At 70.5% G+C, this 223,528-nt stretch carries 207 protein-coding genes, 1 tRNA gene and 1 pseudogene (2 of these 209 only partly in view); 87 read left to right on the top strand and 122 right to left on the bottom strand.

Annotated features, from left to right (window positions below):
* The 19 genes from ACWD0F_RS19690 to ACWD0F_RS19600 form a co-directional block, all read right to left on the bottom strand.
* Positions 1-148: the start of a hypothetical protein gene (locus ACWD0F_RS19690; RefSeq protein WP_449877318.1), read on the bottom strand. The gene continues 311 nt to the left of window position 1, outside the view; only the first 148 of its 459 coding nucleotides appear in the window; its start codon is at positions 146-148; its stop codon lies beyond the left edge, outside the window.
* A gap of 40 nt (positions 149-188) precedes the next feature.
* On the bottom strand, positions 189-677 hold the full coding sequence (locus ACWD0F_RS19685; protein WP_449877316.1) for a phage tail tube protein: 489 nt from the start codon (positions 675-677) through the stop codon (positions 189-191).
* Positions 677-997 carry a hypothetical protein gene (locus ACWD0F_RS19680; protein ID WP_449877314.1) on the bottom strand — a complete coding sequence of 107 codons (321 nt, stop codon included), beginning with the start codon at positions 995-997 and terminating at the stop codon, positions 677-679. The genes ACWD0F_RS19685 and ACWD0F_RS19680 overlap by 1 nt, the downstream gene beginning before the upstream one ends.
* A 9-nt stretch (positions 998-1,006) precedes the next feature.
* Positions 1,007-1,510, bottom strand: coding sequence for a hypothetical protein (locus ACWD0F_RS19675; protein ID WP_449877313.1), 504 nt, complete (start codon positions 1,508-1,510; stop codon positions 1,007-1,009).
* 15 nt (positions 1,511-1,525) lie between these two features.
* On the bottom strand, positions 1,526-1,963 hold the full coding sequence (locus ACWD0F_RS19670; RefSeq protein ID WP_449877311.1) for an HK97 gp10 family phage protein: 438 nt from the start codon (positions 1,961-1,963) through the stop codon (positions 1,526-1,528).
* Positions 1,963-2,424, bottom strand: a complete 462-nt coding sequence (locus tag ACWD0F_RS19665; protein ID WP_449877309.1) for a hypothetical protein — start codon at positions 2,422-2,424, stop codon at positions 1,963-1,965. The genes ACWD0F_RS19670 and ACWD0F_RS19665 overlap by 1 nt, the downstream gene beginning before the upstream one ends.
* Positions 2,425-2,427: 3 nt before the next feature.
* Positions 2,428-2,622: a hypothetical protein gene (locus ACWD0F_RS19660; protein ID WP_449877307.1), complete on the bottom strand. Its 195-nt coding sequence runs from the start codon at positions 2,620-2,622 to the stop codon at positions 2,428-2,430.
* On the bottom strand, positions 2,619-3,437 hold the full coding sequence (locus ACWD0F_RS19655; protein WP_449877305.1) for a hypothetical protein: 819 nt from the start codon (positions 3,435-3,437) through the stop codon (positions 2,619-2,621). The genes ACWD0F_RS19660 and ACWD0F_RS19655 overlap by 4 nt, the downstream gene beginning before the upstream one ends.
* The gene (locus ACWD0F_RS19650) at positions 3,434-4,792 is read right to left on the bottom strand and encodes a hypothetical protein (protein ID WP_449877303.1); all 1,359 of its coding nucleotides are present in this window, start codon (positions 4,790-4,792) and stop codon (positions 3,434-3,436) included. The genes ACWD0F_RS19655 and ACWD0F_RS19650 overlap by 4 nt, the downstream gene beginning before the upstream one ends.
* 63 nt (positions 4,793-4,855) lie before the next feature.
* Positions 4,856-5,506, bottom strand: coding sequence for a hypothetical protein (locus ACWD0F_RS19645; protein WP_449877301.1), 651 nt, complete (start codon positions 5,504-5,506; stop codon positions 4,856-4,858).
* 9 nt (positions 5,507-5,515) lie between these two features.
* Positions 5,516-5,716 (bottom strand): hypothetical protein, encoded by a 201-nt coding sequence (locus ACWD0F_RS19640; protein ID WP_449877299.1) that lies wholly within the window; start codon positions 5,714-5,716, stop codon positions 5,516-5,518.
* Between the two features lie 57 nt (positions 5,717-5,773).
* Positions 5,774-7,219: a phage major capsid protein gene (locus tag ACWD0F_RS19635; protein ID WP_449877297.1), complete on the bottom strand. Its 1,446-nt coding sequence runs from the start codon at positions 7,217-7,219 to the stop codon at positions 5,774-5,776.
* Complete coding sequence (locus ACWD0F_RS19630; RefSeq protein ID WP_449877295.1) at positions 7,216-7,986, bottom strand: HK97 family phage prohead protease; 771 nt, start codon at positions 7,984-7,986, stop codon at positions 7,216-7,218. Before ACWD0F_RS19630 ends, ACWD0F_RS19635 begins: the two co-directional genes overlap by 4 nt.
* Positions 7,983-9,368: a phage portal protein gene (locus tag ACWD0F_RS19625; RefSeq protein ID WP_449877293.1), complete on the bottom strand. Its 1,386-nt coding sequence runs from the start codon at positions 9,366-9,368 to the stop codon at positions 7,983-7,985. Before ACWD0F_RS19625 ends, ACWD0F_RS19630 begins: the two co-directional genes overlap by 4 nt.
* Positions 9,365-9,547: a hypothetical protein gene (locus ACWD0F_RS19620; RefSeq protein ID WP_449877291.1), complete on the bottom strand. Its 183-nt coding sequence runs from the start codon at positions 9,545-9,547 to the stop codon at positions 9,365-9,367. Before ACWD0F_RS19620 ends, ACWD0F_RS19625 begins: the two co-directional genes overlap by 4 nt.
* Entirely contained in the window at positions 9,544-10,926 is a 1,383-nt protein-coding gene (locus ACWD0F_RS19615) for a terminase large subunit domain-containing protein (RefSeq protein WP_449877289.1), read from the bottom strand. The genes ACWD0F_RS19620 and ACWD0F_RS19615 overlap by 4 nt, the downstream gene beginning before the upstream one ends.
* Positions 10,927-10,936: 10 nt before the next feature.
* A complete protein-coding gene (locus tag ACWD0F_RS19610) occupies positions 10,937-11,209 on the bottom strand; it encodes a hypothetical protein (protein WP_449877287.1) in 273 nt (90 codons plus the stop codon).
* 241 nt (positions 11,210-11,450) lie between these two features.
* A complete protein-coding gene (locus ACWD0F_RS19605; protein ID WP_449877285.1) occupies positions 11,451-11,888 on the bottom strand; it encodes an AAA family ATPase in 438 nt (145 codons plus the stop codon).
* A 356-nt stretch (positions 11,889-12,244) separates the two neighbouring features.
* The gene (locus ACWD0F_RS19600) at positions 12,245-12,577 is read right to left on the bottom strand and encodes a hypothetical protein (protein WP_449877283.1); all 333 of its coding nucleotides are present in this window, start codon (positions 12,575-12,577) and stop codon (positions 12,245-12,247) included.
* Positions 12,578-13,078: 501 nt separating this feature from the next.
* On the opposite strand from ACWD0F_RS19600, the gene ACWD0F_RS19595 reads away from it, so the two are divergent.
* A complete protein-coding gene (locus ACWD0F_RS19595; RefSeq protein ID WP_449877281.1) occupies positions 13,079-13,312 on the top strand; it encodes a hypothetical protein in 234 nt (77 codons plus the stop codon).
* A 48-nt stretch (positions 13,313-13,360) separates the two neighbouring features.
* Here the strand turns inward: ACWD0F_RS19595 and ACWD0F_RS19590 are convergent, their stop codons facing one another.
* From ACWD0F_RS19590 to ACWD0F_RS19550, 9 genes are all read right to left on the bottom strand, one after another.
* Positions 13,361-14,119, bottom strand: a complete 759-nt coding sequence (locus ACWD0F_RS19590) for a hypothetical protein (RefSeq protein ID WP_449877279.1) — start codon at positions 14,117-14,119, stop codon at positions 13,361-13,363.
* 98 nt (positions 14,120-14,217) lie between these two features.
* Positions 14,218-14,628, bottom strand: a complete 411-nt coding sequence (locus ACWD0F_RS19585; RefSeq protein WP_449877278.1) for a hypothetical protein — start codon at positions 14,626-14,628, stop codon at positions 14,218-14,220.
* A complete protein-coding gene (locus ACWD0F_RS19580; RefSeq protein ID WP_449877276.1) occupies positions 14,625-14,876 on the bottom strand; it encodes a hypothetical protein in 252 nt (83 codons plus the stop codon). The genes ACWD0F_RS19585 and ACWD0F_RS19580 overlap by 4 nt, the downstream gene beginning before the upstream one ends.
* On the bottom strand, positions 14,873-15,187 hold the full coding sequence (locus tag ACWD0F_RS19575; protein WP_449877274.1) for a hypothetical protein: 315 nt from the start codon (positions 15,185-15,187) through the stop codon (positions 14,873-14,875). The genes ACWD0F_RS19580 and ACWD0F_RS19575 overlap by 4 nt, the downstream gene beginning before the upstream one ends.
* 57 nt (positions 15,188-15,244) lie before the next feature.
* Positions 15,245-16,498 carry a DnaB-like helicase N-terminal domain-containing protein gene (locus ACWD0F_RS19570; protein ID WP_449877272.1) on the bottom strand — a complete coding sequence of 418 codons (1,254 nt, stop codon included), beginning with the start codon at positions 16,496-16,498 and terminating at the stop codon, positions 15,245-15,247.
* Entirely contained in the window at positions 16,495-17,430 is a 936-nt protein-coding gene (locus ACWD0F_RS19565; RefSeq protein WP_449877270.1) for a hypothetical protein, read from the bottom strand. The genes ACWD0F_RS19570 and ACWD0F_RS19565 overlap by 4 nt, the downstream gene beginning before the upstream one ends.
* A gap of 1 nt (position 17,431) precedes the next feature.
* Positions 17,432-17,557, bottom strand: a complete 126-nt coding sequence (locus ACWD0F_RS19560; RefSeq protein ID WP_449877268.1) for a hypothetical protein — start codon at positions 17,555-17,557, stop codon at positions 17,432-17,434.
* Between the two features lie 194 nt (positions 17,558-17,751).
* The gene (locus ACWD0F_RS19555; RefSeq protein WP_449877266.1) at positions 17,752-17,949 is read right to left on the bottom strand and encodes a hypothetical protein; all 198 of its coding nucleotides are present in this window, start codon (positions 17,947-17,949) and stop codon (positions 17,752-17,754) included.
* Positions 17,946-18,185 carry a helix-turn-helix domain-containing protein gene (locus ACWD0F_RS19550; protein ID WP_449877264.1) on the bottom strand — a complete coding sequence of 80 codons (240 nt, stop codon included), beginning with the start codon at positions 18,183-18,185 and terminating at the stop codon, positions 17,946-17,948. Before ACWD0F_RS19550 ends, ACWD0F_RS19555 begins: the two co-directional genes overlap by 4 nt.
* Before the next feature lie 112 nt (positions 18,186-18,297).
* Here ACWD0F_RS19550 and ACWD0F_RS19545 point away from each other — a divergent pair, with 112 nt between their 5' ends.
* Both ACWD0F_RS19545 and ACWD0F_RS19540 read left to right on the top strand, forming a co-directional pair.
* Positions 18,298-19,020: a hypothetical protein gene (locus ACWD0F_RS19545; protein WP_449877262.1), complete on the top strand. Its 723-nt coding sequence runs from the start codon at positions 18,298-18,300 to the stop codon at positions 19,018-19,020.
* Entirely contained in the window at positions 19,020-20,597 is a 1,578-nt protein-coding gene (locus ACWD0F_RS19540) for a recombinase family protein (RefSeq protein ID WP_449877260.1), read from the top strand. The genes ACWD0F_RS19545 and ACWD0F_RS19540 overlap by 1 nt, the downstream gene beginning before the upstream one ends.
* Here ACWD0F_RS19540 and ACWD0F_RS19535 read toward each other — a convergent pair.
* On the bottom strand, positions 20,533-21,285 hold the full coding sequence (locus ACWD0F_RS19535; RefSeq protein ID WP_449877258.1) for a PHP domain-containing protein: 753 nt from the start codon (positions 21,283-21,285) through the stop codon (positions 20,533-20,535). The genes ACWD0F_RS19540 and ACWD0F_RS19535 overlap by 65 nt on opposite strands.
* Before the next feature lie 103 nt (positions 21,286-21,388).
* On the opposite strand from ACWD0F_RS19535, the gene ACWD0F_RS19530 reads away from it, so the two are divergent.
* From ACWD0F_RS19530 to ACWD0F_RS19490, 9 genes are all read left to right on the top strand, one after another.
* On the top strand, positions 21,389-21,793 hold the full coding sequence (locus ACWD0F_RS19530; RefSeq protein WP_449877256.1) for a hypothetical protein: 405 nt from the start codon (positions 21,389-21,391) through the stop codon (positions 21,791-21,793).
* A gap of 3 nt (positions 21,794-21,796) precedes the next feature.
* Positions 21,797-22,942 carry a glutathionylspermidine synthase family protein gene (locus ACWD0F_RS19525; RefSeq protein ID WP_449877254.1) on the top strand — a complete coding sequence of 382 codons (1,146 nt, stop codon included), beginning with the start codon at positions 21,797-21,799 and terminating at the stop codon, positions 22,940-22,942.
* Positions 22,943-22,981: 39 nt separating this feature from the next.
* Positions 22,982-23,413 carry a DUF350 domain-containing protein gene (locus ACWD0F_RS19520; RefSeq protein WP_449877252.1) on the top strand — a complete coding sequence of 144 codons (432 nt, stop codon included), beginning with the start codon at positions 22,982-22,984 and terminating at the stop codon, positions 23,411-23,413.
* Positions 23,414-23,513: 100 nt separating this feature from the next.
* The gene (locus ACWD0F_RS19515; protein ID WP_449877355.1) at positions 23,514-24,638 is read left to right on the top strand and encodes a PucR family transcriptional regulator; all 1,125 of its coding nucleotides are present in this window, start codon (positions 23,514-23,516) and stop codon (positions 24,636-24,638) included.
* Between the two features lie 103 nt (positions 24,639-24,741).
* The gene (locus ACWD0F_RS19510; RefSeq protein WP_449877250.1) at positions 24,742-25,638 is read left to right on the top strand and encodes an ACP S-malonyltransferase; all 897 of its coding nucleotides are present in this window, start codon (positions 24,742-24,744) and stop codon (positions 25,636-25,638) included.
* Positions 25,635-26,591: a beta-ketoacyl-ACP synthase III gene (locus tag ACWD0F_RS19505; protein ID WP_449877249.1), complete on the top strand. Its 957-nt coding sequence runs from the start codon at positions 25,635-25,637 to the stop codon at positions 26,589-26,591. The genes ACWD0F_RS19510 and ACWD0F_RS19505 overlap by 4 nt, the downstream gene beginning before the upstream one ends.
* Before the next feature lie 75 nt (positions 26,592-26,666).
* On the top strand, positions 26,667-26,906 hold the full coding sequence (locus ACWD0F_RS19500) for an acyl carrier protein (RefSeq protein ID WP_449877247.1): 240 nt from the start codon (positions 26,667-26,669) through the stop codon (positions 26,904-26,906).
* A 37-nt stretch (positions 26,907-26,943) separates the two neighbouring features.
* On the top strand, positions 26,944-28,176 hold the full coding sequence (locus ACWD0F_RS19495) for a beta-ketoacyl-[acyl-carrier-protein] synthase family protein (protein WP_449877245.1): 1,233 nt from the start codon (positions 26,944-26,946) through the stop codon (positions 28,174-28,176).
* Complete coding sequence (locus ACWD0F_RS19490) at positions 28,177-29,601, top strand: acyl-CoA carboxylase subunit beta (protein ID WP_449877243.1); 1,425 nt, start codon at positions 28,177-28,179, stop codon at positions 29,599-29,601. It abuts the gene before it with no gap.
* Between the two features lie 148 nt (positions 29,602-29,749).
* Here ACWD0F_RS19490 and ACWD0F_RS19485 read toward each other — a convergent pair whose 3' ends face one another.
* On the bottom strand, positions 29,750-30,244 hold the full coding sequence (locus ACWD0F_RS19485) for a DUF3145 domain-containing protein (protein ID WP_449877241.1): 495 nt from the start codon (positions 30,242-30,244) through the stop codon (positions 29,750-29,752).
* A gap of 175 nt (positions 30,245-30,419) precedes the next feature.
* On the opposite strand from ACWD0F_RS19485, the gene ACWD0F_RS19480 reads away from it, so the two are divergent.
* The 4 genes from ACWD0F_RS19480 to ACWD0F_RS19465 all read left to right on the top strand — a co-directional run bounded on the left by ACWD0F_RS19480 (position 30,420) and on the right by ACWD0F_RS19465 (position 35,138).
* A complete protein-coding gene (locus tag ACWD0F_RS19480; RefSeq protein WP_449877239.1) occupies positions 30,420-31,433 on the top strand; it encodes a S8 family peptidase in 1,014 nt (337 codons plus the stop codon).
* A gap of 71 nt (positions 31,434-31,504) precedes the next feature.
* Positions 31,505-32,041 carry an RNA polymerase sigma factor gene (locus ACWD0F_RS19475; protein WP_449877237.1) on the top strand — a complete coding sequence of 179 codons (537 nt, stop codon included), beginning with the start codon at positions 31,505-31,507 and terminating at the stop codon, positions 32,039-32,041.
* Complete coding sequence (locus tag ACWD0F_RS19470; protein WP_449877235.1) at positions 32,038-32,484, top strand: hypothetical protein; 447 nt, start codon at positions 32,038-32,040, stop codon at positions 32,482-32,484. Before ACWD0F_RS19475 ends, ACWD0F_RS19470 begins: the two co-directional genes overlap by 4 nt.
* 140 nt (positions 32,485-32,624) lie before the next feature.
* Positions 32,625-35,138: a CHAT domain-containing protein gene (locus ACWD0F_RS19465; protein WP_449877233.1), complete on the top strand. Its 2,514-nt coding sequence runs from the start codon at positions 32,625-32,627 to the stop codon at positions 35,136-35,138.
* An 82-nt stretch (positions 35,139-35,220) separates the two neighbouring features.
* Here the strand turns inward: ACWD0F_RS19465 and ACWD0F_RS19460 are convergent, their stop codons facing one another.
* From ACWD0F_RS19460 to ACWD0F_RS19445, 4 genes are all read right to left on the bottom strand, one after another.
* Complete coding sequence (locus ACWD0F_RS19460) at positions 35,221-36,114, bottom strand: sulfurtransferase (RefSeq protein WP_449877231.1); 894 nt, start codon at positions 36,112-36,114, stop codon at positions 35,221-35,223.
* 202 nt (positions 36,115-36,316) lie between these two features.
* A complete protein-coding gene (locus tag ACWD0F_RS19455) occupies positions 36,317-37,426 on the bottom strand; it encodes an alkaline phosphatase family protein (protein ID WP_449877229.1) in 1,110 nt (369 codons plus the stop codon).
* 591 nt (positions 37,427-38,017) lie between these two features.
* Positions 38,018-38,611, bottom strand: coding sequence for a DUF5998 family protein (locus ACWD0F_RS19450; RefSeq protein WP_449877227.1), 594 nt, complete (start codon positions 38,609-38,611; stop codon positions 38,018-38,020).
* Between the two features lie 113 nt (positions 38,612-38,724).
* On the bottom strand, positions 38,725-41,529 hold the full coding sequence (locus ACWD0F_RS19445) for a bifunctional acetate--CoA ligase family protein/GNAT family N-acetyltransferase (RefSeq protein WP_449877225.1): 2,805 nt from the start codon (positions 41,527-41,529) through the stop codon (positions 38,725-38,727).
* A gap of 168 nt (positions 41,530-41,697) precedes the next feature.
* Here ACWD0F_RS19445 and ACWD0F_RS19440 point away from each other — a divergent pair, with 168 nt between their 5' ends.
* Positions 41,698-42,591 carry a carbohydrate kinase family protein gene (locus tag ACWD0F_RS19440; RefSeq protein ID WP_449877223.1) on the top strand — a complete coding sequence of 298 codons (894 nt, stop codon included), beginning with the start codon at positions 41,698-41,700 and terminating at the stop codon, positions 42,589-42,591.
* A gap of 98 nt (positions 42,592-42,689) precedes the next feature.
* Complete coding sequence (locus tag ACWD0F_RS19435) at positions 42,690-42,977, top strand: hypothetical protein (protein WP_449877221.1); 288 nt, start codon at positions 42,690-42,692, stop codon at positions 42,975-42,977.
* A gap of 12 nt (positions 42,978-42,989) precedes the next feature.
* Here ACWD0F_RS19435 and ACWD0F_RS19430 read toward each other — a convergent pair whose 3' ends face one another.
* Positions 42,990-45,104 (bottom strand): RecQ family ATP-dependent DNA helicase, encoded by a 2,115-nt coding sequence (locus ACWD0F_RS19430; protein WP_449877219.1) that lies wholly within the window; start codon positions 45,102-45,104, stop codon positions 42,990-42,992.
* 124 nt (positions 45,105-45,228) lie between these two features.
* Positions 45,229-46,050 (bottom strand): TauD/TfdA dioxygenase family protein, encoded by an 822-nt coding sequence (locus ACWD0F_RS19425; RefSeq protein ID WP_449877217.1) that lies wholly within the window; start codon positions 46,048-46,050, stop codon positions 45,229-45,231.
* Between the two features lie 122 nt (positions 46,051-46,172).
* On the opposite strand from ACWD0F_RS19425, the gene ACWD0F_RS19420 reads away from it, so the two are divergent.
* From ACWD0F_RS19420 to ACWD0F_RS19410, 3 genes are all read left to right on the top strand, one after another.
* A complete protein-coding gene (locus ACWD0F_RS19420; protein WP_449877215.1) occupies positions 46,173-48,689 on the top strand; it encodes a DNA gyrase/topoisomerase IV subunit A in 2,517 nt (838 codons plus the stop codon).
* Positions 48,690-48,771: 82 nt separating this feature from the next.
* Positions 48,772-50,049 (top strand): alpha-amylase family glycosyl hydrolase, encoded by a 1,278-nt coding sequence (locus ACWD0F_RS19415; RefSeq protein ID WP_449877213.1) that lies wholly within the window; start codon positions 48,772-48,774, stop codon positions 50,047-50,049.
* A gap of 92 nt (positions 50,050-50,141) precedes the next feature.
* Positions 50,142-53,195 carry a glycoside hydrolase family 3 N-terminal domain-containing protein gene (locus tag ACWD0F_RS19410; RefSeq protein ID WP_449877211.1) on the top strand — a complete coding sequence of 1,018 codons (3,054 nt, stop codon included), beginning with the start codon at positions 50,142-50,144 and terminating at the stop codon, positions 53,193-53,195.
* A gap of 28 nt (positions 53,196-53,223) precedes the next feature.
* On the opposite strand, the gene ACWD0F_RS19405 is transcribed toward ACWD0F_RS19410, so the two are convergent.
* Positions 53,224-53,598, bottom strand: a complete 375-nt coding sequence (locus tag ACWD0F_RS19405) for a VOC family protein (protein WP_449877210.1) — start codon at positions 53,596-53,598, stop codon at positions 53,224-53,226.
* A gap of 53 nt (positions 53,599-53,651) precedes the next feature.
* On the opposite strand from ACWD0F_RS19405, the gene ACWD0F_RS19400 reads away from it, so the two are divergent.
* Entirely contained in the window at positions 53,652-54,215 is a 564-nt protein-coding gene (locus tag ACWD0F_RS19400; RefSeq protein ID WP_449877208.1) for a thioredoxin family protein, read from the top strand.
* 11 nt (positions 54,216-54,226) lie between these two features.
* Here the strand turns inward: ACWD0F_RS19400 and ACWD0F_RS19395 are convergent, their stop codons facing one another.
* Positions 54,227-54,547 carry a hypothetical protein gene (locus ACWD0F_RS19395; RefSeq protein ID WP_449877207.1) on the bottom strand — a complete coding sequence of 107 codons (321 nt, stop codon included), beginning with the start codon at positions 54,545-54,547 and terminating at the stop codon, positions 54,227-54,229.
* Between the two features lie 138 nt (positions 54,548-54,685).
* Here ACWD0F_RS19395 and ACWD0F_RS19390 point away from each other — a divergent pair, with 138 nt between their 5' ends.
* Positions 54,686-55,180: a beta-class carbonic anhydrase gene (locus tag ACWD0F_RS19390; protein ID WP_449877205.1), complete on the top strand. Its 495-nt coding sequence runs from the start codon at positions 54,686-54,688 to the stop codon at positions 55,178-55,180.
* 284 nt (positions 55,181-55,464) lie between these two features.
* Here ACWD0F_RS19390 and ACWD0F_RS19385 read toward each other — a convergent pair whose 3' ends face one another.
* Entirely contained in the window at positions 55,465-57,531 is a 2,067-nt protein-coding gene (locus ACWD0F_RS19385; protein ID WP_449877203.1) for a DNA gyrase/topoisomerase IV subunit B, read from the bottom strand.
* 253 nt (positions 57,532-57,784) lie between these two features.
* On the opposite strand from ACWD0F_RS19385, the gene ACWD0F_RS19380 reads away from it, so the two are divergent.
* Positions 57,785-58,018 (top strand): DUF7455 domain-containing protein, encoded by a 234-nt coding sequence (locus ACWD0F_RS19380; protein WP_449877201.1) that lies wholly within the window; start codon positions 57,785-57,787, stop codon positions 58,016-58,018.
* Positions 58,019-58,112: 94 nt separating this feature from the next.
* On the opposite strand, the gene ACWD0F_RS19375 is transcribed toward ACWD0F_RS19380, so the two are convergent.
* Complete coding sequence (locus ACWD0F_RS19375) at positions 58,113-58,808, bottom strand: GNAT family N-acetyltransferase (RefSeq protein ID WP_449877199.1); 696 nt, start codon at positions 58,806-58,808, stop codon at positions 58,113-58,115.
* Between the two features lie 136 nt (positions 58,809-58,944).
* Between ACWD0F_RS19375 and ACWD0F_RS19370 the strand changes: the two genes are divergently transcribed.
* The gene (locus ACWD0F_RS19370) at positions 58,945-59,682 is read left to right on the top strand and encodes a YaaA family protein (protein WP_449877197.1); all 738 of its coding nucleotides are present in this window, start codon (positions 58,945-58,947) and stop codon (positions 59,680-59,682) included.
* A gap of 32 nt (positions 59,683-59,714) precedes the next feature.
* Here ACWD0F_RS19370 and ACWD0F_RS19365 read toward each other — a convergent pair whose 3' ends face one another.
* Positions 59,715-59,963 carry a hypothetical protein gene (locus ACWD0F_RS19365; RefSeq protein WP_449877195.1) on the bottom strand — a complete coding sequence of 83 codons (249 nt, stop codon included), beginning with the start codon at positions 59,961-59,963 and terminating at the stop codon, positions 59,715-59,717.
* A gap of 37 nt (positions 59,964-60,000) precedes the next feature.
* Between ACWD0F_RS19365 and ACWD0F_RS19360 the strand changes: the two genes are divergently transcribed.
* Positions 60,001-60,447: a MerR family transcriptional regulator gene (locus ACWD0F_RS19360; RefSeq protein WP_449877193.1), complete on the top strand. Its 447-nt coding sequence runs from the start codon at positions 60,001-60,003 to the stop codon at positions 60,445-60,447.
* Between the two features lie 261 nt (positions 60,448-60,708).
* Here the strand turns inward: ACWD0F_RS19360 and ACWD0F_RS19355 are convergent, their stop codons facing one another.
* From ACWD0F_RS19355 to ACWD0F_RS19345, 3 genes are all read right to left on the bottom strand, one after another.
* Complete coding sequence (locus ACWD0F_RS19355) at positions 60,709-62,346, bottom strand: RNA polymerase sigma factor (protein ID WP_449877191.1); 1,638 nt, start codon at positions 62,344-62,346, stop codon at positions 60,709-60,711.
* A 241-nt stretch (positions 62,347-62,587) separates the two neighbouring features.
* Positions 62,588-64,681 carry a SpoIIE family protein phosphatase gene (locus tag ACWD0F_RS19350; protein WP_449877190.1) on the bottom strand — a complete coding sequence of 698 codons (2,094 nt, stop codon included), beginning with the start codon at positions 64,679-64,681 and terminating at the stop codon, positions 62,588-62,590.
* A gap of 244 nt (positions 64,682-64,925) precedes the next feature.
* The gene (locus ACWD0F_RS19345) at positions 64,926-65,495 is read right to left on the bottom strand and encodes an HhH-GPD-type base excision DNA repair protein (protein WP_449877188.1); all 570 of its coding nucleotides are present in this window, start codon (positions 65,493-65,495) and stop codon (positions 64,926-64,928) included.
* 154 nt (positions 65,496-65,649) lie between these two features.
* On the opposite strand from ACWD0F_RS19345, the gene ACWD0F_RS19340 reads away from it, so the two are divergent.
* The 6 genes from ACWD0F_RS19340 to ACWD0F_RS19315 all read left to right on the top strand — a co-directional run bounded on the left by ACWD0F_RS19340 (position 65,650) and on the right by ACWD0F_RS19315 (position 70,687).
* The gene (locus ACWD0F_RS19340) at positions 65,650-65,874 is read left to right on the top strand and encodes a hypothetical protein (protein WP_449877187.1); all 225 of its coding nucleotides are present in this window, start codon (positions 65,650-65,652) and stop codon (positions 65,872-65,874) included.
* A gap of 197 nt (positions 65,875-66,071) precedes the next feature.
* Positions 66,072-67,562: a hypothetical protein gene (locus ACWD0F_RS19335; protein WP_449877353.1), complete on the top strand. Its 1,491-nt coding sequence runs from the start codon at positions 66,072-66,074 to the stop codon at positions 67,560-67,562.
* Positions 67,563-67,585: 23 nt separating this feature from the next.
* Positions 67,586-68,356, top strand: coding sequence for a thioesterase family protein (locus ACWD0F_RS19330; RefSeq protein WP_449877185.1), 771 nt, complete (start codon positions 67,586-67,588; stop codon positions 68,354-68,356).
* A gap of 11 nt (positions 68,357-68,367) precedes the next feature.
* Positions 68,368-69,123 (top strand): LamB/YcsF family protein, encoded by a 756-nt coding sequence (locus tag ACWD0F_RS19325; protein WP_449877183.1) that lies wholly within the window; start codon positions 68,368-68,370, stop codon positions 69,121-69,123.
* Positions 69,124-69,245: 122 nt separating this feature from the next.
* A complete protein-coding gene (locus ACWD0F_RS19320; protein ID WP_449877181.1) occupies positions 69,246-69,854 on the top strand; it encodes a 5-oxoprolinase subunit B family protein in 609 nt (202 codons plus the stop codon).
* Positions 69,851-70,687, top strand: a complete 837-nt coding sequence (locus ACWD0F_RS19315; protein WP_449877180.1) for a 5-oxoprolinase subunit C family protein — start codon at positions 69,851-69,853, stop codon at positions 70,685-70,687. Before ACWD0F_RS19320 ends, ACWD0F_RS19315 begins: the two co-directional genes overlap by 4 nt.
* Before the next feature lie 78 nt (positions 70,688-70,765).
* Here ACWD0F_RS19315 and ACWD0F_RS19310 read toward each other — a convergent pair whose 3' ends face one another.
* A complete protein-coding gene (locus ACWD0F_RS19310) occupies positions 70,766-71,596 on the bottom strand; it encodes a PhzF family phenazine biosynthesis protein (RefSeq protein WP_449877179.1) in 831 nt (276 codons plus the stop codon).
* 60 nt (positions 71,597-71,656) lie between these two features.
* On the opposite strand from ACWD0F_RS19310, the gene sthA reads away from it, so the two are divergent.
* Positions 71,657-73,072 (top strand): Si-specific NAD(P)(+) transhydrogenase, encoded by a 1,416-nt coding sequence (gene sthA / locus ACWD0F_RS19305; RefSeq protein ID WP_449877177.1) that lies wholly within the window; start codon positions 71,657-71,659, stop codon positions 73,070-73,072.
* 29 nt (positions 73,073-73,101) lie between these two features.
* On the opposite strand, the gene ACWD0F_RS19300 is transcribed toward sthA, so the two are convergent.
* From ACWD0F_RS19300 to ACWD0F_RS19285, 4 genes are all read right to left on the bottom strand, one after another.
* Positions 73,102-74,958: a ricin-type beta-trefoil lectin domain protein gene (locus ACWD0F_RS19300; protein WP_449877175.1), complete on the bottom strand. Its 1,857-nt coding sequence runs from the start codon at positions 74,956-74,958 to the stop codon at positions 73,102-73,104.
* Positions 74,959-75,086: 128 nt separating this feature from the next.
* Positions 75,087-76,112 (bottom strand): LacI family DNA-binding transcriptional regulator, encoded by a 1,026-nt coding sequence (locus ACWD0F_RS19295; protein WP_449877173.1) that lies wholly within the window; start codon positions 76,110-76,112, stop codon positions 75,087-75,089.
* Between the two features lie 114 nt (positions 76,113-76,226).
* Entirely contained in the window at positions 76,227-76,919 is a 693-nt protein-coding gene (locus tag ACWD0F_RS19290) for a DoxX family membrane protein (RefSeq protein WP_449877171.1), read from the bottom strand.
* Positions 76,920-76,927: 8 nt separating this feature from the next.
* Positions 76,928-78,457 carry an MFS transporter gene (locus tag ACWD0F_RS19285; protein ID WP_449877169.1) on the bottom strand — a complete coding sequence of 510 codons (1,530 nt, stop codon included), beginning with the start codon at positions 78,455-78,457 and terminating at the stop codon, positions 76,928-76,930.
* 258 nt (positions 78,458-78,715) lie between these two features.
* On the opposite strand from ACWD0F_RS19285, the gene ACWD0F_RS19280 reads away from it, so the two are divergent.
* The 7 genes from ACWD0F_RS19280 to ACWD0F_RS19250 all read left to right on the top strand — a co-directional run bounded on the left by ACWD0F_RS19280 (position 78,716) and on the right by ACWD0F_RS19250 (position 89,601).
* Positions 78,716-80,518 carry a tetratricopeptide repeat protein gene (locus tag ACWD0F_RS19280; protein WP_449877167.1) on the top strand — a complete coding sequence of 601 codons (1,803 nt, stop codon included), beginning with the start codon at positions 78,716-78,718 and terminating at the stop codon, positions 80,516-80,518.
* 15 nt (positions 80,519-80,533) lie between these two features.
* A complete protein-coding gene (locus ACWD0F_RS19275) occupies positions 80,534-81,430 on the top strand; it encodes a haloalkane dehalogenase (protein ID WP_449877165.1) in 897 nt (298 codons plus the stop codon).
* Between the two features lie 64 nt (positions 81,431-81,494).
* Positions 81,495-83,843, top strand: a complete 2,349-nt coding sequence (locus tag ACWD0F_RS19270) for an AAA family ATPase (protein ID WP_449877163.1) — start codon at positions 81,495-81,497, stop codon at positions 83,841-83,843.
* A gap of 125 nt (positions 83,844-83,968) precedes the next feature.
* Entirely contained in the window at positions 83,969-84,952 is a 984-nt protein-coding gene (locus ACWD0F_RS19265) for an ABC transporter permease (RefSeq protein WP_449877161.1), read from the top strand.
* A complete protein-coding gene (locus ACWD0F_RS19260) occupies positions 84,952-85,860 on the top strand; it encodes an ABC transporter permease (protein ID WP_449877159.1) in 909 nt (302 codons plus the stop codon). Before ACWD0F_RS19265 ends, ACWD0F_RS19260 begins: the two co-directional genes overlap by 1 nt.
* Complete coding sequence (locus ACWD0F_RS19255) at positions 85,857-87,869, top strand: dipeptide ABC transporter ATP-binding protein (RefSeq protein WP_449877157.1); 2,013 nt, start codon at positions 85,857-85,859, stop codon at positions 87,867-87,869. Before ACWD0F_RS19260 ends, ACWD0F_RS19255 begins: the two co-directional genes overlap by 4 nt.
* A 16-nt stretch (positions 87,870-87,885) precedes the next feature.
* Entirely contained in the window at positions 87,886-89,601 is a 1,716-nt protein-coding gene (locus ACWD0F_RS19250; protein ID WP_449877155.1) for an ABC transporter family substrate-binding protein, read from the top strand.
* Positions 89,602-89,681: 80 nt separating this feature from the next.
* Here ACWD0F_RS19250 and ACWD0F_RS19245 read toward each other — a convergent pair whose 3' ends face one another.
* On the bottom strand, positions 89,682-89,933 hold the full coding sequence (locus ACWD0F_RS19245) for a hypothetical protein (RefSeq protein ID WP_449877153.1): 252 nt from the start codon (positions 89,931-89,933) through the stop codon (positions 89,682-89,684).
* Positions 89,934-90,011: 78 nt separating this feature from the next.
* A complete protein-coding gene (locus ACWD0F_RS19240) occupies positions 90,012-90,140 on the bottom strand; it encodes a hypothetical protein (RefSeq protein WP_449877151.1) in 129 nt (42 codons plus the stop codon).
* 48 nt (positions 90,141-90,188) lie between these two features.
* Between ACWD0F_RS19240 and ACWD0F_RS19235 the strand changes: the two genes are divergently transcribed.
* The gene (locus tag ACWD0F_RS19235; protein WP_449877149.1) at positions 90,189-90,671 is read left to right on the top strand and encodes a hypothetical protein; all 483 of its coding nucleotides are present in this window, start codon (positions 90,189-90,191) and stop codon (positions 90,669-90,671) included.
* A gap of 324 nt (positions 90,672-90,995) precedes the next feature.
* On the top strand, positions 90,996-91,163 hold the full coding sequence (locus ACWD0F_RS19230; RefSeq protein ID WP_449877147.1) for a hypothetical protein: 168 nt from the start codon (positions 90,996-90,998) through the stop codon (positions 91,161-91,163).
* 47 nt (positions 91,164-91,210) lie between these two features.
* Here ACWD0F_RS19230 and ACWD0F_RS19225 read toward each other — a convergent pair whose 3' ends face one another.
* Positions 91,211-91,831, bottom strand: coding sequence for a pyridoxamine 5'-phosphate oxidase family protein (locus ACWD0F_RS19225; protein WP_449877145.1), 621 nt, complete (start codon positions 91,829-91,831; stop codon positions 91,211-91,213).
* 27 nt (positions 91,832-91,858) lie between these two features.
* Positions 91,859-92,428 carry a CGNR zinc finger domain-containing protein gene (locus ACWD0F_RS19220; RefSeq protein ID WP_449877143.1) on the bottom strand — a complete coding sequence of 190 codons (570 nt, stop codon included), beginning with the start codon at positions 92,426-92,428 and terminating at the stop codon, positions 91,859-91,861.
* A 51-nt stretch (positions 92,429-92,479) separates the two neighbouring features.
* Here ACWD0F_RS19220 and ACWD0F_RS19215 point away from each other — a divergent pair, with 51 nt between their 5' ends.
* A complete protein-coding gene (locus ACWD0F_RS19215) occupies positions 92,480-93,331 on the top strand; it encodes an alpha/beta fold hydrolase (protein WP_449877141.1) in 852 nt (283 codons plus the stop codon).
* On the opposite strand, the gene ACWD0F_RS19210 is transcribed toward ACWD0F_RS19215, so the two are convergent.
* Positions 93,332-94,417 (bottom strand): PrsW family intramembrane metalloprotease, encoded by a 1,086-nt coding sequence (locus tag ACWD0F_RS19210; protein WP_449877140.1) that lies wholly within the window; start codon positions 94,415-94,417, stop codon positions 93,332-93,334.
* A gap of 59 nt (positions 94,418-94,476) precedes the next feature.
* The gene (locus ACWD0F_RS19205; RefSeq protein ID WP_449877138.1) at positions 94,477-95,688 is read right to left on the bottom strand and encodes an amidohydrolase; all 1,212 of its coding nucleotides are present in this window, start codon (positions 95,686-95,688) and stop codon (positions 94,477-94,479) included.
* Positions 95,689-95,836: 148 nt separating this feature from the next.
* Between ACWD0F_RS19205 and ACWD0F_RS19200 the strand changes: the two genes are divergently transcribed.
* Positions 95,837-96,316 carry a TIGR03618 family F420-dependent PPOX class oxidoreductase gene (locus ACWD0F_RS19200; RefSeq protein ID WP_449877136.1) on the top strand — a complete coding sequence of 160 codons (480 nt, stop codon included), beginning with the start codon at positions 95,837-95,839 and terminating at the stop codon, positions 96,314-96,316.
* On the opposite strand, the gene ACWD0F_RS19195 is transcribed toward ACWD0F_RS19200, so the two are convergent.
* On the bottom strand, positions 96,261-97,658 hold the full coding sequence (locus ACWD0F_RS19195; protein ID WP_449877135.1) for an MFS transporter: 1,398 nt from the start codon (positions 97,656-97,658) through the stop codon (positions 96,261-96,263). The two genes, ACWD0F_RS19200 and ACWD0F_RS19195, sit on opposite strands and share 56 nt — an antisense overlap.
* Positions 97,659-97,777: 119 nt before the next feature.
* Here ACWD0F_RS19195 and ACWD0F_RS19190 point away from each other — a divergent pair, with 119 nt between their 5' ends.
* Both ACWD0F_RS19190 and ACWD0F_RS19185 read left to right on the top strand, forming a co-directional pair.
* Positions 97,778-100,339 carry a glycosyl hydrolase family 18 protein gene (locus ACWD0F_RS19190; RefSeq protein ID WP_449877133.1) on the top strand — a complete coding sequence of 854 codons (2,562 nt, stop codon included), beginning with the start codon at positions 97,778-97,780 and terminating at the stop codon, positions 100,337-100,339.
* 145 nt (positions 100,340-100,484) lie between these two features.
* Positions 100,485-101,435 (top strand): glycerophosphodiester phosphodiesterase, encoded by a 951-nt coding sequence (locus ACWD0F_RS19185; protein WP_449877131.1) that lies wholly within the window; start codon positions 100,485-100,487, stop codon positions 101,433-101,435.
* On the opposite strand, the gene ACWD0F_RS19180 is transcribed toward ACWD0F_RS19185, so the two are convergent.
* The 4 genes from ACWD0F_RS19180 to ACWD0F_RS19165 all read right to left on the bottom strand — a co-directional run bounded on the left by ACWD0F_RS19180 (position 101,392) and on the right by ACWD0F_RS19165 (position 106,931).
* The gene (locus tag ACWD0F_RS19180; protein WP_449877129.1) at positions 101,392-101,931 is read right to left on the bottom strand and encodes a hypothetical protein; all 540 of its coding nucleotides are present in this window, start codon (positions 101,929-101,931) and stop codon (positions 101,392-101,394) included. The genes ACWD0F_RS19185 and ACWD0F_RS19180 overlap by 44 nt on opposite strands.
* Before the next feature lie 764 nt (positions 101,932-102,695).
* Positions 102,696-105,533 (bottom strand): vitamin B12-dependent ribonucleotide reductase, encoded by a 2,838-nt coding sequence (locus ACWD0F_RS19175; RefSeq protein WP_449877128.1) that lies wholly within the window; start codon positions 105,531-105,533, stop codon positions 102,696-102,698.
* On the bottom strand, positions 105,530-105,985 hold the full coding sequence (gene nrdR, locus ACWD0F_RS19170) for a transcriptional regulator NrdR (protein ID WP_449877126.1): 456 nt from the start codon (positions 105,983-105,985) through the stop codon (positions 105,530-105,532). Before nrdR ends, ACWD0F_RS19175 begins: the two co-directional genes overlap by 4 nt.
* A 634-nt stretch (positions 105,986-106,619) precedes the next feature.
* The gene (locus tag ACWD0F_RS19165) at positions 106,620-106,931 is read right to left on the bottom strand and encodes a LysM peptidoglycan-binding domain-containing protein (RefSeq protein ID WP_449877124.1); all 312 of its coding nucleotides are present in this window, start codon (positions 106,929-106,931) and stop codon (positions 106,620-106,622) included.
* A gap of 1,088 nt (positions 106,932-108,019) precedes the next feature.
* Between ACWD0F_RS19165 and lexA the strand changes: the two genes are divergently transcribed.
* The gene (gene lexA / locus ACWD0F_RS19160) at positions 108,020-108,727 is read left to right on the top strand and encodes a transcriptional repressor LexA (protein WP_449877123.1); all 708 of its coding nucleotides are present in this window, start codon (positions 108,020-108,022) and stop codon (positions 108,725-108,727) included.
* Positions 108,728-109,041: 314 nt separating this feature from the next.
* Here lexA and ACWD0F_RS19155 read toward each other — a convergent pair whose 3' ends face one another.
* The 3 genes from ACWD0F_RS19155 to ACWD0F_RS19145 form a co-directional block, all read right to left on the bottom strand.
* Entirely contained in the window at positions 109,042-110,499 is a 1,458-nt protein-coding gene (locus tag ACWD0F_RS19155; RefSeq protein WP_449877121.1) for a family 43 glycosylhydrolase, read from the bottom strand.
* 18 nt (positions 110,500-110,517) lie between these two features.
* Complete coding sequence (locus ACWD0F_RS19150) at positions 110,518-111,867, bottom strand: glycoside hydrolase family 43 protein (protein ID WP_449877119.1); 1,350 nt, start codon at positions 111,865-111,867, stop codon at positions 110,518-110,520.
* A 195-nt stretch (positions 111,868-112,062) separates the two neighbouring features.
* Positions 112,063-112,911, bottom strand: a complete 849-nt coding sequence (locus ACWD0F_RS19145) for an aminoglycoside adenylyltransferase domain-containing protein (protein WP_449877117.1) — start codon at positions 112,909-112,911, stop codon at positions 112,063-112,065.
* Between the two features lie 65 nt (positions 112,912-112,976).
* Between ACWD0F_RS19145 and ACWD0F_RS19140 the strand changes: the two genes are divergently transcribed.
* On the top strand, positions 112,977-114,086 hold the full coding sequence (locus ACWD0F_RS19140) for a MalY/PatB family protein (protein WP_449877115.1): 1,110 nt from the start codon (positions 112,977-112,979) through the stop codon (positions 114,084-114,086).
* Between the two features lie 71 nt (positions 114,087-114,157).
* Here ACWD0F_RS19140 and ACWD0F_RS19135 read toward each other — a convergent pair whose 3' ends face one another.
* Positions 114,158-117,301 (bottom strand): S41 family peptidase, encoded by a 3,144-nt coding sequence (locus ACWD0F_RS19135; RefSeq protein ID WP_449877113.1) that lies wholly within the window; start codon positions 117,299-117,301, stop codon positions 114,158-114,160.
* 121 nt (positions 117,302-117,422) lie between these two features.
* Here ACWD0F_RS19135 and ACWD0F_RS19130 point away from each other — a divergent pair, with 121 nt between their 5' ends.
* A complete protein-coding gene (locus ACWD0F_RS19130) occupies positions 117,423-117,842 on the top strand; it encodes a hypothetical protein (RefSeq protein WP_449877111.1) in 420 nt (139 codons plus the stop codon).
* A 49-nt stretch (positions 117,843-117,891) separates the two neighbouring features.
* Positions 117,892-118,860 (top strand): TIGR03557 family F420-dependent LLM class oxidoreductase, encoded by a 969-nt coding sequence (locus ACWD0F_RS19125; RefSeq protein ID WP_449877109.1) that lies wholly within the window; start codon positions 117,892-117,894, stop codon positions 118,858-118,860.
* Here the strand turns inward: ACWD0F_RS19125 and leuS are convergent, their stop codons facing one another.
* Positions 118,861-121,341: a leucine--tRNA ligase gene (gene leuS / locus ACWD0F_RS19120; RefSeq protein ID WP_449877107.1), complete on the bottom strand. Its 2,481-nt coding sequence runs from the start codon at positions 121,339-121,341 to the stop codon at positions 118,861-118,863.
* A 436-nt stretch (positions 121,342-121,777) separates the two neighbouring features.
* On the opposite strand from leuS, the gene ACWD0F_RS19115 reads away from it, so the two are divergent.
* Entirely contained in the window at positions 121,778-123,514 is a 1,737-nt protein-coding gene (locus ACWD0F_RS19115) for a hypothetical protein (RefSeq protein WP_449877105.1), read from the top strand.
* A 7-nt stretch (positions 123,515-123,521) separates the two neighbouring features.
* Here ACWD0F_RS19115 and ACWD0F_RS19110 read toward each other — a convergent pair whose 3' ends face one another.
* The 4 genes from ACWD0F_RS19110 to ACWD0F_RS19095 all read right to left on the bottom strand — a co-directional run bounded on the left by ACWD0F_RS19110 (position 123,522) and on the right by ACWD0F_RS19095 (position 128,618).
* On the bottom strand, positions 123,522-124,763 hold the full coding sequence (locus tag ACWD0F_RS19110; RefSeq protein ID WP_449877103.1) for a cytochrome P450: 1,242 nt from the start codon (positions 124,761-124,763) through the stop codon (positions 123,522-123,524).
* Between the two features lie 113 nt (positions 124,764-124,876).
* Positions 124,877-125,731, bottom strand: coding sequence for an alpha/beta fold hydrolase (locus tag ACWD0F_RS19105; RefSeq protein WP_449877102.1), 855 nt, complete (start codon positions 125,729-125,731; stop codon positions 124,877-124,879).
* A gap of 52 nt (positions 125,732-125,783) precedes the next feature.
* The gene (locus ACWD0F_RS19100) at positions 125,784-127,037 is read right to left on the bottom strand and encodes a cytochrome P450 (RefSeq protein WP_449877100.1); all 1,254 of its coding nucleotides are present in this window, start codon (positions 127,035-127,037) and stop codon (positions 125,784-125,786) included.
* 33 nt (positions 127,038-127,070) lie between these two features.
* Positions 127,071-128,618, bottom strand: a complete 1,548-nt coding sequence (locus ACWD0F_RS19095; RefSeq protein ID WP_449877098.1) for a GMC family oxidoreductase — start codon at positions 128,616-128,618, stop codon at positions 127,071-127,073.
* A 150-nt stretch (positions 128,619-128,768) separates the two neighbouring features.
* Here ACWD0F_RS19095 and ACWD0F_RS19090 point away from each other — a divergent pair, with 150 nt between their 5' ends.
* Positions 128,769-130,304: a long-chain-fatty-acid--CoA ligase gene (locus ACWD0F_RS19090; protein WP_449877096.1), complete on the top strand. Its 1,536-nt coding sequence runs from the start codon at positions 128,769-128,771 to the stop codon at positions 130,302-130,304.
* 392 nt (positions 130,305-130,696) lie between these two features.
* On the opposite strand, the gene ACWD0F_RS19085 is transcribed toward ACWD0F_RS19090, so the two are convergent.
* Positions 130,697-132,043: an AAA family ATPase gene (locus ACWD0F_RS19085; RefSeq protein ID WP_449877094.1), complete on the bottom strand. Its 1,347-nt coding sequence runs from the start codon at positions 132,041-132,043 to the stop codon at positions 130,697-130,699.
* A 283-nt stretch (positions 132,044-132,326) separates the two neighbouring features.
* On the opposite strand from ACWD0F_RS19085, the gene ACWD0F_RS19080 reads away from it, so the two are divergent.
* Positions 132,327-132,449 carry a hypothetical protein gene (locus ACWD0F_RS19080; protein ID WP_449877093.1) on the top strand — a complete coding sequence of 41 codons (123 nt, stop codon included), beginning with the start codon at positions 132,327-132,329 and terminating at the stop codon, positions 132,447-132,449.
* A gap of 98 nt (positions 132,450-132,547) precedes the next feature.
* On the opposite strand, the gene ACWD0F_RS19075 is transcribed toward ACWD0F_RS19080, so the two are convergent.
* Entirely contained in the window at positions 132,548-133,123 is a 576-nt protein-coding gene (locus tag ACWD0F_RS19075; RefSeq protein WP_449877091.1) for a TetR/AcrR family transcriptional regulator, read from the bottom strand.
* 105 nt (positions 133,124-133,228) lie between these two features.
* Between ACWD0F_RS19075 and ACWD0F_RS19070 the strand changes: the two genes are divergently transcribed.
* Complete coding sequence (locus tag ACWD0F_RS19070) at positions 133,229-134,134, top strand: zinc-binding dehydrogenase (protein ID WP_449877089.1); 906 nt, start codon at positions 133,229-133,231, stop codon at positions 134,132-134,134.
* A 46-nt stretch (positions 134,135-134,180) separates the two neighbouring features.
* Here ACWD0F_RS19070 and ACWD0F_RS19065 read toward each other — a convergent pair whose 3' ends face one another.
* The 4 genes from ACWD0F_RS19065 to ACWD0F_RS19050 all read right to left on the bottom strand — a co-directional run bounded on the left by ACWD0F_RS19065 (position 134,181) and on the right by ACWD0F_RS19050 (position 139,444).
* Positions 134,181-135,440 carry a class I SAM-dependent methyltransferase gene (locus ACWD0F_RS19065; RefSeq protein WP_449877088.1) on the bottom strand — a complete coding sequence of 420 codons (1,260 nt, stop codon included), beginning with the start codon at positions 135,438-135,440 and terminating at the stop codon, positions 134,181-134,183.
* Positions 135,441-135,444: 4 nt separating this feature from the next.
* Positions 135,445-136,794 carry an FAD-binding protein gene (locus ACWD0F_RS19060; RefSeq protein WP_449877351.1) on the bottom strand — a complete coding sequence of 450 codons (1,350 nt, stop codon included), beginning with the start codon at positions 136,792-136,794 and terminating at the stop codon, positions 135,445-135,447.
* A gap of 131 nt (positions 136,795-136,925) precedes the next feature.
* Positions 136,926-137,909, bottom strand: a complete 984-nt coding sequence (locus ACWD0F_RS19055; RefSeq protein WP_449877086.1) for an NAD(P)-dependent oxidoreductase — start codon at positions 137,907-137,909, stop codon at positions 136,926-136,928.
* Positions 137,906-139,444, bottom strand: a complete 1,539-nt coding sequence (locus tag ACWD0F_RS19050) for a protein kinase domain-containing protein (protein WP_449877084.1) — start codon at positions 139,442-139,444, stop codon at positions 137,906-137,908. Before ACWD0F_RS19050 ends, ACWD0F_RS19055 begins: the two co-directional genes overlap by 4 nt.
* Positions 139,445-139,636: 192 nt before the next feature.
* On the opposite strand from ACWD0F_RS19050, the gene ACWD0F_RS19045 reads away from it, so the two are divergent.
* Both ACWD0F_RS19045 and ACWD0F_RS19040 read left to right on the top strand, forming a co-directional pair.
* Positions 139,637-140,758, top strand: a complete 1,122-nt coding sequence (locus tag ACWD0F_RS19045; protein WP_449877083.1) for a CaiB/BaiF CoA transferase family protein — start codon at positions 139,637-139,639, stop codon at positions 140,756-140,758.
* Complete coding sequence (locus ACWD0F_RS19040; protein ID WP_449877082.1) at positions 140,755-141,906, top strand: cytochrome P450; 1,152 nt, start codon at positions 140,755-140,757, stop codon at positions 141,904-141,906. The genes ACWD0F_RS19045 and ACWD0F_RS19040 overlap by 4 nt, the downstream gene beginning before the upstream one ends.
* Here ACWD0F_RS19040 and ACWD0F_RS19035 read toward each other — a convergent pair.
* Positions 141,863-143,104, bottom strand: coding sequence for an FAD-dependent monooxygenase (locus ACWD0F_RS19035; protein ID WP_449877080.1), 1,242 nt, complete (start codon positions 143,102-143,104; stop codon positions 141,863-141,865). The two genes, ACWD0F_RS19040 and ACWD0F_RS19035, sit on opposite strands and share 44 nt — an antisense overlap.
* Before the next feature lie 84 nt (positions 143,105-143,188).
* On the opposite strand from ACWD0F_RS19035, the gene ACWD0F_RS19030 reads away from it, so the two are divergent.
* Positions 143,189-143,716: a TetR/AcrR family transcriptional regulator gene (locus ACWD0F_RS19030; RefSeq protein ID WP_449877078.1), complete on the top strand. Its 528-nt coding sequence runs from the start codon at positions 143,189-143,191 to the stop codon at positions 143,714-143,716.
* 5 nt (positions 143,717-143,721) lie between these two features.
* Here the strand turns inward: ACWD0F_RS19030 and ACWD0F_RS19025 are convergent, their stop codons facing one another.
* Positions 143,722-144,174 (bottom strand): GyrI-like domain-containing protein, encoded by a 453-nt coding sequence (locus tag ACWD0F_RS19025; protein ID WP_449877076.1) that lies wholly within the window; start codon positions 144,172-144,174, stop codon positions 143,722-143,724.
* A 96-nt stretch (positions 144,175-144,270) separates the two neighbouring features.
* On the opposite strand from ACWD0F_RS19025, the gene ACWD0F_RS19020 reads away from it, so the two are divergent.
* Complete coding sequence (locus ACWD0F_RS19020) at positions 144,271-145,710, top strand: GuaB1 family IMP dehydrogenase-related protein (RefSeq protein ID WP_449877074.1); 1,440 nt, start codon at positions 144,271-144,273, stop codon at positions 145,708-145,710.
* A 77-nt stretch (positions 145,711-145,787) separates the two neighbouring features.
* Here the strand turns inward: ACWD0F_RS19020 and ACWD0F_RS19015 are convergent, their stop codons facing one another.
* Positions 145,788-146,543 carry an SDR family NAD(P)-dependent oxidoreductase gene (locus ACWD0F_RS19015; RefSeq protein WP_449877072.1) on the bottom strand — a complete coding sequence of 252 codons (756 nt, stop codon included), beginning with the start codon at positions 146,541-146,543 and terminating at the stop codon, positions 145,788-145,790.
* A gap of 77 nt (positions 146,544-146,620) precedes the next feature.
* Between ACWD0F_RS19015 and ACWD0F_RS19010 the strand changes: the two genes are divergently transcribed.
* From ACWD0F_RS19010 to ACWD0F_RS19000, 3 genes are all read left to right on the top strand, one after another.
* Positions 146,621-146,995: an FKBP-type peptidyl-prolyl cis-trans isomerase gene (locus ACWD0F_RS19010; protein ID WP_449877070.1), complete on the top strand. Its 375-nt coding sequence runs from the start codon at positions 146,621-146,623 to the stop codon at positions 146,993-146,995.
* A gap of 212 nt (positions 146,996-147,207) precedes the next feature.
* Complete coding sequence (locus ACWD0F_RS19005; RefSeq protein ID WP_449877068.1) at positions 147,208-148,731, top strand: ATP-dependent DNA ligase; 1,524 nt, start codon at positions 147,208-147,210, stop codon at positions 148,729-148,731.
* 577 nt (positions 148,732-149,308) lie between these two features.
* Positions 149,309-150,055 (top strand): septal ring lytic transglycosylase RlpA family protein, encoded by a 747-nt coding sequence (locus ACWD0F_RS19000; protein WP_449877066.1) that lies wholly within the window; start codon positions 149,309-149,311, stop codon positions 150,053-150,055.
* A 317-nt stretch (positions 150,056-150,372) separates the two neighbouring features.
* Here ACWD0F_RS19000 and ACWD0F_RS18995 read toward each other — a convergent pair whose 3' ends face one another.
* Positions 150,373-150,966, bottom strand: a complete 594-nt coding sequence (locus ACWD0F_RS18995) for a DUF4870 domain-containing protein (protein WP_449877064.1) — start codon at positions 150,964-150,966, stop codon at positions 150,373-150,375.
* 133 nt (positions 150,967-151,099) lie between these two features.
* Here ACWD0F_RS18995 and ACWD0F_RS18990 point away from each other — a divergent pair, with 133 nt between their 5' ends.
* Positions 151,100-151,444, top strand: coding sequence for a hypothetical protein (locus ACWD0F_RS18990; protein ID WP_441127234.1), 345 nt, complete (start codon positions 151,100-151,102; stop codon positions 151,442-151,444).
* A gap of 505 nt (positions 151,445-151,949) precedes the next feature.
* Positions 151,950-153,443 (top strand): hypothetical protein, encoded by a 1,494-nt coding sequence (locus tag ACWD0F_RS18985; RefSeq protein WP_449877061.1) that lies wholly within the window; start codon positions 151,950-151,952, stop codon positions 153,441-153,443.
* Between the two features lie 149 nt (positions 153,444-153,592).
* Here ACWD0F_RS18985 and ACWD0F_RS18980 read toward each other — a convergent pair whose 3' ends face one another.
* Entirely contained in the window at positions 153,593-154,066 is a 474-nt protein-coding gene (locus ACWD0F_RS18980) for a MarR family winged helix-turn-helix transcriptional regulator (protein ID WP_449877059.1), read from the bottom strand.
* 61 nt (positions 154,067-154,127) lie between these two features.
* On the opposite strand from ACWD0F_RS18980, the gene ACWD0F_RS18975 reads away from it, so the two are divergent.
* Complete coding sequence (locus tag ACWD0F_RS18975) at positions 154,128-154,514, top strand: tautomerase family protein (RefSeq protein ID WP_449877057.1); 387 nt, start codon at positions 154,128-154,130, stop codon at positions 154,512-154,514.
* Positions 154,515-154,888: 374 nt separating this feature from the next.
* On the opposite strand, the gene ACWD0F_RS18970 is transcribed toward ACWD0F_RS18975, so the two are convergent.
* The 6 genes from ACWD0F_RS18970 to ACWD0F_RS18945 all read right to left on the bottom strand — a co-directional run bounded on the left by ACWD0F_RS18970 (position 154,889) and on the right by ACWD0F_RS18945 (position 160,984).
* Positions 154,889-155,968, bottom strand: a complete 1,080-nt coding sequence (locus ACWD0F_RS18970; RefSeq protein ID WP_449877055.1) for a DUF4192 domain-containing protein — start codon at positions 155,966-155,968, stop codon at positions 154,889-154,891.
* Positions 155,969-156,237: 269 nt separating this feature from the next.
* Positions 156,238-156,972 (bottom strand): EI24 domain-containing protein, encoded by a 735-nt coding sequence (locus tag ACWD0F_RS18965; protein ID WP_449877053.1) that lies wholly within the window; start codon positions 156,970-156,972, stop codon positions 156,238-156,240.
* 10 nt (positions 156,973-156,982) lie between these two features.
* The gene (locus ACWD0F_RS18960) at positions 156,983-157,564 is read right to left on the bottom strand and encodes a Maf family protein (protein WP_449877051.1); all 582 of its coding nucleotides are present in this window, start codon (positions 157,562-157,564) and stop codon (positions 156,983-156,985) included.
* Between the two features lie 18 nt (positions 157,565-157,582).
* Entirely contained in the window at positions 157,583-158,170 is a 588-nt protein-coding gene (locus ACWD0F_RS18955; RefSeq protein ID WP_449877049.1) for a DUF937 domain-containing protein, read from the bottom strand.
* 68 nt (positions 158,171-158,238) lie between these two features.
* Entirely contained in the window at positions 158,239-160,158 is a 1,920-nt protein-coding gene (gene ftsH, locus ACWD0F_RS18950) for an ATP-dependent zinc metalloprotease FtsH (protein WP_449877046.1), read from the bottom strand.
* A gap of 37 nt (positions 160,159-160,195) precedes the next feature.
* On the bottom strand, positions 160,196-160,984 hold the full coding sequence (locus tag ACWD0F_RS18945) for a hypothetical protein (protein ID WP_449877044.1): 789 nt from the start codon (positions 160,982-160,984) through the stop codon (positions 160,196-160,198).
* 170 nt (positions 160,985-161,154) lie between these two features.
* On the opposite strand from ACWD0F_RS18945, the gene ACWD0F_RS18940 reads away from it, so the two are divergent.
* Positions 161,155-162,123, top strand: coding sequence for a DUF3616 domain-containing protein (locus ACWD0F_RS18940; RefSeq protein ID WP_449877041.1), 969 nt, complete (start codon positions 161,155-161,157; stop codon positions 162,121-162,123).
* 89 nt (positions 162,124-162,212) lie between these two features.
* Here ACWD0F_RS18940 and ACWD0F_RS18935 read toward each other — a convergent pair whose 3' ends face one another.
* Together ACWD0F_RS18935 and ACWD0F_RS18930 are read right to left on the bottom strand one after the other, a co-directional pair.
* Positions 162,213-162,872: a peptidyl-tRNA hydrolase gene (locus tag ACWD0F_RS18935; protein WP_449877039.1), complete on the bottom strand. Its 660-nt coding sequence runs from the start codon at positions 162,870-162,872 to the stop codon at positions 162,213-162,215.
* On the bottom strand, positions 162,869-164,134 hold the full coding sequence (locus tag ACWD0F_RS18930) for an MFS transporter (RefSeq protein ID WP_449877038.1): 1,266 nt from the start codon (positions 164,132-164,134) through the stop codon (positions 162,869-162,871). Before ACWD0F_RS18930 ends, ACWD0F_RS18935 begins: the two co-directional genes overlap by 4 nt.
* 53 nt (positions 164,135-164,187) lie before the next feature.
* Here ACWD0F_RS18930 and ACWD0F_RS18925 point away from each other — a divergent pair.
* Together ACWD0F_RS18925 and ACWD0F_RS18920 are read left to right on the top strand one after the other, a co-directional pair.
* Positions 164,188-165,154, top strand: a pseudogene (locus tag ACWD0F_RS18925) (GlxA family transcriptional regulator).
* A gap of 88 nt (positions 165,155-165,242) precedes the next feature.
* Positions 165,243-166,070 (top strand): SAM-dependent methyltransferase, encoded by an 828-nt coding sequence (locus tag ACWD0F_RS18920; protein ID WP_449877037.1) that lies wholly within the window; start codon positions 165,243-165,245, stop codon positions 166,068-166,070.
* A gap of 7 nt (positions 166,071-166,077) precedes the next feature.
* On the opposite strand, the gene ACWD0F_RS18915 is transcribed toward ACWD0F_RS18920, so the two are convergent.
* On the bottom strand, positions 166,078-167,514 hold the full coding sequence (locus ACWD0F_RS18915; RefSeq protein WP_449877035.1) for an FAD-dependent monooxygenase: 1,437 nt from the start codon (positions 167,512-167,514) through the stop codon (positions 166,078-166,080).
* Positions 167,502-168,137 (bottom strand): acyl-CoA-like ligand-binding transcription factor, encoded by a 636-nt coding sequence (locus tag ACWD0F_RS18910; RefSeq protein WP_449877033.1) that lies wholly within the window; start codon positions 168,135-168,137, stop codon positions 167,502-167,504. The genes ACWD0F_RS18915 and ACWD0F_RS18910 overlap by 13 nt, the downstream gene beginning before the upstream one ends.
* Positions 168,138-168,235: 98 nt before the next feature.
* Between ACWD0F_RS18910 and ACWD0F_RS18905 the strand changes: the two genes are divergently transcribed.
* The 4 genes from ACWD0F_RS18905 (at position 168,236) to ACWD0F_RS18890 (ending at position 171,097) form a co-directional block, all read left to right on the top strand.
* On the top strand, positions 168,236-168,811 hold the full coding sequence (locus ACWD0F_RS18905; RefSeq protein WP_449877032.1) for a CGNR zinc finger domain-containing protein: 576 nt from the start codon (positions 168,236-168,238) through the stop codon (positions 168,809-168,811).
* 84 nt (positions 168,812-168,895) lie between these two features.
* Entirely contained in the window at positions 168,896-169,339 is a 444-nt protein-coding gene (locus ACWD0F_RS18900; RefSeq protein ID WP_449877030.1) for a VOC family protein, read from the top strand.
* Positions 169,339-170,196 carry a pyridoxamine 5'-phosphate oxidase family protein gene (locus ACWD0F_RS18895; RefSeq protein WP_449877028.1) on the top strand — a complete coding sequence of 286 codons (858 nt, stop codon included), beginning with the start codon at positions 169,339-169,341 and terminating at the stop codon, positions 170,194-170,196. The genes ACWD0F_RS18900 and ACWD0F_RS18895 overlap by 1 nt, the downstream gene beginning before the upstream one ends.
* Before the next feature lie 103 nt (positions 170,197-170,299).
* The gene (locus tag ACWD0F_RS18890) at positions 170,300-171,097 is read left to right on the top strand and encodes an FCD domain-containing protein (protein ID WP_449877026.1); all 798 of its coding nucleotides are present in this window, start codon (positions 170,300-170,302) and stop codon (positions 171,095-171,097) included.
* Positions 171,098-171,124: 27 nt separating this feature from the next.
* Here the strand turns inward: ACWD0F_RS18890 and ACWD0F_RS18885 are convergent, their stop codons facing one another.
* Entirely contained in the window at positions 171,125-171,802 is a 678-nt protein-coding gene (locus ACWD0F_RS18885; protein WP_449877024.1) for an isochorismatase family protein, read from the bottom strand.
* A gap of 111 nt (positions 171,803-171,913) precedes the next feature.
* On the opposite strand from ACWD0F_RS18885, the gene hydA reads away from it, so the two are divergent.
* Genes hydA through ACWD0F_RS18870 form a run of 3 tightly spaced genes read left to right on the top strand, consistent with a single transcriptional unit; the run spans position 171,914 to position 175,546 of the window.
* Positions 171,914-173,359: a dihydropyrimidinase gene (gene hydA / locus ACWD0F_RS18880; RefSeq protein WP_449877022.1), complete on the top strand. Its 1,446-nt coding sequence runs from the start codon at positions 171,914-171,916 to the stop codon at positions 173,357-173,359.
* The gene (locus ACWD0F_RS18875; RefSeq protein ID WP_449877020.1) at positions 173,349-174,809 is read left to right on the top strand and encodes an aldehyde dehydrogenase family protein; all 1,461 of its coding nucleotides are present in this window, start codon (positions 173,349-173,351) and stop codon (positions 174,807-174,809) included. Before hydA ends, ACWD0F_RS18875 begins: the two co-directional genes overlap by 11 nt.
* Before the next feature lie 2 nt (positions 174,810-174,811).
* Positions 174,812-175,546 carry an SDR family NAD(P)-dependent oxidoreductase gene (locus ACWD0F_RS18870; protein ID WP_449877018.1) on the top strand — a complete coding sequence of 245 codons (735 nt, stop codon included), beginning with the start codon at positions 174,812-174,814 and terminating at the stop codon, positions 175,544-175,546.
* A gap of 55 nt (positions 175,547-175,601) precedes the next feature.
* Here the strand turns inward: ACWD0F_RS18870 and ACWD0F_RS18865 are convergent, their stop codons facing one another.
* The 8 genes from ACWD0F_RS18865 to ACWD0F_RS18830 are packed head-to-tail and all read right to left on the bottom strand — an operon-like array spanning position 175,602 to position 182,695.
* On the bottom strand, positions 175,602-176,066 hold the full coding sequence (locus ACWD0F_RS18865; RefSeq protein WP_449877016.1) for a RidA family protein: 465 nt from the start codon (positions 176,064-176,066) through the stop codon (positions 175,602-175,604).
* A 21-nt stretch (positions 176,067-176,087) separates the two neighbouring features.
* A complete protein-coding gene (locus ACWD0F_RS18860) occupies positions 176,088-177,518 on the bottom strand; it encodes an amidohydrolase family protein (protein WP_449877014.1) in 1,431 nt (476 codons plus the stop codon).
* 12 nt (positions 177,519-177,530) lie between these two features.
* The gene (locus tag ACWD0F_RS18855; protein WP_449877012.1) at positions 177,531-178,367 is read right to left on the bottom strand and encodes a polysaccharide deacetylase family protein; all 837 of its coding nucleotides are present in this window, start codon (positions 178,365-178,367) and stop codon (positions 177,531-177,533) included.
* A 29-nt stretch (positions 178,368-178,396) separates the two neighbouring features.
* Positions 178,397-179,200 (bottom strand): SDR family NAD(P)-dependent oxidoreductase, encoded by an 804-nt coding sequence (locus ACWD0F_RS18850; RefSeq protein WP_449877010.1) that lies wholly within the window; start codon positions 179,198-179,200, stop codon positions 178,397-178,399.
* Between the two features lie 11 nt (positions 179,201-179,211).
* Positions 179,212-180,132, bottom strand: coding sequence for a transporter substrate-binding domain-containing protein (locus ACWD0F_RS18845; RefSeq protein WP_449877009.1), 921 nt, complete (start codon positions 180,130-180,132; stop codon positions 179,212-179,214).
* 19 nt (positions 180,133-180,151) lie between these two features.
* Entirely contained in the window at positions 180,152-180,916 is a 765-nt protein-coding gene (locus ACWD0F_RS18840; protein WP_449877007.1) for an amino acid ABC transporter ATP-binding protein, read from the bottom strand.
* Complete coding sequence (locus tag ACWD0F_RS18835) at positions 180,913-181,842, bottom strand: amino acid ABC transporter permease (protein ID WP_449877006.1); 930 nt, start codon at positions 181,840-181,842, stop codon at positions 180,913-180,915. The genes ACWD0F_RS18840 and ACWD0F_RS18835 overlap by 4 nt, the downstream gene beginning before the upstream one ends.
* A 49-nt stretch (positions 181,843-181,891) precedes the next feature.
* Positions 181,892-182,695, bottom strand: a complete 804-nt coding sequence (locus tag ACWD0F_RS18830; RefSeq protein ID WP_449877005.1) for an FCD domain-containing protein — start codon at positions 182,693-182,695, stop codon at positions 181,892-181,894.
* 473 nt (positions 182,696-183,168) lie between these two features.
* Here ACWD0F_RS18830 and ACWD0F_RS18825 point away from each other — a divergent pair, with 473 nt between their 5' ends.
* From ACWD0F_RS18825 to ACWD0F_RS18810, 4 genes are all read left to right on the top strand, one after another.
* Complete coding sequence (locus ACWD0F_RS18825) at positions 183,169-183,942, top strand: FCD domain-containing protein (protein WP_449877003.1); 774 nt, start codon at positions 183,169-183,171, stop codon at positions 183,940-183,942.
* Between the two features lie 64 nt (positions 183,943-184,006).
* Positions 184,007-185,383, top strand: a complete 1,377-nt coding sequence (locus tag ACWD0F_RS18820; RefSeq protein ID WP_449877002.1) for an amidohydrolase family protein — start codon at positions 184,007-184,009, stop codon at positions 185,381-185,383.
* A gap of 28 nt (positions 185,384-185,411) precedes the next feature.
* Entirely contained in the window at positions 185,412-186,311 is a 900-nt protein-coding gene (gene puuE / locus ACWD0F_RS18815; RefSeq protein ID WP_449877000.1) for an allantoinase PuuE, read from the top strand.
* Positions 186,308-187,885, top strand: coding sequence for a thiamine pyrophosphate-binding protein (locus ACWD0F_RS18810; protein ID WP_449876998.1), 1,578 nt, complete (start codon positions 186,308-186,310; stop codon positions 187,883-187,885). Before puuE ends, ACWD0F_RS18810 begins: the two co-directional genes overlap by 4 nt.
* Before the next feature lie 70 nt (positions 187,886-187,955).
* Here ACWD0F_RS18810 and ACWD0F_RS18805 read toward each other — a convergent pair.
* From ACWD0F_RS18805 to ACWD0F_RS18795, 3 genes are all read right to left on the bottom strand, one after another.
* Positions 187,956-188,028: transfer RNA gene (locus ACWD0F_RS18805), tRNA-Ala, on the bottom strand.
* A 106-nt stretch (positions 188,029-188,134) separates the two neighbouring features.
* A complete protein-coding gene (locus ACWD0F_RS18800; protein WP_449876996.1) occupies positions 188,135-189,625 on the bottom strand; it encodes a vWA domain-containing protein in 1,491 nt (496 codons plus the stop codon).
* A 139-nt stretch (positions 189,626-189,764) separates the two neighbouring features.
* A complete protein-coding gene (locus ACWD0F_RS18795) occupies positions 189,765-190,784 on the bottom strand; it encodes a type III polyketide synthase (RefSeq protein WP_449876994.1) in 1,020 nt (339 codons plus the stop codon).
* 66 nt (positions 190,785-190,850) lie between these two features.
* Here ACWD0F_RS18795 and ACWD0F_RS18790 point away from each other — a divergent pair, with 66 nt between their 5' ends.
* On the top strand, positions 190,851-191,798 hold the full coding sequence (locus ACWD0F_RS18790) for a helix-turn-helix domain-containing protein (protein WP_449877350.1): 948 nt from the start codon (positions 190,851-190,853) through the stop codon (positions 191,796-191,798).
* Here the strand turns inward: ACWD0F_RS18790 and ACWD0F_RS18785 are convergent.
* Complete coding sequence (locus ACWD0F_RS18785) at positions 191,788-192,873, bottom strand: methyltransferase (protein WP_449876992.1); 1,086 nt, start codon at positions 192,871-192,873, stop codon at positions 191,788-191,790. The two genes, ACWD0F_RS18790 and ACWD0F_RS18785, sit on opposite strands and share 11 nt — an antisense overlap.
* 173 nt (positions 192,874-193,046) lie before the next feature.
* Complete coding sequence (locus ACWD0F_RS18780; RefSeq protein WP_449876990.1) at positions 193,047-193,580, bottom strand: TetR/AcrR family transcriptional regulator; 534 nt, start codon at positions 193,578-193,580, stop codon at positions 193,047-193,049.
* 79 nt (positions 193,581-193,659) lie between these two features.
* Here ACWD0F_RS18780 and ACWD0F_RS18775 point away from each other — a divergent pair, with 79 nt between their 5' ends.
* Positions 193,660-194,331 (top strand): SDR family NAD(P)-dependent oxidoreductase, encoded by a 672-nt coding sequence (locus tag ACWD0F_RS18775; RefSeq protein ID WP_449876988.1) that lies wholly within the window; start codon positions 193,660-193,662, stop codon positions 194,329-194,331.
* A gap of 318 nt (positions 194,332-194,649) precedes the next feature.
* Here ACWD0F_RS18775 and ACWD0F_RS18770 read toward each other — a convergent pair whose 3' ends face one another.
* The gene (locus ACWD0F_RS18770; protein WP_449876986.1) at positions 194,650-196,179 is read right to left on the bottom strand and encodes an acyl-CoA carboxylase subunit beta; all 1,530 of its coding nucleotides are present in this window, start codon (positions 196,177-196,179) and stop codon (positions 194,650-194,652) included.
* Between the two features lie 118 nt (positions 196,180-196,297).
* Between ACWD0F_RS18770 and ACWD0F_RS18765 the strand changes: the two genes are divergently transcribed.
* Together ACWD0F_RS18765 and ACWD0F_RS18760 are read left to right on the top strand one after the other, a co-directional pair.
* Entirely contained in the window at positions 196,298-197,395 is a 1,098-nt protein-coding gene (locus tag ACWD0F_RS18765) for a TetR/AcrR family transcriptional regulator (RefSeq protein ID WP_449876984.1), read from the top strand.
* Between the two features lie 38 nt (positions 197,396-197,433).
* A complete protein-coding gene (locus tag ACWD0F_RS18760) occupies positions 197,434-199,047 on the top strand; it encodes a pyruvate, phosphate dikinase (protein WP_449876982.1) in 1,614 nt (537 codons plus the stop codon).
* Here ACWD0F_RS18760 and ACWD0F_RS18755 read toward each other — a convergent pair.
* The 3 genes from ACWD0F_RS18755 to ACWD0F_RS18745 form a co-directional block, all read right to left on the bottom strand.
* Positions 199,044-199,436, bottom strand: coding sequence for a DUF3224 domain-containing protein (locus ACWD0F_RS18755; RefSeq protein ID WP_449876980.1), 393 nt, complete (start codon positions 199,434-199,436; stop codon positions 199,044-199,046). The genes ACWD0F_RS18760 and ACWD0F_RS18755 overlap by 4 nt on opposite strands.
* Positions 199,437-199,472: 36 nt before the next feature.
* Positions 199,473-200,255, bottom strand: a complete 783-nt coding sequence (locus ACWD0F_RS18750; RefSeq protein WP_449876978.1) for an LLM class flavin-dependent oxidoreductase — start codon at positions 200,253-200,255, stop codon at positions 199,473-199,475.
* Positions 200,256-200,345: 90 nt separating this feature from the next.
* Complete coding sequence (locus tag ACWD0F_RS18745) at positions 200,346-201,548, bottom strand: FAD-binding protein (protein ID WP_449877348.1); 1,203 nt, start codon at positions 201,546-201,548, stop codon at positions 200,346-200,348.
* Positions 201,549-201,631: 83 nt separating this feature from the next.
* Between ACWD0F_RS18745 and ACWD0F_RS18740 the strand changes: the two genes are divergently transcribed.
* Positions 201,632-201,976: a PLDc N-terminal domain-containing protein gene (locus ACWD0F_RS18740; protein ID WP_449876976.1), complete on the top strand. Its 345-nt coding sequence runs from the start codon at positions 201,632-201,634 to the stop codon at positions 201,974-201,976.
* On the opposite strand, the gene araA is transcribed toward ACWD0F_RS18740, so the two are convergent.
* The 12 genes from araA to ACWD0F_RS18680 all read right to left on the bottom strand — a co-directional run bounded on the left by araA (position 201,973) and on the right by ACWD0F_RS18680 (position 216,691).
* A complete protein-coding gene (gene araA / locus ACWD0F_RS18735) occupies positions 201,973-203,427 on the bottom strand; it encodes an L-arabinose isomerase (protein WP_449876974.1) in 1,455 nt (484 codons plus the stop codon). The genes ACWD0F_RS18740 and araA overlap by 4 nt on opposite strands.
* Positions 203,424-204,083 carry an L-ribulose-5-phosphate 4-epimerase gene (locus ACWD0F_RS18730; RefSeq protein WP_449876972.1) on the bottom strand — a complete coding sequence of 220 codons (660 nt, stop codon included), beginning with the start codon at positions 204,081-204,083 and terminating at the stop codon, positions 203,424-203,426. The genes araA and ACWD0F_RS18730 overlap by 4 nt, the downstream gene beginning before the upstream one ends.
* Entirely contained in the window at positions 204,080-205,762 is a 1,683-nt protein-coding gene (gene araB / locus ACWD0F_RS18725; RefSeq protein ID WP_449876970.1) for a ribulokinase, read from the bottom strand. The genes ACWD0F_RS18730 and araB overlap by 4 nt, the downstream gene beginning before the upstream one ends.
* A 9-nt stretch (positions 205,763-205,771) precedes the next feature.
* The gene (locus tag ACWD0F_RS18720; protein WP_449877346.1) at positions 205,772-206,758 is read right to left on the bottom strand and encodes a LacI family DNA-binding transcriptional regulator; all 987 of its coding nucleotides are present in this window, start codon (positions 206,756-206,758) and stop codon (positions 205,772-205,774) included.
* 64 nt (positions 206,759-206,822) lie between these two features.
* On the bottom strand, positions 206,823-208,082 hold the full coding sequence (gene mmsB / locus ACWD0F_RS18715) for a multiple monosaccharide ABC transporter permease (protein WP_449876968.1): 1,260 nt from the start codon (positions 208,080-208,082) through the stop codon (positions 206,823-206,825).
* Complete coding sequence (mmsA, locus tag ACWD0F_RS18710) at positions 208,082-209,617, bottom strand: multiple monosaccharide ABC transporter ATP-binding protein (protein WP_449876966.1); 1,536 nt, start codon at positions 209,615-209,617, stop codon at positions 208,082-208,084. Before mmsA ends, mmsB begins: the two co-directional genes overlap by 1 nt.
* A 146-nt stretch (positions 209,618-209,763) precedes the next feature.
* Positions 209,764-210,882 carry a multiple monosaccharide ABC transporter substrate-binding protein gene (chvE, locus tag ACWD0F_RS18705; protein WP_449876964.1) on the bottom strand — a complete coding sequence of 373 codons (1,119 nt, stop codon included), beginning with the start codon at positions 210,880-210,882 and terminating at the stop codon, positions 209,764-209,766.
* 195 nt (positions 210,883-211,077) lie between these two features.
* Positions 211,078-212,052 carry a galactofuranose ABC transporter, permease protein YjfF gene (gene yjfF / locus ACWD0F_RS18700; RefSeq protein WP_449877344.1) on the bottom strand — a complete coding sequence of 325 codons (975 nt, stop codon included), beginning with the start codon at positions 212,050-212,052 and terminating at the stop codon, positions 211,078-211,080.
* Positions 212,053-212,057: 5 nt separating this feature from the next.
* Entirely contained in the window at positions 212,058-213,071 is a 1,014-nt protein-coding gene (locus tag ACWD0F_RS18695; protein WP_449876962.1) for an ABC transporter permease, read from the bottom strand.
* Positions 213,068-214,522: a sugar ABC transporter ATP-binding protein gene (locus ACWD0F_RS18690; RefSeq protein WP_449876960.1), complete on the bottom strand. Its 1,455-nt coding sequence runs from the start codon at positions 214,520-214,522 to the stop codon at positions 213,068-213,070. Before ACWD0F_RS18690 ends, ACWD0F_RS18695 begins: the two co-directional genes overlap by 4 nt.
* Before the next feature lie 114 nt (positions 214,523-214,636).
* On the bottom strand, positions 214,637-215,620 hold the full coding sequence (locus ACWD0F_RS18685; protein WP_449876958.1) for an ABC transporter substrate-binding protein: 984 nt from the start codon (positions 215,618-215,620) through the stop codon (positions 214,637-214,639).
* Positions 215,621-215,698: 78 nt separating this feature from the next.
* Positions 215,699-216,691: a LacI family DNA-binding transcriptional regulator gene (locus tag ACWD0F_RS18680; protein WP_449877342.1), complete on the bottom strand. Its 993-nt coding sequence runs from the start codon at positions 216,689-216,691 to the stop codon at positions 215,699-215,701.
* Between the two features lie 252 nt (positions 216,692-216,943).
* On the opposite strand from ACWD0F_RS18680, the gene ACWD0F_RS18675 reads away from it, so the two are divergent.
* A complete protein-coding gene (locus ACWD0F_RS18675; RefSeq protein ID WP_449876956.1) occupies positions 216,944-220,345 on the top strand; it encodes an alpha-L-arabinofuranosidase C-terminal domain-containing protein in 3,402 nt (1,133 codons plus the stop codon).
* Here the strand turns inward: ACWD0F_RS18675 and ACWD0F_RS18670 are convergent.
* Positions 220,332-221,084 carry a metallophosphoesterase gene (locus ACWD0F_RS18670; protein WP_449876954.1) on the bottom strand — a complete coding sequence of 251 codons (753 nt, stop codon included), beginning with the start codon at positions 221,082-221,084 and terminating at the stop codon, positions 220,332-220,334. The genes ACWD0F_RS18675 and ACWD0F_RS18670 overlap by 14 nt on opposite strands.
* A gap of 136 nt (positions 221,085-221,220) precedes the next feature.
* On the opposite strand from ACWD0F_RS18670, the gene ACWD0F_RS18665 reads away from it, so the two are divergent.
* From ACWD0F_RS18665 to ACWD0F_RS18655, 3 genes are all read left to right on the top strand, one after another.
* Positions 221,221-221,424, top strand: coding sequence for a DUF4236 domain-containing protein (locus ACWD0F_RS18665; protein WP_449876952.1), 204 nt, complete (start codon positions 221,221-221,223; stop codon positions 221,422-221,424).
* 63 nt (positions 221,425-221,487) lie between these two features.
* Positions 221,488-221,673 (top strand): DUF4236 domain-containing protein, encoded by a 186-nt coding sequence (locus ACWD0F_RS18660; RefSeq protein ID WP_449876950.1) that lies wholly within the window; start codon positions 221,488-221,490, stop codon positions 221,671-221,673.
* 95 nt (positions 221,674-221,768) lie between these two features.
* Positions 221,769-223,211 (top strand): aminotransferase class I/II-fold pyridoxal phosphate-dependent enzyme, encoded by a 1,443-nt coding sequence (locus tag ACWD0F_RS18655; protein ID WP_449876948.1) that lies wholly within the window; start codon positions 221,769-221,771, stop codon positions 223,209-223,211.
* Here the strand turns inward: ACWD0F_RS18655 and ACWD0F_RS18650 are convergent.
* Positions 223,208-223,528: the end of a helix-turn-helix transcriptional regulator gene (locus ACWD0F_RS18650; RefSeq protein ID WP_449876946.1), read on the bottom strand. 729 nt of this gene lie beyond the right edge of the window; only the last 321 of its 1,050 coding nucleotides appear in the window; its start codon lies beyond the right edge, outside the window; the stop codon is at positions 223,208-223,210. The genes ACWD0F_RS18655 and ACWD0F_RS18650 overlap by 4 nt on opposite strands.

Genomic DNA, 223,528 nt, shown 5'->3' with positions numbered 1-223,528 from the left:
CCTTCTTCAGGCTCTTGGCCTCGAACTCGTCGCGCTCGTTGCCCTGCAGGCCGCGAAGCCGTACCTCGCCGCCCCACTCGGGACACGGCACGTCCTCGAACGTGATGTCCGAGGCCTGCCAGATCTGATCCTTGCTGAGAAGAGCCATCGCCGATCTTTCGTGTGAGGGTGCGGATAAAGGGGTGAGGTCAGGCCGGGATGGTGACGTCCTCGGCGGGCTCGCTGGTGATCGAGTAGGAGATCGTGACCCGGGCCGGGTCCTCCTCCGTGCCGCCGAACTCCTTGGAGATGGCGGAGACGGTGCTCGGGAAGACGTCCATCTTTCGGCCGGCCACGTCACCGCCGCCCATGCGCAGCATGAAACCGGTCGTGTCACGCGGCATGACGGAGCGGGCGTCCACGCCGGTCGGCGAGGCGTAGAAGGTCAGCGAGCTGTCCTCAGCAGTGATCGCGCCCGGGATCTTCGGCTTGAACCGGCTGTTGGCGTCCGGGGCCTCGATCTGCTCGCTGCTGGTCGTCCAGCCTTCCTTCCCGGCCACCTCACTGGTCAGGTCCGTCCCGGCGTTGATCTCCGCCCGGGTCGGCGCCGCCTTGTTGGCGATCGACGGGCACCAGATCCACTTGTTGACCCCGACAGACCAGTACCGGGCGACGCTCGCGATCGGCGTTGCAGGCATTACTCATCCCCCCTCGTACGCCGACCCCGCGGCGCCTTCTCGGTGTCCGGCAAAGCAGAAGCCCCGGCGGTTGCCGGGGCTTCTGAGGTGGCGGGCTGTTCGGTTGGCGGCGGGCCGGGCGGCTGCGATCGCAGCATGCGTTCGGCGTCCTCGCGTGGCAGACCGCCGTCGACGAGCAACTGCACCGCCGTCTCCTCCAAGGTGGCCGGGTCGGCGACCAGCCAGCCGGCCATCAGGTGCTGAGACACCGCCGAGGCAGGCCGCTCGATGATCCGCTTCCCGTCGTCGATGTTCGGGTGGTACATACGCACCGTGTTCACGAGGCCCCCTTAGCTCAGCGCGCCGATGACGACGACGTCGTACGTCACGCTCGTGCCGGCGCCGGAGTTGACGAAGTCGATCAGGTCTCCGGAAGTGGGCGTGACCACCACACCGGCGGCGCTCGGGTCGAACCACGTGAAGACCCCGCCGGGCTTGAGCGGGATGTTCGCCGACACCGCCGAGAACAGAGGCACACCGTTCGTGGCAGGCCTCTGAACCAACACATTGTTCGTGTTCGTCGCCGCGGCGGCCACGATCAGGCCCTTAATTCGGGCGAACGTGACGGTGCCGCCGAGCAGCCCCGACAGTGAGGCGGCCAGGTCGAGGCTGTCCGTCGCGGACGGAGCCACCGTGCGGGTGTCCGCCCAGATGAGGTCCGCCTGGCCCGCGCCGACCCCGGATGTCAGGTTGACCTGCCGCCGCACCGCGATCGGCGCCGATGGCGTCGTCAGGTCGGACGTGCCGGTGTAGTTAGCCACAAGCTCCAGGTAGAGCTTGGTGTCAAGGGCCATGAGCCCCCCTCTCAATCATCGGAAGCCCGCCTTGCGCGCTGCCTCATCCACGACGTCCTTAATGTCGGCGTCGACCTTCTCGAAGTGCGGCCGCGCGCCTCTGACGAGGAACGGCCTGGCCGGATGCGCATACCAGCGCGACCGGTCGCCGAAGAACGGCGCACGGAATGCGCCGTCCCGGTCGTTGTTCTCGTACGGCCGCCCGTGCGGCGCGCGGTTCTTGTTGACCACGATCGCCAGGCCCGGGTTCCGCTTCGACAGGCCGATCTGCAGCCGGGTCGCCGACGGGATCCGGGTGGACCAGGCGGCGTGCGCCCGGACGCCAGCCAGCGCGGCAGTGCCGATGGCACGCAGCTTGGGCCGCAGGTCCTGCCGGACATCCTTCGGGAACTTGCCGAACTGCTTGATGAACCAGCGAAGCTCCGCACCGCCCTCGGTGCGCGCCGACGGCATCAGAACCGTCCGGTGAAGGCCTCGACGTGCACGACGAACCGCACCACGGCGGCGGCGCCCCGCTCGGTCTGCGCCTGGGCGAACGCGTCGGTCGAGATGCGAGACCGGCCCACCACTCCACCGAGGGTGGTGTCGGCGGCGAGCTCAGTGGCGATGGCGTTCACGAACCCGTAGGCCGTGTTGCGCACCGGAACCGGATCGTCCTCATGGCCGCCCCAGGCCGCGGCCAGACAGGTCACGTCGTAGCTCTCACGATCCGGGGCCGTGCTCGCCTGCTGCTGCGCCCGGTTGGACGTCACCGCCTGCTCGCCCGGCTCACCGGTGAAGGCGATCATCACGAGGTTGTCGTCGAGGTCGCGGTTCGGCTGGCCGTCCACGACCTGCACGCCGGGGAGCGCCCGGGTGGCGGCGGCCACGAGCGCCTCCAGGCAGGCCGGAACGGTGCTCACGGTCGGCGGCATGGCCTACGTCCTCTCGTCACGATGGGTGTTAGGCGGCGCCTCACGCTGAACACGCGCTCCGTACTCGCCGCGGGTGATGCGGTCACACAGGATCCGCACGTCCTCATAGAGCGGGTCATCGACGGGCGCGAAGTACGACTTGATGCCCTCGACGATCGCCGCACGCTCAGCCGCGATCGCGGCCTCGATCTCGGTCAACCGACCAGCACCTCTTCCTGGGGCCGCTTGTCGAGGCCTAGGAGCTGGCGGACGTTGTACGGCAGCGCGTACGAGACGCCGGGCACCACGGTCTCGTCGACGCCCAGTGACGGCCGCCCGCCGGAGGTGTTGTGCTGGCTGGTCCGCCACAGATGCGCCGCGAGCTCCAGCGCGGCCAACCTGAAGTTCCCGGGCAGCGGGCTGCGGCCGGCGCGGTAGGTGACCCGCAGCCGGCCGTACGAGCGGGACAGCTTAAGGACCCCGGCACCCGCGTGCAGAGTCCAGCCATCCGTGCCGGCGAGCTCGTCGGCGGCCGGAACCGTGGTTCCGCCGGGCATCTGGACGACGGACGTCACGGAGATGGCGGGCCGGTCGAGGATCACCGTGCAGCCGTGGCCGTCGGTGGTCAGCGCGACCGGGGTCACGTGGCCCATGCGGTCCTCGATGACCGAGCAGGCCGCAGCGATGAACCCGCGCAGCTTCTCATCGTCGTCGGCATTGGTCTTCTTCAGGTGGTGCTTCTGATCCGCGAGCGAGACGAACGGCGCGCCTTCGGCCGGCTCGACGTCGATCACGTCGGTGAACGCTCCGGCGTTGATCCCGGTCGCAACCCAACGGACGCGGTGAACTCCCGCCTGGACGCTCGGATAGTCGAAGTCGTAGACGCCTGCCGACCCCGGCACCGAGGCCTCGATATGCGTCGTACCGTCGGGCAGCGTGATCGTCAGCGAGACGGAGCCAGCGTTCTCGGGGACACCCGCCGTGTTGGTAATGATGATGCGGAGCGGGACCATCTCGCCCAGGTCGAAGCTCATGCCGCCCCCATCCCGGCACTGCGCCGCTCAGCCATCGCGATCGTGGATCCCCGCCGCGTCCCGGCCGCTATGCCGGGCCCGTCCCGGAAACCAGCCGCCACGCTGCCCCTGCTCGGCGGCGCTTCCTGCGCGGCCCACGACGTCACCGCCGCGGCGTACGTGCGGCCCGAGACCGCCGTGACCTTGCGCCCGCCGGCCAGTAGCGTGCCCGCGAGGACCGCCCGCCCTGCCGCCGCCACCCTCTTGCGCACCTGGACACTCGCTGCGGCGGCCAGCGCCGACGACCCGGTGGCCACCGCCACATGCCGGGCCGCGGCCACGGGCACGGCCGACGCGCTGGACGTTCCGGAGGCCACCGCGAGCTTGCGCACCGACACGGCGCCGACGGCCGCCAGGCCGCAGACGCCGGACACCGCGCGCGCGACCACCTGCGACCGGTACGACCAGGCCGCCGCGGCCGACAGGCCAGTCACGGGCACCCGCTTGGCGGCAGTCGAGCTGAGCGTTCCGGCGGCCGGAGAGAAGCCGATGACAGGGGCGCGCTTCCGGCTGACCGCCACGGGAAGCCCTGCCGCGGCCATGCGCCCAGCAGCGGGAGCCACCTTTCGCACGCCGGCCGCCGAGCTCACTCCGGCCGCCGGCCGTGCGACCACCGGAGCGGTCTTCCGGGCCGCGACCACGCCGGACGGCGCGATGCTCACGACCGCAGCCACCTGCGCGACCTTGCGAGCCGTGGCCTGGGTCGTGACTGCTGCCGCCGCCGTGCCCGCTGCAGCGGTGCCGCCGCTCGTGGTGCCGATCAACGCGCCCAACCACGCGCACGTCTTGTCGCTGGCCGAACAGGTGCCAGAGATCGACCCGGTGGCTCCGGCCGTCGGGAAAGCCATCGACGCCTCGGTGATCAACCTGTTCGACGACTCGAAGCGCTCGCTGAACCCGGTCGGCGGCGTCCAGGCACCGCCCGTCCAGTTGGTGCCCGACCAGATCAGGGTGCGGTCCGGGCCCGCCGTGGTGATGGCCACCGGCGGCGAGGTCGCCGAGTTGGTGGTGAGAACGTCCGCGTCCGCACCGGGGTCCCACGGATCCCCGGCCGCGACCACATTTTCCCACAGGGTCACCTCTACCTCGCGGTATCGGGACCCGGTCCACGAGAACACATACGGGGTGGAATCGACGCCGCTACACCGTCGCCACCACTTGTACAGGGCGTGCGTCCCGCCGCCGGAGGACACTCCGACCGGCAGACCCTCGACGATCTGGAATCCGACCTCGGGAGTAATCGCCAGCGGCGCGCCGTCCAGATACAAGCTGACGACCACCACCCGGCCGACCTGCGTCCCGGCTGGCGGAGTCACTGACGCCGACGTCGACGTCCCGTCCAGGTGCGAGCCGACCGAGACGAACGAGGGCGCAGCCACTTAGATACCGGTCGCGTCCAGGACCAGCGCGCCGGCCGCGATCGTGATCTGGCCTTGGGCGCCGAAGGTTTCCGGGATGACCTTCTGGAAGAAGAGCTCGCCCTGGCCGGTGATGTTCACCGACGCGCCGCCCTGCGTCAGCGACACATCGAAGGTGTCCGTCGTCGCGCTCACCACGTGGTAGATCACGCCCTCCGTCAGGCCAGCCGGGAGGCTCTCGCTGAAGACGTTGAAGACCATCACACGGTCGTTGTCCACCAGGCCATGCGCCGCCGACTGGATCGCGTCAGCGGTCACGCCCGCGGAGTCGACAGTGCCGAACCCCTTGATCGTCCCGTTGATCGGCGCGTAGCCGCGATACTGCGTGCCCGTGTTGCCGGTCGAGGCGTTCCAGTACGTGATGAACCCGTACGTCCCGGCAGGAACATCGACAGTGATCGCGTTGGTGTTGGACTTCTGGCCGCTCGCCGCCGCACCCCACGTCGCCGACTGGCGGGCATAGGTGGGACTGCCCCCGGTCGCCTCGCCAGCGTTGGCGGTCGCGCCGGTGCCGGGGTCGGTCAGCGTGTGCACACCGACGTGCGTGATCTGTGTGGCGGACTCGTCGAGCGCGTCGAGCATCGCGTTCTTGGCGGGGTCGTTGAACGGCACGGGCACCTCCTACTTGTTGGCGGCCCGGCCGCGTGACTTGGTGGCGGGTGTCGGCGCGGCCTTCGCCTCAGGCTCGGGCTCAGCGACGGGCACGAAGTACTGCGGGGCCGTCGTGACCGCCGGGTCGTCGTCGGCCAGCTCGTCGCCGGCGGCGATGGTGCGCCACCTGTCTGGGGTGGGCATGTGGAACGTCTGGGCAGCACGCTGCACGGCCGCCTCCTTCCGGTTGGTGAGGGCGGGACCCCGCTGAGCCCCGCCCTCGGCTTGCTAGGCGGTGATGACGCGCAGGATCCGGAACGCGTCCGGGACCAGCACGTTCGCGCCGACCCTCCAGTAGGCATACCAACCGACCTCGCCGGTCGGGCGGCCGTTGGCGCCCTTGACGAGCGGCTCGTACGCGACCGTCATGCCGACTCGATCCACGATCAGGTACTGGCCGAAGTCGCCGCACAGGAGGATGTCGTTCGTGCTCGCCGCGGCCAGCGTGCCGTCCATCCCGCTCGCCTCGTAGACCGGGCGGCCCAGCAGCAGCGACGGCCGGTCCATGCCGAGGTCGGTCCAGAACGCGTGCTGCGGTCCGGAGCCGGTGGCGAACTGCCGGGTCAGGGTGTAGATCGACTCGTTCGCGGCCCACGAGGCGCGCGGCCGCCACCGGGCCGGGAGCGCGTCCTTGGTGGCGTACACGTCGGCCACGTCGTAGGTCGCGCCGCCAGTGACCCGGCTGCCCGCGACCGCCGCCACGGCGGTGGCCACGCCCCACGGCTGGTTGGTGCCGGTGCCGACGGCGAACGCCGTGGCCTCCAGGTTGTCCTTGGCGTCGTTGAGCAGCATGCCGACCTGGCTGGCGATGTTGGTGTCGCCGGTGGCTTCGAAGGAGGCCTGGATGTAGGCGTCGGCGGCGTGGATGCGCACGGTGGGCTGGGCGAAGGTCGGCGAGCCGTCTGGCACCTGCGTGGCCTCCGCCGCGCGCCACTGCGCGGTCACGCCTGCCGAGCTGACGCCGTTCCACTGGTTGGTCGCGATCGTCTCGACGCGGGAGATCTGCCGGAACGGGTTCGTGCTGCCCGCGTTCGACAAGATGATCGTCGGGTCGAGGTGCGCCGGCACGAGGAACCCACCGGCCGATCCCGTGCCTTCGTTGATCGCGCGGCGGTGCTCGTCGGCGAGGCGCAGTGCCCGCTGCCCTTCCTCGTCGAGCTGCCACGGCTGCATGCCGCCGAGCAGGTCCTCGAACGCGCGGGCGTAGTCGGGGCTGCCGGTGAGCAGGACGTGCCGGGCGATCCGGCCGTGCCGGTCGCCACGCTCGATCAGCCGGGTGGCACGCTCGCGGCCCGCGTCGTCGAGTTCGGCCGGGGCCTGCTCGATCGCGGCCAACGCACGCGAGCGCAGGTCGCCCGCAGCCACCGTGTTGGCGCGCACCTGGTCCAGGTCCTCGAACGGGTCAGTACGGACGATCAGGCCCGGCGCGCGGTCGTTGCCGCCCGGCTCCAGGCCCCGACCTCCGCGGGCGGCGGTTGCGGCGGTGGAGCGCACGCGCTCGATGGTGGCCGCGCGGCGGGCCAGCGGCTCGCGCTCGGTCTCCAACTCGGCGAACTCGGTCTCCAGCTCGTCGAAGCGCGCGGCCTGCGTCTCATCCAGGTCGGTGTCGGCGAGCGTGAGCAGCTCGGAGCGGATGGCCGTCATCCGCTCGTCGATCTCTGCAAGTCGGTTCACAGGAGAAGTCCCCTCTTCATCAGTCGCGCCCGCGCCTGCGCGCGGGTCAGGACCGGACCAGAGCGGTGGCCTTCTTCGGGCTCCGACTCCACCGGGACGGCCCCCTCTTCGGGGGTGTCGGGCTCGTCTCCGGCCCCCGTCTCGGGGGTGGTGGACGAAAGCATGCGGGCCAGTTCGGCGCGCTCATCGGCGCCGAGGCGGGCGAACTCATCGGCCAGCGAGCGCACGCCGAGGATCGCGGCGCCCTCGAATGCGGGCATCGGCGTGGGCCCGTACTCCCGCAGGGCGATCTCACTGCGGACCACGGTCACGAGCTCGCCGGCACGGCCGGGCCGGTAGGGTGCCCGGCCGGGCTTGGACGGCTTGGACTGGATCATCCGGCCAGAGAAGGACTGCGCGGTGATGTCGCCGTTGCGGATCGCCTCCAGCACCTCATCGGCCAGCGGGGTCCGGTTATAGCGGGTCACGGTGAGCAGGCCCCTGGCATCCGCGCGCACCTCCAGCGGCGTCCCCAGGGGCACGCTGGCCCGCTCGGACGGGGTGCCGTGCAAGGTGACCGCGTGGTTGTAGAACACCCCGTACCGGGTGCCGCGCTCGCTCAGCGACTTGTCGAACGCCGTGCGCGCGATCTCCTCGTTGTAGTGCCCATCCTGGTCGCGAATCTCCGCCGGGGTGTCGAACACCGCGGCGTAGGCGACGACCGATCGGCCGTCGCCGCCGGGCGCGATCGCGATGTCGTCGAGGGGGTAGGTCCGCGTGAAGATCATGCCTGGCCCTCCTCGGGCTGCTCGTCGTCGCCCTGGTCGTTCTCGTCGGGATCCGGCGCAGCGTCGACCGGGGGTGCCTCGGTGGGCTCGGGCTGCATCTTGTCTGGCGGCAACAGCTGCACCGAGAAGAGACCGGAGTGCTTCAGAAGCGACAGATCGTCGGCCTCCACCGCGGCGACCACGCTGGCCGCAGTGAATCCAGCGTCCGTGAGCTTCCGAATCGTGGTCGCCTTCGTGGCCTGGATCGCGGCGATGTCGGCCAGATCCTCGCGCAGGAACGCCACTTCGCGGTCGTTCCATGACAGCTCGGCGCCGTCGGGCACGTCAACCAGGTGCGCCAGTGCGCCGGCGGCCCGGCGCCAGAGCGGCCTCATGGTGACGTCGGCGAACCGGCGCCGCGAGCTCGCGTAGTTGCCTGCGTTGAGCGAGCTGCCCGCCAGGCCCTCGGAGAAGCCGACGATGACCGGCGGGACACCGGCGGCAGCGGCCAGCCTGGACTCACCGATCGCTTGCACGGCCTTGTAGTCGAGATCTTTCATCGACATGCTCAGGCTCTTGGCGTCCGCGCCGCCGCCGAGATACATCGTTTTGTACGCCGAGGCGACCCCGCCGTGCGCGGCCTCGAACTTCTCGATGAAGCGCTCGAAGTTGTCCGGGCTCACCGAGGCGTCCAGCGACACCACGACGCGAGGGGTGGCGCCGTTGCGGAAGAAGCTGCGCTTGTGCTGCGTGGCGGCGCTGTCGGCCTCGATCTCGCCAAGCAGCGGCGTGATCCAGGACATGCCCCGGAAGTTGAACTCCGGGTCTGGGATCGGCGCGAAGTGCGCCACCTCGCTCGGCAGCAGCACCTCACCGTCGTCAGATCCTGGCGCCCGCGGCGAGTAGATGTAGCCGAGCAGTTCCCCGTCGAGGGCATCGCCGTACAGGTCGGGCTCCGACTCGGAGCCGGTCACGATGGTGACCCAGTCCGGCCGCAGCCGCTTCAGCGTTCCGTTCGGCCGCCGGGCGTAGAACGAGTTCCCGGCCAGGTCGGCATCCTGGATCATCCGTGACAGCAGGTCCTGCGCGGTTGCGCCGGCCCATGGCCGTTCCAGGATGCTCAGGTCGCCGACGATGGACAGCTCACCGGGCCCCGCGTCGTACAGCTGCCGGAAGCAGAACCGCGCCTCGCTGAACACCGCCTGCCGAATGAACATCAACGACGCGACGGCGCCGTTCCGCTTCAGCACGTTCTGCGCGAGCGCGAGGAACTCCGCCGGGACCGGCTTCTCGTGCCCGTTCACCGGCCGCGACATCCCGAAGTACGGGTTCGACCCGAACGACCACGACGGGCCCAGCGAATCGAGCGCACGGCGACGGCGCACGCGCTGCAGCAGGTTCACGGCACCTCCCCGTCATCGTCGTCCTCGACATCGGCCAGCAGCAGGAACGAAGCGACGGCAGCGACCCCGGCGGCGATGAGGCCGTATCCGGTCCCGAACTCGGTCCAGACCCCGGCCACGATGAGCAAGCACCCGGCGATGTAGCCGAGCCAAGCCCTCTCGAACTTCGACAGCCTCATCTGAACGCCACCAGCGGTTCCCTGACCTCTTCCTCGATGTGGCCTCGCGTCGCGAAACCCCAGGCTGCGTTCGTTACCGCGATGAGCGGGCTGATCTCCGTGGTGGCCGCCTTCGCGTCCCAGGCCCGCGCGTCGCTCAATGGCCGATCCGCAGCACCGGCCAGCGCCACGTCCAGAGCCGGGTGAGGGACGTACCTCAGCGTCGGCTCGCCCTCCTTCGGAGCCACGGCATCGCAGAACTGCCCGTAGGCGTGCGCCACGTCCTTCACCGACGGCTTCACGATCTCCAGCGCCTTCGCTTCCAAGTCCGCGATGAGCGATCCGGCCGCAGAGCCGGCGTCGACGACGATCGCGCACGGGTTCCAGCGGTCCCGCAGTTGGACGGCACGGTCGGCGACCCACTGCGTGCCGAGCCGGTAGTCGATGAGCTCGACATGGAGGAGGCCGTCAGCGCGCCGGCCCGCTACGGCGATCGCCGCCCAGGACCGATCGCGCGCCACGTGGATCGCGAACGACGGCCGGCCGACCAGTTCGGAGTCGCCGTCGGCGAGCGGACGCCACCGATTCTCGGCGATGACCCGCCACTGATCGGGCGCCACGTCCGGCCACTGGTTCAGGTACGCCCGGCGGAACTCCGGCAGCTTCATCGACTCGAAGTCCGCCCGGATCGCCTCGACGCTGACGGTGTGCCCCAGCGCAGGCATGCACGCTGCCCACGTCGCCGGGTTCGCCGGGTCAGCGTCATCCGGTGCCGACCATTCAAAGTAGGCCACCGAGTCCGCGGCGCCCGCCTCACATCGCTCCCGGCCCGCGTCGACCTTGCCGCGCAGGTAGACGCTCTTCATCGTGCCCGCCGTCGAGACGACGCCCTGCTGCGGCTGCGGCCGAGTGATCATCGCCGGTTTGAACGCCTGCTCCAGCCGGTCGTCGTCCTGGGCGAACGCCTCGTCGACCACGCCCTCGTCGAGGGTCTCGCCGTGGCCGGCCTTCTCCGTGTTGGAGGTGATGCCGTGCCGGGAACCGTTCTTCCAGCGGATCGCCTCCTGACCCAGCTGGCGGCGCACCGTGAACAGCTTCCGGTACTTCGAGGTTTCCAACGTGGCGACGTGCTCGTCTTCCCACTTCAGCCGGGCCGCGCCGCGCGTCTGCGCCGTGTACAAGATCCGCTGACGCCCATTGAAGCCGAGCGCCCGGTGCACCATCTTCGCCAGCAACAGCGTCGTCTTCCCCGACTGCCGCGGCACCGTGATCCCGTACTCGCGGTAGGCCAGCCGGCCCGTCAATGGGTCGATCTCCAGGATGACGTCGGCCACGTACTGCTGCCACGGCATCAGCGGCGTCCCCAGCCGAGCCGCGATCACCCCGACGGCTGGCCCCATCGTCTGCCGGTTAGGCCGGCGGAGCGTCCCCCAGCGAGGTGGACAGCTCAGCGACAAGATCGGATCCATCGTCGTCACCGGCGGCCTCCGCGAGCGCCTTGAGGGTCTCGCGCAGCTCGCGCGCGACCGCGGCCGTGGCCATGCCTGCATCGGTGTCGAGCTTGTGGGCCAGGTTGAACGCCGTGGCGGCGAGCGAGCGCGCCATCGAGCCGCTGACGTCCAGGGCGTCCACGTCGCCGCGCACGGCCGCCTCGACGGGGCCGGGGCCAGGCTGCTCAGTCACGTGATCACCTCCGGGGGTCGGTCACCGTGCGCGACCTGGGCGGGGGGAGGTCCCCCGCGTTGGCCACACAAAAAAAGGACACTGGCGGACGGGTGTCCCGCGCGGGTGTGATCATGGTCGGCATGGCCCCCCCGGCCCCTGACCTGCGACTATCCCCCATTGCGGGCTTCACCTGCGGTAACGCGATGCTCGTTGATCTCTGTCACGGTCTGTGGCGTTGATCAGGTTCGTGCTCGGCACCTCACCACGGGCGCGACGCTCTCTGCGGTTCGTGCGTTGCGTGTCGAGGCTGGCTGTACCAGCGCTGTGCCACGGCGGCCATGGAGGGTGGACGCTCCGCCGCCACGCGTTGCATGACGACGTCACGACCAGGGTCGATGGTGACCAGCTGTGCGTGGTGCTCTGCGTATCGTGCGAGCGCTGCGGCTGAGGGCAGTGAGTGGATCACGTACACGTCCACGTCCTGTGCGTGGGTCAGCGCTTCGGTGATGGCCGCCGCTCGGGCTCGGTAGGTCACATCACGCAGGGGCTTGGATCGGTCGTAGGGGTCAGCACCAGGAACGGTCAGGGCCATGGCCAGCTGGTCGAAGTCGATGACGATGTCACCGTGCTTGGCGTGGCTTCTGACCCATGTGGTCTTGCCTGCTGCCGGCGGTCCGGTGATGACGATCAGCCCCATGCTGCCCCTGGTGGCCCTGGCCCGGGATCTCCGCCCTGGCCCCTGCGTCCCGCCCCCTGTGACGGGCCCCCTATATCGGGCCCCCTCGATTACCAAGCCCGGGAGGATGGGGCCGCCGGGGGCGTGAGCTTGGCCCCCTTGGAGGAGTTGCACTTCCGGCCGCATGTGGCACAGCCCCGGACTCCGTGCGCCGGCCTGAGGTTGACCGGGTCGAGCGGTGCGCCCCCGAGAGCCAGCGGGATGACGTGGTCCACAGCGTCCGCGCCACCGTGGCCGCACAGCCAGCAGATCGTGGATGCGGCCAGGATCTGGGCCCGGATGCGACGCCATGGCCGGCTGCTACGGGCCATGGGACCCTACGGCGCGATGTCGTCGTACGCCTGCTGGATCACGTACGCCTGGTCACTGTTCATGCCCCGGATCTCCTCCGCCACGGGATCCCAGCCGGTGAAGATGACGGGCCCGAAGTAGTCGCCCGAGGCCGCGCCCATCGCCACGAGGACCTGGCCGCCGACGGGGTTGGCCGGGTAGGTGGGCGAGCCGGCCGCGTTGACCCAGCCCGTGACCGGCCCGAGGCCGTCGGGCATCGGCCCGAGCGGGACGCGGGTAGCGCCTTCCGGCCCAAGGTCGATCCCCGAGCCGGCGGGCTGAAGGTAGGTGCCATCGGCCTCGATCAGGACGTATCTCATCGGGTGACTCCCTCGGTGATGTCTGCGATCGGGATCAGCCCGACTCTCCGCATCCGCACGTGTGACCGCCTCCGTGCCGCCATGGCGCGACGCAGCGATGGGCGCCCTTGCCGTGGTCCCAGCAGCTTGAGCCCCATCCAGCCCCACACAGGCGGCTGATCTGCCGGTTGGTCTTGGTCGGCACGACAGGCTTGACCGGCTTGCCGGACGGCTTGAAGCGGACGATGAGGAATCACCGCCCGATGTGCCCGAATATGCGAAAGGCCCGCTCGGTGGCGGGCCTGAAGGTGGGCGTGCGTGATCGCCCGATGGTCATGATCCTGTGGATAACTCGCATCGTCAAGCTGGAGGGCCTGGCCACGGCGTGTCGCGTGAAGAGCCGTCACCTGGGTGAATGCGCCGCTTCGGCAGGACTTGCGCTTAACGCAGTCGATCTGTTTACTCTGTCCGGGTCCCCACCCCACAGGAATCCGTGCGAACGCGCGGAGATTGGAGTGAGGCATGCCCAACAACGAACCGTTCTGCCCGGTCGGGCCGCACACCGACGGGATCGAGGTCAGCGACTGGGAGCGGGAGCGGGAGGCGCCGTTCACGATGGCAAACAGCCAGGGGGCTTGGCCGGCTCGCCGTTCGATCACCGTTCAGGCGTCGGTGCACGTGATGTGCCGGCGGCACGGCTTCGACGACAGGGTGGACGTCGGTCCCGACTACCGGCCGCCCGGCTACCGGGCCTGAGCGCCAGGATGCCCGCGGCCATGGGGTCGCGGGCATCCGTCCGGGCACCTACCCTGCCGCCCGCTCCCGCTGAGCCTGGGCGGCCAGCCAGTCCCACTCGAACACCTGCCAGCAGGGACGCCCGCGCCACCAGGTGCCGACGCTCTTCGATGGTGGCTCGCAGTCGTTTTCACACACGATGACGATCATCTGCTCACACTCGCCGCAGAAGCGGCGATCGGGTTGACCGTGCCTGCACTCCCGGCTGCCGAACAAGTCGCGCACTCGCCACGTCCTCGCGCCGCCCGCTGGCGACTCCGGCGTGATGCCTCGACACCAGGGGCATTCGACGTCGAGGGCCTGGCCGTCGAAGAGCAGCGCGAGCGACCGCGCGACGGTCGCCACCATGGGCCGGGTCCGGCCGTACGCCCACGCGCCCAGCTCGGCATCGCTCGTCACCTCCGCCAGGCGCGCGGCGGCGAACTCCAGATACGGCCGCGCGTCGGCCAGGCCCGTGCTCGGCGGCGGAAGCTCCGGGCACCCCACCGCGGCCGCCAGCTGGTCGGCGAGATCCACCGCCTCGGCGAGCAGGCCGGCCAAGGTGTCGAGCACCGGCACGCGAACTGGCGCCGGAGTGGCGCCGGGCGCATCGCCAGTCCGATCCAGCCGTTCCAACCAGGCCGCAAGGTCGCGCTCTTCACGCTGCTCGGCGGACAGCTCCGGCCGCCGCCACGGCGCCGGCGTCCCCTGCAGGCGGGAGTCGAGCAAGTCTGGCCAGTAGGCGGCGACCCAGCGCAAGTCGGCGATGGCACGTACGGCGAGGGTCACCAGCGCCCTCGCTCAGTCCGCTGGACAGGCGTCATGAGATCCTCCCCCGTGGCGGCCGGGCCCGATACGCGCGGGCCCGGCCGTCGTCGTGCTGGTCGTCATTTAGCGAGTGACCATGGGTCTTGCCAGCCGCCCGGAGGAATCAGCTTCCGGGTGTCGCCGTTGAGGTCGCGCTCCACTTCGACACTTCCGTCCCCGGCTCCGGCAACCACCGTCCCGTACCCATCCAGGTCGATGGCGAAGGCGATGACGGGGTGCGTCCAGGTTTTCCCGTCCTGTTCGGTGACTTCGATCAACCATCCCTGTCCAGGGACTGCCGAGATGTAGGGGTCCCTCTTGTGCGTCACGTCCCGGAGGTCGCCGTATGAGCGGGCGTCAACGAGTTCACCTCGCCGTCCGTCCAGCACGAGCGCTCGTCCTTCGTCGTCCCATGCCACGACGTCCATGGTGCGCAGCGTTCCGTCAGTGCTCTTGAAGGTGGCCACGAACCCGGGCTCAGCTTTGATCATCGGTGATCCTTCCGTTGGTCGGGGGCGCCACTGTGGCAGGTGTCGGCCGTGCTACTCAAGGCCCTTCCAGGACCGGCGAGCGTGTGGATGTTGGCCAGTGCCTGGTGGAGCTTGCCGCCCTCCGGGGTGTGCGCGATGGCGGCCGCCAGGCGCTCGTCGTCAATCACGTCGAGCACGCCCCTGATCTGGTCGAGCCGCTCTTCGAGGTCGTCGACCCGGTCGCGGAGCCGTCGCGTCTCCCGGTTCACGCGCCCCTCACCTTCCTGGCCTCTTCGGCCTGCTCGGCGATGAGGATGTTGAGCCGCTCCTGGATCTGGTCGAGACCGCGCGCCATGGCGCTGCCGTAGCTGTCGAGGGCGGCGAGCACCTCGCGGAGCCGGTCAGGGTCCAGCTTCGGCGGCGCGGGCGGGAGCAACTCGCTGCCACGGGCCTCCAGCCACTCGGCGAAGGTGGCCTTCGTGGCGTCGTTGACGATCTCTTGGACGCTGACCGGGTGGTCGCCGATCCATTCAGCGAAGGCGTCGGCCACGCCCTTGGCGGCGCTGTCATGTGCGGTCATGTCGTTCCTCTCGGTCGTGTGTACCGGTGTGCGGTCAACGTCCCTTGCGTCAACCGGTCATGCGGATGTGGCTTCCTCGAAGGGAATGCCGTTGTCCCAGATCGCGGCCCAGGGCCACGGGCTGGAGCGTTCGAGGTGGTGCGGCCATTCGCGCTCGTCGCGGTCTCCGCGAAAGCGGCCCAGGTCCACTCGGAGCGGGTTCTTGGAGTTCTTGCGCAGGACCAGCCCGAACTCCGGCCAGCGGGTCCACACGCCGGAGCCGAGGGGGCGTAGCGAGCGCTGCCCGTTCTGCTCCATCGGGGCGTGCGTCTCCAGCCAGAGCGCGATGCCGTGGCGTTCGCGGACCCGGTCGAGGACCTGGGCGACCTGCGTGTTGAGCTGCTCGGCGCGCTCGCCACCGTCCGTGAATGCCTTGTACAGCGGGCCCAGGCAGACCAGTTCGGCGCCGGACTCGGTGATGACCCGGTCCAGCAGAGCCTGGTCGTGCGGCTTGCGCAGGTCGATGCCGCCGGGCCGGGTCCACCGCCAGGCGCGATCTTCGTCCCAGCCGGGCGTCTTGCGGGCGGTGTTCATCAGGCCAGCGATCTTGCGGCGGACCAGCGCGGGCGGGTTCTCCAAGTCCACGTACAGGGTGCGGACCGGCTTAATGCGGGTACGCCAGGCGAATGGGTGGATGCCCGCAGCGAGCATGACTGCGACCTGGCGGGCCAGCGTGGTCTTGCCCGCTCCCTCTCCGGCCACGACGATGACGCGGTCCATGCGTTCGAGCAGACTGGGCACGAGCCAGTCGTGCGGCTCTTCGGATTCGTCCACGAAGCTGCCGAGGGTGGACAGGCCGGTGATGCTGTCGTCGCTGCCTACGGTGCGCAGCGTGTTGACGACGTCCTCGGCGCTGCCGATCAGCTCTTCGGAGTCGACGGACGGGTTGTAACCCATGCTGGCCAGGCGGGTGAACTCCTCGACGGCGGCCCGCTTGAGTCCCAGCTCGCGCACGCGGCCGATGTGGAACGACGCGTTGACGGCGGTGGCCACCTGGCGGGACAGCTCGGCTATGTACAGCGGGCCGCCGGCACGCTCGATCAGCCCGGTGCGCTCCAGCTCGGCACGCACGGTGAGGACCTCGACAGGATGGCCGCGCCGGTACAGCTCACTGGCCGCTCGGAAGATCTCGCGGTGCGCCGGTCGGGCGAAGTCGGCCATGGACAGGCCGGAGCTCGCCAGGGCGCAGGCGTTCGGCGAGAGCATCATCGAGCCGAGCACGGCCTGCTCTGCCTCGACGTCCATGGGAGGGAGCCGCGGGTCGTCGTTCATTGGTTCCACTCCTCGGGCACGGTCTCCACGTAGTCGTCCCAGTCGCGTTGCATGTCGTCCGGGTCCTCGGCTTCGAGGTAGTCGTTCCAGCGCTCGGTGTTGAGCCATCCGTCAGGCCGCTTGATCTTGACCTTCGGTCTTCGCGGGAATTCCCGCTTGAGCTCCTCGGCGTACTGCTCGGCTCCGGAGATGATGACTTCGGGGTCCACTCCCGCCTTGATCGCGCGCGCCCACTTGGGGCGAGCCTCCTTCTTGCTGACCTTGAGCGGGTAGGCCGCCCAGAACCGCGCCCAGTGCGGATCATCATCAGAGCCGGGCTCCGGCGGGGTGGGCTGAGGAGGCACGAGCGTCAGCAACATGCCGCCACCGTCTGCGTCATCTGCCGCCTCATGCGGTACGTCATCCGCCGCGTCAGCGGCGGGGGGTGCGGATGTTGTGTTGTGTTGTGTAGTGCTTCTGTGTGGCGGAATCCCTTCGGAGTCCGCATGGATTCCGCGCGGATTCCGCTGGGGGTTCCCTTCGGAATCCGCTTCGTCCTCATCCGCCCCCTGATCGGAATCCGTGCGGCTGCCCGACTTGGCATCCTTTGCCTTCCGGTCGCGGTCCTTCGCGTGGAAGCGCCCAACCTCCTCCGCGGACTTGTTCCACTTCAGCCACGAGCGCACGACGTAGCCGCCCTCGACCCGCTCCCAGAGGTCGTGTTCGACCAGCGCGGCGGCGCGCTCTTCCGCGTCCGCCATGCCGACGCCCACCTGGCGGGCCAGCTGGATGTCCGAGATGAAGCCGTCGTTCATCACCTGAGCGGAGAACGCCAGGCCACGCACGAACAGCAACTCAGCGGCCTCGCCCGCGAGGGCCAGGTCGTCGTCGTAGTAGTAGGTCGCCGAGAGTGGCGCGTACGGGCCGACCCGACGGGTCCGCTCCAGCGCCACGTCAGACTGCCTCGCTTTCGCCGAGAAGCAGACGGACTCTGGCGGGCAGCGCCGCCTGGTAACCCTCGCGGGCCAGATGGTCGCGCGCGGCCCGCCAGCTCTGCAGCGGGATGCCCTCGATGACCATGAGCGGCGCATCGGCGCACTCGTGTTCGAGGGGATCCCTACAACCGCACCACAGCCGCGGCAGCCTAGCGGCGGCCTCACGCCGCCGCCGCGTCCAAGCGTCGTCCTCTTCCAACAACTGTCCCCCTCGTGGTGCATGGGGTACGCACACAGCGCGTACCCCTGGGATTCGTGGTGCTGGTGTCCTTCCGGGGGTCAGGCGGCCGTGGCGGTCGCCTTCATGCGCGCACGATGGCGCTGCTGCTGAATGAGCTGAGTCAGCTCCTCGACGCTGGGGCCACCCGGCACGTGCGCCTCGATGGCGGCCTGACGGGCAGGCAGGGCGTCGCGACGTGCACGAGCTTCGGCGAGGATGCGCGCGGCTTCAGTGATGGCATCGGCGCGAGTAGTCACGCACTCGCCTCCAAGACCTGGTCGAGCTGGGAAACGAGTTCGCCCATCTCCAGTACGACGGCCAGTCGGCGCAGTGCCGGGAGACTGAGCCCCTTTTCGCCCCGCTCAACCTTCGAGAGGTGCGCTGGGTCGATCTCTGCGAGTCCAGCCGCCTGGCGAAGTCCCATGCCACGTGCCTTGCGGGTGGATCTCAGCCCCGATTCACCACTCAACATCGATGCAGAGTCGGTCTTCACACAAGCAGACTAGTGCGCCTGTGGCCCCTCGTTCAACACCAGAGCGGAATGTGCGCCGCTCTCTCTGTGTGGACGTAGACCGACTGTGGACCCAGAGACTACAGTGGCGCCCATGCCGTACGAATTGAGAGGCGAGGATGGGCCTCATAGTCCAGGGCCCCTATACGTCGCTCCAGAGAAGCTCCCCGAGGGAGAACCGCCCGCCGACGAGGACTTCGGGCCGTTGGTCACGGGTGCTAAGACGTTCTCCGCAAACCAGGTGGTGGCTTACAACCTCCAGGTGCTGCGGCGAGAGCGCGGATGGTCACAGATCTTCCTCGCGTGGCGACTCACGATGTTCACCAACCGGCCCTGGTCTGCCGCGATGGTGAGCGCCGCCGAGAGGTCATGGGAGAGCGGCAGGGTCAAGCGATTCGACGCGAACGAACTCCTGGCGCTGTCGCGCATCTTTCGCGTGCCAGCCGGGCGCTTCCTGCTGGCCCCGAACATCGACGGCGATGTGGCCTATCTGGCTGGAGCGCTCAACGATGCGGAGAACCTCGAAAGCCCGGACGGCAGCCACTGGTTTGTCGTCCTCCGAGAGGCCGACCTTGCGCAGGCAGCCTCGCCGGCAGACTCCCACGATGAGCTCTTCCGGCACGTCCAAGAGGTGCTCCGGGGCCCAGTCGGAGAGAAAGAGATCCCACCTACGATTGAGGCGGAGTTGGCCGAGTCGACCGTCCGCATGGCCGTACTCATTCGCGAGCTCGCCCGCGAGCAAGAACGGATGGCGAGCCTCACCAAGCGCGCCGTAGCGCGCGCTCGCGACCACGCTGACGTGAGTGGGCGCCAGTGATGGCACTGTCCGCCTGTCCCACCTGCAAATGGGCGCACCCCCTCAACGCCCCCGCCGTCATCGGATACGTCCGGGTGAGCATGGCTCGCGAGGAGATGATCTCTCCCGAACTGCAGACGGCCGCCATCGAGGACTATTGCGCCCGCAAGAAATATCACCTCGATGAGGTCATTCCGGACCTCGATGCCACCGGCCGAAACTTCGCCCGCAAAGGCATTCAGCAGGCGATCGAACGCGTGGAGAATGCGGGCGTCTCCGTGATCGTCGTCTGGAAGTTCTCCCGCTTCGGCCGGTCCCGATTGGGCAACGCCACGAACTTGGATCGCGTCGAGTCGGTCGGCGGCCGACTCGAATCCGCCACCGAGGAAGTGGACGCCACCACGGCGATCGGCAAGTTCACACGCGGCATGCTCACCGAGTTGGCCGCGTTCGAGTCCGACCGGATCGGCGAGGGATGGCGAGAGACGCACGCCCACCGCCGCGCCAACGGTCTACCCCACCACGGGCAGTCCAAGTTCGGCTATCAGTACCACCGCGCTACGCGGGCCGCCGCGGCATGCCCGCAAGGCTGCGAGGTTGGCGCCTGTGAGACGGGCTATGTGCCCGACCCGGAAACGGCTCCGATCTTGCGCCAGATGTACCTCCAGTACAACTCCGGCCGCTCATTCGAGCTGCTCGCCGAGTGGGCCAACAGGCAGGGCGCGGTCACTACCGCAGGCAAGCCATGGAGCTCGAAAAAGCTGCGCCGCTATCTCGACGCTGGGTTCGGTGCTGGCTTCCTGCAGGTTCACGACGGGACGTGCACCTGCAGGTCACCGTCGGACTGCAGAAGAAAGACATCTCTGCCCGGCGCACATGAACCGGTGATCGAGTCGGATGAGTGGGCCACCTACCTCCGTCAGCGCAAGGCACGCTCACGCCTTGCGCCCCGCACCGAAACCCCGGTCTATCCGCTGAGTGGGCTGCCCATCTGTGGCCGCTGCCAGGGGCGGCTCAATGCCAGGCCTCACGTCGTCAACCAGGGCGAGCCAGCCACGCCGGGATACCTCTACGTGTGCAGAACCTGGGCGACGTCTCGGGGGTGCCAGGGCACATGGGTGAAGCGAGCCACGGTCGAGGCGGCCGTACTGGAGTGGCTCGAACGCGAGGCGGCGCCCGAGCTGGAGAGGCGGGCCGCGATGCTCATCGTCCAGTCGCAGAAGCGGACGGATCGCACAAGAGATCGGGAGCAGCTGGTCAAGGAGAGCGCGATGATCGACAAGGCGTTGACACAGCTCACGGTCGATAAGGCAAAGGGGCTCACGCCTGAGGCGGCCTATGTCGCCGCGCGCGACCAGTTGCTCGGCGAGCAGACGGAGCTGGGCATGCGGCTGGAGGCCCTGAAGGAAGAGCAGGCGGAGATGGAGGAGGTCATGCCCGTCACGGTCGTCGAGGGTCTGATCTCCGAGTGGCACACCTTGCCGGCGGCAGCCCGGCGCGTCTTGCTCTCCAAGCTGATCACTCGGATCGAAGTCACCTCGCCGGGCAGGGGGAAAGCCAGGATCGACATCGTTCCAGTTTTCCCCGTGGTGCTTTAGGACCAGCCGTGTCCACGAGCGGGTCGGCGACCGCGGTGACCATGCGCCGCGTCATGTCGGCCGAGCCCATGCGCAGCTTGGAGTGCACGCTGGCGACCACCACGTCGAGCCGCTCCAGGAGCTCCGGCCGCTGGTCGAGCGAGCCGTCGAGGTTGATGTCCACCTCGATGCCGGTCAGGATCCGGAACGGCGCCAGCCGCTCGTTCAGCTTGGCCACCACGTCGAGCTGCCGCTCCAGCCGCTCCGCCGGCAGCCCCTTGGCGACGGTCAGGCGCGGCGAGTGGTCGGTCAGCGCCCAGTATTCGTGCCCGAGCCCGAGCGCCGCCTCGGCCATCTCCTCGATCGGGGAGCCGCCGTCCGACCAGTCCGAATGGCTGTGCAGGTCGCCTTTCAGCGCCGCGCGCAGGGCGGCCGCCTCCGCGTCGAGCTCGACCCCTTCGGTGGCCCGCATTCTTCGCAAATATGTAGGAACCTGGCCGGCGAGCGCTTCGTTGACCACTAGTGCGGTGACCTTACCGATGCCGGGCAGATCGCCCAGCCCACCGGCGCCGGCCACCCGCACGAGCTCATCCCTGGGCAGGTCGCCGACGACACCGGCGGCGCGGCGGAAGGCGCGCACGCGGTAGGTGGGCTCCCCTGCCCGCTCCAGCAGGAAGGCGATCTCGCGCAGGGCCGTAACCGGATCCATGCATTGATTGTCACCCAGGTGAAGGAGAACGATGTGCCGGTACCCGATTGAACGGGCATGAGCGCCACCGATAGGCTGTTCGGCCCAGGAAAGCAGGAGCTAGATGGCATCACCGCCCGATGACCCGCAGAAGCCGCCGCACCAACCCCGCAAGTCCTCCAAGGCCGTGCCGCTGACCATCCTCGGCGTCGTGGCGGTGATGGTGGTCGGGATCACGGCGATCGCGCAGGCGGACGATGACGACGACGTCACCGCCGACTGCGTCGTCCAGCTGGCGGACGGCACCTACGAGGTCGTCGACGACGACAACTGCGACGATGACGGCTCGCCGCACTACTACGCCGGCTCGCGCGGCGCCTATCTCTGGTACTACGGCGGCACCAGGGTCGGCAACCGCATCCGCAGCGGCACCACCCTGCGCCCCTCCGACGTCAACATCACCAGCCGCGCCGGCAAGAGCATCCAGCGCGGCGGGTTCGGCCGAAGCTACGGCGGCGGCGGGAGCTGACCGATGCGCCGTGAGCACGGGCCGCCCAGGGCCGGCTGGGAGAAGACGATCGAGAGCCAGGGCCTGGCCTACCACCGGACCGCCCATCCCGAGGGCCTGAGCAGGCCCTACTGGGACGAGTCCGTCCACTACGTCCTGTCGATGGACGAGGTCGAGTCGCTGGAGGAGCAGGTCGAGGAGCTCCACCGCATGTGCCTGGGCGCCGTCGAGCACGTGGTCTCCAGCGGGCGCTTCGCCGACTTCGCCATCCCCGAGTGGGCGTGGGCGGAGGTGGCGCGCTCGTGGGAACGCCGCGACCCCTACCTGTACGGCCGCTTCGACCTGCGCTACGACGGCACGGGGCCGGCCAAGATGCTGGAGTACAACGCCGACACCCCCACCGCGCTGGTGGAGTCGTCGGTCGTGCAGTGGTTCTGGCTGCAGGACGTCTTCCCGGGCGGCGACCAGTGGAACTCCCTGCACGAGCGCCTCATCGACCGCTGGCGCGCGATGCGGCTGCCGCCGGGGCCCACGCATTTCGCGTTCACGAACATGGACGAGACGGGCGAGGAGGCCATGACCGTGGCCTACCTCCAGGACACCGCCGAGCAGGCGGGCCTGCAGACCGTCGCCGTCGCCATGGAGGACGTCGGCTGGGACGCGCTCAACCGGTGCTTCGTCGACGTCGAGGAGCGGATGATCCGCTCGGCCTTCAAGCTCTACCCGTGGGAGTGGATGCTGGCCGACGCCTTCGGGCGCGACGCCGTCCGCCACGCCACCTGGATCGAGCCGCTGTGGAAGACCCTGCTGTCCAACAAGGCGCTGCTCGCCGTCCTGTGGGAGCTCCATCCTGGCCATCCCAGCCTGCTGCCCGCCTACCTCGACGGCCCGCGCGAGCTGACCTCCTACATCGCCAAGCCGCTGCTCGGCCGGGAGGGCGCCTCGATGCGCATCGTCACCCCGGAGGGCACGCAGGAGACGCCCGGAAGCTACGGCCGGGAGGGGTACGTTTTCCAGGGCTTCGAGGCCCTGCCGGTGTTCGAGGGGCAGCGGCCGGTGCTCGGCGCCTGGGTGGTGGCCGACGAGGCCGCGGGGCTGGGTATCAGGGAGACGACCGGCCTCATCACCGACGACACCTCCTCCTTCGTCCCCCACCGGATAGCCACCTGATCCTCCGCCCACCCCCCGTCATGCGTGATTGGAATTGACGTGACCCTGCTCGAAACCCTCGCTCGCGGCTCCGGCGCCATCGCGGCCTACGCCGCCGTCGGCGTCATCCTGATGATCATCGGCTTCTACGTCATCGACTGGGCGACGCCCGGCAAGCTCAGCGAGGTCATCCGCACCGAGCGCAACCCGAACGCCACCCTGCTGGCCACCTCCGCCCTGGCCGCCGTCGGCCTCATCGTGGCCGCCTCCATCTGGTCCTCCGGCGGCCGGCTGGCCGAGGGGCTCGCGGGCACGGCGGTCTTCGGGCTGGTCGGCATCGTCGTGCAGACGGTGGCGATGCTGGTGTTCGACCGGATCGTCGGCATCTCCGTACGCGACCTGGTCAAGGAGTCGGAGCTGCAGCCCGGCGCGCGCCTTCTCGCGGTCACCCACGTGGCGATCGGCCTGATCACGGCCGTCGCGGTGATCTAGCCGGGCACGACCGCCGTTCCGGTCGGCCGGGCGGACCTGGCACTCTAGAGGCGTGACAGACCGGACCCGGGAGGACACCACTCGCAGGCTCGAGCGGGCCATGGGCTCGCTCGGCACGGCGGCGATGGCGCGCATGGACGAGCAGTTGCCGTGGTTCCGCGCGCTCAGCGCCGAGGACAGGTCGTGGGTGGGGCTGGTGGCCCAGGCCGGCATCGCCGCGTTCGTCGAGTGGTTCCAGCACGCCGGCGAGGATCGGCCCACGCCCAGCATCGAGTTCTTCGGCACGGCCCCGCGCGAGCTCAAGCGGTCGATCTCCCTGCAGCAGACCGTCGACATCGTCAGGGTCGTGGTCGAGGTGGTCGAGGCGCAGACCCACGAGCTGGCCTCGCCCGGCGGTGAGGACCAGCTCCAGCAGGCCATGCTCCGCTACACCCGCGACGTCGCCTTCGCCGCCGCCCACGTCTACGCCCGCGAGGCCGAGGCCAGGGGCTCGTGGGACGCCAGGCTCGAAGCCCTGATCGTGGACGCCCTCGTCCGCGGCGAGGTGGACGACGGCCTGCACTCCTGGGCCGCCGCCCTCGGCTGGACCTCCTCCCCCGTGGTCGTCATCGCCGGCCACTCCCCCGACGGCGACCCGCGAGCGGTCATCGACGGCCTGCGGGAGAAGGGGCGGCGCATCGGCATGGACCTGCTCGCCGGGGTGCAGGCCGACCGGCTGATCGTGATCGTGGGCGGCGCCGAGAGCGTCAACGACGCCGCCAAACAGGTCGTGTCCCGCTTCGGGGTGGGCCCCATCGTCATCGGCCCCGAGGTGCCCGACCTGCACACCGCCGCCAGATCCGCCAGGGCGGCGCTGGCCGGGCTGAAGGCCTCCTGCGGCTGGCCGGACGCCCCGCGGCCGGTGCACGCCGAGGATCTGCTGGCCGAGCGGGCGCTCGACGGCGACGGCGACGCCAGGGAGCAGCTCATCGAGAACGTCTACCTGCCGCTGGCGGGCACCCCGCTGCTCGATACGCTCGCGATGTATCTGGAGCAGGGCACCTCACTGGAAGCGACGGCCAGACTACTGTTCGTGCACCCCAACACCGTGCGCTACCGGCTGAAGAAAATCACGGAGCTGACGGGATATCAGCCCACCGAGGGCCGCTCCGCTTTCACGCTCCAGGTGGGGCTCATCCTCGGCAGGTTGTCCGAGAGCGCCGTAACGTGGCGGGCCCTAATGTAACCGCACCGAAATCCCCACTGTAGGATTCCTACAAATCACCCCGGACAAAGTTCGTACGGATCTCCATCCGCGTGTCGAAGTTCTACAGGGCAAGGTGGGTTTTGTGCTTGTACTCGTCGCTCCGGGCCAAGGTGCCCAAACTCCCGGCTTCCTGGCCCCCTGGCTAGAGCTGCCCGGTCTGGCCGACCGGCTCGGCTCTTGGTCGGAGGTGGCCGGGCTCGATCTGGTCGCCTTCGGCACCACGGCGGGAGCCGACGAGATCCGCGACACCGCCGTCGCCCAGCCGCTGCTCGTGGCCGCCGCGCTGGCCGCCGCCGAGGCCCTCGGCGCGGCCCCCGGCTTGCTGGCTGGCCACAGCGTCGGCGAGTTCGCCGCCGCGGCCCTGGCCGGGGTGCTCACCCCGGAGCAGGCGCTCACCCTCGTCCGCGAGCGGGCCCAGGCCATGGCCAAGGCGGCCGCGGCCGCCGAGACGGGCATGACCGCCGTGCTCGGCGGCGACGAGGCCGAGGTGCTCGCCGCCATCGAGCGGCACGGGCTGACGCCGGCCAACATCAACGGCGCCGGCCAGATCGTGGCGGGCGGCACGATGGAGCAGCTCGCCGCGTTCAAGGACGACGCGCCGGCCCGCGCCCGCCTCATCCCGCTGCAGGTGGCAGGCGCCTTCCACACCAGCCACATGGCGCCGGCCGTGCGGAGCCTGCGCGAGGCCGCCGCCGCCGTCACGCCCGCCGATCCCGCGATCACGCTGCTGTCCAACGCCGACGGGCAGCCGGTCGCCACCGGCGCCGAGGTCATGGAGCGGCTGGTCAAGCAGATCAGCAACCCCGTCAGGTGGGACGCCTGCATGGAGACCATGGCCGGGCTCGGCGTCACCGAGATGATCGAGCTGCTTCCCGGCGGCACGCTGACCGGGCTGGCCAGGCGCGGCCTGCGCGGCGTGCGGACCGTGGCGCTGAAGACCCCCGACGACCTCGAAGCGGCCAGGGAGCTGATCAAATGAGGATTCCCGATATCGCACCCGCCGGCCGGGTGCTAGCCCTCGGCCACTACCAGCCCGCCAACGTCGTGACCAACGACGACCTGGCCAAGACGATGGACACCAACGACGAGTGGATCCAGTCCCGCGTCGGCATCAAGGAGCGCAGGATCGCGGCTCCCGAGGAGTCCGTCGAGGACATGGCCACCATCGCCGGCGGCAAGGCGCTGGCCGCGAGCGGCCTGTCCCCCGATGACGTCGACCTCGTCATCGTGGCCACCTGCACGCTGGAGACCCAGATCCCCAACGCCTCGGCCACCGTGGCGCACCGCCTGGGCATCGGGGCGCCCGGCGCGTTCGACGTGAACGCCGCCTGCGCGGGCTTCTGCTACGCCCTGGCCACCGCCAACGCTGCCGTCCGCGGCGGCGCGGCCAGGAACGTGCTGGTCATCGGCGCGGAGAAGTTGTCGCAGTGGATCGACTGGACCGACAGGTCCACCGCCGTGATCTTCGCCGACGGTGCCGGCGCGGCCGTCGTGGGCCCGTCGGAGACGCCCGGCATCGGCCCCGTGGTGTGGGGCAGCGCAGGCGACAGGTCCGACGCGATCATCATCAGGGACCGGGACAAATTCCTGCACCAGGAGGGCCAGACGGTCTTCCGCTGGACGACCAGCGCGCTGGCCCCGGTCGCGCTCGAAGCGTGCCGGCGCGCGGGCGTCGACCCCTCGGAGCTGGCCGCGTTCGTCCCCCACCAGGCCAACCTGCGCATCATCGAGTCGATCGCCCGTAAACTGGGCGCCGAGCAAGCGGTCGTCGCCAAGGACATCGTCAACGCGGGCAACACCTCGGCCGCCTCGATCCCGCTCGCGCTCTCGCGCATGCTGGAGCGCGGCGAGGTGCGCTCGGGAGGTCTCGCGCTCGTGCTGGGCTTCGGCGCGGGTCTGACCTACGCGGGCCAAGTGATCGAGATTCCCTGAGACTTCCTGACGACCGAAAGCTTGTGCGGGCACACCCCGCACAGAATCCAGAAAAACCAAAGGAGAACTAGCGACATGGCTGCCACCGAGCAGGACATCCTCGAAGGCCTTGGCAAGATCATCAACGAGATCACCGGCATCTCGGCCTCTGAGGTGACCCCTGAGAAGAACTTCGTGGACGACCTCGACATCGACTCCCTGTCCATGGTCGAGATCGCCGTGGCCGCCCAGGACGAGTTCGGCGTCGAGATTCCCGACGACCAGCTCAAGAACCTGAAGACGGTCAAGGACGTCCTCACCTTCATCCAGGCCTGAGACTCACCGAAACCTGACCAGTAAGGAGCGCTAAAACGTGAGTGCGAACCGGGTACGTGTCGTCGTCACCGGGCTCGGCGCGACGACGCCCGTCGGTGGAGACGTCACCTCGACCTGGTCGGCGCTCCTCGCCGGTCAGTCGGGTGTCAAGACCTTGACCACGGACTGGATCGACGCCGTCCCCGTGAAGTTCGCGGGCACGGCGGCGGTCGATCCGGCCGAGGTCTTGCCACGGCCCGAGGCTCGCCGCCTCGACCGCAGCGAGCAGTTCGCGATGGTCGCCGCCAGAGAGGCATGGCAGGACGCCGGCGCCCCCGAAGTGGCGCCGGAGCGGCTCGGCGTCGTGGTCTCCAGCGGCATCGGCGGCATCACCACGACTCTCAGCGCGTACGACACCTGGAAGGAGCGCGGCTGGAACCGGCTGTCGCCCTACACGGTCACGATGCTCATGCCCAACGGCCCGGCCGCCTGGATCGGCCTCGACAGAGGCGCACAGGCCGGCGTGCACGCCACCGTGTCCGCCTGCGCGTCGGGCGCCGAGGCGATCGGCTACGCGATGGACATGATCAGGGCGGGCCGTGCCGACGTCGTGATCGCCGGCGGCACCGAGGCCGCCATCCACGGGCTCAACATCGCCGCCTTCGCCGCCGCGCGGGCCATGTCGACCCGCAACGACGACCCGCAGGGCGCGTCCAGGCCGTGGGACCGCGGCCGTGACGGGTTCGTGCTCGGCGAGGGCGCCGGCATCGTGGTCCTGGAGTCCGAGGAGCACGCCAAGGCGCGCGGCGCGCGGATCTACGCCGTGGCCGCGGGCGTCGGCTACTCCGCCGACTCCCACCACATCACCCAGCCCGAGCCCGAGGGCCGGGGCCTCATCATGGCGATGACGCAGGCGCTGAACGACGCCGAGCTCACCGGCCTCGACGTCAAGCACGTCAACGCGCACGCCACCTCGACCCCGGCGGGAGACGTCGGCGAGGTGCGGGCCGTGGCCAAGGCCATCGGCAACCACCCGCTGGTGACCTCCACGAAGTCCATGACCGGGCACCTGCTCGGCGGCGCCGGCGGCATCGAGTCCGTCTTCACGATCAAGGCGCTGCAGGACCGGATCGTCCCGGCCACCATCAACATCCACGACCTTGACGACGGCATCGACGTGGACCTCGTCTACGGCGCCAACCGCGCCCTGCCGGACGGCGACATCGCCGCGGTCAACAACTCGTTCGGCTTCGGCGGCCACAACGTGACCGTCGTGTTCAAGGGAGTCTGAATGACCGTGCTCGACAACCGGGTGGTGACGCCGGGCTCCGATCAGGACCCGGCCGATCCCCGCGACCCCGTCGTCCGCCTGACCGCGCTGCTCGACGAGGGCTCGCTGCGGCTGATCACTCCTGAGGACAAGAGCGGCGTCCTGGCCGCCACGGGCCGTGTCGAAGGCGTGCCCGTGATCGCCTTCTGCAGTGACGCCCGTTTCCAGGGCGGCGCGCTGGGCAGCGAAGGTTGCGAGCACATCGTGCACGCCTATGACGTGGCGGTCCGCGAGCGGGTGCCGGTCATCGGGATCTGGCACTCCGGTGGTGCGCGACTCGCCGAAGGCGTCGAGTCGCTGCACGCCGTCGGCCGGGTCTTCGCCGCCATGACCAAGGCGTCCGGCGTGGTGCCGCAGATCTCCGTGGTCGTCGGCCCCGCCGCCGGCGGCGCCGCCTACGGTCCCGCGCTCACCGACCTCGTCATCCTGGCCGACTCCGGCCGCATCTTCGTCACGGGCCCCGACGTGGTCCGCAGCGTCACCGGCGAGGAAGTCGACAGCGCCGCCCTCGGCGGCCCCGAGCCGCACAGCAAGCGCAGCGGCGTCGTGCACATCGTCACCAAGACCGAGACCGACGCCTACGTCAAGGCTCGCCGGCTCGCCACTCTCCTCGGCCACCAGGGCCGGGTCCGCATGGGTGAGATCGGCGAAGTCGACTTCTCCACGTTGCTGCCCGAGTCCGCGCGCCGGGCATACGACGTCAAGCCGCTGGTGAACGGCCTGCTCGACGAGCCCGGCATCGAGCTGCACCCCAAGTGGGCGCCCAACATCGTGACGTCGCTGGGCCGCCTCGGTGGCCGGACGGTCGGTGTGATCGCCAACAACCCGATGCGGCTCGGCGGCTGCCTCGACGCCACGTCCGCCGAGAAAGCCGCTCGCTTCGTACGTATGTGTGACGCCTTCGGGGTGCCTTTGGTTGTCCTCGTGGACGTACCCGGTTATCTGCCGGGCGTCGGGCAGGAGCACGACGGCGTGGTCCGGCGCGGCGCCAAGCTGCTGCACGCCTTCGCCGAGGCGTCGGTGCCGCGGATCACGCTGGTCACGCGCAAGGCCTACGGCGGGGCGTACATCGCGATGAACTCCCGCGCGCTGGGCGCGACCAAGGTGTTCGCCTGGCCGACCACCGAGATCGCGGTCATGGGCGCGGTGGCCGCGGTGCGCATCGTCAAGCGGCGCGAGCTGGCGGCCGCGCCCGAGGAGCAGCGGGCCGAGCTGGAGCAACGCCTGGCCGAGGAGCACGAGAAGCTGGCCGGCGGGCTGGAGCGGGCTCAGGAGCTGGGCGTCATCGACGAGGTGATCGAGCCCAAGGAGACGCGCGGCGCGATCGCCAAGGTGCTCGCCCAGGCCACCCCGGCCAGGGGCGCGCACGGCAACATCCCGCTCTGAGCAGTGACGAGAGGCCCCGCACCGGCGTTCCGGTGCGGGGCCTCTCGTGTTCGTCGGCGCTTCCCTGGAGATCCCGCGCCACCCGTGGCGGTGCGGGGCGCTGCTCGTGGGCGGGGTCGGACGGCGGCGTTCGGGCTCGTGGGCGGGGTCAGACGGCAGCGTGCAGCCAGCGGACCGGCGCGCCGTCGCCGGCGTACCTGAACGGCTCCAGCTCCTCGTCCCAGGGCCGGCCGAGCATCTTGTCCAGCTCGTCCTCCAGCACACACCGCCCCTGGGCGGCCATCATCATCGCGGTGCGGAGCCGGTCTTCGGGGATCATGATGTCCCCGGCGGCGCCGATCACCGAGGTGAAGGCGCCCAGCGTCGGCGTATAGGCATGCCGGGAGCCGTCCACGCCCGGTGAGGCGTCCTCGGTGATCTCGAACCTGAGGCGCTGCCAGCCCATCAGCGACGAGGCGATGGCCGCCGCGATGCCCGCGCGGCCCTCCCACTCCGCCTGCGCCCGCACGACGTTGGGCGCGGCGGGTTGCGGAGTCCACGTCAGATCTACGGGCACGCCAAGGACACCCGCGACTGCCCATTCGATGTGAGGGCACAGCGCGGGCTGAGCCGAGTGGACGTAAAGGACGCCACGAGCAGACACCGGACCTCCCGTTTCGGTACGAGGTGCGCCTTCCCCAACGGCCTCGTCCTGGGATGATCACAAGTGACTAGGGAGAGACTACCGTCGGTCGCTACCCGGCACCAGAGGGGGGCCATACCAAGTTGGTGCGGGAGTGGCATGTGACAGTTCGCGAAGCGGGGAAACATACCCGCTCATGGATATGCAATCTGTCGGCGCGGCGCTCATCCGGCCGGGTCAGGTGCTGACCGACCGGACGGCGCTGTCGGCCGCGTCCCGCTGGACCCAGGCCGTTTCCGAGGCCGACGGCGTCTGCGTCCTCCACCTGGCGGACGGCGCCGACCCCTGCGAGGTCACGATGGCGCTGCGCGAGCAGGGCCATCGAGCGTCGCCCAACCACGTGCTCCGCGGCCAGCCCCTGTTCTTCGGCGGTCCGGCGTCCAGGCCTTTCCCCACTCCGCCGATCGCCTTCAAACCGGGCCGATCCCGCTCGGGCGTGGTCGTCGGCGTGCTCGACACCGGCATCGCCAAGCACCCGTGGTGGTCGGGCGCCGACTGGTACGGCGACACGGATCCCCAGGACGCCGACGCCCTGGACGGCTCGCAGACCGGGCACGGCACGTTCGTCGCGGGAATTCTGGCGCGGCGCGCCCCGGGCGTGTCGCTGAGCGTGCGCCGGGTGCTCGACGGCGAGGGCACCGGCGACGAGGCGACCGTGGTGCGCGCCCTCTTCCGCATGCGCGAGCGGCCGCCTGCGGTGCTCAACCTGTCCTTCGGCTGCCACACCTTCGACGACCGGCCGCCGCCCCTGCTGAGCGACGCCATCGCCGGGCTGACGGACACGGTGACGGTGGCCTGCGCCGGCAACACCGCCTCCGACCGGCCTTTTTGGCCGGCCGCGCTGCCGTGCGCCGTCGGCGTGGCGGCCCTGGACGTCTCCGAGGAGCGCCGGGCGCCCTATTCGGGCTACGGCACCTGGGTGGACGCCTGCGCGCGCGGCGACTGGCTGGCGAGCAGCTTCCCCGACCACGGCGACTTCGCCGGATACGCGACGTGGAGCGGCACGTCGTTCGCCACCGCCCTGGTCGCGGGGACCATCGCCGACGCGGCCAGGAACGAGCCGGCCAAGGAGGCGGCGCGCCGGCTCCTCGACTCCGAGGAGGCCCGGCAAATTACGGATCTGGGGGTTGTCTTCCCGGCGAGTCTGTAGAGTTTACGCACAGTCCCCAGGCAATCACGAGGAGGCATGATCGCCTTCCGTGCCGGGAGAGAGGAGGCCGCATGCGCGATCCACGTGATCCAGCGGAGCTGCTCGTGGCAGCGGCCGACGGCGACCGATCCGCCTGGGACGAGCTCGAGCTCAGGTTCGGGCCACGCATGTGGGCCGTGGCCCGTGCGTGCGGCCTGAGTCACGCCGAGGCGGCCGACGCGGTCCAGGGGTCCTGGCTGCGGCTGCTGCAACATCTTGAGAGCATCAGGGATCCCGCGCGAGTGGCGGGCTGGCTCCTGACGACCGTGCGCCGCGAAGCCCTTCTGCTCGTGCGCAAGGAGCGTCCAGGAGTCTCCTGCTCGGAGATCGTCGACGAGCCCGACCCGGCGTCCGCCGTCCTTGAGGCCGACGACCGGCGCCTGCTCTGGCGAACGGTCTCCGACCTGAACGAACCGTGCCGCACACTCCTCCGGCTGGTCGCGATCGACCTTGGAAACCAGCAAGTGGCATCGCGGCTCGGCATTCCTCTCGGCAGCATCGGCCCCACCAAGGCCCGCTGCCTGGAAAAACTGCGCACTCTGATCTCGATACAGGAGACGGCGCAATGATCAACGACGAATACTTCCTGGCGGCGCTCCGGCTGGCCGCCGGAAACGACCCGATCCCAGGTCACGTGTCCACCGCCGCACGTGACGCCTACCGGCTCCGGATCCCGGGGGCGGTGACCGCCGCTCCCGCGGAGTGCGCGGCGATCCGCAGTGTGCGAGACGACGATGGATCGCATCTGGTGCGCTTCATCGCGGCCGGGCTCACCTTCGACCTGGAGGTGACGGTCGGCGACGGTCTGATCGACGTCGCCGGACATGTTTTCCCCTATCCAGGAGAGGGCGCCCTCGTCGATGTAAGAACCCCGCATCTGACGCTCACCAGACGCATCGCCCACACCGGCCATTTCGCCGCCACCGGCCTGCCTCCAGGCTGGCTCAGCGTGGTGTGCCATCGGCCCGGTCACGCATCCGTGCAGACCCGGTGGGTGCGCATCCGTCCCTGACCTGCCCATCCAGTCCGGGCCGGGAGCGCCGCGCCCCCTCCCGGCGGTTCGACCTGACCCGGTGGGTGCGCATCCGTCCCGCCGATCCAGCCCGGCCGGGAGCGCCGCGCCCCCTCCCTGCCGTCCGACCGAGGCCAGCCATGAGCGCAACACCGGAACAGCACTCACCCGGCGACCTCGACCCGCTCATCGTGGCGGCCGAGGCGGCCATGATGCGTTCTCTGGTCGATCCCGACCACGCCATGCGCGGAGGCCGCCTCCTGCTCGCGGCCGCCCGTCGCGCCGGATCCGCCGAGGGCCAGGTCATGGCGCTCAGAGCCATGGCGCTGGCCGCCCGCGAGCTGGGCGACCTGGAGACCGCCGAGCTCCACCTCCGCGAGGCCATCGCCGTCGCAAGCGCTCCCGCTGCGCGGATCGCCCAGGCGCGGCTCTCGCTGGTCACCGTGCGCACCGAGCGCGGCCACCCCCTCCAGGCCCTGCGCGTGGCCGCCCTGGCCTGGGCCTACCTGTCGCCGCTCGACCGGGCCAAGCTCGACACCCAGCGCGCGGTCGCCCTGGCCCACCTCGGCCGCCACCAGGAGGCCATCGCCTCCTGCGACCGGGCGCTGCGCGCTCTCGTGCACGCGCCGGGGACCGTCGACGACCGCCGCTTCCTGGCGGGCGGGCTGCTCAACCGCGGCCTCGTCCACTCCTACCGCGGCGACTGGGACGCCGCCATGAGCGACCTCAGCGCGTGCCTGCAGATCTCGCAGCACGCGGGGCTGCGGCACCTGGCCCGGCTGTCCGCCGCCAACCTGCCCTTTCTCGCGGTCCGGCGGGGCGACATCGCGCGGGCGTTCCAGCACTACCGCGACGCCGAGGACACCCTGTTCGGCTACCCCGAGCGGCTGGCCACGATGCGGGCCGACTTCGCGGGCGCGCTGCTGGCCGCCCACCTGCCGGGCGAGGCCAGGGCCATGCTCAGCCTGGCCGTACCCGATCTGGAGGCGTCGGGGGCGCAGATGGCGCTGGCCGAGGCGCGGCTGAAGCTGGCCCAGGTGGAGCTGCTCACCGGCGACCCGCACCGGGCGCGGGAGGTGGCCGAGCAGGCGGCGGCCGAGCTGGCCGCGCAGGAACGCACGTCGTGGCTGCCGCTGGCCAAAGAGGTCGTCCTGCGCGCGCGTCTCGCCCTCGAACCCGTCACGCCCGGCCTCGTACGCGCGCTGATCGGCTGCGCGGACGAGCTGGAGGACGGGTTCGGCCATCAGGCCGGAGCCGCGGCGCTGCGGCTGGTGGCGGCCGAGGCGGCGCTCGCCGTGGACGACCACCCGACGGCCTCGGCCCAGCTCGCCCGGCTCACCCAGCACGCCGACCGGGGCGAACGATGGACACCGGCCGGCACCCGGCTGACCTCTCTGGCCTCCGAGCCGCAGGCCAGGCAGCTCGCGCAGGCGTCGCGGATCCCGGTCCCGGTCCGGCAGCACGCGCTCGCGCTGGAGGCGGCGCTGCAGGAGGACGTCACGGGGGCCTTCCGCGCCGTTCGCGAGGGGCTGGCGGAGGTGAGCGAGCGGGTGGAGACGTTCGACGACCCGTCGTTGCGCGCCCACGCGGCCAGGGCGGGTGAGCGGCTGGCGGGGTTCGGGTTGTCGCTGGCGGTGCGGGACGGCTGTGCGGCGGAGGTGTTCGAGTGGGGCGAGCGGTGGCGGGCCGTCGCGGCTCCGGCGCACGCCTGCTCGCTCGTCGATCCCGAACGGGTGCGGGCGGAGCTGGGACGGGGCGCCATGGTGGAGTTCGTGGCCGACGAGGACTCCCTGCTGGCCGTGCTGATCACCGAGGAGCGGGTGCTGCTGCGGCGGCTGGGCGGCCTGCGGGAGGTGAAGGAGGCGATCATCCGGCTGCGCTACTCCCTGCGCCGGCGCAGCGACGTCGAGGCCGCTGCCGTGGACCTCGAACGCATGCTGCTGCGGCCCCTGGTGGCCGAGCTGGGCGATCGGCCGCTGGTGGTGGTGCCGGTGGGAGCGCTGCACACCTTGCCGTGGGGGGCTCTGCCGTGCCTGCGCGAGCGGCCGGTGAGCGTGGCCGCCAGCGCGGCCGCCTGGGTGCGGGCGCGGGCCCGGGCGGCCGCCCGGGCCGGCGCTCCGCCGGTGGTCGTGGCGGGGGCCGGGCCGGCCCTGGCGCACGCGCACGCGGAGGTGGCGCATGTGCTGACCTGCCACGCCGACGGGCGGGAGGTGGCCGGGCGCCGGGGGGCGGTGCTGGCGGCGTTGGAGGTGGCGGACGTGCTGCATCTGGCGGCGCACGGGGTGTTCCACGCGCGCAGTCCGCTGGTGTCGGGGATCACGTTGGAAGATGGGTCGCTGATGGCGTACGACCTACTGGATGTGAGCCGGTCGCCGGGGCTGGTGGTGTTGTCGGCCTGCAACTCCGGGATGTCGCGGACGCCTGCCGAGGGGGCGCCCCTGGGGTTGCCCGGGACGTTCCTCGCCAAGGGGGCTTCTTGTGTGGTGGCCGGGCTGGTGCCGGTGGATGACGAGTCGGCCCGGATGGTGATGAGCATGTTCCACGAGCTCCTGGCGGCGGGGCAACCGCCGGACGCGGCGCTGGCCGTTGCCGCGGCCAAGACGGGTGAGGCCGGGTTCGTCTGCTTCGGTGCGGGAGGCCGGGCGCTGTACTAGGTGGCCGAGTACGCGGGGCAGCGGTCAGCGTGTGGCGACGGGCCTTGCCAAGCCGGCGACCCAGTTGGACGCGCGGCAGCGGTCAGCCGGTGGCGACGGGTCTTGCCGGATCGGCGACCCAGTTGGACCAGGAGCCCACGTACAGCGCGGCGGGCAGGCCGGCCAGCTCCAGGGCCAGCACCTCGTGGGCGGCCGTCACACCGGAGCCGCAGTACGCGCCGGCCTCGACGCCCTCCGCCACGCCGAGGGCGGCGAAGCGGGCTCTGAGCAGGCCGGGGTCGAGGAACGTGCCGTCGGAGCCGACGTTCTCCGTCGTGGGCGCGCTGACGGCGCCCGGAACGTGCCCGGCCACCGGATCGACCGGCTCCACCTCGCCTCGATAACGTTCGGCGGCCCTGGCGTCGAGCAGCACACCCCGGGCGGCCAGCGCGCCCGCCTCGTCGGCCGTCAGCACCGGCATCCCACCCGGCCGCGCACTGAAGTCCCCCTTGGGCACACCGCGCGGACCCGGACCCGGACCCGGAGCATTCTCGGACGCGACCGGCTCGGACGCGACCGGCTCCGGCTGTGGCAGATCCGGGGACTCCTTGGTGGTCGGGAGACCTGCCTGGACCCATGCCTGGAGCCCGCCGTCCAGCACGCGGACGTCCTGATGGCCGAAGTAGCGCAGCAACCACCAGGCTCGGGCCGCCACGGTGGAGCCGGCGTCGTCATAGACCACCACCAGCCGCCCGTCCGACACACCCAGCCGCCGCATCGCCTCTTGGAACGCCTCCGCCTCCGGCAGCGGATGCCGCCCGGCGGCGCCCGGAGGTGCGGCGAGGTCGGCGTCGACGTCACAGAAGACGGCGCCCGTGACATGCCCCTCGCGAAAGAGGTCGGCCCCGGGCGGCCCACCGAGCCGCCAGCGAACGTCGAGCACCGTCGCGCCGTCCAGCGCGGCGAGTTCGGCCGGGGTGATCAGCGGGCTCGTCACGTGTGTGCCTCCAAAATCGTCGCGTGTTCCACCACGACTCGGCAGGCGCGTGGCCGCCAGGTCGTCGCGTGCTCCGGTACCACCTGGCAGACGCGAGCCCGCCAGGTCGTCGCGTGCCAGGTCGTCGCCTGCTCCGCCACGACCGAGCAGGCGGGTGCCCGCCGGTCTCGGCTCGATCCGGCAGAGGTGATCGGCGGGCTCGTCACGTGCGTAGCTCCAGCAGCGGAACGTGCTGCTCGGCCTCCGTCAGAGAGCCGTGGTAGCCGGTGAAGATCGCCTCGATCGGGTGCCTGGTGGGAGCGGTGATGGCCAGGTCGGTATAGGGGACGGCCACGACGTCGCCGATGCGCTCCAGCCACGCGTCGCGCACCCGGGGCCCGAACCAGCCCGACTCGACCGCCTCCTGCCTGGACACCACCAGGGCCTTTCCCCGCAGGGTCTCGCGCCAAGCCTCCAGCACCTGAGTCGCGGCGCCCCGCTCGGTGTAGACGTGCCGGGCGCGGGCCTCGCCGCCGAGCAGCGCGACCCCTTCCACCAGCTCGGGAACGCTCTCGGCGTCGATCTTCTCGGTGGCGTTGACCATGCCGTGGTCGGCGGTCACGAAGAGGCCGGACCCGGGCGGCAGGCCCTCGGCGAGCCGCTGCGCCAGGTCGTCGACGATGGCGAGCTGCCGCAGCCACTCCTCGCTGCCCCATCCGGTCATGTGCCCGGCGGCGTCCAGGTCACCGTAATAGACGGTGACGTGCGCGGGGCGCTCCCGCATCGCCTCGTGTACGCGGGCCACGCGGTCGTCGACGGTGTCGGCGGGGACGTAGCGCACGCCACGGTAGACGGCTCTGGTCAGCCCCGTGCCCTCGAACTCGGCGTTGGCGACGTACACCGGCTCGATCCCGGCCTGGGCGGCGCGCTCGTAGACGGTCTGGGCGGGCTGCCAGGCGACGGGGTCCATGGTCGCGCCGCCGGGCAGTGTCCAGCGCAGGCAGTTGAACAGGTGCCCGGCGCCCGGCACGGCCAGCATCAGCCCGACCATGCCGTGCTCGCCCGGCGTGAGGCCCGTCCCCAGCGAGCACAGGCTCGTGACGGTGGTGGCGGGGAACCCCGCGGTGAGCGTCCTGCTCGGCAGCCCCGACAGGAACGGGGCGATCTCGGCATGGGCCCGCAACAACTCGGCGCCCAGGCCGTCGACCAGGAACAGGCAGACACGCTCCGCCGGCTCCAGAGCCAGCGTGTTGGGCTCGGCAAGGCCGAGTGCGGCCAGCAGCGAGCGCGGCAGATCCGCCAGCGACCCGGTTCCGTACCCTGGCACCAGCATGCGCTCCACCCTATCTCTCCCCTCCTGTTTTACGGCCGACCAGTTTTTACGGCCGGCCAGGTTGCCCGCACGCGCCGTCGCTGGTTTCCGGCCGTCATGGCCGGTCGTGAAGGCTCACGGGGCGCTCGCCGTGACGAGCGCGCAGTGGGCCGGCTTCTTCGCTGACTTGCTGGCCCGTGCCGGGACACGGGGCCATGGCCCCCGGACAGGACTCGTCGTGACCGCACCGGCGATGAGGGGGTCGCTGCCGGTGCGGATCGTCAGATGTACGGCGGCTCAGGGCGCCGACTTCGGATGTGTGGCGGCTCGCGGTGCTGGAGTGCCCTTGCGGGACGCATTCGGGGGTGATGTGGCGATGGGGGACTGGTGTGGTAACGCCATCTGCGGTTAATGTCCGGGGCCTTTGTCAGTAAATTTCCGGAGCGTTTGGTTACCGGGCTTCGGTGGGCGCGCTGAAACCGAGTGGCGTGCTCGGAAGGTCTGTTAGCCATTTGGGGGCAATTGGGGGGGTAATGGTGGCCGTTGGGAGCGTTGGTGGCCATTAGGCGGTGCTCGTGGGCCGTTGCGGGGTGCTGGTGGCCGTGTCAGAGGTCAGGTGGTGGCGCGGGCGGTGGCTTCGGAGAGGGCCTTGGCGAAGGCGAGCACATGGGTGACCGCCTCCGGGCCGTCGGCCGCCTCGCTGACCCGCAGTGACAGGTCGTCAGCCGTGATCGCGCCCGTGTAGCCGTGGTCGGCCTCGCAGTTTTCGTCGCCGCACGTGGCCGGCTCCAGGTCCACGTGGGAGATGGCGCCCCAGCCGATCGTGAGCGTCGCCTCCGTGGGAGGAACGCCTGGGACGTAGGAGGCGGGGTCGGGGACGACGCGGGTGACGGCGACCGACTGGACGCGGCTCAGGCGCACGGCCTCCGTGGTCGTGGAGGCGTGGGAGGAGGTCGAGACGCCCTCCACCGCAGGGTGCTCGTCGGTGTGGCAGACCAGGAGACGCGTCGTCGACAACACCAGGACGGTGACGTGCCTGCGCACCTCCATCGCGGGATCGAACGTGGCCTCGTGATGCACCACGAACGCGGTCACGGCCTCCTTGCCCAGCGCGGATTCGACCGCATCGGTGACGAGGTCGGGGTAGTAGCCGCTGCGCTCGATCGCTTCACGCAGGCCCGCGGCTGAGACTCGGGTTTCCCTCATGGCTCCATCCTGCCAGGGACGGGCAGTGCACTCACCCGCCGGATATAACGCTCTATAACGTCTTTATCCGGGCATCAGTGGGCACTTCATTCACGTCCTTCGCTCAGGGCGAATCAGGACAGTCTGCGAGGGCCACCGTCCAGACGCGGGCCGGCCGGGGTGCGCAGGGTGGCGCGGGCGCCGAGGATCACGACGTCGGATTCGCCGACGAGCACCTGGTCCAGGTCGAGGCGGGCCAGCTCGGGCAGGTCGTTGGCCAGGCGGCCCACGCGTACGAGCAGCTCCTCCAGGGCGTCCACGGCCACGGGCGGGTAGCCGTACTCGCCGAAGAGCAGCGGGGCGGCGCGCACGGAACGCACCAGGGCCGCGGCGTCCTCACCGGTCAGCGGCGCGAGACGGAAGCCCTGGTCGAGCAGGAGGCGGGCGGTCACCTCACCGAGCCCGAACGAGACCACCGGCCCGAACGCCGGATCCTCGACGACGCCCACCACGGTCGGCACGGCCGGCTGAGGCGCCATGCGCTGGACCGCCAGCTCCACCTTCTCGCCCAGCTGGTCGGCGAACTCGGCGTAGGCGTGGCGGACCATCTCGGGCCCCGGCAGCCCCAGGCGCACGGTGCCGGCGCGGCGGGAGGCACCGGGGTCGGCGACCTTGAGTACCACGGGCCAGCCGAGGCGCTCGGCGGCGGCGACCGCCTCGTCGGGCGAGCGGACCACCTCGGCGGGCCAGACGGTGAGGCCGTAGCAGGACAGGAGCTCGGTGGCGTCGACCTCGACCGGCGGCCCCGGCTGCGCGAACACGCCTGACGCGGAGGCCGTGGCCTCAGCGTCAGCGGGCGTCCCAGCGTCAGCCGACGTCCCGGTGTCTTGGCTGGGCGGCTCAGTGGGGGATGACGGGTCGGGCGTGGCGGCCGGGGTGCCGGGGGCGTCAGAAGCCTCGGTGGGAGGGGTGGAGGCGGTGGTCAAGGTGGTGTGGACCAGAGCCCGGGCGCGGCCGGTGTCGATGTCGTCGAGCTCCGGCGGCGGCACCGCCGGATGCGCCCGCCACGTCGCGTACCGGACCACGTGGGCGAGCGCCCTGACCGCCTCCTCCGGCGCCGCGTAGGACGGGATGGAGCCGCGCGACGGCGTCGCGCCGCTGCCCGGCGAGGTCGTCTCGACGCGCAGGGCCGGGTGCATGCCCAGATGCCCCCTGAACGTGGTCAGCACCGGCTTGGCGACATCCTTGGAGACCCGCAGCAGCTCGGCCGCCACCTCGTCGGCCCTGCCGGGGATGGGCGGCATGTGGATCACGACGGCGGCGTCCACGTCGGCGGAGGCGAGCTCGCCGGCCAGCGCCGCGCCGAACTCCGACGGCCCGGCGGCGGGCCCCAGGTTGACCGGCGAGCGGGGATCGAGGCCGGCGGCGAGGCAGGCGTCGGCGGCGAGGAGGCCGAGCGCGTCGGAGTTGGTCACGAGCGCGACCCTGGGACCGGCCGGAAGCGGCTGGTAGGCCAGGAGCTGGCCCACGTCGAAGAGCTGGATGAGGTCGTCGACCCTGATGAGGCCCGCCTGGGCGAACAGTGAGCTGATCGCCGAGTCGGGCAGCCCGAGCTCCTGGGCCGAGTGACCGGCGGGGGTGCCGCCGCTTTTGACCACCACGATGGGCTTGTCACGGGCGATGCGCCTGGCCAGCCGGGTGAACTTGCGCGGATTGCCGAGCGACTCCAGGTAGAGCAGGATCACCTCGGTCGAGTCGTCCTCCTCCCAATATTGCAGGAGGTCGTTGCCCGACACGTCGGCCCTGTTGCCGGCCGAGACGAACGACGAGATGCCCATGCCGCGCTGTGCCACCCGCTGGAGCAGCGCGGTGCCGAGGGCGCCCGACTGGCTGAAGAAGCCCACCTTCCCCCGGCCGGGCACGGTGGCGGCGAGGGTGGCGTTCAGCTTGACGGCGGGGTCGGTGTTGGCGATGCCGAGGCAGTTGGGGCCGACGACGCGCAGGCCGTACGAGCGGGCGATGCGCGCCAGCTCGTCCTGCCTGGCCCGCCCCTCCGCGCCCGTCTCCCCGAACCCCGAGGAGACCACGATCAGCCCGTGCACACCCTTCTCCGCGCACTCCCGCACCACGTCGGCCACGCCCGAGGCCGGGACGGCCACCACGGCCAGGTCGACGTCGCCGTCGATCGCGGTCACGCTCGGGTAGGCGCGCACGCCCGCCACCGCCCGCACCTCGCGGTGCACCGGATAGACGGGGCCGGTGAAGTCGGCGGCGAGCAGGTTGCGCAGGACGGTCTGACCCACTCCGCCGGGCTCGCGGGAGGCGCCGATGACGGCGACGGAGCCGGGGGTGAGGAGGCGGGAGATGGAGCGGGCCTCGGCGCGGTGCTCGCGGGAGGTCGTCACCTCCGCCGAGGTGTCGGTGGGGGTGAGGTCGAGCGTCATGCGGACGACGCCGTCCTCGAACTGGCTCTGCGCCGTGTAGCCCGCCTGGCGCAGCAGGCCCGTCATGCGCATGTTGGCGGGCAGGACGTCGGCGACGAAGCGTTCGATGCCGCGCTCGCGGGCCGTGGCGGCCAGGTGCTCCAGCATGACGGAGGCCACTCCCCTGCCCTGGTGGGCGTCCTCTACGAGGAAGGCCACCTCCGCCTCGCCCGGCCCGGTGCGGTCGTAGCGGATCACCGCCACCATCTCGGTGCCGATGGTGGCGATCAGGGCGACCCGGCCGGCGTAGTCGACGTTGGTGAACCGCTCGACTTCCTTGTCGGACAGCCGTGGCCGGGGCCCGAAGAAGCGGAAATAGATCGACTCGTCGGACAGGCGCGAGTAGAAGGAACGGAGGCGGCCGGCGTCGGCGGGCCTGATCGGCCGGACGTGCGCGGTGCCACCATCCGCCAGAACGACATCGGCTTCCCAGTGGGCGGGATAATGTGCCTCCACGAAGTCGAGCGTAAACCCGCATCCCAAATGCCAAGACCGCAGGGCCCGTTGGGCAACGCTTGTGCATCGAAGGCGACCCGGTGTCGGGGGTCCGCCCCACGGACCGCCTGGAAGCTGTTACTTTTGCCGTGGCCAGGCTCGTTCTGAAGGCAGCAAGGTGGTGACATCATGACGCGGGTCGTCGTGGTGGGCGATCTCATGACCGACGCGGTCGCTCGCGCCCGTTATGCTCTCGCCAGGGCGAGCGACACCCCGGCGATCGTGACCATGCACGGCGGCGGATCCGGGGCCAACATCGCCTCCTGGCTCGCCGTCGAGGGTGCCGAGGTGGCCTTCATCGGCCGCAGGGGCGCCGACATCACGGGGCGCAACCGTGACATGGAGCTGATGGGCTACGGCGTCGACGCCCGGCTCGTCATGGATCCCGAGCGTCCGACCGGCACCTGCGTGGTGCTCGTCACGCACAAGGGCGAGCGCACCATGCTCTCCGACCCCGGCGCCAACGCGGCGCTGTCGCCGGAGGATCTGCCGCGTGACCTGTTCACCGGCGGCACGCACCTGCACCTGTCCGGCTACACGCTGATCAACGAGGGCTCTCGGGACGCCGGTCTCGCGGCGCTCGACATGGCCAGGCGCGGCGGGATGTCGATCTCGATCGACTGCGCCTCGTCCGCGCCGCTGGAGCGCACGGGCGCTGAGCCGTTCCTGGAGTGGACCAACGGGGCCAAGCTGCTGTTCGCCAACATCGATCAGGCCAAGGTGCTGACCGGTCGCGACGACGCGGAAGCCGCCGCCAAGGTGCTGACCGCGTGGTTCCCGCAGGTCGTGATCAAGATGACCGCCGAAGGCGCGCTGTGGTACAGCAACGGCCGCCCCGACCCGGTCCGCGTGGCCGCCGAGCCGGTCGACAAGATCGTTGACGGTACGGGTGCGGGCGACGCGTTCTCCGCCGGGTTCCTGCCGCCGTGGTTGTCGGGCAAGCCACCGGCCGAGGCGCTGGCCGCGGGTTGCCGGCTGGCGGCCAAGGCGATCATGCATCTGGGCGCGCGGCCTCCGTTCTAGACGGCCCTCTGGCGCTATGGCGGATAGATCCTTCCGTAACGCGACATAGGGGACCGGATGCGTGGCCCGCGTCCGTTACGGCCAGGCCCGATCCCGAGGTGTTCCTCGCCGACAGCAGGATGATCAACAAGGAGCGGTATCCGGTCAACGTGAGTGTCCGGATCCCGCAGGTCGACGACCTGATAGACCAGGCCAGGGCGGAGCTCGACCCGGCCAGGCGGGCCGAGCTCTGGACGCAGGTCGAGCGGCAGGTGGCCGAGCAGGCCGTGCTCGCTCCGCTGGCCTGGGAGAGCCCGCTGCTGCTACGCGGCCGGCAGGCCACGAACGTGCACGTCAGCCCGCTCCTGGGCACCTACGACCTGCTCTCGATGGGCGTCGCCCAGTAACGCGGGGCAGGGTCAGGAGGTGGTGGCCAGGGCCAGTGGCAACACCGCCGGCGCGCCCGCATGGCGGACGAGGGCCGCGCCCAGCGTCATCGTCCAGCCCGTGTCGACACGGTCGTCGATGAGCAGGACCGGCCCGCCGCACTCGGCGATGGCCGTGCCGAGCTCCTTGGGCATGGCCAGCGTGCCCCTGATCGCCTGCACCCGCTTGGCGCTGTTGAACTGCTGCCCGGGCGGCCCGGCCCGATAGCCCAGCTCCCCCAGGTAGGACAGCCGCCCCACCTGCGCCAGCCGCTCGGCGAACGCGCGCACCAGCCGCGGCCGCGTCGAGGAGGGCACGTTGACCACGGCGACGGGACGCTCGCGCCACTCCCAGGAGGACAACACCTGCACCACGGCCTTGAACATGTCGTCGGCCATCGGCCCGTCCTCGCCGTTGAACAACTCCCGCAGCCGGTTGCCCCAGCCGATGTCGGTGAGCCGCCCGAGCGCCCGGCCGGGCTCCGCGCCCAGCTCGGCCTTGATCCGGCCGGACAGGTCGGACAGCCCGGTGGGCCACTGCTTGCGGGCCTCGACCTCGACGCCCGGCCTGCTCAGCCGCTCGCGCGCGGTCTCGACGGCCTGCGCCCCGATCTCCGGTGAGCGGTGCACGCCGGTGCAGTTGTCGCAGCGCCCGCACGGCGTGGCGCTGTCGTCGTCGAGGTGCCTGCGCAGGTATTGCTCACGGCACTCCGACGTCGTCAGGTAGGCGAGCATGGCCTCCTGCTCGCCCCTGCGCTCGGCGGCGATGCGGGAGTAGCGCTCGGCGTCGTAGGCCCACTCCCGGCCGGTGGCCTCCCAGCCGCCCTTGACGCGGCGGACGGCGCCGTCCACGTCGAGGACCTTGAGCATCATGTCCAGGCGGCTGCGGCTCAGGTCGACGGCCGTCTCCAGCGCCGGGGTGGACATGACGCCGCGCCCTTCGAGGGCTTCGAGCGTGGCGCGCACGACGGGCTCCGGCGGGAACGCCAGCGAGGCGAAGTAGGCCCAGATGTCGCGATCCTCGACGCCGGGCAGCAGGATCACCTCGGCCCGCTCGACGCCGCGCCCGGCCCGGCCGACCTGCTGGTAGTAGGCGACGGGCGACTGCGGCGCGCCCACGTGCACGACGAAGCCCAGATCCGGCTTGTCGAACCCCATCCCGAGCGCGCTCGTCGCCACCAGCGCCTTGATCTTGTTGTTGAGCAGCGCCTCCTCGGCCGCCAGCCGCTCGGCCGGCTCGGTCTGGCCGGAGTAGGCGGCCACCTCCAGGCCCTGCTCGCGCAGATAGCCGGCGATCTCGTGGGCGGCGGCGACGGTGAGGGTGTAGACGATGCCGGAGCCGGGCAGCTCGCGCAGCGTCTGGGCCAGCCACGCCAGCCGCTGCTCGGCCGTGGGCAGGCGCACGACGCTGAGATGCAGGCTCTCCCGCTCCAGCGCCCCGCGCAGGACGAGGGTGTCCTCGCCGTCGGGCCGCAGCTCGGGGGGCAGGCGCATCTGCTCGGCCACGTCACGGGTGACGCGGGCGTTGGCGGTGGCGGTGGTGGCCAGCACCGGGATGCCGGGCGGCAGCTCCGTGAAGAGCGTGGCGAGCCTGCGGTAGTCGGGCCTGAAGTCGTGGCCCCAGTCGGAGATGCAGTGTGCCTCGTCGACCACCACGAGCCCGGCGCTCTCGGCCAGCTCGGGCAGGACGTTGTCGCGGAAGTCGGGGTTGTTGAGCCGCTCGGGACTGACCAGCAGCACGTCGACCAGGCCGTCGGCGACCTGGGCGTAGACCTCCTCCCACGCCTCGGGGTTGGCGGAGTTGATCGTGACGGCCCTGATGCCGGCCCGCTCGGCGGCGGCGATCTGGTTGCGCATCAGCGCGAGCAGCGGGGAGACGATGACCGTGGGGCCCTCGCCCATCTCGCGCAGCAGGGCGGTGGCCACGAAGTAGACGGCCGACTTGCCCCAGCCGGTGCGCTGCACGACCAGCACCCTGCGCCGGTCGACGACGAGCGCCTCTATCGCGGCCCACTGGTCCTCGCGCAGCGTGGCGTGGTCGCCCGCCAGCGCCCGCAGGCGCTTCTCGGCCTCTTCACGCAGCATCGCCGCATCGGGTGCGTCAATCATGCTCCCCTTGTTATCAGCTTCCGCCGACGAAAGACGACGCCGGCCGGATGCTCGCCCGTCGGAACCGCGGATCGCGGCGCGGGGAGCACCCGGTCTTCCGGCCCGGCGAAAGCTGGAAAGGGGCCTATCTGTCGGCGTGTTCGGGGAAGGCGTTGATGGTGACGCGGTGCATGCGGCGGCGTTCGGTGTAGTCGGCCACCGCGTAGTGCTGGGTCGGGCGGTTGTCCCAGAACGCGAGCGTGCCCGGGCGCCAGCGGAGCCGGACCTGATACTCCGGCGACCGGATGTGGTCGATCAGGAACGGCAGCAGCGCCTCGTTCTCCCGATCGTTCAGCCCGACCAGCCGGGTCGTGGACGACCGGTTGACGAAGAGCGCCTTGCGGCCGGTCTCGGCGTGCACGCGCACCACCGGACGTTCCCTCGGCGGCCACTTCGCCTGGACCTCCTCCAGGTCGAACGGGTGTCCTTTGGAGATCGCCTTCTTCATCGACATGGTGATGTCGTGCACGGCCGTCAGCTCGTCGCACAGCCGCTGGATGGACGGCGAGAGCGTCTCGTACGCCAGGTACGTGTTCGCCCAGCAGGTGTCACCGCCCACGCCGGGCAGTTGCATGCAGCGCAGCAGGGAGCCCATGGGCGGGGTGGGCTCGAAGGTGTTGTCGCTGTGCCATTCGTCCCCTCCTTCGCCCTTGGGATCGGTCTGGTCGAGGACGTGGATGGGACTTCCGGCGTCCTTCTTGAAGGCGGGGTGATTGAGCGAGCCGAAGTTCAGGGCGAACTGCAGGTGCTGCTCGTCGTCGATGTGCTGGTCGCGGAAGAACAGGACGAGGTGCTTGAGCCAGCCCGTACGCAGGGTCGCGACCTCTTCCTCGGACAGCGGCTTGCGCAGATCGACCCCGGTGACCTCGGCGCCGATGTGCTTGGTCATGGGATGGAACTCGATCATCACGCCTCCGGAGACGGGGGAAACCTCGACCCGAACGTACGACCCAAGCAATTGCTTGGTCAAGCCTCGCATACCGGACTCTTGCCCGGACGAGTCGCGGGCACCCGAATACCTTCGGCACAATGTTCGACATGGCCCGACGCACGACTGCACCCCCGCCCGAGGACTTCGAGGAGCGGATCGTCGACATCGACGTCTCCTCCGAGATGCGCAACAGCTATCTCGAGTACGCCTACTCGGTGATCTACCAGCGGGCACTGCCCGACGCGCGCGACGGGCTCAAGCCGGTGCAGCGGCGCATCCTCTACTCGATGAGCGAGATGGGGCTGCGTCCCGACCGGGGCCACGTCAAGTCCTCACGCGTCGTCGGCGACGTCATGGGCAAGCTGCATCCCCACGGCGACACCGCGATCTACGACGCGCTGGTCCGCCTGGCGCAGCCGTTCTCGATGCGTCTGCCCCTCGTCGACGGCCACGGCAACTTCGGCTCGCCCGACGACCTGCCCGCCGCCATGCGTTACACCGAGGCCAGGCTGGCTCCGGCGGCGATGCTCATGGTCGAGTCGCTCGACGAGGACACCGTCGACTTCAAGCCCAACTACGACGGCCAGGAGACCGAGCCCACGGCCATGCCGTCGGCGTTCCCCAACCTGCTGGTCAACGGCACGAGCGGCATCGCGGTCGGCATGGCGACCAACATGGCCCCGCACAACCTCACCGAGGTCGTGGCCGCCGCCCGCCACCTGATCAAGAATCCGGGCGCGACGCTCGACGAGCTGATGAAGTACGTCCCGGGGCCCGACCTGCCGACCGGCGGTTCGATCATCGGGCTGCAGGGGGTGCGCGACGCCTACGAGAGCGGGCGTGGCACGTTCCGCATGCGGGCCAAGTGCGTGGTCGAGCAGATCACCCCGCGCCGCAAGGGCATCATCGTCACCGAGCTGCCCTACAACGTCGGCCCCGAGCGCGTCGTCACCAAGATCAAGGAGCTGGTGACCAGCAAGCGCCTCCAGGGCATCGCCGACCTCAAGGACCTCACCGACCGGCACAAGGGCCTTCAGCTGGTCATCGAGATCAAGAACGGCTTCATCCCCGAGGCCGTTCTCGACGAGCTCTACCGGCTGACGCCGATGGAGGAGACGTTCGGCATCAACAACGTCGCCCTCGTCGACGGCGAGCCCCGCACCCTCGGGCTGCGCGAGCTGCTCCAGGTCTACGTCGACCACCGCATCGAGGTCGTGCGCCGCAGGTCCGAATACCGGCGCCGCAAGCGCGAGGAGCGGCTGCACCTGGTCGACGGCCTCATCATCGCGCTGCTCAACATCGACGAGGTCATCCGGGTCATCCGCGCCTCCGACGACTCGGCGGCGGCGCGGACGCGGTTGATGGACGTGTTCGACCTGAGCACGATCCAGGCCGCCTACATCCTCGACACGCCGCTGCGCCGCCTGACCCGCTTCGACAAGCTGGAGCTCGACAGCGAGAAGGCGACGCTGAGCGACGAGATCGCCAAGCTCACCGAGATCCTCTCCTCGGAGACCAAGCTCCGCCAGGTCGTCTCCGGCGAGCTGGCCGAGGTCGCCAAGAAGTACGGCACGCCGCGCCGCACGATCCTGCTGGAGGCGCCCGGCGTCGCCCGCACCGCCGTCGCCGTGGGGGACCTCCAGGTGGCCGACGACCCGTGCCTGGCGCTGCTGTCCTCGACCGGCCTGCTGGCCCGCACCTCCGACGCCACGCCGCTGGCGGGCGACGGCGACCGCTCGGCGCACGACGTGCTCGTCTCGGTCGCCCGCACCTCCGTACGCGGCGAGGTCGGCGTGGTGACCTCGCTGGGCCGGCTGATCCGCGTCCAGGTCGTCGACCTGCCGACGCTGCCGCCCTCGGCCAACCCGCCGTCCCTGTCCGGCGGCCATCCGGTCTCCGAATACGTCTCGCTGCAGCCCGACGAGCGGGTCGTCGGGCTGGGCTCCCTCGATCCCGACGGCCCCGGGCTGGCCCTGGGCACGGCACAGGGCGTGGTCAAGCGGGTGGTGCCCGACTATCCGGCCAACCGCGACGACTTCGAGGTGATCACTCTCAAGGACGGCGACACCGTGGTGGGCGCGACGGAGCTGCTGTCGGAGGAGCACGACCTGGTGTTCGTCTCCTCCGACGCCCAGCTTCTGCGCTTCTCCGCCGCGCTGGTGCGCCCGCAGGGCCGGCCCGCCGGCGGCATGGCCGGCATCAGGCTGGACGGCCCGGCCAGGGTGATCTGGTTCGGCGTGGTCGATCCCGAGCTTCCCGCGCAGGTGGTCACGGTCGCCGGATCCTCCACGGCGCTGCCGGGGACGCAGGTCGGCGGCGGCAAGGTGTCCGACTTCGCCGAATACCCCGCCAAGGGGCGGGCGACCGGTGGCGTGCGGGCGCAGCGGTTCCTCAAGGGTGAGGACGAGTTGCTGCTGGCGTGGGTGGGGCCGGCGCCGGCCAAGGCGGTGTCGGCGGTGGGCAAGCCGGTGCCGTTGCCGGAGGAGCTCGGGCGCCGGGACGGGTCCGGGGTGCGGCTGACCCACACGATCGGCGCCATCGGCGGCGCTCTGGCCGCCGGGCCCGAGGAGCCGCCCTCCGGCGAGGGCGCGGCGGCACCTTCCGACGACGCATAGCCGCTACACCCCTGGGCCGCGCGGCCCAGGGGTAGCTCCTGCTGCCGAAATAACGGTCCACCAGGGCCTTAGGCTCACTAGAGTGACGTCGTGGACTGAACATGCGATCTGGTGGCACCTCTATCCGCTGGGCTTCGCCGGCGCCGAGCCGGTGGCCCCGCCGCCGGGCACACCCGTGCGCCACCGCCTGCGGCGGCTGGAGCCCTGGCTGGACTACGCCGTCGACCTGGGCTGCTCGGGGCTGATCCTGGGCCCGATCTTCGCCTCCGAGACGCACGGCTACGACACGCTCGACCACTTCCGCGTCGACCCCCGGCTGGGCGACGAGGCGGACTTCGACCGGCTGGTGGCCGCCGCCCGTGACCGTGGCCTGCGGATCGTCCTGGACGGGGTGTTCAACCACGTGGGCAGAGGGCATGCGATGTTCGGCGATCCGCGCTTCGAGCGGTGGTTCGTGCCCGAGGGGTCCGGGCACCGCACGTTCGAGGGGCATCACGGGCTGGTGACGCTCAACCACGACGAGCCCGAGGTGCTCGACCACGTCGTACGGGTGATGGACCACTGGCTGGGCCGGGGCGCGTCGGGCTGGCGGCTGGACGCCGCGTACGCGATGCCGGCGGCGTTCTGGCACAAGGCGCTCTCCCAGGTCCGCCCGCGCCATCCGGACGCGTGGTTCGCCGGCGAGGTGATCCACGGCGACTACGCGGGCTACGTGGCGGAGAGCGGCCTGGACTCGGTCACCCAGTACGAGTTGTGGAAGGCCATCTGGAGCTCGCTCAACGACCTCAACCTCTTCGAGCTCGCCTGGGCCCTGGAGCGGCACAACGACCTGCTGGGCTCGTTCCTGCCGCTCACGTTCGTCGGCAACCACGACGTGACCAGGCTGGCGACCCGGCTCGACGACGAGCGCCATCTCGGGCACGCCCTCGCGGTGTTGTTCACCGTGGGCGGGCTGCCCAGCGTCTACTACGGGGACGAGCAGGCGTTCCGGGGGCTGAAGGAGGAGCGGGCGGGCGGCGACGACGAGATCCGCCCGGCCTTCCCCGGCCGTCCAGACGAGCTGGACCCGGCGGGATGGCCGGTCTATCGGCTGCACCAGCGGCTGATCGGGTTGCGGCGTCGCCACGCGTGGCTGGCGCGGGCCCGCACCGAGGTGCGGCATCTGACCAACACGGCCATCGCGCTCGAAGCCGCAGGCGGCGGCAGGTTCCTGACGCTGCTGAACCTGGGCGCGGAGCCGTGCGCGTTCCCGGTGGACGGCGCCGGTCTCACCGTCGCCGCTACGTCGGGCGAGGGCGGCGCGCCCGCCGACCCCTTGCTCGTGCCGGCCCACGGGTGGACGATCCTCACCGGCCCCTGACGTTTCGCCTCACTTTCCTCCCTTGTCGCTGTTATGAATCGCGGGCCGCCACCGATCTCCCTGAGAGAGCGCTCTCTCCTACTGGAGGTATCGTGTTCCGATCCAGACCCCCGTTATGGGCGGCGGCCCTGGCCCTGATGGCCCCGCTCCTCGTCGTGCCCCCCGCCTCGGCGGCCGCCGACCCGCTCCCCATCACCGACTTCGAGTCGGACGGCGTCCCGGCCGGCGTGTACGCCTGGGGCAACGACGCGGCCTCGACCCCCGCGCTCACCATCGAGCCGGGCACCGACCGGCCAGGGGCGCCGGCGTCGAACCGGGTTCTCACCAGCGTCTACGCCATCAGCCAGTGGGGCGGCTGGTCCCATGACCTGGCCGCCACCCAGGACTGGACGGCGTACGAGGGCTTCTCCTTCTGGGTGAACGGCGCCGCCTCAGGGCAGCGGATCTTCTTCGAGCTCAAGGACGGGGGCGGCGGCCCGGGCAACGCGGAGCTGTTCGAGTCGTCGTTCACCGACGACACCGCCGGCTGGCGGCAGATCAAGGTGCCGTTCGCGGACTTCACCCGCCGCACCGACTACCAGCCGGGCGGCGCCCCCACCGACGGCGAGCTGGACCTGATCGCCGTCTGGGGCTACGGGATGCGCCTGCCCACCACCAGCGGCACGCTGTCGTGGGACCAGGTCGAGCTCTACGGCACCGCGCCCCCGCGCCCGGCGCGGCTGAGCACCGGCAAGCCGGTCTACCCGGTGGACGAGAAGGGCGAGGCGAAGGTCGGCGTCACGGTGACCACGACCAGGGGCACGCCGCTCGACGCCGACCTGACCGTCACCTACAAGACCGGCGCCGGCACCGCGACCGCCGGCGCCGACTACACCGCAGTCGAAGGCACCCTCACCTTCCCGGCGGGCACGGCGTCCGGATCGACCAGGTCGTTCACGGTCAGAACGAAGCAGGACGGCCAGAACGAGGTCGCCGAGACCATCCCGGTCGAGCTGTCCGGCACGGGCACCAGACCTCCGGCCGAGGCGCCGATCATCGTGATCAACGCCCACGGCCTCCCGTACCTGAACGCCCGCAAGCCCGTCAAGGAGCGCGTCGCCGACCTGCTGAGCCGGATGACGCTGGACGAGAAGATCGGCCAGATGACGCAGGCCGAGCGCGGGGCGCTGGCCAAGCAGAGCGACATCGCCGCGTACCTGCTCGGCTCCCTGCTGTCGGGCGGCGGATCGACGCCCGCCCAGAACACCCCGCAGGGGTGGGCCGACATGATCGACGCGTTCCAGCTCCAGGCGCGTCAGACCCGCCTGCAGGTGCCGCTGATCTACGGCGTGGACGCCGTGCACGGCCACAACAACGTGGTCGGCGCGACGATCTTCCCGCACAACGTCGGCATCGGCGCCGCCCGCGACCCGGGGCTGGCCGAACAGGCGGGCAAGATCACCGCCAGGGAGGTCAAGGCCACCGGCATCCCGTGGGACTTCGCGCCGTGCCTGTGCGTGTCGCGTGACGACCGCTGGGGCCGCGCGTACGAGTCGTACGGCGAGGACCCCGCCCTGGTGACGTCGATGACCACGGTCATCGACGGGCTGCAGGACAACGGGGTGCTGGCCAGCGCCAAGCACTACGTCGGCGACGGCGGCACCACGTTCGGCTCGTCGGCGAGCGGTGACTACACCATCGACCAGGGCGTCACCGAGGTCAGCCGCCAGGAGCTGGAGGCGATCCACCTGGAGCCGTTCAAGGCGGCGGTCAAGCGCGGCGCCGGCACCGTGATGCCGTCGTTCTCCAGTGTCGACTTCGGCGACGGGCCGCTCAAGATGCACGCCCACAAGGAGCTGATCACCGACGTGCTCAAGGGCCGGCTCGGCTTCAAGGGCTTCGTGATCAGCGACTGGCAGGCGATCGACCAGATCCCCGGCGACTACCCGAGCGACGTGCGCACGTCGATCAACGCCGGGCTCGACATGATCATGGTGCCGTACGCGTACCCGGCGTTCACCGGCACGCTCAAGGCCGAGGTCGAGGCCGGGCGCGTGCCGGTGGGGCGGGTGGACGACGCGGTGGCCAGGATCCTGACGCAGAAGTTCCGGCTGGGGCTGTTCGAGCGCCCCTACGCCGACCGCTCCCGTATCGGCGAGGTGGGCTCGGCGGCGCACCGCGCGGTCGCCCGCACCGCCGCGGCCAGGTCGCAGGTGCTGCTGAAGAACGACGGCGGCCTGCTGCCGCTGCGCCGCACGGCCAAGGTGTACGTGGCCGGCTCCAACGCCGACGACATCGGCAACCAGGCCGGCGGCTGGACGATCACCTGGCAGGGCTCGTCGGGGCCGATCACCACCGGCACCACGATCCTGCAGGCCGTCCGGTCGCGCGCGGCCTCGGTGACGTACTCGCGCGACGCCTCCGCCGAGCTGGCCGGGCATGACGTGGGCGTCGTCGTGGTGGGCGAGACGCCGTACGCGGAAGGCCAGGGCGACGTGGGCCGCGCGGGCCGCACGCTGGACCTGTCCGCGGCCGACCGGGCCGCGGTCGACAAGGTGTGCGGGGCGATGAAGTGCGTCGTCCTGGTCGTCTCGGGACGTCCCCTGCAGCTCGGCGACCTGTCGGGCGTCGAGGCCGTGGTGGCCGCCTGGCTGCCCGGCACCGAGGGCGACGGGGTGGCCGATCCGCTGTTCGGCGCGGTGCCGTACACGGGGCGGCTGCCGTTCACCTGGTTCCGCTCGGTGGCGCAGATCCCGATCAACGTGGGCGACGCCTCCTACGATCCGCTGTTCCCGTACGGCTGGGGGTTGCGGACCGACCGGGGCCGCGACCGGCTCATGGCGGCGCGTGACACGCTCGCCTCCGGCGACGGCCCGTCCAGGGCGGCGGCCGCGACGCTGACCCTCGCCCTGGCGGGCCGCAACTGGCACGCCGGCGGGTCCGTCCGCGACAGCCGGGCCGTCCTGGGCGCGCTGGGCACGGCGGCGGCGCTGCTCGAACGCTCGGGCAGCGACTCCCCCGCCACGGGCGACGCCGTCGTCTCGGTGGCCAGGGACGTCGCGCAGAGTGCCGGGCGGCGGCCCGACCTGCAGGCGACGGCCGATCACGAGCTGGCGTCCGGCAACCTGAGAAAGGCGGTGGACCTGCTGGCCCAGGCGGCCCGCTGACCCGCGGCCAGGTCCGGGACGTCTGACGCTAGACGTCCCGGCAGAGGCAGAACGTGTGCCCGGCCGGGTCGAGGAAGACGCGGAAGCTGTCGTCCTCGCTCGGCTGGTGCTCGTGCTTGACCGCCCCGATCTTGATCGCCCGCACCTCGGCCTCGTCCAGGTCGCCCACGGTGAGGTCCAGGTGGAACTGCTGCGGCCGGCCGGGACCCGGCCAGGTCGACGGCTGGAAGGCGGGCGCGAGCTGGAACGCCAGCCGCTTGGGCGAGCCGCCGTCGGTCACCACCACCCAGTCCTCCTCGACCGAGGTGACCGGCCAGCCGAGCAGCTTGGAGTAGAAATCCGCCAGTGCCGCAGGGTCGGGGCAGTCGAGCACGATGCTCCGGAGTTCCGCGATGCCGCTCATCGATCACCTTTCGGATTCGTTCGCCGGCGCGTCCGCAGACGACAATGATGGCTATGGCTGCCAACTCGTTCATGGTCCCGCTCGGCACTCCCGCGCCCGCCTTCGACCTGACCGCCATCGACGGCGGCAGCGTCTCGCTCGGCGACCTCAAGGGCTCCCCCGCCACCCTCGTCATCTTCCTGTCCAATCACTGCCCGTACGTGCGGCACATCGAAGGCGGTCTCGGCGCCCTGGCCGCCGGCTACGGCGCGAGACTGTCGGTGGTCGCCATCTGCAGCAACGACAGCGTCAACTACCCGGACGACGACCCGACACACCTGGCCGAGCAGGCCGCGCGGGCCCGTTTCCCCTTCCCGTACCTGCTGGACGACACCCAGGAGGTGGCCAAGGCCTATCGGGCGGCGTGCACGCCCGACTTCTTCCTGTACGACGAGCGGTTCCAGCTCGTCTACCGCGGCGAGTTCGACGGCGCCAGGCCGGGCAACGACGTGCCCGTCACCGGCTCGTCGTTGCGGGCGGCCATCGACGCCCTGCTGGAGGGCGTCCCGGTGGCCGAGGAGCAGGTCCCGTCGCTCGGCTGCGGCATCAAATGGAAGCCGGGCAACGCCCCCGCCTGATCGTCGCAGCGTCAGGGGCCGGTCGCGGCGGCGATCGCGGACGGCAGTGCGAGCAGCAGCTCGTGCGGCTCACCACCCGGCCATTGCCGGATCAGCCGGGTGCCCGCCTCCCCTGGGTCGAAGCTCTCGCACCCCAGGGGCCCGTAACAACCCGCCTGGTCCAGCATGAGGATCAGCGGGTCGTCGTCGGGCAGGCTGGCCGCATAGGCGGCGGTGTCCAGCAGGGCCAGGGCGCATTTGGCGTTGCGGCCGTCATCCTTCGACTCCACGCGGTCGAGGCGGCGCCGAGCCTGAGCACGGAGATAGGCGGCGAGCGATTCAGACCTACTCACGACAACCTCCTTCGACCACGTACGCACGGCAACGACATCATCACTCAGAGTGAGGCCGTTGTGCGGGACGTTTGCCAAGTCCGGCCTGTCGGCACCCCGGAAACAGCCACCTTTGTGGCATGAGGGATCATTTGTGACATGAGTGTGTTCGACGACCTGTATGCCGCCAACGCGAAGTTCGCTGAGACGTTCGGACACTCCGATCTGACGGGCCGGGCAGCCCGCGGACTGGCCGTCGTGACCTGCATGGACTCCCGCATCGACCCGCTGGGCCTGCTGGGCCTGCAGGCAGGCGACGCCAAGATCCTGCGCAACGCCGGCGCCCGGGTGACGGATGACGTGCTGCGCACCCTCGTGCTCGCCGTCTACCTGCTCGGGGTGGAGCGGGTGCTCATCATGCCGCACACGGACTGCGGCATGGCCAAGGTGACGGACCTGGACGTGCACGCTCTCACCCGTGAACGCGGGGTGGACACCCGCAGCCTGGAGTTCCACACGGTGCCGGACCAGCACAAGGCGCTCCGCCACGACCTGACCCGCATCAGGAGCACCCCGTTCCTGCCAGAGGGTATGCCGGTGGCCGGCGCCGTCTACGACGTCCGTACGGGCCGTCTGACGCCCACCGACTACTGACGCGCAAGAGCCCGCCCGCCTCCGGACGAGCCAGAATCGGAGCGCCCGTCTCCGGACGACCAGAAGGGCGGAGCGGGCTCCCGCCTCCTTGCCCCGGACAAGCGAAAGGCGGAGCGGGCTTCTGCGCCTCGCTCCGCCCCTGGACCTCCAGGACTCCCAACAGATCTTCGAACGAGCCCCTGAACGCCTCTCAGCGCCCAGCAGAGCCCTTCAGCGCCCGAAGGACCCGCACGTCCCGGCCATGACCCACGATCCCGACCCGGCGGCAGCCCGCCGGATCGGTCCTAGGCGTCGATGTGGTCGCGGTCCACCTCGGCGGCGCTGCTCACGATGAACTCGCGCCGAGGCGCCACCTCACTGCCCATCAGCAGATTGAAGATGCCCTCGGCACCTTCGGCGTCCTCGATCCTGACCCTGCGCAGGATCCGGTGACGCGGATCCATGGTCGTCTCGGCGAGCTGGTCGGCGTCCATCTCACCCAGACCCTTGTAACGCTGCACCGGGTCCTTCCACCGCCTGCCGCGGCGCTCCAGATCCCGCAGCACCTTCTGCAGCTCGGCGTCGGAGTAGCAGTAGATGTACTTGTCCTTGCCGCGCCCCGGGTTGGTCAGCTCGATGCGGTGCAGCGGCGGAACGGCGGCGAACACGCGCCCCGCCTCCACCATCGGCCGCATGTAGCGATGGAACAGGGTCAGCAGCAGGCAGCGGATGTGGGCGCCGTCCACGTCGGCGTCGGCCATGAGGATGACCTTGCCGTAGCGGGCGGCCTCGATGTCGAACGACCTGCCCGAGCCGGCTCCGACCACCTGGATGATGGCGGCGCACTCGGCGTTCTTGAGCATGTCGCTCACGGACGCCTTCTGCACGTTGAGGATCTTGCCGCGGATCGGCAGCAGCGCCTGGAACTCGGAGTCGCGGGCCAGCTTGGCCGTGCCCAGCGCCGAGTCGCCCTCGACGATGAACACCTCGCTGCGGTCCACGCCGTCGCTGCGGCAGTCGACCAGCTTGGCGGGCAGCGCGGAGCTCTCCAGCGCGGTCTTGCGGCGCTGGTTGTCGCGGTGCTCGCGGGCCGCGATGCGGGCCTTGGCGGCGGCGACGATCTTCTCCAGCACGGCCCGCAGCGGCTGCTTGTAGCCGCGCGGCGGGTTGGTGTAGAGCTCCTTGAGCTCGCGGGAGACCACGTGGGAGACGATGCGGGTGGCCGCGGAGGTGCCCAGCACCTCCTTGGTCTGCCCCTCGAACTGCGGCTCGGGCACCCGCACGGTGACCACGCCGGTCAGGCCCTCGGAGATGTCGTCCTTGGTGACGGGGTCGTCGCCGTTCTTCAGCAGGCGGGTCTCCCGCAGGAGCTCGTTGACCGTGCGCACCAGGCCGCGCTCGAACCCCGTCAGGTGGGTGCCGCCCTTGGGGGTGGAGATCACGTTCACGAACGAGCGCACCGTCGACTCGTAGCCCTTGCCCCAGCGGACCGCCACGTCGACGCTCAGCTCGCGCTGCACCTCGGTGGGCGTCATGTGACCCTGGTCGTCGAGGACGGGCACCGTCTCGTGGAAGTGGCCCACGCCCTGCAGGCGCAGCACATCGCAGACGGCCTCGTCGCGGGCCAGGAACTCGGTGAACTCGGAGATGCCGCCGTCGAAGTGGAACTCCTCCTCGACCGGCTCCTCGTGCCTGCTGTCCCGGACGGCCAGCGTCAGCCCCGGGACCAGGAACGCGGTCTGCCGCAGGCGCACGTGGATCTCGTCGAGCGAGACCTCGGCGTCGGGCAGGAAGATCTGCTTGTCGGCCCAGAAGCGCACGCGGGTGGCGGTGACGTCCTTGGGCAGCTTGTCGCCGAGGCGCAGACCGGACTTCTTCTTGAACTTGGCCGTGGGCCCTTCGCCGTCGAAGACGCCGGGGACGCCACGCCGGAAGCTGATCTCGTGCACCCGGCCGTTCCGGTCGACCTCGATGTCGAGCCGCGCGGACAGGGCGTTGACCACGGAGGCGCCCACGCCGTGCAGACCGCCGGAGGCCCCGTAGGAGCCGCCGCCGAACTTTCCGCCCGCGTGCAGCTTGGTGTAGACGAGCTCCACGCCGGCCAGGCCGGATTTGGGCTCGACGTCGACCGGGATGCCCCGGCCGTTGTCGCGGACCTCGATGGAGCCGTCAGCGTGCAGCTCGACTTCGATGCGGTCGCAATGCCCTGCCAGTGCCTCGTCGACGCCGTTGTCCACGATCTCCCAGAGGCAGTGCATGAGCCCGCGGCTGTCGGTGGACCCGATGTACATGCCCGGGCGCTTGCGAACGGCCTCGAGCCCTTCAAGCACCGACAGGTGACGAGCTGTGTAACCCGCCTCCACTAGCGTCACTCCAGCTCCCCTGGTCTAGGCCTCGAACACGTGTGCGTAGCCTACCGTTCTTCCCCTACGCGCACGTACAAGCTTGCCATGGCGACACGTTTGCCGTTACCAACCGGCTGATCATCATTACTTTCGGACACATTCTGCTCTGGGCGTAGCGGGGGGGCGGTTGGGAACGTCCACGTCCGGTTAGATGTTGTTCCAAGTGACTGACGCCAACGCCAGATCCCCGCTTCGGCGGGGGTGACCCGAAAGGCGATACGTGACTGGAGCACTCGCCCCCGTTAAGCCGCTGACGGCCCTTGACCGCTGCGACCGATGCAGCGCCCAAGCCTACATTCGCGCGACCCTCCCTGTGGGTGGGGAGCTGTTGTTCTGCGCTCACCACGGGCGTCAGCACATCGCAGCATTGCGTGAGAAGGGTGCCGACATCCTGGACGAGTCGGCTCGACTCAGCGAACCAACCCCTACCTTGGCCCCCAACGACGAGCGCTGACAGGTGCTCGTCCTGAGATAAATACATATTGCACAACGCAGAACGGCGATCCCGGCACGCCCGGAGTCGCCGTTCTGCGTTGAAACCCGTCCGTTCAGCGCACCCGGTAGTGATACCGGCCTGCGACCTCGAAGCCTTCACTGCGATACAGCGCCTGCGCCGCCTGGTTGGGAGCGGTTGTCACCAGATAAGCCGACCCGGCCCCCGCCTGCCGCACCAGGGCCCGCAGCACCGTGCGAGCCAATCCACGCCGACGCGCCTCCGGGCGTGTCGCCATGCAGTAGATGCCGAGGGTGTCCCCCTGCGGAACACCCCGCCCCACCGCCAGCGCCACACCATTCTCCTCATAAGCCCCATACCAAGCCGGTACGCCGGTGCAGATGCGGGCCGCCTCCGCCACCCCGCTGTCATAACGGCCGTCGACCTCCCACCACGCATCCAGCCAGCCGGCCCAGGGCCGATCCTCGATCCTGACCTCTTGAGCGGGCGCGGAGCCAGGGGATCCGGCCATGATGACGGTGGGATCGACCACCTCGTACCCCCTCCGTCCCAGCTCCTCGTCCAGCCCGGGCGTGGCGTCCGGCCCGACGGAGAAGACACAGCGCTGCCCCCGCTCGTCGTAGAACCGCTCCGCCGCCTCGATCGCAGCCGCCAGATCAGCGGGCTCCCCCAGGGCGAGCACCGAATTGGCCCGCTTCGTCACTCCCCCGGCGTACCGCAACACCCAGCCGTCCTGGATCCGCTGCTCATAGGCAGGCCAAGCCTCATGGACAAGCAGGTCGAAACTCATTGGCGCAGCCTAATCGAGCACCCGGACCGACCAACCACCCAGCCCCGCAGCCCGAGGGCGTGTGACGGAGGTGCTGGTCAGCAGCACCGGCGGTGCCGGTTCGGGCTCATCCCCCGACGTCCTAAGGTTGGAGACCGTGCTGATGTTGTTGCCGCCGTCCGAGGGCAAGGCGAGCGAAGGGGACGGTCCGCCCCTGGCTGAGCTGACGTTCCCCGCTCTGACCAAGACCCGCAACCGGGTGATCACCGCGCTCACGCGCGCCTCCAAACGGCGTGACGCGCTCGACATGCTGGGCCTCACCCCGGGCCTGGCGGGTGATCTGGCCAAGAACGCGGTGCTGCGAACAGCCCCGACCCTCCCTGCGGCCGGCCTCTACACCGGCGTCCTGTACGACCATCTCGGGCTGGCCACGCTGGAAGACGACGCGAGAGCGCGGGCCGAGGAGTCGATCCTCATCTTCTCCGGCCTCTGGGGTGTGGTGAGGATCACAGACCGGATCCCGCCCTACCGCCTGTCGATGGGCGTCAACCTGCCGCCGCTGGGCGGGCTGGCCTCGCTCTGGCGGCCGCAGCTCTCCCAGGCGCTGGACGCGGCCCCCGGGCTGGTCGTGGACATGCGCTCGGCCACGTACGCCGGCGCCTGGCAGCCCGGATCACGTGCCGTGACGGTGCGCGTGTTCAAGGATGGCAAGGTCGTCAGCCATATGGCCAAGGCCACCCGAGGCGACCTCGCCCGAGCCCTCCTGCTCTCGGGCAGTGATCCGGCCACTCCCGACGAGCTGGCCGAGCACGTGAGAGACCTGGGCTACACGGTCGATCTCACCCCACCGCCTCGCCCGGCCCGCCAGTGGACCTTGGACGTCACCCTGACCTGACGGCCCTCCGCTGCGACAACCCGAACCGGCGGCTACACCTCCCGATCGGTATGTGACGGCATGCCGGGCGGATTGCCGGCGAGCACACAGGCGACGGGCGGGTCGAGCTCCAAAGTCTCGACCCGGAGCCGGGTGAAGCCGACCTGGGTGAGCAGGTCCTGGAGCTCTTGGGCGGCTCGGGCCGTGGTGTCCCGGGTGGCGCCGGGGCAGCGGGGCTGGCTGACGAGCGCGATGCGTCCCGCTGGGCGGAGCAGGCGGCGCAACTCGCGAAGCCGCTGCACCGGGTCCGGCCAGAACCCGACGGAGTTGACGGCGAGGATGACATCGAGCGGATCGCAGTGGACGATCGGTGAGCCGGCGAGCCGCACGGGCGTCGCCACCTCCGCCCTGCGCTACTGGGAGGAGCTCGGCCTGCTCCCGGCGCCGGCCCGGGTCTCCGGCCGGCGGCGTTATCCGCCCTCGTCGGTCGAGCTGGTCGGCGTGGTCTTGCTGCTGCGGGATGTGGGTTTCACGCTGCGCGAGGTCAAAACGTTCATCGCGTCTCGTTCGCCGGCCGGCGACGGCCGGCGGGAGCTGTACCGACGTAAGCTCACCGAGCTGGACCAGCGGATCGCCCAGGCTCAGGTGGCACGCACCGCCGTCGCCCATGGCCTGGCCTGCCCGCACGAGGACATCTTCGCGTGCCCCGCCTTCGCCACCGGGGTCACGGCGCTCCTGGCGGGCGCTTCCCTCGAAGAGGCGCACGAAAAGGCCCATCCGCACTGACCTTGCCGTCAGGGCAGGCGACCGCACTGCCGGCACGCGAGATCGTCACGGACGACGATTCTGGTCGTGTCACGAACCTGGGCGCCAAGCCGCGTTCGTCGCACCCCGTGGTCATCACGAGCCCCGCGTTACAAACGCATAACAACCGCCCCAAAGAGGACGAACCAGCCTCGGACTCAACGAGGAACCGGCCCAGGAGACGACCGAGCCCCGCACGGAAGGATCCGTGCGGGGCTCGTTGATCTCGCGGCTGCGGCCGGCTTAGTCCAGGTAGTCGCGAAGCACCTGGGACCGGGACGGGTGACGCAGCTTGGACATGGTCTTCGACTCGATCTGACGGATGCGCTCACGGGTCACCCCGTAAACCTTGCCGATCTCGTCCAGCGTCTTGGGCTGCCCATCGGTGAGGCCGAAACGCATCGACACGACGCCCGCTTCGCGCTCCGACAAGGTGTCGAGAACGGAATGCAGCTGCTCCTGCAGCAGCGTGAAGCTGACGGCGTCGGCCGGCACGATGGCCTCGGAGTCCTCGATGAGGTCACCGAATTCGCTGTCGCCCTCCTCACCCAGCGGGGTGTGGAGAGAGATGGGCTCGCGGCCGTACTTCTGGACCTCGACGACCTTCTCGGGCGTCATGTCCAGCTCGCGGGCCAGCTCCTCCGGCGTGGGCTCGCGGCCCAGGTCCTGCAGCATCTGCCGCTGGACGCGGGCCAGCTTGTTGATCACTTCGACCATGTGGACCGGGATGCGGATGGTCCGCGCCTGGTCGGCCATGGCACGCGTGATCGCCTGCCGGATCCACCACGTGGCGTAGGTGGAGAACTTGTAGCCCTTGGTGTAGTCGAACTTCTCGACGGCCCTGATCAGGCCCAGGTTGCCCTCCTGGATCAGGTCCAGGAAGAGCATGCCGCGCCCGGTGTAGCGCTTGGCCAGTGAGACCACGAGCCGGAGGTTGGCCTCCAGCAGGTGGTTCTTGGCGCGGCGGCCGTCTTCGGCGATCCACTCCAGCTCGGCCTTGACGTCGACGGGCAGGCCCTCGGTCTCGCCGCCGCCGAGCTGCTCCTCGGCGAACAGACCCGCCTCGATGCGCTTGGCGAGCTCGACCTCCTGCTCGGCGTTGAGCAGGGGGACCTTGCCGATCTGCTTGAGGTAGTCCTTGACCGGGTCGGCCGTGGCGCCGGCGGCGGCCACCTGGGCCACCGGAGCGTCATCGTCGTCGTCGGAGAGGATGAGGACCTCGTCCTCGGTCTTCTCCACGACGACCTCGGCCACGGCCTTGGGCTCTTCCTCGGACTCGTCGTCAGTCTCGGTCTCAGGCTCGGCCTCGGCGACGATCTCCTCGTCCTCGACGTCGATGTCCTCGAGGTCCTCGAGCTCCACGTCGCCGTCGAGCTCGATGTCCTCGTCGTCGACCCCGGACTCGGACGACTTCGGCTTGGTCTCGGCAGGCCCACCGGTCTTCGGCTCGGCCTTCTTGGCGGCGGCGGGAGCCGCGGCCTTCTTCGCCGCCGGAGCGGCCTTCTTGACAGGGGCCGCCTTCTTGGCGGCCTGCTCGGCTTCAGCGGTGCCCACGACCGCGGTCACGGTCTCAGGCTGCTGCTCTTTGGCGGCCGCCGCCGTCTTGGTCTTGACGGGGGCGGCGGTGCGGCGCTTTGCTGGACCACGAGACTTTTTCGGCGCAGCCGAATCCGCGGCGGTCACTACCACGGTCACGCCCTCTTTACTGAGGTTCCGCAAGAATGCGGCGGCGTGCGACATGGGGATGTCCGCCTCCTCGAAGGCCTGACGGACATCCTCAGACTCGAGGAAACCCTGCGAGCGCCCACGCTCGAGCAGTCGCTGAATGACGGGCTCGTTCAGCTCTTGTGGCTTCGAGCGAGTCGAACTTGCAGGCGACACGAACACCTCTCGAACGAACGCGTGGCGACAATGGACCAGATGCCCGCTGGGGGGCTGTTGCCTCTCTCGGAGATCGGTGAGGCCGTGCGGACCGCGACGGACCTGCACAGCATTCTGGCACGACCCCGCACTCCATACGGCCACCTCCCGGCGGTTGACCTCCACCCTAGGCCGACCGAGACAGTAGTGCGTACGTAAGCGGGGCACCGATACCCGAAAGCAACCGTTATGACTGTTTCATTCAGTCACTCTTCGTGGCGGGCGGTACGTGAATGGCGAGGGCGGTAACGTCATCATCCTGTTCATATCCAGACAACATCCGGTCAACCAGGAAGTCCAGCAACATGTGCGGACTACTCACCACCTCAGGCGGCGCTTCGGTCACAACACTGCAAATCTCTGCGAGTCCGGCATCCAGCCCGCGCTTCCGGTTCTCCACGAGACCGTCGGAGTAGAGCACGGCGGTGTGGCCGGGCGGCACCACGAACCGGAACTGCCGGCGGCTGGTCGGCCAGCCCAGCGGCGTGCCCGGCTCCGCGTCGCAGAGGATCGCCGTGCCCTGAGGTGAGACCAGGACGGGCGGCGGATGCCCGGCCAGGGCCAGCGTGCCCTCGCCGGTGACGGGCTCGACCACCATGTACGCCAAAGTCGTGACCTGCTCCTCCTCTTCCGTGGCCTCGAAGACCCGGTCGAGTCCGGTGAGCACGGCCGCGGGCGGCGGGTTGGTCAGCGCCAGGGCCCGCATGGCGTTGCGGATGCGCCCCATGCCCGCCGCGGCCTTGACGCCCTTGCCCATGACGTCGCCGACGACGGCCGCGACCCGCCCGTCCTGCAGGACGAACGCGTCGTACCAGTCGCCGCCGACCTGGACGTGGCGGCTGCCCGAGCGGAAGCGCTGGGCCAGCACCAGGCCCTTGACCACGGGCAGGCGGTCGGGCAGCAGGCTGCGCTGCAGCGTCTCGGCGGTGCGGTGCTCGCGCTCGAACAGCGTGGCCCGCTCCACCGCCAGCGCGCACTGGCCGGCCAGCGCCTCCAGGAAGACGCCGTCCTCCTGGGAGATCTTCTGCGGCCGGGTGAAGGAGAACCGGAGCGCTCCCAGCGCCCGGCCGGCGGCCAGCAGCGGGAGCCCCACCCAGGCGCGCTCGTCGCCGTGGGCGAGGAATCCGGACAGCTCCTCGTCGTCGCCGCCCGCCTCCAGGAGCTGGGCCTTCAGCGACTTGGGAGACTCGGCGAACACGGGCCGGCGGCTGTTGACCGCCATGGTCATCACGTTGGAGTGGGACAGCGGGATCTCGTCGCCGGTGACGCCGGAGGCCTCCATGATGCCCTCGCCGTTGATCAGCTTGAGCGCGGCGCGGTCGGGGTCGAGCAACGCGACCGCCGAACGGTCGGCGGCCAGGGCGGTGCGGCCCACGTCGATGATGACCTGCACCACCTGCTCGACCGTCAGGGCCTCGGCCAGCATGGCCGTGGCGCCCTGCAGCCGGGCGGTGCGCAGGGCGGCGGCGCCGAGCTGGTCGGTCAGCCTGCCGCGCATCTCCTCGGCCTCACGCTGCGGGGTCACGTCGGTGTTGGCGCCGACCCACTCCACGACCCGGCCGTGCCTGATGATCGGCACGGCTCGCACCTCGAAGTGGCGATAACCGCTGGCCCTGGTGCGCACCCGGTAGTTCCACTCGAACATGGTGCGGCCGCGCAGCGCCTCCTTCCAGGCCTCCTCGGTCTGCTGGCGCTCCTCGGGGTGGACGACCTCCAGCCAGCCGGTGGCCAGGTATTCCTCCAGGCCCTGGCCGGTGATGGCGCGCCACTGCGGCGCGTCCTCCACCACGGTGCCGGTGGGCGAGGTGATCCAGACGAGCTGGGACTGCGCCTCGACCAGCGAGCGGTAGCGCTCCTCGCTGCGGCGCAACGCCTCCTCGGTCTGGCGGCTCTCGGTCACGTCGAGCCCCACCAGGGCGATCGCCCGCAACTCGCCCGCGTCATCGTGGACCGGCGAGAACGACAACGACCAGTGCCTGGTGTCGCCCTCGGCCGAGCGCACCCGCACGCGGCCTTCGGTGACCGGCGCGTCGCTCTCGATCACGGCCTGGACGGCGTGGGTGATGACCTGGCTGAGGTCGGCGGCGAGCACCTCGACGGGGGGCCGGCCGACCATGCGGTCGGCAGGCACGTTGACGACATCGCTGAACACGTCGTTGACCCGCTGAACGCGGCCATCGGCGTCGAAGAAGGCAAAGGCGAACTCTGCCTCCGACAGCATGCCCTTGAAGAGGGCGGAGTCTGAGATGTCCACATCCGACTCCCGGGGACGGGGAACGGAGGTCTCGGCGCTCATGGTCGGCACCTCCGTCGCGTGCCAGGGTCTCCCACGCGGCACATCTCCATAGTCGTGTCTCGGCGTAGCGCAGCTCCGGGCGACCGGATTCTGCAGTACATCATCGGCGATGGGCAGGTGCGGACGGAAGCCCCCGTCGCGGCCTGGTCGCCTTTAGGGTCTACGCATCCTGTCAAAGTCGCTCCACATCGCGCAGCAAGATCAGGTTACAGCGCCCGGCCGGCGGGCCTGGATGTCGACCCGGCTACTGGGCTTTCGCCGCGCGCTTGGCCTCCTGCTTGGCGGCGCGAACGCGAGCCAGGCTGTCAGCGTCGACCACGTCGGCGACCGATCGGTGTGACGCCTCCTCGCCATAGGGTCCGGCTGCCTCGCGCCAGCCTGGGGGTTGGACCCCCATCTGCTTCCCCAGCAACGCCAGAAAAATCTGGGCCTTCTGCTTGCCGTATCCGGGAAGGGCCATGAGTCGATTCAACAACTCTTTCCCGTCAGCGGCGTTCGCCCAGATCTTCGCTGGTTGTCCGTCGTAGTGCTCGACAAGGTAGGTTGCCAGTTGTTGCACCCTGCCCGCCATCGACTTGGGGTAGCGGTGCACGGCCGGTTTGCCGGCCAGCAGCGCGGTGAACGCCTCAGGATCATAGGAGGCGATCTCCTCGGCGGTCAGATCGTGCCCCAGACGCTCGGAGATCGTGTATGGCCCCGTGAACGCCCATTCCATGGGGATCTGCTGGTCGAGCAGCATGCCGACGAGCAGGGCGAGCGGGCTGCGGCCGAGGAGCTCGTCTGCCTCGCTCCGCTGGGCGAGCTGGATGCGCATGGGACCAGCTTCGCACGAAAGGGCGCCCGGTGAAGTGAACACAGGCTCTGCGGAGGCTTGACACCGGCGCGAGAAAAGATGAAATGAGAGCGCAAGTCGCCCTGCAGACATTCCTGGGGGTTTGCCCCCGGGTCTCCAGAGGAATCTCACATCTATGCTCGCTCTGGCCACACGGTTCCTGCGGGAGCCGGTCAGTCTCCGGCTGGCCGAAGAGTTCCTGACCGTACCCGTGGACACGATCGACCGCTGCGTGGCGGACGTGTGCGCGTGTGCGCAGCATCTGGGCGTCTCAGCGACACCCGAGATCGTGGAGCGCATCGCCCGCGAGCACCTGCTCGCGATCGTGAACTCCGCGCCACCGCCCCGAAGTCCGCGCTGAGGCGACGGACGGGCCGCCGGACGACGCGTCAGCGCGCCCGCGGCGCGGCCCCCGCTGACAGCGGCCCCCGATAACATCGGGGTCACCAGGCGGAGTTCTACGCACCTTTTGCGCCTGGAATACGAGAGAGTGAGGGTGTGCGCCGACACCGACGAGATCCCCGGGAGAGCACCCCGCCAGACGACGTGTTCAAGGAAATGGTGCAGGCGGCCCGTGAGCTGCTCGCCGTACGCACGCCTCTGGACGCGGAGCTGATGGTCTCCGGCATGATCGGCGCCTGGTGGGGCAGGCGGGTCAGGGGCGGCGACGTGGAGCAGGTGCTCGGCGAGGGGCTGGTCGACTACGCCGCCAAGGCGGGCACGCCGGCCTCGCTGACCCTGCTGATCTGCCTGGCCTATCTCGGCACCGCCCGCCAGGGCGCCAAGGCCGAGGGCGCGGCGCTGGCGATGATGGAGTCCGGCGTGGCCAGGCCCGGCTGGGCCGACAAGGTCGGCGCCGTGAAACCCGCCGGCTGCTACGTCTCCCGCGACGCCTACGGCGACCAGGACACGGTGATCTGCACCTTCGCCTACCGCTGGAACGAGGCATCCCAGCCGACGGACCGGCACGCGCTGGTCATGGTCGTCGACCACAACATGATGGGCATGGCCCGCGACGCCTGGGTGTCCTCGCACGTCGACGAGCTGCTGGAGAAGTCCAGGGCGGAGACGGCGGGCAACCCGCTGCTGCTGTTCGAGGAGATCCAGCCGGAGCAGGCCAGGGCGCTGCTCGAGTCGGCCATGAAGGCCACCAGGGAGCCCAAGACGCCGCCGCCGGTCAGCGACAGCTACAGCGCCTACCACGCCTTCGCCCGCGCCCGGCTCAAGGCGCTGCCCCCGGGGCGCAAGCGGCCGGCGCCGCTGCACATCGAGGCGCCCTACAGCAGGGAGCGGCGGGCCATGCTGGCGGCGGAGTTCCTCGCCTCCGACGCGGCCGAGCACCTGTCCGACCCGTCGGCGGCCGCGCGCTGCGCCGACCACATCATCGACTACGGCTGCGAGCAGGACTTCAACCGGCCGCTGCGGGTGAGCCCGACCAAGTGCGAGACGTTCCTGCTCGACTGGCTGCCGCGCAAGGTGATGCTGAGCGTGGCCGAGCAGGAGGCGATGCCGCACGCGCTGGCGGCGTGGGTGCGTTTCGCCGCTCACCGCACCGGGCTGCCCGAGCAGGGGCTGAAGGCCACGCTGGACGCGGTGTGGGAGGCGATCGGCAAGTTCCCCGAGGCCTACCGGGATCCGACGTCGTTCGGGCTCGACCGCCCGCTGCTGGAGCGGCTGCTGCCCGACGGCGACCTGTCGGCGCTGGCCCGGCGGGTCTTCGCGTTCCCGTTCCTGCAGGGCACGCACGGCGGGATCGAGCTCGACCGCCTCGATCCGGCCGACCAGGCCGACCGCCGTACGTTACTCGAGATCGACCATGGCGGCACGATCGACCAGGAGCACCTGGCCTGGCACGAGGAGATCGCCACCCGGCTGTGGGACGGCGATCCGCCGCAGCTCTGGGAGGCCGCGCAGCGCCTGCTCGACCTGGGTCACGACCGCCACGACGTGCTGCACGTGCTGATCGAGATCGCCGAGCGGATCGGCGGCGACCCCGACGAGCTGGCGGCGGCCCTCGACGACATCGCCGACATCCCCGACGAGTTCTAGATCGGTGACTAGAATTTAGTTCTATGTCGATGTACAGCCGTGTGGGCGAGGGCCGTTATCTGGCGTCGGAGCACACACAGGGCCCCTGGGACCCCGCCACCCAGCACATGGGCCCCGTCACCGCCCTCGTCGTCCACGAGCTCGCCCTGACCGCGCCGCGCCCGGGGCTGGAGCTGTCCAGGCTGGTGGTGGACGTGTTCGCGCCGGTGCCGCTGGCGGAGCTGGAGGTCACGACCGAGGTGGCCCGCGACGGCAAGCGCGTGCAGTGCCTGTCGGCGAGCGTCTCCTCCGGCGGCCGCGAGTACGCCAGGGCGACGGCGTGGCGCATCCGCGAGTCGGCCACCCCCGCGACGCCGGTCTCCGGGCCGCCCGCGCCCGTCCCGCCGCGATCGGAGGAGCACGCCCGCTCGTGGCTGGGCTCCGGCTTCGGGTACGGCAGGGCGCTCGACTGGCGTTTCGTCACCGGCGGTCCCATGGAGATCGGCCCCGCCACGGTCTGGGGCAGGCTGACGATGCCGCTGGTCGAAGGCGAGGAGATGACGCCGCTGGAGCGCCTGGCGGTGTTCGCCGACAGCGGCAACGGGGTCAGCTTCGCCGTCGACTTCGCCACGCACCTGTTCGCGAACGTGGACCTGACCATCTCCCTGTTCCGCACGCCGGAGGGCGAGTGGATCTGCATGGACGCCGAGACCGTCATCGGCCCCGGCGGCCGGGGTCTGACCCGCTCCACCCTGTACGACTCGGCCGGCGAGGTCGGCACGGCGACGCAGACGCTCTTCGTCGCGCCGAGATAGCCTCTACTGCCATGGTGATCGACCTCAACGCCGACCTGGGCGAGGGCTTCGGCGTCTGGCAGCTCGGCGACGACCTCGCACTGCTCGACATCGTCACGAGCGCCAACGTGGCGTGCGGTTTCCACGCCGGCGACCCCGTGACGATCAGGCGCACGTGCGCGGCGGCCGTCGACCGTGGCGTGGCGATCGGGGCCCAGGTGTCCTATCGCGACCTGGCCCACTTCGGGCGCAGGGAGATGGACGTCGAGCCGGAGGAGTTGTGCGCCGAGGTGCTCTACCAGCTCGCGGCCGTGGACGGCATCGCCAGGGCGATGGGCGGGCGGGTGGCGTACGTCAAGCCGCACGGCGCGCTCTACAACCGGATCTGCCGCGACGAGGTCCAGGCGGCGGCGGTGATCGACGCGGTGGCCGACTACGACCCCTCGCTGCCGGTGCTCACGCTGCCCGGCTCGGTGGTGCACCAGGTGGCGGCGGCCGAGGGCGTGCCGACGGTGAGCGAGGCGTTCGCCGACCGCGCCTACACCGCGGCGGGCCTGCTCGTCTCGCGCAGGGAGCCTGGGGCGGTCATCCACGACGTGGCCGCGGTGTCCGCCCGTGCCCGCCAGATGGCCGTGGACGGCTCTGTGACGGCCGCTGACGGGAGCTCGGTGCCGATTTCCGCCCGTTCCATCTGCGTCCACGGAGACACGCCTGACGCCGTCCGGCTGGCGCAGGGCGTCCGGGACACGCTGTTGTCGGCGGGAGTGGCCCTGCAGGCGTTCGCGTGAGCGGGAGCAGCCCCGCGAACGACCCCGCGAGCGGCTCTGCGGGCGGCCCCGCGGACGGCTCTGCGGGCGGCCCCGCGACTAGCTCTGCGGACGGCCCCGCGAGCGGCTCTGCGGACGTTCGCGTGATCCGGGCGGCCGGGGAGGACGGGCTGCTCGTGGAGACCGGCTCGCTGGAGTTGTCGCACCGGCTGGACGCGGCGCTGCGCGCGGACCGGCCGGCGGGTGTCGTGGAGATCGTGCCGGGGCCCGCCACCGTGCTCGTGGTGGCTCCGGGCGCGGACCAGGCCCGGCTGCGCGCGCGGCTGGCGGAGGTGGTCGCCGGCGACCTGGCGGGCGTCCGGACGGTCGAAGGGGCCGCGGTGACCATTCCCGTGGTCTATGACGGGGCCGATCTCGATTCCGTCGCGGAGCTGGCGGGGCTCTCGGTGGACGAGGTGGTCGCGCGGCACTCGGGGCGGGAGCTGGTGGTGGGGTGGCTGGGGTTCGCCCCGGGGTTCGCCTATCTGACCGGACTCGATCCGGCGCTGGAGACGCCCCGGCTGGACACGCCGCGCACGTCGGTGCCCGCGGGGTCGGTGGCGGTGGCTGGGCCCTACTCGGCGGTCTATCCGACGGCCTCGCCCGGCGGGTGGCGGCTGCTCGGGCGTACCTCGACGCGAGTGTGGGACGTCGCCGGCGATCCGCCCTCGCTGTTCCGTCCGGGCATGCGCGTGCGGTTCGAGCCCGCATGATCGAGGTGCTGGCGCCCGGTCCGTACGCGACCGTCCAGGACCTCGGGCGGCCCGGCTACGCCCACCTGGGCGTGCCCCGCTCCGGCGCGGCCGACGCGCCGAGCCTGCGGCTGGCCAACCGGCTGGTGGGCAACGCCGAGGGGCTGGCCGGGATCGAGCTGACGTTCGGGCTGGCCAGGCTGCGCTTCCTCGACGGGGCGTGGATCGCGCTGGCCGGCGCGCCGCTGGCGGGCGGGCCTGGGATGGGCGCCCCGGTGTGGGCGCCGGCGGGGACGGAGGTGCGGCTCGGCGCGCCCTCCTGGGGGTTGCGCACCTACGTGGCCGTGCGCGGCGGGATCGCGGTCGAGCCGGTGCTCGGCAGCCGCGCCACCGACTCGCTGTCCGGGCTGGGGCCCGCGCCGCTGCGGGCGGGCACGCTGCTGCCCGTCGGCCGGCCCGAAGGCGTCATTTCGGTGGACCTGGCGCCGCCGCCCGAGCCGCCGCCCGCGGTGCTGGAGGTACTGCCGGGGCCGCGCGACGACTGGTTCGCTGCCGGCGCGCTGGCCGAGCTGTGCGGGCGCCCCTACGTGGTGAGCCAGGACAGCAACCGCGTCGGCGTCCGCCTGCGCGGCCCGGAACTGGCGCGGGTCAGGGCGGGCGAGCTGCCGAGCGAGGGCATGGTCGCCGGGGCGGTCCAGGTGCCGCCGAGCGGGCAGCCGATCATCTTCCTCGCCGACCATCCGCCGACGGGCGGCTATCCGGTCATCGGCGTCGTACGCGCCGCCGGGCTGCCCATCGCCGCCCAGCTCAGGCCGGGCGACGAGGTGCGCTTCAGAACGCGACCCGGCCGGTGACGCACGAGGTGCGCTTCAGAACGCGACGATGACATGGGGCCAGGCGCTCTTCACAGGTGACGTGAGGCGAGGCGCTCTTCACAGCTCCACCTGGCCGGTGACGCAGGTGATGACGGTGCCGCCGACCCAGACGTTTCCCTCGGAGTCGGTGGTGATGTGGATGCGGCCCGCGCGCCCCATCGCCGTGCCCTGGGCGGCCACGTAGGGGGCCTCGACCCGGCCGGTGCGCAGCAGCCACTGGGCCAGAGAGGCGTTCAGGCTGCCCGTCACGGGGTCCTCCACGGTGCCGCCCTGGTGCGGGAAGAACGCCCGCACCTCGTAGGCGAACGGTGACCCCGCCGGATACGGTCCCACCACGCCCACGTCCTCCTGCACCGCTCCAGGACGCAGCGCGAGCACCGCCGCGGCGTCCGCGAGCAGCACCGCGACCCAGCCAGGCCCGTTGTCGGCCCATTCGGCGGCGAGGACGTCGCCCCGCCCGATCCCGAGTGAGGCGGCGATCCGCTCGACGAGCTCCTCCTCCACCGGCCCCGAGTGGATGAGCGGCGGCGCCTGGAAGGCCGGCCCGTGCTCGGTCAGCCGCAGACGGACGAGCCCGGCCCCGCACTCCTGCACGATCTCGCCGTCCCTGCCCGGCTTGCCGCCGGCCTCCAGCCAGGCATGGCAGGAGCCCAGCGTCGGATGCCCGGCGAAGGGCAATTCGCTCTCGGTGGTGAAGATCCGCACCCGGTAGTCGGCCTCGGGCCTGCTGGGCGGCAGCAGGAAGGTGGTCTCGGACAGATTCGTCCAGTCGGCGAAGCGCTGCATCTGCTCGGTGCTCAGACCTTCGCCGTCCAGGACGACCGCGAGTGCGTTGCCCTGGTACGGCGTGGCGGAGAAGACATCGACCTGCGTGAAGGGGCGCAACATATCCCGGAGTCTGGCAGACAGGTCTTTTCCCGTTAACACGCCACCCGCAGACTGTACGGTGTGGCGGACTTTGATGTTGTGGTCCTGGGTTCCGGACCTGGTGGGCAGAAGGCCGCGATCGCGGCGGCGAAACTCGGCAAGCGCGTCGCGATGGTCGAGAGACGGCACATGCTCGGCGGCGTGTGCATCAACACGGGCACGATCCCGTCGAAGACCCTGCGGGAGGCGGTCCTCTATCTCACCGGGCTCAACCAGCGCGACCTGTACGGTGCCAGCTACCGCGTCAAGGACGAGATCACGGTCACCGACCTGGGCATGCGCACCCAGCACGTGATCGGCCGCGAGATCCAGGTGATCCGCAGCCAGCTCGGCCGCAACCACGTGACCGTGCTCCAGGGCACCGGCAGGTTCCTGGACGCGCACACGATCGGGATCACCGACGAGGAGGGCAAGGCCGAGGAGACCAAGGTCACCGCCGAGAAGATCGTGATCGCCACGGGCACCTCGCCCGCCAGGCCCGCCAGCGTGCAGTTCGACGACAGGACGGTCATCGACTCCGACGCGATCCTGCGCCTCGACCGGGTCCCGGAGACCCTCGTCGTGGTGGGGGCGGGGGTCATCGGCATCGAGTACGCCTCCATGTTCGCCGCCCTCGGCACCAAGGTCACGGTGGTGGAGCGGCGCGAGCGCATGCTGGAGTTCTGCGACCTGGAGATCGTGGAGGCGCTGAAATACCATCTGCGCGACCTGGCGGTGACCTTCCGGTTCGGCGAGAGCGTGGCCGCCGTCGAACGCCGTCCCGGCGGCGCGCTGACCCTGCTGGAGAGCGGGAAGAAGATCCCCGCCGACTGCGTCATGTACTCCGCCGGCCGGCAGGGCAAGACGACCGAGCTCTGCCTGGAGGCCGCCGGCCTGTCCGCCGACGACCGCGGCCGGATCTCGGTGGACGCCAACTACGCCACGAGCGTGCCGCACATCTACGCCGTCGGTGACGTGATCGGCTTTCCCGCGCTGGCGGCCACCTCGATGGAGCAGGGCCGGCTGGCCGCGCAGCACGCGTGCGGCGAGCCGGTCGAGGACGTGCGCGAGCTGCCGCCCATCGGGATCTACAGCATTCCGGAGATCAGCTTCGTCGGGAAGTCGGAGGACGAGCTGACCAGGGACAAGGTGCCGTTCGAGGTGGGCATCTCGCGCTACCGGGAGCTGGCCAGAGGGCAGATCATCGGCGACTCGTACGGGATGCTCAAACTGCTCGTCTCCTCCGAGGACCGGCGGCTGCTGGGCGTGCACGTGTTCGGCACGGGAGCGACGGAGCTGGTGCACATCGGCCAGACGGTCATGGGGTGCGGCGGCACCATCGACTACCTGGTCAACGCGGTGTTCAACTATCCGACGCTGGCGGAGTCGTACAAGGTGGCCGCGCTGGACGCGATGAACAAGATGCGGGTGATCGCCCGGCTCACCGCGCAGATGTGAGCCGGGCGACCGGGACCCGGAATCAGGGCTCAGGACAGGGTCCACTTCTGGTTGGCGGCGCCCGTGCAGGTCCAGATCTGCAGGCGGGCGCCGTCGGCGCTGGTGTCGCCGGTGACGTCGGCGCACTTGTTCGCCGCGGGGTTGACCAGGTCGCGGGCCGCGGTGGGGGTCCACTGCTGGTTGGGGGCGCCCGTACACGTCCAGAGCTGGAGCTTGACGCCGTCGGCCGTGCCGTGGCCGGTCACGTCGAGGCACTTGCCGAGCGCGCGCAGCGTGCCGTCGCCCGGCCGGGTCCACTGCTGGGCGGCGGTGCCGTTGCAGGTGTAGAGCTGCACGGCGGTGCCGTCGGCGCTGCTGCCGCCGGCCACGTCGGCGCACTTGCCGCCCAGGCCCGTGATCGTGCCCTGGGTGCCGCCGCCGCCCGAGCCCGGCGTCCCGGACCAGGTGAACGTGGCGGTGGTGCGGGCGGGCAGGGTGGAGACGAAGGACTGGCCGCCCCAGTTGACCCTGACGGACTGGGCGGAGCCGCCGCCGTTGTGGGCGATCAGGGCCTTGGAGCCGTCCGGGTTGCGCCAGGCCACGTTCTGGACGGTGCCGTTCGCGGTGGAGTCGATCCGGTACGCCCCCGGCCGGACGAACTTGGTGAGGTGGCCGGTCGTGTAGTACTCGATCGTGTAGTCGACCTGACCGGCGCGGGAGCCGCCCTCCTGAACGGTGATCAGCCCCGTGCAGGTGCCGCAACCACCGTTGTGCGGGCCCATGTTCTGGTTGAGCGCGAGGCTCCACTTGACCAGGCTGCGGCTCCAGTTGCGGGCGTAGGTCACGATGTCGGTCATGTCCTCGTTGTGCTGGTTGCCGACCCAGGTGCCGCCCGAGTGCTCGGTGCTGAACTGGGAGACCTGCGGATACTGGTTGTGCACCTGCGTGCCCACGGCCGGGTCGCCGAAGTAGCCGTGCCAGGCGATGCCGCCGAACAGCGGGTCGTTGCGGAGCGCGGCGTCGGCCAGGATGGGAGCGCCGATCTGGCCGTGGTCACCGTAGTTCCAGTCGTGGACGAGCACCTTCGTGGTGATCCCGGCGGCGCGGAAGGCCGGGTAGACGAAGTTCTTGGTGAGCTCGATCAGGCCGGCGGCGTTCCAGGACATGCCCGGATAGTTCATCGCGGTGGGATTGGACGCCTGGCAGCAGTTGGGCTCGTTCTGGAGCGAGACGTAGTTCACCGGGATCCCGGCCGCCTGGTAGCTCTGCACGTACTTGACCAGGTACTGGGCGTACATGCCGTAGTACTCCCACTTCAGCCAGCCCATCTGGTCCATCCGGCCGTTGTCCTTCATCCAGCCGGGCGCGCTCCACGGCACGCCCTTGACCCGCAGCGCGGGGTTGAGCTGCCTGGCCTGGGCGGTCAGCAGGCGCACATTCGTGTCGTAGCCGCCTGCGCCGAAGTCGTTCAGGTCGCAGCAGGTGTCGTCCAGCGACACCATGCCGGGGCGCGACAGGTCGGAGGCGCCGATCGGGTTGCGCACGAAGGACAGGCCGATCCCGTCGGCGGGCGAGAACAGCCTGCGCATCACGGCGTCCCGCGTGGCGGCGCTGACGGCGCCGCCACGCAGCAGGTGCGCGGTGGTGTCGGTGATCGACGCGCCACCGCCCTCGAACTGCTGGTACGTGGTGCCCTCGTTGACGGTGATCGTGTGGCTCGCGGTGCCCCCGGCGGGGCCGAAGGCGAGCTGCGGCTGCTGCGCGAGGCCGCGGGTGACGGTGCGGCCCCCTGCGTCGGAGGTGGTGGTGAGCCAGACGCTCACCGGCTCGTCGGCGGCGAGGGCCGGAGCGGGCGCGGGCGCCCAGAAGGCGGCGGCGCAGGCGAGCGCGAGAAGGATCCTGGACACGGCTGCGGTCCTTTCACAGCGGGGGGTGGTGCCCTTGAAACAAATGAAACAATCCTGTAACGCTGCTTTCACCCGGCAGCACAGCACGAGTCAAACGGCCCGTCAATCGATGAAACAAATGAAACGCCTCAGCGCGGAACCGGCCCCGTGGAGCCGCGGACGATCAGCTCGGTGCCGAGCGACACGTGCAGCGCCTCCAGGGTGTGCCGGCTGAGGACCCGCATCAGCAGCGTCACCGCCATCCGGCCCATCTCCTGCAGCGGCTGACGCACCGTGGTCAGCGCCGGCGAGGTGGCCCTGCTGACGTCGATGTCGTCGAAGCCCGCCACCGACAGGTCGGCGGGCACGCTCAACCCGCGCTCGGCCGCCGCCCAGAGCGCCCCGACCGCCATCTTGTCGTTGAACGCCACCAGCGCCGTCGGCCGCTCAGGCAGGTCGAGCAGCTCACCGGCCGCGCGGTAGCCGTGCTCGGTGTTCGGCTCGGGCACGTGACGCAGCAGCTCCGCCGCCGGGAGCACGCCCGCGTCGGCCAGCGAGGCGGTGTAGCCGGCCAGCCGGGCCTCGCTCGGCAGCCACCGCACCGGGCCGCCGATGATCCCGACCCGGCGGTGGCCCAGCCCCACGACGTGGGCCATCAGCTTGCGTCCGCCCGCGAAGTGCGCGGCCGACACGGCCACGATGTCCTTGGGCGGCGGCGTACGGGGATCGATCACCACGAACGGGAAGCCGCGGTCGCGCAGGCGTACGAGCTCCTCGCCCGGCTCCGGGGGCAGGATGAGGATCGCGCCCGCGACGCCCTGACGGTCCGGCAGCCCCGGCAGCACCGGGTTGTCCTGCGCCGTCTCCCCCGCGCCGAGGATCATCTGCCTGCCGTGCAGCTCGATCGTCTCTCCCACCGAGGAGACGATGAGGCCGAAGTAGTCGGTCAGGAGATACGGGCAGCGCACGTAGACCGCGCCGTCCGGCCGCTCCTGCGGCACGCGCGGCCGTGGCGCCTGGTCGCCGAGCCGGCCGACGGCGCGCAGCACCAGGTCGCGGGTGTGCGGGGCGACGTTGGACCGGCCGTTGAGCACGCGGGAGACGGTGGCGATGGACAGGCCCGTCTCCGCCGCGACGTCGCGTACCGTCGCGCGCGTCCTGCCCGCCCTGGCCATCCACGCCCCTTGCTCCGACCTGCCGCCAGAATAGCCACGCCAGGCCGGGCGGGATGGCCGCACCGGCCGCACAGATCAGTCGGCCGGGCAGGATCGCCGCGCCGGCCGGGCGGGTCAGTCGGTGGTCGGGCGGCGGTTGCGGGGCGGCGGTTTCTTGCGGCCGGCGACCAGCGTGTCGCCGGGGACCGGAGACGGGTCCTCGGCCGGTTTGGCCTCGGCGGGCTTGGCCTCCGCGCTCTGGGCGCGCGGCCTGGGATGCGGCGCCGTGTCGTCGCCGGCCGGCGCGGGAGACTCCTCCGGCGTGCGCTGGGGTTCGTCCGGCTCTCTGAGCGAGGCGATGACCTGGTCGGCCTCGTTGTCGGCGGCGAACTCGTTCGCCGCCTCCGACTCCCTCCGGCGGATCACCACCATGTGGTCCACCGACACCCGTCCCGCGCCGACCACGGCGAGCAGGAGCGCGGCGGCGCCGAGGAGGATCAGCTCGTTCAGGCTGATCGGATTGAGCGGCGGGGCCACCAGGAAGACCGCGAGCGCCTCGGCGAACAGGATCAGACCGGTGATCGAGACTGCCAGCCCGGCGATCAGCAGTGCGCCACCGATGAGCTCGGTGAGCATGGTGACCGTGGCCCAGGCGCCGGGCGCGGGGGCGCCCTGCTTCTGGAAGTTCGCCCCGGTGATCTTCAGTCCGTCTTCCAGCTTGGTCCAGCCATTGGCGAAGAAAATACCGCCCACACCGATGCGGGCGACTAAAGCGGCAAGATCACGAAGGACCTGTTTCACGGTTGTTGTCTGCCCTAATCGGGACATGGCACACCTCAATCACGGCGGAGCAGCATGGCCACCGCGACGGCGGTCAGGCTGAGCAGGATGACGCTCACGACCACGGTCGTGTGCAGGGCGTTGACGAAGGCCCACCGGGCGGCGTCGAGCAGCGCGGCCCCGGAGCTGCCGCCGATCTGGTGCGCGACGTGCGCGGCCGCGGCGAGCGACTGCCGGGCGGCGTCCATGCCGCCCGTGGACACACCGGGCACGGCGGGCAGGCCGGGGGCGTACACGATGGTGGTGATCGTGCCGAGCACGGCCACGCCGAGTCCGGCGCCCAGCTCGTACGCGGTCTCCTCGATGGCCGCGGCGCCGCCCGCCTGGGACTCGGAGGCCGCGGACATGATCGTGTCGGAGGCGGCCAGCAGCGCCACCTGCACCCCGAACCCGATGCCCACGAAGCAGACCGACAACATCACGGGATGCCCCTCGACGCCCCAGGTCAGGGTGGGCGTCAGGGCCAGCGCGACCAGGCCGAGCCCGCCGCTCATCGTGGCCCGCATGCCGATCCGCGGCAGGATGTGGGCGGCGGCCAGCCCGCCGGAGATCGCGGAGACGACCAGCGGCAACATCCGCACGGCCGCCCGCAGCGGGCTGTCGCCGAGCACGAGCTGCAGGTATTGAGCCAGCATGAGCTGCAGGCCCACCAGCGCGAACACGCCGAGCAGCACGCCCACGACCCCGGTGGTGAACCCCCGCCGGCGAAACAGCCCGACTTCGAGCAGCGGCGCGGCCAGGCGCGTCTGCCGCCGTACGAACACGATGAGCAGCGCCGGCCCGGTCAGGAACACCAGCGTGGCCGCCCACAGCGGCATGAGGCCGCCCGAGCCCGCCTCCTTCAGCCCGAAGGCCAGCGCGAGGATGCCCAGCACCGACAACACCGCGCTCGTCACGTCCCAGGGCAGGCCACGGCGCGGGCGGGAGTCCGGCAGCAGGCGGACGGCGGCGGGCAGCAACACCAGCAGGATCGGCACGTTGACCAGGAAGACCGCGCCCCACCAGAAGCCGACGAGCACGCCGCCGATGAGCGGCCCGACGGCCGCGCCGGCCGCCGCGACGGCGCTCCAGACGCCCAGCGCGATGGCCCGCTCCCGCCGGTCGGTGAACACCTGGCGGATCAGGGAGAGCGTGGCCGGCATGATCATCGCGCCGCCGACGCCGAGCAGCGCCCTGGCCAGGATCAGCGTCAGGGCGGTCGGGGCGCACGCGGCGGCGGCCGAGGCCACGCCGAACAGCACGAAGCCGGCCAGGACCAGCCGCTTGCGGCCGTACCTGTCGCCGAGCGTGCCGAACACGATCAGCAGCGGCGCGACCACCAGCGAGTAGATGTCGATGATCCACAGGAGTTGCACCGCGGAGGGCTCCAGCGCGGCCGTCAGGGCGGGCACCGCGATGTGCAGCACCGTGGCGTCCACCGTGATCAGCAGCAGGCTCGCGCTGAGCAGCACGAGCACGGCCCAGCGATGGGTCCCCTGCTTCTGATCGGCGGGCTGCGCGAGGGGTGCGGCCTGCGTGACGGTCATGGCCCTCCTTGCGGGCCGATCCGTTCACAGGGCCCGCACGTGCTGGTCATCGGTGGCGTCGCAGCCATGGCCCGGGGTTCGCTTCTCCCGGGCTCGGCCGCCTGACTGCGGCGCTCCGGCTTGCGTGGCAGCTTAGGCCATGGCCCGCGCTTGTCATAGCGGTATCGACTGATCCGCGGCTCTCGGACCTCTCTAGAGAGATACAGCCATATGTCGGTATCTATCCAAACGATCGTCCGCCAGCCGATCATGGGACGCGTGGGGACCGATCCACATGGCAGACCAGGCACGACACCCGACCGGCCCTCACGCGAATGGTGTGACGAGGCCCTGACCAGGCTGAACGCCGGCCGCCCCGAGTCCGCGCTGGAGGCGGCCCGGCGGGCGGCGGACCTCGATCCGGGCTCCGAATGGGCGTACCGGCTGATCAGCCTCGCGCACGAGCGGCTGGGCCGCGACGCCGACGCCCTGCCCGCCGCGGAGCGGGCCGTGGAGCTGGCCCGCGGCTCCTGGCCGGCCCGCGTGCGCCTGGCCGCGATCCTGCGCCGGGTCCCCGGCAGGTGGCAGGAGGCCGTCCAGCACGCCACGACGGCGGCACGGTTCGCGCCGGAGGAGCCCGGCCCCGAGGTCCTGCTGGGCGACCTGGCCCTGCTCCGCGGCGACCACGCCCGCGCCGAGCGGGCCTACAGGGCCGCGCTCGCCCTCGATCCCGGCCGGCCGCAGGCCCGCGTCAACCTGGGTCTGGCGCTGCTGCGCTGGGACCGCCCGCGCCCGCACCACGACCCGGCCTGGCCGGTGGATCCGCGCGACACGAGCCGGGCCAGGCGGGCGCTGGAGGTCTGGTCCCGTCAGGCTCACCTTCTGGCCGCCTTCGCCACGGTCGTGATCGCGGTGTGCGCGCTCTATCTCGACTGGGGCGCGCGGGCCCGGCTCGGCGGCTTCGCCGTGCTCGTGCTGCTGGTGCCGCTCACGGTCAGGCAGGCGCGGCGGGTGGGCCTGTGGCCGTACGTGCCGGCGATGCTCGGCCGGGATCCCTGGCTCGGCGCCTCGGTCGTCTCGGCGGTGTTGTCGGTGGTCGCGTTCGGCGTCTGGCTGCTGCTGGGAGCGATGCCCGCCCTCGCCGACCCGGTCCGGGCGGGGCTGGCGGGCCTCGTGGTGCTGGGCCGGTCGGCGCTGGCGGGCGTGCGGGCGCTGACCGAGGCGTGGCGCGGCCGGCCGCTGCGCGCGCTGGCCCAGACGACGGCGGGCGCGGCCGGGGAGCATCCGCACGCACCGGCCCAGAGGACGGCGGGCGCGGCCGGGGAGCGTCCGCACGCGCCGGCGGTCGCGGCCGGGGAGCGCACCGCCAGGAGGAACGCCGGCGTGACGCTCTGGATCATCCTCGGCAGGACCTGGTCGGTGCTGGTGCCGCTGGTCTGCGGGGCGCTCGCCGTGGAGCCCAGGGCGGCCGTGGTGGCGCTGGCGGTGCCGTACCCGCTGGTGCGCGGCTTCCTGCGGGCCCGTCACGGGGACGATCGGTGGTTACGGCCGGCGACGGGGCTCGTCGTGCTGTCCGCCGCGGCCTGCGCGGCGGGCGGGTTGCTGGGATCGGCCTGGGCGTGGCGGATCGGGCTCGGCGCGCTGGGGGCGGCGCTGGTCGTGTTCGCGGCGCGGGCGGCGCGGGCCTGGTGGCGGGGCGGCCCCGGGCCGTGGCGCACCTCCCTGATCATGTGCGACCTGCCCATGGGGGCCGAACCCTCCGTCCCGCTGGAGCCCGAGGTACGCCAGACCTTCTCCTACGCCCGCAGCATCGTCCTGTCCTACGGCGGCCCCCTCGGCCCGCGGGTCGTGGGCGCGGTGGCGTCCGTGACGTCCGGGGGCGAGCTGCGGCTGATCGTCGAGCCCGAGACCTGGGACGCCATCGAGGCCGATCCGCGGGTGGCGGTGTTCGCGACGGATCCGCTGCAGCGGCGGTTCTGGGTGGAGGTACGCGGGATCGCGGTGGCCGGCTCCGACGCCCTGCGGGTCACTCCCAAGCAAGTGCTCGTGGGCGAATACCCTGGGCGGCACCAGCGGCGCTGACTAGAGTTTTGTTCCATGGAGATCCTGCGCACGCCGGAAGAGCGCTTCGCGGACCTGCCCGGCTTCCCCTACGAGCCCCACTACGCCGACGTGGCCGGCGGCCTGCGCATGGCCTATGTCGAAGCGGGCCCTTCCGACGGCGAGCCCGTCGTGCTGCTGCACGGCGAGCCGAGCTGGTCGTTCCTCTACCGGCACGTCATGCGCGAGCTGGCCGCGGCCGGGCTGCGCGCCATCGCGGCCGACCTGGTCGGGTTCGGCCGCTCGGACAAGCCGGTCGAGCTCGCCGCGCACACCTACGCCAGGCACGTCGAGTGGACCCGGGCCCTGCTGTTCGACGCGCTCGGCCTGAGCGGCGTCACCATCGTCGGCCAGGACTGGGGCGGGCTGATCGGGCTGCGGATCGCGGCCGAGCACCCCGAGCGCGTCGCCAGGATCGTGGCCGCCAACACGGGCTTGCCGACGGGTGACATTCCCATGCCCGAGGTGTGGCATCGGTTCAGGAACGCGGTGCTCACGGCGCCCTCGCTGGATATCGCCAGGTTGGTCCAGGCCGGGTGCCGGAGCGAGCTGCCCGGCCCGGTGCGGGCGGCCTATGACGCGCCCTTCCCCGACGAGACGTACAAGGCGGGCCCGCGGGCCATGCCCGGCCTGGTGCCGATCACGCCCGACGATCCCGCCGCGCCCGCCAACCGCGCTGCCTGGCAGATCCTCACCACCCTCGACAGACCCTTCCTGGTGGCGTTCTCCGACGGGGATCCCATCACCGGGGGCATGGCGCCCATTCTGCGCAGAACGATCTCGGGCACGTCCGGCCTGGCACATCCCGTGATCGAGGGCGCCGGACACTTCCTGCAGGAGGACGCCGGCTCCGAGCTCGGGCGTCACATAGCCGGTTTCGTGACCTCCACCTAGCGTGTCAGGACCGCCCAACAGGTGGTCTGGTGCGGTATAACCGGGGGCGGACCGGGGAGGCGTGATGCAGGAGTCCGACAGGGCCCAGCCGGCGGGACGGGCCGCGGCGCGGGATCTGTTCGAGAAGGTGCGGCTGCGCTATTTCCACGTCCCGCAGGCCGTGCGCCGGGTCCTCTACGTGGTCGTGCTGGTGGTCGCCATGGGCATCGGCGCGGCGCTCGGCTGGGACCTGCTCAAGACCTTCCCCCTGGTCCTGCTGCTGCTCGCGTTCATCGCGCTGACCATGCGCTTCCCCCGCGCCGCCGCCACCGCGCTCGTCGTCGCCGGCTGGGCCCCGCTGGCGCTGATCGTGTTCTCCGGGCTGTTCGCCCCCGGCTCCACCGCGGTGCACCTGATGGTGGCGCTGGCCCTGCCCGTCGCCGCGGCCGCCCACCTCATCCGCTGGGTGACGCCGTGGGTGACCACGCTGATGGCGCTCCTGCCCGCCGGCCTGCTGGCCGCCGCCGTCTCGCCCGTCGCCGAGCAGAGCGCGGTCTGGGCCGGTTATGCCGCCGCGGCCGCCGTCCTGGTCTACCGCTTCCTCCTCGCCCGCCGGGCCAAGGCGGCCAGCGTCGCCGTCGAGGACCAGGTGCGGGTCAGGGCGCGCGAGGGCCGGCCGGAGTCGCCGCAGGACAAGTCCGCCGCGCCGCCGCAGATCTCCGTGGAGGAGGCGCTCAGCGAGCTGGAGAGCATGATCGGCCTGGCGCCGGTCAAGGAGCAGGTACGCTCGATCGCCGCCTCCATCGAGGCCTCCCGGCTGCGGGCCGAGGCCGGCTACACCGCCGATCGGCCCACCAGGCACTTCGTCTTCGTCGGCCCGCCCGGCACCGGCAAGACCAGCGTGGCCCGCGCGCTCGCCAAGATCTTCTACGCCTTCGGCCTGCTGGAGACCCCCTACGTGGTCGAGGCGCAGCGCGCCGACCTGGTGGGAGAGTTCCTGGGCGCGACCGCGATCAAGACCAACGAGCTGGTCGACCGGGCACTCGGCGGGGTGCTCTTCATCGACGAGGCGTACGGCCTGGTCAACTCCTCCGACGGCCAGCCCGACCGGTTCGGCTCCGAGGCCGTGCAGACCCTGCTCAAGCGGGCCGAGGACGACCGCGACCGGCTGATCATCATCCTGGCGGGCTACGAGCAGGAGATGGGCTCGTTCCTGTCCAGCAATCCCGGCCTGTCCAGCAGGTTCGCCACGCGGGTGCGCTTTCCCGGCTACTCCCCCGCCGAGCTGGTCGAGGTCACCGAGCTGCTCCAGCGGCGCAGGGGCGACACGATGGACGCCGAGACCCAGCAGGTGCTGCTCAGCCGCTACGACGACGTACACCGGCGCGGCCTGATCGACGAGCTGGGCAACGCCAGGTTCGCGCGCAGCCTGGTCGAGGCGGCGGCGCAGGCCCGTGACGTCCGCGTCGTCGGCGCCGGCGGCACCCCGACCACCCAGGACCTGGTGACCACCACCACGCCCGACGTGACCAAGGCGTTCAACGAGCTGACCGCGCGCTTCCGCGGCTACGTGGCCACGCCGACGCTGGAGGAGGCGCTGGCCGACCTCGACGCGATGGCGGGCCTGGCGCCGGTCAAGCGGCAGGTGCACGCCATCGCGGCCCAGCTCCAGGTGGCCCGGATGCGGCAGGAGCGCGGGCTGCCCACACCGCCGCAGATGCGCCACTTCGTGTTCGCCGGCCCGCCCGGCACCGGCAAGACCACGGTCGCCAGGGTCCTGAGCCGTATCTTCGCCGCGCTCGGCCTGCTGGCCAGGCCCGACGTCATCGAGGCGCACCGGGCCGACCTGGTCGGCCAGCACCTCGGCGCGACCGCCATCAAGACCAACGAGCTGGTCGACCGGGCGCTCGGCGGGGTGCTCTTCATCGACGAGGCCTACAGCCTGGTCAACCCCGGCTACCAGGGCGGCGACGCGTTCGGCTCCGAGGCCGTGCAGACCCTGCTCAAGCGGGCCGAGGACGACCGCGACCGGCTCGTCATCGTGCTGGCCGGCTACCAGCGCGAGATGGACTCCTTCCTGACCAGCAACCCCGGCCTGGCCAGCCGGTTCAGCCAGCGGGTGGCCTTCCCCAGCTACTCCCCGCAGGAGTTGTCCCAGATCGCGGTGCTGCTGGCGGAGAAGTCGGGCGACTCCTTCGACGCCGAGGCGCTGCGCGACCTCGACGACGTGTTCGCCTGGGTGTGCGAGGAGCGGCTGATCGACGGGCTCGGCAACGGCCGGTTCGCCAGGTCGCTGTTCGAGCGGGCCGCCATGCGGCGTGACGTGCGGCTGGCCGCCCACGCCTCGCGCGGGGGGTCGGCCAGCTCGGCCGACCTGACGACGATCATGAGCGAGGACGTCCGCACCGCGGTGGACGAACTTTCCGGACGTTGACCATCTTTGGCGGTTGCGTGCGCCACGACAATCACATGGTGTAGCAATATAGCTACCGTCGGTCGTGACGGGCGGCCTGCTGGAGTGGGCCGCACCTACGTGCCCTGCGCGTCGGAGGGGGATCGATGGCGGGATGGCTGACCCGCAGGCTGCTCAACTACGTCGTGCTCGTCGCGGTGGCCGCCAGTCTCGCCTACCTGCTCGCGGCCACGGCCCTCGACCCGCGCTCCAACTACGCCGACCGCACCCCGAAGCCGCCGGCCGCCGTCGTCGACGCCCAGCTCACCGCGCTCAACCTCAACGACAAGACGCCGCTGCTGCAGCGCTACGCCACCTGGGCGGGCGGCGTGCTGCACGGCGACTTCGGCCGCTCGGTCGCGGGCTCGCCGGTCAACGCCGACCTCAAGCGCCGCATGGGCGTCACCTTCCGGCTGGTCATGCTCGGGTTGATCTTCGGCAGCCTGCTGGGGGTGCTGGCCGGCGCCCTGGCGGCGGTCAACCAGTACGGATGGTTCGACCGGATCTCGACCGCCCTGTCCTTCGTGGTGCTGGCCGTGCCGGTGGTCGTGCTGGCCAACATGCTGATCCTGCTGGCCGCGTGGGCCAACGAGCGGGTGTTCGGCCGGCAGGTGTTCCTCGTCTCCGGCGAATACAGCGTCGGGCTGACCACCGGCTTCTGGGGGCAGGCGCTCGACCGGCTGCAGCACCTGATCCTGCCGACCGTCTCGCTGGCGGTGGGCCTCATCGCGGTCTTCAGCCGCTACCAGCGCAACATGATGCTCGACGTGCTCGGCGCCGACTACGTCCGCACGGCCAGGGCCAAGGGACTGAGCAGGAGCCAGGCGCTCATCCGGCACGCGCTGCGGACGGCGCTGATCCCGGTGGCGACCTACTTCGCGTTCACGTTCGGGTCGCTGCTGACGGGGGCGACGTTCACGGAGAAGATCTTCGGCTGGCACGGGCTGGGCGAGCAGCTCATCAACTCCATCTTCACCAACGACGTCAACACCGTCGCGGCCATCTCGTGCCTCGCGGCCGTCGCCGTGTTGTGCGCCTCGCTCGCCGCCGACCTGCTGCACGCCGCGCTCGACCCGAGGGTGCGGGCCTGATGACGCTGTCCGAGGAGGAGCTGGCCGAGAACCTCACCGGCGAGGTCACGACCAGGGTGCCGTCCAGGGTGCGGGTGGTCGCCGGGCGCTTCTTCCGCTCCGCGCAGGGACGCGCCGGGTTCGCGGTGCTGGCGTTCATGTTCCTGCTGGCCTTCGCGGGGCCGCTGTTCAGCGCATGGACCTACACCGACAAGGACTTCACCGCGTTCCTGCAGCCGCCGTCGGCCTCCCACTGGTTCGGAACGCTCCAAACGGGCGCCGACGTCTACGCGGTGACGCTGCGCGGCATGCAGAAGTCGCTGGTCGTCGGGCTGCTGGCGGCGCTGGTGTCGACGGCGCTGGCCGCCGTGGTGGGCGCGTTCGCCGGCTACTTCAGGGGGTGGACGGACCGGACCCTGACCTGGGTGTCCGACCTGCTGCTGGTGCTGCCCGCGTTCCTGATCCTGGCGATCATGTCGCCGCTGTTCGGGTCGGGGCAGTGGCCGCTGTTCGTGATCATGCTGGCACTGTTCCTGTGGATGGTCACCTCGAAGATCGTGCGCGGGATGGCGATCTCACTGAAGGAGCGGGAGTTCGTGCAGGCCGCGCGCTACATGGGGGTGCCGCCGGTGCGGATCATCTTCCGGCACGTGATCCCCAACCTGTCGTCGTTGCTGATCGTGGACGCCACGCTCAACGTCAGCGCCGCGATCCTCACCGAGACCTCGCTGTCGTACTTCGGGTTCGGCATCCAGCCGCCCGACGTGTCGTTCGGGACGCTGATCGCCGACGGCTCCAAGACGGCCGTCTACGCGCCGTGGACGTTCTGGTTCGTGGCCGGGCTGCTGGTGGTCACCGTGCTCGCGGTCAACCTGATCGGCGACGCGCTGCGGGACGCGTTCGACCCGTCGTCGAAGAGGGCGCGATGAAGCCGGTCCTGGAGGTCAGCGGGCTCAACGTCTCCTTCGGCGACGTGCGCGCGGTGCGCGGGGTCAGCTATGCCGTACGCCCGGGAGAGGTGCTCGGCATCGTCGGCGAGTCGGGCTCGGGCAAGTCGGTCACCTCGGCCGCCGTCATGGGGCTGCTGCCGCCGGGGGCGCGGGTCACCGGGTCGGTCCGGCTGCACGGCAAGGAGCTGATCGGGGCCTCGGAGCGGGAGCTGACGTCCTTTCGCGGCAAGGCCATGTCGATGGTGTTCCAGGACCCGCTGTCCGCGCTGACGCCCGTCTACCGGGTGGGCGACCAGATCGCCGAGGCCGTGCGCGTGCACCAGCGGGTCAGCAAGGAGACCGCCCTGGTCAAGGCCATCGAGCTGCTCGAACTCGTCGGCATCCCGCATCCCGCCGAGCGGGCGCTGGCCTTCCCGCACGAGTTCTCGGGCGGGATGCGGCAGCGCGTGGTGATCGCGATGGCCATCGCCAACGACCCCGACGTGATCATCTGTGACGAGCCGACCACGGCGCTCGACGTCACCATCCAGGCGCAGGTGCTGGAGGTGCTGAAGCGGGCGCAGCGCAAGACCGGCGCGGCGATCATCATGATCACGCACGATCTCGGCGTGGTGGCCGGCTTCGCCGACCGGGTGCTGGTCATGTACGCCGGGCGCCCGGTCGAGGTGGGCGACGTGGACGACATCTACTACCGGACGCGGATGCCGTACACGGCGGGGCTGCTCGGCTCGATCCCGCGTGTGGACCGGGACGGCCGCCAGCCGCTGACGCCCATCGAGGGCAACCCGCCCTCTCCCGCCGCGCTGCCGCCGGGCTGCCCGTTCGCGCCCCGCTGCCCGATGCGGATCGACGCGTGCGACGAGCGGGAGCCGCCGCTGTTCGAGGTCGCGGAGGGGCACCGGGCCGCCTGCATCCGCTGGGACGAGGTGCGGCCGGGCCCGCGCCCGGCCCCGGCCGAGACGCGGGGGCCGCGGGTGCGCGGCGAGCGGACGGTGCTGGAGGTGCGCGACCTGGTCAAGCACTTTCCGCTGCTCAAGGGGGCGCTGTTCAAGCGCAGGATCGGCACGGTGCAGGCGGTGGCCGGGGCCAGCTTCGACATCCGCCAGGGCGAGACGCTGGGGCTGGTCGGCGAGTCCGGCAGCGGCAAGACGACCACGCTGACACAGATCCTTGAGCTGGTCCCGCCGCAGGAGGGCAGCGTCGTCGTGCTCGGCCACGACACGGCGCGGCTCACCTCCGCCGAGCGCACCGAGATCCGGCGTGACATGCAGGTCGTCTTCCAGGATCCGATGGCCTCGCTCGATCCGCGCATGACCGTGCACGACATCCTGGCCGAGCCGCTGCGCACCCACGGGCACCGGCGTCCCGGCCGGCGGATCGCCGAGCTGCTCACCCTGGTGGGGCTCGACGTCGCGCACGCGGCCCGCTACCCGCAGGACTTCTCGGGCGGGCAGCGGCAGCGCATCGGCATCGCCAGGGCGCTCGCGCTGGAGCCCAGGCTGCTGGTGCTGGACGAGCCCGTCTCGGCGCTCGACGTGTCGATCCAGGCCGGCGTGATCAAGCTGCTCGACTCGCTGCGGGCCGGGCTGGGGCTGTCCTACCTGTTCGTGGCGCATGATCTGGCCGTGGTGCGCTACATCGCCGACCGGGTGGCGGTGATGTACCTCGGCAGGATCGCCGAGATCGGTCAGGTGGACGCGGTCTACGACGCGCCCATGCATCCGTACACGCAGGCGCTGCTGTCGGCGATCCCGCTGCCCGATCCGGTACGCGAGCGCTCGCGCGAGCGCATTCTGCTCGAAGGCGACCTGCCCAGCCCGGCCAACCCTCCGACGGGCTGCCGATTCCGCACCAGGTGCCCGAAGTTCCGGGCCGAGCTCACCGACGCCGAGCGGGGGCTCTGCGTGCACGTGGAGCCCGAGGTGCGGCTCCTGGGCGCGGACCAGGGCGCGGCCTGCCATTACGCCGAGAGCCGCGAAGTCGTTTGAATCAGGAGGAATTCGCTTGACGAAACCATCACGTCTGGTCGTGGCCGTCGCCGTGACGGGCTCGCTGTGCCTGGCGGGCTGCGGTGGCAACGGCACCGGCGGCACCGGCGGCGCCAGTGGCCCGAAGGCTCAGGACCGCGCCGGAGACGGGCGCACGCTCAAGGCCTTCGACATCAATCCGCAGCCGCGCGAGAAGGTCAAGGACGGCGGGACGCTGCGCTGGGGCATCAACGAGTTCCCCGCCCAGTGGAACAGGAGCCACGTCGACGGCAACCTGGCGATGGCCGCCGTGGTGAGCAACGCGCTGCTGCCGTCGCCGTTCCACTCCAACGAGAAGGCGGAGATCTCGGTCGATCGCGACTACGTGCTCGACGCCAGGGTGACCCAGCAGCAGCCCAAGCAGACGGTCACGTACACGCTCAATCCCAAGGCCAAATGGTCCGACGGGAAGCCGATCACGTGGGCCGACTACCAGGCGCAGTGGCAGGCGCTGAACGGGCGCGACCCCGCCTTCCACATCGTCTCCTCCACCGGCTACCAGGACATCGCGAAGGTGGCGCGGGGGAAGGACGACTATGAGGTGGAGGTGACGTTCACCAGGCCGTTCGGCGACTGGCAGTCGCTGTTCGGGCCGCTGCTGCCCGCCGCCACCAACCGGACGGCCGAGGCGTTCAACAACGCCTGGCTGAACAAGATCCCGGCCTCGGCCGGGCCGTTCAAGTTCGGGGGGTTCGACCAGACCGCCAAGACGATCACCCTGGTGCGCGACGATTCCTGGTGGGGCGCCCGGGCCAAGCTGGACAAGATCATCTATCGGTCGTCGGAGCAGGACTCGCTGATCGGGGCGTTCAGCAACGGCGAGCTCGACATCATCGACGTCGGGCCGTCGGCGCCCGACTACGCGCGGGCCAAGGCCACGGCGGGGGCGCAGGTGCGGCAGGCAGCCGGGCCCGATTTCCGACATTTCACCTTTAATGGGTCCAGCGAGTTGTTGTCGGATCAGAATGTGCGGCAGGCCATCCAGCTCGGCATCAACCGGCAGGCCATCGCGCAATCCGACCTGCAAGGGCTCGACTGGCCGATCGCGCTGCTGAACAACCACTTCTTCATGAACACGCAGGAGGGGTATCAGGACAACGCCGGGAGCCTGGGGGTTTACAACCCGGGCAAGGCGCGGCAACTGCTGGACGCGGCCGGGTGGAAGCTGAACGGGTCGGTGCGGCAGAAGGACGGCAAGACGCTCGACCTGCGGTTCGTGGTGCCGTCGGGGGTCCAGCTCAGCAAGGCCGAGGGTGAGCTGGCGCAGAGCATGCTGACGCAGATCGGCGTCAAGCTGTCCATCAAGGCGGTGCCGAGCGACGACTTCTTCACCAAGTACGTCATTCCCGGCAATTTCGACATCACGCCCTTTGCCTATATCGGTACGCCGTTCCCCGTTTCGAGCAGCTATGGGATCTACGCGAACGCCGCCGATGGGAAGACGTGGAACGCCAACTTCGGGCGTACCGGATCTCCGGCCATCGACGAGGCCATGAGCCGGGCCGCGCAGAGCCTGGATCCGGCGCAGGCCCGCACCCTCACCAACGCCGCCGACAAGCTGATCTGGCAGATCGTGAACGTGCTGCCGCTCTACCAGCGCCCGCAGAACGTCGCGACCCGGCAGACGCTCGCCAACGTGGGGGCGCGCGGATTCTACGACCTCCGCTACGAGGACATCGGCTTCACCGGCTGATCCACACCGCGCACGCCATCGGCCCGCCACACCGGACCGGCCGATGGCGTGCGCGCGAGAGCCGCCGGGCGCGGGGCAGGTCAGGCGGAGCTGCCGACCACGGTGCGGTCGACGATGCCCTTGTTGCCCTCCTCGCGCGCGCAGTGCGCGCAGCAGTACCAGTGCTCGCCCGACTGCACCCCATGCCCGATGACCTTCGTGCCGCAGTGCTCGCAGATCGGGGCCATCGCCTCGATCGCGCACTGGAAGCAGTCGAAGGTGTGCACCGCTCCCTGCGCGTGCACCTCGAACGCCATGTCGTAGTCGTTGCCGCAGGTCTCGCAGACAGCCATGGTGATCCCCTTATCGCAGTCGATCCGCCGGGGGGATACCCGGTTCCGTGGTCTCTCTTCCTCAAAGAACCACCATATTCAGGCCGCGTCACCCCGTCCCGGGCGCTCGGTCACGAAGCGGGCCGGCAGCGGCAGGCCCAGGAGCCCGAGCGCGGCCGGCGCGGCGGGGAGTCCGAGCCAGACGCTCAGACCGGCGATGCGCGGCATTTACCAGCAACCCTTGAAATTTCGGTCAGAGCCCCGTAAAGATCGTCGTTGACCTTTGTACCCCCCACCGAAGGGACGATCGTGCTCACCCGAACGGTCATCGCGGCCGCCCTGGTCGCCGCCGGAATCGCCGCCATCCCCTCCGCCGCGTACGCCGGGTCGGCGGCCTACACACCCGAGCGGATCTGCGGCAAGGGCTTCCACCGAGTCACGGACGGCCACCGCGCGATGAAGACCCGCGCGGGAGCCGTGTTCGGGCACGTCTACCTGATGTACAGCAAGCGCAGCGGCAAGAACTGCGTAGCCGCGATCAAGACGGCCTATCTGGGCACCCGCACGGTCACCGGCGCCTACCTGGAGGTCCGGGGCGGCGGCAAGACGGAGGACGCGCAGAAGTACCGCTACTACGCCGAGACCGGCCACATCGACGGAAGCTGGAAGTGCGTGCGGTACGCCGGGTGGACCCGCGACCCCGGCAACCGCGTCGAGGCGTGGGGCGGCCGGAAGTCCTGGGGCAACTGCAAGGGATAGCTCTTCGCCAGGCGCCGGATCGGGGCCGTACCACTGCGCAGAAATGCGTTGAGCGATGCCGGGCACCCGGATTAGGTTGTCGCGCATGGCGGGTCACCGGCCCGCCGTGCCGGCGCCGGGCGGCGCGGCGTTGCCAGCGATGCGGGGGCAGAGCATGAAACGCGTCAGAGTCAGGAAGTCGGTGCCCAGGCGGCGCCCGCGGCCGGGGTTGGACCTGCGTTCACCGGCGGGCCGCAATCTTCCCTATTGACATACTCCTTACAGCAAACTTACGGGGGTATCTGTAGATAACATAGATAACAAGAACATCACGGGGGGCGCACGATGAAGAGGCTTGTGGCAGTGCCGCCACATGTCGCCAGGCACAAGGTCCGCGACATTCGCTCCACCGATCGCCGCAAGCCGCCCGCCGATCCCAAGGTGATCGACATACGGGCCTACGCCGGGCGCAACGTCATCCACTTCCCCGGCGGTCCCACGCCCGCCGCCTGACGCCATCCGGGCCCAGGCCGTGACGGGCCTGGGCCGGCGACGTGGGATCAGCCGTAGAGCTTCTTGGCGTAGAGCTGACCGTAGTAGCTCTCCAGCTCTTCCACCGTCTCCTCCACCTTCTGCACGTCTTTCACAAGCCGCGCGTGCGAGGGCAGGGCGTCGGGCTCCCAGCTCTCGGGCCGCCACAACGAGGAGCGCATGAACGCCTTCGCGCAGTGGAAGTAGATCGTCTCGATGTCGACCACGAGCGCGAGGTGCGGCCGGTGGCCCTTGACCACCATGTCGTCGAAGAACGGGGCTTCGCGGACGAGCCGGGCCCGGCCGTTGACGCGCAGGGTCTCGTTGCGCCCGGGGATGACAAAGATCAACCCCACATGCGGATTTTTCAGGATATTGAGGAATCCGTCTGCTCTGCGGTTCCCCGGGCGGTCCGGGATGGCGATCGTGTGGTCATCGAGAACGTGCACGAACCCGGCCGGGTCACCCTTCGGCGAGACGTCGCAGTTGCCCACGTCGTCCGAGGTGGCGATCAGGCAGAACGGCGAGGCCGCCAGCCACTCCCGGTCGCGCTCATGCAGGCGCGGGCGCTCCTTGGTCACGGCCCTCGGCATCACCTCGCCGAGCAGTTCGCGCAGTTCGGCCTCCGACCCGATCTCAGCCCAGCTCATGTGATCTCCTGTTTCAGGGGTTTTCCACTATTTTGTCAGGAAATCAGGTCCCTTGGTGCTGTGGCGGGCTCGGTGCTGGCGGACCTTCTCCCGGTTGCCGCACCGGCTCATCGAGCACCACTGGCGTTTGCCCGCGTTGGAGCGGTCGGTGAAGCGCAGGCCGCACGTGGCACTGGCGCAGACGCGTAGCTGCCGCCGCTCGTCGCCGCCCAGCAGGGCCACCGCGTCGTACGCGATCTCCGCCAGCGCCGCCTCGCCCGGGTCCGGGGGCGGCAGCCGTACCAGGGAGAGATCGGGGGCGAGCTGGAGCACGGCCGCCCGCCGGCGCGCGGCCCAGTCGTTGACCAGCTCCAGGTCCGCCGGGTCCGGGACCGTGGCGGCGAGCGCGGCGTCGACGCACCGGCTGATCGCCTCCCGCAGGTCCCGCGCCCGTGCCAGCCGTGCGCCGTCGGCCCGCGCCGTGCCGTGACCGGCCGCCGTCAGCCAGGCGACCAGGTCGGCGGGCTCGCGCAGCAACTCCCAGCCGCCGCTCTTCCGGCTCCGGTACGTGTTCACGAAATCGAGGCTCGGCCGCCCCCCGTCCCACACCCAGTCCATGCCCTAACTCTATGATGGAGTTACCGGTAACCCCATGATGGAGTTAACACCATGACGGAATCGCGGATGGCGGACCTCGACGGCCTGCGGACGCACTACCTCATCGACGGTCACGGCCCGCTGCTCATGCTGCTGCACGGCTGGCCGCAGACCGGCCACTGCTGGCGGCATCTGATGCCGGCCCTGGCCGAGCACTTCACGGTGGTGGCGCCCGACCTGCGCGGCTACGGCAGGACGGACAAGCCGGCCACCGGCTACGACAAGCGCACGATGGCGGCCGACCTCCGGGCGCTGGCCCGCTCGCTGGGCCACGACACCGTGCGGCTCGCCGGCCACGACCGGGGGGCCAGGGTCGCCCACCGCTACGCGCTCGACCACCCGGACGAGGTGGAGCGGCTGGTGGTGATGGACATCATCCCGACGCGGGCGGTGTGGGAGCGGTTCGACATGAGGACCGGGCTGGCGGCGAGCACCTGGCACTGGGTCTTCCACCTGCAGCCCGACCTGCCGGAGCGGCTCGCGGGCCAGGACGTGCGCGGCTATCTGGGCCACTTCTTCGAGCAGTGGACGGTGCAGCGGTCGCGGCTGGAGATCGAGGAGTACGTACGGGCCTTCGAGCGGCCGGGCACCCTGCGGGCCGGGTTCGAGGACTACCGGGCCTCCTTCCCGCACGACGCCGAGCACGACGACGCCGACTGGGAGCAGGGCAGGCGGCTGGAGATGCCGGTGCTGGCGCTCTGGGGAGCGGCAGGGCTGCCCGCCGAGGTGCCCGTGCTGGACGTCTGGCGGGATTACGCCCTTGACGTGCGAGGGGCCGAAATCCCGGAGTGCGGGCATTTCCTGGCGGAGGAGCAGCCGGACGCCGTGCTGGCCCACCTCATGGACTTTCTGCTGCCCGCCTGACTACCACCTGCGGGCGTGCGCCATCGCGGCGAGGTAGCCGTCCCGTTCGACCGCGAACTTGGCCGGCTCCATGCCCTTGCGCTCGGCCCGCAGGTGCACCATGGTCAGCTCGGTCGCCGCCTGCTGGTAGTCGCTCATGGCCCGGCCGAGCCCCGATTTCCTGGACCACTTGCGGGCGGCCTTGCGCCCGGCCAGAGTGCAGAGCATCCGGACGTCGGCCTCGGTGACCAGGCCGGTCTGCTGGTAGGCGGGCAGGTAGAGGCTCATCTTGGCGACGAGCTGGCGGCGCTCGCGGACGGTCACGATGATCAGGGCGACAAGCGCCGCCATGATCACGAGGTAGGCGCTGCCCAGCCAGCCGAGCGAGCCGGTGGTGGCGGCGCCGTTCCACAGGGCGTGCAGGGAGACGGCCGCCAGGTAGCCGAGCGGGATCGCGGCGAGCCTGGCGGGGGTGCGGCGGGTGAGCGCGTAGGCGACGCCGAGCCCGATCATGGAGGTGTAGATCGGGTGGCCGAGCGGGTCGATCAGCCCGCGCAGGACGAAGAGCTGGACCACGCCCTTGGGGCCGTCCTCCCCGAACGCGAGCAGGTAGTAGCCGACGTTCTCCACGGCGGCGAAGCCGAGGCCGGCCATGGAGGCGTACACGATGCCGTCGGTCAGGCCGTCGATCTCGGCCCTCCTGCGCAGGAGCAGCAGCAGCGCCGAGCCTTTGAGCGCCTCCTCGATCACGGGCGCGAGCAGGACCGTGCCGACGTCCTTGACCACCGCGGAGTCGTAGCCGGCGCTGCTGAACAGCTCCTGGCCCAGGAGGGTCAGCGCGATGCCCAGCACGATCGCCACGCCGGCGCCCCACGCGAACGCGAAGGCGAGGTTGAGCTTGGGCTCCGGCTCCAGCCGGTCGAGCGAGAGCACGGCCGCGAGGAGCACCGGCAGCGGCGCGACGGCCAGCAGCGCGGACAGGCCGAATCCGACGGGGCCGCCGGTCACCAGCATGACGGCGAGCGTGATCAGTGCGAGGGCGCCCGAGACGATGAGGCCGATGAGCAGTGCCTTGCTGGGACGCTGAGCGAGGAGGGGAGCTGTCATCGTGGTGCCTCTCTTCCCGTCGAGTCCGACCACTATGCGCCCGCCGCGTCTACAGTCACTTAACGGTTACTTGATTCGCGGTAGTAGGGGTCGGCGACCACGGGCTCTCCGTCCGTGTACGTGTACACCTCGCGCCCGGACACGAACACCCGCAGCGCCCGGCTCATCACGTCGAGCGGGTCCCCCGACCAGATGACCACGTCACCGTCGAGCCCGGGACGCAGGGCGCCCACCCGATCGTCGAGGCCCATGATGCGGGCCGGGTTCAGGGTGATGGAGCGCAGCGCCACGTCCGGGTCCAGCCCTTCCTTGACCGCGAGCGTGGCCTGGTGGACCAGGAAGTGGATCGGCACGACGGGATGGTCGGTGGTGATCGCCAGCTCGACGCCCGCCCGCGCCAGGATGCCGGGGTTGCGCAGCGAGCGGTGCCGCAGCTCCACCTTCGACCGGCTGGTGAACAGGGGGCCGATGATGACGGGCACGTTCTTCTCGGCCAGGGTGTCGGCCAGCAGGTGCCCCTCCGTGCCGTGGTTGATCACCAGGCGGTAGCCGAACTCGTCGGCGAGCCGCAGCGCGGTGGCGATGTCGTCGGCCCGGTGCGTGTGCTGGCACCAGGGCAGGTCGCCGTCGAGCACGCGGACGAGGATCTCCAGCGTGCCGTCGCGGTCGAACGGCTTGCCCTCCTCCTCGGCGGCCGCCCGCTTGGCCTTGTAGTCCTGCGCCTTCATGAACGCGTCGCGGATCACCGCGGCCACGCCCTGCCGGGTGGAGGGCAACTTCTTCTGGTCGCCGTAGACCCGCTTGGGGTTCTCGCCGAGCGCGCTCTTGACGCTCGTCGGCTCCTTGAGCACCATCTCGTCCACGGTCCTGCCCCAGCACTTGATCGCGACCGTCTGCCCGCCGATCGGGTTGCCGGAGCCCGGCTTGATCACGGCGGTGGTCACGCCCCCGGACAGGGCGTCGGCGAAGGCCAGGTCGGCGGGGTTGATGGCGTCGAGGGCACGCAGGCGAGCGCCGTTGGGGTCGGTCATCTCGTTGGTGTCCTGACCGGCCCACCCTTCGGCCTCCTCGTGCACGCCCAGGTGGCCGTGGGCCTCGACGAAGCCGGGCAGCACCCAGCCGCCCGCGGCGTCCACCACGGGGGTCCCCTCGGGCACGGCCACCTCCCGGCCGACCGCGGCGATCTTCCCGTCGACGATGAGCACGGTGCCGCCCTCGATGGGGTCGCCGTCGATCGGTACGACATATCCGCTGGTAATAGCAAGATTCATGAGTCGTAACCTACAGGTGGGCGGGTAGTGGGCCTCCAGGACTCCCGACCGGTACGAACGCCGGCTCGACAGGTGGAACGGTGACGTCGACCTCGCCCGGGAGCTGGCAATAGGCTGATATCTCCGCATACGTACGGGGAGAAGATGCATGTCGCAGGAGTACGGGCCAGGCGCGGGGCCGAGCCCTCAGTCACTGGGTGACGAGGAGCTCTCGCGCCTGCTGAGCGCGCAGCGGTTCGGCGCGCTGGCCACCACCAAGAGCAACGGCCATCCGCACCTGTCCACGATCGTGTACACCTGGGACCCCGATCGGCGGGTGGTGCGGATCTCGACCATCGCCGACCGGCTCAAGGTGCGCCATCTCCACGAGCAGCCGCGCTGCGCCCTCTACGTCGCCAGCGACGACTTCTCGTCCTACGCCGTGGCCGAGGGCCGGGCGGAGTTGTCGCCGGTGAGCACCGAGCCGGGCGACGAGATGGGCCGGGAACTGCTGGAGATGCAGCCGCCCTTCGCCGAGCCGGCCGACGCGCAGGCGTTCCTGCGGCAGATGGTCGCCGACCGGCGGCTGGTGATCAGGCTGAGGGTGTCGCGGCTGTACGGGACCGCTCTGCCCATGCCTTCCGCCTAGCCCGCCGCCTGTTGTAGGCCACGGTCGCGATCACGGCCAGCACGAGCACCACGTCGATGGCCGCCGACCAGCGCATGGCCGCGGCATGGGAGTCGCCGGCGGCGACCGCGAAGAAGACCGCGCCGATCACCGCCACGCCGCCGGCCCCCGCGAACTGCTGGGCGGTGCTGAGGATGCCGGACCCGATGCCCGCCTGGTGCGGCTCGACCTCGATCAGCGCCGCCCCGATGAGCTGCGGCAGGACCAGGCCGTTGCCGGCGCCGACGAGCATGAGCGCGACCATGACGGCCGGCAGGCCGCCGCCGGCCGAGACGATGAGCAGGCCGAGACCGAGCAGGGCGACAGCGCCGCCGATCATGACGACGACCAGGCCGTGCCTTCTGACGAGTCTCGTCCCCAGGAGCGAGGTGACCGTGAACAGCACCCCCATCGGCGCGAACGCCAGCCCCGCCTCGAACGCCGTCAGCCGCATCCCGCCCTGGAGCAGCAGCGTCAGCGTGAACATGAAGGACGCGAAGTAGGCCATGAACGCCACGATCGACCCGACGCCCGCCAGGTAGGAGTGCACCCTGAGCAGGGCCAGGTCGAGCACCGGCTGCCCGCCGCGCGCTGCGAGCGCGTGCTGCCGGCGCCAGGTCAGCACGAACACCGGCACGCTCGCCGCCATGCAGATCCAGGTCCAGAGCGGCCAGCCCAGGCTGTTGCCGAGGCCGAGCGGCACCAGCACCAGCGCGAGGGCGGCGGCCAGCCCGGCCGCCCCCGGCAGGTCGAGCCGGGCGCGGCGGGAGGTCTTCACCTCGGGCAGCACCTTCAGGGCGAGCGGCACGACGACGAGGCCGACGGGCAGGTTGACGAGGAAGACGGCCCGCCAGCCGAGGCCGAGCACGTCGGCGGAGAGCAGCAGCCCGCCCAGGACCTGCCCGGCGATCGAGCCGAGGCCGCCGGCCGCGCCGTACCAGCCGAGCGCGCGCGCCCGCTCCTCCGGCGGGTACCCGGCCGAGATCGTGGCCAGCACCTGGGGCACCATCGCGGCGCCCGCCAGGCCCTGGAGCAGGCGGGCGGCCACGAGCTGGCCCGGGTTCACGGCCAGGCCGCACAACACCGACGCGATCGTGAACGCGATCACGCCCCAGACGAACATGCGCCGGTAGCCGTAGCGGTCCCCGAGCCGGCCGCCGGTGATCATGCCGGCCGCGTACGTGAAGGCGTAGCCGGCGACGATCAGCTCCAGGGCCGCCGGGCCGGCGTGCAGATCCCGCTCGATGGACGGGGCCGCCACGTTGACCACGAAGAAGTCGAACTGGGCCATGAACCACGCCGACAGAAGAACCGCCAATTTCACGACTTTCATCCTAAAGCCCCATGAATCCCCGGAAAGCACCGGACCCTTGCCAGCCCGGCGACCCAGGCTTACGATCCGCCTAATTGTTAGGAAACTTTCTTTAATGGAAGGACTCTGACGTGCGCCGATTAGCAATCTTCCCGATCGCCATTCTCGTGATCAGCACGCTGTGCGGGATGCCGGCCCAGGCCGCCAGCCGCCTCGTCGCCACGTTCGCGTTGTCCGGCACCACGGGCACGTTCGTCGTGCACAATCCGGGCACGACCGCCGTGACCGGCTGGTCGATCGTCTTCGACCTGCCCGCCGGAGTCACCGCGGGCAACCCCCAGCACGCCACCGTCCGGCAGAGCGGCACCAAGGTCACGCTGACCCCCGCCTACTACATCGGCACCGTGCAGCCGGGCCGCGACACCGAGCCGTACAGCCCCAAGGTCACGCTCAGCTCGGCGGTCCAGCCGGTGAGCTGCCTGATCAACGGCGCGAACTGCGACGGCAGCGGCGGCGATCCGCCCGCGCCGCCGCCGGTCAGCGCCACGTACGAGGTCAGCGGCACGGCCGCCAAGTTCGTGGTGGCCAACAACGGGACCGCCGCGCTCAACGGCTGGACGATCGTCTTCGACCTGCCGGCCGGGGTCACCGCGGGCAACGCCCAGAACGGCTCGCTCAGCCAGAGCGGCCGCACGGTGACGCTGACGCCCGCCCACTACAACAGCACCGTGAACGCGGGCGCGACCACCGAGCCCTACAGCCCGTCCTTCACCCTCAGCACCGCGAACGCCGAGCCGGCGAACTGCCGGGTCAACGACGTGAACTGCGACGGCACCCCCGACACGCCGCCGGGCGCGCCGGGCAACCCGCGCTCCCCCGTCAGGACCACGAAGACCGTCTCGCTGGCCTGGGACGCGGCCACGCCGGGCAGCCTGCCGATCATCGGGTACGAGGTCTACAACGGCGCCGCCCCCGCCGCCTCGGTGACCGGGACCTCGGCGACCGTCACGGGGCTGACGCCCTCGACCGCGTACACGTTCACCGTCAAGGCCAAGGACCGCAAGGGCACGCTGTCACCGGCGTCCGCGCCCCTGCAGGTGACCACCCGCGATCCGGCCGACGACACCCAGCCGCCGACCGTGCCGACCGGCCTGCGGAGCACCGCCAGGACGTCGTCCACCGTCACGCTGGCCTGGACGGCATCAACCGATACTTCCGGCATCGCGAACTACGACGTATATATCGGCACTTCTGTCGCGGCGACCGTTACTGGCACTACGGCGGTCATTTCCGGCTTGTCGCCTTCGACCGCGTACACGTTCACCGTCCGGGCGAGAGACCTGTACGACAACGTCTCCGCGGCCGGCGCGGCGGTGCAGGCGACGACGGCGGACATCGTCGAGGCCGGCTACGCCCGCGTCGGATATTTCGTGCAATGGGGCATCTACGGCCGCCAGTACTTCGTCCGCAACCTCGACACGACCGGCGCGGCCGCCAAGCTCACCCACATCAACTACGCCTTCGCCAACATCGACCCGCAGAACCTGACCTGCCTGCAAGGCGTCACCAAGGGCACCACCGCCAACCCGCAGGATCCGAACCAGGGCGACGGCGCGGGCGACGCCGAGGCCGACTACGGGCGGCCGTTCGGCGCGGCGCAGTCGGTGGACGGGGTGGCCGACACCGGCTGGGAGAAGCTGCGCGGCAACTTCAACCAGCTCAAGAAGCTCAAGGCCAAGCATCCGCACCTGAAGGTGCTGATCTCGCTCGGCGGCTGGACGTACTCCAAGTACTTCTCCGACGTCGCGGCCACGGACGCGGCCCGCAAGAAGTTCGTCTCGTCCTGTATCGACGTCTACATCAAGGGCAACCTGCCCGCCTACAACGCCGCCGGCGGCGCTGGGACGGGCACGGGCATCTTCGACGGCATCGACCTGGACTGGGAGTGGCCGGGCGCCGAGGGGCACGCGGGCAACCACGTCAGCCCGAACGACAGGGCGAACAACACGCTGCTGATCGCCGAGTTCCGCCGCCAGCTCGACGCGCTGACGGTCACGACGGGCAGGCGGTATCAGCTCACGGCGTTCACCCCGGCCGATCCGGCCAAGATCGCGGCCGGCTGGGACCTCCCCGAAGTCACGAAATATCTGGACATCTTCAATGTGCAGGGGTACGACTTCCACGGCGCGGGCAGCGACAACTCCTGGGAACCGAACCGCACCGGCCACCAGGGCAACCTCTACCTGGACAGCGACAGCCCGTACGACCCGGACTTCAGCGTCGAGAAGGCGGTCGACGTCTACCTCCAGGCCGGGGTGCATCCCCGCAAGCTGACCATCGGCCTGGCGTACTACGGACGCGGCTGGCAGCAGGTGCCCGACGGCGGAAAGTACGGCGAATGGCAGCCCGCCGGCGGCGCCGCCCCCGGCCAGTTCCAGGAGGAGGCGGGCACCCGCGGCTACAGCAACCTGCTGGCCATGGTCCCCGGCTGCACGGTCCGGCATGACGAGCAGGCGGTGGCCACCTACTGTCACACCGGCGGCACCGGCCAGTGGTGGACGTTCGACGACGCCTGGTCGATCGGCAAGAAGACGGCCTGGTTGCGGAGCAAGGGCCTGCTCGGCGCGATGATCTGGGAGATGTCGGGCGATCCCGGCGTTCTCACCACTGCGCTGGACACGGGTCTCAGGTGAGCTGAGCGGGGCGGGGGCGCCAGGTCCCCGCCCCGCGTGTCGAATGCTCACCGGCCGGGCATCCCCGCGCTACTCTGCGCTCAACTGCCTGTCACGGGACGGAGTCATCGTCGAGTCGTCTGTCTCTCCCCCTCGTAGGAGACCCATGCTCCGGCGATTCGCCCTCGTCATCGTGACCGCCCTCTCCCTCTCCCCCATCGCCTCCCCCGCCTCCGCCACAACCGCCACCAGCGTCAGCTCCCCTGCAACCGTGACCAACGTCGCCGAGCGGGACACCACCGCGACCAAGGTCGCCCCGCGGAACACCACCGGGAGCGTGACCAACCTCGCCCACCGGGGCGCCGCCGCGGGCGTGATCAACGTCGCCCACCGGGGCGCCTCCGCGTACGCGCCCGAGAACACGCTCGCGGCCTTCGGCCTGGCGGCCGACCAGCGCGCCGACATGTTCGAGCTCGACGTCCAGGAGACCAAGGACCACGAACTGATCCTCATGCACGACACCACACTGACCCGCACGACCGACGTCGAGCGGGTCTTTCCGGATCTGTCCCCGTGGAACACCGGCGACCTCACCCTCGCCCAGGTCCGCAAGCTGGACGCCGGCTCCTGGCATTCCGGCGACTACACCGGCGAGCCGGTGCCCACCCTCGGCGAGGCGCTGCGCGAGATGGGCGGCTCGGGCCTCGGCCTGCTGCTGGAGGTCAAGTCGCCGGAGCTCTACCCGGGCATCGAGGCTCGCATCGCCGACGAGCTGCGCAACAACCCGGGCTGGCTCCGGCCGGGGCGGGTGGTGGTGCAGTCGTTCGCCTGGGATGCGATGCGCCGTTTCCACCGGTTGCTGCCGAACGTACCGATCGGGCTGCTCGGCACGCCGACCTCAGCGCAGTTGCCCGAGCTGGCGTCCTTCGCCGACCTCGTCAACCCGCAGCACACCACCCTCACCGCCTCCTACGTCCGGCGCGTGCACGGCCTCGGCCTGCGGCTTCTCGCCTGGACGGTGGACGATTCGAGCGACATGCGCCGGATGCTCGGCTATCGGGTGGACGGCATCATCACCAACCGGCCCGACGTCCTGTCCGGCCTGCTCGGCGCCTGAACCCGCCCGGCCCCTGAGCCCGCTCCCAAGCCCACCGCGCCGCCAGCCCCAGTACCAGCGAATATCCGGCGAACATGCCCAGCATCAGCACCACCATCGCCTGCTCCGGCAGTCCGCTCGCGTCCATCGAATAATCGATCACCGCCACGTAGTCCCGTTCGGCACGGTGCCACACCGCGTACACGATGAGCTGCACCACCGGACTCACCACGAACCCGGTCACCACCACGGTCATGAGCAGCCACGCGGGCCCGCGCCGAGCGGCCAGCAGAGCGACGGCCAGCCACACGACCACCTGCGTGAAGATCACCCCCGAGATCGCGACGAGCACGTTTCCCCACAGGTCGGGAACGTTCCGGTGATAGTCCAGGCAGCAGTCGAACCCGACGATCATGTCCTGGTTGCCGAGGAGTTTGGCGACCACCACCTGACCGAGCCGGTGCCAGAGGTACGCCAGAACCCCGATCACCAGAGCGCACCCAGCGACGCGCCTCATGCTACGAGCATGGCCGACACCCCTGCGCCGGATCCAGCCGCTGGCCGCACCTGGCCACCAGACGACATCACACCCCAAACCCGGACGCCCCACCCCGTAACCGGTCACCCACGAACGAGGGGCACCGAACACCCCGTTGCCCCTCGAACCATCGGCACTGGGGCAGTGCACTTATTCGGAGGGTGTGATCTTCCCTCGGATCAGGTGCCGTCGATCCAGTACTTCTGCAGTCTGACGATGGCCTCGTCCTTGCTCATCGCTGCGACCGTCATCTCGTCGAGACCCACCCTTGAGATCAACATGAAAACGAGATCGGCGGGCAACGCCTCCGCCGGTAGTTCGGGCGCTCCGCGATCGGGTTTCACGTCATTCTGAACACACGCACCAGAACGTCGTCTCATCCACCTGAAGCTGATCACGGAGAATATGACTCCAGATACCTGGACCATAGGTACTGCGATCGACCGGCTGAGAGATCCGGGTGCTCAGTATCCTGCCGTCAGGAAGATCGAGCTCATACGTGACGTGGTGGGCGACCTATAGCCGTCGAAGTGAATGACGGCCATGGCGGCACCTCCAGCGTTAGTTGCTCCAGAGTGCCATCCTGATAAGTACGCCAAGTACTTGACGTACTTATGACTCGCGAGAGTGACTCGTAACGTTGTGTGCGATACGACCACCGTCAGCCACAGCACAGGGCAGGGAGCCGAGAAGATGCAGGCGCCCTGCCCTGACCAGGTGTTTCTCGCTCTCTACGCCCGAAGCTAGCTGCACCCGCTCGTGGAGCCGCAACCCTCACAGACGTAGCAGCTTCCAGCCGGGCGCATCTTCGTCCCGCAGGTCATGCAGAGCGGCGCGTCGGCCGTGAACCGCTGGTGGCTCTCCAGCGTCAGCTCCTTGCCGACCGGCTCCGCCGGCTGCTCGGCCGCCGTCTCCTTCGGCTTCTCCTCGATGGGCGCCGACTGGGCCAGCGCCTCCCGGTCCACCGCCTCCTGCAGCGCGGCGGGGTCCTCGCCACGCTGCTGCGCGGCCCGCTCCGTCGCCGAGAAGATGCCCAGCGCCGCCCGCTCGTCATAGGGCAGGTGGTCGAGGGCCAGCCGGCGGAAGATGTAGTCCATCACCGAGGTGGCCATCCGGATGTCCGGGTCGTCCGTCATCCCGGCGGGCTCGAACCGCATGTTCACGAACTTGCTCATGTACGTCTCCAGCGGCACGCCGTACTGGAGCCCGATGGAGATCGCGACGGAGAACGCGTCCATGACGCCCGCCAGCGTCGATCCCTGCTTGGACATCTTGAGGAAGACCTCGCCGAGCCCGTCGTCAGGGTAGGACGAAGCGGTCATGTAACCCTTGGCGCCGCCGACCGTGAAGCGGGTGGTCATGCTCGGCCGCTGGTTCGGCATGCGCCGCCGGGTCGGCCGGTTGACCTCGATGACCTTGACCTCAGGCTCCTGGACGGCGACAGCCTTGGGTTCTTCCTTCTTGGAGCCGTTGCCCACCGACAGCGGCTGGCCGACCTTGCAGTTGTCGCGGTAGACGGCCAGAGCCTTGAGCCCCAGCTTCCAGCCCTGCAGGTAGACCTGCTCGATGTCGTCGATCGTGGCCGACTCGGGCAGGTTGACCGTCTTGGAGATGGCGCCGGACAGGAACGGCTGAGCAGCCGCCATCATCCGCACGTGGCCCATGGGCGCGATCGCCCGCTCGCCCATCGCGCAGTCGAACACCTCGTAGTGCTCCTGACGCAGGCCCGGCGCGTCGACGACGTGGCCGTGCTCGCCGATGTACTCGACGATGGCCTCGATCTGCTCCTGCTGGTAGCCGAGCTGCTTGAGCGCGCGCGAGATCGTCTGGTTGACGATCTGCATGGAGCCGCCGCCGACGAGCTTCTTGAACTTGACCAGCGCCAGGTCCGGCTCGATGCCGGTGGTGTCGCAGTCCATCATCAGCCCGATGGTGCCCGTGGGAGCCAGCAGGCTGGCCTGGGCGTTGCGGTAGCCGTTCCGATCGCCGATCTTGAGGCAGTCCACCCACTGGCGCGACGCCTCGGCGTGGATCTTGGCGTCCATCGAGCCGACCGCCCGCAGGTCGTCATTGGCCGCCGCGTGCTTGCGCATGACGCGCTTGTGCGGCTCCGCGTTCCGCGCATATCCGTCGTACGGGCCCACCACGCCGGCCAGTTCGGCGCTACGGCGATAGGACACACCGGTCATCAGCGACGTGATCGCCCCGGCCACGGCCCGTCCGCCGTCGGAGTCGTAGGCGTGACCGGTCGCCATGAGCAGCGCGCCCAGGTTGGCGTAGCCGATGCCGAGCTGCCGGTAGGCCCGCGTGGTCGCGCCGATCTTCTCGGTCGGGAAGTCGGCGAACGTGATCGAGATGTCCATCGCGGTGATGATCAGCTCGGTCAGCTTGACGAAGTTCTGGACGTCGAAGGAGTTGTCGTCCTTCAGGAACTTCAGCAGGTTGATGCTGGCCAGGTTGCAGGAGGAGTTGTCCAGGTGGACGTACTCGCTGCACGGGTTGCTGGCCGTGATCCGCCCCGTCTCGGGGGTGGTGTGCCAGTCGTTGATCGTGTCGTCGTACTGCACGCCGGGGTCGGCGCACTCCCAGGCGGCCTTGGCCATCTTGCGGAACAGGCCCCTGGCGTCGACCGTCTCGATGACCTCGCCGGTCAGGCGGGCGCGCAGGCCGAAGTCGCCGCCCGTCTCCACCGAGCGCATGAACTCCTCGGAGACGCGCACGGAGTTGTTGGCGTTCTGGTATTGGACGGAGACGATGTCCTTGCCGCCCAGGTCCATGTCGAACCCGGCATCACGCAGCGCGCGGACCTTGTCCTCCTCGCGCGCCTTGGTCTCGATGAACTCCTCGATGTCGGGGTGATCGACATCGAGGACCACCATCTTGGCCGCCCTGCGGGTGGCGCCGCCGGACTTGATCGTCCCGGCGGACGCGTCCGCGCCGCGCATGAACGACACCGGCCCGCTGGCCGTGCCGCCGCTGGACAACAACTCCTTCGAGGAACGGATCCTGGACAGGTTCACACCCGAGCCCGAGCCGCCCTTGAAGATCACACCCTCTTCCTTGTACCACTCCAGGATCGACTCCATCTGGTCGTCCACGGAGAGGATGAAACACGCGCTGACCTGCTGCGGCGACTGGGTGCCCACGTTGAACCAGACCGGCGAGTTGAACGCGAAGACCTGATGGGTCAGCGCGTGCTTGAGCTCGTGGTCGAAGATCTCGGCGTCCTCGTCGCTGGCGAAGTAGCCGTGCTCGATCCCCGTCCTGGTGTAGACGCCGACGACCCGGTCGACAAGCTGCTTCAGGCTCCACTCGCGCTGCGGGGTGCCCACGGCGCCGCGGAAGTATTTGGTCGTCACGATGTTGGCCGCGTTGACCGACCAGAACGCGGGGAACTCGACACCCCGCTGCTCGAAATTGATCGAACCGTCGCGCCAGTTCGTCATGACGACGTCGCGGCGCTCCCACTTGATCTCGTCATACGGGTGCACGCCCGGCTTGGTGAAGATCCGCTTCATCTTCAGCCCCTTACGCGGACGCCTGCCCCCGCGCTCCACTGAACCGCTGGCCGTCTCCGTCATGACTCCCCCTTCTCCGCCTTCAACTGTGTGATCTCGGCTTCGAAGTCCGCCAGGCTCTCGAAACCGCGATATACCGATGCGAACCGCAGGTAGGCCACCTCGTCGAGCTCCCGCAGCGGGCCGAGAATGGCCAGGCCCACCTCGTTGGACGGGATCTCTGCCGCGCCCTTCGCCCTGATGGCCTCTTCCACCCGCTGCCCGAGCTGCGCCAGCGAGTCCTCACTGACCGGTCTGCCCTGACAGGCCCGCCGCACGCCCGCGACGACCTTGTCCCGCGAGAATGGTTCCGTCACTCCACTGCGCTTGTTCACCATGAGCAGTACGGTCTCCTGCGTGGTGAACCTGCGCCCGCACTCGGGACAGGTGCGCCGACGCCTGATGGCCGCCCCGTCCTCGGTCGAACGGCTGTCGATGACCCTCGTGTCAGGATGGCGACAGAACGGACAATGCACGCTTTCGCCTCCTAAGACCTGATGGGCCACCACACGCGCAGAACCCTCGTCACGGGACGCTCGCGCTCACTCCACGGCTGGCCATGGAGCGGTCACGGAAACACAAGGTGTGGTGAACTACATCGGTGTAACTACTAGATGTTGTGGTCCAACCGTAGAAGCGCGCGACCATGAACGCAAGTTGAGCAACCCCATCGAGCTGAAGTCGCTGATCAGCCCACTGTCCCCGCCGGCCCCGGGCGTGTCGCCGTCAACACGGAGGGCTTGACCGTTGTTCCCGCAGTTGAGGGCGTCACATCCGTTGCTCACGACCTCGTTCGTGAACAAACCTCACAACGCTATCGAACAACCACCAAGACCACTTAGGCCCCCACCACACCCCAGCCCCCACACCCGAACCCACCTACGCTGCACGGTCACTTCGGGACACGCTTCTCGCGCCGCCATCGTCCGCACACCCCGGCCACAGCCCGTGTGCAGCCCCACACCCTCGCACCCGGGACACATCCGAGCGACCCCCAACGTCAATACCCCGGCCACGATCCCCAACGCCCCGCACCCCGGACACCTACGCTCGTGTCACCTTCGTCACATTCCCTGCCGCCCGCCACGCAGGCCCGGGCGGCCGAGTTGGTCACCGTAAGGCTGCGGTGTCGCGCGGGACGTAAAGACGGCTACCGGGCTGAATGATGGAGTCGGCCAGCCCGTTCAGCCGCTTGATCTCCGCCACCACGACGCCAGGATCCCCGTCCTGAGACAGCGCGTCGGCGATCTCCCACAAAGTGTCCCCCTGCTGAACCTCCACCCAAGGCAGCCCCACATGACTGGCCACCACGACCCGCACTTCGGCATGCCCTACCGCCCGCGTGCCAAGCCAGAACCCACCCAGCGACAACATCGCCACGGCCACCACCAGAACGACACGCCCACGGCGTGTCAGCCGCACCGGCGGAGCGGACCGTCGCCGGAGCCGCGCCGCCATTCGCCGATCCCGCCACCCAGCCACGAGCCGACCCCATGGCCCGCCTGTCACGCGCCGACCCCACCGTCGACTCGCCAGCCGCCGCCCTCGCCGCCTCTCCACCCCCCGCTTGTGCTGACCTCGCAGCCCCTCCACCCCACGCTGATCCCGCTGCCCCGCCACCTCACGCTGACGACACCGCCGATTCGCCGCCCGCCACCCTCGCCACCCCTCGACCGAGGCCGTCAGTCCGCCTCCGTCAGACTTCCGGGCACCGGCTGCCGACTTGCCCCCGCCAGAGCCCCGACCACCCACCGCCGGCTTGCCCCCGCCAGACTCCCGGGCACCCGCCGCTGACTTGCCCCCGCCAAAGCCCTGGACACCCATAGCCGACTTTCCCCCACCAGACGTCCGGGCACCCGTCGTCGGCTTGCTTCCGCTGGAGCCCCGGGCCCCCGCTGCCGGCTTGCTTCTGCGGCGGCCGAGGGCCGTTGGCTCGACGCGGGGGCGAGTCGAAGGTGGCCGCCCTCGCGGCACGGTGTCGTCGCTCTCGTCGCCGGAACGCGATGCCGGGTCCTGGTCGCCGGGACGAGGTGGTGGAACCAGCCGCAAATGGGCTCTTCTCCGTTCGCGAGGCGTACCCCCGCCGGAAGAAGAGCTTGCGCGCCTTCCTCCGCCACTCGAACGGAACCCCAACCTCTTGCCTGATTTTCCGAAAGCGCCGGTCTCCGTACGCGTATTGTCTGCACGTCGATCGTTACTCTGCGTTGCGTCGGCGATCAGGGTGAGCTGGTTGACGTCTTCGCTGGTTGTGTCCTTGTTTGTGGGCGTTCGCATGATTGACCTCCTGCCGTGTGGCCTGAGGAAAGGCCGAATAAAGATCAGCAAATCGAACACGGTGTCGATCGAACTCCCGTACGATGTTGTACACCACGCTGGCCACAATTTCGAGGAAGACTCGAACAATTGTTTGAAGATGATCTTCAACAGCGATACGGTCGCTGTGTGCGACATCAGGACCACGGACCGGGAGGTGCGCCGGTGAGGCGGGCCGCCAGGCGAGGAGGAAGAGCATGACCGAGCGGGATGACGCAAACGGGGTCAGCGACCTCGCGGTGCGCCGACGAGACTCCCTGGGCCTCACGCCCAGGCAGCGCAAGATCCTTGAAGTGATCCGCGACTCGGTGCAGCAGCGCGGATATCCGCCCTCCATGCGCGAGATCGGCGAGGCGGTGCAACTGACCAGCACGTCCAGCGTGTCGCACCAGTTGACGGCGCTGCAGCGCAAGGGCTACCTGAGGCGTGATCCGCACCGGCCGCGCGCCCTTGAGGTGCGTCTGCCCGGCGAGCCCGTGCTCTGGGTCGACCCTGAGAGCAGCGACGTGGAGCCCACGGTGAATCGCCCCACGGCGGCCTATGTTCCGCTCGTCGGCCGGATCGCGGCCGGTGGGCCGATCCTGGCCGAGGAGAGCGTCGAGGACGTCTTCGCCCTGCCCAAGCAGCTCGTGGGTGAGGGCACGCTGTTCCTGCTGCAGGTCGCCGGTGACTCGATGATCGAGGCCGCCATCGCCGATGGCGACTGGGTCGTCGTACGCCAGCAGCCCGTGGCCGAGAGCGGTGACATCGTGGCCGCCATGATCGACGGCGAGGCCACCGTCAAGACCTTCAAGCGCAAGGACGGCCACGTCTGGCTGGTTCCCCACAACCCCAACTACGAGCCCATCCCCGGTGACGAGGCGAGCGTTCTGGGCAAGGTCGTAGCGGTCCTTCGCCGGTTGTAGTCGGACGAAGGCTGGGCGCGCGTCCTATCGCCGCGCCGCGCTCCGGCGCGCGCCAAGCTGTAAGCTACCGAGCGGTCAGGTCAGGCCCGACCAGGACGCCGACACGCCGTGAGCCGCCTCGTCCGGACGCGACATGCGGTGGGTAGCCTCGCCCGGACATGACACGCCGTGGGCAACACGCCTTGGGCGGCCTCGCCCGGACGCGACATGCCAGACTCGACACACCGTGGGCGGCCTCGCCCGGACACGACGCGCCCAGGTTGGTCTGCGCAAGGCGCGCCCCTTTGGGCGTAGGCCCGTGCTGCCTTGGCCTGTTACTCCAGGATGAAGCTCGCGTTCCCCCCGAAGCTGCCGGTGCCGTTGTTCTGCTCGACCCACATCAGGCCACCCCGATGGCGAAGGAAGTAGCCGGGGAAGCCCGCCGCCTCCAGCGATACCGTCCCCGACCCGGCCAGGCCGGTGCGGCGCGTGAAGGTCGCGTCGGTGTTGAACAGACTGGTTCCGTCCCTCTTCTCCACCCACACCTCATAGTTGCGATGCCGCAGGTAGTACCCAGGGAAGTTGGTCGATTCGAGCGAGATCGTCCCCGACCCGGACAGGCCCGGGACGAGCCGGAACTGGGAGTCGGCCAGGGGTGAGACGTTGGCCTCCAGACGGCCCCGGAACTCCCAGTGCCGCACCGCCTGCCCGGGCGTGTCGTAGGAGATGAGCCGCGCCGGCGTTGCCCCGTCAGGCACCGGGATGCCGAAGTCAGGGGTGCCGTCCGCACGCCAGTGCACCTTCTGCACCCGAGTGCGCCGGTTGGGATCGTTGAGTGGATCGCCCGTGATGTCGCGGTAGTTGCGGTCGTGGTAGACCAGGATGTCGCTCTGCCCGTCCTCCGAGACGGTGAAGGAGTTGTGTCCGGGACCGTACTGACTGGTCGCCGCGCTGGTGGCGAAGACCGGGTTGGCGCTCTTCGTCCAGGAGGACGCCTGCAGCGGGTTGGCCGAGGCGGAGGCGGTCAGCATGCCGAGGCAGTAGTTGGCGTCGGTGGCGCTGGCGGAGTAGGTGAGGAAGAGCCGCCCGTTGCGCTGCAGCACGGAGGGCCCCTCGGCGACCTTGTAGCCGCGTGTCTCCCACGCCAGCGTCGGCACGGTCAGCCGGGTCGTGGCGCCCGTGATCGTCCACGGGTTGGCGCCCATCCGGGCGATGTACACGTTGGAGTTGGTGGCGATGCCCGGCTCCTGCTGCGCCCACAGCAGATACCGCACGCCGCCCGTGACGAACGTGCTGGCGTCCAGGGAGAAGGTGTCCCACGGCGTGGTGATCCGGCCCCGCTCGGTCCAGGCGCCGGTCAGCGGGTTGGCGCTGGAGCTCTCCAGGACGTACATGCGGATACGCCAGATGTCGTCGGCCCGTCCGGCCGCGAAGTACACGTACCACTTGCCGTTGATGAAGTGGATCTCCGGCGCCCAGATGTGCGCGCCCATCTCGCCGCTGGCGTGCTTGCGCCAGATGACCGTCTCCGGCGCGCCGGCCAGTCCCTGGATGGTGGTGGCCCGGCGCAGCACGATGCGGTCGTATTCGGGGGCGGTCGCGGTGAAGTAGTAGTAGCCGTCCGTGTGGCGGAAGATGTGCGGGTCCGCGCGCTGCGCGGCCAGCGGGTTGGTGTACTGGACGGCGGGCGAGGCGTGGGCGGCGCCCGGGGAGAGCAGGTTGGCGACCATGACGAGCAGCGTAGTCACGACGATGATCAACGGGGTGCGGAGATGAGTGCGTACGCGGGGCATCGGCCCGTCCTTTCCGGTTCAGGCCAGCGGTGAGGTGACGGTGTACGAGGCGTCGGAGGCGAACACCGAGGTCGACTCCTTGAGGTCCAGCCGCATCTCGTAGTTGTAGTGGCGCAGGTAGCGCCCGGGCAGGTTGTACGACTCGAACGACGTGGTCCCCCCACCGGCCAGCCCCGCCCGGCCGCAGAACGTGGCGTCGCTCTTGAAGATGGCCGAGCCGTCGTCACGCTGCAGGGTCAGCCGCAGGTTGTAGTGGCGCAGGTAGTACCCGGGCTGGTTCACCGACTGGAAGGAGTAGCAACCGGACTGCGCCAGCCCGGCGGAGACGGTGAACGTGGCCGACTGACGGTCGGCGAGCGGGCTGGACGCGGACAGCGGGTCGACGTAGGCGAGGGCGGTCCGGTGGCGTACGTATCGGTCGGGGAAGTTCGCCGAACGCAGCGACCTGTTGCCGGTGGCGACGGCGGTCGTGTCGCCGACGTCCTCGCGCAGCACGGTGAAGTGCCTGGCCGTCCCCGACAGTCCGGCCAGCTCCGCCTTGGTCCCGAACGAGGTCAGGTTCGAACTGTCGGCGTAGTAGTAGCGACCACCGGTGTAGTTGTCGAAGTAGAGGCGCCACCTGCCGTCGGGCAGCCGCGTCAGCGCCGGCCCCTCCAGGCCGGAGCCCCAGCCCGCCCAGTTGCCGGTGCCGGTGAACGTCCACGGCCCGGTGAGTGAGGTGGCGGTGGCGTGTTCGATGTACTTGGTCGTCTCGTTCTTCAGGAAGTTGTGGTAGGTCGAGCCGGACTTGACGACGAAGCTGTCGATGTAGTTCGCCGGGATGCCGAGTGCCACCGGGGCGCTCCACGAGGACAGCGCGCTGTTGGTCGCGGTGATCCGGTACGGCCTGAACTGCCCCGCCGTGCCCGTCGTGGACGCCGAGAAGATCACGTGCACGCTGCCGTCGGAGTCCTTGAACCATTCGGGCGCCCACGTGCTGCCGGTGGCGCCGTTCAGCCCCACGGTCACGTTGCGGAGGAACGTCCAGCTCACGGCGTCCGCGCTGCGGGCGAATCCGATGGTGTTGCCGGTCCAGTTGGTGGTGTGGACGAGGTAGTAGTAGCCGTCGGTGTGCCGCAACACGCTCGGGTCGCGGATCAGCCCTGAGGGTGGGGTGTAGGCGTTGGCCCGTACGAGGTTGTAGGTGGTGGCGTTCGGCGAGTCGTAGACGTACATGTTCGACTCGCTGCTGTTGGTGAACGCGGTCATCAGGTAGTGGGGTACGGGGCCGACGGCGTGGGCGGGGGGCGCGAACATCACGGCCGCGATGGCCACGAGCAGCGCCATGACGCCGGCCGACGCCCTCGGATTGCCTCGACGTGTACGCATCCAGCGGCCCTCCGCGAGTGTTAGCGTTAACATCTCACCGCGCCGAGGACCGGGCGGTGATGGCATTCGCGGGTATTCGTATCCCGGCCACGATCAGCCGTCAATCCCCGGCGACGCCGGCACGCATCCACTGTGCAGTACTACTGGGGCCCATGGCAGAGGGACGGGCGAGGCGGGCGGGCTACTTCGGGCGGGCTACTTCGGGCGGGAGGTGTACAGGTCGTGGGCGGCCGAGATCGCCGCGTCGGCGAAGGCGAGCACATCGCGCCGCCGCTCGAACGGCGACCCGTACAACGACTCCCGGGGCGCGCCGAAATGATCCCCCAGCCCAGAGACCACCCCCGCGATCGACGGCAGCGCACTGTCCTCCGCACGCAGCCGCAGCGCCTCGTTCACGACGCGATGCCACCTGTCCGGGAACGCCTCCAGCGCATGCCGCCCCGCCCCCGTCTTGGAGGCGATCCCCCCGGTGGCCAGCGTGTAGTGCAGCCGGGAGACGCCGGTGACCACCCACACCGCGCCGTACCCGCCGAGACAGAGCAGCCCCCACGGCGAGGCGAGCCGGGAGCCGCGGTTCACCAGGCGCCGCCAGTAGCGGTCGAGGTTGCCGTCCGTCCAGGCGGCCAGGGCGGCGGGATCGTTCCAGATCTCCAGCTCGCCCGGTTTGGGGCCGCGGCACGCGAGGCCGTGCCGGGCCAGCGTGTGCCAGGTGATGGGATCGAGCCCGCCGCGGCGGTTGAGCCGCCCGGCCTGCACGCGGGGACGTACGCCCAGCTCCAAGGGGTCGTGACCGAGGTCTTTCCAGGTGAGGTAGACGCCCTCGAACGGGTACGCCCCGAGCCCGGCGTGGATGCGCTCCAGCACCGCGGCCGGCGGCTCATCGGCCGTCACCGCGACGAAGTCCACGTCGCTGGTGCCGGGATGGTAGTCGCCCAGGGCGGCCGAGCCCTCCAGATAGAGCCCTTCCACCAGTCCGGGAGCCTCCGCGTCGGCCACCGACAGGTAGGTCTCCACCATGGCATCGATCTTCGGATGGGGCGTCATGGCCGCCCAGCCTGCCACAACCGACCTCACCGCCTCATCACAATCGACAACTCTAGAATAGCCGGGTGAATGAGGCATACACCCCCGAAGACCTCAAGTACTCACATGACGGCCTTAAGTGGGCAGCGGTCCCGCCCGGCGTGATCCCAGCCTGGATCGCCGACATGGATCTGCCCACCGCGCCCGAAGTGATCGAGACGCTCAGCCGGCGCGCCACCGGAGATCTCGGCTACCCGTCCTGGCTGATGGAGCCCAACGCCGGACCCCTGGCCGACGCGTTCGCCGAACGCATGACCACCAGGTACGGCTGGCAACCCGACCCCGCACTCGTCCGCTCGTTCAGCGACATCAACCAGGCACTCCAGGTGCTGCTCCAGATCTGCACCCGGCCCGGTGACGGGGTCGCCGTGCACACGCCCGCCTACCATCCGTTCCTGACGACGCTGCAGGTCATGAAGCGCCCGCTGCACCCCATCCGCTTCGAACCCGACGGAGGGTCGTGGCGCTTCGAGGTGCCCGACCTGTCGGGCTGCCGGGTGCTGCTGCTGGTGAACCCGCACAACCCGACCGGCCGCGTGCTCACCCGTGACGAGCTGAACGAGCTGGCCGAGCACGCCGAGCGCCACGACCTGCTGGTGATCGCCGACGAGATCCACGCCGACCTCACCTTCGAGCCGCATCGGCACATCCCGTTCGCCACGATCCTCCCCGAACGCACGGTGACGGTCACCTCCGCGACGAAGGCGTTCAACCTCGGCGGAATCCGCTGCTCGGTCGCCCACTTCGGCCACCAGGGCGCCCGCAAGGCCCTGGAGGAGCAGCCGCCCTTCGTGTACGGCTCGGCGAACCTGTTCGGCGTCGAGGCCACGGTGGCGGCCTGGCGGCACGGGGACGCCTGGCTCGAACGCACCCGTGCCCTGCTCGACCGCAACCGGCACACGATCGCCCGGCTCCTGCCGGAGGCGTTCACCTACCGGGTCCCCGAGGCGACGTACCTGGCGTGGCTGCACGTGGGACGGCCCGGCATGGCGGAGGCCATCGAGCGGGCGGCCCGGGTGCGGCTGACGGACGGCGCGGGCTTCGGGCCCGGCGGCGAGCACCACGTGCGCCTGAACTTCGCCACCACCGAACCCGTCCTCGCGGAGATCCTCAACCGGCTGGCCGCTCTGCGCTGACCACCAGGCCCTCTCGCACCGCCGTCAGATCAGCGCCCCGCGGTGACCACCCGGCCTCCCCGCACCCGCCGTCAGGTCAGGGGCGGGAGGTCGGGGGGCGTCGCGGCCGGATGCTCCTCCAGGGCGGCCAGCGCCATCTCGATGGCCCGCTCCAACTGCGGATCCCGCCCCGCCACTCGATCCTGCGGCGTGATCACCACCTCGATGTCCGGATCCACCCCATAGTTCTCCACGCCCCACCCCGGCCCGTCGAGCCAGAACGAGTACCGGGGCTGGGTGACCCGGGTCCCGTCCACGAGCGAGTACCGGGAGTCGATCCCGATCACCCCGCCCCACGTGCGGGTCCCGATCAGCGGCCCGATGCCCCGGTTCTTGATCCCGGCGCTCACGATGTCCCCGTCGGAGGCGGCGAACTCGTCGGTGACCGTCACGATCGGCCCCCGGGGCGAGTCCTCGGGGTAGCGCATCGGCTCGTACCCCCGGGCCCGCGCCCATCCGGTGACCTTGCGGGACAACTTCTCCAGCACCAGCTCCGACAGGTGCCCGCCCCCGTTCTCGCGCACGTCCACGACGAGCCCCTCGAAGGCCATCTCGGTCCGCAGGTCGCGGTGGAACTGCGCCCACCCGGAGGCCACCATGTCGGGCACGTGCAGGTAGCCGAGCCGGCCCCCCGACACCTCCCGGACGTGGGAGCGCCGGCTCTCCACCCAGTCGTGGTAACGCAACTGCGCCTCGTCCGGGATCGGGCTGACCACGACGCGCCGCGGCTCACCGCCCGACGCGGGCCGTACGGTCAGCTCGGTGGGCTGTCCCGCGGTCCCGGAGAGCAGGGCGAGCGGCCCGCGGACGGAGTCGACCGGCCGCCCTCCGACGGCGAGGATCGCGTCACCGGGACGGACGGCGACGCCCGGCGCCAGGAGGGGCGAGCGGGCGGCGTGGTCGGAGGACTCGCCGGGCAGGATGCGCCGCACCCGCCACACCCCTTCGGCGTCCCGTTCCAGGTCGGCTCCGAGCAGGCCCTGGCGGCGGCGGGGGTCGGGGGCGCCGCCCGGCGCGACGGCGTAGGCGTGGGAGGTGCCCAGCTCGCCCTGCGTCTCCCAGAGCACGTCGATCAGCTCGGAATGCGTGCCGATCCGGTCGACCAGCGGCTCGTACCGGTCGAGGACGGCCTGCCAGTCGACGCCGTTCATGTCCTCGCGCCAGAAGTGGTCGCGCATGAGCCGGCCGGCCTCGCGGAAGCCCTGCCGCCACTCGGCGACCGGGTCGAGCTGCACGGTGATCCGGTCCAGCTCGATGGTGACGACCTCGTCGCCCTCGGTGGCGGCGCGGGTCTGCAGGCCGTTCTTGCCGTTGGTGACGAGCCTGCCGCCGTCAGCGGTGACCTCGAACGAGCGTACTTCCCTGCCGACCTCGGCCTTGGCGCGCTTCTTGAAGTCATAGCGCTCAAGCACGCTCTCGTGCGCCGCCTCGCTGCCGTCGCCGAGCTGCCCCGCCAGCGGGTGACGCAACCAGAGCAGGGCGTCCTTGGCGGTACGCAGGTTCCCGTAGCGCCCGGCGGGCACCGGCACCGGCACCACGCGCGAGGCGAGCCCGTCCGGATCGACCTCCGTACGCGGCGGCGTGTCGTCCTTCTTGTCGTCCTTGGCGGGCTTGTCGCCCTCACCGTTGAAGCCGCGCCCCTGCAACGACGGATCGAACGGCGAGGGCGTGGTGGCCCGCAGCGGCACGATGTACGGCTTGCAGCCGACGGGGAAGGACAGGTCGAAGACGTGCGCGTCGTAGACGGGATCGAACGTCCGCACCGACAGGAACGCCAGATGTTTGCCGTCCTTGGTGAACACCGGGTTGGAGTCGGCGAAGCGCACCGGCGTCACGTCGATCACGGACGTCCCGTCCACCCGCCCCATCCTGATCTGCGACAGCGGCTCGTGATGCGGATGGACCCAGGCCAGCCAGCCGGAGTCGGGCGAGAACGTCAGCCCGCTGATGTCCCCCTGCGTGGTGCGGTCGAGCTCACGGACGGTGCCGGACTCCAGGTCCACGACCAGCAGCCGCCCGTCGTGCGTGGCCGCCGCCGCGTGCTTGCCGTCCGGCGCCGCCGCCAGTTGCAGCACCCGCCCGAGCTCCCCCGAGGCCAGGGTCCGCACCTCGCCGCCGGGGGTGCCGACCTCCAGCCCGTCCTCGCCGCCGGCGTCCGAGACCCACACGGCCCGCCCGTCGGCGCTCAGCACACGCGGCAGCCGCACGCGCACGCCGGGCTGCGCCCGCAACACGCCCGCGGGACCGTCGCGGTGCGTCACCCAGTGCGCGGTCCCGCGGATCTCCACCACGCTGGCCCGCCCGGTCGCGTCCGGCGCGTACGACCCGAGCCGCAACGGCGCGGGTCTCTTGGAGCGTCCCGGCCGCGGCCCGCTCAGCTTCACGTCCAGCCGGTACGGCTCCGCGTCCAGGCTCTCCAGCACCCACAGGTCCCCGGCGTGGGAGTAGATCACCCGCTGCCCGTCGCTGGTCGCGTGGCGGGCGTAGAACTCCTCATGGGAGCTGTGCTTGCGCAGGTCCGACCCGTCGGGCAGCGCGGAGTAGAGGTTCCCGACCCCGTCGATGTCGGCCAGGAACACGATCCGGTCCCCCACCCAGCTCACCGACCAGTACTGCGCCGTGCTGCCGGCGAACAGCCGGGTGAACTCCCCGTTCCCCTCGGCGTCGGTCCAGATCTTGGCCGCGGTGCCGCCCCGGTAACGCTTCCACTGCGACGGCTCGCGCCACACCGCCGACACGGTCGCGACCTTGGCGCCGCTGACGGCCGCGTCGCTGACCCACCCGTACGGCAGCCGCGCCGCCGGTCCGCCGTCGAGCGGCACCGCGTAGGCCCAGAACCTGATCCGCCCGCTCTCCCCGGTCGTGCTGACGGCGAGCACGTCGCCGCCGGGTGTCCACCCACGGGCGCCGGTCGAGGCGCCCCAGTGGGTCAGCCGCTCGCCCTCGGGGCCGTCGATCTCCGCCGTGAACACCTCGGGAGCGCCCTCCTTGGCGGAGGTCCACGCGATGCGGGCGCCGTCGGGCGAGAATCTCGGATGCGACACCGGTACGCGGTCGGCGGTGAACCGCCAGGCTCTTCCTCCGGCCAGCGGGGCCAGCCAGACGTCGTCGTCGGCGACGAAGGTCACCACGTCATCATGCAGGTGCGGATATCTCAGGTATGCGCCATTTGTCACAGCAGCACAGTAATGCGCCACACCAAGGTGAGCCCAAAAATCTTCCTCGCGGCCCCCTGGCGGCGTCCCCGGAACGGTCAAGTGCGGGGTGTGCCGGACATGTACGGGAAGGCAGGGATATATGAGGATCCTCGCTCGCGTTCACCAGCTTCCGCCCCGCCTGGCCGCCGCCGCCATCATCCTGCACTCCGGCCTCAGCAAGGCGCACGCCGACGAGCAGGCCGCGGTGGCCCTGCACGGCATGGCCGTCGGCACCTATCCGTTCCTCCGGCACCTGGACCCCGTCCTGTTCACCCGGTTGCTCTCGAAGGGCGAGATCGTCCTCGGCACCGCCCTGCTGATCCCCTTCGTGCCGTCACTGCTGGTCGGCGCCGGGGTGACCGGGTTCGCCGCGGGCCTGCTCGGGCTCTACCTCAAGACGCCGGGCATGCGTCAGGAAGGCAGTCTGCGCCCGGCCCAGCAGGGCGTCGGCGTCGCCAAGGACGTCTGGCTGCTGGGCATCGGCCTGGGGCTGATGGTCGAGGAGCTCGGCCATCGATGATCTGCCATTCTTGTCCGCTAAAGCGGATATAGCCGGGTAGCGCGGACTCATGGTACATATCGGCTACACCTTGATGTCCGAGCAGACCCCGGCCCGCGAGCTGGTCGACTACGCCGCGGCGGCCGAGCGCGCCGGCTTCGACTACGCGGTCATCTCCGACCACTATTTCCCGTGGATCGAGGAGATGGGGCACTCGCCCTACTGCTGGTCGGTGCTGGGCGCCGTGGCCCAGGTCACCCAGCGGTTGCCGCTCATGACGTACGTGACGTGCCCGATCATGCGCTACCACCCGGCGGTCGTGGCGCAGAAGGCGGCCACGATGGGCGTGCTGAGCGAGGGCAGGTTCACGCTCGGCCTCGGTGCGGGCGAGAACCTGAACGAGCACGTCATCGGCGAGGGCTGGCCCCCCGTCGACACCCGGCACCGGATGTTCGCCGAGGCCGTGCAGATCATCAAGAAGTTGTTCAGCGGCGACTACATCACCCACCAGGGCGAGTTCTTCGACGTCGACTCGGCCAAGCTCTACGACCTGCCGGACCAGCCGGTCCCGATCGGCATCGCCGCCTCCGGCGGCCAGTCGGCGGAGATCGCCGCGGAGTACGGCGACGCGCTGGTCATCAACGAGCCGATGCCGGACGTGGTCCGGCAGTTCCAGGCCATCGGCGGCGCGGGCAAGCCCGTCTACGGCCAGCTCCCCATCGCCTACGACACCGACGCCGAGGCCGCGAAGCAGCGGGCCCACCGGTTGTGGCGCTGGTCGGGCGTCGGCGGCTGGAAGGTCATGGCCGAGCTGCCCGGCCCGGTGAACTTCGCGGCGGCGGCCGGCACGGTGCGCCCCGAGGACGTGGCCAAGAGCGTGCCGTGCGGCGACGACGTGGACGCGGTCGTGCGGGGCGTCAAGAAGTTCGCCGACGCCGGGTACACGCACGTGGCGCTCGTGCAGATCGGCCACGACCAGCAGCAGCCCTTCTTCGAGTGGGCGGAGAAGAAGCTGCTGCCGGCGCTGCGGAGCCTGTGATCAGGGGACGATGTTGACGACCTTGGGCGCCCGCACGATCACCTTGCGGGGCACACCCCGCAGGTAGGGGGCGACCTTCTCCGAGGCCAGGGCCAGCTCGCGCAGATCGTCCTCGCTGATGCCGGGCGAGACCTCCAGGCGGTCGCGCACCTTGCCGGCGACCTGCACCACGCACGTCACCGACTCCTGCACCAGCAGCGCGGGATCGGCCACCGGCCAGCCGCCGAACGCCACCGAGCCGGTGCGGCCCAGCCGCTCCCAGCCCTCCTCGGCGGTGTAGGGGGCCACCAGCGACAACATGACCGCCAGCGCCTCGGCGGCCTCGCGCACCGCCGGATCGGCCGCGCCGGGACCGGAGTCGATGGCCTTGCGGGCGGCCGACGTCAGCTCCATCATGCGCGCCACCGCGACGTTGAAGCGGTAGGAGTCGACCAGCTTGGTGGCCTCGTCGATCGTGTGGTGCGTGACCTTGCGCAGCGCCACGTCACCGCCCTCGAAGGACACGCCCGGCTCGCTCTCGACCTCCGACATCACCCGCAGCGCGCGGGCCAGGAACTTCTGCGACGCGGCCGGCGACAGGTCCGCCCAGTCGATGTCGTCCTCGGGCGGCCCGGCGAACACCATGGTCAGGCGTACGGCGTCGACGCCGAAGTCGTCGATCTGCCGGCCCAGGTCCACGCCGTTGCCCAGGGACTTCGACATGGCCTTGCCGCCGTTGATCACCTGGCCCTGGTTCAGCATGCGCACGAACGGCTCGTTGAAGTCGACCATGCCCATGTCGTGCAGGACCTTGGTGAAGAAACGGGAGTACAGCAGGTGCAGCACGGCGTGCTCGATGCCGCCGACGTACTGGTCGATCGGGCCCCACTTACGCACCTGCTCGACGTCGAACGGGCCGTCGGTGTAGCCCGGCGAGCAGTAGCGCAGGTAATACCACGACGAGTCGACGAACGTGTCCATCGTGTCGGTGTCGCGCTTGGCGGGACCCGAGCACTTGGGGCACGCGACGTTGACCCACTCCGTGGCGCTGGCCAGCGGGGAGACGCCCTTCGGGGCCAGCGCGTCGCCGCGCAGGTCGGGCAGCGTGACCGGCAGTTGCTCGTCGGGGACGGGCACCTCGCCGCAGTCGGGGCAGTGGATGATCGGGATCGGCGTGCCCCAGTAGCGCTGGCGGGACAGCAGCCAGTCGCGCAGCCGGAAGTTGATCGCGCCCTCGCCCCGGCCCTCGACCTCCAGGATCTCGATGATCTTGGCGATGCCGTCGGCCTTGGTCAGGCCGTCCAGCGGGCCGGAGTTGACCAGCGTGCCCTCGCCGGGCGTGGCCTCGCCGGTCTCGCCCGGGTCGGCCAGGCCGGTGTGCACGACGACCTTCACCGGCAGCCCGAACTTCACCGCGAAGTCCAGGTCGCGCTGGTCGTGGGCGGGCACGGCCATGATGGCGCCGTGGCCGTAGTCGGACAGCACGTAGTCGGCGGCCCAGACCGGGATGCGCTCGCCGTTGACCGGGTTGATCGCGTGGCGGCCCAGGAAGACGCCGCTCTTGTCCTTGTCGGTGGACAGCCGCTCGATGTCGCTCAGCTTGGCGACCTCGGCGCGGTAGGCCTCGAAGGCGGGGCGCTGCTCGTCGGTGACGATCTCGTCGGCCAGCGCGGCGTCCACGGCCACCACGAAGAACGTGGCGCCGAACAGGGTGTCGGGGCGCGTGGTGTAGACGTGCACCGGCTCGTCGCGGCCCTCGATCTCAAACAGCACGTCGGCGCCCTCGGAGCGGCCGATCCAGTTGCGCTGCATGGTCAGCAGGCGATCGGGCCAGCCGTCCAGCTGGCCCATGTCGTCCAGCAGGCGCTGCGCGTAGTCAGTGATCTTGAAGTACCACTGCGTCAGCTCGCGGCGGATGACGTCGGCGCCGCAGCGCTCGCACTTGCCCGCGACGACCTGCTCGTTGGCCAGCACCGTCTGGTCGTTGGGGCACCAGTTGACCAGGCCGCCCTTGCGGTAGGCCAGGCCGCGCTCGAAGAAGCGGATGAACAGCCACTGGTTCCAGCGGTAGTAGTCGGGGTCGCTGGTGTGCAGGCGGCGCGACCAGTCGAAGGAGATGCCGTAGCGCCGGAACGAGGTGGCCTGCGTCTCGATGTTGGCGTAGGTCCACTCGGCGGGGTGGGCGTTGCGCTTGATCGCGGCGTTCTCGGCGGGCAGGCCGAAGGAGTCCCAGCCGATCGGGTGCAGGACGTTGTAGCCCTGCTGCGTCCAGTAGCGCGCGACGACGTCGCCGATGGCGAACACCTCGCCGTGCCCCATGTGCAGGTCGCCCGACGGGTAGGGGAACATGTCGAGCATGTAGCGCCGCTCGCGGGTGTCCGCGGGGTCCTCACTCGCCCGGTAGGTGTCCTGTTCCTCCCATCGCTGCTGCCACTTGGCCTGCAGCGCCTGCGGGTCGTACTCACTCACGGCTACTGTCCTTCTGGCTTGATTCGGACCCATAAGAAAACCCCTCGTGAAGACGACGAGGGGTGGAGCCGCGACGGCGAGATCTTCAGGGCCGTCGCGGCCCGCTAAGAAGCAGGGTCGCGGAACGCACGTGTCAAGGGTAGCGCACGTCTTCTGCTGAATGCAGGCACTCGATCGACGTCCACCGGCACAATGGACTCTTCGGGTCCGGCGAGACCTGATGGTGATGTACCCGTTGTGACCTCATTCGTCCCAGAAGAATACCCTTGACACCGTGGTGTACCGAGTTGAGCAAGATCAGTCGGACGGGGACCTGCCACTGCGGGGTCCACCGACCGATCCACATGGCTTCGCTCGTTCTGCTGCGGAAACACCTGCATGTCCTGGAAGATCCCATGAGATCATGCCTGGAACGCCAAATCCGGATATAAGGGTAGATCCGGACACAACCTCAGGAGGGCCGGCAGTAATGGCAACGGAGAATTCCGGACCTCACCTGCCATCCTCCTGGCCAGAGGCATCGCAACGCGACGCGCCCGGCTCCTGGTCCGGCGCCGCCGCTCCAGACGTTCCCACCTCCTGGCCGGAGACTCCGGCCGCGCATCAGGACCCCTCGTGGCCCGAGCCGCCGCGCAAGGACGGCGCCTGGCCCGAGCCCCCGCCCCGCCACTCCCCACGCCACGACGCCGCGGGCCCGTCCGCCTGGCCGGACTCCTCGCCGCAGAACGCGGGCGGACCGTCCGCATGGCCGGACTCCGCACCGCAGAACGCGGGCGGGCCGTCCGCATGGCCGGACTCCGCACCGCAGAACAGCGGCGGGCCGTCCGCATGGCCGGACGCGGGTCACCAGGACGTGCCGATGTCGTGGCCGGACGCGACCGCACCCGGCGGGCCCACCGCGTGGCCTGAGACGGCGGCGCCGGGCGGCGCGGGACCCTCCTGGGCGGACGGATCCGCCGCACCCGGGCACGTGCGGCCGCCCGTGCCCGCCCCGGTCCCCGCGTGGGCGCAACCGCCGGCCCCCGCCGCCGACGCCTGGTCGAACCTGTCCTCCCCCGCCCCGTGGCCGCCCGGCGACCGCACGGGCGCGGAGGGCATGGACCGCACCATGGCGCACGGCCGCGCCGACGCCCCGCCGCGGGACGAGTCGCGTCCGCCGCCGGCGCAGCCGTACCCCGGCGGCGACAGGACCGCCGCCTACGCCCAGCCCTCCGAGGCCCTGCTGAACGACCGCGCGATCCCCTCAGGCCCGAACCCCTCAGGCCCGAACCCGGCCGGGCCGATGGACTCCACGCGCATCGGCGCTCCTCCCGGTGAGGACCAGGGCCCCCGCCCCGGCTCGAACCTGAGCCGCGACCCCTCCGACCCCGACCGCCCGTTCGTCACCGCGGGCCAGGTCAGCGGGTCGCGCACCCCGCCGCCCGAGCGCCAGCAGGAGCTCTGGAACACCGTCTTCGGCGACAACTACGAGAGCATGGACGACGGCGCGCTGGACGACGAGCCGGGCAAGCCCATCTGGATCTACGCGCTCGGTGGCTCGGTGGCCATCGCCCTGGTCGCCGCGCTGCTGTGGGCGTTCCTGGCCGGGCCGCTGGCCGGCTCGGACGAGCCCACCTCCGCCGCCCAGACCGCCGCCCCGCCGAAGGCCAGCGCCACCAGGACCTCGACCACGATCGGCGCCCTGCCGCAGTATCCGGGCAAGGCCTCCCCCGTCGTCGGCCGGGTCCCCGACCTCACGGCCGGCCTCTCACTGCCGCGCATGGGCGGGCAGTGGCAACTCGACCAGCGCGCCACGGTCAAGGCCACCTACGGCTACGACACCCGCCAGTACGTCCAGATCGCGCCGGAGAAGTTCGCCAACCTCATGTCGGGCCCGCTGTCGCCGAAGCTGCTCTCGTACTACGAGCAGGACGACCTGGAGCCGGTCATCAAGCAGGTGGTGCTGAACGCCCGCAAACGTTTCTTCCCCGCCGACAACAAGGTCCGCAAGATCGCCCAGCAGTCGATCAAGGTGGGCGACGCCACGGGCCGGCTGATCGCGTACTCGCTGACGTCGGAGACCGAGAAGGCGACGATCGTGACGATGGCCGTCAACACCGGCGGCCAGGCTCCGGCCATCGTCTACATGTCGATCCCGTCCGAGGGCAAGCAGCTCCTGCCCGACATCCGCCGCGTGCTGAACCAGCTCAAGCTGAGCGGCCAGTAGGCCCCGTCTAGAAGACGCACTCCATGTGCTTGATGCCGTTGATGAACATGGAGTGCAGCCGGTCCGGCCTGCCGCCCTCGATCCGCGGCACCCGGAGCAGCAGCTCGCGGAACATCACCGTGATCTCCCGCCGGGCCAGGTGCGCGCCCAGGCAGAAGTGCGGGCCGGGGCCGCCGTAGCCGACGTGCGGGTTGGGATGGCGGGTGATGTCGAAGCGCCGCGGGTCGGCGAAGACGGCCTCGTCCCTGTTGGCCGCCCAGTAGAACAGGACCGCCTTCTCGCCCTTGCGGTAGAGGTGGCCGTTCATCTCGAAGTCCCTGGTGACCTTGCGGCGCATGAAGTTCACCGGCGAGGCCAGGCGGACGATCTCCTCGACCGCGCCCGGGGCGCGTCCGCCGATGTCCTCCAGCCAGAGCGCGCGCTGGTCGGGGTTGTTGGTGAGCAGGCGCAGGCCGTAGGAGATGGCGTTCCTGGTGGTCTCGTTGCCGGCCACGACCAGCAGGATGAAGAACGAGCCCAGCTCCTGCATCGTCAGCCGCTCGCCGTCGATGTTGGCGTTGACCAGGGATGACGTCAGGTCGTTCGTGGGGTTGCCGGCGCGGTGGGCGGCCAGGTCCTGCACGAGTTGCTGCAGCTCCATGCCGGCGTTGAGCAGCCGCTCGGCCAGCTGGCTGACGTCGTCGCCGGTGTATTCGGGGTCGAAGCCGCCGAGGATGGTGTTGGAGCGCTCGAAGACGAACTGGTAGTCGCGCTCCGGGATGCCCATCATGTCGCAAATGATCTTCAGAGGCAGGCGGGCGGCGACCTCGGTCACGAAGTCGCAGCCGGGCCCCTTGGCCAGGAGGTCGTCGACGATGTCGGTGGCCGCCGCGTCGACGTCGGCCTCGAACTGTTTGATCATCTTGGGGGTGAACGCGCGCGAGACGATCCTGCGCAACCGGGCGTGCCGCGGGTCGTCCATATTGATCATCGAGCCGAAGTACTCGGTGAACTCCGCGGGCATGTCGGGGATGTTCGTGGCGCCGCCGTCGCCCGAGCAGAAGATCTCCGGGTTGCGGCTGGCCTCAAGGATGTCGGCGTGCTTGACCAGCGCGTAGTAGCCGGGCCCCTTGGGTGAGATGGTCATCTCCATCTCCTCGAAGAAGGCGGGGGTGTCGCGCGAACGCAGCCGATCGAACGCTTCCTCCCTCTCAGCCATGGGCCTGGCCCAGAAGTCGGGCTCCGAAAGGTCGAAGTCAAGGACGCTCATGAGGCAATCATTCGAAAAGCAGGCACTTACGTCAATGGGTACGACGTACACCGTACGTACGAGGGCCGGAAAATCTTGTGGCTCCTGAGGCCGGAGCCGGCGTGCGGTGAGTCCTACGCGGGAGACCCGAGCCAGTCGAGGATGAGCCGGTTGACCTCGTCGGGCCGTTCGAGGTGCAGGAAGTGACCCGCGCCCGCCACCTGCTCGGCCCGCGAGCCGGGCGGCAGGTGGCTCGCGGCGTCCTTGGCCAGCTCGGCGCTCAGGCAGCCGTCCTGGGCGCCGTGCAGGTACAGGATCGGCCCGGGGACCGGCTCGGCGACCGGGTGGCGGCCGGACGGCGGCGTGGTGCCGAGCGTGGCGCGGTAGTAGCCGATGGCCGCGCTCAGGTTGGCGGGCTCGCCGATGCTGCGCCGGACGAATCGCAGGTCCTCGCTCGCGTCGTATCCGGGCGACCAGTCGCGCCAGAGACCCTCCAGGAAGCCGGGGCTCGCGGCGGCGGCCTCGGCCAGCACCGTCTGGAAGAGGAAGATGTAGAACGAGCGCTTGAGCTGGTCGTACTCCAGGAACGACGCCCCCAGCGAGCTCGGCGGCGGCACAGCGAGCGTGACGGCCCGGCGGAAGCGGCCGGCGTTCTGGTAGACGGGGTAGGTGCCCCAGTCGTGGCCGATGATCACCGCGTCGGCGTCCCCGCCCAGCTCCTCGTGCAGCGCGCGGACGTCGGCGGCCAGCGCGGCCTCCTCGTAGGCCCCGTCGGCCGGGATCTCGGTGGGCGCGTAGCCCCGCATGAAGGGCGCGACCGCGCGGTAGCCGCGCGCCGCCAGCGCGGGCATCAGGTGCCGCCAGGTGTGCGCGGTGTCGGGGAAGCCGTGCAGGCACAGCGCGAGGGGCCCCTCACCCACTGTCAGATACGCGAACTCCACCCCATTGGCGTGGACGGTCCTGATCTCCATGACTGCGAAACCTAGCATTCGGGCCGCTCCAGGAGTACCTCTGCACCAAGGGTCGCGTGCGCCGGCGCGGTCAGAACGTGTAGCGCAGGTGCTTGATGCCGTTGATGAAGTTGGACAGCAGGAAGTCGGGCTCCCCTTCGGCCCGGATGTCCGGCAGGCGGGTGAGCAGTTCCCTGAACATCACGGTCATCTCCCGGCGCGCCAGGTGGGCGCCCAGGCAGTAGTGCGGCCCTGGGCCGCCGAAGCCGACGTGCGGGTTGGGGTCGCGGGTGATGTCGAACGTGTCCGGATCGGCGAAGACGGACTCGTCGCGGTTGGCCGAGTTGTAGAAGAGCAGCACCTTGTCGCCCTTCTTGTACGCGGTGCCGTTCATCTCGTGGTCCCGGGTCAGCGTACGGCGGAACTGGATCACCGGCGTGGCGTAGCGGATGATCTCATCGCAGGCCGGCACGATCCGGCGGTCGAAGTCGGCCGTCAGGAGCGCGCGCTGCTCCGGGTGGTCGGTGAGGAGCTTGAGCCCGTACGCGATGGCGTTGCGGGTGGTCTCGCTGCCCGCCACCACCAGCAGGATGAAGAACGAGCCCAGCTCCTGGGAGGTGAGCCGCTCGTCGCCGTTGACGAGCAGGCTGACCAGGTCGCCCGTGGGCCGCCGGCGCCGCTCGTCACCGAGGCGGCCGGCCAGCCGGCGCAGCGAGAAGCCGGCGTGCAGCAGCTTGACCAGGCCGCGGGCGACGTTGGCGCGGCTGAAGGTGGGGTCGATGCCGGTGTACTCGCGGTCGGCGTTGCCGAGGATGACGTTGGTCCGCCGCAGCACCATGTCATGAAATTTCGGTGGAATCCCCATCATGTCGCAGATGACCCGGACGGGGAGCCGGGCGGCCACCTGGGCCACGAAGTCGCCGGGCCCCTCCGCGATCGCCTGGTCCACGATCTGCTGCGCGGCCGTGGCCAGGTCCTCCTCCATCTTCGACAGGATGCGCGGCGTGAACGCCCGGGAGACGATGCGCCGCAACCTCGCGTGCCGCGGGTCGTCCATGTTGATCATCGAGCCGAAGTACACGCTCAGCCAGCGTGGCATGTCCGGAATGCTGTTGGAGCAGGGCTCGCTGCTGAACACGCCCGCGTTCCTGCTGGCCTCGGTCACGTCGGCATGGCGCACCAGGGCGTAGTAGCCGGGGCCGTGGCCGATGAAGGGAACGGCCTGCTCCCGCACGAACACCGGATGATCCAGCTCGCGCAACGTGCGGAAGGCCCGCATGCGCGTCTCCTGGGGCAGACCCCAGAACGGGATCTGCGACAGATCCAGGTCAGCGGACAGCGTCATACCATCAGAGCCTTGAGCAAGTGACCACTTACGTCAAGACCCTCCTTGACCGATCAGGTCGGCCGCCTTCTCTCCGATCATGATGGCCGGGGCGTGGGTGTGGCCGCGGTTGAGCGTCGGCATGATCGACACGTCCACGACCCTGAGGCCCTCGACGCCGCGTACACGCAGCGCGGGATCCACGACGGAGGCGTCGTCGGTGCCCATGCGGCAGGTGCCGACCGGGTGATAGAGGGTCTCGCCGCGCTCGCGTACCCACTGGGCGAGCTCCTCGTCGCTCTCCGGCGCCCAGTAGGGCGCCATCGGGCCGCCCGCGTACGGCTTCATCGCGGCGGTGGCGAAGATCTGCTTGGCCGTCTTTAACCCCGCGACCAGCCGCTTGACGTCGCCCTCCGCGGCCAGGTAGCCGGGGTCGATCACCACGTCCCGGCCGTTCAGCCCGACCCTGCCGCGGCTCTCCGGCTGCAGCAGCACGACCCCGACGGTGATCCCGTGACCGGTCGGCGGGACGAGCCCGTGGTCGATGAACGGCCCGGGCGCGAAGACCAGCTCGATGTCGGGCGCGGGCTCCTCCTCGGAGGTCCTGATGAACGCGACCGCCTCGCCCACGTTCGTGGTGAGCATGCCGGAGCGCAGGACGATGTAGCGCAGCAGATTGACGATCGACTCGGCCTTGGTGAGCGTCACGGGCTGCTTGCACTCGACGAACACGCCGGTCGAGAGGTGGTCCTGCAAATTCTTGCCCACCTCGGGCGACTCGTGCACGACCTCGATCCCGGCGTCGCGCAGCTCGTCGGCCGCGCCCACGCCCGAGCGCATGAGCAGGTACGGCGAGCCGATCGCGCCGCCCGACAGGATGACCTCGCGCCTGGCCTTGATCTGGGTGCCACCGCTGTGCTCGATGCCGGTGGCCCGCCTGCCGTCGAACGTCACGCGGTCGACGGTGGCCCCGGTGAGCACGTGCAGGTTGGGCCGCGCGGCGGCCGGATGCAGGTAGGCGTCGGCCGAGCTCCACCTGCGGCCCCGGTTCTGGGTGACGGGGGTGGGGCAGTAACCCTCGTTGGAGCGGCCGTTCAGCTCGCCGAGGCGGGTGAGGCCGAGCTCCGCGCAGGCTTTGAGGAAGGCGGCGGTGGTGACGTTGGGGCTGCGCAGCTCGGAGACGTAGAGCGGGCCCGAGGTGCCGTAGACGTCGCCCCGGTTGCTGCCGACGCGGCGCTCGGCCCTGGTGAAGTACGGCAGGACGTCGTCGTACGTCCAGCCGGGCACCTCCCACTGGTCGTAGTCGCGCTGGCAGCCGCGCACCCACATCTGGGCGTTGAGCGAGGATGAGCCGCCGAGCACGCGGCCCCTGGGCCAGTAGAGCTCGCGGCCCGACATCTCGTCCTGTTTGGCGGTGGTGTAGTTCCAGTCGTAGTCGGTCTTGAACAGCTTGGCGAAGCCGGCGGGCATGCGGATCTCCAGCTTGTCGTCCTTGCCCCCCGCCTCCACCAGCGCGACCGAGACGCCTGGGTCCGCCGACAGCCTGTTGGCCAGCACGCACCCGGCGGAGCCGGCGCCCACGATCACGTAGTCGTACTCCATGGCCCCTCCCAGGGCGTAAGTAACTTCCTACTTGCTTACTCCAAGGCGGGCAGGCACGTCCATATCCAGTTGTAACCTCTGTTACCTACCGGCCGGTATGCCCGCCCTGCGAAGATGGCGCCGAAGCCGGCTTAGAGGGAGGAAGGCGTCATGCTCAACCTGTCGATCGTCCTGGAGGACAGCGCCAGGAACACCCCGGACGGCACCGCGATCGTCTTCGGCGACATGCGGCTGCCGTACTCCATGATCGACACCGTCGCCAACCAGGTGGCGAACCTGCTGGTGGCGCGCGGCATCGGCAAGGGCGACAAGGTGGCACTGGCCTGCCCCAACCTGCCGTACTTCCCGTTCGTCTACTACGGCATCCTGAAGGCCGGCGCGACCGTGGTGCCGCTGAACGTGCTGCTCCAGAGCCGGGAGATCGCCTACCACCTCGACGACAGCGACGCCAAGGCGCTGTTCTGCTTCGAGGGCACGCCGGAGCTGCCGCTGGGCGAGCGGGGCAAGGCGGGCTTCGAGGCGGCCGAGGGCTGCGAGCACTTCTTCGTGCTGCCCGCCACCCCGCTGGCCGTCGAGTCCGAGTACGGCGAGTCGATCTGGGCCGCCCTCGGCGGAATGGCGGCCGAGTTCACGACCGTGCAGACCGCGCCCGACGACACCGCGGTGATCCTCTACACCTCCGGCACGACGGGACAGCCCAAGGGCGCCGAGCTCAGCCACCAGAACATGTTGCTGAACGCCATGGTCAGCGACAAGATGTTCCCCCGGACCGACGGCGGCGACACCTACCTGGCGGTGCTGCCGCTCTTCCACTCCTTCGGCCAGACCGTCTGCCTGAACACCGGTTTCCTGCGCGGCGCCACCGTCGCGCTGATGCCGCGCTTCGACGCGGGCGAGGCGCTCGCGCTCATCGTCAAGGAGAACGTCACCTTCTTCGCCGGGGTGCCGACGATGTACTGGGGCATGCTCACCAAGATCCACGCGGAGGGCGCCGAGGTGCCCCGCTCCCTGCGCGTGGCCGTGGCGGGCGGCGCGTCCTCTCCGGTGGAGGTGCTGAAGGACTTCGAGCAGACCTTCGGCATCGGCATCCTGGAGGGGTACGGCCTGTCGGAGACCTCACCGGTGGCCAGCTTCAACCAGCCGGGCCGCCCCGCCAAGGCCGGCACGATCGGCACCCCGATCTGGGGTGTGGAGATGAAGCTCATCGATGACGACTGGAAGACCGTCGAGGGCGAGGGCCCCGGCGAGATCGCCATCCGGGGCCACAACATCATGAAGGGCTACTACGGGCGGCCCGAGGCCAGCGCCGAGGTGATGCGGGACGGCTGGTTCCGTACGGGCGACATCGCGACCCGGGACGCCGACGGCTACTACGCCATCATCGACCGGGCCAAGGACATGATCATCCGGGGCGGGTTCAACGTCTATCCGCGCGAGCTCGAAGAGGTCCTCATGACCCACGAGGCCGTGTCGCTGGCGGCCGTGGTGGGGGTCTCCCACGAGTCCCACGGCGAGGAGGTCAAGGCGTACATCATCCGCACGCCCGGCTCGACGACCACGGAGGACGAGCTGATCGCCTGGTCCAAGGCCAACATGGCGGCCTACAAGTATCCCCGGATCATCGAGTTCCGCGACTCCCTGCCGATGACGGCCACCGGCAAGATCCTCAAGCGCGAGCTGCGCTGACCCCCCGCGAAGGGCGCGGGCACCGTCCCGCGCCCTTCGCGTGCGGCGCTCAAGAGCTCTGCGCACGGATGCGGTCTATCAGCCGCCATACGTCGGAGCTGGGGTTCGACCCTGCGGGCGAACCGTCGCCACTATTCGCTGAACGACTCTCCACGTCCACGCTTCTCTTCGCGTAAATCGCACTCCCTCCGCCTCTGTGCCGCCTGCACAAGCTGGAGCGGTCCGCCGTGGAAGTCGTCGACCACCACGATCACCCGCTCCCTGTGGAGCCGGTACCAGTGCAGGAGGTAGGTGGGCTCGGTCTTCTTTCCTTCGGTGAAGACCAGAATGGATCGACGTTTCGCGCTCGACGACGGCTTGCGCCGCTGAGAGCCCTGGCTCCGGCCTGCCATTCACACCTGTCCAGAAGTGATGAGCCGAGCGGCCTCATCGAACTCATAAGCGCTCACAATGGGTGTGGCGCCGTACCGGCCGGCCAGATAACGCTTGCCGATCGCCTCTTCGCGTCGCGGACTCAGATCCGAAAGCGAATAGAGACGGCTGCTGCCGTCAACCAGCTTTTCGGTGAACCAGATCTGGTCCCGGCCCAGCACGCGGCTCCGCGTGGCATCGCCGAGCAGCGTGGCGTCGTGCGAGCTGAAGATCAGTTGCGCTCCCCGGGAGTTGGCCTCCGGGTCCTGGAACAGCGCGATGATCCGCTCGACCAGCACGGGATGCAGGCTCGCCTCAAGCTCATCGGCCAGCAAGATGCTGCCCCGTTCGATAGCGGTGACAATCGGCCCGATCAGCCCAAGCCAGACCAGGGTGCCCAGGGACTCCTCGTTCACGTCGAAGTCGATGTTTCCATCGGCCCCACGATGACTGAGGACCAGCCCGAGCTCCGTGAGGTCGACATCCGGGATCCCTTCGGTCTCCTCCTCCCGCCCCGCGAGGATCTGCACCGCTCGGCGAACCCGTTCGACGACCTTGGGATCGAGCGGGCGGATCCGCACATCGGAGATGCCCAGATCCGCCGCCCTCAGCAGAGCCAGGACCCTCTCGCGGCTCTCCTCGCCACGCAGAAGGTGAGTCGTGTAGGCCCACCGGCGCTGCCTGCTCGACGCCTCAGCGAGCTGAAGACCGCCCTCGAACCACTGGAAGAGCGGAAGGAGGTCAGGGTGGGCGCTTGCGGCCGCAGACGAGAGGAACAGGGCGTTCGGCCGAGTGATCTTTTCGACGGCGCGGCCGATGCCCCGGTTACGAGCTCCGAGCTCGAGCGGTTTGTCCGCTTCTCGAAGAAAGAGCAGGGTGGCACGGCCACGTGGGTACCGATAGGCCCATTCGCGCAAGACTCTTTCGTCGTCGAAGGTTACGCCGTACTCGTGCCGCACCCCGTTGAGCACCAGATCGACCTCGAAGCGGGTGGGCTTGCCGGTAGCAGCCGGATCGAGCCGGAAGGCATGGCGCGGCATTCCGCCAGACGGATCACCAGAGCGGAATGACATGAGAACGTGGTCACGAAATTCGGCCAGAGCCCTGAGCAAATTGCTCTTACCTGAACCATTCGCTCCGAAGATTCCGGCCACAGGGAGAACCTTGACGGGCCGGCCCCCCTCTCGCCAGGGCACCTGACGGGGCACTCCCTCTTCCGCGAGCGCCGTGGCCTCCAAGGAGAGCTCCAGCGGGTCACGGAACGATCGGACGTTCTCAGCTCGAAATGCCAGAAGCATCGAGATCTGACCAGCTTCTGCGGCCTTCATGAGCACGATTATTGCGGGAAACCTGCATTCTTTCAATGTAGCGAGGGTCAGTATCCGCTTATAGCGGAGTAAGGGGACCATCAACGCAATTCACTCGGCGCGGGCTTGCCGCGTCCGAGCGCGACCTGTGACGGGCGCCAGAGGAGCCCCGGGCGACCTCGCCCCGGCGTACCCTCCGTCGTTGCTAACAACTCGGAAACGAGAAACCGATTCGCGCTCGACTCGCGCTCAGTGTAATCATACGATCACGCCAAGAAGTCAGGCGCGAGGCAAAGGAGACCGCGTGGGCAGGCACGAGAAGCCCCACAGTCCCAAGGACAGGCCGGACGACTCCCAAGAAGGCTCCCACCGGGACGAGACCCAGGCGAGCCGCGGCAAGCACGCGGCGGTCTCGGACGAGACGTAGGGCCCTTTCCAGAACCCCGGTCGGGGACCCGCCAATGACCCGATCGGCCGGCCCGCCACCTCGGTGAGTTCCTGCCTTTCTCACCGGGGTGGCGGGCCTCAACCGGCGTCGAGCAACGCCATGGCCATCGCCTGGACGGACCGCGTGAAGCGCCGCGGGTCGTCGGGCGGCGTCAGATGGCGCACCAGGTCCCCGTCGAAGACCGCCAGGATGGCGTGCGCCAGGAAGCCGGCGTCCAGGTCGGGGCGGGCCTCGGTGAGCAGGGCGCTGAGATGGCGGTGCCAGGAGCGATAGCTGGGGTCGGCGTACTTGTCCTCGGCGCAGGCCTGCTCGTGCGCGGACAGCAGGATGGCGTTGCCCTCCGCGATCGCGCCGAGCCCGTCGAGGAAGGCGAGCAGCCGTTCCCGCGCCGGCGCTCCCGGGCCGAGCGGCGCAGGCCCGTTCACCACCGCCTCGCGCAAGTACTGCGATCTCTCCTCCAGCAGCGCCTGCAGGAGCCCCGCGCGGCTGCCGAAGCGCCGGAACACCGTGCCCTTGCCCACCTCGGCCAGGGCGGCCACCCGATCGAGGGAGACGTGGTCGCCCCCGCCCTCCGCCAGCAGCCGCTCGGTCGCGCGCAGGACGGCCTGACGATTGCGCGCCGCGTCGGCGCGTTCCGCGCGGCCTTCGGCCACCGCGCACCCCATTCCCTGTTGCGGACTATCGGTCCGCATATGCTACCGTCCCGGACATCCGGACTGACAGTCCGGATATTTCGTCCCCCTATCGCGGAGAAGGTCATGCGAGCTCTCATCGTCGATCCCGGCGCCCCCGCCTCCCTGCGCCTCGGCACCGCGCCGGACCCCCGGCCGGCGCCCCACCAGCTCGTCCTCGACGTCCGGCACCTCTCGCTCAACCGCGGCGAGGTGGCCTTCGCCGGGCAGCGGCCGCCCGGCACCGTGCACGGTTACGACGCGGCCGGCGTGGTGGCACGCGCGGCGGAGGACGGCACCGGCCCGGCCGCCGGCACGAGGGTCGTGGCGTTCGGCGGCGGAGCGTGGGCGGAGCACATGGCGGTGGACACGACCGCGGTGGCGGCGGTGCCGGACGGGGTCGACCTGGCCGGTGCGGCCGCGCTGCCGATGGCCGGCATCACCGCGCTGCGTACGCTGCGCTCCCGCTCGGTCCTGGGCCGGCGGGTGCTGATCACCGGCGCGGCCGGTGGAGTGGGCCGCTACGCGATCCAGCTCGCCGCCCTGGGCGGCGCCCACGTGATCGCCTCGGTGGGCTCGGCGGCCCGTGCCAAGGGCCTGGCCGAGCTGGGCGCCGATGAGGTCGTGATCGGCCTGGACGGCATCGACCGGCCGGTCGACCTCATCCTCGACAACGTGGGCGGGGCGCAGCTCGTCGAAGCCTGGAAGTTGCTCGCGCCGGGCGGCGGCGTGCAGAACATCGGCTGGGCCTCTGACGAGCCGGCGGTGTTCGAGCCGTATTCGTTCTTCTCCATGGGCCCGGCCAAGACGATGAGCACGTTCGGGGACGTCCACGAGGTCGGGCCGGACCTGGCCACGCTGCTGGGCTTCGTGGCGGCGGGGAAGTTGTCACCCGAGGTGGACTGGCGCGGGCCGTGGGAGAAGATCGCGGAGGCGGGCCAGGCACTGCTGGGCCGGCGGATCGCGGGCAAGGCCGTTCTGGACGTCGCCTAGCTGAGCGGGATCGGGCCCCGGGGCCCGGTCCCGCTCAGTCACCCGATCAGGGCCAGTCGACGGACGGGCGGAGCTGCACGCCCGAGTGGCCCTGGTCGTCCAGTTTCACGCCCAGCACCTGGTGGAGCTGGACCTTGTTGCGCTGGAAGCCGACGATGCAGCCCGCCATGTAGAGGGCCCACACCCGGGCCGTCCCCATGCCGACCTCCTGGACCGCGGCCTCCCAGTTGGCCTCGAGGTTGTCGCACCAGAAGCGGAGCGTCCTGGCGTAGTGCTCCCGGAGGTTCTCCTCGTGCCTGATCTCGAAGCCGATGTCCTCCATCTGCCGCACCAGCCAGCCCACCGACTCCAGCTCGCCGTCGGGGAAGACGTAGCGGTTGATGAAACCGCCCTTGTTGAACGTCTTCTCCTTGCCGGTCGGCCTGGTGATGCAGTGGTTGAGGATGCGGCCGCCCGGCCTGAGCTTGCCGTACAGGAACTCGAAGTAGGAGGGCACGTTGGCCTTGCCGATGTGCTCGGTGAGGCCGATGGAGCTGACCGCGTCGAAGTCGGCCTCCTGGACGTCGCGGTAGTCCATGAAGCGCACCTCGGCCAGGTCCTGGAGACCGGCGTCGGCGATGGCCTTCTGGGCCCACTCCGCCTGCTGCTTGCTCAGCGTCACGCCCAGGGCCTTGACGCCGTAGTGCCGGGCGGCGTGCATCACCATGCCGCCCCAGCCGCAGCCGACGTCGAGCAGGCGCATGCCCGGCTTGAGGTCCAGCTTCTTGGCCACCAGGTCGAACTTGGCGTGCTGAGCCTCTTCCAGCGTCGAGTCCTCGGCGGGGAAGACGGCGCAGGTGTAGGCCATGGACGGGCCGAGCACCCACTCGTAGAAGCGGTTGGAGACGTCGTAGTGATGGTGGATGGCCTCGGCGTCACGCTGCTTGGCGTGGCGCGAGCCCAGCCGGGCCAGGGCGCTCTGCCGCATCTCCTGCGGAGGTGCGGGCACCCGCATGAGGAGCGGCTTCACCCCGAGCGCCCGGACCGCGTCGAGCTTCTCGGACGCGCTCAGGTCGTTCGTCGTGATGTTCCACATGCGATCGAGCAGGGTGTACATGTCACCGTGCACGTCCATGTGGCCGGAGACGTAGGCTCGGGCCAGGCCGAGCTCCCCGGGTGCCTGCGCCAGGTAGGCGACGGCGATCGGGGATTTCACCTCAATGGCCAGGTCGGCCCCGTCCGGTCCGGCCTTGCTGCCGTCATACGCCATGAACGTGACATTCGCGTCCGTGCCGATGATCTTTTCAAAGATGGTTGCGAGAGCCATCAACTCACCTTCCCCGTACACACTTTTCGTACAGGTCCAGCAGGCGACCACTCGAGTCGTATTCCCGCTTGACCGGCCAATAGGCGTCGCCGTTGTAGAGCTGCCAGAACTGCTCGCGGGCGTAGAAGGAGGTCGAGTAGAGCGACTTGTGACCGTCGAGCTCGTGCACCTCACGCTCGATGAGCCGGTTGTAGTAACCGTCGAACTGCCCCCGCGGCAGCGGCACCATACCCCAGAATCCGAAGTTGACATACAGCTTGCCGGGCTCGAGGGGATAGATCGGCCACCGGGAGGACGCCCGCAGCGGGCACATCCAGACCGGCGTCATCCCGACCTTGTCGTGGAAGAACTCCAGGAACTCGGCGCCGCGCTCGATGGGGGCCTCGACGTCCTGGATCACGGACTCCTGCACGGGCTGGTCGCGCCAGCGGTCGACGCGGGCGGTCACGCCGTACTTGCGGTCGAGGGCCACCAGGCGGCGGTAGACGTCGGAGCGCATCCAGCGGCGCGGCATCAGCGAGCGGACCACCGGCTGCTGTACCCCGAAGGCGCGCGAGCACCAGAACCAGTCGGTGTCCCAGCGCCACAGGTAGTCGCGGATGGTCAGCCAGTCACGGTTACGCTGCTGAATCGACTGGTAGTAGATGCGCATGCCGGTGTAATCGGAGACGTAGGGCGCGCGGTCGGCGAAGCGGCCGAGCGTGACGTACATCTCGCCAGGATGGAAGAAGACGCCGTCCACGAAGTCGACGCGCTCGCCGTCGTGGACCATGCTGTCGCTGATCTCCTGCATGGCGAGCATGCACTTGGCCGCGTCGGTGAACTTCACGTGCGTCAGATGCACGTACGGCTCGACCTTGCGAAGCTTGATCCGGATGCGCAACGCGTAGCCGAGCGTCCCGTAGGAGTTGGGGAACGTCCGGAACAGGTCGCGATGCTCGTTGTCGTCGCGGGCCACGACGATGCGCCCGTCGCCGGTGAGGATTTCCAGCTCCTCGACCGACTCGTGCGGCAGGCCGTCCCTGAAGCTGCTGGACTCGATGCCGAGCCCGGTCACCGCGCCGCCGAGCGTGATGGTCTTGAGCTGCGGCACCACGTAAGGCATGAGCCCGTGCGCCAGCGTGGCGTCCACCAGGTGCTCGTACGTGGTCATGCCCTGGACCTCGGCCGTCATGGTCTCGGGGTCGACGCTGATGACCTCGTCGAGATCCCTGGCCGACAGCTTGGCCGTACGGCCCGGGTCGCGGAACCTGAACAGGTTGGACGTGGACTTGGCCAGACGGGGCGCGGCGCCACCGGGAATCTCGGCGTACGAGTGCCGGATCTGCTCTACTGCCCGCTGGTGTGCCGACATCGTCGTCGTCACCAAAGCACCCCCCTTGAGCTGGTAGAGATCGTCCGTAAGAAGGTATCTCGCACGAGCGAACCGGACTAGACCGGGGTCGTTAAAGACACGAAAACTGTTCATCGTGCCAGGTGAATCCCCTAGGAAATAGGGCTTTCCGTAAACTTCCTGGAGATCATCGGCGCGGCGCCGTTCAGGACGCCCGTGACCGCGCGGCCCTCGATCGCCGCCGCCAGGTTGTCGAGGGTGGCGGTGAGCAGGCGCGTCGTCGCCTCCGGCGTGACCCCGGCCGCGTGCGGCGACAGCAGGACGCCGGGCAGGTCGCGCAGCGGGTCGCCGGCGGGCAGCGGCTCCACGTCGAACACGTCGAGTGCGGCTCCGGCGAGCCGGCCGTCCCGCAGGCTCGCGGCCAGCGCGCGCTGGTCCACGACGCCGCCCCTGGCCGCGTTGACGAGCAGGGCGCCCTGCTTCATCCGGCCCGGATCGATCAGGCCCCGGGTCTCCTCCGACAAGGCGATCACGACGACCACGACGTCGCTGTCGGAGACCAGGCTCTCCAGGTCCTGGAAGCCGGGGTCCTCCCGTGGCGTGCGGGTCCAGTAGCTCACCTCACAGCCGAGGGCGCGGAACATCCGGGCGCACGCGGCGCCGATCGGGCCGTAGCCGACGATGCCGACGCGCCGGCCGTGCAGCTCGCGGGGCTGCAGGCCCTGCTGCGGCCACGCGCCCGCGCGGACGGCGGCGTCGGCCTCGGCCAGTTTGCGCGACAGCGCCAGTGTGGCGGCCAGGCACCACTCCGAGACCGCGACGACGCTGACGCCCGGTGTGTTGGCCAGCGGCACCCCGGCCGCCGCCAGGGCGTCGAGGTCGTGACCGTCGACGCCGACCGACGGCTGCTGCACGAACGCCAGCAGCGGCGCGGCGGCGACCGCCGCGGCGTCCAGCGTCAGCGTGCCCGTCCAGTCACCGAGCACGATCTCCGCCTCCGGCAGCGCGGCGAGCAGCGCGTCCCTGTCGCGGGCGGCCGGCACGCGTACCGCCACCCGGTCGCCGAGCGGGGCGAGCAGGCGGCGCATGAGCTCTTCCGGGAGAGGAGGCAGGGCGAGCAGGTTCCAGGGACTCATGCCCCCACAGTAAAGCTGCTGATCACCTGCCGCATCAGCCCCCGGTTACGCTGCCATTGGCTTTCGGGGACCGTCCAGGACAGGACGTAGGCCGCGTCGCCGATGGCCACCACGCGGCGTACCTCGCGGTAGCGCATGCCGGGCTTGACCCACGGCGCGTCGCCGGTCTCGCCCGCGGTCCAGGAGCACTCCCACTCCACGGCCTTCACGCCCTGGTGCGTGACCGTCCGCAGGCCGCGGCCCGTGACCGTCCGCCCCTGCTGCTTCAGCGTCTCCTGGGTGTCGCGCAGGAGCTGGTTGGGGTCGAGGGTGGAGTAGCTGGCCTCGATGGCGAGGTGGGCGTTGCCGTCCCTGCGCGTCCACTCGGTGGCGGCCTCGCGGAGCGCGCCCCGCCAGCCGGTCGGCCGCATGATCGACCAGCCGTCGCGCGACTTCCACGCGCGGACCGCCGGGACGATCCTGCTGACGCTGGGCGTCGGGGTGGGCGACGCGCTCGGCTCCGGCGTCGGGGCGGCGGCCGGCGTGAGCGGGCTGGTGGCCGCCGCGGGCACGGTGGCGGCGCGCGGGGTGCCCTCCGCAGGGGAGGCGAGCTCGAAGTACGCGACCGCGCCGCCCGCGATCACCAGGACCGCCGCCGCGCCCGCCGCGAGCAGGGCCCGGCCTCTGCCCCTGCCAGGCCGTTTCTCCGGCATGTCCTGGTCGGCGTGCGGGGGCTTGGTCGAGGCGATCTCGGTCAGCAGCCGCTCGGCCCCCTCGGCGTCGAGCCGCTGCTCCGGCTCCTTCTGCAACAGGCCGCGCAGGACCGGATGCATGATGGGCGGGATCCTGCGGTAGTCGGGCTCCTCGGTGAGCAGCGCGTTCAGCGTCGCCATGGGGTCGCCCCGCTCGAACGGCGAGCGCCCCACCATGCAGGCGTACAGCGTGGCGCCCAGCGACCACAGGTCGGAGGCGGGGCCCGAGTCGACCGCGCGCACCCGTTCGGGGGCGAGGAAGCTCGGCGAGCCCGTGACCATGCCGGTGCTGGTGAGCGAGGGATCGCCTTCGAGCGTGGCGATGCCGAAGTCGGTCAGCACGGCCCGGCCGTCGTCGGTCATCAGGATGTTGCTGGGCTTGACGTCCCGGTGCAGGATGCCGGCCGCGTGGGCGGCCCGCAGCGCGGACAACACCTGCCGGCCGACGTCCGCCGCCTGCCGTACGGGCAGGGCCCCCGAGGTGAGCACGACCTGCTCGACCGAGGGATGGCGCAGCAGCTCCATCACGACCCAGGGCCGCCCGCCCTCCTCGACCACGTCGTAGACCGCGACGACGGACGGGTGGTTGAGCTTGGCGGCGGTGCGCGCCTCGCGGGCGGTCCGCAGGAGCTGGCGCTCCTGTTCGCCCGGCGAAAGGCTGTCCGGCAGCAGCACTTCCTTGATGGCCACCTGCCGGTTGAGCAAGGTGTCGTGGCCTTCCCAGACCACGCCCATCCCCCCGCGACCCAGTTCGTGCAGTAATTGGTAGCGCGCTGCGACGAGCCGGTTGCTATCCGAAACCATGTCCTACCCCTGTAGGGGCGCAAGCGCCCTGCTGCAGACAACCGCTGAACGCGAATGCCCGTAGACCACCCGATCAGTGGACAAGTTTCCCACACCTGCACCCGCTTCGCCGGAAGGTCGGGAAGGCGGCTTGCCACAGGTCACCGAATGTTGTTCTACTGAGGCAGAGCCCACACTCAAAGGGAGATGGTAATGCCTGGAGTCCGTCAGGGTCCGCTGACCGGGATTCGCGTGCTGGAGCTCGCCGGGCTCGCGCCCGGGCCGTTCGCCGGGATGATGCTGGCCGACCACGGGGCCGAGGTGCTGCGGGTGGACCGGGTCAAGGCGGTCTCCGACCGGCCGCGTACGGATGTGATGGACCGCGGCAAGCAGACGATCGGCCTGGACCTGAAGTCGCCCGAGGGCGTCGCGGCGTTCAAGGAGCTGGCGCGGAACGCCGACGCGGTGATCGAGGTCTTCCGGCCGGGCGTGGCGGAACGGCTCGGCATCGGCCCCGACGACCTGCACGCGGTGAACGAGCGGCTGGTCTACGGCCGGATGACCGGCTGGGGACAGGACGGCCCGCTGGCGTCCACGGCCGGGCACGACATCGACTACATCGCCGTCTCCGGCATCCTGTCGATGCTGGGCAGGGAGGGCGAGAAGCCGACGCCGCCGATCAATATCCTGGGCGACTTCGCCGGCGGCGGGCTCATGCTCGCCTACGGGGTGCTGCTGGCGCTGTTCGAGCGGGAGCGCACCGGCAGGGGCCGGGTGATCGACGCGGCCATGGTGGACGGGGCGGCGATCCTGTTCTCGATGTTCTACCAGGCCGTGCAGAGCGGTTTCTGGGGGCCCAGGGGCACGAACCTGCTGGACACCGGCGCTCCGCAGTACGACACGTACGAGACCGCCGACGGCCTGCACCTGGCGGTGGGCTCGCTGGAGCCGCAGTTCTGGGAGGCGATGGTGAGCCTCATGGGGCTGACCGGCCTGCCCGACAGGAACGACCGGGCGCAGTGGCCCGCGCTGCGGGCCCGCCTGGCCGCGGAGTTCAAGACCAGGACGCGAGCCGAGTGGGAGGCCGTCTTCGACGGCTCCGACGCCTGCGTCTCCCCCGTGTTGTCGATGGGCGAGGCCGCCGCTCATCCGCACAACGTCGCCCGCGGCCTGTTCACCGACGTCGGCGGGGTCACCCAGCCGCATCCCGCGCCCCGCCTGCGGGGCGTTCCCGCTCAGGATCTCTCCCCCGCCACCCGCCTGGACGACCTGTCCGGGTGGGGCCTGTCGCGGGAGGAGGCCGACAAGCTACGCGCGCAAGGGGTGCTCGCATGATCGACTTACTCGACGGCGACATGTACGCCACCGACCCCACTCCCGTCTACGCCTGGCTGCGCGAGCACGCCCCCGCCTACCACGACGAGGCCAACGGCCTGTGGGGCATCTCACGGCACGCCGACATCTCGGCCATCGAGCGCGACCCCAAGTTGTGGACCAGCACCGTCGGCTACCGCCCCCAGCTTCCCTCGGAGCCGTCGATGATCGGCCTGGACGATCCCGAGCACGCCGAGCGCCGCCGCCTCGTCTACCGCCGTTTCACCCCCCGCCACGTCCACGAGAGTTACGCCGGCCGCGTCCGCGAGGTCGTCGTCGAGCAGCTCGACCGGGCGCTGGAGCGCGGCACGGTGGACGCGGTGGCCGACCTGGCCGCGCCGCTGCCGGCCCGTGTGATCGGCTGGCTGCTCGGCTTCCCCGACGAGGACTGGCCGCGGCTCAAGCACTGGTCGGAGACCACGATCGTGGCCGGCGGCGGCCTGCGGTACGTCACCCACGAGGCCGCCGTGGCCGCCGGCGAGTACGGCGAGGCGGTGCTGGCCCTGGCCGCCGAACGCCGTGCCCGGCCCAAGGACGACCTGCTCTCCCTGTGGTCGGCCGACCCGGGCTACGACGACGAGCACCTGGCCAACGAGGCCATGCTGCTGCTCGACGGCGGCGCGGAGACCACCAGGACGGTCATCGCCACCGCGATCGACGCGCTGATCCGCCACCCCGCGCAGTGGCGGCTGCTGCGCGCGGAGCCGGAGCTGATCGAGGGGGCGGTGGAGGAGTTCGTCAGGTGGACGACGCCGGTGCTCAACATGTGCCGCGCGGCCACCCGCGACACCTCGCTGCACGGGGCGCTCATCCCGGCGGGGCAGCAGGTGCTGCTCATGTACGGCTCCGCCAACCGCGATCCCGAGGTGTTCGACGATCCCGGGGTGTTCGACGTGACCAGGAAGGCGGGCGGGCACATCGCGTTCGGGCTGGGCACCCACTTCTGCCTGGGGGCGGCGCTGGCCCGGCTGGAGTTGCGGATCTTCTTCGAGGAGTGGCTGGCCCGGGTGGACTCGGCCGAGTGGGCGGACGAACAGGGGCCGCGCATCCTGCCCAACTCCTTCGTCAGGGGCGTGACGTCCTTCCCCGTCCGGCTCCGGCCACGCTGAACCGCGCGTAGTCCTTCAACACGATCGAGTCGTGCAGGCGGGTGCCCTTGCTGCCCAGCCTGACGGCGGCCCTGGTCAGCGCGACGGGCAGGCGGTTCATCAGCCGCACGCCCTGGGTGAGCGCCCACAGGTCCCGCCGCGTGCCCGGCACGAGCGTCCTGGCCGCGTTCACGGCGAAGCCGCGGCTGCGGCGTACGTACTCGCCGATCTCGGCCTCGTAGGCCGGGAAGGCCCGCGTGTGGTCGCCGCCGTGCGCGGCCAGCTCGCCCGCCAGGATGTACGCCCCCACGACCGCCAGGCTCGTGCTCCCGCCGACGGCGGGACCCGGGCAGTAGCCGGCGTCGCCGACGAGCGACACCCGCCCGCGTGACCACGAGTCGAGCCGGAGCTGGGTGATGGAGTCGAAGTAGAAGGCGGGCGTGTGCTCCAGCTCCGCGAGCAGCCTGGGCGTCTCCCAGCCGACGCCGGCGAAGTGCTCGCGCAGCAGCTCCTTCTGCCGGTCGACGTCCCTGTGGTGGTAGTCGAGCTCCCGCGGCGGCCTGAACAGGAACAGCGCCCGCGCGTCGGTCAGGTGCCTGGCGCCGTACAGGGCGGCCAGTCTGCCGACCCCCGTGATGCCCTCCACGCGGCCGTCGAGCGCCAGATGGTTGGACACGGAGGCGACGGCCAGGTAGGCGCCGATCCAGCGGGTGTAGCCCGACTCGGGGCCGAAGACCAGGCGGCGCACGTTGGAGTGCAGGCCGTCGGCGCCGATCACCAGGTCGTACCGGGCCGGCTCGCCGCGCTCGAACGTCACCTCCCCGTCGGCGGAGATCGAGGTGATGGAGTCGCCGAAGACGTAGCCGACGTCGTGGCGGGTGGCGTCGTGGAAGATCTCGCTCAGGTCGTCGCGCATGATCTCGGCGTGCCGGTCGGAGATGGCCGTCATCACCCGGCGCAACTCCAGCTCCGCGGGCCGGCGGCCGCCCTCGGTGTGCATCGTGAGCCGCTCCGTGCCGGTCTTCCTGGCCAGAACCGGCTCCAGCACGCCCATCTGCTCGACGATGTCCATGGCGGGCCTGAACAGGTCGACGGCGTGGCCGCCCGTCTTGCGCAGCGCGGGGGCGCGCTCGACGACCGTGACGGTGAAGCCGTACCTGGTGAGCCAGTACGCCAGCGCCGGGCCTGCGACGCTCGCCCCGGAGATGAGGACCCTCATGGTCACTCCTTTTACTTAACGGAAGGTAAGTAAGACGCTAGCACGGTCATCTACTTAACGGTAGGTAAGCGATAGGGTCGGGTCATGCCCAGTGACACCAAGGCCCGCATCCAGGCGGTGGCACGCGAGCTGTTCGTGCAGCAAGGCGTGCAGAACACCAGCCTGCGCCAGATCTCAGACCGGCTGGGCATCACCAAGCCCGCGCTCTACTACTACTTCGCCTCCCGCGACGAGCTGGTGCGCAGCATCGTGCAGCCGCTGGTGGAGGACATCGAGCGGTTCGTGGCCACGCGGACGGCCGGCGACGCGCGGGCGCTGCTGGAGGACTACTTCGAGATGCTCTGGCGGCACCGCGAGGTGATCGTCATGATGGTGCGCGAGTTGTCCACGCTGGGCTATCTGGATCTGGGCGAGCGCATGTTCGCCTGGCGGCGGCGGCTCATCGTCCTGCTGTTCGGGACCGAGCTCACGACGGCGCAGCACATCAGCGCGACGGTGGCCCTCGGCGGGATGTCCGACTGCGCGGTGGAGTATGCCCATCTGCCGATGGAGGAGGTCAGGCCGGCGGCGGTCGAAGCGGCGGCCGCCGCGCTCGGCCTGCCGAAGATCTAGCGGCTCTACACGGCCACGTAGAGGTCGGCGCCCTCCCGGTGGTGCACCTCAAGATCGGTGGTGAACGCGCGCGCCGGCGTGCCGCCCGACTCGGTGTGCTGCCACACCTGCTGCCACGCCTCGGCCAGAGCCTGCGGCATCGAGCCGCGCGCCGCCAGCCGCAGCGACTGGGCGGCCGGCACACGCACCGCCACCATGCCCTCGGGCAGCCGCGGCACGGTGCGCACGGCGGTGCCGACGATCTGGGTGTAAGCGCCGTGGTGGTCGCTCTCGTAGTCGGTCAGCACGGCGTACAGATTCTCGTCGACGCGGCCGGGCACGTGCGCGAAGGCCCCCGGCGCGCCCGCCCGGCCCCACAGCGCGGGCAGCTTGGCCCGAGCGGGGTCCATCTCATCGGCATTAGTGGTGCGTACGGCGATGCCGACCACGGTCAGCTCTGCTCTATCGGTGACGTCCACAAGCCTCCCTCCCCCAAATGTGTCCCGGCCGATCATAAGCCCGCGAGAAAGGGGGAAACCCCTTGATGACACTGTCGCCCCATATGATGGATGAACGTGAAGTTTCTTAACGACCTCGCACCTCACCACGATTTGACCTATAGCGACGTGTTCATGGTCCCGTCGCGCTCTTCGATCGGTTCCCGGCTCGCAGTCGACCTCTCGACCAACGACGGCACCGGCACCACCATCCCCGTCGTCGTGGCCAACATGACCGCGGTCGCGGGCCGCCGCATGGCCGAGACCGTCGCACGGCGGGGCGGCATCACCGTGATCCCCCAGGACATCCCGCTGGACGTCGTGGCGGACGTCGTCGACTGGGTCAAGAAACGCGACCTCGTCCACGACACGCCGCTGGCGCTGACCCCGCACGACACCGTCGGCGAGGCGCTGCAACTGCTGCCCAAGCGGGCCCACAACGCGGTCATCGTCGTCGACTGGGAGAACCGGCCCGTCGGCGTCGTGACCGAGGCCGACTGCCAGGGCGTGGACATGTTCACGCAGCTCTCCAACGTCATGTCCAGCGAGCTGCTGACCCTGCCCGCCGGGCTCGACCCGCGCGCCGCCTTCGACCGGCTGCACGGGGGGCGGCACCGGCTCGCGCCCATCGTGGACGACGAGGGCCGGCTGGTCGGCATCCTCACCCGCACCGGCGCGCTGCGCGCCACCCTCTACCAGCCGGCCGTCGACGCCCAGGGCCGGCTGCGCGTCGCGGCCGCGGTCGGCGTGAACGGCGACGTGGCCGCCAGGTCCAAGGAGCTGCTCGAAGCCGGGATCGACTGCCTCGTCGTGGACACCGCGCACGGTCACCAGGAGAAGATGATCTCCGCGCTGCGCGCCGTCCGGGCCCTCGACCCCGGAGTGCCCGTCGCGGCGGGCAACGTGGTGACGGCCGAGGGCGTACGCGACCTGGTGGCCGCCGGGGCCGACATCCTCAAGGTCGGAGTGGGCCCTGGCGCCATGTGCACCACGCGGATGATGACCGGTGTGGGGCGGCCGCAGTTCTCCGCCGTGCTGGAGTGCTCGGGCGAGGCTCGCCGGCTGGGACGGCACGTGTGGGCGGACGGCGGGGTGCGCCATCCGCGCGACGTGGCCCTGGCGATCGCCGCGGGAGCGTCCAACGTGATGATCGGGTCGTGGTTCGCGGGCACGTACGAGTCGCCCGGCGACACCAGGACGGACGCGGACGGGCGCAAGTACAAGGAGAACTTCGGCATGGCCTCCGCCCGCGCCGTGCTGCTCAGGACGGCGGAGGACTCGGCGTTCGACCGGGCCAGGAAGGCGTTGTTCGAGGAGGGCATCTCGACCTCCCGGATGTATCTGGATCCGCGGCGGCCGAGTGTGGAGGATCAGATCGACGCCATCGTGGCGGGGTTGCGGTCGTCGTGCACGTACGCGGGGGCGGCGACGCTGGAGGAGCTGCACGAGCAGGCGGTCGTGGGGATCCAGGGCTCGTCCGGGTTCGCGGAGGGCATGCCGCTGCACCAGAGCTGGTAAGCCCCTGGCTGCTGGGTGGGCGGCTGGGCTTTGGGGCTGAGCCGCCCGGCCTGCTGGGTGGGCGGCTGGGCCGGACGCTAAGTCCGTCTCCAGCCGCCCGCGGCGTTGATGCCGCCATCCACGTGCAGCGTCGTCCCCGTCACGAACCTCGCCAGGTCGCTGGCCAGGAACACGGCCGCCCGCGCGGCGTCCCCCGGCTCGCCGAGGTGGCCGAGCGGCGGCACGCGTACGGGGTCGTAGGGCAGCGGGCGGGCCAGCATGCGCTCGCGTACCCCCGCCTCACCCTCGGTCCTCAGGGCGTCGGGGGCGATCGCGTTCACCCGGATGCCCCGGGGCGCCAGCTCCAGCGCCAGCGTCTTCGTCAGGCTCTCCAGCCCGGCCTTCATCGCCGCGTACACCGCGAACCCCGGCGCGGCCTGGTGCGCCTCGCTGGAGGTGATGTTGATGATCGACGCGCCCGCCGGCATCAACGGCAGCAGCCTGCGGGTCATGCCGGTGACCTGCGTGAAGTTCTCCTCGATGAGGATCTGCTCGCCGCGCGGGGAGGTGTCGGCGAACGCGGCGTGGAAGGTGCCGCCCGCGTTGTTGACCAGCACGTCGACGCGGCCCCAGCGCTCGCGTACGGCCTGGGCGAACACCTCCACCGCCACGTGGTCGCGCACGTCGAGCCGCATCGCCAGCTCCGCCCGCGGCTTGTCGCGGTCGCAGACCGCGACGTGGGCGCCGAACGCGGCGAACGCCTCCGCGATCGCCAGCCCGATGCCTCTGGCCGCGCCGGTCACGACGGCCACGCGACCGGAGAGCAGGATCGCGTCAGGAGAAAGGGCGGCCATGAACGACGACGATATCCCGACCGCATAGAGTCGTCGGGTCCATTCCGATCGTCAACCATCATCAACAGGAGCACTTCGTGGCACTCGAGAAGCCCGAGATCGACTTTCCCGGGGGCAACCCGCCCAAGGACCTCGAAATCGTCGATCTGACCGTGGGCGACGGCACCGAGGCCAAGCCTGGCCACAACGTCAAGGTTCACTACGTGGGCGTCGCGTTCTCCACCGGCGAGGAGTTCGACGCGTCGTGGAACCGCGGCGACGCCTTCGAGTTCCCGCTCGGCGGCGGGCGCGTCATCGCGGGCTGGGACCAGGGGGTCGCGGGCATGAAGGTCGGCGGCCGGCGCAAGCTGGTCATCCCGCCGCACCTCGGCTACGGCAGCCGTGGCGCCGGCGCGGCCATCAAGCCGAACGAGACGCTCATCTTCGTCGTCGACCTGCTCGGCGTCAGCTAGCGGTCACCGGCCGCCCACGGGCGAGCCGACGTACGGGGCGGGACACCACACGGCGTCCCGCCCCGTACGCGTGTCCGGGCGCGTGTCCGGGCGCGTGTCCGGGTACTGCGGCGTTCGACTGCCGTCGTGACCGCGGAAACGCCGGAGACACCAGCGACATCGACACCTGATCCGACTGGGGAAATGTCGGCTTGGTGAGGCAACATAGGCGTGTGCTTCTGATCGACGTGGTCCGAGTGTCCGAGGCGGTGACGCGCACGTCCGCCAGGCTGGGCAAGGTCGGTCATCTGGCCGAGTTGCTGGGCCGGGTCAGCCCGGCGGAGGCGGAGATCGCGATCTCCTACCTCTCGGGGGAGCTGCCCCAGCGGCAGGTGGGCGTGGGCTGGCGCACCCTGGAGGACCTCCCCCAGCCCAAGCTGGCCGCCACGGCCACGCTGACCGCGGTCGACGAGCTGCTGTCCGGGATCAAGGCGGTGGCCGGGCCGGGCTCCCAGGCGGCGCGCAGGGCCGCGGTGGCCGGGCTGTTCGCGGGTCTGACGAGCCAGGAGCAGCAGTTCATGAGCCGGCTGCTCCACGGCGAGCTGCGGCAGGGCGCCCTCGACGGCGTCATGATCGAGGCGGTGGCCAAGGCGTCCGGGGCTCCGTCGGCCGACGTGCGCCGGGCGCTCACGCTGCGCGGCTGGCTGCCCGCGGTCGGGGCCGCCGCGCTGACCGGCGGGGTGACGGCGCTGCACGCGTTCCGGCTGGAGGTGGGGCGGGCGATCTCGCCCATGCTGGCGGGCAGCGCGCCCAAGGTGGCCGCGGCTCTGGAGAAGGCGGGCACGCCCGCGGCGCTGGAGTGGAAGCTCGACGGCGTCCGGGTGCAGGCGCACCGTGCGGGCTCCGACGTGCGGGTCTTCACGCGTACGCTCGACGACATCACCGCGCAGGTGCCCGAGTTGGTCGAGGCCGTGCTGGCGATGCCGTCCGAGGATCTGGTGCTGGACGGCGAGGTGATCGCGCTGCGCTCCGACGGGCGGCCGCATCCGTTCCAGATCACCGCGAGCCGGGTGTCCAGCAAGACCAACGTCGCCCAGTTGCGCGAGCGGACCCCGTTGAGCGTCTTCTTCTTCGACGCACTGCGCGTGGACGGCGCCGACCTGCTCGACCTGCCCTATTCGGAGCGCCAGGAGGCCCTGGCGCGCACGGTCCCGCCGGGCCTTCTCACGCCGCGGCTGGTCACGGGAGACCTGGCCGAGGCGGAGGAGTTCTTCACCGACGTGGTCAAGGCGGGCCACGAGGGCCTGGTGGTCAAGGCGCTGTCCTCCCCTTACGCGGCGGGCCGGCGGGGCGCCGGCTGGATCAAGGTCAAGCCCCGGCACACGCTCGACCTGGTGGTCCTGGCCGCCGAATGGGGCCACGGCCGCCGCGAGGGCAAGCTCTCCAACCTCCATCTGGGGGCGCGCGATCCGGAGGGCGGGTTCGTGATGCTGGGCAAGACGTTCAAAGGGCTGACGGACGAGCTGCTGGCCTGGCAGACCGAGCGCTTCCTCGAACTCGCCGACGGGCCGACCGACGACTGGACGGTCAATCTGCGGCCGGAGCTGGTGGTGGAGATCGCCTTCGACGGCGTGCAGCGCTCGCCCCGCTATCCCGGGGGCATGGCTCTGCGCTTCGCCCGCGTGCTCCGCTACCGCCCGGACAAGCGGGTCGAGGACGCCGACACGGTGGACACCGTGCGCTCCCTCATGCTCTGACCACCGAACGCGAGCCCGCCAGCGAGCAGCCGCCTCACCACGTCACGCATCTTTCCCGGTGAGCCCGCGCGAGTTCTCCCTCGCGAGCCCGCGCGAGTTCTCCCTCCCGCGAGCCCGCGCGACTTTCTCCCTCCCGCGAGCCCGCGCGACTTTCTCCCTCCCGCGAGCCCGCGCGACTTTCTCCCTCCGGCGAGCCCGCGTGAATTGATCGTTTCCGCCGCCCCGCCGACGGCTTTCCCCGATATCGGCGGCCTTCCCCGGAGCTGGCAGCCCTGCTGCATATAGGGACAGCCCTAGATCGTCGCGTCCCGCACGCCTTCCTCCACATGCCGGACATTTCCCCATTCCCCAGAGGCCCGAAGATCCTCGGCGAACGCTCGGCGTTCTGGGCAATCGTGCTCTTAAGTGAGATATATCACTTGATATCCCATTAAGTTGTCTTTACTCGCTGTTTGTCGCATATGTTCTTCCCCACCGCGGGATCCCCACCCGCGCACGGATTGGCCGCCGGCCCGCCGCCACCCCCCTTGGCCTGGCCTTTCCCTCTCCTGTCCCCCATCTAGGACCGTGGTTTACGTTGGGCCAGCACTCGCTCAAGACGTCTTCTCAGGACCGCAAGCCCTCCTTCGGCAAGCGCCGCTGGACCGCCGTCGTCGCAGGCGCGGCCGTCATCGCCACCGCTTCCACCACCGCATGGGCGGCCATGGCCAACGACGAGGCCCCCACGCGCATCCTGAACGCGGCCTCCTCCCCCACCCCGGCCAAGTCGTCCCCGAACGACCCCGCCCGCCGGCCGACCCCGTCTCCCACGCTCAAGCCTCCGGCGGGCGCCCACCCGAAACCTCCCGAGAGCGCGGCGCCCAAGACGTCTGGGGCCGCGACCACCGAACCCAAGGCGCCTGAGTCCAAGACCGCCGAGGCGAGCACCACTGACACCGAGCACTCCGAGACCCCGCGCTCCGATATCGAAAGCTCCGGGCCCAAGACCGTCGAGTCCAAGGCCAAGACCGAGTCCAGGAAGTCGAAGCACCGGGTGCTCTCCTCGGGCACCTGCGGAGCCTCCTTCTACGACGAACCCCAGATGACGGCCAGCGGCGAACGTTTCAACCCGTCAGCCATGACCGCCGCCCACAAGACCCTCCCCCTGGGCAGCAAGGTCCGCGTCATCAATCCGAACAGCGGCGCATCCGTCACGGTCCGCATCAACGACCGTGGCCCGTACGCCGGCGACCGCTGTCTCGACCTGTCCGCAGCCGCCTTCTCCGCCATCGGCAACACGGACTCCGGGGTGATGAGGGTCAAGTACGAGGTGCTGGCACGCTGACCCGGGTCGCCTCAAGCACCACAAAGACACCCGCGCCCTTCGAACGACACTGAGCCACCCGAAAATGGCTTGATGTCGACAGCAGCCGAATCGTTATGAAAGGCAGCCAGAGGCGATAACGGCCGGGAGCCGAATCGGCATTTGCCCCAGCGCGTCATCTCACCTCGCCGGATCGGCCCACGGCCGACCCGGTTGCGGCACTTGTCCGAACGGATGCGCATCAGATGCCGGCGGCGGCCAGCTGCCAGCCGAAACGGTATATCGCCCGGCCCGCTAATACATCCGCCGGATGCTATTTGACCGGCCGCTTGGCCGGATCACTTCACCAAGCGGATCGTCATCGGATAGCGGAAATTCCCCTCGGAGAGAGCGGAGACGCCGGCGACGATGGACAGGACGACGGCCGCGACCCAGATGAACGGCACGAGTATCACGCCGATGACGGTGAACGGCAGCAGAATCGTCGCGCCCACCACCGTGAGCTGGAAGTTGAGTGCCTCCAGAGCGTGCTTGCGGATGAAGGGCGACGTCTTTCCCCCGGTGAGCAGCAGGATGAGCGGCGCGATGACCGGAATCCCGATGAGCATCAGCAGGTGAGCCACGGAGGCGCCGAGGCGTTCGTTGCTCTCCGGCGCATGCGCGGGGCGTACCGGAGAAGGCCGCGGGTCGAACTGGGGGACGGCCTGGGTGCCGTACAGCTCGGTCATGATCGGCATCAGGTCGCCGTGGGTACGCGCCGTCATCGCGCGCTCCAGACGGTCGTCGAACTCGAGCTTGTCGAACCGGCCCTCCGCGTAGGCGGACTTGACGTGCTCGACCACATGCTCTCGGTCCTGGTGGGTGACGCGCAGATGAGCTGACGGCACCTGTCCCGGCCCGGGGGTTGTCGGTACCCCAGCCATAATCGCCATGCCTCTCCTTCAAGAATCGGTCAGTCACCCCACATACTGCGTCCCCGGAGAGGCGGGTGCTATCCGGAGAATCCCGGATTCATCCCCGAGATCATCCCCGACGCCGGCCTTCCAGACGGTATAAAAAGGACTCATGAGATGGCGAGACCGCTACGGCCTTCGTCGGCGCCGCGGCCCTAAAATCGCGAAGTTCGACCGTGAGGCGACAGACGCCGATATTGAGGCGCTCATCGCCTTTGCCCGTTCACGGCGAGGCGTCGAGTTCTACGTCGAGCCTGAGACGTTCGCCACCGACACGACCGCCGTGGCGGTGGCCGACGACGGCGAGTGGACAAGACGCCGCGTCGGTTCCCCCGCGGTGATTCACAAGGTCGCTCGTGACCTTGCCCTGCCGGTGTACGACGTGCAGCTCACCGGGTATCCGCAACGCATGCGGGCTTACAACGAGCGCCGGCGTCGTGAGGAAGGCAGCCTGTAACCCATAACCCCTATTGACGATCCGTGGCCATCCTGGCTCGGCTGACAGCCGTACCGGCCGGCTCGGTCATCGCGTCGGCTTCGGCCATTGCCATGATTTCGGCTCGGTCCCCAACAAACCGGGTTGTGACATAACCCGCCGGGAAGCCGGTCACCCCACCGGCCTCCCGGCCTCAGCATGGACTCTGGACACCCAGGGGATGTCGCCGGCACGCGGACGCAGCGGCGACGTCCACACCCAACCCGCACGCGGGGCGCTACCGGGCCGACCGGTGGAACAAGCACCTGATCACCAAGCGCCATCCCGATCTTCACAAGCGGGGGTGGCACGGATCGCGTAGCCATGGGCGAGCGTGGGCGGTGCGGGCTCGTGTAGCTGCGCGGGTAGGGCGGCACGGGCTCGTGTAACTGCAGGCGCAGCGTGGGCGGCACAGGATCGCGTAGCTGCGGGCGCGGCGTGGCGAGCGAGCATATGCATGGCCGTTGCGGATCACTACGATTCCGCCATGCTTTTCGATCTTTCGCGCTACGCATTCATAACCGTGTTCTTCGTTCTGTTCGCGAGCGTTCCCGCGGTCGGGACCGTCCTCGCCGCGGTGCTCTCCGCCCCGCCCAACCGCCACGCGTTCATGAGCCGGACATTCGTCGTCGGGGGACTGTTCGTGTCGTTCGGCGGTGTCTTGTTGATGGGGTTCGGCGCGTGGCTGGGGCGCGGGGAATCGCGCTACGGCGGCCTCGAATCCCTCGTGATGCTGCTGATCACCCTCATCGGCGCGGGCCTGCTTGTCGCCGGGCTCGGCCCGCTGCCTTCATGGCTGCTGGAGATCTCCAGTTGGTACGCGGAACGGCTGCCGCCGCCCTTCCGTCTGGCGGCCCGCGACCTGGCCCACCGTCGTGCTCACACGGCGCTCGCGATCACGCTGGCGATGATGGCGACGGCCTTCGGCATCGCGCTGACGGTCATCGCGGTCGGCGTAACGACGCAGAGCAGGGCCGAATACGCTCCCCAGGCCCGGCCTGGCACCTTATTGGTCCAGTCGAGCAGCATCGTCTCGGAGCCGTTCTCGGCGGCGGATGCGGGCACCGTACGAGCGGCGATCGAACGGGAGTTACCCGGGGTGCCGATCGCCCACAGCGAGCGCCTTCCCGACCCACCCTGGTATTTCCGCGCGAGGGCGGAGAACGTCGAGGTACCGGAGGAGGCCGTCTATTGGAATGAGGCCATCGGCGACGAGAAGCTGCTGCGCTACCTCACGGGCGATCAGTCAACGCCGTACGACGAGGGCACGGCCGTGGTGATCACGTCAGCCGACGTGCGGGTCGACTCGGTCGAGCTCTCCTACAATGTCAACGAGAACGACGAGGTGGCGACCAAAACCGTCCGGGCGGTCATCGCCAGGACCGCCGACCCGCACATGCAGACGATCTTCCTTCCCTCGAAGATCGTCCGGGACCTCGGCTTCCCGCTACAACCGGACGAGCTGATCGTCGACCCCACTCTCCGCCGCGTCACGGTGCAGGAGCAGGAGCGCCTCAACGACCGCCTGGACGAAGCGGTCGCGAAAACCTACCTTGAGCGGGGCTTCGAGGCTTCGACCGGGTGGCTGCCCGTCGTCACGGCGGCGTTTTTCCTCGCCCTCGCGTGCGCACTGGCCGCCGGCTTCGGCAAGGCCGCGAACGCGCGCCAGTCCCGGGTCCTGAGGCGGGCCGGCAACGGATCGGCCGCGGCCTTCCGGTGGTTCTGCGCCACCCGCGCGGGTCTGAGCGCCCTGTGCGGAACGGTCCTTGGCGCGGTCGCCGGATGCCCCGCCGGGATGTTGCTGCTGTGGCCTCTGACGGTGCCGACCACGTGGGAGGCACCGGAACGGGTACCGTTCGAGCCCCCCTGGCCGGCGATCGCGGCCGTCGTCGCCAGCCTGCCCCTCCTCGCCGCCGCCCTCGGCGCGCTCGTCGCCCGCGAGCAGCCGCACGTCCCAACGTCCGCTGCGTCTCGGCCCTGAAGCGAGTGAACGCCTGGGAGCAGGTCGCGCGGCCCAGGCACCCCCAAGCCTGCTTTGGAGTAAGCAACCACCGGCCGGTGGCCTTGTCGGCCCAGGAACGGGGGCCAACGCTCTGAGCCGGCCGGCATCGCACATGCGTGATCTTCGGCTCAGCCGTGCATTCGCTTGTCCAAGGCGGTCTCGTAGGCACGCATCGTCCGCACGATCGTGGCGCGCTCGGCCGGCGTGAGGTCGGACAGGACCTCGGCCCACGTCAGCGCGCTGCCCGCCAGCCACTCGTGGATCGGCTCGACGTACTGCGGTGCGATCGCGACGACCCGCCGTCGCCGGTCGGCATCGTCCTCTTCTCGCGTCAGGACACCACGGCGAGACAGGTCACCCACCATGAGGCTGATGGTCGTCGGAGCGACCTCCAGGCGCTCCGCCAGTTGGCTCACCGTGAGGGAGCCGTCGTACTGCAGGTAGGCCAGCAGGGACAGATGGCGGGGCGCGAGGTCGAGCGTCCGCAGCGCCTCCGGGACGGGCAGGCGCTTGGCTCGCCCCACGAGCTTGGGCATCAGCAGCAGCATGGCCCGCACCGCCTGGTCGGTGGTCATGCCGTCCGCGTCCGCTTTGTTGACCATCTGGCACCTCGCTATTACCTTTGACATCAAAGCTAGTTTGAGAACAAACAGGAGACTTACCATGCCACATCTGACGGTCCGAATCCTGGAGGAGCAGCTCCAGGGTCACGAATCGGCCCTCATCGCCGCGCTGACCGACGCAGTGACCGACGTGTACGGCGAGTGGGCGCGCGACGTCGCGGTCATCCACCTCGACGGCGTACCCGCCGGACGGTGGGGTCTGCGGGGCAAGCCGGTCGACGAGGCCGCACCCGCGATCGTGTTCGGCATCCGCGAGGCGGCGTTCCACCGTCCCGACAGCGGTGAGCTCATGGCCAAGCTCGTGCGAACCGTCACCGACGCCGTCGCCGACGTCCTCGGAGCGCACTTGCGCGACACCATCACGGTCGAGCTCGTCGCCACCCCGGCGGGCCGCACCGCAGTCGGAGGTGTGATCGTCGACAGTTAGCCGCCGGCTCAGCTCCTTCAGGACTGCGTCGAACAGGCCGGCACCAGCTCGTGGCTGGGCAGGGCACGCACGTTCCCCGCACCGGAACGTTCGGGAGCAGCGTGCTGGTCGATGACCTCGGTGGCGTGCGGAACGGTGCTGGATACGCATGAGATGAGGTCCTATCCGGGCCGGACGTGGTGCCCACCTGCCGGAATCTGACTGTCCGGCGCCCCGGCGGCGTAGTGATCGAGTAGGTGGACACGCGTCAGCAGGAATGGCGGCGCGCCCGGTGCAGCGGGGGGACGGCCCATCAGAAGGCGGCGCCTCCGGTCCAGCGAGTGGGCACCGCCTTCTTGCCGCCGTCAGGTGGTGCGACGTTCTCGGGACTCAGGTCATCCCGGGGGCTCTGGCGGGTCTTCCGCGTCGAGGAGGGCGACCAAGGGGAGGAGCCAGGCGGGGTGGGGCGGGCCCATGGCCGCGTCGAGCTCAGCCGGGGTCGGCAGGCGGTCGCCGAGGATGGCGGGCGAGAGGAGATTCTGCAGGGCGTGCATGAGGAGGTTGGCCATCGAGTAACTGGGATCGATGGCCAGGGCGCGTTCGAGGGCGATCGTGGCCTGGACGCTGCTTCCCCCCTGCCAGACGGCCATGGCCAGCAGGGAGGCGGCGGGAGGTGTGAAGCGGGGCTCCAGCCGCCGGGTCAGGTCCTTCCACAGGAGTGCGTGGGACTCGCGCATGAGGGTCCAGGCCTCGTCGCGGATCCTGGTGACCGTCAGGTCGAGGCCGAGTCTGGCGGCCTCCGCGTCGGTCAGGCGGCCGCCTGCGTCGTGGATGGTCAGGGCGGCGCGGACTCGGCTGAGGCCCTCGGTGATGAACCGCTGGGCGAAGGCGTCGAGGTGGGCGGCTTGGGTGAGCTCGGCTCGGACCTCCGCGATCGCCTCGGCCGTGGCCCGGCGCATCGCCAGCCGCACCGGGCCCGTGACCGGGGCCGTGGTGCGTTCCAGGGCTTCGCGGTCGGGGAGGGCCACCAGGCCGCGCACGGTCGCCTCGGCGGCTATCCGGCTGGTGGAGGAGTCGTACGGGGTGCCCTCCGGTGGGCAGCATCTGGGGAGGTCACAGACATAGGACCAGTAGCGGTCCTCGTGGGCTCGCAGGGCCTCGCCGACGTGGACTCCTGACGAGGTGGCCAGGAGCCGGGCCTCGTCCACCGCCGGTGTGACCAGATGCCCGGGGCCGTAGCCGATGATGACCATCTCCGTGACGCCCTCCCTCTCGAAGACGAGGGTCAGCGGATCGAGGGTGTCGGGCGGGAGGGGCAGGCTCCATCTGGTCACCACCTTGGCCTGGGCCCGGCCGAGCCCGATGACGACGAGGCTGCGGCTCGGGTGGAAGCCGACGAGATAGGGGACCGCGGCGAGGATGTCGCTGGGGCTGCTCAGGGTGAGGCAGGACTCGGAGGTGTTGGTGGTCGTCATGCCCGTTAGGGTGCCGAAGCGCGGAGGGGCGAGAAACGCCGAGCGGCGTTCTGGGGATGAGGGGGTGGGCGCGGCTGGGCCTGTGGATAACCTTGCCACCGGTGCAGACCTGGCAAGACGCGGGCCAGGCAAGATGCAGGCCAGGCGAGATGCAGGCCAGGCGAGATGCAGGCCAGATGCAGACAGGCCAGGCAGATGCAGGCCGAGCAAAGGTGCAGGTAGGCCGGCCAAGGCGGCGGCGCCGTACCGAACAGGCGGGCCGGGCAAGGTCAGGGGGTTGGGGAGAGGCGGGTGCGTACGAGCAGGGCGGCGCCCGCCACCGCCGCCGGCATCGCGATCACCGCCACGAGCGGCACCAGGAACAGCAGGAAGACCGCCACCCCGAACCCCAGCGCACTCGCCTTGTTGGCGCGCAGGAGCGCGAAGCGCTGCTTGCGTGCCATGCCGCGCCGCTCCAGAGCCAGCGTCGTGAGCTCGACTGTCAGGAAAAATCCGGAAAGGGCGGCGCCGAGCACCGGCACCACCGTCTGCCCCACCACGGGCACGAACCCCAGCACGAACAGCGGGATCGTGAACAGCAGCACCCAGAACAGCGTCACCAGGCTGTCCCTGATCGAGCGCGGCAACGTCCGCCACCACGGCTGCTCCTCCGCCGTCTCCAGCGTGTCCGCCGCCGCCGACAACTTCTCGTAGAACGGCTCCCCGATCGCCAGCGTGAGCGCCACGAACGTCAGCACCGCCAGCGTCAGCCCGCCCAGGAACAGCGCGATCCCCACCAGCGTCCTGAACAGCTCACGCCAGCTCCACGAATCCGCGAACGGCGTCAGGAACTCGGCCAGGTCGGCCGCGTTGGTGCCGAGGAAGATCAGCGCCACCACGTAGACGGCGAAGGCGATCAGCGCCGGAATCAGCCCGAACAGCCACCACCGCCCGTTCCGGGCCACCCATCCGAACCCCTGGATGAAGAAGCCGATGCCGGCGGTGAAGTCACGCAGTGAACGCATGCCCGGCAGGCTAGCGCCAGAAGGACGTCACCGCGTAGCCCAGCTCCGCGAACAACTCGCGAATCAGCGGCAGCGAGATGCCGAGCACGTTGCCGTGGTCGCCCTCGATGCCGTCGACGAACCACCCGCCGCGCCCCTCGATGCTGAACGCCCCGGCCAGGCCGAGCGGCTCACCGGTCGCGACGTAGGCGGCGACCTCGTCGGCGGAGGGCAGGCCGAAGTGGATCACGGTGCTGGCCACCTCCGCGACCTGCCGGCCCGCCGCCACGTCGATGACGCAGTGGCCGGTCACCAGGCGCCCGGTGCGGCCGCGCAGGACCCGCCAGCGCTCGGTGGCCTCCTCCGCCGTGGCCGGCTTGCCGTAGGGGCGGCCGTCGAGCTCCAGGATCGAGTCGCAGCCGATGACCAGCCCCTCGTCCAGCCCGCCCGCGACCTTCTCGGCCTTCGCCTTGGCCAGCGTCAGGCTGAGCGCCGCCGGGCTGTAAGCCGAGTATGTCTCCTCGTCGACGCCGCTGACGATCACCTTGGGATCGAGCCCGGCAGTGCGCAGCAGGGCAAGGCGGGCGGGGGAGGCTGAAGCCAGAACGATCACCGTGCCAGCCTACCGGGGTCACCAGTCGGGGTTCGACGTCCCCCTGGCGGGCTGGGGGCTCTCCTCGTACGGCCCGGCCTGCTGCGGCACTCCGCCCCCGAAGATGTTGCTCAGCAGCCTGCCGAGCAGGTCGGACAGCCCGCCGGGCACGGCCGACTGCTCACGGTCGAGCTGGTCGGCCACGGCGCCGGCGTCCATGTTCTGGCCGGCGGCCCGGTCGGCGAGCAGCGACATGATCATGGGTGCGATCAGGGGCAGCAGCTTCATGATGGTGCCGGAGTCGATTCCGGCGAGCTGCGACAACCCCGCCGCCGCCGTCTCGGTGCCCTGCCCGCCCAGCACGTGCCCGAGGATGTTGTGCCCGTCGCGGGTCAGCGAGGCCACGTCACCGTTGAACGGGTCGGTGTCCTTGTGGTCGTCGAGCGCCCCGCGCAGGGCGTCCGCGCCGTCCGGGTGCTGAACGTTGCGTGCCATGCCCCCGACGATGGTCCCCGATATGGCATAAATCACTTCCCGGGCCGTCGAGGGGTCGGTGCCCAGCATTGCGGCGATCTGTTCCAGTCCTGAGTCTCCGAGCTGGGCGAGAAGCTCGTCATTCAGTGTCACGACAGTCCCCCGATTCGTTCTCTCGGGGGAACTGCCCTGACCCCGATCGAGCCAATGCCCGATCTGCTCTAATTCTCGGAAAAATCTGCGGACTTGCGGGGCAGACCGGCCGCGGCGTACGCCCTGGTCTCGTCGAGCGTCTCGTGTTCGAGCAGGGCGGTGACGATGCTGTCGAGCTTGTCGCGGTTCTCGGAGAGCACCTCGACGGCGCGCTCGTAGCACTCGTCCACGATCCGCCGCGCCTCCTCGTCGACGGTGGCCAGCGTGGCGGGCGAGGCCTGCGGCGCCTGACCGTCGCTGGGCAGGATGGTCAGCGGGCCGACCTTCTCCGACATGCCCCAGCGGCCGACCATGCCGCGGGCGATCATGGTGACCTGCTCCAGGTCGTTCTCGGCGCCGGTGGTGATGACGCCGAAGATGACCTGCTCGGCCGCCATGCCGCCGAGCGCGCCGGTGATGCGGCCGCGCAGGTACGGCTCGTCGTAGGCGTACCGGTCGGTGTCGGGGGTCGAGAGCGTGACGCCGAGCGCCCGGCCGCGCGGGATGATCGAGATCTTCCTGACCGGGTCGGCGCCCGGCTGGAGCATCCCGAGCAGCGCGTGCCCGGCCTCGTGGTAGGCGGTCCTGACCCGCTCCTCCTGCGGCATCACGATGCTGCGGGCCGCGCCGAGCTGCAGTTTCTCCAGCGCGTCGGCGAAGTCGGCCATGGTGACCTTCTCCTTGCCGCGCTTGGCGGCGAGCAGGGCGGCCTCGTTGACCAGGTTGGCCAGGTCGGCGCCCGTCATGCCGGGGGTGGTCTTGGCGAGCTGCTCGGCGCTGACCTCGCCGTCCAGCGGCACGCCGCGCGTGTGCACCCGCAGGATCTCGGCGCGGCCCAGCGCGTCGGGCAACCCGACCTGCACCGTACGGTCGAAGCGCCCAGGACGCAGCAGCGCCGGGTCCAGGACCTCGGGCCGGTTGGTGGCCCCGATGACGATCACGCCCTCGGCGCCCGAGAAGCCGTCCATCTCGGTCAGGATCTGGTTGAGCGTCTGCTCGCGCTCGTCGTGGCCGCCGAGGCCGCCGGCGCCGCCCCTGGCCCGGCCGATGGCGTCGATCTCGTCGATGAACACGATCGACGGCGCCACCTTCCGCGCCTCCTCGAACAGGTCGCGCACGCGCGAGGCGCCCACGCCGACGATCATCTCGATGAACTCGGAGGCGGAGGCCGAGAAGTAGGGGACCTTGGCCTCACCCGCGACGGCTCTGGCCAGCAGGGTCTTGCCGGTGCCCGGAGGCCCCGCCAGCAGCACGCCCTTGGGCAGCTTCGCGCCCAGCCGGCGGTATTTGTCGGGGTCCTTGAGGTAGTCGACGATCTCGACGAGCTCGTTCTCGACCTCGTCGATGCCCGCGACGTCGTCGAAGGTGACCCGCACCTTGGTGGCCTCGACCGGCTTGGCCGACTTGGACTTGCCGAGCCCGCCCAGGCCGCCGCCCATCATGCTGGCGCCGCGGCGCATGATCCAGATCCAGAGGCCGGCCAGCAGCAGCACGGGCAGCAACGACAGCAGCAGGTTGGAGAAGAAGCCGCGGGTGATCGGCTGGGAAGTGATCTCCACGTTGCCGGCGGCGAGCTGCTGGTCGAGCCGGTCGGTGCTGACGAAGGCCGGGATCTCGGTGGCGAACTTGGTGTAGGTCTCGCCGCCCTCGGGGTTCTTCGCCGACGTCCGGAGGTCGCCCTCGACGGACAGGCCCTGCGCGTAGATGTCCTTGACGTTCTTGGCGTTCACCTGCTTGGTGAACTCGGTGTAGGAGACCGTCTCGACGGATTCGCTGTCGACGAACGACGACACCACGAAGAAGCCCGCGTACACGACGAGAAGGGTGACGACGAATCGCCACCAGTTGATCTTGGGCCGGCCTCCGGGTGTCCCCGGCAGGCCTTCCGAGCGCCAGGGCGGTTTGCCCTTGCCCTTCTTGGTGGCCTGTGGCGGTCCAGAGCGTTCCACGGCGTCACTCCCCCATATCGCCGCAATACATGATCTTTCAGCCTAGAACACGCACCCCGGAGACCACGCGGCCGATGTCACGCCACTGCTTTCGCTGCGAGTCAGGCACTGATACGAACACCAGTCCCGGCTTGCTCATTCCCCCATCCATGATCACGACGGCCGCCCGCGACGTGCGCTTGCCGTACGTGACGCGGTAGACGAGCATCCAGCCGTCCTTGACCGGCTGCGAGGCCAGCCAGCCGATCCGCGCGCCCTTGGGGTGGTGGTTGAGCGTCCAGCGGGCCGCCAGCAGCGCCGTGTCACGCGCCGAGCGCTGCGCCATGATCGGGAGCGGGCAGCTCACGAAGATCCCGCGCAGGCTGCTGCCGCGCGTCTTCGGCAGCACCTGCTTGGTGGTGAACGGCGCCGGCCCGTACGCCTTCCACGGCCCCGCCAGCCTCGGCACCGCGAGCCCGACGCGCGTGTCCTTGATGACCCGCCGGGACGGCTTGGGCAGGCGCATGCGCTTGACCGCGCCGGTCAGCCGGGGGACGCGCCGGTCGGCGTACAGGGCCTCCATGGCCGTGTAACCGGGCGCGAGGGAGGAGCGGCCGGACGGCGTCGCCTTCGGGGTGGCGACCGCAGGGGGAGCAGCGGTGGGGGCCGCGCTGAGAGCGGGCGGGGGAACCGACGGTACGGAGCCGGACGAGGTGGGCGCGACCGATGGCGCGGTTACCGGCCCCGCGACGACCTCGTCCGGCTGGGCCGGGAGCACCACGGTCAGCGTCGCGGCGGCGGCCACGACGGCCGCGACCACGGCGAGCCCCCGGTACAGCACCCGCATCCGGATATCTCCGATGCGGGAGCGTCTGGGCGGTGAAACAAGGGTTCCTGGCCTGTCGGCGGTTCCCACACCAGAACCCTTGATCTCATCTTCCCCATCGAGCACGACGGGAGCGTACGACAAATCCCGCCATTGCGCCCAGGAAGCGACCGAAGTGCAATCATGGCTTCGTGGAACAGGTTGAGCTGCGCTTCGACGACACCTCACGCGCGTCGGAAACCCACACGAATCTCTCGGCCATCCGGCAGAGCGCGACGGGCCTCTGGGTCGCGGGCGACGAGACCGCGACCTTCGAGCACCTGACGTGGACCGGCGACCACTTCGGCGGCCAGCGCACGTTCCCCCTGGCCGACTACGTCGAGCTGCCGGCCGGCCCCGACGAGGAGGCCGACATCGAGGGCCTGGCCCGGGCCGACGGGCACCTGTGGCTGGTCGGCTCGCACAGCCTCAAGCGCAAGCGGGCCAAGTCGAAGGATCCGGAGAAGGCCGCCGACCGCCTGGCCACGGTGGTCAGGGAGGAGAACCGGTTCATCCTGGCCCGCCTGCCGCTGGCTCCCGGCACCGAGATCCCGCAGCCGGGGTCGGTCCTGGCGGGCGCGCGGAATCTGACCACGTACCTGCGCGACGACCGGCACGTGGGGCCGTTCCTGGCGCTGCCGGGCAAGGACAACGGGTTCGACGTCGAGGGCATCGCCGTCCTGTCCGAACGGGTCTATCTGGGGCTGCGCGGTCCCGTGCTGCGGGGCTGGGCGGTGCTGCTGGAGCTGCGGATCGACGACGCCGGGCGGGGGCGGCTGCGGTTGCGGGAGCCGTACCGCAAGCATTTCCTGGATCTGAGCGGGCTGGGCGTGCGGGACCTGTGCCCGGACGGCGACTCGCTGCTGATCCTGGCCGGGCCGACCATGGACCTCGACGGCCCGGTACGCGTGCTGCGCTGGCGGCCAGGACCCCGGCGGCAGGGGGTCGTGCCGCGCGACGAGCTGGACACGGTGCTGGAGCTGCCCTTCGGCGCGCGCTGCGACCATCCGGAAGGGCTGGCCCGGCTGGGCGACGGCCGGCTCATGGTCGTCTACGACAGCCCGTCGCCCGCCCGGATCACCCCGGCCGGCGGCGTGCTGGCCGACGTCTTCACGATCTAGCGACTGCGCCGGTGAAGCGCCGATCTGGCGACGCGTCCGTGCAGCGCCGACGTGTTCACGACCTGCCTACAGCGCCCGCGCAGCAGTGTTCACGATCTGGCGACGCGCCCGTAGAGCCAGGGCGCGTCCGCGACGAACGTGCACGAGCCCGGCTCGATCTCGGTGAACCCGGCGTCGCGCACCACCGGCAGCCCTGCGGCGACCAGGGCCGCGAAGTCACCGGACGAGGCGGCCGTGCGCACGGACACCGCCAGGCCGCCGGCGCGCCAGGCGGCCCGCTCGCCCGCGTCGCTGGCCCACCAGGCGAGCTGGGCGGCGTGCCCGGCCTGGGCCATCGCCTTGCCCGCCGACATGCCGAGCTCGGGGTTGGCCCACAGGACGGGCGGCTCGGCGGGCGGCGGCGGCACGGTGTCGGTCAGCTCGGTGCCCGACACCTGCAGCCGCGCCAGGTCCCGTGGCCAGTCGTCGAGCGGCACGGGCGGGTGTACGCGCACCTCGGCCGTACGGTGCTCGATCGTGCGGCCCGGCAGCGCGGCGGCCCGGAGCCATTCGGCGCCCCTCGCCCGGCGGACGACCTTGCGGATCTTGCCGGTGGACTGCCAGGCGTGCAGCTCGGCCGCCCACTCCCCCGGGTCGTCCAGCAGGCTCAGCACGGCCGTCGCGGCCGCCTCCAGCGCGTCGGTGCGCTCGGGAGGCGCGGCCCGCTCGATCCGGACGACCAGGGGCAGGACATAAAGCTCGGTGTTCATCGTCTCCTAGCATGCCCGATGGCCAGGGACATGCCGGCGGCGAGGAGGCAGAGTGCGCCGGCGCCGTACCAGGCCAGGTCGTAGGCGCCCAGGTGGTCGCGGGTGAGCCCGGCGCCGATGGCGGCGAACGCGGCCCCGACCTGGTGGGAGCCGAACACCCAGCCGAACACCACGGCCCCGTCGGCCCCGTAGATCCGCCGGCACAACGCCACCGTGGGCGGCACGGTCGCCACCCAGTCCAGGCCGTAGAAGATGATGAAGATCAGCATGCTGGGCTCGGTCGTGCCCGCGAACAGGCTCGGCAGCACCATGAGCGAGAGCCCGCGCAGGCCGTAGTAGACGCCGAGCAGCACCTTGGGGTCGATCTTGTCGCTGAGCCAGCCGGAGGCGACCGTGCCCGCGATGTCGAAGATCCCGATGACCGCGAGCAGGCCCGCCGCGACGGGCTCGGCCATGCCGTGGTCGTGCGCCGCGGGGATGAAGTGGGTGCCGACCAGCCCGTTCGTGCTGGCGCCGCAGATCGCGAAGCCGCCCGCGAGCAACCAGAACGGCCGCGTCCTGGCCGCCGAGGCGAGCACGCCGAGCGCTCTTACGGCCGCGTTGACCTTGCTCGGCTCGACGCGCGCCGCCCCGGGCTCCGCGCCGAGCGCCGTCGTTCCGACGTCCTCGGGGCGGTCGCGCAGCAACCACCACACGAACGGGACCGTGACCAGCGCGGCCCCGGCCACGGTCAGCGAGGCGAAGCGCCATCCCGGTCCTTGGGCGAGCTGGGCGAGGACGGGCAGGAAGATGAGCTGGCCGGTGGCCCCGGCGGCGGTGAGCACGCCCGTGACGAGCCCGCGATGGCGGACGAACCAGCGGTCCACCACCGTGGCGGCGAACACCAGCGCCATCGATCCCGTCCCGAGCCCCACGAGTACGCCCCAGAACAGCAGGAGCTGCCAGCTCGCCGTCATCAGCACGGTGAGCCCGCTGCCGACGGCGATCAGCAGCAGGGCGGCGGCCACGACGCGGCGCATGCCGAAGCGGTCCATGAGGGCGGCGGCGAAGGGGGCGGTGAGGCCGTAGAGCACCAGATTCACCGAGACGGCCAGCGAGATGGTGCCGGTCGACCAGCCGAACTCCTCGTGCAGAGGGGTGATCAGCACGCCGGGGGTGGCGCGGAACCCGGCCGCGCCCAGGATCGCGACGAACGCGACGGCCGCGACGTACCAGGCCCGGTGCAGCCGCCGGCGGGCGGTGGGGGTGGCGCTCACTGTCATGCGCCAATCCTGATTTATCGCCTTAGGTGGTCACGAGTGGCCCGATAGCCAATATGTGCAAGAATTCGGCCATGGCGCATCGCATCGCCGTCGTGGTGCTCGACCACTTCGCCCCGCTCGACCTCGGCGTGCCCGGCCAGGTGTTCTGGGCTGCGGAGAGCCCGTCGGGCGAGAAGCTGTACGAGGTGGTGACCTGCTCGGAGGGCCGCAGGCCGGTGCGCTGCTCGGCCGGCTACAGCGTCCTGCCCGACCACGATCTCGACGTGCTCGACACGGCCGACACCGTCGTGGTGCCGGGCATCCACGCGGGCCGGGCGATGCGGGACGGGACGATCTCGCCCGCGCTCGGCGACGCGCTGCGCGGCCGGCCGCGCACGATGTCGATCTGCACGGGGTCGTTCGTGCTGGCCGCGGCGGGCCTGCTCGACGGCCGGCCGGCCACCACCCATTGGCGCGAGGCGGCCCGCTTCGCCACGTTGTTCCCGCAGGTGCAGCTGGACCCTGACGTGCTGTTCGTGGACGACGGCGACGTGCTCACCTCGGCGGGGGTGGCGGCCGGGATGGACCTGTGCCTGCATGTGGTCAGGCGACCACGGCAGCGAGGTGGCCAACCGCACGGCCCGCCGCTGCGTCATGCCGCCGTTCAGGGAGGGGGGCCAGGCGCAGTACATCGAGCGGCCCTTCCCCGGCGCGGGCGGCGGCGGCACGGCGGCCACCCGCGAGTGGATGCTCGCCCACCTGGAGACCCCGATCGACCTGCCGTTGCTGGCCGCCCACGCCCGGATGAGCGTGCGCACCTTCACCAGGCGCTTTCGCGAGGAGGCCGGCGTCAGCCCGGCCAGGTGGCTCAACGGGCAGCGGGTGCAGCACGCCAGGCGGCTGCTGGAGACGACCGACCTCGGGGTGGAGGAGGTGGCCAGGCGGGCCGGGTTCGGCACCGCGGTCTCGCTCCGCCAGCACCTGCACGCGGCCGTCGGGGTGTCACCGCTCGCCTACCGGCACACCTTCCGCCGCAGTTGATCGGCCAACTCATCGCAACATGTGCGGTATTTGCGGAGTTTTCCCCCTAGAATCGGCGCCAGAAGATCCGCAAGGAGAGGGTCGGCACATGACAGAGGCGGACCGCGTACCAGCCGGGATCAACCCGGACGTGCCCAGCATCGCCCGCATGTACGACTATTACCTCGGCGGCCGGGACAACTTCGCCTCCGACCGCGCGGCGGCCGAGCAGATGATCGAGATCGGCCGCCGGCTCGGCAACGACGCCCGCGAGATCGCCCTGGCCAACCGCGGCTTCCTGGGCCGGGCCGTGCGCCTGATCGCCGAGGCCGGCGTGCGGCAGTTCATCGACATCGGCGCCGGGCTGCCCACCCAGGACAACGTCCACCAGGTGGCCCGCCGGCACTCCCCCGGCTCGCGCGTCGTCTACGTGGACAACGACCCGATCGTGCTCACCCACGCCCGCGCGCTGCTGGCCAGGGACCCGGACGTCATCGCTCTGGAAGGCGACGTCAAGGACGTGGACGCGATCCTGGACCACCCGCAGGTCACCGAGCACCTCGACCTCACCCGGCCGTACGCGATCCTGATGGTGGCGGTGCTGCACTTCGTCCCCGACGACGCCGAGGCCGCCCGCATCGCGGCCACCGTCCGGGCCCGGCTGCGGCCCGGCGGCTATCTGGTGCTGTCTCACCTGTACGCCGGCAACGCCACCGACGACGCCGTCACCGGCGGCAACCAGATCTATTCGGGCACCACGTCCGGCGGCCTGGCCCGGCGCGGCTACGACGACATCGTCCCTTACTTCGACGGCCTGGACCTGGTCGGCCCCGGCGTCGTCCCGGTCTCGGACTGGACCCGCGACGCCGCCCCCGACGGCTCCTACGACTACGTCAAGTCCGGCATCCTGGCCGGCGTGGGCCGAGTACGGGCCTGACGCCCCGTTACTGGAGACCCTCGCCGAACCACGTCTCCAGCGCCTCTTCGAGCGTCTTGTCCGGTGTGCCCGCCCAGGCCACGTAGCCGTCGGGACGCACGAGCACGGCCACGGGACCGTCCGACGGCACCACGTCCACCCGCTCGTGGCGCACCCGCAGCCCGCCCGTCGGGTCGAGCAGCAGCGGCCGGGCGCGCGCGGCGGATCCGGCAGGCAGCTCGGGCAGGAAACGCCCCACCAGCGGATGCTCCGGCGCGGGCATCGGATAGGGCACGTCGGCGCCGGCCAGGAGCGCGGCGATGCGCCGCCGGGCCCGCTCGTCGCCCAGCAACTCGCCGAAGAGCGCGCGCAGGGCCGTGACCTCCGCCCCCGGCGCGCTCAGCGCGAGCTGGGCCTGGCTGTGCATGGCCACCCGCTCGGCGGCGGGGCGGCGCTCGGCGTCGTAGGTGTCGAGCAGGCCGGGCGGCGCCCAGCCGCGCACCTCGGCGGCCAGTTTCCAGGCGAGGTTGGCGACGTCCTGCAGGCCGAGGTTGAGCCCGGGGGCGCCCATGGCGGAGTGCACGTGCGCGGCGTCGCCCGCCACGAACACCCGGCCTTCGCGGTAGCGCTCGGCCACCCGGGTGTTGCGGCCGTTCATCCGCCTGAGCATGTGCGGGCCCGCGCCGGTGGGCTCGGCGAGCGGCAGGTCGGCGCCGAGCACGCGGCCGATGCTCTCGCGCAGCTCCGCGATGGTCATCGGCACGTCGTCGCCCGGCACGGGGCCGTCCCATTCGATCGAGCTCACGGTCAGCACCTCAGGCCCGGCCGGGAGCAGCGCGTACGCCCCGCGCTCGGTCCGGTGCCAGGTGTAGAGCCCCAGCTCGCCCAGCCCCGGCACCTCGATCCGGTCCGGCCGCAGCGCCGCGCCCGGGATCGTGACGTGGGCCGCTCTGCTCACGATGTCGGCCGCGTTGACCCCGGGGAAGCCGATGCCCGCCTGCTTCCTGACCAGACTGTGCGCGCCGTCGCAGCCCACGAGGAAGCGCGTGCGCAGCTCGTAGGGGCCGTCGGGGCCGGTCAGCGCCAGCGTGACGCCCTCGGCGTCCTGCTCGAAGCCGGCGAGCTCGTGGCCGCGCCTGATGTCCGCGCCCAGCTCGGCGGCCCGCCGCTCGAACAGCTCCTCCAGCTCGGGCTGCCTGATGGCCATGCCGTGCAGCGGGTTGTCGTCGAGCCCGGTCAGATCCAGCGGCAGCGCGCCGAACACGAACCTGGGCATCGGCGCTTCCTGGCCGGTGAGACCGCGCTGGCGCAGCAGCCGCACCACCTGGCCGATGATGCCGTTGGCCTTGGGCTGGTCGCTGCGGCGGTGCAGGCGTTCGACGACGACGGGCCGGACGCCGGCCAGGCTGAGCTCGCAGGCCAGCATGAGCCCGTTGGGGCCGCCGCCGGCGATCACGATGTCCATGGGGTCTCTCCTCGGCTCGAAGGGTCGGGCAGTCCGGCGGCCAGGGCGCGCACGGCCTCGCGCACGAGTGGCACCAGCGGGACCGGCGGGTCGGAGCGCAGCCAGTGCGCGACGGCCGCCTGGACGGCGGCGGTCACGGTGACGGCGGCCAGGCGGGGGTAGAGGTCTCGGACGGGATCGGTGCCGGTGCGCTCGGCGATGGCCGCGGCCAGCTCGGCGTCGGCCGCGAACACCACCTTCAGCGACTCGGCCCGCAGCGCGGGCTCGGAGCTCAGCATCCTGATGCCGGCCAGCAGCTCCGGGTCGGGGGCCGCGCCGGTCCGGCTGCCGTAGTGCTCCCACGTCGCGGCCATCGCCTCCGTGAGCGCCTCCCAGAGGGGCTCGCCGGCGGGACGGGCGCGCAGCGTCGCGATGGCGAGTGCGTTGCGGTCGGTGTGGCGGGCGGTGAGCGCTTCGTACTTGCTGGAGAAGTAGTTGTTGAACGTCCTGGAGGAGACGCCCGCCTCGGCGGCGATGTCTTCGACCCGCACGTTCTCCAGCCCGCGCTCCACCGCCAGGCGCACGGCGGCCGCCATCAGCGCGTCGCGCGTCGCCTGCTTCTTCCGCTCTCTCAGCCCGCTCATGGCATCACCATAAGAGGAATTTTCTGACTAAGCAATATTTCTGAGTACGCAACTTTTTACTAACGGAATCGCTAGCGAAAGAGCGTTAGATTGGGAGTATGTCTTCGTCCCTGACCCTGGACTTCGCCGGCACGATCAGGGCCGATCGGTCCGGCCTGGTCGACACCCTGTCCGACGTCGCCGGCCTGACGGCCTGGGTGCGCGCGCACGCCGAAGAGCTCGGCGCGGAGCCCGGACTCACCGCCACGGAGGAGCTGCGCGCGGAGGTCGTGCGGCTGCGCCAGGCCGTCCGCGCGCTGCTCGCCAGAGCCGTGCGGCCGGATCCGCCGAGCCGGGCGGACGCCGCAGAGCTGCCCGGCTTCGCCCAGTCGCTGGCCCTGGTCAACGCCACCGCCCTGGCCGCGCCCACTGCTCCGCAACTGTCCTGGGACGGCGGGCCGGCGCTCGTCACCGTCACCCCCGTGACCGCCGGCCCCTCCGTACGCCTGCGCGGCCGCCTCGCCACGGCGGCCGTCGAGCTCCTCGCGGGACCGGAGCGCACCCGGATCCGCACCTGCCAGGCACCCCGCTGCGTGCTCTATTTCCGCAAGGAACACCCCCGCCAGGAGTGGTGCTCGACCGGCTGCGGAAACCGCGCCAGAGCCGCCAGGCACTACCAGGAGCACAAGAAGTGACTCTTTTCTAACGCCAAGGACGCCATTTTGCCGTTATAGTCATTTTCTAACGGCCGACTAGCTTTCCAACCGTTAGGAGTGGGGATGACCTTCACGACCGGGCACATCGGGCTCAACGTCACCGACCTCGACAAGTCCAAGGAGTTCTACGGACGTGTCTTCGGCTTCACCGTGGCCGGGGAGTCGCACGAGGACGGCCGGCGCTACGCGTTCCTGGCCCAGGACGGCACGCTCGTGCTGACACTCTGGCAGCAGAGCGCGGGCCGCTTCGCCACCGCCCAGCCGGGGCTGCACCACCTGTCGTTCCAGGTGGCCGACCTGGAGGCGGTGCGGCAGGTGGAGCGGGTGCTCAGGGAGATCGGCGCGCCGCTGCACCACGACGGCGTCGTGCCGCACGGCGAGGGCGCCTCCTCGGGGGGCGTGTTCTTCGACGACCCCGACGGCATCCGCCTGGAGATCTACGCCCCGGACGGCGCCGGTGACCGGGCGGCGCCCACCTCCGGCGCACCGACCTGTGGATTCTTCTAATGAGACATCCAGGCGAGGTCGCCGTGCAGCAGCGGGCCGGGGTGCGGGCGCCGGACCTCGGCAGCGCGCGGACCCGGCCGGAGATCCCCGAGGTGGCGGCCGAGTTCCTGCGCGGGCAGCACCTGATCGTGGCGGGCGCGGCCGACGACCTCGGCCGCGTCTGGGCGGGGCTGCTCACCGGGCCCGCCGGGTTCGCCGCGCCGGAGGACGACCGCACCATCGTGCTGAACACGCTGCCGGCGGCTCCCGACGCCCTGCACGGGCTGTTCGAGCGGGAGCGCGACATCGGCCTGCTCGCCATCGAGCCGCACACGCGGCGCCGGATGCGGGTGAACGGCACCGCCGTACAGGCCGGGGAGGGGCTGGTGGTGTGGACCGAGCAGGTCTACGCCAACTGCCCCAAGTACATCCAGACGCGGGAGCCCGCCGCGGCCCCCGGCACGCCCGCGCCGCTCGGGCGCGGGACGTCGCTGACGGAGCGGCACAGCGCGTGGATCGAGGCGGCGGACACGTTCTTCATCGCCACCCGCGCCGAGGGGCTGGGCGCGGACGTCTCCCACCGGGGCGGCAACCCCGGATTCGTCCGGCTCACCGGGCCGCGCTCGCTGGTGTTCCCCGACTACACCGGCAACTCGATGTACATGACACTGGGGAACCTGGAGCTGAACCCGGCCGCCGGGTTGTTGTTCGTGGACTGGGAGCGCGGGGAGACGCTGCAGCTCACCGGCCGGGCGCACGTCGAGTGGGGCGAGCGGCGGCTGGTGCGTTTCGAGCTCGACGCGTACGTGCACGCCGCCGGAACCGTGTCGGCCGGCTGGACCGCCCCGGGCTACCACCGCGCCAATCCGGCGCTCTGACGCCGTCCGGCCACCGACTCCCGCGCCGTCCGGGATGACCCTATGATCACTGTGATGAGCGTCGTTCATCAGCGAGGGACGTCACCGACGAGGAGGCCGCAGGGTGGCTAGGCAGGAACGGCAGCAGTCGGCTCAGCCCGGCACTCCGGTTCTGAGCGTCGAGGAGGAGCAGCTCCTGGACGTCGTCATGCGGGCGCAAGGGCCGGTGGGCGCCCGCCTCGCGGGGCGGCAGCTGGGCGAGACCGGCCTGAAGGTGAGCGAGGCCACCATCTCGCGCATGTTCAAGCGCCTGGACGACTTCGGGCTCACCACGCCGTCGGGGCAGAAGGGGCGCACGCTCACCGACCGGGGGCTGCAGCTGGCCAAGGGGCTGTCCGCGCGGCAGAGCCGCGACGAGGCGTTCACCAGGGCCCTGGACATCCGCAGCGTGGAGCAGTTGCTCGACCTGCTGTACGCCAGGCGCGGCGTCGAGCGCGAGCTGGCCGGGCGGGCGGCCGGCAAGGCGACGCCCGAGGATCTGGCGGAGCTTGAGGCCATCCTGCGCAGCCACGAGCACCACCTGGTGGACGGCCGCGACGCCCGCCCGGTCGCGATGGACTTCCACCGCGCGATCGCCAGGATCGCGGGCAGCGACCTCCTCCAGGTGCTGGCGAGCGTGGTGCTCAGCGACTCGCTCGTGCCGCTGGAGAAGGTGCTCGACGTGATCACCGGCGGCCACGGCACGCTCGGCCGGTCGGCGCCCGAGCACGAGGAGATCCTCGCCGCGCTCCGGCGCCGGGACTCCCGGGCCGCCGAGGAGGCGATGGCCGGGCACCTCACCCGGCTCATCGACGAGGTCGCCGAGTTCGCCAAGAGCGACCACGTGCAGCTCTTCGAGCGGCTGCTCATGTTCACCCAGTGAGCGACACGGCCCGCCCTTCGAGCGGCTTCACCCAGTGAGTGACGCGGCCCGCCCTTCGAGGTGGCCGATGACCTCCTGGACGGGCACGACGTCCGCGTAGCGGGCGTTGATGTCGAAGAGGTTCGCCTCGTGCGCCGAGGCCGACCGGTCCCCCACCGCTTCGGCCGGGACGATGGCGCGGAACCCGTAGTCGAGGGCGCTCTCGCAGGTCGAGCGGATGCAGCCGCTGGTGCTGCAGCCCACCACGATCACCGTGTCGACCTGGTGGGAGACGAGGATGCTGAGCAGGTTGGTGTTGAAGAACGCGCTGGCCCGCGGCTTCTCGACGAGGGCCTCGTGGGGCAGGCGGTTCAGCTCGGGGACCAGCCGCACGCGCTCCGAGCCGCGGATCATCTTCTCGGAGTGCGGGGTCTTCAACCGGGTGACCTGGGGCAGGTCGGAGTACGTCTCGTCATAGGCCATGGTGGTGAACACCACCGGGATGTCGTCAGCCTTGCGCGCGACGTCGAGCAGCCGCCCGATGTTGCCCAGCACCCCGTCGAGGTCGGCGCCGATCATCTCGTCCGGCCGCGTCCAGGCGCCGGCCATGTCGATCACCAGCAGGGCCGGGCGCTCGCCCCAGCCCACGCGCCCGGCGAAGCCGGCCGCGAGGTACTGGTCGAGCAGCTCCTGGTTGTCCATGCGATGCGGCTGTCCTGCGGCCATGGCGATCTCTCTTCCTCAACGGTTGTCTCGTGACGCCCTCACTATATCGCCATCTTCCTCATTTGTGAGGAAGTAAGCGCTGATTCCCTTATTTCTGATATACATGCCTCAATGCGACGGATCTGTCTGGAGGCGCTGGTGCAGGATGACTTCGACCTGGTCGTACGCGGTGCGCTGGTGGTCACGGAGCACGAGATCGAGGTCATGGACGTCGGCGTCCTCGGCGAGCGGATCGCGGCCCTCGCGGCCCCCGGCTCCTTAAGAGGCAGGCAGACCGTCGAGGCACGGCCCGGCGCGATCCTGGTCCCCGGCGGGATCGACACGCACACGCACATCGCCTGGCCCATCAGTGAGGGCGTGCGCGGCCTGGACGACTTCTCCTCGGCCACCAGGGCCGCGGCCGTGAGCGGCACGACCACGGTGATCGACTTCGTGCCGGCCACGGCGGGCTCGCTGGCGGAGGCGGCGGAGACGCGCCTGGCGGAGGCGGCGGAGTCGGTGATCGACTACACCTTCCACCCCGTGATCGCCCGCGTGACCCCCGAACGGCTGCGCGAGATCCCCGGCCTGATCAGCCAGGGCATGGCCTCGTTCAAGATCTACACCACCTACGACGACCGGCTCGACGACGCCGAGATCCGGACCGTGATGGAGACCATCGCGGCGGCGGGCGGACTGGCCGGCTTCCACGCCGAGAACCACGCCATCCTCGAACGCGCCAAGGACGGCGTGCTCGCGGGGGCCGGCGGCGCGATCGAGGGCTTCCCCGGCAGCCGTCCCGGCAGCGCGGAGAGCGCGGCGATCGGCCTGGTGACGCACTTCGCCAGAGAACTGGACGCGCCGGTGTACATCTACCACGTCTCCGGCGGCGAGGCCCTGTCGGCCATCGAGGCGGCCGGGGAGAGCGGCGTCCGGGTGCAGGCCGAGACCTGCACCCACTACCTCGTCCTCGACGAGAGCGTCTACCGGCGCGCGGACGCCTGGAAGTACGTGATCACGCCCCCGGTCCGGGGCGGCGCCGACCAGCGCCGGTTGTGGGCGGCGCTGCGCGCCGGCGTCCTGGGCAGCGTCGCGTCCGACCACTGCGCCTACGGGATCGAGCACAAGCGCGCCGGTGCCCGTGACTTCACCCTCCTGCCGCCGGGCGCCCCCGGGCTGGACGCGCGGATCCCCATGTTGTGGCACCACGGCGTCACCGAGGGGCGTCTCGACCTGCGCCAGTTCGTCGAGGTCTCGGCCACAGGGCCCGCCAGAACCTTCGGCCTGTATCCCCGCAAGGGAGTGATCCGGGTCGGCGCGGACGCGGACCTGGTGTTGTGGAACCCCACCCGCACGTGGACGTGGCCCGTGTGGGAGCGGGGCTGGGGCAGCGACTACGAGCCCTACGAAGGTTTCAGCGGCACCGGGCTGCCCGAGCTCACCCTGTCCCGGGGACGGGTCGTCGCTCGCGACGGCCGGTTCACCGGCGGCGAGGCAGGCGGGCGCTTCGTGCCGCAGCACATCGACACCCGGCTCTGGCCGGCCGTCCCTGGAGAAAGGCGTACCCGTGAGCAGTGACCGGCTGATGTTCATCGACGGGGAGTGGACCGGCGCCCTGGACGGCGCCCGGATCCCGGTCTACGAACCGGCCAGCGGCAAGGTGCTGGCCTCGGTGCCCGCGGGCACCGAGGCCGACGTCGACCGGGCGGTCATGGCCGCCAGGCGCGCGTTCGACGAGGGCGCCTGGAACGGGGAGGTGCCGCCACGCCGGCGGGCCGAGGTGCTCAACCGCATCGCCGGGCTGATCCGCTCCCGGGCCGGCGAGCTGGCCCGGCTGGAGGTGCGCGACTCGGGCAAACCCCTGGCCGACGCCCTGGCCGAGATGGAGGAGGCGGCCTTCCTCTTCGAGTACTACGCGGGATGGGTGACGAAGCTGCCCGGCGAGATCCCGCCGGTCGGGCCCGGGGCGATCAACCTGATCACGTACGAGCCGGTCGGGGTGTGCGGGCTCATCGTGCCGTGGAACTTCCCGCTGCTGATGGCCGTGCAGAAGGTCGCGCCCGCGCTGGCGGCCGGCTGCACGGCGGTGCTCAAGCCGGCCGAGGAGACGCCCCTGACGGCGCTGGAGCTGGCCGGCATCGCGGCCGAGGCCGGGTTGCCCGCCGGGGCGCTCAACGTCGTCACCGGCGCCGGGCCGGTGGCGGGCGCGTCGCTGGTCGCGCACCCGGCCGTCGACAAGGTGAGCTTCACCGGATCGCGCGAGGTGGGCGTGCAGGTCGCGACGAACGCGGCGGCGACGCTGAAGCGGGTCACGCTGGAGCTGGGCGGCAAGTCGCCCAACGTGGTGTTCGCCGACGCCGCCTTCGACGAGGCCATCGCCGGGACGTGCCGGGGCATCTTCGCCAACCAGGGTGAGGTCTGCTCGGCGGGCAGCCGGGTGCTGATCCAGCGCGAGATCTTCGACGAGGCGCTGGAGCGGCTGGCCACGGCGGCGGCGGAGATCCGCCTGGGCGACGGCCTGGATCCGCGCACCACGATGGGCCCGCTGGTCTCGGCGCGGCAGCGCGACCGGGTGCGGGGTTACATCGAGATCGGGGAGAAGGAGGGGGCGCGGACGGCGTACGCGGGCTCGCTCCCCGACCGGCCGGAGCTCGCGGACGGCTACTTCGTCCCGCCGGTGATCTTCCACGCCCCGTCGCACGACCTGCGGATCGCGCAGGAGGAGATCTTCGGGCCGGTCATGACGGTGCTGCCCTTCGACGACGTCGACGAGGCGGTCCGCCTGGCCAACGACACCGCCTTCGGCCTGGGGGCGGCGATCTGGACCAACGACGTGCGCAAGGGACTGCGGGTCGCCAAGGCGATCCGGGCCGGCGTCGTCTGGCTGAACGACACCCAGGCCGCGCCGTCGGAGGGCATCTGGGGCGGCTTCAAGGCCAGCGGGATCGGCCGGGAGCTGGGCCGCCAGGGCCTGGAGGCGTACCTGGAGGCCAAGCAGATCCACATCAAACTGACCGAGGGAGAGTGAACATGGGAGCTTTGACGGGAAAGGTGGCCTTCGTCACCGGCGGGGCGCGCGGCATCGGCCGGTGCGTCGCCGACGTGCTGGCGGCCGACGGCGCGACCGTGGTCGTGGCCGACCGGCGGATCGAGGGCGTGACGGCGGCGGACGGGATCGCCCGCGTGCACCAGGCGGACGTGGCGGTCCGGGAGGAGATCTCCGAGGCCGTCCGCGCCACCGCGGCGGAGTTCGGCGGCATCGACATCCTGGTGAACAACGCGGGCATGGACGCCGCCCGCCCCGACACCTGGAACCAGCAGCCCGACGAATGGACGAGGGTGATCGACGTCAACCTCAACGGCGCCTGGTGGTGCACCAGCGCCGCACTGCCGCACATGATCCCGCGCGGGGGCGGCCGCGTCGTGTTCATCGGCTCCAACGCGGCGCGGCTGGGCGGGTTCGGCGTGGGCCACTCGCCGGCCTACTCCGCGGCCAAGGCGGCCCTGTCCGGCCTGGTCGTCGCGCTCTCCTCGCAGCTGGAGCAGTTCGGGATCCGGGTCAACGCGATCTCGTCGGGCCCGACGGGCAGCACGGGCACGCCTCCCACGGACGAGGAGCGGGCCGAGTTCCTGGGCAAGTCCCCGCTGGGCTACGGCGGGCCTGAGCCGATCGCGGCCGCGGTGCGCTATCTCGTGCACCCGTCCGGCGACTGGGTCAGCGGCTCGGTCATGAACGTCAGCGGCGGTGAACACCGCGGCATCTGACCGCACACGAAAAGGGCGCCACCCGTGACCCGGGTGGCGCCCTTTCGTCTGTGCGCTAGCGGATGGCGACGATCAGCTCGATCTCCACCGGCTGGTTGAACGGCAGGCTGGAGGTGCCGATGGCCGAACGGGCGTGCCGCCCGCGCGCGCCGAGCAGCTCGACCATGAAGTCCGAGAAGCCGTGCATCACCTTCGGCTGGTCGTGGAAGCCCGGTGCGCTGTTCACGAAGCCGAGCGCCTTGACGATCCGGTCGATCCTGTCGAGGTCGCCGAGGTGGTCACGGAGCGTCCGCAACAACTGGATCCCCGTGGCGCGCGCCGCCTCGATGGCCTCCTCCACGCTCACCTCGGCGCCCACCTGACCCCGGAAGAGCAGGTTGCCCTCGTTGTCCTCGGGGCCGTGGCCGGAGACGAACAGCAGGTCACCGTGCTCGACGACGGGCGCGAGCCCGCCACCCGCCGGGATCTTCGTCGGCAGTTCGATGCCCAGCGCCGCGAGCCTGTCCTCAATGATGCTCATCACAACTCTCCTCAACGTGTTCTAACGGAACTGGGGCAGCGAGCTCGGGGAGACCTCTTCCAGGCTCCGGCCGAGCCGGTCGTGCTCGGGCACCCGCTTCCAGGAGCGCTCGCCCGCCTCCTGGAGGCGTTCGGCCAGCCCGGTCTCGTTCACGGTCAGCACGGCGCCGTCCCGCATGACCCACGAGCCGTCGATCATCACCGACGCCAGGTCTTCCTTGGTGGCGTAGTAGACGAGGTTCCTGATGGGATCCCGGGCCGGGGTCATGGTCGGCGTGTCCAGCCGCCACAGCAGCAGGTCGGCCTTCGCTCCTGCGGAGATCCGGCCCAGGTCGTCGCGGCCGAGCATCCTGGCCGCGTTCACGGTGGCGGCGTCCAGCAGATGGCCCGCCAGCCACGAGTCGGCCCGCCGGTCGGCCACCTTGCCGAGGAGCGCCGACCAGCGGATCGACTCGATCATGGACTGGGGGGTGGTGTCCGTGCCCAGGGTGATGTTGACCCCGTCGCGCCGGTAGCCGGGCAGCGACTCGATCATGATGCCGCGCCGGGCGAACGTCCAGGCGTTGTACGAGATCGAGGCGCCGGAGGCGGCGATGCGGCGGGTGTCGTCGCCGGGCAGGTTCAGCCAGGACGTGCCGCTGGTGAAGATCGCGTGCCCGAGCACCACCCGGGGCCCGAGGAAGCCGACCGATTCGAGGTACTCGATGGGCGTCATGCCGTGGGCCGCCATGATGTCCATGACCTCGAACACGGCCTGGGCGGCGTGGATGGTCAGCGGCACCCCGAGGTCGTCCGACAACCGCCGCGACTCCTTGAGCAGGTCGGGGGTGCAGGTGTTGGCCTGCCAGGGCGACAGGAAGCCCTGGACGCGGCCCGAGCCCCGCCCGCGCAGGTCCTCGATGAGCCGGGTGGCACGTTCCAGGCCGGCGAAACCGCCCTGCTCGTCCCAGTCGTACTCCACCCGGTTCCCGTCGCGGGTGTACCAGCGGCCGGACTTGTAGCCGTCGGCGATGTAGGCGCGCAGGCCCGCGCGTTCGCACGCCTCGGCCACCCGGGCGCCCCGCACACCCTGGTGCATCACGGTGGTGGTGCCGGTGCGGATGAGCTCGGACATCGAGAAGTCGATGCAGGTGTCGATGCCCGGCTCGTCGATGGCCGCCTCCTGCAGCAGGAGGGTCTCGACCAGCCCGGTGTAGAAGAACTGGCGGGGCGCCACGTCCTCCTGGAAGGACTTGTCGAGCGGAGCCGTCTCCAGGTGGGCGTGGGTGTTGATGAACCCGGGCGTCACCAGCGTCTCGCCGGCGTCCACCCGTTCGTCGGTCTCCCCCGGGTAGTCGCGGCCGACGAAGACGACCCGGTCACCGTCCACCACGATGGTGCCGTTCTCCAGCAGCCGTTGCTCGCCGTCCTGGAAGGCCACCACGTAGCGCGCGTCAATGCGCAGGGTCGCCATGGCGACCTCCCCTCACTCGGCGGTCCAGGCGTCGAAGATGTCGCTCAGCGTGGCGATCCACAGGTTCGGCTGCGAGGTCACGTGCTCGAGGAAACGGTCGAGCATCATCATGTGGTGCGGCCGGCCGATCGACTGCGGGTGCAGCACGAGCGTCATCACGCCCGGCGTCACGTACTTCAGGCCGTATTCGAGGGAGTCGTTCCAGCGCTGGAGCACCACGTCGGTCGAGGACAGGCCCATGGAGTAGCCGCCGACGTACTCGAAGGCCACCCAGTCCTCCAGGAACCACGAGGTGGGGAACTCCAGCACCCGGGACGGCGGGCCGAAGACGGTGGCGCCGTGCAGGTTGATCTCCTTGATCTCCCTGGGGTGGTACGGCTCGAAGTCCCGCCCCGACAGGCTGCTGTGCCAGTCGAACCCGAACTCGTCCAGGATCTTCATCGTGTTGTACGACATCGAGCCCGACGGCGCCCGGTAGCCCCTGGGCCGGTTCCCGAGGATCTCCTGGTGCTGTTCGAGCTGGCGGACCATGAGCTTGCGCTCGATGGGCTCGGGCATGTCGTTGAGGTTCTCGTGGTACACCCCGTGGGCGCAGATCTCGTGCCCGCGCGCCAGGACGTCCTTGCAGTAGTCCGGCCAGGTCATGATGCTGTGCCCGGGGATGCCCCACGTGGTGGGGATCTGGTAGCGATCGAAGATCTCCAGCAGCCGCGGCACGCCGACCTCGGCGCCGAACTCGCCCCGCGCCATGGTGGCGGGGTCGTTCTTGCCCTTGGCGAGCCAGGCGGCCTGGGCGTCGAAGTCGACGGTCACCGCGAGGGCGAACGTCTTGCCCGATGGAAATGACATAGGAACTCTCCCTGGGTTGAGGTGGGTCGCTAGGGCGCGACGGTGGACAGGCCGGCCGGCTGCGCGGCCATCGCGCCGCCGTCGACGTACAGCTCCGTCCCGGTGATGAAGGAGGCCGACGTCGAGGCGACGAAGAGCGCGAGGTCGGCGACCTCTTCGGCGCGGCCGATCCGGCCGATCGGCCGGACCGCTCCCCAGCGCTTGATGGCGTCCTCGGCGTCGCCGGACAGCTCGGCCTCCGCCCGCAGGTTGGGGGTGTCGATCGCGCCGGGGAGCAGGGAGTTGACCCTGATCCCGTGCGGCGCCGCCTCCAGCGCGAGCGCGCGCATCAGGCCGCCCATCCCGGCCTTGGCGGCGGCGTAGGCGCTGCTCTCGGCCATCGTGCGGTAGCCGTGCGGGGAGCCGGTGAACAGGATGGCCCCCGAACCGGCCTCCCGCATGGCGAGGAAGGCCCGGCGGGAGACGATGAACGCGCCGGTGAGGTCGATGTCGATCACCCGGCGCCACTCGGCGGGCTCGGTGGCCGACACGGGCTTGATCCAGCCGATGCCGGCGTTGCAGAACGCCACGTCGATCCGGCCGTCCTGGGCGAGCACCGCGCCGAGCGCGCGCTCGACGTCCTCGTCGCTGGTCACGTCGCACGGCTCGAAGCGGGCCTGCCCACCGCCGGAGGCGATGTCGGCGGCCACCTCGCGGCCCCGCTCGGCGTCGACGTCGAGCAGCCAGACGGAGGCGCCGGCGGCCGCGAAGGCCCGCGCGCTCGCGGCTCCGATGCCGCTGGCGGCTCCGGTGATGACGACCGTGGCGCCGGTGTAGTCATGGGTGGTGCGCATGGATCGTGCTCCTACTTTCCGCCGTTGTAGGTCGCCTCGGTCACCGCGGCGGCCGGGAGGTTCCACTTCTCCAGGATCTTCTGGTAGACCCCGCTCTTGATCAGCTCGTTCATCGCGGCCTGGATGGCCTTGCCGAGCTGCTCGTTGTCCTTGCTGAACACCACGCCGTACGGCGCGCGGTTGATCGGCTCGCCCGCCGTCGGCGCCCAGGCGCCCGGCTCCACCTTCATCTGGTACGCCTGCGGCTCCAGACCGGTCAGGTTGGCGACCGCCCGGCCCTGCTTCACCTGGATGAGCTGCTCGGCGGCGGACACCGCGCCGAGGGTCTTGATGGGCTCCTTGCCGGCGCAGTTGTCCGCGGAGAGCTTCTCGATGATGGTGAAGTAGCTGGTGCCGTTCGCCGCGACCACCGTCTTGCCGCACAGGTCGGCGACGCTCTTGTAGGTGCCGGCGTCCTTGGTGGTGGTGATGAACTGGTCGCCGGTGACGAAGTAGTCGACGAAGCTGACCGACGCCTGCCGTTCCTTCAGGTCCTTCACCGCCGACATCACGATGTCGGTGCGCTTGGTCTGCACCGCGGGGATGAGCTGGGGGAAGTCGTTGACCGCGGTGGTCTTGATCTCGACGCCCAGCACGGCGCCCAGGGCCTGGACGAGGTCGAGGTCCACGCCGATCAGCGGGCCGCCCGCGGCCTCGGTGTACTCCATGGGGGCGTTGGGCGACTGCACGGTGTTGTTGAGGAAGCCGCGGTCCTGAATGTCCTGGGGCAACATCGCGTGGATCTGCGCGTTGGCCGTGGGGGTGGGCAGGCTCACGGCGGGTTGCGCGGCCGGGGCCGCGTCGGGCGTGGCCGCGTCGGTCCCGCCGCCGCATCCGGCGGTGAGGGCGAGCAGCGCGCCGGCGAGCACGCCGGTGATCTTCTTGGGCGACATGTCGGGGGCTCCAGTCTGGCTAGTGGAAGATTCGGGAGACGAAGGCCTGGGTGCGCTCGTGCTGGGGCCGCCCCAGAACGTCCTCGGGAGGGCCGGCTTCGACGATCACGCCGTCCTCCATGAACAGGACCTGGCCGGCGACCTCACGGGCGAAGCGCAGCTCGTGGGTGACGACCATCATGGTCATCCCCTGCTCGGCGACCGTGCGCATGACGGTGAGCACCTCGCCGACCAGCTCCGGGTCGAGTGCCGACGTCGGCTCGTCGAACAGCAGCACCTTGGGCTCCATCGCCAGGGCCCTGGCGATGGCGACCCGCTGCTGCTGGCCGCCCGACAGGTGACGGGCGTAGGCGTCCCGCTTGTCGGCCAGCCCCACCCGCTCCAGCGAGTGGCCGGCCAGCTCCCTGGCCTCGGCCTTGCTCAGCCCGCGCAACCGGCGCGGCGCGAGCGCGATGTTCTCGGCCGCGGTGAGATGCGGGAAGAGGTTGAAGCGCTGGAACACCATGCCGACCTCGCGCCGCTGCCGTTCGGTGTCGCGCTCACGGCGCTCGACGAGCCGATCGCCGCGCTGCTCGTAGCCGATGAGCTCACCGTCGACGGTGATCCGCCCGGCGTCGGGCTTCTCCAGGTGGTTCACGCAGCGCAGCAGGGTGCTCTTGCCCGAGCCGCTGCGGCCGATCAGGCAGACGACCTCGGACGGGGCGCAGGAGGCGGTGACGCCGCGCAGGACGTGCAGGCCGCCGTAGGACTTGTGGACGTTGTCGATCTGAACCATGGCGCTCATCGCGCGCCCCTCCTCATCCTGCTCAGTGCCGAGGCGATGATCTGGTCGGCCACGCTCCGCCGCCGTACGACCGATCGCCCGAAGCGGCGCTCCAGGTAGTACTGGCCGACGCTGGTCACCGAGGTGGCGATCAGGTACCAGAACGCGCACACGAACAGCAGCTCCATGACCTTGCCGTTGACATAGAAGATCTGCTGGGCGTTGGTCAGGACCTCGGTGTAGGAGATGGTGGCCGCGAGCGAGGAGGTCTTGAGCATGCCGATCGCCTCGTTCCCGATCGGGGGAATGATCGCCGGCATGGCCTGGGGCAGCACCACCTTGCGCAGGGTGGTCCGCCGGGACAGGCCCAGCGCGGACGCCGCCTCTGCCTGGCCCGCGTCGACGGACAGGATGCCGCCCCGGATCACCTCGGTGAGGTAGGCGCCCTCGTTGATGCCGAGACCGAGCAGCGCGGCGACGAACGGCGTGATGACGTTGATCGTCTGTGCCTCGAACAGGCCCGGGATCCCCAGCGTCGGGAAGATCAGGCTCAGGTTGAACCAGATCATGAGCTGCAGCAGGACCGGCGTGCCACGGAACAACCACACGTACAGCCAGGCGATGGTCGACACCACCGGGTTGGCCGAGAGCCGCATCACGGCGAAGCACGTCCCCAGCGCGATGCCCAGGATCATGGCGAGCACCGAGATCAGCAGGGTGTGCGCGAAGCCGGAGAGGATCTTGCCTGCGGTGAAGTACTCGCCGACGACCCCCCAGTCGATCTGGCCCTGGGCGAAAGCCAGGATGAGGAGGGCCAGAAGGGCCAGGACCACGGCTCCGGTGACCCACCGCAACGGATGCGGGCGGGCGTGCAGCCGGTCAGCCGCGGCTATCTCCAGCGGGGTGTCCAGGCGGATGGCGGGGTCGGAGCGTGCTGACCATCCCATCTGCTATCACCTTCGTTCCGTGCGATGGGCCGATCGATGCGGCCGGGGATCAGAGTGTGAGTTCGAGGAGGCGTTTGACGACGTCGGCGCCGCGATCCGCGGCCGCGCGCTCGGCCTCTGTGATCAGCCGGTTGACATGGGTGAGCATCGACAGCTCCGCCGCGTCGGGATCGCCGGCGCGGACGGCTTCGAGGACCCGCAGATGCTCGGGGGCCGACTCGGCGAAGGTCCCGTGCCCGCCGGTGATCACATCGAGCACCAGTTCCAGGGGTTCCAGCGACTCGTCGAGCACGACGTCGCCGATCGCCTGGAGGATGCGGTTGCGCGAGACGCGGAAGATCTCCCGGTGGAAGCGCATGCCGCACAGACGCGCGTCGCCGCCGGCGTCGAGCGCCTCGCGGTGGTCGCTGAGCAGGAACTCCAGCCGGTCGACGTCGGCCTCCGTGGCACGCAGCGCGGCCCATCGCGCGGCTTCCCGTTCGGCGCTGCGCCGCGCGTACAGCAGGTCGAGCAGCTCGCGGGCGTCCTGGATGTCCAGCGCCCGGTGCAGCCCGGTGGTCTGCCGCCGGGTACGCCGGTTGAAGCGGGCCAGGCGCTGGCCGGCGCCGGTGGCGGTCCGGCCCTTGCGGCCGGAGGAGGCCGTGAGTCCCAGCTCGTCGAGCCGGGCCAGCAGCCGGGAGGTGCTGGCCTCGCTGAGTGACACGCCGCTCTCGGTGAGCCGCCGCGTCGCGATGCGGGCGCCGACGGGGTCGGCCGACTCGGCCACGATGTCGAGCAGCAGCAGCTCTTGGTGCGACAGGTAGAGGGGCGCCAGGTGGGGAGGCTCGCTCTCAGTCCCGCGATCCCTTCCCAACGGGCTCGGCGGTCCTGGAGATCCTCCTTCTCTCATGACCATGCGGAGTCTTTCCATCTCGATGAACGAGGGACGCACACAGCGGGGGGCTATGTGGCCATTAGGGCGAATTCCACCGTTTCGTAGCTACGTGACAGTAAATGTCCTGTTGCAACTGCGTAACGTTCGTCAGATCTGAGGTATGCGTTCCGTCTCTGATGAGGAGCCGGGGGCGGTGCTGCGGATGTTGCCGTGACACTGTCAGCCCGACAGAGCGTCTGTCAATACAGAGGAACGATCGTCATATCGACGAAACAATCCAGATCTTGGCCGCAGACCGGCCTGCCCGACTGAACTGCCACTACGCATCCAGCAGCACGATCATGCCGCTCGGCGAGCGCAGACCAGGTCTGGACAAGCATGCGATGCGTCTGTCATTTTTGACAGACTTCACGCATCCCTGCATCTCGCCAGGCATCCGGAGGGAGGGAACCATGCACCACAACCGCGCATCGGCGGCGAGCGCCCTGCTGGGCGTGCTGGCCGATGCGGACTCACCGATCGGAGCCCGCCAGGCGAGAACGATCCTGGCGGCGGCCGGCGTCTCGATCAGCGAGCCGTCCATCAGCCGGCTCCTGCGCGACCTGGACCGGGACGGCCTGGCCGTCACGGTCGGAGCGAAAGGGCGGGTGATCAGCGCCGAGGGCCGCCGCCGGGTGGCGGAGCTGCGTACCACCACCCGGTTGCAGCAGGCCGTCGACGTGCGGGCCGCCAAGGACCTGGTCGACCTGCTGCACGCCCGGCGCGCCGTGGAACGCGAGATCGTCCGCGAAGCGGCCCTGCACGCCGGCCCCGAGGCCGCGCGAGCGCTGCGCGACCTCATGCGGCAGCACGCCGAATGCCTGGCCAGGGGCGAGGTGCCCGAGTCCCCCGGCCTGGACTTTCACCGCGCGATCGTGCGGCTCTCCCGCAACCGCGTGCTCCAGGCGATGGCCGACCTCGTGCTGGGCCCGCGCTACAACCGCGTCGAAACCCTCCTCGACCTCATCATCGGCAACCACCACACCGAGGCCAAGGCGGTCGAGGAGCACGAGCGGATCGTCGACGCCATCGCGGCGGGCGACGCGATCACCGCCGAGCGGACCATGAACGACCACCTGCTCCGCATGTCCGACGAGGTCGAGGCGTACGCGTCGGAAGACAGCGACCTGCTCTTCCAGCGGCTCCTGATCTGGATGGACTCCCGGCCGAGCGCCCGTCCCGACTGAGCGGCGGGCCCCGCCGCGGCCGCACTCACCCCGAGGCGGCACACCGAAACAAGAAAGGACCCCAGTGGACCTCAGCACCTCTCCGCGCTTCCTCCGGGCGGCCCGGGTGTACTCCGCCGCCGGCGACGACGTCCTGCACGACGCGGTGGTGGAGCTTCAGGGCGGCCGCATCGTGCGGGTCTGCCCGGCCGCCGACGCCGCGCAGGACCTGGCCCGGCCGGACGCCCGGGTGATCGACTACGGCGACGCCACCATCATCCCCGGACTCATCGACGCGCACTGCCACATCACCCTGACGGGCGACGGCACCCCGTACGAGCAGCAGGTTCTCGACTCCGACGAGATGATGGCGCTGATCGCCGTCAGCAACCTGCAGCGCCACCTCGCCTCCGGCGTCACCACCCTGCGCGACAACGGCGGCCGCAACCGCATCGTGTTCGAGGTCCGCGAGGCGATCGAGCGGGGATACGTCTCCGGCCCGCGCATGTTGCTGGCCGGGCGGCCGCTCACGCACTCCTACGGGCACTTCTACTGGTGCAACGGCGTCGCCGACGGAGCGGACCAGATCCGCGCGGCGGTGCGGCGCCTGGTCGCCGAGGGCGCCGACCACATCAAGATCATGGCGTCCGGCGGCGCGACGCTGGGCAACATCCCTTACTACCCCTCCTACAACGCCGACGAGATGCGGGTGGCCGTCGAGACCGCGCACGGGCTCGGGCGGCTGACCACGGCCCACACCCGCGCCACGCAGTCGATGGTCAACGCCGTCGAGGCCGGGCTGGACTGCCTCGAACACGCCGAGTTCCTGGTGCCCGGGGAGATGATGGAGTTCGGCGGCGGCGTCGCCTCCAGCGGCCGCATGGTCTACGACCCCGCCGTGGCCCAGACGGTGCACGACTCCGGCACCTTCGTCAGCTTCACCGCCCAGACCGGCGGCTGGGAGACGCTGGCCGATCTGCGGCGGCAGGCCGGGCACGGTCCCCTCAGCGCCGGGGACAAGGGCCGGGTCGCAGCCCTTGAGGCCTACTTCGACATGAAGCTCGGCATCCTGTCGGCGATGCTGGCCGACGGACTCGGCCCGCGCCTGGCCATCAGCAGCGACGCCGGACCCTACGACGTCTCCTTCGGCGGCCTCCAGCACGGCATCGAGCTGGCGGTGCAGGCGGGCATGACGCCCATCGGCGCCATCCGCGCGGCGACCGCCATCGCGGCGCAGGCGTGCGGGATCGCCGACCAGGTGGGCACGCTCACCCCCGGACGCCTGGCCGACGTGGTGGTGGTCGGCGGCGACGCGACCAGCGACATCTCCCGGCTCTGGGACGTACGCGCCGTCTACCAGAACGGCGCGCTCGTCTCCCCCCTGATCGCCAGCTCCGGGCTGGACACCGGCACGGTCTCGCTCCGGCCCACCGGCCGCGTCGCCTCCGTCCCCGACTGCTGAGCCCGCGAGAGAAGAGGACCACCCACCCATGTACCCGCGAGACCTGAAGGGCTACGGCCAGCGCCCCCCGCACGCGAACTGGCCCGGCGGCGCCCGGGTCGCCCTGCAGTTCGTCATCAACTACGAGGAGGGCGGCGAGCGCTCCGTCCTGCACGGGGACCAGTGCTCGGAGGCCTTCCTGACCGAGGAGCCGACCCGGGAGTTCCGCAACATCAGGAACCTCAACGTCGAGTCGCAGTACGAGTACGGCAGCCGCGCCGGCTTCTGGCGCCTGCACCGGCTCTTCACCCAGCGGAACCTGCCGGTCACCGTGTTCGGGATCGCCACCGCCCTGGACCGGAACCCCGAGGCCGTGGCCGCCATGCACGCGGCGGACTGGGAGATCGCCTGCCACGGCCTGCGCTGGATCGACTACGCCGAGATGCCCGAGGCGCTGGAGCGGCAGCACATCAGGCAGGCCATCGAGCTGCACACCAAGGCCACCGGCAAGCGCCCTGAAGGCTGGTACACCGGCCGGATGAGCCCCAACACCCGCCGCCTCGTCGCCGAGGAGGGCGGATTCCTGTACGACTCGGACTCCTTCGCCGACGACCTGCCCTACTGGGAGCGGGTCGGCGAAGAGGATCACCTGGTGGTGCCGTACACGCTCGACAACAACGACGGGCGTTACCTCAACACCTACGGCTACCAGTCGGAGAGTTTCTCCGCCTACCTGTGCCGCGCGCTCGACCTGCTCCGCGAGGAAGGCGCCGACCGGCCCAAGATGATGAGCGTCGGGCTGCACACCCGGATCGTCGGCCGGCCCGGCCGGGCCGCCGACCTCGCCCGGTTCCTCGACCACGCCGCCGCGGCCGGCGACGTGTGGGTCACCCGCCGCGCCGACATCGCCAGGCACTGGCGCCAGACCCATCCCGCGGGCTCGGCATGAGCGCGCGGCGCACCACCGGGACCGCCATGGCGGAGGCGCTCGCCGCGAACGGCGTCTCCCTGGCCTTCGGCATCCCCGGCACCCACAACCTGGAGCTCTACCGCGGCATGGCGGCCGGCGGCATCCGCCACGTGGTGACCCGGCACGAGCAGGGCGCCGGCTACGCCGCCGACGGCTACGCCCGCGCCACCGGCCGCCCCGGTCTGGTGGTCACCACGAGCGGTCCCGGGCTGATGAACGCGATGGTGGCGATGGGCACCGCGTACGCGGACTCGATCCCGCTGCTGGTGATCTCGCCGGGCGTGCCCACCGGGCGCGAGCGCGCGGACTTCGGCTGGCTGCACGAGATGAAGGACCAGCGGGCCGCCGCCGACGCCGCCGTGGCGCGCAGCCTGCGCCCCGGCACCCCGGCCCAGGCCGTCGACGCCGTCCACGAGACCTTCGCCCGGTGGGCCGTCGAGCGCCCGCGGCCGGTGCACATCGAAGTGCCGCTGGACGTCCTGGAGGCGGACTGGCACGGCGACGTGCCCGGCCCGCTGCGCCCGGCCCGGCGGCCCGCCCCCGCGCCCGAAGCGGTGACGGAGGTCGTGGAGCTGCTGGAGAGGGCGACCCGCCCGGTGATCGTGGCCGGCGGCGGCTCGCTGGACGCCGCCACGCCGCTGCGGGCGGTCGCCGAGGCGCTCGGCGCGCCCGTCGTCACGAGCACCGCGGGCAAGGGCGTGCTGGACGAGGAGCATCCCCTGTCGGCCGGGGTGTTCCCCGACGGCCGTGAGCTCGTCGGCGAGGCCGACGTCGTCCTGGTCGTGGGCAGCGAGCTCGCCGAGTCCGAGCTGCCCGGCGGCCTGGCGCCCGGCGGGGCCGTCATCAGGGTCGACCTCGACCCCGCCCAACTGCACAAGAACCTCCGCGCGACGCTGCCCGTGCACGCCGGCGCACGGGAGACACTCGCCGCGTTGGCCGCCCTGCTCACTCCCCGGGCGGCCGGACCGCGCGCGGAGGGCGAGCGGAGGGCCGCCGCGGCGCGGGCCAGCCACCTGAGCGGGGGCGGCGGCCGGTGGCAGGAGCTGCAGGACGTGCTGCGCGCCGAGCTGCCCGCCGACGTGGTCATCGCCGGGGACAGCTCGCAGGTCTCCTACCTGGGCACCGCGCCGTACTGGCGGTTCCCGGCGCCGCGCCGTTACCTGGTGCCCATCGGCTACTCGACCCTGGGATACGGGCTGCCGGCCGCCATCGGGGCCCGGCTCGCCGAGCCCGCGCGGCCGGTGGTGGCACTGCTGGGCGACGGCGCGTTCATGTTCAGCGCGCAAGAGCTGGTCACCGCCGCCGAGCTGGGCCTGCCGCTGCCGGTGATCGTCGTCGACAACCACGGCTTCGGCGAGATCCGCCAGAACATGCTCGACCGGGACATCACCCCGTACGCGGTCGACCTGACCCGCCCCGACTTCACGGCGATGGCCCAGGCCATGGGCTGCCACGGCGTCAAAGTGACGAACGCCGCGGAGGCCGCCAAGGAGGCCGTCGCCGGTCTGACCGCCTCGAAACCGACCGTGATCGTCCTGGAGGTCGGCCCGTGACCACCTAACCGGCCCCGTACATGCGAAATCCCGTCCGATCAGCTGATCGGACGGGATTTCGTGCTTGACGTGGAGCTATGGGGATTCGAACCCCAGACCTCCTCCATGCCATGGAGGCGCGCTACCAACTGCGCCATAGCCCCTTGTTGCGTGTACAAGTCTAGCCGACTTCGCGACCCCCGAAGCACGCGGCGAAGTGGGGGCCGGCCCACTACGGGGCGGGCCCGCGCCCGCCCCGCCACCGCCCTGTCAGCCCACGGATCTCGCCTTCTCGATCAGCGTGACCAGGTCGGTCACCATCGGGTCCTCGGCGGCCGCCGCCAGCCGGCCGGCCTGCTCGCCGAGCGCGGGCAGGTCCAGGCCGAACGCCTCCCTGTCCCGCAGGTAGACCGCGAACGCGGCCACCGCCACGTCCACCTGGAGCCGGAGCGGCGCCTTCTCCCACAAGGACGACACCAGGTCACGGGCCTGCAGCGACCCGCTCGCCTCGGAGGCGGCCCGGGTGTCGGGGTCCTGCCAGCGCACGGTCGCCTGGGCGAGCTGGCCGTTCGCGCCCGGCTTGAGCTTCAGGGCGTACAGGGCGGTGACGGAGTGGCCGGGGCCGATCTCGCCGCCGTCGGCGTTGTCGTCACGGAACTCCTCCGTGCTCAGCGCGCGGTTGTCGTAGCCGACGAGCCGGTAGCTCTCCACGACCGACGGGTTGAACACCACCTGCGCCTTGGCGTCGCGCGCCCGCAGCTCGATCGTGGCGGGCAGTTGCGTGGCGAAGACCTTGGCGGCCTCCTCCTCGGAGCCGACGTACACGGACATGCCGTCGCCGTTGTCGGCGAGCTGCTCCATCAGCTCGTCCCCGTAGTCGCGGCCGACGCCGACGGTCAGCAGCGTGACCTGCTTGGCCGCGTACTCCTTGGCCTGGGCGAGGATGGCCGGCCACTCGGTGCTGCCCTGGTTGGTCAGGCCGTCGGAGAGCAGGATGACCCGGTTCGTGGCGGCGGGGCGGAACGCCTTGGCCGCCTCCTGATAGCCGGTGACCAGGCCGCGCTCCAGGTTCGTGCCGCCCTGGGTGGCGAGCTGATCCACCGCGGCGCGCAGCTCGTTCCTGGCGGACAGCGGGGTCATCGCGGCCAGCACCCTGGCGTCTTCGCTGAACGACACGATCGACACCTGGTCGCCGGGGGCGAGCTGGTCGAGCAGCGTCCGCAGGGCCGACCTGACCAGGTCCAGCCGGCCGGCCTCGGCCATCGAGCCGGACGTGTCCACCACGAACGTGAGGTTGGCGGGCCGCCGCTCGGCCGCCTCGGACGCGCGCGTCTGCAGGCCCACGCGGAGCACGGCCTCGTCGCGGGCGGGCAGCTTCGCGCCGTCCACGTGCACGGTGAACCCGTCGTCGGGCGGTTGCGGGTAGTCCTGCCTGAAGGCGTTGACCCACTCCTCCGGACGGATCTCCCCGGGCGCGGGCCAGCGGCCCTCCTGGAGGGTACGGCGGGCGTAGCCGTACGAGGCCGTGTCCACGTCCAGGGCGAACGTGGAGATCTGCGCCGTGGTCGTCTCCTGCTCGGCGTCCTCCTGCGCCTGCGTCGGCATCTTCGACGGGCGGGCCTGCTGCGGGGCCTCGTTCTGCTGCTCGCCGACGGGCCTGGGGGCGCTTTCCCCGCTCGTCGAGCCGCCGCTGCCGCCGCAGGCCGCGAGGGCCAGGAGCGCAACGATTCCGATGCCTGCCGCTAAAGGACGAAATTTCATCGCAACCACCTCCACGCCGTACGACGGAACTCGCCCTCCTCCGGCCGTCCCGGTGACTCAAGCGAGCACAAACCGCTACCAGGGCGTGATCAGTCGTGACGGGTGGGGCGCCTGAGGCGAGCGTCGCCGGGGCGGGCGCTCACCAGTGCAACAGGAGCAACTCGGCGGAGAAGCCCGGCCCCAGGGCCATGAGGAGGGCGGGGGCGCCGGGCCTGCCCTTGGTCTCCTGCAGCACGTGGAGCACCGACACCGACGACAGGTTGCCGTACTCGCGCAGCGACCGCCACGTCACGTCGAGGGCCTTGGGTGACAGGCCCAGGGTCGCCGTGATCCGCTCGATGACCTTCGGGCCGCCGGGATGGCAGATCCAGGTGGCGACCTGGTCGGGGGTCAGGCCGTAGTCGGCGAGGAACGCCCTGATGTCGTCGGCCAGCACCTGCTGCACGAAGTCGCTCAGCTCCGCGTCCAGCACGACGCGGAACCCGTGGTCGCCCACCTCCCACCCCATGAGGTGCTCCGTGCCGGGATAGAGCTTGCTGCGGGTGGCGACGACCTCCGGGCCCCGCCCGCGCCCGGTCGCGACGACGGCCGCCGCGCCGTCCCCGAACAGGCCGCTGGCCACCAGGTTCGCGATCGAGGTGTCGTCACGCTGGATCGTCAGCGAGCACAACTCCACGCAGACCAGCACCGCCACGTGGTCGGGCCAGCCGCGCAGGTAGTCGTACAGGCGGGCCAGGCCCGCCGCGCCCGCCGCGCAGCCCAGGCCGAACACGGGCACCCGCTTGACGTCCGGCCGCAGCCCCGCCCGCTGGGCCAGCCTGGCGTCCAGCGAGGGCGTGGCGATGCCCGTGGTGGAGCAGTACAGCAGAAGATCTACCTTCGCCGGCGGCACGTCCGCCTTCTTCAAGGCCCCCGTCATCGCCTGCTCGCCCAGGTCGAGGGCGATCTCGACGTAGCTTTCGTTCGCCCGGGCGAAGGAGTCGAGTTTCGCGTAGTCGGCCAGGGGAAGCGCGAGATTGCGGCCCACCACCCCGGTGGCCGTGTGGAAGTGCCGCAGCAGGTCCTCGTCACAGTTGGTCAGCCGGGAGAAGGCCTCAGTGATCTCCGCCTGTTCGTAGCGGTGATCGGGCAAAACGGTCTGTACTCCCGAAATATGCATATATCTCTCCTGCCGCTGAGAGCCTCCGGCTAACATTCGGGCATGCTCCTGCAGTCCCCCGCCCGCCTGCACCGGGTGGCCGTCCTCGCGTTCGACGGCATGGCGCCGTTCGAGCTCGGCTGCGTCGTGGAGTTCTTCGGGCTGTCCCGGCCCGAGCTGGACGTCCCCTGGTACGACCTCAAGGTGTGCGCGGAGACGCCGGAGCCGCTGAGAGTCGTCGGCGGGTTCACCATGCAGGCGGCGCACGGGCTCGACGTGCTGGCCACTGCCGACACGGTGATCGTCCCCGGGGTGGCCGACGTGCGCGGGCCCGTCTCGGCGGCGCTGGTGGCGGCGTTGCGGCAGGCGCACGCACGCGGCGCGCGGGTGGTGTCGATCTGCTCCGGCGCGTTCGCGCTGGCCGCCGCCGGGCTGCTGGACGGGCGCGCGGCGACCACGCACTGGAAGTACGCCGACCTGCTCCAGCGGCGTTTCCCCCTCGTCGAGGTCAACCCCTCGGTCCTGTACGTGGACGGCGGCGACGTGCTGACCAGCGCCGGCAGCGCCGCCGGACTGGACCTGCTGGTCCACCTCGTCCGCAGGGACCACGGCCCCGGCGTGGCCAACGCCGTCGCCCGCCGCCTGGTCATCCCGCCGCACCGGGAGGGCGGTCAGGCGCAGTTCATCGAGGCCGCGGTCACGCCCGTGGAGGACGACGACGCGGTGGCCAAGGCGATGGCGTGGGCGCTCGCCCATTTGGCGGCGCCCATCAGCGTGGCGGACCTGGCGGCGGTGGCGCACCTGTCGGAGCGCTCGTTCATCCGGCACTTCCGGCGGCAGACGGGGACCAGCCCGCTGCGCTGGGTGATCTCACAGCGGGTGGCCGCCAGCCTGCCGATGCTGGAGTCCACGGGGGCGCCGGTGGAAGAGATCGGGGCGGCGGTCGGGTTCGAGAGTCCTGTGACGTTCCGGCACCATTTCACGCGCGCCATGCGGACGTCGCCGTCGGCCTACCGGCGAACGTTCAGCGCCTGAGCCGCCACAGGGACGTGATCTCGGCGGCGCGGGCCGCGTGCAGCGGGTCCTTCTCGTCCCTGGGCCGGCGATGGCGCGGCGCGACCTCCAGCCGCGCGGCCACCCGCAGCCCCGCGTCCTCGAACGCCGTCAGCAACTCGGCCCGGCTGCGCAGCCCGAGGTGCTCGGCCAGGTCCGACAGAATGAGCCAGCCTTCGCCCGCAGGTTCGAGACGCTCGGCGAGCCCGCCCAGGAACCCGCGTAACATCCGCCCCCCAGGATCGTAGACGGCCCGATCGAGGGGCGAGGACGCTGGGGCGGGCAACCACGGAGGGTTGCAGACGATGAGCGGGGCACGCCCCTGCGGGAACAGGTCCGCCCGCACGACCTCCACCCGGTCGCCGAGCCCGAGCCGGGCGACGTTGTCCCCGGCGCAGTCCACCGCCCGTTGATCGACATCGGTGGCCACGACGTGCCGCACACCACGCCTGGCCAGCACGGCGGCCAGCACCCCGGTCCCGGTCCCGATGTCGAACGCCAGCCGGTCACCGGGCAGCGGCGCCTGGGCGACGAGGTCGGCGTACTCGCCCCTGATCGGCGAGAACACGCCGTGGTGCGGGTGGATGCGGGCCCCGAGCGCCGGGACGTGCACGCCCTCCTTGCGCCACTCGTGGGCCCCGATCAGGCCGAGCAGCTCGCGTAACGGGCCCACCGCCGCCGGCGCCTCGGGGCCGTGCACCTCGGCGCACGCCTCCCGCACGTCCGGTGCCCTGCGCAGCGCCACCACATGCCCTTCGGCGTACGGGATCAGTAACATCCCCAGCGTGCGGGCCCGATGCGCCTGCGCCTGGCGGTGGCCGTCGAAGCCGGAGCCGGGAGCGGCCGGCTCGCAGCGGCGGCCCATGGCCCGCAGGAGCTGCCGGGCGTTCTGGAAGTCGCCACGCCACAGCAGCGCGGTGCCGTCACAGGCCAGCCGATAAGCAGTGTCGGCCTTCATCCGGTCATCCCCGACCAGCACACGCCCGGGCGGCGGCACCCCCAGCGCCGAACGCCAGTGCGCCGAACGTTCGTGTCCTGCCTCGATCCATCTGATCATCAGATCCCGACCGATCCATGTGCCGGTCCCGGCGGCCTCTTTGCCTGCCCAGGAAAACCGCTCCCCAACCACCTACCACGAACCCCGTCGCACCTTGAGGCGGCGGCCACGCGCCTCAAGGCGGTCCTGCGCCCTGAGACGGTCACGGGGCCGGAACCTCGCAGGCGGCCGGGTCAGGGCTTGGGGCGGAAGGCGTCCAGCATGAGCGTGAAATGCCGCCGCCACTGCTCCGGATCGGCCTCCGCCACCCGCGAATTGGCCATCATGAAGAACGCCAGATCCAGCGGCCCCACGTCCAGCCGCAACACACCGGCCCGCTGAGCCCTCTCCACCAGCTGAAGGATCAGCCGATTGACCTCGGACCGATCACTCTGATGCGACAGGCACACCAACTCGGTGAAGGCCCGGTCCCGCGCCTGCGATTGACACGTCAGCTCAAGGAAACGCACCAGCCCCTCCCAGGCATCCTCAGCCTCCAAAGCCTGCCTGGCAAGCGTGGTCCAGCCCGCCATCATCTCGTCAAGGAGCCAGTCGATCAGGTCACCACGCTCCGGAAAATGCCGGTAGAGCGTCCCGATCGCCACCCCGGCCCGCTTGGCAACGGCTTCCAGCGGCGCGTCCACGCCCCGCTCGGCCAGCACCTGCCTGGCCGCCGCCACCAGGGCGTCACGGTTGCGCTGCGCATCACGGCGGAGCGGACGATCCATGCCACCATCCTATTGATGTCGAGGCCCACCCTCATCTTCGTGCTAACCTGAGGGCCACCCTCACCTTGAAGGAGCACTTATGAAGATCGCCATCATCGGCGCAGGCCCCGGCGTCGGCCTCGCGGTGGCCCGCCGCTTCGGCCAGGAAGGCTTTGACGTCTCACTGGTGGCCCGCGCCCAGTCCCGCCTGACCACCCTGGCTGAGCACCTGCAGGCCGAGTCCATCCGCACCTCCACCCACGTGGGCGACATCACGGACGAAAGCTCCCTCACCCACGCCCTCACCCAGATCGGCCCGGTGGACGTCCTCGTCTACAACGGCGCGGGCATGACCAAGGCCCTGACCCCCGTCCTGGAGGTGACCAGAGAGAGCGCGCAGGACGCCTTCGACAGCGCGGTGCTGGGCGCGGTGACGGCGGTCCGTGCGACGCTCCCGGCCATGCTGGAGCGCGGCTCGGGCACGCTGCTGTTCACCTCGGGCATCTCGGCGGTGCACCCGCTGCCCTTCCTGGGCAACGTCGGCATCGCAGTGTCCGGCCTGCGCAACTACGCGCTGTCCCTGGCCGAGGCACTCACCGGCCGGGGCGTCCACGTGGGCCACGTCCCCATCGCCGCCGCCGTGGCCCCCGGCTCCCCCGCCGCACCGGAAACCGTGGCCGACACCCACTGGCACCTCCACACGGACCGCGACCGCAACGAGGTCATCCTCGGCGACCTGGCCACCGTCCAGGCAGCGATCAGCCGACTCTGACCTCCGAAGCCATCCACCACCGAGCCCCCTCACCTCCGGATCCACCCCAGCACCGGATGCTTGGAGTGATACCCCCGCTGCTGCGGATTCGCATCAAGGTGGGTTTGATCCAGAACCCTCACCAGAGCCCGGACTTGTGACCTCGAATGCACAGCCGAATTGTGGGCTCTGCGCTATGACGAACCCCAGGGCAGGTGCCGGACATTCGATCGGAGGGCCGCTCCTCTCCGACCGACCCGGGGCTCGGAGCGCACGTTCGCCGGCAGGAGGAGACATCCGGCCAGGCGCGAGCGCTCCGGCAGGAACCCCGGTAAACGATCACGGGCGGGCCGCGGGGTTCGGGCCGGGGTCCAGGACGGTGTAAGCGTCGTGGACCCAGTCCGTCAGGGCGGGGCGGGTGCGGGCGGGATCGATGATGTCCTCCACCAGGAACGCCTCAGCGGTACGGAACGGCGACCTGACCGCTTCCAGGCGCTCGGCGATCTCCGCCTTCAGCTTGGCCGCCTCCGGGCCGGCCTCCGCCAGCAGGCGTTTGAAGGCCACCTCCAGGCCACCCTCGATCGGCAGGGATCCCCAGTCGCCGGACGGCCAGGCCACCCGGAGACCGTAGCGGGAGTGCGGCCGGTGGGCGGCGCCCGCGACGCCGAAGACGCGGCGTACCAGGACCGTGGCCCAGGGGACGGTGGACTGGTAGACGGCGGCGAGGGCGCGGGCGCCTCTCCTGATCGTGCCGGCCTTCTCGGCGGCGGTGCCGATGACGAAGCCGGGCTGGTCGACCAGGTGCACGATCGGCAGATGGAAGGTCTCGGCCAGGTCGACGAACCTGGCCATCTTGTCCGAGCCCGCAGCCGTCAGGCCGCCGCCGTAGAACCGGGGGTCGGAGGCGAGCACGGCCACGGGACGGCCGTCCAGCCGGGCCAGGGCCGTGATGGTGGCGGGTGCGAACCTGCGGCCGAGCTCCAGGACGCTGCCGGTGTCGAAGACCAGCTCCAGGATCCGGCGCATGTCGTAAGGGCGGCGCCGGTCCCGGGGGACGAGGTCGCGCAGCTCGGCCGCGATCCGGTCCGGGGCGTCCGCGCAGTCGCCGGCCGGGGGAAGCTGCCAGGCGCTCTGCGGCAGGTACGACAACACGCGCCGCGTCAGCTCGAACGCCTCCTGCTCCGAGGCCGCGACCAGGTCCACGGTGCCCGCCGCCGCGACGGTGCGCCACCCGCCGAGCTCCTCCTTGGACACGCTCTCCCCCATGCCGGCCTCGACCACGGCCGGGCCCGCGATGAAGACCTGCGAGAGCTCCTTCACCATGATCGAGACGTGCGCGGTGACCAGCCGGGCCGCGCCCAGTCCCGCGACTGGGCCGAGCGCCAGCGCGAGCACCGGGATCCGGCCGAGGTTGGCCACCACCTGGTCCCAGCCGGGGTTGTGCGGAACATAGGTACGCCCGAAGTCCTCCAGTTGCTTGACGCTGCCCCCGCCGCCGGTCCCGTCGATCAGCCGGACGAGCGGCACCCGCATCTCCCCGGCCATGCGCTCGGCCAGGATCTGCTTCTCGTGGATGGCGGCGTCGGCCGCCCCGCCGCGTACGGTGAAGTCGTCCCCGGCCACCACGACCCGGCGGCCGGCCAGCCGCGCCCGGCCGATGATCACGTTGGACGGTGTGAAGGTCTCGCCGTCGGCGGCCATGCGGCCGGTGAGGGCGCCCACCTCCTGCCAGGTGTCCGTGAGCGCGGCCAGGCGCTCGCGGATGGTGAGGCGGCCCGTCGCGTGCTGCCGGGCGACCCGCTCCTCGCCTCCCATGCGCTCGGCCAGCTCCCTGCGGCGCTCCAGCTCGGCGAGTTCGGGGTCCCACACGGCGCGGCTCCTTCCGACGGCACGTACCGACTGGTCGGTACATTACGACAGCAATACAGATGTTTCTAACATCCGAATTTCGAGAGTATTCTGACGCGACCTAGGAAAGGGAACGGCGATGGTTCGGCTGACTCGGGTGCAGCAGCAGGAGCGAACGCGGGCGTCCGTGCTGGCGGCGGCGCGGGAGGAGTTCACCGAGCACGGCTACGCCTTGGCCAAGGTCGATCGGATCGCCGAGCGGGCCGAGCTGACCCGTGGGGCGGTGTACTCGAACTTCCCGGGCAAGCGCGCGCTGTATCTGGCGGTGCTGATCGACCTGGTCGAGAACGCCACCACGGGTGAGCCACCGACGCCGCCACTGTCGCGGGCCGATGCGCTGGAGGCGTTCGCCCGAGCCTGGCTCGAACGGCTGCCGCTGATCGGCGACACGGCTTCGGGCGGGCGGCTGCACCTGCGCTCGCTGGTCGGCGTCCTCGACGACGAGAGCGGGCGCACGGTGCTGGCGCAGGTCGCCCGGCTGGAGGCGTTGCTGCTCGCCATCGCACTGGAATCGTGCGAACCGGCCCGCGCGAGGTCCGTGCGACGCGTACGGCTGGCCGAGCTGGTGCTGACGCTGCTGGACGGTGCGAGTCATCTGGCCGAGGCCGCGCCGGGCTTCGGCGACCCCTTCGACCTGGCGCGCGCGTGTGAGCATCTGGCCGGGATCGAGCTCGCCGACGCCTGGACCCCGCCGTATCTGCCCTATGTCGCCCCGGCGCGGCCGTGCGCGGACCCATGGGATCCGCCCGCGGCCCTCGTGGATCAGATCAGCGGGGACCGGGCCGGCGGCGATGGTCTGATCGCGGTGCTGGGGACCGGCCGGCTCGCCGCCGCCGAGGAAGCCGTCCGTTCCGCCCGGCCCGGCGAGCAGGTGACGGTGGTCATCGTCACGAAGGATCCCGCCGAGACGGGCCGGCTCGTCCGGCTCAGGATCGCCGACCTCACCGGCTGCCTGCGGCGGGTGTTCGCTCCGGAGGTCTGGCAGCGCGTCCGGCTGGTCCTCGACGACGAAGCCCTGACGGCGTCGGCGATCGGCCTGACGGACTTCGACGACGAGACGGAGGCCGCCGTCCGCGTCCAGGGCGGCATGATCGTCGCCCGGGCCCACGGGCGGGGCGCCGCGTACGCGGCCTCGGCCGCCGGCGCTTCGAGCGGCACGCGGAGAGCCAGGACATGACCCGGCCCGAGCCGGCCGGCCACCCTCGCAATCCGCCGATGAGGTGGATCCGCCCGCTCTCCGGGCGGATCGGGGAGACGGCGGAGGTGGTGGGCGGCAAGGCGCACGGCCTCCTGGCGATGAACCGTCTCGGGTTGCGGGTGCCCGCCGGGTTCGTCGTCACCACGGAGGCATGCCGGGCGTTCCTGCGTGACGGGCGTCTGCCCGACGGACTGGACGACGAGCTCGCGGCGGCCGTCGCCGATCTCGAAGCCGCCACCGGGCGTCGCTTCGGGGGCGCACGGGCGCCGCTGGCGGTGTCCGTGCGCTCCGGGGCCGGCGTGTCGATGCCCGGCATGATGAACACGATACTCAACCTCGGTCTCACGACCGGCGCCACCGCCGGGCTGGCGGCCGAGACGGGCGACTCGCGGTTCGCGCTGGGTGCGCGGTTGCGGTTCCTGTCCAGCTTCGCCGCCGCGATCACGGGCCTGGACGTGGCCGGCACGGTTCTCAAGGGAGCCCCTGGACCGGGCACCGGCGACGAGGAAGCCCGGATCGAAGCGGTCGAGGACCTCATCCGGCGGCGACGGGGCGAGCCGATTCCGGATGACGCGGCCGGGCAGTTGGAGCTGGCGGTCGAGGCGGTGTTCTCGTCGTGGGACACACCGCGCGCACGTACCTACCGCGAGCTGCATGACGTCCCGCACCACCTCGGCACGGCCGCGATCGTGCAGACGATGGTGTTCGGGGACCGCGATGACCGCAGCGGCGCCGGAGTCGCGTTCAGCCGTGACCCCAACACCGGGGAGAACGTCCCGTTCGGCGAGGTTCTCTTCGGGCACCAGGGCGAAGACGTCGTGTCCGGCCGATCACTGACCCGGCCGCTGCGCGAGCTCGCCGGCCGGGAGCCGGTGGTGTGGGCCGGCCTGCTCGACGCGCTGAGCCGGGTCGAGGGGCACTACCGCGACGCGTGCTACGTCGAGTTCACCTACCAGGCCGGGGAGTTGTGGATGTTGCAGGTCCGGCCGGGCCGGTTCGCCGGAGGCGCCGCCGTCCGCGTCGCGGCCGACCTCGCCGACGAGGGGGTGATCGAACGTCGTGAAGCGCTGCTGCGGGTCACGCCGCAGCATCTCCAGCACGTCCGCACACCCCGGATCGCGACGACGGGGCCGGCCGACATCCTGGCCAGGGGGCTGGGCGCCTGTCCCGGTGTCGCGACAGGCCGGGTGGCGACCACGGCCGACGGAGCGGTGCGCATGGCCGCGGGCGGCCCGGTCATCCTGGTACGGCCGGAGACCTCCCCGCTCGACCTGCACGGCCTGGCCGCCGCCGCCGGGATCGTCACCGCCCGGGGCGGGCCGGCCAGCCACGCCGCGGTCGTCGCACGAGCGATGGGCAAACCCGCTGTCGTGGGGGTCACCGGCCTCACCGTCGACGTCGCCGGCGCGTCGGTGAGCGCCGGCGGGCGCACCATCGGTGAAGGCACCCTCGTCACCATCGACGGGACCAGCGGCGAAGTCGCCCTCGGCAGCCCGCGGGTCGTCACGACCACGGCCGCCGCCCACCTGCGCCGGCTGCTCGAATGGGCTGACGACGTGTCGGGCGACCGCTCAGAACGCGATGAGGCCCAGCGCCTCGGCGCCGCCCAGGCCGTGCTGCGCCAGGGCTAGAGGCGGTAGTCGAAGACGTAGGAATGGCCTCCGTCAGGGGCGACGATGATGTCCATCTCGCCCCTGAGGCCGCGCAGCTCGCCCGTGCCCGAGTCGGGGACGACCGTGATGGTGAGCGACTGCTCGCTCCGGTCGCTGACCGCGTTGTGCTGGAGCGCGAAGCTGCCCGGCCGGCCGGCCAGCGTGCCCTCGACGCGCTCCAGCGCCACGTAGGAGCGCGAGTCCTCGACCTCGGTCGCGGCCACCATGAGGTGCACGACGCTGGTGCCGGTGAGGTCGCCGTGGAAGGTCTTGGACATGGTCACGAGCCCGAGCTGGACACCGTCCCGGTCGGAGAAGGCCGGCTGGGCGTTCCAGTCGGCGGTGTCGAAGGTTCCCTTTGCGGTCATGGATCCCATCGTGGCGGACATACCTGTCAGGATCGGTCAGGTACCGGCGAGGCGCTCCACGACCGGGGCGAACTGGTCCAGGTACTGGGCGTTCACCGACACGTACGAGATGCCGAGCCGGTCCCTGCGCCTGCGGAGCGTGTCGGCCATCTCGGTCACCGTGCCCGTGAGCATGCCCGTGCCCGTGCGGCCGTACCTGCCGATCAGCCAGGCGGGCGGCTCGGCCCCGGCGGAGACCAGGTTCAGGCTGAGCTCCAGGTCGTGGAAGCGGTCCCCGGCCAGCTCGTACAGCTCATCCAGCTTGGCCGCCAGCCGCTCTTCGGAGTAGTCGGGCGGCACGCCGAGGGTGATCATGTCGGCCTTGGCGGCGGCCAGCTTGAGCAGCCTGGTGCCGGACGCGGCCACCAGGACGCGTACGTCCTGGACGGCGTCGATGGTCTGGGCCAGACGCTCGATCCGCTCGCCGGGGGTGCCGTACCGGAGGCCGAGGGCGGCGGCGTCGTGCTCGGCGTCCGGGCGGCCCGCGCCCAGGCCCAGCTCGAAGCGGCCGCCGGTGAGCTTGTGCAGGGTGGCGGTCTCCCACGCGACCGCCGCCGGCGTCCGGAACGGGACGCTCGTGACGAACGTGCCGACCCGCAGGGTCGTGGTGACCGCCGCGGCCACGGCGGCGGCGGCGAAGGGCGACAACGTGCCGAGCGTGTCGGGCACCAGCAGCGTCGAGTAGCCGAGGCTCTCCGCCCGGCGGGCCAGGCCCGCCCATGCCTCGGCGTCGGGGGCTTGTCCGGCGACCGTGCCGAACCTGAACGGGTGATCGGTCATGCCCCCACGATCGCGGGCCGGCCGCCCCGGCACATCGTCCCCCGGACCGGTGCCCTCCTACGCCCGGGGGCGCACGAGGTCCGCGACGTCCTACTCCCCCAGCAGTATCCGGGTGAAGTCGTTGGCGAACTTGCCCGCCGGGTCGAGCCGCCGGACCAGCTCGCGGAAGTCGCCGGGGCAGGCGGGCCGGCGGGTGAAGACCTTGCCCCAGTGCGGCCGCGGGTCATACGGCGCCAGCGTCTCCTCCACGAGCCGCACCACCGGGAGCACCGCGGGCACGTCCCTGACCCAGGTGAAGTGGATGCCGACGCTGTCACGCCCGCGGAAGGGGCTCAGCCACAGGTCGTCGGCGGCGATGGAGCGCACTTCGGAGATCTGCAGGACCGGGCGGATGCGGTCGCCGATCGCGTACAGCTCGCGCAAAGCCTTGACCGCGTTCTCCCTGGGCAGCAGGAGCTCGGTCTGCAGCTCGTTCCCGGCGCCGCTCGGCTCGAAGTCGGGGCGGAAGTGCGGCAGCCGCTCGTGCCACGGGCCGGGCACGCCGAGCTGGAGCGTGCAGCTCTCGGCCGGCATGGCGGGCAGCGGGTGCCGGGGGCCGTCGGCGGCGCGGGTGCCGTGCCAGTCGGGGCTGGTCAGCTCGTCCAGGCGCTTGAGCCAGACGCGGGTGTCGCGCCAGTCGGTGAAGAGGCTGACGCTGTAGCCGCCGGCCATGATGTCGTCAAAGCCGGCCAGGGCGTCCTGGGACAGGCCCTCGCGGACGTACTGGCGGATCTCGAAGGCGGGCACCAGGTCGAGCGTCAGCGAGGTGACGATGCCGAGCGCGCCGAGGGAGACCACCGCGCCGGGGAAGTCGGCGTCGCCGCGCGAGAGCGTCAGCACGGAGCCGTCGGCGGTGACCAGGTCGAGCGACGACACGGCGGCGGCCAGGCTCGCGACGGCGTCGCCGGAGCCGTGGGTGCCGGTGGCGACCGAGCCGGCCACGGAGATGTGCGGCAGCGAGGCCAGGTTCGCCAGCGCGAACCCGGCCTGGTGCAGGATCGGGGCGAGCCGCGCGTACGTCATGCGCGCGGGCACGCGTGCCGTGGCCGCCGCACTGTCGATCTCCACCCCGTCCGGCATATGATCGAGCACGACGAGGTCACCGGTCGTGTCCGCGACGTCGTTGAACGAATGCCCGCTCCCGAGCGCCCGCACCTGGGCGGCGCCGGCGACGAGAGACCGCAGCTCGTCGAGCGACGTGGGGTGGTGCACAGCCCTTGCCCGAAATGCGGTGTTTCCCGCCCAGTTGGTCATCTTCACGGCTTCACCTTGTCACAGCGGCGACTTGTCAGCACGGCGGGGTGCCGCTATTTTCATGCCGCTGACGGAGGTGTGCCGTGCTCTATCTGTCCGAGGTCGTCGGCCTGGTGACGCTCGTGCTGTGGCTCTACTGCCTCTTCGACGTGATCACCACGCCCGACGTGCTCTGCAGAAACCTGCCCAAGATCGTCTGGGTGGTCATCGTGTTGTTGTTCCCGCTGGTCGGCTCCGTCATCTGGCTGGTCGCGGGCAGGCCGCAGCGGGCCCCGGCGACCACGCGGCCCAGCGCCTTCCCCGAGTACGAGCGCCCGGGCCGGTTCGCCGCCACCGATCCCGATGACGACGAGGAGTTCCTGCGCCGCTGCCGCGAGCGGGCGGAGGAGCAGCGCAGGAACGCCCCCAAGAAGCCGTCCGAGGACTAGAGCCCCTGGGCCAGGCGGTAGTACGCCTGGCTCCAGCGCAGCTCCTTGGTGAACCGCTCGGTCGTCGTGTCGGCGTCGATGACCAGCAGCTCCACGCCGAGCATGTCGGCGAAGTCGGTCAGCTCCTCCCGGCCCACGACCTTGGACAGCACGGTGTGATGCGGGGCCCCGGCGGTGAGCCACGACTCCGTGGAGGTCCGCAGGTTCGGCCTGGGGCTCCAGACCGCGCGGGCCACGGGCAGCTGGGGCAGCGGCTGCAACGGCGTGACGATGTCGATCTCGTTGGCCACCAGCCGGAACCGGTCCCCCATGTCGGCCAGGCCGACGACGATACCGGGGCCGGGCTCGGCGTCGAACACCAGCCGGACCGGGTCCTCCCTGCCGCCGATGCCCAGCGGATGGATCTCGCACGACGGCGTGCCCGCCGCGATCGAGGGGCAGACCTCCAGCATGTGCGCGCCGAGGATCAGCTCCTCGCCGGGCGTCAGGTGGTAGGTGTAGTCCTCCATGAAGGAGGTGCCGCCGGGCGCCATCGACTTCAGCGTCCGCAACAACACCGAGGTCTTCCAGTCGCCCTCGCCGCCGAAGCCATAACCGTCGGCCATCAGGCGCTGCACGGCCAGGCCCGGGAGCTGGCGCAGGCCGCCGAGGTCCTCGAAGTTGGTGGTGAACGCCTTGAAGCCGCCCGCCTCCAGGAAACCGCGCAGGCCCAGCTCGATCCTGGCCGCGTAGCGCAACGACTCGTTGCGCTCACCGAGCAGCTCGGGGGCGACGGTGTACTGCTCGGCGTACTCCTTGACCAGCGCCGTCACGTCGGCGTCCGAGGCCGCGTCCACGACCTCGACCAGGTCGTTGACCCCGTAGGTGTTGACGGAGACGCCGAAGCGCAACTGCGCCTCGACCTTGTCGCCCTCGGTGACGGCCACGTCGCGCATGTTGTCGCCGAAGCGGGCCAGCTTCAGCGTGCGCACCTCGGCCAGGCCCCTGGCGGCGCGGACCCAGCTCTCGACGCGCGCGCCCACGGCCGGGTCGCTGACGTGCCCGGCCACGGTCTTGCGCGGCACACCCAGGCGGGTCTGGACGAAGCCGAACTCGCGGTCGCCGTGCGCGGCCTGGTTGAGGTTCATGAAGTCCATGTCGATGGAGCCCCACGGCAGCTCCACGTTGGCCTGCGTGTGCAGGTGCAGCAGCGGCTTGCGCAGCGCGTCGAGCCCGGCGATCCACATCTTGGCCGGGGAGAAGGTGTGCATCCACGCGATCACGCCGGCGCACTCGTCGTCGGCGTTGGCCTCCAGCATGATGCGCCTGATGGCCGCGGCGTCGGTGAGCACGGGCTGCCACACCACCGGCACGGGAAGCTGCTCCGCGATCCGCTGGGACTGCTCGGCCACCTGGCGCAGCGTGTCCTCGCCGTACAGTCCCTGACTGCCGGTCAGAAACCAGATGTTCAACGCGGGCTCCTCTGTCCGTAGACGTTCTGATAGCGGTCGTACAGGCGGTCGATGTCGTCCTGCGGGATGGGCAGCGGGGCGCCGAGCTGACGGGCCACGTGGACCGTACGGGCCACGTCCTCGCACATCACGGCGGCCTTCACCGCGGACTTGGCGTCCTTGCCGATGCTGAACACCCCATGGTTCCGCATCAGCAGTGCCTTCGAGCGGTGGCCCTTGAGCGTCTGCACGATGCCCTGGCCGATCGAGTCGTCGCCGATCAGCGCGAACGGGCCGATCGGGATCTCGCCGCCGAACTCGTCGGCCATCGCGGTCAGCACGCACGGGATGGCCTCGCCGCGGGCCGCCCACGCCGAGGCGTAGGTCGAGTGGGTGTGCACCACGCCGCCCACCTCGGGCATGTTGCGGTACACGTAGGCGTGCGCGGCCGTGTCGCTGGACGGCGCGTGCTCGCCCTCGACGAGGTTGCCGTCGAGGTCGCAGACGACCATGTTCTGCGGCGTCAGCTCGTCGTAGGAGACGCCGGACGGCTTGATCACGAACAGGTCCTCGCCGGGGACCCGGCCGGACACGTTGCCCGCCGTCCAGACCACCAGGTTGTACCGGACCAGCTCGGCGTGCAGATCGGCGACCGTCTCTCTGATGTTTGTGCTCATTCCCCCACTCCTTCGCGGGCCTCGTTCCTGATGGCGCGCAGCGTGTGCAGCATCCGTCCGTCGCCGAAGAAGTCGTGCAGCCTGCGGTACTCGGCGTAGAGCCGGTCGTAGGCGTCGGCGCGGGCGTCGTCCGGCACGTACGCGGCCTCGGTGCGCTTGCCCATCACGGCCGCGGCCTCCGCGATGCCCGGGTAGGCCCCGGCGGCGACGGCCGCGTGGATCGCCGAGCCGAGCGCCGGGCCCTGGTCGGAGCCGATCACCGACAGCGGGCGGCGCAGCACGTCGGAGTAGACCTGCATGAGGAAGGCGTTCTTCAGCAGACCCCCCGCGACGACGAACTCCTCGACCGGCACGCCGGCCTTCTCGAACGTCTCCACGATCATCCGGGCGCCGAACGCGGTCGACTCGATGATCGCGCGGTAGACGTCCTCGGGCTTGGTGGCCAGGGTCTGGCCGATGATCACACCGGACAGGTTGTGGTCCACGAGCACCGAGCGGTTGCCGCCGAACCAGTCCAGCGCGACCAGGCCGTGCTGGCCGACGGCCTGCTTCTCGGCCAGCTCGGTGAGCCGCTCGTGGTCGGAGCCGGCCGCGAAGTTGTCCACGAACCAGGCGAAGATGTCGCCGACCGCCGACTGCCCCGCCTCATAGCCCCACAGGCCGGGCACGATGCCGTCCTTGACGACGCCGCACATGCCGGGCACCTCGGCGAGCTGGTCGCTGGGCATGATGTGGCAGGTGGAGGTGCCCATGATGGCCACCATCTGGCCGGGGCCGACGGCGTCCGCTGCGGCTGCGGTGACGTGGGCGTCCACGTTGCCGACGGCCACGGCGACGCCCTCGGGCAGGCCGGTCCACTCGGCGGCCTGGCCGGTCAGCCGCCCGGCGAGGCCGCCCAGCGGCGCCAGCGTCGTGCCGTTGACCTCGTCGCCGACCACACCGGTGGCCAGCTTGCCGGCGAATCCGGCGAAGCCCGGGTTGAGCTCGGCGAGGAACTCCTCCGACGGGTAGCCGCCGTCCTGGAAGATCCCCTTGTAGCCGACGGTGCAGATGTTGCGGCTCTCGACGCCGGTGAGCTGCCAGATGATCCAGTCGGCGGCCTCGATCCAGCGCTCGGCCCTGGCGTACACGTCGGGGGCCTCCTCCAGGACCTGCAGGCCCTTGGCGAACTCCCACTCGGAGGAGATCTTGCCGCCGTAGCGCGGCAGCCAGCTCTCCCCGCGGCGCGCGGCCAGCTCGTTGATCCGGTCGGCGTGCGGCTGCGCGGCGTGGTGCTTCCACAACTTCGGCCAGGCGTGCGGCAGCTCGGGCGTCTCGAAGCACAGGGGCGTGCCACCGGCGGTGGTGGGCAGCACAGTGCAGGCGGTGAAGTCGGTGCCGACGCCGATGACGTCCGCGGGCGCGACCCCGGCGGCGGCGAGCGCCCCGGGCACGGCGATCCGCAACACGTCGATCCAGTCCTGCGGCGACTGCAGGGCCCAGTCGGGGCCCAGCCGCACGTCGGAGCCGGGCAGCGTGGTCTCGATGACGCGGTGGGCGTACTCGTGGACGGCGCTGCCCAGCTCGGCGCCGTCGCTCACGCGGACGACCACGGCACGCCCCGACAGCGTGCCGAAGTCCACTCCTACCACGTAGTTGTTAGCGTTCACATTTCGCTCCAGGGGTTTGTCCGGGGGCATGCCCATCATCTACCGGGCAGGTGCGGTACTTGATCTGACCACGAAGCTGGGCGCCACGACCAGGCGTTCGTACACGGCGGGTCCGGCCTCGATCTGCCGCAGCAGCACCTCGATGCAGTGCCGGCCCACCACGTCGAAGTCCTGCCGCACCGTGGTGAGCGGCGGCGAGAAGAACTCCGACTCGGGTATGTCGTCGAAGCCCACCACGCTGATCTGGCCGGGGACCCGCACGCCCGCCTCGCTGAGCGCGCGCAGCACGCCCAGCGCCATCTGGTCGTTGCCGGCGAAGACCGCCGTGACCCCGGCCATCGAGGCCAGGCTCTTGCCCGCCTCGTAGCCGGCGCGCGGGCTCCAGTCGCCGGCCAGCGGCTCCGGGACCGGCCGGCCCGCCTCCTCCAGCGCGGTCCGCCAGCCCTTGAGCCGGCCTTCGGTCTCCAGCCAGTCGGACGGGCCGCTGACGTGCCAGACGGTCTCGTGGCCCTGCTCCAGCAGGTGCCGCGTGGCCAGCCTGGCGCCCTCGATCTGGTCGATGCACACCACCGACACGTCGGAGGCGCGCGCGGTGCCCTCGACCGCCACCGCCGGCATGCCCGCGGGCAGGCTCTCCAGCGCGCGGGCGGCCGAGCGTTGCGGCGCGACCACCACGACCCCGTCCACGCCCTGCTCGGCGAGGTAGTCGATGGCGTCGCGCACGCTGGCGGCGTCGATCGACTTCAGGCTGACGATGCTGACGAAATAGCCCGCGGTCCTGGCCGCCTGCTCGATGCCGTAGATCGTGCTGGCGGGGCCGTACAGCGTGGTGTCGAAGCTGACCACGCCGAGCGTCCTCGATCGCTTGGTGACCAGGGCGCGGGCGACGAGATTGCGCCGGTAGCCCAGCCGGGTGATCGCCGCCTCCACCCGGGCACGGGTGTCGGCCCGCACGTTCGGATGGTCGTTGAGCACCCGGGAGACCGTCTGGTGCGACACTCCCGCTTCCTTGGCCACGTCGGCCATGACCGGCAGGCGGCGCTTGGGGATCGTCACGGTCTCTCCTTTCGCTGGGCTCAGGGGTCTCGGATCAACGCGTGGCGCCCGCCCTGCGCTTGGTCCAGACGTCGAAGGCGACCGCGGCGAGGAGCACGGCGCCCTTGACGAGCATGACGCGCTCGCTGGGCGAGCCGATCAGTGACATGCCGTTGTTGATGACCGCCATGATGAGGCCACCGGTGATCGCGCCGACGATCTTACCCACACCGCCCTGGACGGCCGCACCGCCGATGAAGGCGGCGGCGATGGCGTCCAGCTCGAAGCTGTTGCCGGCCGTGGGGCCGGCCTGGTTGAGCCGGCCGGCGAAGATGATGCCGGCGATGGCCGACAACACGCCCATGTTGACGAAGATCCAGAAGACCACCGACTTGACCTTCACGCCGGACATGACGGCCGCCTGCAGGTTGCCGCCGATGGCGTAGATCTGCCGGCCGAAGACCGTGCGGTTGGCCATCAGCGAGTACGCCAGCACGAGCACCGCGAGCAGCACCAGCACCCACGGAAGGTTCTTGAAGCGGGCGAGCTGCACGACGAGGAAGAGGATCAGCGCGGCCCCGGCCAGCATCTTCAGCGCGAACAGCGCGATCGGCTCGACCGACTGGCCGTAACCCGAGCGCGCGTTGCGGGTGCGCCACTGCGCGGTCCACATGCCGGCGATGGCGACGACGCCGACCAGCAGGCTGAACAGGTCGGCGCCGCCCAGCGGGCCCAGGCCGATGTTGCCGAGGTAGCCGTTGGTGAAGCCGTTGGCCAGCGTGCGGACCTGGTCGGGGAACGGGCCGATGCCCTGGTTGCCCAGGACGGTCAGGGTCAGCGCCCGGAACAGCAACATGCCGGCCAGCGTCACGATGAACGCGGGGATGCCGAAGTAGGCGATCCAGTAGCCCTGCCAGGCTCCGATGAGCGCGCCGGCGATCAAGGTGATCAGCAGCGCGACCGGCCACGGCAGACCCATGTTGACCATGAGCACCGCGGACAGTGCTCCCGTGACCGCGACCACCGAGCCGACGGACAGGTCGATGTGCCCGGCGATGATGACCAGGATCATCCCGATCGCGAGGATCAGGACGTAGGAGTTCTGGACGATGATGTTCGAGATGTTCTGCGGCTGGAGCATCGCGCCGTCGGTCAGCACCGTGAACAGCACGACGATCAGCGCGAAGGCGATGTAGATACCGCTGGAGCGCAGGTTGAGCGACAGACCGCCGAACGACACCCGGCCCGGCCGGCGTGGCCCTCCCCCGTCGCCCTTGGCGCCGACCTCCACGTCGGCGGGCGTGATGCTGCTCATCAGAGCGACTCCTGTCCCTTGGTCATGAGGTGCATGAGGTTCTCCTGCGTGGCGTCCTTGCGGGGCACCTCGCCGGTGATGCGACCTTCGGAAAGCGTGTAGATGCGGTCGCACAGGCCGAGCAGCTCAGGCAACTCAGAAGAGATCACCAGCACCGCTTTGCCCTCGTCAGCCAGGCGGTTGATGATCGTGTAGATCTCGTACTTGGCGCCGACGTCGATGCCCCGGGTCGGCTCATCGAGGATGAGGACGTCCGGCTCGGTCAGGATCCACTTGGAGAGCACGACCTTCTGCTGGTTCCCGCCGCTCAGCTTGCCGACGACGCTGTTGACGCTGGGAGCCTTGATGTTCATGCTCTTGTGGAACTGCTCGGCGACCTTGTACTCCTCGTTCTCGTTCACCCAGCCGCGCCTGGCCAGGCCCTTGAGCCCGGCCGCGCTGATGTTGCGCTTGATGTCCTCGATGAGGTTGAGTCCGTACCTCTTGCGGTCTTCGGTGGCGTAGGCGAGGCCGTGCCTGATGGCGTCCTGCACGTTGCGGATCTCGATCGGCTTGCCGTCCTTGAAGACCTTGCCGGAGATGTGCACGCCGTACGTACGCCCGAACACGCTCATCGCCAGCTCGGTGCGCCCGGCGCCCATGAGACCCGCCAGACCCACGATCTCGCCGCGGCGCAGCATGAGGGCGGCGCCGTCGACCACCTTCCGGCCGGGCTGGCTGGGACTGAAGACCGTCCAGTCCTCGATCCGCAGCGCCTCGTCGCCGATCGTCGGCTCGTGCGGCGGGAAGCGGTTGTCGAGGGCGCGTCCGACCATGCCGGAGATGATCCGGTCCTCGCTGACGTGGTCCGCCGCCATGTCCAGCGTCTCGATCGTCCGGCCGTCCCGGATGATCGTGACGGAGTCGGCGATGGCGATGACCTCGTTCAGCTTGTGCGAGATGATCACGCACGTGATGCCCTCGTCACGGAGCCCGCGCAGCAGGTCGAGCAGGTGCGCGGAGTCGTCGTCGTTGAGCGCGGCGGTCGGCTCGTCGAGGATGAGGAGCTTGACCTCCTTCGACAGCGCCTTGGCGATCTCCACGAGCTGCTGCTTGCCCACGCCGATGTCCGCGATCGGGGTGGTGGGGTTCTCCCGCAGGCCGACCCGCTTCATCAGCGCGGCGGCCTCGTAGTTGGTCCGGTTCCAGTCGATGAAGCCGCGCTTGGCGCGCTCGTTGCCGAGGAAGATGTTCTCGGCGATCGAGAGCTGCGGGCTGAGCGCCAGCTCCTGGTGGATGATGACGATGCCGGCGTGCTCGCTGTCGCGGATGCCGCCGAACTCGCAGCGCTGCCCCTCGAAGGTGATCTCACCTTCGTAGTCGCCGTGCGGGTAGACCCCGGACAGCACCTTCATCAGCGTCGACTTGCCGGCGCCGTTCTCGCCGCAGATCGCGTGGATCTCGCCCTGCCGGACGGACAAGGTGACGTCCTGCAGCGCCTTGACGCCGGGGAAGGTCTTGGTGATCCCGCTCATCCGCAAGATGTGCTCGGTCATATACCCCTCGCTCACTAATGAGAAACCTGCGAAATGGACTGCCGCTACGGCCTTGGCCGGGCACATCGGTGGGGCGGCAGGCTGATGGGCAGGTTTCTTGTTAGGCCGGGAAAGCCCCCGGGGACGTCCGCCCCCGGGGAACGCCCCTACTTGAGCTGGTCCTCGGTGTAGTAGTTGCCGCCGACGATGACTTCCTGGTAGTTGTCCTTGTCGACGATCACCGGGTCGAGCAGGAACGACGGCACGACCTTGTTGCCGTTGTCGTAGTCCTTGGTGTTGTTGACCTCGGGCTTGCCACCCTTGAGCACGGTGTCGGCCATCTTCACGGTCTGCTCGGCGAGGTTGCGGGTGTCCTTGAAGATGGTGGAGTACTGCTCACCCGCGATGATCGACTTGACCGAGGCGAGCTCGGCGTCCTGGCCGGTCACGACCGGGTACGGCTGGCCGCTGGTGCCGTAGCCGGAGCTCTTCAGCGCCGACAGGATGCCGATGGACAGGCCGTCGTAGGGGGACAGCACGCCGTCGACCTTGGCGCCACCGGTGTAGCTCTTGGTGAGGATGTCCTCCATGCGCTTCTGCGCGGTGGCCGGGTCCCAGCGGAGGATCGCGGCGGTCTTGAAGTCGGTCTGGCCGCTCTTGACCACGAGCGTGCCGTCGTCGATCTTCGGCTTCAGCACCGTCATCGCACCTTCCCAGAAGAAGGTGGCGTTGTTGTCGTCGGGCGAGCCGCCGAACAACTCGACGTTGAAGGGGCCCTTCTTGCCGTCCTCGATGCCGAGGCCCTTGACCAGGGAGGTGGCCTGCTGCACGCCGACCTTGGCGTTGTCGAAGGTGGCGTAGTAGTCCACGTTCGGGCTGTTGCGGATCAGCCGGTCGTAGGCGATGACCGGGATCTTGGCGTCAGCGGCCTGCTGGAGCTGCGAGGTGATCGCGGTGCCGTCGATCGAGGCGATGATCAGGAGCTTGGCGCCCTTGGTGATCTGGTTCTCGATCTGGTTGGCCTGGGTGGGGATGTCGTTCTCCGCGTACTGGAGGTCGACCTTGTAGCCCAGCTTCTCCAGATGCTGCTTGACGTTGTCGCCGTCGTGGATCCAGCGCTCCGACGACTTGGTCGGCATGGTCACGCCGATCAGCGCGCCGGCGTTGCCGGCGGCGGCCGAGGCGGAGGACTGCGTGTCCACCGTCTTCTCCGCGGAACCGCAGGCGGTCATGGTCACGGCGAGCGCGATGATGGACACCGCGCCCCCGATTCGTCCCAACCTCATGTCATCTCCTTGCGATGGGGAACGCGGCAGCGCTGAGGGCGCGGCGACTGCCGGTAGAGCGACGGATTCGATCACCGAACGTGACGAAACCGAACATAATTCGCGTTAGCTTCCGCCCGATTGTTATCGCTAACAAAGTCTATGTCAACGGTTGGACATAACCTGCCGGAAACTTTCGGGTAACTTTCCCGCAGGTCAGCGGCGTGTACGCGCCGAGAACAGCCGCTGCAGCAGGATGAACACGAAGAGCAACAGGCCGATGAAAATCTTGGTCCACCACGACGACAGCGTGCCCTCGAAGCTGATGATCGTCTGGATCAGTCCGAGCACGAGCACCCCGAGCACGGTGCCGAGCAGAAAGCCGGTTCCGCCGGTCAGCAGCGTGCCGCCGATCACGACGGCCGCGATGGCGTCCAGTTCCATGCCCACCGCGTGCAGGCCGTAGCCAGAGAGCATGTAGAACGAGAGCAGCACCCCGCCGAGCGCCGAGCAGAACCCGCTGATCGTGTAAACCGTGATCTTCGTGCGCCCCACGGGCAGCCCCATCAGCAGCGCGGACTGCTCACTGCCACCCGTGGCGTAGACCGAGCGGCCCAGCCGCGTGTAGTGCAGCACGTACGCCGCCACGATGACGACCATCACGGCGATGGTCACGCTCGGTGAGATCCACAGATCCGCGAAAAGGTCGATCCTGGTCTGCGCGAACGCCGTGAACGTGGGATCCTCGATCGGGATCGAGTCCGTCCCGATCGTGTAGCACAGCCCCCTGGCCAGGAACATGCCCGCCAGCGTCACGATGAACGGCTGGATGTCGAAGGCGTGCACGATGTAGCCCATCACGAGCCCCAGCCCGGACCCGATGGCCAGCACCAGCGGCACCACCAGGTACGGCGGCCACCCCGGCCCCGCCATCAGGCTGGCCGAGATCATCGTCGACAGCGCCACCACCGAGCCGACCGACAGGTCGATCCCCCCGGTGAGGATCACGAACGTCATCCCGACCGCCACCACCAGCAGGAAGGCGTTGTCGATGAAGACGTTGAGTATCACCTGCCCGCTGGCGAACCCCTCGTAGCGGATGCCGCCCACCACGAACATGGCCAGGAACAGGCACCCGGTCACCAGCACCGGCAGGTACTTGGCGGGCACCGCCGTCCGGCCCAGCGTCATCGTGGTCACAGGGTCACCCGCACTTTCTCCTCGGCCGCCGGACTGGGCGGAGCCGGCCGCCCGCGCGCGCGGAACACCTTCTCGCGGAACGACGGCGACTGGATGAGGCAGACCGCCGTCACGACCAGCGCCTTGAACAGCAGCGTGGTCTCCGGCGGCACCCCGATCGAGTAGATCGTCGTGGTCAGCGTCTGGATGATGAGCGCGCCCAGCACGGTGCCGCCGAGGGAGAAACGGCCACCGGCCAGCGACGTGCCGCCGATCACGACCGCCAGGATGGCGTCCAGCTCGATCCACAACCCGGCGTTGTTGCCGTCGGCGCTGGAGACGTTCGAGCTGATCATCAGTCCCGCGACGCCCGCGCACAGGGCGGCGAAGGCGTAGACCATGATGATGATCCCGCGCGACCTGATGCCGGCCAGCCGGCTGGCCTCGGCGTTGCCGCCGACCGACTCGATCAGCATGCCCAGCGCCAGCCGCCTGGTCAGGAACGTGGTGACGGCCAGCACCGCGATGACGATCAGGATCCCGAACGGCACGGTCAGCCAGTAGCCGCCGCCGATCACCTTGTACGCCGGGCTGTTGACGGTGATGATCTGGCCGTCGGTGATGAGCTGGGCCAGGCCGCGCCCGGCCACCATGAGGATGAGCGTGGCGATGATCGGCTGGATGCCGATGCCCGCGACCAGGAACCCGTTCCAGGCCCCCAGCACCAGGCACAACCCCAGCGCCAGGGCCACGGCGGTGAACACGCCGGCGTCCTGGCTGATCTGCAGGCACGCCAGCGCGCCCGAGATCGCCACCACCGAGCCCACCGACAGGTCGATGCCGCCGGTGGCGATGACCAGGGTCATGCCCAGCGAGACCAGGATGAGCGGCGCGCCGAAGCGCAGGATGTCGATCAGGCTGCCGTACAGGTGGCCGTCCCTGACCTGGATGGAGAAGAAGCTCGGGGTGAAGAACACGTTGAGCGCCAGCAGCAGCACCAGGACCGCCGCCGGCCAGAGCAGCCGTCTCATGAGGCCCGGCCTCCGCTCGCGATCGTTTCCATGAGCACGTCCGTGGTCAGCTCGTCGTCGTTGGGCAGCTCGGCCACCAGCCGGCGGTCGCGCAGCACCTCGACCTTGTGGCTGAGCCGCAACACCTCCTCCAGCTCGGCGGAGATGAACAGCACGGCCATGCCGCCGTCGGACAACTCCGCGACGAGCCGCTGGATCTCGGTCTTCGCGCCGACGTCGATGCCCCGGGTGGGCTCGTCGAGGATCAACAGCCGGGGCTCCAGGATGAGCCATCTCGCCAGCACGATCTTCTGCTGGTTGCCGCCGCTGAGGTTGCGCACGAGGTGCTCGGGGTTGGGCGGGCTGATCTTCAGCGCCTTGATGTACCTGGCCACCAGCTCGTCCTGCTGATCGCGCGGCACCGGTCTGGTCCAGCCCCTGGTGGCCTGCAGGGCCAGGATGACGTTCTCGCGCACGGTGAGGTCGGGGATGAGGCCGTCCTCCTTGCGGTTCTCCGAGCAGAACGCGATCCGGTGCGTCATGGCCGCGCGCGGCGTGCGCAACGACTCCGGCGACCCGCTGATCGCGATCTCCCCCGTGCCGGCGTGGTCGGCCCCGAAGAGCAGTCTCGCGATCTCCGTACGCCCGGAGCCGAGCAGCCCGGCCAGGCCGACGACCTCGCCTTCGTGGATGGTCAGGCTGAACGGCTCGACGGCCCCGGCCCGGCCCAGCTCGCGCGCCTCGATCAGCGGCCGGTCGAAGACCTTCGCCTCGCCGTGGATGCGTTCGAGGGCGGCGAGCTCCTGGCCGATCATCTTGGCGACCAGCTCGACCTGCGGCAGCCGCGCGGTCGGATACTCGCCGACGAGCCGGCCGTTGCGCAGGATCGTCATGCGGTCCGAGATCTCGTAGACCTGGTCGAGGAAGTGGGAGACGAAGAGGATCGCGATGCCCTCCTCCTTCAGCCGCCGCATGACCCGGAAGAGCTGCTGGACCTCGTCCGCGTCCAGGCTGGAGGTGGGCTCGTCGAGGATCAGCACGCGGGCGTCGATGTCGATCGCCCGCGCGATGGCGACCATCTGCTGGATGGCCAGCGAGTACGACGACAGCGGCGCGGACACGTCCAGGCTCAGCTCCAGCCGCGACAGCAGCTCGCCCGCCCTGTCCCGCATCCGCTTCCAGTCGATGCGGCCCCAGCGGCGCGGCTCGCGGCCGATGAAGATGTTCTCCGCCACCGAGAGGTTCGCGCAGAGGTTGATCTCCTGGTAGACCGTGCTGATGCCGGCCTGCTGCGCCTCCAGGGGGCTGCCGAACGCGACGGGCGCGCCGGCCAGCTCGACGGTGCCCGCGTCGGCGGGGTGGACGCCGGTGAGCACCTTGATCAGGGTGGACTTGCCCGCGCCGTTCTCTCCCATGAGCGCGTGCACCTCGCCCGGCAATAATCGCAGGTCCACGCCATCCAGGGCTTTCACCCCCGGAAACTGCTTGCCGATCCCACTCATCGTCAAGACCGGAGCAGGTAAGGCCATCATTGCCCCCTAAAGGCGGCGACCGGGCCGGTCGCGTGGGCCGGCCCGGTCGTTGGATCAGTACTGGCGGGTGGACAGGGCCTGCTTGGCCTGGTCCTCGGTGAACGTGGTCTCCTCGGTCACCACGCGGTTCGGCACCTGCTCGCCCTTGAGGACCTTCTTGGCCAGGTCCATGAGCTGCGGGCCGAGCAGCGGCGAGCACTCGACGATGTAGTTGATCTTTCCGTCGGCGAGCGCCTGCATGCCGTCCTTGACGGCGTCCACAGTGATGATCTTGATGTCCTTGCCGGGCACCTTGCCCGCGCCCTCGATCGCCTCGATCGCGCCCAGACCCATGTCGTCATTGTGCGCGTAGAGCACGTCGATGTCCGGGGTCGACTTCAGGAAGGCCTCCATGACCTCCTTGCCCTTGGCCCTGGTGAAGTCGCCGGTCTGCGAGGCCACGATGCTGAACTTCGGGTCGGCCTTGATGACCTCGGCGAAGCCCGCCTTGCGGTCGTTGGCCGGGGCCGAGCCGGTCGTGCCCTGCAGTTCGACGATGTTCACCTTGTCGGTGCCGGACTTGTACTCCTCCACCAGCCACTGGCCGGCCTTCTTGCCCTCCTCGATGAAGTCCGAGCCCAGGAAGGTCTTGTAGAGGGTCGTGTCCTTGGAGTCCACGGCGCGGTCGGTCAGGATGACCGGGATCTTCGCGTCCTTGGCCTCCTTGAGCACCGTGTCCCAGCCCGACTCCACCACCGGCGAGAAGGCGATGATGTCCACCTTCTGCTGGATGTAGGAGCGGATGGCCTTGATCTGGTTCTCCTGCTTCTGCTGGGCGTCGGAGAACTTGAGGGTGACGCCCGCGTTCTTCGCCGAGTCCTGCACGGACTTGGTGTTCGCGGTCCGCCAGCCACTCTCCGCGCCGACCTGGGAGAAGCCCATGGTGATCGCGTCACCGCCACCGCTGCCACTGCCGCCACTGCCGCTGCTGCTGCCGCATGCCGTCATCGACATCGCGGTGAGCCCGGCGAGCACCAAAGCCGAGATCCTCTTTAACACGTGGGGGGTTCCCTTCTCATGTGAACGCTAACAACCCTGATGGGGCGGCCAGCGCTGCCTGCCTTCCCCGCAAGGCCCCTAACTGTTGTGTCCGGTCCCGGCCGTGCTGGCCCGGGCCACGAACGCCGGGGGCACCACGAGCCGTTCCCGGTCCTGCGGACCGCCTTCGAGCTGCCGTACGAGCACCTCGATGCTGTGTCTGCCCACCGCGCCGAAGTCCTGCCTGATGGTCGTGAGCGGCGGCGAGAAGAACTCCGACTCGGGGATGTCGTCGAAACCGACCACGCTCACCCGCTCGGGCACTCTCACCCCCTGCTCCGTGAACGCCCGCAGCACGCCCAGCGCCATCTGGTCGTTGGCGACGAAGACCGCGGTCACGTCCTTCATGCTCGCCAGGCTGCGCCCCGCCTCGTATCCCGAGCGCGGGCTCCAGTCCCCGGCGAGCGGTCGCGGCACCTCGCGGCCCGCCCGCTCCAGCGCGGCCCGCCAGCCGGCCACGCGCCCTTCGGCCTCCAGCCAGTCGGAGGGGCCGCTGACGTGCCAGACCGTCTCGTGGCCCAGCGACAGCAGGTGCTCGGTGGCGAGCCGGCCGCCCGCCCTCTGGTCGACGCAGACCACGGACACCTCCCCCGCCTCGCCGCCTTCGACGGCGACGGTGGGGATGCCGTGCGGCAGGTCGGCCAGGGCCTGCGCGGCCGAACGTTGCGGCGCGACGACGACGATGCCGTCCACGCCCTGGTCGGCCAGGTAGTCGAGGGCGTCGCGGACGCCGGCCTTGTCGATGGACTTGAGGCTGACGATGCTGACGAAGTAGCCGGCTGACCTGGCCGCCTGCTCGATGCCGTAGACGGTGCTGGCCGGGCCGTACAGCGTGGTGTCGAAGCTGACCACTCCGAGCGTTCTGGAGTGCTTGGTGACCAGGGCGCGAGCGACGAGGTTGCGGCGGTAGCCGAGCTTGTCGATCGCTAGGAGCACGCGGGCGCGGGTCTCGCTGCGGACGTTGGGATGATCGTTGAGCACGCGGGAGACGGTCTGGTGCGACACGCCCGCTTCCTTGGCCACATCGGCCATGACCGGCAGGCGGCGCCCCAGGCTGGATCCCACGGCCGTGCTCCTTTCCTGGCTTGGGCACGACTGTGAACGTTAACAACCGGTCTCGTCAAGGCCCGCCGCATTACGGTCGGGTTACGCGGATTCTTCGCCGATCTCCCGCGGGCGGGCCCTTGACGTGGGGTCCCGGGCAGTCCTTAACTGGTCGCGAATCGCCGTTGTTAACGCTCACTTCCTTGTTAACGCTAACAACCCTTGAGGAGCCCCCCACTCATGTCGCGAATCGCCTTATCGGCCCTGCTCCTGGCGGGGTCACTGGTCGCCATGCCGGCCGCCACGGCGGCGGCGGCGGATCCCATCCCCGAAGGCGCCGTCGTCGACCAGTTCGACGGCACCACCCTCGGCGAGAAGTGGACGGTGCTCTCGCCCGACGACTCCCGCTGGTCGTTGTCAGGCGGCGCGCTCAACCTGGACACGCTCGCCGGCGACACCCACCAGGCCACCAACACCGCCAGGAACCTCTTCTTCGTGGACATCCCCGACGGAGACTTCGAGGTGGTCACCAAGCTCAGCGCGCCGGTCACGCTCGACTACCAGAGCGCCGGCCTGCTCGCCTGGCAGGACTGGGACAACTACGTGCGCGCCGGTCTGGCCCACGTCGGGTTCGCCGGGGGGCCGGTGATCGAGACGGCGACCGAGGTGGGGGCCGCGTTCAGCTCGGGCTTCGCGGCCCGGCCGGGGTCGGCCGGCGAGATCCTCAAGCTGGCGCGGACCGGCGACGAGTTCGTCTCCTCCTACTGGGACGGCTCGGCCTGGGTGCGGGCCTCCGCGATGACCGCGAGCATCGACGTCAAGCAGCTCGGGCTGTTCGGGCTCTCGGCGCAGAACGGCACCTCCATGCGGGCGAGCTTCGACTACATCGCGATCAAGGCGAGCGAGGGCGCGGCGGTGGTCCCGGAGGGGCCGTTCACGTTGCGGGCGGGGGCGCTGCCGTACCTGTCGGCCGATGCGTCGGGGGCGCTGCGGGCCTCGGCGAAGGCGTCGATGACCAGCCTCGCCCTCACGGCGGCCGTGAGCGGCGACGGCGTGACACTGAAGGACGTCGCGACGGGCAGAGCGGTGGGAGTCTCCGGCGGCAAGGTGCGCCTGGGCGGGACCGCGTCGGTCTTCCAGATCAAGGACGCCGGCGGCGGCAAGGTCACGCTCGCCTCCGGCGGCCAGTACGTGGCGATCGGCGACGGCAGGCTGGTCATGGGGCCGGAGCCGGCCACGTTCCGGATCGAGGGCTACACCTCGGGCGAGCTGACCGTGGACACCAAGGCCAAGGGCACCAAGGTCAGCCCCGACCTGTACGGCGTGTTCTACGAGGACATCAACCACGCCGCGGACGGCGGCCTCTACGCCGAGCTGGTGCAGAACCGCTCGTTCGAGTTCAACGCCACCGACAACAGCGCCTACACCGGGCTGACCGCGTGGAGCGAGGACGAGCGCGGCGGCACCGCCACGCTGGCGGTCACCGGCGAGGAGCCGCTGAACGCCGCCAACCGCAACTACCTGCGCCTGGACGTGACCGGCGACGGCACGGCCGGGGTGCGCAACGCCGGCTTCAACCGCGGCCTGCCGCTGAAGGCGGGCGAACGGTACGACCTGACGCTGTGGGCCAGGCGCTCGGCCGCGGGCCCGCTGACCGTCACCGCGGAGGACGGCACGACGGTGCTCGGCCGGGCGACGTTGCGGGTCAAGGCCGGCGGCTGGGCGAAGTACCGGGCCTCGTTCACCGCCTCGGGCAGCACGGACGCCGGGCGGCTGGTCGTGCAGGCCCCGGCCGGGCGGACCGACCTGGACATGGTCTCCCTGTTCCCGCGTGACACCTACAAGGGACACGGCCTGCGGACGGACCTGGCCACGATGATCGCCGACCTGAAGCCGCGTTTCCTGCGGTTCCCCGGCGGCTGCGTGACGAACGTCGGCACCTACGACCCCTACGCGGAGACCCAGGAGCGGCGGCGCATCTACCAGTGGAAGGAGACGCTGGGCCCGGTCGAGTCCCGTCCCACGAACGCCAACTTCTGGGGATACAACCAGACGTACGGCCTGGGCTACTACGAGTACTTCCAGTTCGCCGAGGACGTCGGCGCCGAGGCGCTGCCGGTGTTGTCGGTGGGCGTGAACGGCTGCGGCGAGAACCGCCCGCTGACCGACGAGGCCGAACTGGCCAGGTGGGTGCGGGACACCCTCGACCTGATCGAGTTCGCCAACGGGCCGGTGACGTCGGAGTGGGGGAAGAAGCGGGCGGCGCTCGGGCATCCGAAGCCGTTCGGGCTGGAGTACATCGGGCTCGGCAACGAGGAGATCTATCCCGAGTTCTTCACGAACTATCCGAAGTTCGCGGACGCGATCAGAGCCGAGCATCCGGCCATCAAGATCATCAGCAACTCGGGGCAGACGTCGCAGGGCTCCTGGTTCGACCGGATGTGGCAGTTCGCCCGCGATCAGCGGGCCGACCTGGTCGACGAGCACTACTACAACAACCCCGACTGGTTCCTGGCCAACAACCACCGCTACGACTCCTATGACCGCGGCGGGCCCAAGGTGTTCGTGGGCGAGTACGCCTCCCGGGGCAACACCCTGTACAACGCGCTGTCGGAGGCGTCGTACATGACGGGTCTTGAGCGCAACTCCGACGTCGTCGAGCTGGCCTCCTACGCGCCGCTGCTGTCCAACGTGGACTACGTGAACTGGACGCCCGACCTCATCTGGTTCGACAACGACCAGGCGTACGGCTCCCCCAGCTACCACGTGCAGCGCCTGTTCTCCACGAAGGTCGGCGACCGGGTGCTGCCGAGCACGTTCGAGGGCGAGGTCAAGCCCGTCGAGGACATCTCGGGCGGCGTCGGGCTCGGCGCGTGGAACACGGCGGTCACCTACGACGACGTGTCGGTCACGGCGGCGGACGGGACCGACCTGCTGTCCGACGACTTCTCGGCGGGCGCCGGCCGGTGGACCCCCGGCCAGGGCACCTGGGCGGTCCAGGACGGGGTGTACGCGCAGACGGCCCAGGTCGAGAACGCCACGTCCACGGCGGGCTCGGCCGACTGGTCGAACTACACGATCGAGGTGACCGCCCGCAAGACCGCGGGGGCGGAGGGCTTCCTGGTGATGTTCGGCGTGCGGGACACCGGCACCTACTACTGGTGGAACGTCGGCGGCTGGAACAACACCCAGTCCGCCATCGAGAAGGCCGTCAACGGCGGCAAGTCCTCGATCGCCACCTCCGCCACCACCGTCGAGACCGGCCGCGACTACCGGCTCAAGGTCGAGGTCAGCGGCCGCAAGATCACGACCTGGCTGGACGGGCAGCAGGTCAACGCGTTCGTGGACAGCGCCGTGGTCGAGCCGCTCTACCAGGTGGTGTCCAGGGACGGGAAGTCCGTGACGCTCAAGGTCGTCAACGCGCAGGACACCGCCGTGCGCGGCAGCGTGGACCTGGGCTCCGCCCGCGTCCGCCCGTCCGCCACGGTGACCTCGCTGACCGGCTCGCCGTCCGACACGAACACCGTCTCCGAGCCGGACAAGGTCGCGCCGGTGGAGCAGCGGATGAACGGGTTCGCCTCGGCCTTCACCTACGACTTCCCGGCGAACTCCGTCACCTTCCTGGAGCTCACCGAACGTTGATCACCCGATAGTGGGTGGTCATCCGCCCGCCGCCGTCGAGGACGTGGAACGCGATCGACGGCGGCAGGTCGTAGTCGGTGCAGGTGCCGAACGTGGTCCCGCCCTCCCACGGCAACGTCAGAGTGGACACCACCCCCGGCCCCACCAGCAGCGGCCGGCCGGCGAACGTCGTCGCGGCGGCCGTGTGGGCATGCCCCACCAGCACGGCCGGCACGTTCGGATGCGCGGCGACCAGCTCCTCCAGGCGCTCGTGCCGGTGCAGCCGGATGCCGTCGATCAGCGGGCTGTGCAGGAGCACCGGCGGATGGTGGAAGGCCACGAACACCGGCAGGTCGCTCTCCGCCAGCACGCCTTCGAGCCAGGTGAGCGTCTCGTCCTCCAGGTGGCCGGCGTTCTCGCCGGGGATGGAGGAGTCGCACATCGCGTAGACCGCCTTGGCGGTGCGGAGCACCTGGTTGACCGGGCCGGGCGCCGGGTCCTCGCCCAGCAGGCTCCTGCGGAACTCCGCGCGCACGTCGTGGTTGCCGGGGCCGACCAGGACGGGGTGGCGCGAGGTGAGCAGCTTGCGGGCCTGCTCGTACTCCTCGGCGAGCCCGTGGTCGGCGATGTCCCCGGTGACGAGCACGGCGTCGAGGTCGCCGGGCAGCGCGTCCAGGTAACGCATGACGGCGTCCGCCCGGTCGATGCTCCGGGCCGTGGCGCCGATGTGGATGTCGCTCAGGTGCGCGATCACGATCATGATGAGGTCCTTCCGCGTTCGTCGAGCCCACCCACGGTACGCCGGGACGGCGGCACGGAGGTGTGCGCGCCCGGCGGAACTCGGCCACCCCGCCGGTCGTTGACCGGGGTGAGCGCATGACGGCGGAGGAGGGGCCATGGGCTGGCACTACAGGAAATCGATCAAGGTGGGGCCGTTCCGGATCAACCTGTCCCGGCACGGCGTGGGCCACAGTTTCGGCAACCGGCGGTTCCACGTCTCGACCACGCCTGACGGGAGCCGCCATGTGACCGTGCGCCTGCCCGGCGGATTCCAGGTCGGCAAGACGTTCGGGTCACGCCGCCATCATCGGCACTACTGAATCCGATAGATCGCGCCATCCTTGGGTAGCTGATTGCTCTGGCGATCTCCCTGGAGGAATGTGATGGGCTGGAGCTATCGAAAGTCGATCAAAGCCGGCCCGCTCCGGCTGAACCTTTCCCGGCGCGGTGTGGGACACAGCTGGGGCAACCGGCTGTTCCGGGTGACGAAGACGGCGGATGGCCGCCGTACGCTGTCGGTCAACCTTCCCGGTGGCTTCCACTGGCGCAAGACCCTCGGCGGTCGCTGACCGCTTGAGATAGAACGGGCCGGAGGCGAAAGCCTCCGGCCCGTCCCCTTTCCCCGGGCTGCCCAGGGCGACAGAGTGGTCGGATGAGCCCTCATATGAGCCCTGAGGAGTTCCGCCACCACGGCAAGCAGGTCATCGACTGGATCGCGGACTACCTCGCCGGCATCGAGTCCCATCCCGTGATGTCGCAGGTGAAACCGGGCGAGATCCGCGACGCGCTGCCGTCGCGGGCGCCCGAGCGGGGCGAGCCGTTCGAGGCGGTGCTGGCGGACCTGGAGCGCGTGCTGCTGCCCGGCGTCACCCACTGGCAACATCCGAGCTTCTTCGCCTACTTCCCGTCCAACGCCAGCGGCCCCGCCATCCTCGGGGACCTGCTGTCCAGCGGGCTCGGCGTCCAGGGGATGTTATGGGTGACCAGCCCCGCCTGCACCGAGCTGGAGACCGTGGTGGTCGACTGGCTGGCCGGTCTGCTGGACCTGCCGGCCCGCTTCCGGACCGACGCGGCGGGCGGCGGCGTCATCCAGGACTCCTCGTCGAGCGCCTGCCTGGTCGCCCTGCTGGCCGCGCTGCACCGGGCCGGCGCCGAGGGGATCACCCGCCGGTACACGATGTACGTCTCGTCCCAGACGCACTCGTCGCTGGAGAAGGCGGCGCGCATCGCGGGGCTGGGGGCGGCGGGCGTACGGACGGTGGACGTCGATCCTCGTACGCTCGCGATGGACCCCGGCCACCTGCGCGCGCTGCTGGCCGAGGACACGGCGGCGGGCGCCGTGCCCGTCATGGTGTGCGCCACCGTGGGCACCACCTCGACCACCGCCGTCGACCCCGTCGCCGCGATCGGCGAAGTCTGCCGCGAGCACGGGGTCTGGCTGCACGTGGACGCCGCCTACGCGGGCGTCGCCGCGGTCTGCCCCGAGTTCCGCTGGCTGAACGACGGCGTGGCCGAGCACGCCGACTCCTACGCCACCAACCCGCACAAATGGCTCCTGACCACCTTCGACTGCACCGTGCTCTGGACCGCCGACCGCGCCCCGCTGCTCGGCGCGCTGTCGATCCTGCCCGAGTTCCTGCGGAACTCCGCCACCTCGTCCGGCTCCGTCATCGACTACCGGGACTGGCAGGTGCCGCTCGGCCGCCGCTTCAGGGCGCTGAAGTTGTGGACGGTGATCCGCTGGTACGGCGCGGAAGGGCTGCGCGCGCACATCCGCAAGGGTGTCGGGCTCGCGCAGGACCTGGCCGCGTGGATCGCCGCGGACCCCGCCTTCGAGGTACGCGAGCCGCATCCGCTCGGGCTCGTGTGCTTCCGCCCGAAGTGGTCGGGGTTGTCCCCTGAGGGGGCGGATCGGGCCACGCTGCGGCTGATGGAGCTGCTCAACGCCAGCGGGTCCATGTACCTGACGCACACCAGGGTCGATGACCGGGTGGTGTTGCGGATGGCCGTCGGGGGCGTGGCGACGGAGGGGCGGCATGTGGAGCAGGCCTGGGAGCAGATCCGCTGGGAACACGCGGCCCTGTCCGCGACCCTGCCCGGCCGCTAGGGGCGGTAGCGCGCGGTGAGCTCGGCGCCGATCCTGGCCAGCTCCTCCCGCACCTCGACCGGCGCCAGCACCTCCACCCGGGCGCCCCATCCGGCCAGTTGCTCGGCGATCGACAGCGCCGTATGAGCGGCCACCCGCACCCTGACCCGCCCGTCCTCGATGCCGCCCCCACCCTCCGCGCCCCCACCCTCCGCGCTGCCACCCTCCGTGCCGTCGCTCGCCGCGCCACCTCCCGCCGCGCCGTCGCCCTCCAGTTCGCAGTGCCGGCCGAAGTGGGTGCGCAGCACCGGCAGGAACCTCGGCTCGATGAGCACGGT

The organism is Nonomuraea sp. NPDC002799 (genome assembly GCF_053592075.1).
Note: the sequence above shows the minus strand (reverse complement) of the source record. Positions and strands in the feature narration are given on the sequence as shown.

What these genes read in the sequence shown, in the direction of transcription:
- ACWD0F_RS19065 (WP_449877088.1), bottom strand. Translation starts at nt 135,440, where the DNA reads ATGGCTCTCGCAACCATCTTTGAAAAGATCATCGGCACGGACGCGAAT.
- puuE (WP_449877000.1), top strand. Translation starts at nt 185,412, where the DNA reads ATGTACCCGCGAGACCTGAAGGGCTACGGCCAGCGCCCCCCGCACGCG.
- lexA (WP_449877123.1), top strand. Translation starts at nt 108,020, where the DNA reads ATGACCGAGCGGGATGACGCAAACGGGGTCAGCGACCTCGCGGTGCGC.
- ACWD0F_RS19585 (WP_449877278.1), bottom strand. Translation starts at nt 14,628, where the DNA reads ATGATCAAAGCTGAGCCCGGGTTCGTGGCCACCTTCAAGAGCACTGAC.
- ACWD0F_RS19085 (WP_449877094.1), bottom strand. Translation starts at nt 132,043, where the DNA reads ATGAAGGCCGCAGAAGCTGGTCAGATCTCGATGCTTCTGGCATTTCGA.
- ACWD0F_RS19095 (WP_449877098.1), bottom strand. Translation starts at nt 128,618, where the DNA reads ATGGAGTACGACTACGTGATCGTGGGCGCCGGCTCCGCCGGGTGCGTG.
- ACWD0F_RS18910 (WP_449877033.1), bottom strand. Translation starts at nt 168,137, where the DNA reads ATGAGCGGGCTGAGAGAGCGGAAGAAGCAGGCGACGCGCGACGCGCTG.
- ACWD0F_RS18990 (WP_441127234.1), top strand. Translation starts at nt 151,100, where the DNA reads ATGAGATGGCGAGACCGCTACGGCCTTCGTCGGCGCCGCGGCCCTAAA.
- ACWD0F_RS18835 (WP_449877006.1), bottom strand. Translation starts at nt 181,842, where the DNA reads ATGGGATGGTCAGCACGCTCCGACCCCGCCATCCGCCTGGACACCCCG.
- ACWD0F_RS19015 (WP_449877072.1), bottom strand. Translation starts at nt 146,543, where the DNA reads ATGGCCGCCCTTTCTCCTGACGCGATCCTGCTCTCCGGTCGCGTGGCC.
- ACWD0F_RS19100 (WP_449877100.1), bottom strand. Translation starts at nt 127,037, where the DNA reads ATGACGCTGTCCGCTGACCTGGATCTGTCGCAGATCCCGTTCTGGGGT.
- ACWD0F_RS18895 (WP_449877028.1), top strand. Translation starts at nt 169,339, where the DNA reads ATGAGACATCCAGGCGAGGTCGCCGTGCAGCAGCGGGCCGGGGTGCGG.
- ACWD0F_RS19515 (WP_449877355.1), top strand. Translation starts at nt 23,514, where the DNA reads ATGGGCTCGCTCGGCACGGCGGCGATGGCGCGCATGGACGAGCAGTTG.
- ACWD0F_RS19540 (WP_449877260.1), top strand. Translation starts at nt 19,020, where the DNA reads ATGGCACTGTCCGCCTGTCCCACCTGCAAATGGGCGCACCCCCTCAAC.
- ACWD0F_RS19200 (WP_449877136.1), top strand. Translation starts at nt 95,837, where the DNA reads ATGTCGCAGGAGTACGGGCCAGGCGCGGGGCCGAGCCCTCAGTCACTG.
- ACWD0F_RS18980 (WP_449877059.1), bottom strand. Translation starts at nt 154,066, where the DNA reads ATGGTCAACAAAGCGGACGCGGACGGCATGACCACCGACCAGGCGGTG.
- ACWD0F_RS18920 (WP_449877037.1), top strand. Translation starts at nt 165,243, where the DNA reads ATGACAGAGGCGGACCGCGTACCAGCCGGGATCAACCCGGACGTGCCC.
- ACWD0F_RS19390 (WP_449877205.1), top strand. Translation starts at nt 54,686, where the DNA reads ATGAGTGTGTTCGACGACCTGTATGCCGCCAACGCGAAGTTCGCTGAG.
- ACWD0F_RS19215 (WP_449877141.1), top strand. Translation starts at nt 92,480, where the DNA reads ATGACGGAATCGCGGATGGCGGACCTCGACGGCCTGCGGACGCACTAC.
- ACWD0F_RS19145 (WP_449877117.1), bottom strand. Translation starts at nt 112,911, where the DNA reads ATGACGCCCCATCCGAAGATCGATGCCATGGTGGAGACCTACCTGTCG.
- ACWD0F_RS18755 (WP_449876980.1), bottom strand. Translation starts at nt 199,436, where the DNA reads ATGACCGCAAAGGGAACCTTCGACACCGCCGACTGGAACGCCCAGCCG.
- ACWD0F_RS19490 (WP_449877243.1), top strand. Translation starts at nt 28,177, where the DNA reads ATGACCGTGCTCGACAACCGGGTGGTGACGCCGGGCTCCGATCAGGAC.
- ACWD0F_RS18800 (WP_449876996.1), bottom strand. Translation starts at nt 189,625, where the DNA reads ATGAAATTTCGTCCTTTAGCGGCAGGCATCGGAATCGTTGCGCTCCTG.
- ACWD0F_RS18870 (WP_449877018.1), top strand. Translation starts at nt 174,812, where the DNA reads ATGGGAGCTTTGACGGGAAAGGTGGCCTTCGTCACCGGCGGGGCGCGC.
- mmsB (WP_449876968.1), bottom strand. Translation starts at nt 208,082, where the DNA reads ATGAGCAGCATCACGCCCGCCGACGTGGAGGTCGGCGCCAAGGGCGAC.
- ACWD0F_RS19375 (WP_449877199.1), bottom strand. Translation starts at nt 58,808, where the DNA reads ATGAGTTTCGACCTGCTTGTCCATGAGGCTTGGCCTGCCTATGAGCAG.
- ACWD0F_RS19465 (WP_449877233.1), top strand. Translation starts at nt 32,625, where the DNA reads ATGAGCGCAACACCGGAACAGCACTCACCCGGCGACCTCGACCCGCTC.
- ACWD0F_RS19210 (WP_449877140.1), bottom strand. Translation starts at nt 94,417, where the DNA reads ATGACAGCTCCCCTCCTCGCTCAGCGTCCCAGCAAGGCACTGCTCATC.
- ACWD0F_RS19260 (WP_449877159.1), top strand. Translation starts at nt 84,952, where the DNA reads ATGACGCTGTCCGAGGAGGAGCTGGCCGAGAACCTCACCGGCGAGGTC.
- ACWD0F_RS18930 (WP_449877038.1), bottom strand. Translation starts at nt 164,134, where the DNA reads ATGACAGTGAGCGCCACCCCCACCGCCCGCCGGCGGCTGCACCGGGCC.
- ACWD0F_RS18670 (WP_449876954.1), bottom strand. Translation starts at nt 221,084, where the DNA reads ATGATCGTGATCGCGCACCTGAGCGACATCCACATCGGCGCCACGGCC.
- ACWD0F_RS19620 (WP_449877291.1), bottom strand. Translation starts at nt 9,547, where the DNA reads ATGAGGCTGTCGAAGTTCGAGAGGGCTTGGCTCGGCTACATCGCCGGG.
- ACWD0F_RS18750 (WP_449876978.1), bottom strand. Translation starts at nt 200,255, where the DNA reads ATGACCGATCACCCGTTCAGGTTCGGCACGGTCGCCGGACAAGCCCCC.
- ACWD0F_RS19325 (WP_449877183.1), top strand. Translation starts at nt 68,368, where the DNA reads ATGGTGATCGACCTCAACGCCGACCTGGGCGAGGGCTTCGGCGTCTGG.
- ACWD0F_RS18945 (WP_449877044.1), bottom strand. Translation starts at nt 160,984, where the DNA reads ATGCGGGTGCTGTACCGGGGGCTCGCCGTGGTCGCGGCCGTCGTGGCC.
- ACWD0F_RS18965 (WP_449877053.1), bottom strand. Translation starts at nt 156,972, where the DNA reads ATGCGTTCACTGCGTGACTTCACCGCCGGCATCGGCTTCTTCATCCAG.
- ACWD0F_RS18915 (WP_449877035.1), bottom strand. Translation starts at nt 167,514, where the DNA reads ATGGACATCGTGATCGCCGGCGGCGGCCCCAACGGGCTCATGCTGGCC.
- ACWD0F_RS18840 (WP_449877007.1), bottom strand. Translation starts at nt 180,916, where the DNA reads ATGAGCGCCATGGTTCAGATCGACAACGTCCACAAGTCCTACGGCGGC.
- ACWD0F_RS19285 (WP_449877169.1), bottom strand. Translation starts at nt 78,457, where the DNA reads ATGACCGTCACGCAGGCCGCACCCCTCGCGCAGCCCGCCGATCAGAAG.
- ACWD0F_RS18775 (WP_449876988.1), top strand. Translation starts at nt 193,660, where the DNA reads ATGAAGATCGCCATCATCGGCGCAGGCCCCGGCGTCGGCCTCGCGGTG.
- ACWD0F_RS18655 (WP_449876948.1), top strand. Translation starts at nt 221,769, where the DNA reads ATGAGCCCTGAGGAGTTCCGCCACCACGGCAAGCAGGTCATCGACTGG.
- ACWD0F_RS19255 (WP_449877157.1), top strand. Translation starts at nt 85,857, where the DNA reads ATGAAGCCGGTCCTGGAGGTCAGCGGGCTCAACGTCTCCTTCGGCGAC.
- ACWD0F_RS18975 (WP_449877057.1), top strand. Translation starts at nt 154,128, where the DNA reads ATGCCACATCTGACGGTCCGAATCCTGGAGGAGCAGCTCCAGGGTCAC.
- ACWD0F_RS18665 (WP_449876952.1), top strand. Translation starts at nt 221,221, where the DNA reads ATGGGCTGGCACTACAGGAAATCGATCAAGGTGGGGCCGTTCCGGATC.
- ACWD0F_RS19050 (WP_449877084.1), bottom strand. Translation starts at nt 139,444, where the DNA reads ATGGTTTCGGATAGCAACCGGCTCGTCGCAGCGCGCTACCAATTACTG.
- ACWD0F_RS18810 (WP_449876998.1), top strand. Translation starts at nt 186,308, where the DNA reads ATGAGCGCGCGGCGCACCACCGGGACCGCCATGGCGGAGGCGCTCGCC.
- ACWD0F_RS19440 (WP_449877223.1), top strand. Translation starts at nt 41,698, where the DNA reads ATGACGCGGGTCGTCGTGGTGGGCGATCTCATGACCGACGCGGTCGCT.
- ACWD0F_RS18720 (WP_449877346.1), bottom strand. Translation starts at nt 206,758, where the DNA reads ATGGCCGACGTGGCCAAGGAAGCGGGAGTGTCGCACCAGACGGTCTCC.
- ACWD0F_RS19450 (WP_449877227.1), bottom strand. Translation starts at nt 38,611, where the DNA reads ATGAGGGAAACCCGAGTCTCAGCCGCGGGCCTGCGTGAAGCGATCGAG.
- ACWD0F_RS19185 (WP_449877131.1), top strand. Translation starts at nt 100,485, where the DNA reads ATGCTCCGGCGATTCGCCCTCGTCATCGTGACCGCCCTCTCCCTCTCC.
- ACWD0F_RS18860 (WP_449877014.1), bottom strand. Translation starts at nt 177,518, where the DNA reads ATGGCGACCCTGCGCATTGACGCGCGCTACGTGGTGGCCTTCCAGGAC.
- ACWD0F_RS19475 (WP_449877237.1), top strand. Translation starts at nt 31,505, where the DNA reads ATGCGCGATCCACGTGATCCAGCGGAGCTGCTCGTGGCAGCGGCCGAC.
- ACWD0F_RS18760 (WP_449876982.1), top strand. Translation starts at nt 197,434, where the DNA reads ATGAGGTGGATCCGCCCGCTCTCCGGGCGGATCGGGGAGACGGCGGAG.
- ACWD0F_RS18695 (WP_449876962.1), bottom strand. Translation starts at nt 213,071, where the DNA reads ATGAGACGGCTGCTCTGGCCGGCGGCGGTCCTGGTGCTGCTGCTGGCG.
- ACWD0F_RS19335 (WP_449877353.1), top strand. Translation starts at nt 66,072, where the DNA reads ATGGTGCAGGCGGCCCGTGAGCTGCTCGCCGTACGCACGCCTCTGGAC.
- ACWD0F_RS19360 (WP_449877193.1), top strand. Translation starts at nt 60,001, where the DNA reads ATGACATCGAGCGGATCGCAGTGGACGATCGGTGAGCCGGCGAGCCGC.
- ACWD0F_RS19670 (WP_449877311.1), bottom strand. Translation starts at nt 1,963, where the DNA reads ATGCCGTCGGCGCGCACCGAGGGCGGTGCGGAGCTTCGCTGGTTCATC.
- araB (WP_449876970.1), bottom strand. Translation starts at nt 205,762, where the DNA reads ATGCCCCCGGACAAACCCCTGGAGCGAAATGTGAACGCTAACAACTAC.
- ACWD0F_RS18900 (WP_449877030.1), top strand. Translation starts at nt 168,896, where the DNA reads ATGACCTTCACGACCGGGCACATCGGGCTCAACGTCACCGACCTCGAC.
- ACWD0F_RS19110 (WP_449877103.1), bottom strand. Translation starts at nt 124,763, where the DNA reads ATGAGCGTCCTTGACTTCGACCTTTCGGAGCCCGACTTCTGGGCCAGG.
- ACWD0F_RS19655 (WP_449877305.1), bottom strand. Translation starts at nt 3,437, where the DNA reads ATGAGCTTCGACCTGGGCGAGATGGTCCCGCTCCGCATCATCATTACC.
- ACWD0F_RS19090 (WP_449877096.1), top strand. Translation starts at nt 128,769, where the DNA reads ATGCTCAACCTGTCGATCGTCCTGGAGGACAGCGCCAGGAACACCCCG.
- ACWD0F_RS19290 (WP_449877171.1), bottom strand. Translation starts at nt 76,919, where the DNA reads ATGTCCCGATTAGGGCAGACAACAACCGTGAAACAGGTCCTTCGTGAT.
- ACWD0F_RS19205 (WP_449877138.1), bottom strand. Translation starts at nt 95,688, where the DNA reads ATGAATCTTGCTATTACCAGCGGATATGTCGTACCGATCGACGGCGAC.
- ACWD0F_RS18765 (WP_449876984.1), top strand. Translation starts at nt 196,298, where the DNA reads ATGGTTCGGCTGACTCGGGTGCAGCAGCAGGAGCGAACGCGGGCGTCC.
- ACWD0F_RS19560 (WP_449877268.1), bottom strand. Translation starts at nt 17,557, where the DNA reads ATGGTCATCGAGGGCATCCCGCTGCAGAGCTGGCGGGCCGCGCGCGAC.
- ACWD0F_RS18995 (WP_449877064.1), bottom strand. Translation starts at nt 150,966, where the DNA reads ATGGCGATTATGGCTGGGGTACCGACAACCCCCGGGCCGGGACAGGTG.
- ACWD0F_RS18675 (WP_449876956.1), top strand. Translation starts at nt 216,944, where the DNA reads ATGTCGCGAATCGCCTTATCGGCCCTGCTCCTGGCGGGGTCACTGGTC.
- ACWD0F_RS19420 (WP_449877215.1), top strand. Translation starts at nt 46,173, where the DNA reads ATGTTCGACATGGCCCGACGCACGACTGCACCCCCGCCCGAGGACTTC.
- ACWD0F_RS19425 (WP_449877217.1), bottom strand. Translation starts at nt 46,050, where the DNA reads ATGATCGAGTTCCATCCCATGACCAAGCACATCGGCGCCGAGGTCACC.
- ACWD0F_RS19310 (WP_449877179.1), bottom strand. Translation starts at nt 71,596, where the DNA reads ATGTTGCGCCCCTTCACGCAGGTCGATGTCTTCTCCGCCACGCCGTAC.
- ACWD0F_RS19315 (WP_449877180.1), top strand. Translation starts at nt 69,851, where the DNA reads ATGATCGAGGTGCTGGCGCCCGGTCCGTACGCGACCGTCCAGGACCTC.
- ACWD0F_RS19615 (WP_449877289.1), bottom strand. Translation starts at nt 10,926, where the DNA reads ATGGGGCCAGCCGTCGGGGTGATCGCGGCTCGGCTGGGGACGCCGCTG.
- ACWD0F_RS18885 (WP_449877024.1), bottom strand. Translation starts at nt 171,802, where the DNA reads ATGGCCGCAGGACAGCCGCATCGCATGGACAACCAGGAGCTGCTCGAC.
- ACWD0F_RS18660 (WP_449876950.1), top strand. Translation starts at nt 221,488, where the DNA reads ATGGGCTGGAGCTATCGAAAGTCGATCAAAGCCGGCCCGCTCCGGCTG.
- ACWD0F_RS18855 (WP_449877012.1), bottom strand. Translation starts at nt 178,367, where the DNA reads ATGTCATTTCCATCGGGCAAGACGTTCGCCCTCGCGGTGACCGTCGAC.
- ACWD0F_RS19605 (WP_449877285.1), bottom strand. Translation starts at nt 11,888, where the DNA reads ATGGGGCTGATCGTCATCACCGGACCGCCGGCAGCAGGCAAGACCACA.
- ACWD0F_RS19105 (WP_449877102.1), bottom strand. Translation starts at nt 125,731, where the DNA reads ATGCTAGGTTTCGCAGTCATGGAGATCAGGACCGTCCACGCCAATGGG.
- ACWD0F_RS19270 (WP_449877163.1), top strand. Translation starts at nt 81,495, where the DNA reads ATGCAGGAGTCCGACAGGGCCCAGCCGGCGGGACGGGCCGCGGCGCGG.
- ACWD0F_RS18780 (WP_449876990.1), bottom strand. Translation starts at nt 193,580, where the DNA reads ATGGATCGTCCGCTCCGCCGTGATGCGCAGCGCAACCGTGACGCCCTG.
- ACWD0F_RS18850 (WP_449877010.1), bottom strand. Translation starts at nt 179,200, where the DNA reads ATGCGCACCACCCATGACTACACCGGCGCCACGGTCGTCATCACCGGA.
- ACWD0F_RS19045 (WP_449877083.1), top strand. Translation starts at nt 139,637, where the DNA reads ATGCCTGGAGTCCGTCAGGGTCCGCTGACCGGGATTCGCGTGCTGGAG.
- ACWD0F_RS19055 (WP_449877086.1), bottom strand. Translation starts at nt 137,909, where the DNA reads ATGAGTCCCTGGAACCTGCTCGCCCTGCCTCCTCTCCCGGAAGAGCTC.
- ACWD0F_RS19570 (WP_449877272.1), bottom strand. Translation starts at nt 16,498, where the DNA reads ATGAACGACGACCCGCGGCTCCCTCCCATGGACGTCGAGGCAGAGCAG.
- ACWD0F_RS19330 (WP_449877185.1), top strand. Translation starts at nt 67,586, where the DNA reads ATGTCGATGTACAGCCGTGTGGGCGAGGGCCGTTATCTGGCGTCGGAG.
- ACWD0F_RS19575 (WP_449877274.1), bottom strand. Translation starts at nt 15,187, where the DNA reads ATGACCGCACATGACAGCGCCGCCAAGGGCGTGGCCGACGCCTTCGCT.
- ACWD0F_RS19240 (WP_449877151.1), bottom strand. Translation starts at nt 90,140, where the DNA reads ATGCCGCGCATCGCCGGTCTGAGCGTCTGGCTCGGACTCCCCGCCGCG.
- ACWD0F_RS18785 (WP_449876992.1), bottom strand. Translation starts at nt 192,873, where the DNA reads ATGATCAGATGGATCGAGGCAGGACACGAACGTTCGGCGCACTGGCGT.
- ACWD0F_RS18970 (WP_449877055.1), bottom strand. Translation starts at nt 155,968, where the DNA reads ATGACGACCACCAACACCTCCGAGTCCTGCCTCACCCTGAGCAGCCCC.
- leuS (WP_449877107.1), bottom strand. Translation starts at nt 121,341, where the DNA reads ATGGGTCCGAATCAAGCCAGAAGGACAGTAGCCGTGAGTGAGTACGAC.
- ACWD0F_RS19675 (WP_449877313.1), bottom strand. Translation starts at nt 1,510, where the DNA reads ATGGCCCTTGACACCAAGCTCTACCTGGAGCTTGTGGCTAACTACACC.
- ACWD0F_RS19275 (WP_449877165.1), top strand. Translation starts at nt 80,534, where the DNA reads ATGGAGATCCTGCGCACGCCGGAAGAGCGCTTCGCGGACCTGCCCGGC.
- mmsA (WP_449876966.1), bottom strand. Translation starts at nt 209,617, where the DNA reads ATGACCGAGCACATCTTGCGGATGAGCGGGATCACCAAGACCTTCCCC.
- ACWD0F_RS19530 (WP_449877256.1), top strand. Translation starts at nt 21,389, where the DNA reads ATGGCATCACCGCCCGATGACCCGCAGAAGCCGCCGCACCAACCCCGC.
- ACWD0F_RS19470 (WP_449877235.1), top strand. Translation starts at nt 32,038, where the DNA reads ATGATCAACGACGAATACTTCCTGGCGGCGCTCCGGCTGGCCGCCGGA.
- ACWD0F_RS18865 (WP_449877016.1), bottom strand. Translation starts at nt 176,066, where the DNA reads ATGAGCATCATTGAGGACAGGCTCGCGGCGCTGGGCATCGAACTGCCG.
- ACWD0F_RS19225 (WP_449877145.1), bottom strand. Translation starts at nt 91,831, where the DNA reads ATGAGCTGGGCTGAGATCGGGTCGGAGGCCGAACTGCGCGAACTGCTC.
- chvE (WP_449876964.1), bottom strand. Translation starts at nt 210,882, where the DNA reads ATGAGGTTGGGACGAATCGGGGGCGCGGTGTCCATCATCGCGCTCGCC.
- ACWD0F_RS19180 (WP_449877129.1), bottom strand. Translation starts at nt 101,931, where the DNA reads ATGAGGCGCGTCGCTGGGTGCGCTCTGGTGATCGGGGTTCTGGCGTAC.
- ACWD0F_RS19125 (WP_449877109.1), top strand. Translation starts at nt 117,892, where the DNA reads ATGGTACATATCGGCTACACCTTGATGTCCGAGCAGACCCCGGCCCGC.
- ACWD0F_RS19035 (WP_449877080.1), bottom strand. Translation starts at nt 143,104, where the DNA reads ATGAGGGTCCTCATCTCCGGGGCGAGCGTCGCAGGCCCGGCGCTGGCG.
- ACWD0F_RS18745 (WP_449877348.1), bottom strand. Translation starts at nt 201,548, where the DNA reads ATGACCAACTGGGCGGGAAACACCGCATTTCGGGCAAGGGCTGTGCAC.
- ACWD0F_RS19600 (WP_449877283.1), bottom strand. Translation starts at nt 12,577, where the DNA reads ATGAGATACGTCCTGATCGAGGCCGATGGCACCTACCTTCAGCCCGCC.
- hydA (WP_449877022.1), top strand. Translation starts at nt 171,914, where the DNA reads ATGCGACGGATCTGTCTGGAGGCGCTGGTGCAGGATGACTTCGACCTG.
- ACWD0F_RS19030 (WP_449877078.1), top strand. Translation starts at nt 143,189, where the DNA reads ATGCCCAGTGACACCAAGGCCCGCATCCAGGCGGTGGCACGCGAGCTG.
- ACWD0F_RS19430 (WP_449877219.1), bottom strand. Translation starts at nt 45,104, where the DNA reads ATGATTGACGCACCCGATGCGGCGATGCTGCGTGAAGAGGCCGAGAAG.
- ACWD0F_RS19455 (WP_449877229.1), bottom strand. Translation starts at nt 37,426, where the DNA reads ATGCTGGTGCCAGGGTACGGAACCGGGTCGCTGGCGGATCTGCCGCGC.
- ACWD0F_RS18985 (WP_449877061.1), top strand. Translation starts at nt 151,950, where the DNA reads ATGCTTTTCGATCTTTCGCGCTACGCATTCATAACCGTGTTCTTCGTT.
- ACWD0F_RS19220 (WP_449877143.1), bottom strand. Translation starts at nt 92,428, where the DNA reads ATGGACTGGGTGTGGGACGGGGGGCGGCCGAGCCTCGATTTCGTGAAC.
- ACWD0F_RS18680 (WP_449877342.1), bottom strand. Translation starts at nt 216,691, where the DNA reads ATGGCCGATGTGGCCAAGGAAGCGGGCGTGTCGCACCAGACCGTCTCC.
- ACWD0F_RS19230 (WP_449877147.1), top strand. Translation starts at nt 90,996, where the DNA reads ATGAAGAGGCTTGTGGCAGTGCCGCCACATGTCGCCAGGCACAAGGTC.
- ACWD0F_RS19350 (WP_449877190.1), bottom strand. Translation starts at nt 64,681, where the DNA reads ATGAGCGCCGAGACCTCCGTTCCCCGTCCCCGGGAGTCGGATGTGGAC.
- ACWD0F_RS19400 (WP_449877208.1), top strand. Translation starts at nt 53,652, where the DNA reads ATGGCTGCCAACTCGTTCATGGTCCCGCTCGGCACTCCCGCGCCCGCC.
- ACWD0F_RS19265 (WP_449877161.1), top strand. Translation starts at nt 83,969, where the DNA reads ATGGCGGGATGGCTGACCCGCAGGCTGCTCAACTACGTCGTGCTCGTC.
- ACWD0F_RS19040 (WP_449877082.1), top strand. Translation starts at nt 140,755, where the DNA reads ATGATCGACTTACTCGACGGCGACATGTACGCCACCGACCCCACTCCC.
- ACWD0F_RS18845 (WP_449877009.1), bottom strand. Translation starts at nt 180,132, where the DNA reads ATGTCGCCCAAGAAGATCACCGGCGTGCTCGCCGGCGCGCTGCTCGCC.
- ACWD0F_RS18795 (WP_449876994.1), bottom strand. Translation starts at nt 190,784, where the DNA reads ATGCATATTTCGGGAGTACAGACCGTTTTGCCCGATCACCGCTACGAA.
- ACWD0F_RS19525 (WP_449877254.1), top strand. Translation starts at nt 21,797, where the DNA reads ATGCGCCGTGAGCACGGGCCGCCCAGGGCCGGCTGGGAGAAGACGATC.
- ACWD0F_RS19070 (WP_449877089.1), top strand. Translation starts at nt 133,229, where the DNA reads ATGCGAGCTCTCATCGTCGATCCCGGCGCCCCCGCCTCCCTGCGCCTC.
- ACWD0F_RS19405 (WP_449877210.1), bottom strand. Translation starts at nt 53,598, where the DNA reads ATGAGCGGCATCGCGGAACTCCGGAGCATCGTGCTCGACTGCCCCGAC.
- ACWD0F_RS19295 (WP_449877173.1), bottom strand. Translation starts at nt 76,112, where the DNA reads ATGGCCAGGGCGGGCAGGACGCGCGCGACGGTACGCGACGTCGCGGCG.
- ACWD0F_RS19500 (WP_449877247.1), top strand. Translation starts at nt 26,667, where the DNA reads ATGGCTGCCACCGAGCAGGACATCCTCGAAGGCCTTGGCAAGATCATC.
- ACWD0F_RS19130 (WP_449877111.1), top strand. Translation starts at nt 117,423, where the DNA reads ATGAGGATCCTCGCTCGCGTTCACCAGCTTCCGCCCCGCCTGGCCGCC.
- ACWD0F_RS19685 (WP_449877316.1), bottom strand. Translation starts at nt 677, where the DNA reads ATGCCTGCAACGCCGATCGCGAGCGTCGCCCGGTACTGGTCTGTCGGG.
- ACWD0F_RS19505 (WP_449877249.1), top strand. Translation starts at nt 25,635, where the DNA reads ATGAGGATTCCCGATATCGCACCCGCCGGCCGGGTGCTAGCCCTCGGC.
- ACWD0F_RS19535 (WP_449877258.1), bottom strand. Translation starts at nt 21,285, where the DNA reads ATGGATCCGGTTACGGCCCTGCGCGAGATCGCCTTCCTGCTGGAGCGG.
- ACWD0F_RS19175 (WP_449877128.1), bottom strand. Translation starts at nt 105,533, where the DNA reads ATGACGGAGACGGCCAGCGGTTCAGTGGAGCGCGGGGGCAGGCGTCCG.
- ACWD0F_RS19340 (WP_449877187.1), top strand. Translation starts at nt 65,650, where the DNA reads ATGCTCGCTCTGGCCACACGGTTCCTGCGGGAGCCGGTCAGTCTCCGG.
- ACWD0F_RS19545 (WP_449877262.1), top strand. Translation starts at nt 18,298, where the DNA reads ATGCCGTACGAATTGAGAGGCGAGGATGGGCCTCATAGTCCAGGGCCC.
- ACWD0F_RS19595 (WP_449877281.1), top strand. Translation starts at nt 13,079, where the DNA reads ATGCCCAACAACGAACCGTTCTGCCCGGTCGGGCCGCACACCGACGGG.
- ACWD0F_RS18730 (WP_449876972.1), bottom strand. Translation starts at nt 204,083, where the DNA reads ATGAGCACAAACATCAGAGAGACGGTCGCCGATCTGCACGCCGAGCTG.
- ACWD0F_RS19155 (WP_449877121.1), bottom strand. Translation starts at nt 110,499, where the DNA reads ATGCCCCGCGTACGCACTCATCTCCGCACCCCGTTGATCATCGTCGTG.
- ACWD0F_RS19345 (WP_449877188.1), bottom strand. Translation starts at nt 65,495, where the DNA reads ATGCGCATCCAGCTCGCCCAGCGGAGCGAGGCAGACGAGCTCCTCGGC.
- ACWD0F_RS19150 (WP_449877119.1), bottom strand. Translation starts at nt 111,867, where the DNA reads ATGCGTACACGTCGAGGCAATCCGAGGGCGTCGGCCGGCGTCATGGCG.
- ACWD0F_RS18905 (WP_449877032.1), top strand. Translation starts at nt 168,236, where the DNA reads ATGTCTTCGTCCCTGACCCTGGACTTCGCCGGCACGATCAGGGCCGAT.
- yjfF (WP_449877344.1), bottom strand. Translation starts at nt 212,052, where the DNA reads ATGACGCTGGGCCGGACGGCGGTGCCCGCCAAGTACCTGCCGGTGCTG.
- ACWD0F_RS19115 (WP_449877105.1), top strand. Translation starts at nt 121,778, where the DNA reads ATGGCAACGGAGAATTCCGGACCTCACCTGCCATCCTCCTGGCCAGAG.
- ACWD0F_RS18935 (WP_449877039.1), bottom strand. Translation starts at nt 162,872, where the DNA reads ATGAACACCGAGCTTTATGTCCTGCCCCTGGTCGTCCGGATCGAGCGG.
- ACWD0F_RS19060 (WP_449877351.1), bottom strand. Translation starts at nt 136,794, where the DNA reads ATGTCGGCACACCAGCGGGCAGTAGAGCAGATCCGGCACTCGTACGCC.
- ACWD0F_RS18825 (WP_449877003.1), top strand. Translation starts at nt 183,169, where the DNA reads ATGCACCACAACCGCGCATCGGCGGCGAGCGCCCTGCTGGGCGTGCTG.
- ACWD0F_RS19630 (WP_449877295.1), bottom strand. Translation starts at nt 7,986, where the DNA reads ATGATCTTCACGCGGACCTACCCCCTCGACGACATCGCGATCGCGCCC.
- ACWD0F_RS19480 (WP_449877239.1), top strand. Translation starts at nt 30,420, where the DNA reads ATGGATATGCAATCTGTCGGCGCGGCGCTCATCCGGCCGGGTCAGGTG.
- ACWD0F_RS19245 (WP_449877153.1), bottom strand. Translation starts at nt 89,933, where the DNA reads ATGGCTGTCTGCGAGACCTGCGGCAACGACTACGACATGGCGTTCGAG.
- ACWD0F_RS19665 (WP_449877309.1), bottom strand. Translation starts at nt 2,424, where the DNA reads ATGCCGCCGACCGTGAGCACCGTTCCGGCCTGCCTGGAGGCGCTCGTG.